This is a genomic window from Allobranchiibius sp. GilTou38 (genome assembly GCF_017565325.1).
GTDB lineage: Bacteria > Actinomycetota > Actinomycetes > Actinomycetales > Dermatophilaceae > Allobranchiibius > Allobranchiibius huperziae.
In genome coordinates this window covers 56,235-283,920 of record NZ_JAGEKN010000004.1, presented here as the reverse complement: position 1 = coordinate 283,920, position 227,686 = coordinate 56,235, and the positions used below count along the sequence as shown (strand labels likewise).

The following is a 227,686-nucleotide window of genomic DNA, read 5'->3' as shown; positions in this document are numbered from 1 at the left end:
ACCGAGAAGAACACCCAGGGATCGGGGTCGCTGCTGGGGTTCTACCCGGTGCCCGACTACACGCTTCCCTTCAAGGTCGACGTCAACGCCGGCGATGTCGGCGGACCATCGGCGGGCAACATGTTCACCCTCGCGATCTACGACAAGCTCACGCCCGGGTCCCTTACCGGCGGCAAGAGATTCGCCGGCACCGGCACCATCTCCGAGGACGGCAGCGTCGGACCGATCGGCGGCATCCGGCAGAAGATGGTGGGCGCCCACGACTCGGGAGCGAACTACTTCCTCGCGCCGGCCTCGGACTGCAACGAGGCCCACGGCCACATCCCGTCGGGTCTGACCGTCATCAGGATCTCGAGCTTCGCGCAGGCCGTCGCAGCGGTGGAGAAGGTCGCGGCCGGCCAGGGCGCGGGCCTGCCGTCCTGCTGAAATAGGGCAGCTTCAGGCCGTGAGCGTGGCCCGCAGCGCCTCGACCAGCCCGGGGGCGATGTCCTGACCGATGGCGACCTTGTCGTCGGCGTCGTGCGCCCGCTGCCGCAGCAGGCAGACCGAGGCACCGTCGCGCAGCACCGCCACGAGCAGTCGGACGTCCTGGCGGTCGGGGTGCGCGGCCAGCGCCTCGGCTGCCTTCTCCGCATCGGTGGGCAGGTCGTTCTCCGCGTCGGGCGGCACCACGAGGCGCTCTACGGCCAAGGCGACCCCGTCGACCTCAGGCGGCCACGCGAGCCGGCCGAGCATCGACTCCAGGGACGACGTCGGCGCCAGCCCCTCCTGCTCGATGGTGCTGAGACCGTCGGCCGCGGCGGCACCGAGCTGCGCGGCGAGCGCCGGCTCCCGTGCCAGCAGCCCGGCGTTGCGCGCGATCGCGAAGAGGCGCGGCGCCTGATCCCAGCCGGCGGCGGCGACATGGCGTTCGGTGTCGACCGCGCACTCGACCAGGGGAGGCAGGATCGTCTCGGGAGTGCTCGGCATACCTGCCATCGTGCCGTACCGCCCGCGCCCGCTAGGTTGAGGGCGTCGTTGCCCGGTGCGTGGGATGGAAGACCCCGATGAGTGCTGCGGACGGTTCCGGGCGCTCCGGAGGCGCCGGATCCTCGGACGTGCGCGCCCTGCCGCGGCTGGATCGCCGCCGCCACTCCCTGCTGCGCCTCACCCTCACCGTCGTCGTCGTGCTCGTCGGCGGCAACCTCGCGGCGAATCTGTGGACCCGGCACCTGTGGTTCGAGAACCTGCAGTACGCCGGGGTGTACGGCGTGGAGCTGCGCACCCGGGCGGCGCTCTTCGCCCTCGCGTTCCTGGTGGTGGAGCTGCTCTGCCACGGCAGCGTCTGGCTGGCCTACCGCTACCGGCCGATCCGGGTGCCGGACGCCGCGGGCGAGGCGATGCACCGCTACCGGGTGGCGATCGAGCCCTTCAGGCGTGCGGCGTTCGCGGTCGTGCCGCTGCTGACAGCGCTCATCACCGCGGCCAGCGCCTCGAGCCAGTGGCGCACACCGCTGCTGTGGTGGGCACGGCAGAGCTTCGGTCAGACCGACCCGCAGTTCCACCGCGACATCGGCTTCTACGTCTTCACGATGCCCTTAATCGAGATGCTGATCGGCTTCGGCACGGTCATCCTGATCCTGGCGCTGGTCCTCGCCACGCTGACCCACTACATCTACGGCGGCATCACCGTCGCCGAAGGCAGGCTCACCTTCACCCGAGTGGCCCGACGCCACCTGTGCCTGCTCGCCGTCGCGCTGCTGCTGGTGCGCGCTGCGGCGTGGTGGTGGGGCCGCTACGCGCTGGTCTACCGCACCGGGCGCACCCTGACCGGTGTCGATGACACCGACGTGCGCTCGACGCTGCCGGTGCACGCGATCCTCGCCTGCGCCGCCGTCCTCACCGCGCTGACGTTCCTGGTCACGATGCGCACCCGCAGCTGGCGGTGGCCGGCCGCCGCGGTGTCGATGCTGATGGCCACCGCCGTGGCGTTCGGCGGCATCTATCCAGAGATCCTCTCGGCCGTCCGCGGCAACACCGCACGCTCGTCGAACGAGGCGACCTACCTGCAACGGGAGATCGATGCCACCCGCGCGGCGTACGGCGTCTCGGACGTGACGGTGCGCGACTACCCGTCCGGTGCGATCCCGACGGCGGGCCTGACGTCCGCCGCGGCGGACGTGCCGGTGCTGGACCCGATGGTCGTGACCGGCGCGTTCCAGCAGCTGCAGGGGCTCACGCCGCCGGCCGCGTTCGCGGCGGGCCTCGACGTCGGCCGCACGGGTGCCGGTGCCTCGGCCGCCTCGACGGTCGTGGGCGCCCGCGGCATCGACCTGTCGGGTCTGCCCGCGAGCAGACGCGACTGGGTCGGCCAGCACCTCGTCTACACCCACGGCACCGGCGTGGTGAGCGCCCGCGCCGACACCACGACGGCGAGCGGCGCGCCGTCCTTCCTGACCGACCCCGCCGCGGCCGGCAGCCGCATCTACTTCGGTGGCGGGCTGCCGTCGTACTCGGTCGTGGGCGGCAAGCCGATCGAGGCGGACGGCACGGCGAGCACGGGCTTCCGGTATGACGGCAGGGGAGGGGTCGCGCTGGGCGGCATCATGCGCCGGCTCGCGTACGCCGCGAAGTTCCGCTCGTGGGACCTGCTCACCTCGCGTTCCGTCAGCACCACCTCCCGGGTGATCTACGACCGCGACCCCGTCGACCGGGTGCGGCAGGTCGCGCCGTGGCTGTCCGTGGACGAGGGGGCCTATCCGGTGCAGTCCGGAAGCCGCACCCTGTGGGTCGTCGACGGTTACACCACCTCCGACCGTTATCCCTATGCCGAGCACCAGCCCCTGACCACCGGGTCGGACACGCTCGGGCGGTCGATCAACTACCTGCGCGGCTCGGTCAAGGCCACGGTCGACGCGTACGACGGAACGGTGCGGCTCTACGCCTGGGACAGCGACGAACCGGTCCTGCGGGCCTGGGAGAAGGTCTTCCCCGGCACGGTGCGTCCGCGCTCGCAGATGCCCGCCGCGGTGCTCTCGCAGGTGCGCTACCCGCAGGGTCAGTTCGAGATGCAGCGCACCATCCTGGCGGCCTACCACGTGACCGACCGCGCGACCTTCGCCGACGGCGGGCAGCGCTGGTCCGTGCCGGTCGACCCGACGACCGGTGCCGGCGTACTGCAGCCGTCCTACTACCAACCCGTCACCCTGCCAGGCGCCGCCGGTCGCGGCTACGCGCTCACCTCGTCGTACGTCGGCGCGGGCGGCACGGGCGCGGTCACCGGGTACCTCGCGGCCGGGTCGGACACCGGGTCGGACACTGGGACGACGCCCGGGCAGGTCGGCGCGGGGTACGGGAAGCTCACGCTGCTCCGGGTGACCGGCTCGGCGCGGGGTCCTGGCCAGTTCCAGAACGACCTGAACTCCTCTGCCGAGCGCTCTTCGAGCATGCCCGGTACGCTCAGTCAGTTCTTCATCACCCAGGCGCGCGCCAAGGCGACCGTGAGCAAGGGCAACCTCCTGACGCTGCCGGCGGCCGGCGGGATGCTGCAGGTCGAGCCGCTCTACGTACGGCCCAAGGGCGCTTCCTACCCGGTGCTCAAGGCGGTCGTGGTCGGCTTCGGCGGGCGGCTGCGGTGGGGAGCGACCCTGCAGGACGCGCTCGCGGACCTGTCCACCGCCCGCTAGCGCTGCTCGATTTTGCGGCGCGGCAGCCCTCCCGTAAGCTGGTGTCACCGACGCGGGGTGGAGCAGCTCGGTAGCTCGCCGGGCTCATAACCCGGAGGTCGCAGGTTCAAATCCTGCCCCCGCTACCAACGCGTCAACGAGAGATCCCCGGGCCACACGGCCCGGGGATTCTTCGTTTCTCGGCCGGAGCATCGTCCGGCATTCATCGGTCGCTCCGGGCCGACCGCCGCTCGCGGCATGAGTGGCAGAGGCCCCTCACGGGGTGTCGGTGCCGGCTCCTACGGTCGCGGGCATGGTGCAGTGGGATGCAGTCAGGGCAGCTGTGGCAACGACGCTGAGCGGTGAGGCGGACCGTGCCCGGCGGGAGCTCTCGAGGTGCTGGGACACCTGTGAGCCCGTGGATCACGGCCCCCGGTGTGTGATCGCCCACTATCTTGCGGATCTGCAGCCCGATCTGGAGGCTGAGGTGGAGTGGGACGAGCGTGCGCTCGCCGCGTACGCGCACGTCGCGGACGGCGAGCTCGCGGCCATCGGCATCCCGTCGGCGAGCGCGCTGGCTCCCAGCCTGCATCTCAACCTCGGTGACGGGTACCGGCGCCAGGGGCGCCTCGCCGCGGCACGGGTGCAGCACGCCCAAGGGGTGCTGGCCGTGGCCGGTCTCCCCGACGACGGGTACGGCCGTCACCTCCGTGCGGGTCTGACGCGCCTCGGCGAGCGCATCGGCGAGGTCGGCGCCTGACCGAGCCCCTGGTCGAGCCGGGTTCAGCGCCAGCCGAGCTCAGGTGCCAGATGGCGCAGCACGCTGTCCAACACGTGCACGTTGTAGTCGACGCCCAGCTGGTTGGGCACCGTCAGCAGCAGGGTGTCAGCGGCGGCGATGGCTTCGTCGTCGGCCAGCTCCTTGACGAGCTGCTCCGGCTCGCCGGCGTACGACTTGCCGAATCGCGCGAGACCGCCGTCCAAGTGACCCACCTGGTCCGTGCTGTGCGTGTCCCGCCAGAAGTACGCGCGGTCCGTCTCGTTGACGATCGGGAAGATGCTGCGGCTGACCGAGACCCGCGGCTCACCGGGGTGCCCGGCGGACTTCCAGGCGTCCCGGAAGCGTTGGATCTGCTCGGCCTGCAGCTGGTGAAAGGGCACGCCGGTGTCCTCGGTGAGGAGCGTGGAGCTCATCAGGTTCATGCCCTGCTCACCGGCCCCCTCCGCGGTCGCCCTCGAGCCGGCGCCCCACCAGATGCGTTCGCGCAACCCGGGGGAGTGCGGCTCGATCGGCAGCAGACCGGGCGGGTTGGGGAACATCGGGCGCGGGTTGGGCTGCGCGAACCCCTTGCCCTGGATGACCTGCAGGAAGGTGCTGGTGTGCTCGCGCGCCATCGCGGCGTGGTCGCCGTCCTCCGGCTGGTAGCCGAAGTAGCCGTAGCCCTCGATGACCTGCTCGGGCGATCCCCGGCTGATGCCGAGCTGCAGTCGGCCCCCCGAGATCAGGTCGGCGGTGCCCGCGTCCTCGGCCATGTAGAGCGGGTTCTCATAGCGCATGTCGATCACCCCGGTGCCGATCTCGATGCGGCTGGTCCGCGCCCCGACCGCCGCGAGCAGCGGGAACGGAGCCGACAGCTGTCGCGCGAAGTGGTGCACCCGGAAGTACGCACCGTCCGCGCCGATCTCCTCGGCGGCGACCGCCAGGTCGATCGACTGCGTGAGCACGTCCGCGGCCGAGCGCGTCTGCGACTGTGGCGACGGCGTCCAGTGGCCGAAGGACAAGAACCCGATCTTCTTCATGACGGGTAGAACGACCGTTGCCGGGTCAGGATTCCTTGGCGGCTTCCTCGACGGTGAGCTCGGCGGTGGGCATCACTTCGAGGCGCTCGTCAGGGATCGGCGTGCCGCTGCGTACGGAGAGGCCGAACGTGCCGTCCGCCAGGCGCTTCTCGGCGCGCTCGATGGCGGCCAGGCGGTCGCGCAGGCTCGCGGCGGTGGCGTCATCGACCTCGTCGGCGGCCAGGGGCTGTGCCGAGTCCACGTCGTCGCCGGCGTCGCCGCGTCCGGTCTCGCGGTCCTGGTCGAGGTTGGAGTCCAGGTGGGTCAGCAGGCTCTGGACCTCGGCCCGTTCTTCCTCGAGCAGGGTTCGCGCGCGGTCTGCGTCCATCGGTGCACCTCCGGTGCGTCGTCGTGCTTAATGCCGCCGAGCCTCACTGCCGCCCGGCGCCGCAGTGCGCCAGACTAGCCCGCTCCCGTGGGCGCGATCGCGGCCCGTGCAGAGCCGCCGCTGCGTAGGCTCGCGCCCATGCCGTCGCCACTGATCGTGTCCGCCAGTCGCGCCATCCCGGTGCCGGTCGAGGACGCGTTCGAGCGGACGCTGGCCACCCCGTTGCCGCAACTCTTCTCCCGCCGGTACGGCGTGCTGCCGGCGGTGAAGGAGACCACCGGTTTCACTGCGCCCTGGGGCAGCGCGACCGGGCAGACACGCACCGTGCGCACCACCGATGGCGGCTCGATGCGGGAGACGCTGCTGGCGATCGACCGGCCGCGATCCTTCGCATACCAGTTGAACGGCATCACCGGGCCGATGGTCGTGCTGGCCGCTTCGGTGGAAGGGGAGTGGGCCTTCGCCCCTGCCAGCACCGGCACCCTGGTCACCTGGTCCTGGACGATTCGTGCAGCGAACGCCGTTGGCTCACTTGCACTTCCGACGTTCGGGCGGATGTGGCAGGGCTACGCGCGCCAGGCGCTGGAGGAGTTGGAACGGGTGCTGCTCGCCTGACCCCTTCAGGGGGTCGCGACCTGGATCTCTAGTACGTCGCCCCGTACGACGAGCAGCCCGCGGCCCTGCCGCGGACGATCCATCGGCCCGATCCGGATGCCGAAGAGGTCACCGTCGTGCCGGCCGGGTTGCAGCAGCAGCCCCGTCTGACGGCGGCGCAGCTCGGGCGCGAGTCCCCGGTACGACGTGGCGAGGTCGGACGCGACACCGCTGGCGCAGACGATGCCGCCGGTCGTCCGGTGGCGTGCCAGATGCTCCAGGACGGCCGGCTCTGCCGCCATCCCCGTCAGCTGATCGGCGTCGTCGACCAGGACGGCGCCGTCGGGGTGCTCCGCGCACCATGCGCGGACCGCACCCAGATCGTCGTACGGCAGCCGGGTGACCGCGGGCGGCAGACCCCCGACCGGAGCCCCCGGCCTGATCCATCCGACCGCCCGCGATAGACCGAGCACCTCGGCGAGCACCGCCAGGGTCGTAGTACGTCCGCTGCGTGGCGGACCGCACACCAGCCAGCCGGCCCCGCCACGCTCGTCGATGGCGAAGCCGGCAGGACCGTCGACGGTGCACCCCAAAGTCACCACGCCGGGATCCGCCGCGATGAGCGTCGCGAGCTCGACCCGATCCGGCAGCGCCTCGACTCGGTGTGGCCGACCGTTCGGTGCTGCAACGAGATTCGTCCGCGCGTCACCAGGCAGCGCGAACTGCAGTTCTTCACCGCCCGGCAGCAGCAGTCCTCGACCGGGCGGCATCTCAGCGGGGATCTGCGCGGCGCGTAATCCCGCCATCAGCAGATCCGACGGATCGGCCATCCGGGTCGCGACGGTGCTGGTGAAGAGCGCGCTCACCCGTCCCGACAGCAGCGCCCGACCGCCAGTGGCCACGACGCCGACGCCCACGGAGACACCATCGCGCAGGACCTGGGTGATCCGATCCTCCAGGTCGCCGACGGTGTGTTCGTTGCTGATCTCCTGGAAGACCTCCCAGCCGTCGATGACCAGCAGGATGCGTGGGTCGGGGCCGGACGTGGTGAATCCTGTGCCGCTGTAACGCAACTGACGCTCGCGGATTACGTTCGTCAGCCATTGCACGAGGCGCAGCGTGCGCGACAGCTCATCGCGCAGCACGACCGCGCCGCAGTGCGGCAACGACCCGATGTCGCTCAGTCCGCCGCTGCCGTCGAGCACGTAGACGTGCAGCCGATCGCTGGCCCATACTGTCGCGGCCGCACCGATGAGCGCGTGCGCAGCCGTGGTGCGACCGCTGCGCGGCCCACCCACGATCGCCAGGTGGCCGTCGGCATCAATGTCCCAGCCGATGGTCGGCTGCTGTTGCTGGCTCGGGAGGTCCACCAGGCCGAGGGGAACGGCCGACCGAGCAGCATCCCGAAGGCCCATGTCACGCAGCGGTTTGGCGGTCAGGTCGGATGTTCCTACCCGTGAGGGAAGGGGCGGCAGCCAGGGTGACGCAGGTCGACGTACCCGCCCGTTCGCCGCACTGACACACACCGCGTCGGTGAGGGCTCGCAGACCGGTCCGCGCGTTGGCGCCCATGTCGTCCGGCGGCCAGAGCGGAGCTCCGGACTCGGGATCGACGCGCGCAATGCGGACTGGCTCGTCGCCGCCGCGCAACGTCGCCCCCGTCCATGCCGTCTGCAGCGCGCGCGGCGCGCCACCTCCGGTCCGCAGGATCGCGCGCCCTGGGAGGGACGCCGGGATCGCCGCCGCGGCGTCGGTCTCGATGACGTCCTGGGAGTCGGCGGCATCGCGGACGCGGAGGGCGATCCGCAGGTTGAGGTTGGCTCGCATGTCGGCGGAGACCACGCCTGCGGGTCGCTGGGTCGCGAGGACCAGGTGGATTCCCAGCGATCGGCCGACTGCCGCGATGCGCACCAGTCCGTTGATGAAGTCGGGCAGTTCCTCTGACAGCACCCGGAATTCGTCGATGACGATGCACAAGCGAGCGAGCGGCTCACGGTGCGTGGAGCGTTCGTAGTCACCCAGGTCGGACGCGCCCACCGCCGCCAGCAGGCGCTCGCGACGTCGTACCTCGGCCTCCAGGGACCGCAACGCGCGCGAGGTCAGGTGCGTGTCGAGGTCGGTGACCAGCCCGAGCGTGTGGGGCAACCGGGCGCAGTCCTGGAACGCTGCGCCGCCCTTGTAGTCGATCAGCACGAAGGTCAGCCTGTCCGGCGGGCTCGCGAGGGCGAGGGATGCGATCAGGGTCTGCAGCAGCTCGGACTTGCCGGCACCCGTCGTACCGGCGACCAGCGCGTGCGGTCCGTCGACCGCCAGGTCGACCCAGAGAGCACCTTCGGCGCCGACCCCGAGCAGTGCACGAGGCGTGCTGGACGGCGTCCCCCACAACCGTTGCACCGCCACGGGATCGGAGAGGTCGACACCGAGTTCGGCGCGTACTAGCGCGGCGTGCGCCACCTGCTCGGGCACCTGCTGTGCCGGATCGTCCGGTCCCGCGTCGGTCAACGCGCCGAGCGCGCGCGCCGTGGCGGTGACCAGTGACGGCACGGGCAGATCCGGCCGAAAGTCGGTGTCGCCGACCCTGCCGTGATCACGCCGATCGACGCGCACCGTCGTGGTGCACGCCGCGGGCAGCTGCGTGTGATCCTCGTCGAGGGCCAGCACCGCCATCCCGTACGCCGCTGCCCTACGCACCACGTCCGCGGCGATCGGCGTGGTCGCGCACCCATCCAGTACGACGAGGGACCGGGGAGGTGCAGTCCCGTCGAGTTCGACCAGCTGCGAACACCATTCGGCGAATCGCGGGTCATCGGGGTCGGCCACCATCACCCGAGGCTGCGCCGCGGGGTGTGGCAGCACCTGCGGCAGCGTCGTCATCCCACGCCATCGCTCGCGCGCGTCCTGGTCCGCGCACAGGATCACCATGCCGAGGTCGCGCGGCGACTGCCAGGCGGCCAGCTGGATGATGCCTCCCATCACCAGCTGGTACCGCAGGCATCCGCTCACCCCCACCACCCGGTGCTGCGACAGGGACACGGTGATCGGCACCTCGTGCACCGGTAAGGGGCGGGTCGCGCGGTTCCCGCCCGCGACCCGTACCCGGCTCTGCACCGTCCCGACCCCGACGCGGAAGGCGAGGTGGTCCTCGTGCGTCGCGGCCCGGTGCCACACCGCGGAGCTGCGCGAAGCAGCATCGTGCGCGGCGCGGGTGATCGGTGGCGCCATCTGCCGGCGCAGCGCCTGCTCGACGCGCACGGCGGACGCGCAGTCCTCCTCGAACCTCGCTCGCGCCAGGGTGTGCGCCCGCGAATCCTCGCGAAGTTGTCGGTGGGACGTGCTGCGGTCGCCGGCGTACTGGGCGGCCACCATGATGGGGCTGAGCAGCGCGAACATCGCGAAGAGCGGATTGCGGAGCACGACGACCATGGCGGCCGCGAGCACCAGGGGCACGATCGCGGAGACCCACGGGAAGCCCCGATGGGTCGCCAGCTCCGGCGGTAGGGGTGCGGTGAGCTCGACCTCGTCCAGCCGCAACGTCTTTCGCGGTGATCGATGGATGAGGTAGCGGCCCGTCCCGTCGGTCGGCGGGTGCTGGGACGCCCGCGCTGCGCGTTCGATGGCGAGCGTCGTCCCGCCGACGCGCAACCGCTGCCCGACGCGCAGGTCGACGAAGTCGGGGCCGATCCGACTGCCGTCGATCCAGGTGCCGTTGGTGGAGCACAGGTCGCGAACGACCGCGCGCCCCTGCTCGACCTGCAGCTCGCAGTGGTGTCGGGACAGGTCGTCGTCCTGCAGCACCAGGTGGTTCTCCGATGCGCGGCCGACGACCACGCACGCGCCGGTCATGACTGCACGTGCGCCCACGCACGGTCCCTCCGTGGCGACCAGTTCGAGCAGGTGTGGCGGCTCGAGAGGCGCCCCGACATCGCAGACGACCGTCTCGTTGACCAGCGGCGGGATGCCGACCACAGCCTCCGCGTCGAGCCGCGCCGACCCGACGTACACCGGGTCGGGCGCATGGAGGTCGCCGGCGACCTGCGTCCAACTCGTGCCGGCGGGCACGCGGACGCACCATTCGCGCAGCAGCCCGTCGGTCGATCGCACGACGCGCAGGCGCAGCGTGACGGTCGACGCGGGCGGTCCTTGCATCCGGGAAGTATCGGCGGGTTCGCGATCGGAGGCCGCAGTACCTGTGGACAACTTTCGCCTCGACGGTCGGGCTTCGATCTGACGCCGAAACTGGGGCCGACGGGGCCGATGGGACATGCGTGATGGGAGGTGCGGGCAGATCGGAAGAGAGCTGATGGATTTCTGTGGATAACCCGATCGGCACCTGCAGAACTGCTTGCATGAAGACCTTGTCTGCATCGGACAGATCAGACGGTCACCGGCGAGGGGGTCGGCATGAACGGCATCCAGGTCGTCGAGGGGGAGGTCCGCGAACTCATCCGGCGGCAGCGGCTCGACCCCACCACCGAGGCCGTCCAGTTGCGTGGCCTCGTCGGGGATGTCATCAAGGACTACGAGCAGCGCAGCCTGCACGGCGGGATGGCACCGCTGGGCGACGTCGAGCACGCCACGCGCGCGATCCTCGACGCGGTCGTCGGATACGGACCGCTGCAGCCCTACCTCGATGACCCCGGCGTGGAGGAGATCTGGATCAACGATCCCGCGAAGATTCGCTAGAGATAGCATTGGGTGGTGGCGACGGGAGCCCTCCGGGCAGCGGTGTACGTGCGGATCAGCGAGGACGATGGATCGGCCCTGGGGGTCAGGCGGCAGACCGATGACTGCGAGGCCCTCGCTAAAGCTAAGGGCTGGGACGTCGTGGAGATCTTCAATGACAACGATGTGAGTGCGTCGAAGAAGAAGCCGCGACCAGCCTACGAGCGACTTCTGCAGGCGGTCCGGTCCGGTCACATCAACGCCATCGTGGTGTGGGATGTGGACCGACTCACCCGGACGCCCCGAGAGCTGGAGGATGTCATCACCTTCGCCGACTGCTTCGACCTACGTCTGGCAAGCGTCGGTGGCGACATCGACCTCGCCACCGAGCAGGGAAGACTTACCGCTCGCTTGAAGGGATCGGTTGCAAGGTACGAGGTGGAGCAAGCATCACGCCGTCTGAAGCGCAAGCATGACGAGATCGCAGCGGCCGGCAGACCGAACGGGCCGCAGGCCTTTGGGTATGACCGGGTGCGAGTGGAGCTGGAAGATGGGCGTTCGATCGCGAGGGATGTCGTCAACCCCGCGGAGGCAGCCATCGTCCACGAGGCAGCCGACAGAATCCTGAGGGGCGAGTCGTTGTGGCGGGTCGTGAACGACCTGAACCACCGAGGGCTTGTTACCAAGACAGGCGGACCCTGGCAAACGCAGACGCTGCGCCGAGTGCTTCTGCGGACGCGCAACATCGGGATGAGGTCACACCGGGGGGTCGTCGTGGGTGACGCCGACTGGCCACCCATTCTTGAGGTGGCGACGTTCGAGCGCCTGGTCGCGACTCTTACGGACCCCCGGAGGAGGACGTCCAACCGCGGCACGGCCGTGAAGTACCTGCTGAGCAGCAGGGCGCTCTGCGGGGTGTGCGGACAGCGCATGGTGGGGACAGCGGGCTTCGTGTATACGTATCGCACTTATCCGAAGTCGTATGCATGTAATAACAGTGGGTGTCACAAAGTCACACGACGCATGGAGGATGTAGACCGGCTGGTCGAGGGTGTCGTGGTCGGTGTCTTGGAACGAGATGGGGTGCGCATCCTGGGTGGGGATCCTGCAGCCTGCGAAGCGGCGCAGGCGCGGATGGAGTCCATCCGCGCGAAGATGGCGGTGGCCGCAGATCAATTTGCGGCTGACGCGATCACTGGCGAGCAGCTGGCGCGCATCACCGCCCACCTGCGCCCCCAGTTGGAGTCTGCTCAAGCTGAAGCCGGACGTGCTGCACCCCAGGGCGACCTTGCAGACTTCGCAGGTTTGGGTGCGGCAGCGGCCTGGGACCAAGCAGGCGTCGAGACCAAGCGGATGGTGATGCAGCAACTGGGGGTTACGATCTCGATTCTTCCGGTCGGTGCGGGGCGCACCCCGGGTCCCGAGCACATCAGGATCGAGTGGTCTCAGCGTGACGAGCGTGAATGACTACGAGGTGGTCGTGACCTGTGACGACGAGTCCACGAGATCCAGTGCGCACCGTGGGCGAAGTGTGCAGATCGTTCACTACTACTGGGACCCGGAAGACGAGACCTGGGGCGCACGAGGGCACCGCAGCGACATGACCCGCGAAGCTGGTGTGGCGTACCTACGCGCTCGACCCGAAGCACGTTGGGATCGGGAGACCGGGTTCGGGATGCCTGGCAGAGTCGCAAGGGCCCTCATCGCGGGTGCGGGACTTGAGCGCGGTGTACACGAGAAGGAGCACAACGAGCAGAAGAGCTGCGACCTACAGTGCCCGTTCTGCGAGCTGCACGTCGTACGTCACCTAGACAAGGTGTGGCCAGTCTTGGACTTGCTCCGGAGTAGCGGGCTGCACCAGGTCAGCTTGAGGCAGTTGCAAGAGCGGATAGGTGCCACGTAGGGTGCCTGTCTGTTGGCACTGCCAACTTCGATCCTGAGCCGCGACAGCGATCCGGCACATAGAGCTCCTTGGCGGGGGTAAAAGAACCCTGCCCTCAGGAGCTCTTGTGATGTCTGACGCTCAGCGTCAACGCAACCGCGTTGCTGCACTCTCGAAGACCCGTCGCGCCGGCGACCCAGATCTGACCCAAGCCCAGGCGGACCTTGCCGCCGTGAACCTCGATTCCTACATCAGAACGCAGGTCGCGCGTGCTCCGCGGCTGACCTCTGACCAGCGGCAAGCTCTCGCGTCTCTCCTGCGAGGTGACGTTCGATGAGTGCACAGGAACGCCGCCCCGCAGGCGAGGCGGCGACCGTGAAGACCTTGGCCGGGTCAAAGATCAAGATACCTGGTGATTCTTCCGACGGTCGGACGCCAGAGGACATGAAAGATCTGGAGATCGCGATGGGTCTGGTGCGCGCCGGTGTACCGGTCTTCTGCGCACCACCAGTGCAGGATCAGCACGGCGAGTGGCTGCCCCATGAAGGTGCAGGTGGTTACCGTCTGCCGTGTGATTGGCAGCACACCTCAGTAGGGGGCGAAGGGGTCCGAAACTGGCGGCCCGGGTACGCGCTGTGCGCCGTCATGAGCCACGTGGTCGACGCTGTCGATGTCGACCTCCAGCACGATGGGCAGCTCGCCCGCATCGAGTTGGAGGAGCAGGGCAAATGGCCACGCCCGTACGGCACCGCACGCACCCCCTCCGGAGGCACCCATGACCTTGTCTCCCCGTTAGGTGTAGGAAGTCCAATTGGCATCCTGCAAGGCATCGACATCAGGGGTGGTGTGGACGGCAAGAGCATGAGCTTCATCTTCATAGCTCCGACCAAGAGGGAGTCGAAGACGACCAATGAGATCGAGCGGTACTCCTGGACCGTTGCACCCCACCTCGACGATCTCGACCCGAACGACACCACGGGGCACGACCTCGTACAGATCGCCGCTCAACGGGGCCGGCGGGGGACTGCACAAGCGCAACCCGTGTGGTCAGCCCTGCCGGATGCCCACAAGCGTCAAGTAGAGGAGTACCTCGGCGGTGTGCTGCGCAGGATGTCGCTCGAGCTCGACAGCGTGGCTGACTGGGATGAAGGGCGCACCGATGACTGGGGTCGCGGTTGGGAAAAGATGCTGTCTGACACCTGCTACCGCCTCGGTTCGTTGGCACGAGCGAGCTGGACGGGTTGGACACTGGAGTCAGCCGAGCAGAGCCTGCGCGTGATCGTGCCTGATTGGTTGGCTTCTGCAGTGAACGTGCCGATGAAGTGGGCGCAGCAGAGCCGACGAGGAGAACCTGCGTACTGGCCGGCAGCCCTAGACACGCCGCCGACACCGACCCTCTATCAGGATGGATGGATAGAGGACGCACCTGCGGGTAGGCCTCGTCACTCTGGTCAAGTACTGATGGCGGAACGACTGGCCGTTAGAGCTGAGGGCCAGCTACTCCACGTGCATGGGATTGGCTGGCACTGGTGGGATGGGAGTAGGTGGGCCCCGGATCAAGGCAAGGCAGTAGCACGCCGCGCGGTACTGGCCGTTCTGGCGGATGCTCTCGTGGAGTCCATGCGGGACCATGACCTACGTCGTGACGTACAGAAGTGTGAGTCGGACTCCGGCCTGGACGGCGTGCTTGGGGTAGCAGCGTCGTTGTCGGTTTTTTCGGCCACGGTGCAGGACATGGATGCACTCCCGCATCTCCTGAACTGCGCCAACGGGACTATGAATCTGTTGACTCGGAGGCTCCAGCCGCCCAAGCCTGAGGATCGGCTGACGAAGATGGCGTGCGGTTCGTACCTGACCCAGGGTGCCGACAAGCTGTTCGCGACCGTCCTGGAAACGGTGCTCCCGGACGAAAAGGTTCGCCGGTACCTACAGCTTGTCGCGGGTCAGGCGGTCTACGGCCAGGTAGAGCAGCACCTGTTCCCCATCCTGACCGGCACCGGTGCCAACGGGAAGGGCACCGTGTACGCCGCACTGCGGCATGCCCTGGGCGACTACGCGGTCATCATCGACCCGGAGTTGTTGATGGCCCGTGACCGAGCGGGCACCGGCGGGCCAGAGATGCTCCAGCTGCGTGGGGCCCGACTGGTCATCGGCTCTGAGACGAACGACGGCCGGAAGCTCGATGAGGCCCTCATGAAGCGTCTGACCGGTGGCGATGAGTTGACGGCCCGAGGCCTGTACAAGGACCCGGTCTCGTGGCTTCCGAGCCACCAGTTTCTCTACATCACCAACCACCTGCCCAAGGTAAGTGGGGACGCGCCGGCTGTCTGGCGTCGGGTCAGAGTCGTGCCGTTCAATGTGGTGATGCCGGAGGACCAGCAAGACCCCCGCCTCGGGGACAAGCTGCTGCTTGCCAAAGATGAGGTGCTGACGTGGGCGGTGGATGGGTACTTCCAGTACGTCGATGCAGGTCGTCAGATGGAGGAACCTGAGGCCGTTCGCGTTGCGACGGCCACCTACCAGGTAGAAAGCGATGACGTTCGGCAGTTCCTCAACGAGTGCTGTGAGGAAGAACCCGACCACCAGGTGGGATCCCGGGATCTGTACCAGGCGTACAGAGACTGGTGCGAGCAGGGCGGCCGGCGTTACGAGTCGGAAGTGAAGTTCGCGGGGCACCTGCGTCGGCTGGGGTATGACAAGAAGAAGACCAGTACCAGGGCCGTGTGGCTCGGCCTGAAGATCATGGAGTAGCGCTCGCCAGGGGGTGGTGGGTCATGACGGGTTTGGACAAACCCCTCGCGAGGGGCTGTGAAGGATGTTCCTCAAGCCCACCACTACCCGCCATCCCCCTGGTGAGTCCCGGCGACTGTTGCCGGCGCACGAAGGTCAAAGGAGGTAGTCCGCAAGCCGCTCCGCGGCGCCGGGGACGATGCCCCAGCTGCGGCGGTTCTTTCCGGGCTTGCCGAGCTGTTCCACCAGTCCGATGCGCCGTAGGTCGTGTAGCGAGCGGCGCGTCGACGGGACACTCATCTGTGCCAGTTCGCACAGCTGCAGCAGCGTCAGGGGACCCTGACGCTGAACGATGCCGAAGACGTACAGGCGGCCTGCGGTGGCAAGGACCGCGAACTTTCTGCTGAGGGTGAGGGAGTCTTCGATGGGCATCCAGTCGCGCACCCGTTGCTTGGGCCAGTCGGCACCGGTGGGGTCGGCGGGGAAGTGCTCGACGGGTGGCCTGCCGCGTCCTCGGGAGTCCATGCACGGACGGTAGCGGCGCGGGTGGTGCGCACCAGCCGTTTCGTGCAGAGTTCCCCGAGGACCGGCAGGCAAGGTGTCATCCTGCAGCGGTGGATCTGTTCATCTCGGTCGTGCTCGCCCTGGTGCTCACAGTGTGCGCAGTCCTTCAGCACCGCGCTCTCCGTCGCGGGGGACAAGAGGATAGGAGGATAGGAGGGACAACCGGGTTGCGTTGTGCCTGATGGTGTTCGCCGCAGCGCTCCTATGGATGACGATTCTTACGCGCCTCTAGGTCGCTCGGACCGTTCTCGCCGATGTTCTGGTCAAAGTGGGGGCAGGCAGGTGATGTCAGCAGCACCTCGTAGCGTCGGCGCATGAAGATGGCTGACGTACATCTCCCCACCGAGGTGCTGTGCTGCCGATGATCGGTTCGGGAACGGGTGGTTACCCGACCGGGACAGAAGAGCCGATTAACGCATGCTGGCCGCCGAACCCTCGTACCGCGACATACGCGGTCACCCCAATCCGCGTGCAGGTCCGTCTGCACTGGCCTGAGGAAGTGGAGTGGGTGACCGGTCGCGCGGCGAGGTGGCAGGGCCGGTGCGTGTGGGTTTTGCTCTGGCACCGGCGGGTCGCGCCAGTACAGGGAGCGTGGGTGAACGCAGTGGATGTGCGGCGAGCCTTATCCGCGAAGACCGAGGACCTGCTGGCCACGGTCTGATCGTGAAGTGAAGTGGTCGCCTGACGTGCGGCTTGAGAACGACCAATCCAGACGTCCCGGTGTCGCCCGGTTAATCGTCGTCGACCAGCCCGTGAACGGTCGTGTGGTCGATGGGCAGTCCGTCCAACAACATACGTGCCACCTCGCGGATGGCCGGGAGCACCGCTTCCAGCTCCAAGGTCCAGACCTTCCTCCTGTTCTCCATCATCGATTCGACCTTGTGCGCAGGCAGCCCGCTTCTCTGCAGGAGTGATCGCTGCGCGCGATCATCATCATCAACAGCTAACGCATCGCTTGGCTGCATGAAGAGCACTTCGGCGATCAGGTCATCGAAGGATCTACCTTGTTCGTCGATGCCGGCGAGAGTCGGTTCAGTCCAAAGGTGTCGTGCCTCCGCCCACGGGCCGGCGTAGGACTGGAACCCGCTGTCCCAGACGTGAGCGTTCATCCAGGTAACGCCTTCGCCGGGACGCTTTGACAGGGTCACCGACCGCAGAGTGGACCCACCTCGCATGACGGCCGCGACTGCGTGTCCTGCTTCATGGTGGGCGGTGATCACCCGTAGTTCGTCCTGACCTGTGTCGAGTTGTTCTGAATGATCCTCGGGCATGTGGGTGGCTCCGTCACGTCGGTGAGGCCGCCACGTCGCGCAGCCGTACTGCATCACACCACCTATCCGATGCACGTGCTCTGACCAGGGCTGATGCAACCAATCTCACGGTTGTCGAACGCCAGCCTGGACAGTCCAGCCAAGGACTCAGGATCGGCGGTCACCTATCGCGGCCTCCAGAGCGTGGAGCGTCGCTCATTACTTCCCGACTTGCCAGGTCTAGTTCGCTGCGACACGTGTGGGCCGGGCGAACGGTCTTCCAGTCAGCCGTTCGCTTCCGGGACGTCCATACATGCCGGTATGCAGCCGTTCAGCATCGTGCATCGACAAGCAGAGCGAAAGCAGCATCGCAATACACCTGTCGCCAACAATCCAGGCGAGCGAGACGGTGCAAAAGGTCGTAGGTTAGGCGCGCAAGCGAACCCGAGTGGGCACACGAAGCTGAGTCCGTAAGATCTGGTAAAGGTCTGCCGTGGCAAGGTCCCGATCTTCGAGCGTTACCGCGAGTGCATAGTCCTGGCGCTCGTAGGCAGGACTATTCCGCGCCCATTTCTGTGCCTTGTGGGTGACCGCGACGTAGAACGTGTCGGAGTCGTTCGGGAATGACTGTTTGCCGGTCCAGCCTCGCAGCTGCAGGGTGCTATGGACGAAGGTGTTCACCCCTGGCTGGAAGTCGAGTTTGCGGCGATCCTTGATCGGGCTGGATGGGTCGTCGGGGTCTTGGCGTTGGAGGATCAGGGCGAGTTCATCAGGATCGATGTCGCGATACACCTCGAACTTCATTGTTCCAGCCAGATACTCGCGGCGCTGTCGTCGAACCGGTGGGTCGAAGGCGAGGGCGACCGTGATTGTGCGGTCACGCTTGGCGCCTGAGCGGAATTCGTCGGGAACCGGCAGCGGATGAATTTGCACGGTGTCGACCGGCATCGATCCGTCAAAGGTCATGATCACCCGGTGGGCGTCGCTCGCGATCGCGGCAGGCGTCGTCGGTCGTCCGTGGCCGTAGATCCAGGTTCGACTCTGAGTCTCCGACAGGATCGTTGCCGGTCCGGTGTGCACCGACCCGGAGACCAGTAGTGCTCTGATCAGGTTCGCCGAGGCGTCTGGGTAGGCGTAGGCGATGTCGGCGGCCACCCGGGCAACGGCTGGCGCTGCGTAGCTAGTGCCGTTCACGGCGGCGAAGATACCCCCTGAGGGGCCGCGCATCGAGGTGCTCACGATCGATGCCCCGGGGTCATTAAAGATTGCGTTACCAGTGTCGTTGACGACAGTGTTGCCGCCGTAATGAGTCACGTCGGGCTTATTGGAGCGCTTCTTGTTCGTGCCGAGCCCAGGCCCAGTACGGCTGAAAGGCGACGCTTCGTCTTCGATGGCCGCGGCTTGCCAGCCCACACGGCTTGGGATTTCGGCAGGAGCGCCGCTGAGAGCGAGGCTGCCAACCGTGACGGCCAACGCTGCTGGGGCTGGCTCGGCGATTCGATGCTCGGGGGTGAAGAAGAACTCCGGTTTGTCATCGATGATGTGGTGACCACTGGGCGTCCGTGCCGTGACGTCGATCGGTGCATTGCCACTCGGAACGACGATGACAATGCCAAGCTCACGGACAAGGTCGTCGAGAACCTCAGTCAGCGGGCCGACGTGGACGTCGCTGAACGGCTCGTCGTATCCCACCGAGAGGTTGAAGATGCGGACGCCGTATGTGCCGTGCAAGTGGCGGATAGCCTCTTCGACAAGCAGATGGGGTAAGGCGTAGGTCGCAAACCGTGGAGGGTTTTGTGCCCGTCGCGGATCGGGCTCAAGGATCCGGACGACCCGGACCGCTCCCACAGCCCTGATTGGTTCCGCCTCACGAAGTTCTTCGTGGAGGGTAGGGAAGAGAACGCGCCCCGTTACCTCCGTACCGTGACTTCCGCGCTGCTGCCAGACGTAACCCGTGGGGGCAAGAGACTCGTCCGAGAGGATCAGACCGTTCAGAAGAGGGTGTGCCGACTCGGGCGAGTCATCTAGGACGCCGACGACCTCAGACGGCTCCTCGATCCGAGACAGCGTCGCGATGTCGAGGTTGCGCCAGTCGCGGAAGTCCAGGAACGGCACCGGCGGCGTACGGACTAGCTCAACGACACTGGTGTTCAGAAGGTCAGCGAGCCCTGACGCGTTGACCTGGACACGGAAGTACGTGCGTCGTGCTGACACTGACAGAAGCAGGATCTGGCGACCGGAGCCCGTGACCACAGACTCGATCACTCGTGCGCGCCGCTGCGCCTCCTCGTATGTGCCTGATGGCCACACGGAAACGTCGACTGTGATGGGATCCGACGAGGTCACGTCGAGATCCGCAATGCCGGGACCAGTGCGGTCTGCGGGTCCGTAGGGCTCGATGTCGTCGATCTGGTTAAAGAACGACTTCAAACTGCCGTTCTGGATGTACTTCTGAAGGGCGTCATCAAGTGCCGCGCCCTGGTCGCCTGCAAGCACGAAGTAGGTGTAGTCGACCGTCTCGCCGAGGACCTGAAGGCTCCGGCCCTCGAACGAAGAGTCCTCGGGGCGCGTCTTGGCCTCGATCTTGAACACGAGATCGGGATCCACGCCGGCGTTGAGCCGGACGGGCGCGCGTGCGGTGCTGAGCTGCTGGCGCAGGTGGGTGCCGTGCGAACCACGTTGCCGCTCCGGGGTGCCGCCGCCAGCGCCGGCGGCGCGACGTGACTGAAGTTGCCGAGGGTTCGGCAGTAGGAGATGTTCGGGCATTGCCTTACCAGGGCCGCGAGGTGATTCTGGGCAGCACCTTTTCTACGTCCTGGCCCTCAACGGTTGTGGAGTTGCGGAGGAGGGCGCTGCGTCGAGCGTCGATGATCAGCTTCTCGGCGGCGGCGTGGGGCAAGCCATTCAGGGCGCTGGCGTAGCTGTCGATCTCGATGCCCTTGTGCGCCACGCTCTTGAGCCGCAGCCTCAACACTTGGCGCAGCTGGTGGACGGTCGGAAGACCGAACGTGACCACCTCATCGAAGCGTCGCCACAGCGCCTCGTCGAGCAGAGAAGGGTGGTTCGTGGCCGCCAGCAGCAGGCTCGGACCACGGTAGCGGTCGGTCATCTGGAGGAACGCGGTGACGACGCGCTTCATCTCACCGTGCTCGGAGGCGTCATTGCGTGAACGGCCTAAGGCGTCAAACTCGTCGAATAGAACCACGAACGGCGCCTGGTTGGAGTAGTCCAGGATCCGGCGAAGGTTGCTCGCGGTCTCTCCAAGATAAGACGACACGACGGCATCGAGCCGCACAATCAGAAATGGGCGGCCGAGTTCGGCGGCGACTGCCTCGGCCGCGGTGGTTTTGCCGCACCCGGGCGGTCCTTGAAGCAGAAGCCGTTGACGACGCGGCACACCTGCCGCGTCCAGAGTCGGCCATTGGCGAACCTCCTCGACAACGCTCTCCAAGCTGGCGACGACCGTCTTATGGAGGATCAGGTCCTCCAGCAAGCGCTCCGCCTCACGAACCTCGCCTAGATCCCACTCGCCTTCGCGGTCCTTCGGAGGGGCAGGCACCACGATGGTCGACGCGGTATCGACGGAGCCGGCGCCTGCCACAAGGAGCTTGTGCAGGTCGCGCGCCAGGGCGTTGTGATGCTTGGCCTGCTCTTCCTCGACGATCTCCAGGGCCGCGCGACGGAATGCCAACTCATCCCGTGCGTGGAACGCACGGAAAATTTCCTTTAACTGTCGCCCAGCCACGAGCCTCATCCTAGGTGTGGCGTCCGTCAGATTGCGGCCCAGCCCACGCAGACACCGACGGTCTGGCGCTGACAAGTTTGTGGGATCCGCGAGCCGACGCCTACGTGTGCGAGGCAAGGGCGCAGAACCAGCGCGGCCGGCTCGGTGGGCGATCAGCACGCGGCGACTGCCAGTTTCGCTGAGGTGCGCGGTTCAAAGAGCTGGACGCGTAGGAGGTCCCATCTCATTTGAGATGCGAGTGCCTCCGCTGCCGACGCTGACGCGAGCAGCCCCTGGTCCAACAAAGGCTGGACGCCCTGGGTGCAAACCCGTACGCGCATGCCAGGTACGCCGATTCGGAAACCGAAGCTCATGGTTGTCAGCGGTGGGTGTACCCGTGCTTGCGTGCCAGCGGGAGCCATTCGAGGAAGAACTCTCGGATGGTGTCGTTGAAGAAGGCGGCGTCGTCGGTGGGAGGCATGGCGTCGTAGATGGTGAGTCCGACGTTGTCGATGCCGCGTCCGGTGAGACCGCTGTTGAGGTGTTCGAGGTAGTCGCGGCCCTGTCTGTCGCCCCCGATGAGGACGAACTGAAAGAAGTGCGGTCGGGTGCGTGCATCGATGAGCAGGCGTTCGATCTTTCGCGCGTCCTGCAAGTGAGGGGCACCGTCAGTGAAGAACAGGTGGAAGTAAGGCGGTTCGTCGGCCTCGGTGCCCTGCTGCTTGCGTCCCCGGAAACCCCCCTTGCGCTGTTCACCTTGGTCCAGCATCAGCTTCAGCACGGGGGAGTAGAGGGTGGCGCCGAGCTGGCCTGCCTTGGCGTGGAATCGCTCCACCCAGCCCGCATAGTTCATGGGTGTCAGGACGTCCTGGCCGACGATGCGGTGATCGAAGACGGTGATGGGGATCTGTTCGTCATCATCCAGCCCGGTCATCGCGAGCGCCAGAGCTCGTTCAACTGCCTCTTGGTACACCCCTGGCCACTGCGCGGCAGCAGAAGCAGACCGGTCGCATGCGATGTCGACCTGCACGCAGACGTCCCCCAGATCGATCGGCGAGTCCTGCGCGATCTTGGCCAGCGACACCGTCGCTGCTTCGACGCGCTTGCCAAGTTCGACGGCCATCAGTGTGGTCCTCCCTCTCGTCGCGGTGCGTGGGTCCTTGAACTGCAGCACGTTCATGGGTCGGTGTCGCTACAGATGAGCTACTCGCAAGCGACTCCGTCGTCGTCGCGGTCCAGACCCGATCGGTATCCGGGCTGACCCCGGTACAGGGGTGCGGCACCAGCGGCGCGGGCTGCGGCGCAGTTGGCGTAGTACACGTCCGCCGGTTGGGGTGCGGTCGTGGTGGGCACCAGGGGTAGGGGGCTGGTGTAGGTCGTCGATGGTGATGGGGTGTGCGTGCTGCTAGGGCTTGGGGTAGCTGCGGGCGGGTTGGAACAGTGCGTCAAGACCGCTGTCATTGCCGCCTTCTCGGCCGAGGTGACCCACAAGCGGTAAGCAGACTTCACCATCACCTGATCAGCCACGTAGGTGCACCGGAAGCTCTTGTTGGGGGGCAACCACGTAGCGGCGTCTCCGTCTCCCTTGGCTTCGTTCGTCGGCCCGTCGACCGCCAGCAACTCCCTGGGGTCGTTGGCGAAGTTCTGGCGCTGTTCAGCACTGAGCTGCTGGGCTCCGGTCTGCCAAGCGTCGGACAGGGACACGATGTGGTCGATCTGCACCGCTGTCGAGGTGCTGTCTCCGCGGATGAAGCTAATGGTGCGACCGGTGTAGAGATCGTGCAGGGTGCCAGACGTCACGGCGCAGTTGTTTGTGCCGGCCTTGAACGAGGTGGCGGCCAGATCGCGACCCAGGATGTCGTTGCGGGTGTCGCACCCGTTGTGCCCATCGGCCACGGTCACGTCATCGGTCCACGCCTGCCCGAACTGCGCCCGGTCGTATCCCGTCTGCGGAGCACGCCCCTTCACCTGGAGTGTTGCCAGTGTGGCCAACGCTGCGTGGGCTGCGGGGTTCGACCCCACGATTGCCTTCGCTGGGTTCTGGGCAGCGGTGGAGCTCGAGGAATGAGTCGACGAGCTGGACAGCGCTGAGGAGTTCGATTTCGCGGTCGGGGTGGTCGGTGGCGTGGTGCTGGCGGCCGCGGTCGGCGTCGCACTGAGCGAGGCACCAGCTGTGGTCTTGATCGTGGAGCTCGGGCTGTGACCTGCGACCGGCGTCGTTGACGGGTTCTTCGCGGTGGCGCCCCCGACCACCAATCCGACGATTGCCCCAGCAATAGCGATGCCGCTCATCGCGCGGTTGCGTAGCAGTGCCCACCGAACCCTGCCTCGGACGAGCGCGACGACCCCGACGACAAGCACGTAGACACCGGCCAGGCTGAACAGCCCGCTGACGCCCGAGCTTGCCAATCCGATCAGGGCGGTGAGCAGCAAGCCACCCCAACCCGCCCACGCCGTGAAGCCGCGACCGCCGCTGCCGCTCGGTCGTCCTCGCTGAAGACTTGCCCCTGTACCCACGCACGCCCCCTGTATTGGTTCCCGGAGCGTAACTTACTGCGACGGTAGTTAAGCCCCCTGCGAGCAGGTGTGCATCGGATCACCCAACCGATGCCCCGAATCTGACCTGGTGTCTTGCGTCGAATCTCACCCACATCTCACGTCAGCTGACCGCGAGTCGTGCTTCATGCCGGAGTCGTACGGCGACTCATATTTCTGGTATCGCCGGGACGACGGACGTCTCGGAGGAGGCTGGGTGGTGGTCCGCAAGCATGAGAGCCGACCGTTCTCGGCGGCCGGAGCGCCGCCTTCGGCATATGCGGTGAGGTGAACCGGGTCGAGCACCTCTGGGACTGCCGGGTCGAAATGGCGCAGCACATCGGTGGTGATCTCGGAGCAGCAGCTTGAAGTCGCGCTGGTAGCCGTGTCGCTCAGGTCAGCGAGGAGCTACAAGAGTGTGTCCTGCCCGGCGTTGAGTCGACGCAACTGTGCGTACTCCAACAGCTCCGACGCCCGAGCGCTCTTGGACTGCCAGTCCTCCACAATGGTCTGGCCGAGGAGCACGTAGTACCACTCGCGGTCGTCCCGCAGCGAGGGATCCAGCGCGTTGATCTGCTCCACCCACGTCACAGCCGCCCGCTGCTTGCGCTTCACGTTCTCATCCGAGAGCGCGGACTGCGCCTTCGTCTCCACCACGTACACCTCGTTCGCCGTACGCACCAGAAAGTCCGGCGAGTACTGGGCGGGCATGCCGTCAGCCTTGAGGTAGGGGCGGCGAAGGAAGTCGTGGCGATACTCGTGGATCTTCGCCAGCGCCTCGATCTGGGTGTCCGAGTCCGCCCACTCGATGAAGCGGCGCTCCAACCCGCCGCCCACCTTCGGGACCGGCAGCTTGGGGTAGATGCACTTGGTGACCTCGACAGCGCAGGTGGAACGCACGGGGATGGTCTTCACCTCCGAGAGTCGGCGGTGCCGCACCTCCGCCTCGGCCACCTGCTGGTTCGCCTGAAGCTCGGTCAGCTTGGTGGCGAAGACGGCCGCCATATCGTGCGCCACGTCGTCCAGTAGGAGGACGCGCCAATTCTCGCCCTCCATGGGGTTGAACTCGCCACCGAAGAGGCGATTGCGAATGTAGGTATCCAGCCATCCAGTGAGGAGCGGTCGGTACGCCTGCATGATGGGGTACTGGCTGATGGACTTGAACTTCTTCGCGCTGCCGGTCATGTTGCGCCCGAGCGCCTCAGTGATGCGGATGGTCATGCGGGAGAGGTAGTCGTTGTAGCCGGTGGCGGTGAGCACACCGCCGTCCACCCGGTAGTCACCGAACTGTGTCCCCGTCTGCTGATCCTCGGAGACGAAGCGGTCCCCCTTGCCCACCGCCCGCAGGAGCCAATCGAGTTGGTACTTGCTCGTGCCGAGCGCCATGGGGTCCACGCTTGGCTGCTGTAGCTCCTCGTCTGCGTCACGGATGATGATGGGCGTCTCGAAGTCGTAGGCCTGGTAGCCATCCCGTAGGTCCACGTACTCCAGGTCACCGGTGGCTGACTTGTTATCGGCGTCGTCATCGATCTCGGCGATGTCCAGGCCGCCGTCAACGAGCTGGTTGTAGAAGTCGTTAAATGCGGGGTGCTCCACCACGAAGAGCACGTCGAAGTAGTTGTTGGGCTCCTGCTTCTTGCTGATGCGCTCGCGGGTCTCGCGCTTCAGCTCGTCGATCTGGTCGTTGCCCCGCCACATGAGGCGAAGTCCCCGACCCACCGTCTGCTCCAACAGGATGGAGGCTTGGGAGGAGCGCAGCGGAACCACCACGCAAATGTTGTTCACGTCGAAGCCCTCGCGGAGCATGAGCACGCTCACGATCACCTTGGGCTGCTCGTGACGGTCGACGTCGAAGAGAAGCTCCTTGATGGGCTCCCAGTCCTTCGCGCCCAGTTCCTGCTTCCTGCCGGAGTCCACCCGCAGGATGTCATCCTCGGACAGCCCAGTGCTCTGCAGGAACTCCACTACGTAGGGCGAAACGTTGGTGTCCTCGCAGATGACCAGAAGCTTGGGATGCTTCTGCTCCGCTACCCGCGTGAACTGGCTCTCCAGGATCTGAAGCTTCTTGAGCCCCGCTCGAAGCATGACGCGCTGCCCGTTGGACAGCCCGGTGACCTTGCCCTTGCCGTCGCGTTCGGCGCGGAAGTCTAGGGGGAGCGAGGCTACTTCCTTGCGCTTGTCGAGCGCGAGCGCCTTCACGAGCCCGAGGCGCATCGCGGTGCTGAGGGGGAAGTCCACCACGACGTGAGGGAACCATTGACGCTTCCGGTTCTTGCCGGACCCAACTTCGTTGTAGGGCGTGGCGGAGAAGTCCACCTGCACGAAGCGCCGTCCCTTGGTGGAAGCAATCTCCGTCAGGCTCTTCTGCCACTCAACGTCGGTGACCTCATCCTCTTTCTTCACCTCATGGATGTGGTGCGCCTCGTCATTGAAGACAAGCAGATCAGGCAGGTCGACCAATGCTTGAAGGGGACCACCTCGGGCATAGCGCCGGTCCAGCGTGTCGAGGGCGTTGCCGGTGGCAGTGCCCGGAGTGAGTGGGAAGAAGCTCTCCACCGCGTCCTTGGGGTCCACGGGCAAGCCGGGCACCGCGATCTCGTCCTCGTCGGACTCCTCATCGGAGAGGAAGTCCGGATCCTCCTGCCCCGCGAGCAGGTGCCAGTTGGTGATGGCGATGAGCCCAGAACCGGTCACCTTCCGTCCGATGTCAGCCTTGGCCAGCACCGATGCTTGGAGGAAGCCGAACACAGCGGTGCGGTAGTTCTCCGGGACGAAGAGGTCTTGCTGGGCGTAGATATCGCTGCTCTCGAAGTCCCGCTCACCCTCCCGCAGCTTCCCCGCGAAGGAGTCCAGCAGACGCTCGTACACCACGAGTCCCGGCGCGACGAGCAGAAAGTTGCTGGTGAAGCGATCGTCCGTAGGAGCAGCCAGCTTGTTGAGGTATTGCCAGACGAGGAGAGCGTTAAGCACCCAGGTCTTGCCGGAGCCGGTGGCCATCTTGGCGCCGTACTTCGGGTGGTCGTGGCGGGCGCGGCTCACTTCGCCGAGCGTGCTTCCCTTCAGCAGCGCCTCTGGTGCCACCTCCTCGTAAAGCCCGCGCAGAGTGGGGTTGTTGAGGACCTCGTGGGCATAGATGACGTGCAGGATGGCTGCCCGTTGCCCCTCATGAAAATTGAGAAAGCGGGTGTCGCAGTAGTCCTGCTCGATCCAGAAGCGCAGGAGTTCGGCGGTGACGGGGGTGACCTGCTCCAGCAGCTCGCACGGCTCGCCGGCAACGAGGTGGGGGATCTGGTCTTCGAGCAGCTTCGCGAGTCCGGCGGCGAGGGGGAAGTTGTCCACGGGCGCTGTCATCAGGAGACCTCCACTCCATCGATGACTACCTCGGACTCAAAGCCGAACACATCAACCGCACGCACGCATACGCGACGAGGACCAAAGTGGGCAGGTGAGTTCAGCACGGCGGTGGTAATGACGCGCAACTCGTCAGCGTCGTTGTCCGTGTTCTCACGATAGTCCTGCCAGACAGAACGGAAGATTTCACCGTCATAGTCCGGGTCCACCGCCCAATATTCGATGAGTGCAAGAGGTTCGGAGTTCATCACCTCCTGCAGCGCCTTGCGGTTCGCGTCGTCAAGGTTGATGGCTTCGGGTGAGAGCAGGACGTAATTGTCCATCCGCACCCGGAGCTCTTCTCCTTCACTTGTGCTTTTCCTCGAGGCGACATGTGCTTGTAGGTACTGAAGGGAAGCGAAGCGCACCGACGAGGCGAGGTTGTCCTTCCCCTTCTTCTTGAGGCGGTCGAGGAGGTCTGGCGGAATAACCAGCACTTCCAGGCGGTCATCGTTCAACGCAGCAATGTCCTGTCCGATGCCAGCGGAGAAGTTCCAGCCGAGCACCACCACCCTCTCGAAGCCGCCGAGCTTGGAATCTCGATAGCCCTGCGCACGGCGAAGTGTGGAGACAGTGGTGAGGCGGGCGGGACTGTCCGCGTAGACGAGGGTACGGGTGTTGGGCAGCCGCCCAAGCGTGCCGTTGGCGCTCTCCTCCGGAGGGAGGGGAAGCGCTCCATAAAGGTCGAGCACCACCTTCGCCAGGTCTCCCACCTTGTACTTCCGGCCGAGGGTGCTGCGCGCCTGCTCCACCTGGTAGTCGCCAATCGCCTGGTAGAGGAAGGGCTTCGCATCCTGGTCGATGAGGCGCTTACGGGTAATCATGGTCGCTGGCTTGCCAAGATCAACAGCAATCCAGCTCCGTCCTAGTCGCTCCGCGACCGCAGCAGTAGTGCCTGAGCCGGAGAAAAAGTCAGCAACGATAGAATCAGGATTGGAGGAAGCGGCGATGATTCGTTCGAGCAGTCGCTCCGGCTTCTGAGTGTCGTATCCGACTCTTTCCGCATCTTCTCGGTTCAACTGTTCAATGTCAGTCCAATAATCTTCGGGAATTTTTCCTTCGTCGAGATAATACCGATACACCTTGCCTGACTTGCGGTCAGTCTTCTCCTGGTATTCGCGCCCCCCGGCGTCAACTTTAGCTCGCATATGACTATTCGGTTTCCGCGGTTTCGACACCAACGGATCCTTCCCATTAAATATGCGACGGTCGCCTCGCCCGTAGAAGTACAGCGTATTGTGCTTTCGAGCAAACCGATCGGTACCCTTGCCCCCGATGCTGTAACACCAGATGATCTCATTAAGAAAGTTGTCCCTGCCAAAAAGATCATCAAGAATAAGTTTTACATATGGTCCAACGCGCCAGTCCACATGCAGGTATAGCGATCCTGCTTCTGAAAGCATCTCGCGTATGAGCGCTAGACGAGGCGTAATCATCGCGAGGTAGGACGCTGTTCCGTCCGCCCAAGTGTCCGAGTAAGCAAACTGCTCAAGAACGGTAGGACGCTGTTCGATGGTGGTCCCAGGCAGAGTGATCTTGGTGCGATAGTCCGCCTTGCTATCGAAGGGCGGGTCGATGTAGATGAGATCGAGCTTGCCTCGCAGGCTAGGCGTGTCCGCGTCGCCTGCCAGCAGGGCAGCCATGGCAAGCAGGTTGTCACCGTAGATAAGCCGGTTGGGCTCGCCGCCGACCGTGGTGTCCCGTGCCTCGCGGAAAAGGTCCTCTGCGTCCCTGTCTCTTGAAGGGATGACCAGTTCGCGAGTCTGGAGGGTGACGCGGTTGGCGCCCTCGATCTGCTCGAGGATCTGTGACGCCTGGCGCTTTCCGGCGGCGACGATGCCGGGCAGCTGTTCGAGGAGCGACTTGCTCATGTGGTTGACCCTCCACGGTCTATCGTGACGGAAGCTGAGCCCCAGCCTATGACGAGCACAGGCAACCCGAGCGATCGCCATCTGGACGCAACGATCGCGACAACCGCCTCCAGCGCCGGCCGGTCGGGGGAGGCGTTGCCTCCCTTCCGGCATCTAGGACGGGGTGATCCCAGCCCTCACGAAACTGCACACGGTGGGCGGTATGTGGCTCTGCGCGGATAGGTGCCATCTGAGCTGGCTCGCCGGTTAGCTGCTGGTTGCGGCGGGCCACGGATATTGCCTTTACGATTTTGACCGTTGGTCTGCCACCGACCGCTTGCTGGTGGTTGCTTTTGGCGTCGTACAGCAATGCGAATGCGCATGCCAAGGGGCGATCGGATGCTGGCGACCGAGCCTCGTCGCGATGTCCGCGGGTGAGATCTTAGTGAGAAAAACTGCGTCGGTGCAGGTCAGGGCTGGTGCATCGGATACCGGATGTTATCGTTTCGACCAGGCTGTGCCGATCTGCGGCTGTAGTAAGTGTGAAGCGGTGGGCACGAACCTCACGTCGGCCGAAACCACCCTAAAGAGTGGGACAATCTGAGCATGAGTTACGTGTCCGCCGCACCACAGGTGCTCGGCTTGCCAGTTGCAACACTGGCGCTGATCGTCTCGCTCTTCAGCTTCGCCATCGCGGTAGCGGCTCTCATCTGGCAGATCGTTAAGCATGTGTTAGACGGAGGGCGCGTAAAGGTGTACTTGAACGCTGCAATTCTAGAGCCGGACCTCATGCTTTCAACAAACCATTCCGGCCGTTTTCTGCTCCAGGACGACGCAGGAGCGCACAGTGTCAAGCGGGGGCGGGCGTTGGAGCTGGCTCAGTTGGTGGTCGAGAACCCTGGCCGGCTTCCTGTGACTGTTCATTCTCCCGGTTTAGCTTTCAGCGGGCACGGTAAGAAGAGGGAGTCGATCGTGCCGAGATTGTTTGGCACCAACGGGGCGTACGGTGTAGATGATGCAGTGACAGAGACGGTTGTGCGTCTGGAGCCTTTCGGACGCGTGGCTTTCCTTCTCGACTATTGGGCCGTCACTTCGAGCATCTTGAAGGATGCACGGAAGGGACGGGTTCTTGTGCGTGGGAAGGTTGGGGTGGGTGGTAGGGGAAACAAGCCACAAATGTCCAGTTGGAGACGACGCTGGCTCCTAACTCGCGGAATGTACACCGCCATCGAGGGGTCTCCCGAGCTCACCCCGTTTGCCGTTATCTGGGGTGTCATGTATCGCCACCTGCCAACGCGCGAAGCTGCGGAACAAGATGGTGATGCAAGGAGAGGCAGGCCAATCACACGAGAATCCGTGCTGTTCGTTCTCGACGAAGCAATGTCCCGCTTCGATGAACGACCAGCACGCGACCAGCTCGAAGCGGCTCTTGATGAAATCGCTGAAAAGCATGGTGACCTTCACCCCAGCTTTGGCTTCGCGCTGCTGAACTCCTATGAATCTCTTGATCGCATGGACGGTCACTTAACAGAATGGACCGAGGGTTTGCTCTACAGGAAAAGACGCTGAGGGTCGATGCAGTGGCAAACATAGAGCTAGATCTCATACAAGCGCAGCGTCAAGAATTTCAATGCTGCCCTCTTCACGCTCTCGCACCTACTCGACCTTAGGTGCAGCTGAGTGCTGCGCTGTCAACGTCGATTATCTGGAACCCGACTGCGCGCGGGCGCAACAATCAGGCCCGGGGTCCTTGCAAGTGCACAGCCGGACGTAGTACGGGCTCTGGGCAACAACGGCAAGGTCAGGGGCCGGTCCAAGGCGCAGGCTTCGGTAGAAGCTGCTGTTGGTCTCAGCAAAGTCGGCCCACTGCATCCTGCTGCCGACTTCACCCGTGGCGGAGCCGACGAGCCGCTTACGCCTCAGTCGAATTTGCAGAACTGTCATGTGGTCATACCTAGGCAAGGTTCTCGATGTCTCTGACGGCCGACGGGTCAGCAGGGAGCGCACGCAGGAAGCCCTTTGGTGAAGCAGGTGGCACTCTGTGCGTGAATGTGTCCTGTTGGGACCATCCAATCTGGAGTTGCGCTGGTAATCCTAAGAACCAGTAATGTAGTGGGCGCAAGTACTCCAACCTGCAAGTGTCCACGCATCTAGACGTGCCGACTGCATCCTGCGGGTCATGCGGTCTCGACCTAGCGTTCACGCGGGGTCCTGTTCTGCTGGAGGGGATCATTGAGTCGCACAGAGGCTTCTAGGCATTCACGTCGGGTGACCGCGCACCACAAGGTGTTGGTCGTACTTGGGTGGGGATGCCTACTGCTGCCCGTTTTGCTGGTGGTCTGCGGGCTGCTCATGGGCTTCGGTTGCGTTGGGGCCCACACCGTCGTGCTCTGGGGCCCTCTTGTCCTAATTGTCGTTCTGGGCGTGGCCGCTGCTGCGCTCGCACCACCCCAATCTGCGCCATCGACGCTAACCGGGCTACCGGAGCAGGTGAAGGATGACATCAGTGCGTGGGCTGCCATGCGAGTGGGCACAGGACACTCTGCTGACCAGCTCGCGGGGAAGTTGCGTTCAATACGAAACGCGCGACCGGGAAGCCTGCCATCGCTCGATGTGGTGCAGGCATACCCCTCCACCGCGGCAGCTTTGGTCGATGCGCTTCCGGGTATAGGCAGCGAACTTCAGCCTGGCGAAGTGATCGAGGCAGTCCTCACGCTTCGCGACAATTTTCCGGGGTCTCGACCACTTGGAGCCCTCGCCATCACGAACTCACGCGTCATCCACAGTCAGGTCCGAAATCGAAACGCGTTCGTACGGCGTGACATTCAAGGATGTCTCCGCCCGGACAACATCCCCCTTGTCTGGTTTGGGATCGCTGGCAGCACCGCCGGCGGTTTCATGCCCGTCACAGGTACCTGGGGTGGTGAGTTGCCAGGAGCAGGCTGGCCAGTCGGCTTCATCGAGGAACTGCCCCGTCTGTACAGCAGTACAGATGGCCTGCGTCGCGCGTGTCCAAGATGCGCCGAGCACATCGTGCTGGACGCATCTGTCTGCCCATTCTGTGGAAATGAACTCCCGGGTGCGCCACGCATCACCCCCGTGGAGAACTGAAACTGTTCACACTCTGCGCGGTCGTGCGCCACAATCAAGTCATGCCTCAGACCGTGCAAGACTTCAACATTGCAACAGCAACTGTTGGTAGTGGCCTCTTCGCCCTCATGTTTCTTGCGCTGCAACTGCACCCCGAAGTCTGGGCGGACGTGCATCGGCGCGTAGCCGCAGTCGGATTCCTGCTCGAACTCCTGATCGTGATGGTCGTCTCCCTCCTGGCGCTCGTGCCCGGAACACACCTCAAGATAGCGGCCGTCTTCGGTGCATGCCTCGGTTTGGTGACGTGCGTTGTGCAAGTTCCGCTCTTCATGATCTACGCGGGGAAACCGGCCATCGGAGATCTACATCTCTTTGATCAAATCCAGTACTTCGGCTTCTTCTTCTCCGAGGGAATCTATTTTTCTTTGCTCTTTCTAGCGCAACGGCACGCCACGCTCGTCTACGGGGTGCCATATGTATTGGTGTGGCTCTGCTTCTCGGGCTCGACGGAGATTGGTCTTCTTCTGATGTTCCCAATCGCCCAAGACGACAAAAGGCGCTCCGCCTTGGGGTGGCCCAACCGAGAAGTCGCTAAGGTGGGGGTGGCATCTATTCCGCCGGAGAAATAGTGTTTCCCCAGACTCATACCGCTCACCGTTAAAAATCTGCGCAACGAGGTCGCCAACGGTAAGTGAGTAGTGGCTTTATTTCTCGAGACCTCGTGCATTGAACACAAGATTTAACCAGTGCCCCCTTCCACCGCCAGTGGAAGGGGGCATGAGAATCACACTGTGGCTAGGACCTGGTTGAGGGTGGTGCGAGTGTGTTGGTCAATCTGGGTGAAGTCGCCGGTGATGGTTCGCAGCATGTTGCGTTCTGGGCGTTGAGTGCCGCGGATGGTGGCGTGGTGGTGCTCGTAGGTGTTGACCGCTTGGAGGACGCCGAGGGCGGTTCCTGCCCACGGCGTGACGCGTTGATCGTGCCTGTACAGCGATTCCAAGCGTGCTCGTTTGGAATCAGCCAGGGTATGGGCGCGGCCGGTCACGCGTGACCCGTCGGCACCAGTGGTGGGGATGGTGGTGTCCAGGAACGTGGCCCACTGCTGGTCGGTGACTGTGGTCTGGGTCAGTTGGGTGATCTCGTTGGCGAAGTCCTCTGCGAGGGTGTGCACGATCGCGAGGGCGTCCCGTGCTTCCCCGATCTTGGCTTGGGAGTAACGGGAGTGCTTGACCTTGTAGGCCTGTCCTTTCTCCGACAGGGCTGCGCCGAGGGTGTTGTCGCAGACGGTGGCGGTGATGGTGCGTTTGAACGTGGTGGCGATGGATCCGTCGAAGCTGGTGGTGGCCAGCAGGTTGGGGCGGAAGTCGAATCCTTCGGGGGTGGCAACGGTGTCGGGGATGGACACCTCCACCCACGCAACCGCTCCTTGCTTCAGGAGGCCGGCCGAGGAGATGCAGAGATCGTCGTCCAGGACGGTCGCGACAGTGTCCAGCAGCCAGGTGCGGTACTGGTGCATCTGGTAGCCGGTCGTGAAGATCCCCATCAGATGGTGGTTGTCCGAGCGGGTGATGGCTTGCCGGTCGGGGGTGACCGCCCAACGCACCGGTTCCCCCTGCCCGTCCAGGTGGGTCATGGTCTCCAGATCGGCGGGGACCTCCACGGCGAGGGGTCGTGCTTGGGCGTCCCAGTTGAACAGGCGCCGTTCCACATCCGGCAGGGGGATCGGTCCGGGGTAGTGATTGGACTCCTCGCCCTGGTCTTCGGCGCGGTAGTGCCAGGCGTGGCCGCGCTGGTCGGTGTTGCCGATCAGGGTGTGCAGGTTCAGGTCGTGCATCGTTTCCTTCGACATGACAGTGGTTCTTCTTTCTGTTGTGGGCATGACGAAGCCCCCGGCCGGATGGCTTCGGGGGCTGGTTCTGCGGGTGGTGCAGCTTGTGGCGGGGTCAGGTGGCGTATCCCCAGTCGTCGGGGTCGTCGGGGCGGTGCTGGATCAGCAGGGCTGCGATGAGGCGGGCCAGGGTGCGGTAGGCCTGTTGTTCCCGTCCGACGAGTGCTTCGGCGAGGGCGGTGATCAGCTCCCGGTAGACGGGGGAGCGGGACAGGCGGTGCACGTGCTTGGCCCAGCCGGTACGCATCGCGGTGGCGAGGTGGTGGCCGTACCGGGTCAGGGCCTCACGGGCGCGGGTCAGGAGTTGGGGGAGGGGGATGGTCATGCGTTCTTCCTTTCGGTGGGTGTGGAGAGTTGCTCGGCGAGTGCTGCGGCGGCGGTAGTTGCTGCCTCGGTGGTGACGTGGGCATACACGTCGGCGGTGATCCCGATCCCGGAATGACCCAGACGACGACTGACCTGCAGCAGGGGTTCTCCATGAGCCAGGCCCAGGGAGGCGGAGGTGTGCCGTAGGTCGTGCAACCGAATCTGCGGCAGGCGCAGCTGTTTGGTGAGGGTGGTGAAGTGCCGCGACACGTACGCCGGGGACAAGAACGTCCCGTCCCGGTGGAAGACGTAGGAGGTGGCGATGTCCGTGCCGGGATCACTCGCAAGGACCGTGATCCGGTACCGGGCGCGGAGCATGTCGATGGTTTCGGGGTCTAGGTGCACGGTGCGTATCCCGGAGTCACTTTTGGGGACACCAATGGTGGGCTGGCCGCTGATAGTGGTGATGGTGCGGGTGATCGTGACCGTCGCTTCGTCGAGGTGAAAGTCGGACCAGCGCAGTCCGATGGCTTCGCCGCGGCGCATCCCTGTCAGTAACAGCATCCGGTAGGCCGGATACAGCTCATCGCTGGTCGCATCCCTCAGGAAAGTGCGCGCCTGATCTGCGGTCCACACCGCCGCTTGATACCGCAGGGGCCGGGCGAGCTCCACCGTGCTGGCAGGGTTGCGGCGGATCAGTCCACGCTTGACCGCGGTGGCCAGAGCGCTGTGCAGCGTGGCCAGGATCCTGCGTAGAGTCTGCGGCCGGACCGGACGGTGACCAGGTGGAGTTCTCGCTAGATCCCGGAACAAGTCTTCGATGTGGTGGGCACGCAGGTTGATCAACCGCAGACCACCCAACCGGGGGATGAAAATGATCTGGATGTGGCGTGTGTACTCCGCCCTGGTTGCAGGGCGGAGGGCCTCCTTGCCGGCCAACCACCCGGTCAGGTAGTCCTTGACCAGGATCGTGGTGTCGTAGTGATCCCCAACCCGTAATTCCTCCGAGGTCTTGGTGATCCAGGCTTGTGCGTCTCGTTTGGTGTCGTGGGTGGTGGTCTTCTGACGGCGGTGACCGTCGGCGGTGGCTGGGAGGTCAAGGACCGCGTACCACCGGGTCGGGGATCCGTCAGCACGGGTCCTGCGGTAGATGTGACCTGTCATGGTGGAGCCTTCCTCTGATTTTGGGCATGAAAAAGAGGGCCACCGATTACCGGTGACCCTCGCAGGGTGAGGAACCCCCAAAGCGTTCTGTGGGGCTCTTGGGGTGGCAGTTTGTCCAGCTCACTCCAATGTGGGCGTGGTTATCTGCGCAGTTCTATTCTACCATCTGTTGCGCCTAAAAGATAATTTAGAGATCCCGGACTGGACGGACACTTTAGCTTCCAGGCGCTCGCGTCAACAATGGCGACCTCGGCCTTTTTTCGGCAATCTCTTGCCACTTGCCCTGCTCTTCGAATGCCTTAGTCTCAGCTTTCGGACTTCTCCTTGAGGAGTGTCTCGTCTTGTTTGGCCTTGTCGTTTAGCTACTTGAAGCGGTCGCTCTTCAATCTCAGCCCATGCGTCTTCAGGCAGATCGGCTATGTTGAAGCTCTTACGCTCTTCCCCTTTCGGTTCTACTGTTTCGCCAACCGGCGCGGGTGGTGTTGCTGCGTCTTCCTACTCTTCATCGAGGATCGGTTGAGCGTAGTGGTTGTTGGCGTCTGCCATATATTCCCTTCAAAGTGCTTTACGTGGACTGCCCAAGAGTTAATGGGTTTACTCTGAAATGATGTCTAATTTTTCAGAGAAGAGCAACGGCTAAATATTAAGCTCTACGGATCTCTGCCTCAGGGCTGCGTTGAGGCCGTCCTCTAAACTGTTCATCCGCTCAGGAAGAACAATTGCATCAATTTTGTCTACCGGCCAGAATGTGACCGCGTGGTCGCTCTTAATTGGAAATCCTGGCCATATCTCGTTATACCCGATATTCTGATCTGCATCGATCAACCAGTAGTCTCTGCTGTCCAACGAGTCGCCGCGATTCATCAGGAGTGTTCCAACGCGCTTCGTGCACACCACCATTTTGACCCACTTCCTAAACCAGCCATGGGTCTCTATTGATTGAATCGTGAACGGTTCGGACGAATAGGGGCACCTGTCACCGGCCGAGAGTGAGATCATCGCATCAAGCTGCTCCTGATTGCAATCCCCGCCGTGTGAGTCTCCCGCGATAGTGATGCCCAGCGAATGCGAATGGGTGAGCGATCGGCCCTTGTGCGCCACCAAGGCGGCAAATTGTTCGATCAATGCCGCGGTCCGCTGACGCTGGTCGACTTGTTCCTGTTCAAGTTTGGTAGATGCGACCCGAGTCATTTCCTCATAATGGGGGGTACAGGCAACAGCACCGTCAATCCACTTCATGCAGTGGAGGGCAACGGGTCGCTGGCACGTTGTGCAAGCACCCACGGATTGCATCCCGTGTTCGCACAGCGGTACTGATCCAGCACTGGTGTTAGGGATCTGGAACACCGTGCCGCACATGACCTGTGTCTGTGTCGGGCCCACCGCGCCGGATGGGTGCAGACCAGTCGGTGCCAGGTAGCTGCCGTTGCACCGCGCAAGGCCGGGACCAATCTGCGTGTAGTGGGGGCTTCCACAGGTGGGACAGTTCATCATCAGATGATGGCGCGAGCACGGCTTGCCCGGGTGGTCTTTCGTCAAGCCTCTCGGTTGGGCTGGTTGGGCTGGTCTCGCGGAGTACGGCTGGCCTGGGAATCTGTTGCAGACTCGCTGGGTGACGCCGCATCGAGCGAGTGCTTGCAGTTGGCGGGGAACAGGCGGCCAGCTGTCGCATCGCCGATGGTGAAGTAGCCAGGCGTGTTGCAATTTTGCTCAAGATCGCACGCTCCCAGTTCCGGCAGTTATCGGTCGCACCGTGTGACGAGACTCGCACCAGGTCGTCACCGACGCCGCTGAGTAAGTTGATCATGCCGGTGTTGCGAGCCTGCGTACCGAGCGTAGTGCTCACCATGTCGGCGTAGACGCCAATAGCCCAACGCTTACCGGAGCGATCTACCAGCGTGTGGGTCTCCATAGGTAGGTAGGTCTTCTCCCCGATCGTGATGCAGTGCGCGATCTCAATGCTGGTTGGGTCAGCGCTGACGTTGTTTGGGTGGAGGTCGGGGAAGTAGTAGTCCGGCATCACCTGGTTGATTATCACCGACGGCTCACCGCTGGGACCAGCGCCGATGCGGACCTTAAACACGACATCGCCCTGCGTTTTTTCGTCAGCGGTTTACCCTGTTTGGAAGCCTTAAGAATGATGGCCAGTGAACAGTTGCGTGTTGAGGTGGTGACGATTTAGCCGCGTTGTAAAGATCTGGTACTGGAGAGTATTCGATGAGCTTGTTGACGCCGCCGTGCAGCGCCTCGAAGAAACACTATAAGTAGCGCCCAGCAGCAACACTAGAAGCGAAACGAAGTGCAAACGTTCTCGAATATCAATGGCGCCGTCGTGACACGGCTCGATACATACTCCTGACCAAGAGGGGAGGGCCAGTGGGCTTGCGAGACTGTAATCACACGTCGACCAAGTTCGCCTTCACCTCGAGGGGACTACCAGCGGCTCAAGCCGCAGACCACGAACAGGTATCGGTCTTGACCACTGGTGGGCCGGAGGTTAGTGGCACGAACCAGACCCGCACTTCGAGTACGTACCGCAATCAGCCTGAATGATGCCTCCGACGGGCACTGCGGTTGTCAGGACCGGTCTCGCAATGGGCGGCGCCCATGGTTGCCTACTGGCCAAGGTAGACCGTCGCACCGCCGCTCGTGGCGGTGCACTGAGGACTGGGTGGGTTGGTGCATTCCAGCGTGTATTCCTGGCGGGTTACTGGGCTCGTCGCAACGATTTGCGTTGGCGTGCTTCCACCCGCCTCTTGCTGCCACCAGGCCGCGGCGATCGCTTTGGCGAAGGGGCAAGACGTTTTTGAGCCCGCGTAGATCTCCCCACCTTGCTGATCCGCGCCACAGTCGGTGCTTCCTGCTGGGCCCACGTGCGGGACGACGGCACAAGTGTCGGAATGGCTGGCGCAATAACCGTTGAATAGGGAGGCGGCATCGTCCCGAGCGGTCGCATTCGACCAGTACGTCGTGGCGTTCGCGCCCGTGATGTCGCTGGCCATTCGAGCGAACGCCTGGGTCAAGATCGACTTTGTTTCGCTGTCAGGCGCCGCAGCGAGCGCTTGATCCTTGGTGAGGCCGCTGTGGGCGTCGAGGAGATTCGCGAACGAGTTGACGCACGGGTTGTCATCAGGGTGAGCCACCCCGGCGGTTGCGACTGGACCACTTGCAGGGGGTGGTGCCACCGTAGTCACTGATGCACTTGGCTGGTTGGGGTTTGCCGGTGCTCCACCGGAGAGGGCCGCGTTGGCGTTGGGCGTGCCTGATATGCATGCTCGATCCGCCAGTGGGGCGCCATCAGCCATGCCTTGGAGCAGGCCATCACGGTTCAGTCCCTCAGCGATGTCCTCCAAGAACCACGCGACCTGCAGGTAATGGTCGGATGCGGGTCCGTATTTGGCAGCGGGATTCTGCCCATCAAGCGCGCCACCAGACCACAGGTCGGCAGCATCGACGAGGAGGGTCTTCGCGCAGGGGGAGTGAACGAGTCCGTGGTAGTCAGTGGGCTTGACTGCGGCGACGCAGGCCGCCTTGACCTTGGGCAACGCAGCGGCGAAGCCCGCTTGTTCACCGTTGGTGGCGGCCATCTCGACGTTCGCGAGCGAGCCATCGTTGTAGGCCGTGTAGCGCGGGGAACTTGCTCCCCAAATTTTCATAGTTTGAGGGTCAAGGTTGCCGCCTGATTCGATCTGTGCCATGACGTCAGACACGCAGCCGGCCTGGTCGGACACAGGTGTATGAGGTGCCGAAGCTGCGGCAGCGGACGTGGCGCTGACACCCCCCCCTATGGGTTGATGATCCGTCACTATTCGAGCAAGCCGAGAGTGGCCCCATCGACAAAGCGATGGTCGCGGTAGCAATACCGGTCGTGACTTTGGCCCGAGTCCAACTCATATCCATACCCCCGATGTCATCCGCGCCCATGCCCACCGGACGCCCGGTCGAACAGTAGTGGTCACGTACGGTCGCTGGGACACCACGGAGGCGGAGTTTGGGTCTCAACCGCGCCCCCTTTGGCCCCCACGCTTCAGTGGCTGGGCGTAGGCGGGCGCACCGGAGCGGAGCGAGGCGAAGATGCTCATCCAGCTTTGAAGGTGACGTAGGAAACCTCTTGTTAATTTTTCCCCCGGCGAGGGTGTTCGTCGCCCGGTCCGGCGTCGCGGAGCTGACGTCGACGATCCTCACCCAGGACCAGGTGAAGAATCTGGTGGAGCGGATGCTCAAGCCCTCCGGTCGCCGCATCGACCTGTCCTCGCCGTTCGTGGACGCGTCCCTACCTGACGGATCCCGGCTGCACGTAGCCATCCCCGACGTCACCAGGAGCCACTGGTTCGTCAACATCCGCAAGTTCGTCACTCGCGCCCACCAACTCGACGATCTCGTACGCCTCGGCACTCTGACCCACCAGGCCGCACGCTTCCTTGCGGCGGCCGTCGTGTCCGGGCTGAACATCCTGGTGGCCGGAGGCACGCAGGCAGGCAAGACGACGACCTTGAACTGCCTGGCCGCCGCGATTCCGAGCAACGAGCGTGTCGTCTCGTGCGAGGAGGTCTTCGAGCTGCGTCTGGGAATCCGCGACTGGGCGGCCATGCAGTGTCGTCAGCCGAGCCTGGAGGGCACCGGGGAGATTCCGCTGCGCCGCCTCGTCAAGGAGGCGCTGCGCATGCGGCCCTCGCGGATCATCGTCGGCGAGGTGCGTCAGGAGGAGTCGCTGGATCTGCTGATCGCTCTCAATTCAGGCCTGCCCGGCATGACGACCCTGCACGCCAACTCTGCGCGCGAGGCGATCGTGAAGATGTGCACGCTCCCGTTGCTGGCCGGTCCCAATGTCAGCTCCTCCTTCGTGGTCCCGACCGTGGCCAGCTCCATCGACCTGGTCGTGCACCTGGGGCTCGAGCGCGACGGCAGCCGCCGCGTACGTGAGATCGCGGCCGTCCCGGGCCGTGCCGAGAACGAGGTCATCGAGATCGCCGAGCTGTTCGTGCAGCGGGACGGCGAGCTCATTCGCGGTGACGGATTCCCGCCTCATCAGGAACGATTCGCCCGTGCCGGGTACGACGTCGCCCACCTGCTGGGCGACCGCCCATGACACTCCTGCCTCCTCTCCTGCTCGCTCTCGGACTCTTCTGCATCTGGTGGTCGTTCTGGCCACGCGAGGAGCGCGTCGTGAAGCCGAGCACTCCCACCTGGCGCGACAAGCTCTCCGACGCCATCGCGCAGAGCGGCCTGGGGTCGATCAGCACCAACCAGCTCCTCGCGGTCTCTCTCGGCCTCGGCGTGCTGGTCTTCCTGCTGGCGATGGCCTCCACGTCGGTGGTGCCGATCTCGTTCGCTTTCGCCCTCATCAGCGGATACGCGCCGATCGCCTTCGTGCGGGGCCGGGCGCGGCGACGGCGTACCCAGATGCGCGAGCTGTGGCCCGACGTGGTCGACCACATCGCGTCCGCGGTCCGCGCCGGCATGGCGCTTCCCGAGTCGCTCTCACAGCTGTCGGTGCGCGGGCCGGAGGAGCTGCGGCCCGCGTTCCTGGAGTTCGCACACGACTACCGCGCCACGGGAAACTTCCAGAGCTCACTCGACGCCCTCAAGCTGCGCCTCAGCGACCCGGTGGCCGACCGGCTCATCGAGTCCCTGCGCATCGCGCGGGAGGTCGGCGGCACCGACCTCGGGCGTCTCTTGCGCACTCTGTCATCGTTCCTGCGTGACGACGGACGCACCCGTTCCGAGCTGGAGGCACGGCAGAGCTGGACCGTGAACGCGGCGCGTCTCGCCCTGGCCGCGCCGTGGATCGTGTTGGCGATGCTGGCGACTCGCGGCACGTCGCTGCAGGCATACCAGAAGCCGACAGGCGTCGTCGTGCTCATCGTGGGTGCCGCCGTGTCGATGGTGGCCTATCGGATCATGCGGCAGATCGGCCGACTGCCGGACGAGGCGCGGGTGATGCGATGACCTCCTCCGCCTCCTGGGCCGGCGCGCTCGTCGGGCTCGTCCTCGCTGCCGGGCTGGCGCTGATGTGGCTCGGGCTGCCCGTTCGCCGTCGTCCCGGACTGGAAGCGCGGATCGCGCCGTACGTCGACGACACGCCGCGTCCGTCCCGCCTCCTGCTCAGCTCCGACGAGCACCTGGAGGTGGGTCAGATCTTCGCTCCGCTGCTCCATCGGCTGGGCGCCGTCGTCGAGCGGGTGCTCGGCGGCGCAACCTCCGTCCGACGGCGGTTGGAGCGCGCCGGCCTGCCGCCCGACGTCGAGGGCTTCCGGGCGCAGCAGGCGCTGTGGGGAGTGGCCGCCGGGTTCGCCGGGACGCTGTGGGTGACCATGCAGATCCTGGGCGGTGGCACCTCGGTGGTGAGTGCGGTCGGCATCATCGTGATCAGCGTGGCCGCCGGAGTGGTCGCACGCGATCAGATGCTGACCCGGTCCGCCGAACGGCGCGAGGCGCAGATCCTGGCCGAGTTCCCGGCGATCGCGGAGATGCTCGCACTCGCCATCACCGCCGGCGAGGGGGCCGCAGCGGCGTTGGAGCGGGTGACGAAGCTGTCCTCGGGTCAGCTGTCCGGCGAGCTCGCGCGGTGCCTGGGAGATGCCCGTTCCGGCTATTCCCTGCCCGCCGCGCTGGAGGGCCTGGCCGACCGCACCGGCATCCCCGGGCTGGCCCGCTTCGTGGATGGGGTCGTGGTGGCCGTCGAGCGCGTCGTTTGCGCACACTACCATCCGGGGTGTGGAGACTCATCGAGCGATCACTTACTCGCGGCAATCTAAGGCCCGCGAGGACGACAGTCAGTCGAGCCCTGAGGCGCAGCGGACAGCGAGCCGGGCAATGATCGCGGCTCGTGGCTGGGAGCACGTCGGCGACTTCGAGGACGTTGGCAAGTCCGGTTATGACCCGAAGGTCCACCGCCCGGGGCTCGAGGCCGCTCTCGCCACGCTGGAGCGCGGCGAGGCCGATCGGCTCGTCGTGTACCGCCTCGACCGCCTCACGCGGCAGGGCGTGGGGGAGGCCGTTGACCTCGTGGAAACCATCCAGTCTTACGGCGCCGCGATGGTCTCAGCGACCGAGTCCTTTTTCGACCTCGCGAGCCCTATGGGCGTAGGCATCTTTGGCTTGTTCGCCGCAATGGCTAAGCAAGAGAGCTACAACATCTCAAGTCGCACCCGCGCAGGCAAAGCGGAGTTGCGCGCTGTCGGCTCGGCGTCCGGTGGGCGTCCGATCTTCGGTATGACCTCTCGCCGCGAGGTCCGCGGGCGTCTCGTGGCTCGCTTGCTTGAACCGGACCCTGTCGAAGCACTGATTTTGAGGGAGGTCGTTGCGCGCGTGATCGAGGGTGAATCGGTGCGCTCGGTTTGCGGTGACTTAAACGACCGGAAAGTGCGAACTAAAACGGGCTCTGAATGGGGGCCGTCCACACTTACGCGGGTCCTTCGCTCCCCGTCGATTGGCGGTTACATGCCGAAAGCGCGTGCTGCCGACGAGGCGCCACACATCCGAAACGGTCGCGCTGAGATCCAACGCGACCCCCAAACGGGCGAGTACGTCCAGCCGTGGGCGGGCGCGATCGACACGGGGACGTTTCACCGACTGCAGGACGTTCTAGACGCGCGGGTGAAGCCGCGCGGGAGGACTAGTCAAGCCTCTCTCTTCGGCGGATTCCTGCTGCGCTGCGCGTCATGTAAGGGGCCGATGTCAGCCGACCATCGTGGAGAGGGCATGGGCTCCTACCGCTGCTCTCGACATCGCCGCAAGTCGATTGAGTGCAAGGGCGCGGCCGTGTCAATCTTGCATGCCGATCGCTATGTCGCCGATGCTGTCTTTAGCCGCATCGCACGGCTGGATGTCGAACGCTTGAGCGACGCCGAGCTACTCGCCGAGGTGAGCGACCGTTTCGCCGGTAGTGTTGAGTCCGATCCTGGCAGGCGAGCCGAGCTCCAGGGAATCGCTGCAGACGCGCAGCGCGCGCTTGAGCGCTTGGACGACGACCGCGCCGCAGGAGTCTTCGAGGGCGATCTGGGAACGGCCCGGTACAAGCGACAGATTGACGCGCAAAACGCACGACTCGCACTAGCCGCCGAGGAGCTAGCGAAGACGGACGCTCAAGCTGCGCCGTATATCCCGTTCCTCGACCCCGCCAACCTCGGCGATGAGGGACCATTCGGGCAAGACGGATTTTGGACGTTGCAGTCTGTCGAGGGGCGCCGTGAGTTCCTTTCGCTGTTCCTGGATGCAGTGGACGTGCGCAAGTCGACGCGAAATGGTGGAGGGAATGCGCCGTTTCGCGGAAAGGACCGGTTGGCGCTGGTTTGGGCGGCCCGGGAGGAAGGCCCGTAGCTCTCACATCCTCTGCCTTGCAGGTGACACACTTGGACCATGAATGCAGCAGAAGCGGTGGTCGCCGCGGGAGGCCTAGCCGGGCTGTTCGGGTTCGGGGGTGCGTGGTTGAGCGGTCATTACGCTGCGGCGGCAGCGAGGAGCCAGGGCGAGAAGACTCTCGAAGCTGCCAAAGAGCAGGCGAAGGCAACGGTGCTAGCGGTCCAAACACAAATAGGCGACGCCGCCTCTGCGAGAGATGTTCAGCGAGAGGACGACCAAGCCAAACGCGACCAGGCGCGCAGTGAGGAAAAACTCTCAGCGCGTGAACAAGCTGAGGACGATTTTGTCGCTTTCGTGCGTGACACGTTGCTGTGGTCGAGCCTCGAGGACATTGAAGCCTCCATGCGTAGGGAAAGTGAGTCATCGGTAGCTGGCCTACCAAGCAGGGATCTTGTCCGAGAGGAAGCCAGGCGGCGAATAGGCGAGCTGTGGAAGGCGCTCCTGCGGGTGCAAACATCAAGCTCCGCGAGGGTCGCGAGATTAGCGTTGGAAATTGTCGGGGGGACGCAGTCGATATTGGTCGTAGTGTATGCCGCGGCTACTCAGTTCCAGCCTTTGGACGCACCGTCGACAAATGATGTATTCAGTAAGGTTAACGACCTTCTGTGGGCAGTCAGGCAAGAGCGTGGCCTGAGTGTCGAAGGTGGGACAGATACGCCGGATCATTCTCCCGGATAGGCTCGATGAACCTCACGAGCGTCCGAAGCCCCGCTCGCGCGCTTAGGCGCCTCGCGTCCGGGTCACGCCATTTCGGATCGTGTGCCCGCATGCTGGCGCATCTCTTACCTAGAGGTCACACCGGCCGCGGGCGTACCGCCGTACGCGCTGGCGCATCTCTTATGTGGAGGTCACACCGCGCGGGCCACGTGCCCGCGGACTGGCGGACCTCTCTATAGGAGAGACCGTCACACCCTCGCCCGGTTCCCCCCGGGCGCTGGCGCATCTCTCTAGTGAGGGACCGTCACATCGAGAGGCACCCGCCACATGTTCCAGATCCATGACCCACGTATCTGCCGATTCTGCCCGGCGTGCGGTGCGGCCCTTAGCCAGGCCGCCTTTACCTGCGGGCAAACCTGCAGGCAGCGTGTTTCGCGCGCCAACCGCACCGCATACCTCTCCCAAAGCTAGACAGCTAGCCGCCACTGGCGAACCACCCTCCCGCTCCTGAGCGGCTAGCTGTCATCTCCTCGCCGCGCCCCTCCTACGCGGCGACGCCGCCTAGCGCCTGGGAAGCGCTGGGACGGCATCCGGTCCGCGGCTCCATGGTGACGAGTCGACCGTGCCGGTAGTCCTGCTGCTGCGCTCCTCCTGATCAATAGCCAGGGGTCGAGCGCGCAGCGGGGCCCACCTCACCCGCTCCCAGCTACCGAAGGGCCTAACCGTGAACCTCACGCGCACGCTGCATAACGATGACGACCGCCGCGCCTACTGCCGCCTGATCTCCGAGACGCCTCCCAGCTCTCACCCTCGCGACCCCGACGCCCCGGTCGAGCGCCTGTCCTTCGAGCCTGGCGCCCGCGTAACGATCGAATGGCCCGGCGACGTGCTCGAGGTCGACGGCGAGCTGCGAGCGATGCCCGCGGAATCTTTCGAGCTGACCGCCGATGACAGCGGGGAACTGACCGCCTGGGCCTAAGCGCCCGCCCCTATTCCACGAACGGCACTCGCCTAACGGGCGGGTGCCGTTCGTCATGCCTACGCGGGCACTAAACGCGGCGAGTCGCGGATTCTCTCTAACCCGCGTGCACCAAACCGGCTACGCGAGCCTTAATCGCGGATAGCGCGCGACCGCATGCGCTTTTAAATAGCGGGCCTTTCATCATTTCTTGCAATTCCGAAAGGCCACATAATGGCTAACATCATCATCACCCCCGGCACTAACTCCGCATTTGCCCCCGATAAGTCTTTTGTAATCCCGCGTACGGACCTTGAGGGCTTCCTACTGCAGCAGATTACGACCGTCGTTGGCTCCCTCGAGGGCGACGCCGTCCACGCCCGTATCGGCGTCGTGGACGACGACCCAACTTCGGCAATCGTGAAGGAAGGCGACCCGATCGACGAAGGTGCCGTCACCTTCACCGAGCACGTCGTGCAGACCTCCAAGTTCGCAAACCTGCTTGTCATCTCGAACGAACAGCGGCGCCAGCCGGACGGCCTGGGAGAGATCGGTAACGCTCAGGTCCGCTCCGTCGCGGCGATCGCCAACCGGCAATTTCTACAGGCGGGAACGGCGCCCAAGGGCATCCTGTCCGGCGTCGCTCCGACCGCGCTCGGCGACAACACGGACGCCCTGGTCGACGCGCTCGCGGTGATCGAGGGCGCGTACGGCAACAACGTGCAGGTCGTCGCTCACCCGACCGCCGTCGCGGCGCTGCGCAAGTTCAAGACGGCCGCGGGCTCGAATATGCCCGCCCTGGACCTGGCGGCCGACACCCTCCTCGGGCTGCCGCTGATTAAGTCGCCTGCCATGCCTGCCGGGCAGGTGCTCGTCATCGCGAAGAACGCCGTCTACTCGGCGATTTCGCCGCTGACCGTGGCGCTCTCCGAGGAGTACGCCTTTAACCGCGACGGCGTCGCCACCCGCGCAACCTGTCGCGGCGGCTGGGTCATCGCCGACCCCGCCCGCCTCGCGCTGCTCTCGGTCGAATCGACCCTCTGAGCCACACCTCAGCCCGCTTAGACCCCGCCCCTCTCTTCGCCGAGAGGGGGCGGGGTCTGCCGCGGTGCCCGGCGCCGTCGTAGAGCGGCGCCCGCCACTTTCGAAACCACCCCCCTAGCGACCCCTGGGCCACCGGCTAACCCGTCGGGCGGCCCCACCCGCCCGCCCCAAGGAGTCCCCTCGTGTCCCGTACTGCCGCCGCGCCGTGGAAGAGATTCCGAGCTGCCTACCTCGCCGAGGTGCGAGCAGGGGACCTGCCCGACCTTTGCGAGCTGTGCGACGGGCGCGTCGACGTCGACCTAAAGGCGCCTCATCCTGAGCACCCTCAGCTCGACCACCTGATTGGGTATTCGGTAAATCCGCGGCTTGAGTTTGAGCGCTCAAACATTCGGCTCGTGCATGCGTCGTGTCATCGCGAACGTGGCGACGATGGATCGCAGCTCGAACGCGCGAGGCGACAACAAGCCGCCGAAAGGCTATTCAAAGACGCTTTCGGATTCTCCATGAATCCCGACTCGGGCGTTGCCTAAGCGCTGGGCCCTGCGTGCCGCTCGGCTCGCGTCTGCCGCAGCTCTAAGTGCCGCGTCTGGCATCCTGGCGGCCGCATAGGTAGCTGGTGAGCGCTCACTAGACGCGACTCTAAGCGACGCGTCTGCCGCGGGATAACTCCCGAAACCTTTCATTGCTGTACGCAGCGCTAGGGCGGGGGTAACCCCACGAAAGCGGCTAAAAGGGCTCACTCCCTAGCGAGGTGATCCGCCCCCACCGCGCCTCGCGTACCGAGAAACTCACCCGAAAGAGAGTCGAAATGGGCCGACCGCTGATTTACCCGCCGATCCCTGAGCCTGGTTTTGCTGCCGAGGTTGAGAAGGGGCATCGGGCCACCCTCGCGGCGGTTCTCTGCGTTCTCGCTCGTCGCCTCGACGCCGGAACGTCCACCCGGGATCTCGCGTCCCTCGCGGCGCTTCTGCAGACCACCGCCCGCGAGCTGGCAGCGCAGGACGGCGCCGACGCCGCATCTCCCGCCGCCATCATCTAGGAGCTACACAATGCCCACCCCCGAGCACATCCCCGCCGCGCACGTACCGGCCCCGCCCCGCGGCACAGCCGTCGCCGCACACGCGGCGAAACCGACCTACGCGCAGCACGGCTGGCGCCTGGACACACGCCGCGCGAGTAAGCGCGAGGTCGACTCCATCATCGCCAAGGCTGCAGGTCCTCGAACGGTCGGCCAACGCCGCCACCAGCCGTGCGTCGTCCCGCGCTGCCCGGCAGAGGGCGCCGCCGCCGAGCTGCTGCGGCATGCCTACCTGGCGCACCCCTCGCTCGTCGGCCCCCGCTACCTCCCTGAGCAGAAAGTGCCCCGTCGGCGCATCTCTTTGATGACCGATCTTCAAGTTTCCCCGCCTCTGACCTGGCAGAAAGTCTCCCGGCCCTGAGCCGGGCGAGTTGGTGTGCGGACACCTACCCCGCGGCTTAGTCACCCGCACTCGTCGCCGGGAGCGGCTCACCTTCACGGGTGGGCCGCCTCCGGCGTCTTGTCCGTTCACCGCCTGCATTACCCGCGCACTTGACCTGTGTGCGGCCGTCCGCACGATCACCTCGAAAGGCACCTCTATGTCCTATCTCGCCCGCTGGGCCGCCGCCCTCGACCTGCGCCCTACCGTCAACCCTTCCGGCTGCGTCCTGCCCCTGATCGGCAAGGGCTGCAAGCGCCCGAACGGCCGCCCGTGTGTCTGCGACACCCGCCCGGCCGTTTTCGATCACGTCGCCACCTGGCGAGCCGCCACCCCCGGCGCCCTAGTGCTCACCGCGCACCCCTACCGGGTCAGCGACCTGGACGCCGTGGCCCTCGAAGCGCACCTCGCTCCGCACGGCCTTACCTATGCGATCGGCGCCGACGGAACGGGCACCTGGTCACGACAAGCCGAGGCACACACCGGCGGTAACGGCACCTGGACGACACCCGTGGCCGTGTCACTCGACGCCGCCCTCGCGCACCGCGTCGCCCGCCACGACGAACCCCTGACGGCCCCGGCATGAGCACCGCAGGCGCCACCTGCGAAGGGCGGCCGGTCCCCCTTGCGCCGCTGTGCATGTTTGACGACCGGCTGACGAATGACGCCCTCCTCGGCGTCGAGTTGTACGCCGGCCGTTACGACCGCTGTCGTGCGGTGGGCCTACCGGACCCGAAGATCACCCGCGCCGAGTACGCCGCCGCGTGCGGCGTGGGCGGCATCGAGCCGCTACCGGAGATCCTCGCCGACCTACCGGACACCGACGACGGTCTGAGGCGACTCGAAATCTTCGAGCGACCCGCGGCCGGAAGTCGTGGGTCGTTCCAGGAGCATGCGCAGCCGGAGGAGATGACGACTGACGCTTACGACACCTTCAAATCCCACGCGCTCACCCGTTCGGCGCTGCTGTCCCTGCCGAAGCCGGACCCGTTTATCACGGGCACGTTCAACCGGCGGTCGGTCATCGTTCTGGCGGGCGCGGAGAACGTAGGTAAATCCTTTGTCGCCCTTGATTGGGCCGCCTCAATCGCTACCGGTACACCCTGGCTTGGCCGCCCCGCCGAGAGCGCCCGCGTGCTTTACGTCCTCGGCGAAGGCGCCCACGGCATGGGCGACCGGCTCCTTGCCTGGGAGGCCGCCCGCGGCGTCACTGTTGGCGAGACCGACCTCATCGTCTACGACACTGCAATTCAACTCACCGACGCGGCCGCCCGGGATCTCCTCAAGGCATATATCGCCGAACAGGGTTTCGACCTGGTCATCCTGGACACTCTCGCTCGCATGGCCGTCGGCCTGGACGAGAACTCCGCAGATGCGATGGGCCGCCTTATCGACGCGTCCGATGACATTCGCCGCGCCACGCCAAGCGGCTCCGTCGTTCTCGTGCATCACGTCAGCAAGGCCGACCGCGGTGCCCTGCGAGGCTCGTCGGCGCTGTCCGCTGGCGTCGACACCGTCTACATCGCCAGAGGCACCGGAGAGGCCACTCTGAGCCTCACGCGCACGAAGCAAAAGGATGGGAAGCGCGATGACACCCTCGATCTGCAGCTCGTCCCGCACGCCGACGCCGTAGTGCCTGAGCTGGTCGAGCGCATGGCCGACCCGGACGCCGCCAAGCTCGCCGAAGCGTGCCGCGTCCTCGCGGCGCACGACGGCCCGATGACCCCGAAGGATCTCCGAACCGCGCTCAGCCTGAATAACGAGGTCGCGCGGCGCATCCTCGACGGCCTTGAGCGGCGCGGTTTAGCGGAATCGTCGGCGCTACTGAACCGCGACGGCTCACGAGACAGACGCGGCCGAACAAGCGTCAGTCTGACCCCGGACGGGCGCACGTTCGGCCTCGCCGTACACGACGCCCTAGCCGAAGCCCGCGCCCGCCACGACGCGGCGCACCCTACCCTTGCCGACGATGCCCGCGCTCACGCTCGGGACCTCATCGAATGATTAAAAACGCTGCCACCCTGGCCCTCTTTTGAGCGCACGGGTAGGAGCGTTGCTGCGTTTCGTCTCGGGGACACGACTCCTTGTCCCCGAGCGTCATAGTGTGTCCAAATTTGCGGTAGGGGAAACGTCAGATTTTCGCTCCATCGCTGGGAAGTACCGTCGCCGAACGTGCTCGGGGACAATTTCCAGACCTAGTTACGATAGTTGTGTCCTCGAGCGCGCTATCTCGTATTAGAGGCGGCGCCCGCGGGAGCCGTTGAACGCGGAGGTGGCGGCGGACAGCATCCGGAGAGTGTCTGAGCTAAACCCCTGAAAACCTCCCAGACTGATCCCCACTTGACAATCTATGATCGCGCCTCCCACAATTTTGTTTGTTTGGAATTTGGTTTCATCTTGGCCAAATTCAATAATACCATTTTGCGACCGCTCGTAAAGGCTGGCAATGGTCGCCGGGAAAGTGAACATATTTGCGATGTGTGCGTGGTCGGGGTGCAGTTGGACGAAATCGTCTTCCGTATTCACGTCGCGAAACTCGATATAAAACATATCGCCATTTGCGAAGTGCACTTTTAGGTGTCGTCCACGGGGAGGGCACTCGACGGAATTGGCGCCAGGGTCGACGGTCCAGACATTATCTTCTAGCCACGCACGCGGAGATCCAGTGAGCGACGGCATCTTGAAATTGAGCAGCAGATACCCGTCGTCGTCTCGATTGAAATAAACGCAACGCTCACCGTTAATCTGTACTAGAGTTTCACAATCGTAAAAAAGCTGAGAGCCAATGAATACGATCAAATCTCGCCGCATGTAGTCGAACGCGCCAGACGTTTCCCTCTGTTGCAAGGAGCTAGCACGTTTGAGCTCTGATAGATACTCAGCTTCATAGTAGTCCCCGTCGGCCTTAGCCGCATGATTAGAGCACAGGGCGATCATCCCGGCAGGGTTGTGGTGATGTGCAACTCGCCACGGCGGCCCGAAGTGGTGAAAAGTCAGGTATGGAACCCCGCAGCCTGGGATGGGGCACTGGAAAGAAACCTCCTTGCACAGGGCGTCCCTTACCTGCTTCGGGGGTCTGCGAGTTAGGCCTTGCCCAGTCGATTCCGTCTGCATCGGACCAGGATAGTTGTGCGACTCCGGATCTGTCTCCGCCCGGCGTGAATTTGCTACCCAGCTAAGGCAAGTCGATCCTTGCCGAAATCCAAACTCAGGTTTGGCTGGTCGCCGGCAGGGGTTTAGGTCGCGTTACGTCAATCGCGTCTAGCCATACGCCCTGAACAGGAGCCACCCGCACATGCCATAGCAACACCCACACGCATTGTCCCTGCCACCGCGCCGCCCGACCTCTAACGTGCTCCTCGCCATCGGGCCATTGCAGCCGAACGATGACGGCTATGGGCGCGGCTGCATACGTTGCGTGCCTCGGCCGCGGCGGCCAACACGCATTTAACGGCTCCTCGTGCCCGAGCGGAGATCCGCCAGTCCCAGACCCGATCGTCGCCTGCCCCGCCCCGCCGCCCATGCGGGAACGCTAAGGATCACGGCTGACAAACAGCACGAGGCCGCCGCCCTCCCGGAGGAGTGCGGCGGCTCTCGTGTGCTGCGTGGCGCTCGTCTACTCGATCTCGAGTGCTGCGGCTTCCGCATCGAGTGCTGCGGTCTCGGCCTCCACGAGCATCGCGTTGGCTGCCGCAGGCAGGCCCGCCATCACGCGTACTTCGGTGATGAGGTCGGCAGCTAGTCGTGCCTGGGCGGCTGCGGTGCTGACGGCGAGGTCTCTTGCGTCGGGCATCGGGACTCCTGTGTGCTCAAAAAACGCGAACGGTCGAGCGGGAAACCCCGCTCGCCGACGTCATGCGGGCCCAGGCGCAGGACGCCCGTGATGCCAGCAAACAGGCGCTCATCGAGCTGGGAGGGCGACGCGAGATCACCATGATGATCCCCGTGGTCTTCCTGGTGCTGCCGGTGACAGTGGCCTTCGCCGTCTATCCCGGTCTGAGCAGCCTCAATCTGTGAACCCGCACGTCACCGATGAAAGGGAAGTCCCATGAGATCACTGTCCAAGCTGTCCGATCGCCTGACCCGCCGACTGATCGAGGCGCCGTACCGGATGCGTGACGAGCGCGAGCGCGGCGACGTCCCCGGATGGGTGCTGATCACCCTGATGACAGCGGGGCTCGTCACGGCCCTGTGGAAGTTCGCGCAACCGCAGTTGACCTCCCTCTTCGGCAACGCCATCAACTCCGTCAAGGGCTGATGACGCCGGTCGCGGCGCTCCGCGACCGGTTTCGTGCGCTGGGCACCACCCGGGGATCGGCGGTGGCCGAGTTCGCGATGGTCGGATCGCTGGTCGTGCTGCTCTTCCTCGCCGCCTTCCAGGTGGGGTTCTCGCTCTTCGTGCGCAATACCTTGATCGCCGACGCGGCCGAGGGGGCCCGCTACGGCGCACGCGCGGACGAGTCGCCGCAGGCGGGCGCCCAGCGCGCCCGGGACCTGATCGGCTCCTCGGTCTCGACCCGGTACGCGCGGCACGTGACGGCTTCGATCGAGCAACACGATGGGGTGACGGTGATCGTCGTCCGGGTCCAGGCGCCGCTGCCGGTCGTCGGCCCGTTCGGTCCCTCGCAGACCCTGAACGTCAGCGCGCACGCGTACGAGGAGCGGCAATGATGCTGGCGCGGCTGCGAGTCCGCCTCCGTGCGCGCCTCGGTCACGGCGATCGGGGCAGTGCGGTGATCGAGTTCGTGGTGGTCGGGATCCTGATCACGATGCCGGTCTTCTACCTCGTCATCGCGCTCGCGCGGCTGCAGGCGGGCGCGTACGCCGTCACGCAGGCCGCGCGAGAGTCGACCCGTGCCTACGTCACCGCGTCGTCGGACGGTGTCGGAATGAGCCGCGCTCGCGCGGCCGCCCGGTTGGCGTTCGACGATCAGGGCTTCACCGGCCGTGGGGACGTCTCGATGAAGTGCTCGGCGCAGCCTTGCCTCACCCGTGGCGCTTCGGTGGGAGTGTCCGCTGACCTCGGGGTCGATCTGCCGTTCATCCCCAACTTCCTGCGGTCGGCAGTGCCGAGCACCGTGCACCTGCACGCACGGCACGTCGAACCTGTCGACCGCTTCGGCGCACAGGGCGGTCCGCCGTGAGACGCCCGGGTGCTGCGCTGCGCCACCGGTTGGGGGAGGAGCGCGCCGACCGAGGGCGGATCATCATCCTGTGCGCGGGGCTCTTCGCGCTTCTGGGGCTGCTGATCATGGGCGGGGTCGACGTCACGAGCATCCAACTGGCGCGGGTGCACATGCTGGATGCCGCCGACGCTGCGGCGCTCGACGCGGCGAACGCCGCAGACAAGGGGGCGATCTATCGCGGGGGAGTGGGCAGCACCGTTGCCCTGTCGAGTGATTCGGTGCAGGTGGACGCGCGACGCGAGTTGGCTGCGCAAGAACTGCCCGCGCACGTGGCCGGCTGGGCGGTCGTCGGCGGCACGGGCACCTCGGACGGGCGCACCGCGGTCGTCCGGGTGAGCGGCACGGTGCACCCGCCGCTCTTCGGTGGCCTCCTCAAAGCCGTCGGCGCTGACGTGACGATCACCGTGCAGGCCAAGGCCCGCTCCGACGTCGATCAGTGACGCTGCCGGGATCGGTCTGGAAACGGCTGCCGACCTCAGCACGTAGGCTGACCTGTTGTGGCTGTCGATTTTCCCGCTGAGTTGAAGGAACTGCGTACGACGATGGGGTCGGTGCGCGAGGTCAGCGACCTCGACAGCCTTCGTGCGCAGATCAAGGACCTGGAAGCGCAGTCCGGCGCCCCCGACCTGTGGGACGACCCCGAGCACGCCCAGGCCGTCACCTCGCGCCTGTCACGCGCCAACTCCGAGCTCGAGCGCATCGAGACCATGGACCAGCGCATCGACGACCTGGAGATCCTGGTGCAGCTCGCCCTGGAGGAGAGCGACGAGGACGCCGTGCAGGAGACCGAGCGCGAGCTGCGGTCGCTGCAGAAAGCCGTCAGCGAGCTCGAGGTCAAGACGCTGTTGTCGGGCGAATACGACCAGCGCGCCGCCGTGGTGACCATCCGCTCCGGTGCGGGCGGCGTGGATGCGGCCGACTTCGCCGAGATGCTGCTGCGCATGTACCTGCGCTGGGCCGAGCGGCACGGCTACTCCACCAAGGTGATGGACACGTCGTACGCCGAGGAGGCCGGGCTGAAGTCTGCGACCTTCGAGGTCAACGAGCCCTACGCCTACGGCAACCTCTCGGTCGAGGCCGGCACCCACCGGCTGGTGCGGATCAGCCCGTTCGACAACCAGGGACGCCGGCAGACCTCGTTCGCCGCGGTCGAGGTGGTGCCGCTGATCGAGCAGACCGACGCCATCGAGATCCCCGACAACGACCTCAAGGTCGACGTCTTCCGCAGCTCCGGCCCCGGCGGTCAGTCGGTCAACACCACCGACTCCGCGGTCCGGATGACCCACATCCCGACCGGCACGGTCGTCTCCATGCAGAACGAGAAGTCGCAGATCCAGAACCGCGCCGCCGCACTGCGGGTCATGCAGTCCCGCCTGCTGGTGCTGCGCCGGGCCGAGGAGGCCGCGGAGAAGAAGGAACTGGCCGGCGACATCAAGGCCAGTTGGGGTGACCAGATGCGCTCCTACGTGCTGCACCCCTACCAGATGGTCAAGGACCTGCGCACCGACCACGAGGTCGGCAACACCGCGGGCGTCTTCGACGGCGACATCGACGGCTTCATGGAGGCCGGGATCCGCTGGAAGCGCACCGGTGAGCGCGAGGCCGAGAACGCCGACAAGGCCTGACCCTCAGGCGCGCACCATCCGCAGCTCCACACCGTCGAGGCGCTCGTCGTGGAGCGTGACGCCGTCCAGCTCGAATCCCAGCTTGCAATAGAACGCGATCGCCCGTTCGTTGCCGGTCAGCACCCACAGGTACGCCGGTCGGTCGCCGACCGTGGCGGCGACCAGGCGCTGCGCGACTCCCGAGCCGTGATGCGCAGCCAAGACGTTCAGCGCCATGAGCTGGTACGGCTGCGGCGGGTCCTCATCGCGAGCCGGGCCTGACTGACAGAAGCCCGCGATCGATCCCGTCGTGGTCTGCCGGGCGATCCGCAACGCGTGGCCGCCGGCTTCGAGCGACCCGTTGGCGAACGCATCGATCCGGGCGCGCCAGACCTTCTCGCGGCGGCCGGCCGGGTCCATCGCGTCGAGGTAGTCCTGCGACAGCAAACCGCGGTACGCCTCCTGCCACACCCGCACGTGCAGGCGCGCCAGCTCCGCAGCGTCGGCAACGGAGGGCGGGCGCAGGTCATACGCCGCGCCGGCGTCAGTCGGCATCGGTCAGGCGCGACTCGATCCGGGCGACCTTGGCGTCGAGCTGACCGTCGTACCCGGGGCGCAGGTCGGCCTTGACCACGAGGCTCACGCGCGGACTGTGCTGGGCGACCGCGTCGCAGGCGGCCTTGATGACCGGCATGCACTGGTCCCAGTCGCCCTCGAGAGTGGTGAACATGGAGTCCAGGCGGTGCGGGACGCCGGACTCGCGGACGACGCGGATCGCGTCGGCGACCGCGGCGCTGACCGAGCCGTCCGGGTCATCGGTGGTGGACGGGGCGACGGAGAAGGCGAAGAGCATGAGCCCACGGTAGGCGGCCGGCGTACGACCGACGCGCGCACTCGGCGTGCCTGCTCGGCGGGGCGCGGCGGGCGGCATAACCTCGACCGCGGAGTGGCGCCACTCCCTCGTAGCCGAGCACCGAAGGACCACGACCCCCGCGCATGATCCGCTTCGAGAACGTCACCATGAAGTACGGCGCCAATGACGCGCCGGCTCTCGACGACGTCTCCCTGGACATCGGCCGGGGGGAGTTCGTGTTCCTGGTCGGAGCGTCCGGCTCCGGGAAGTCGACCCTGATCCAGCTGACCACCCGGGAGCTGTCCGCCACCCGCGGCAAGATCCTGGTCGCCGGGAAGGATCTGCGGGTCCTGCCCGACCGGCGGGTCCCCCTGCTGCGACGCGAGATCGGCGTGGTCTTCCAGGATTTCCGGCTCCTGGACGGCAAGACCGTCTACCAGAACGTCGCGTTCGTCCTGAAAGTGCTCGGAGCCAAGCGTCACGTCATCAAGCAGCTCGTGCCGGAGACCCTGGAGCTGGTCGGCCTGGAGGGCAAGGCCCGTCGCATGCCGCACGAACTGTCCGGTGGCGAGCAGCAGCGGGTCGCCATCGCGCGGGCCGTGGTCAAGAAGCCGCCGATCCTGCTGGCGGACGAGCCGACCGGAAACCTCGACCCCGAGATCAGCGAGGACATCGTCAAGGTGCTCGACCGCATCAACAAGACCGACACCACCGTGGTCGTCGCGACCCATGATCAGGGCATCGTCGACCGCTTCGGCAAGCGTGTCATCGAGCTGCGCGGCGGCACGATCATCCGCGACGAGCAGAACGGGCGGTACACCGAGATGCTCGCGCCGACGGCGGCGCGCCCCACCCGCCCCGCCGGGAGCCCCGGACGCCCCGTACGTGCTGGACGCACGCCGGCCGAAGACCCGACGATCACCGGCAATGCGCCGGCCGAACGCTGAGCGGCGCCGACATGCGACTGCAGTTCATGCTCGGCGAGATCGCCAGCGGGATCCGCCGCAACGCCTCGATGATGGCGTCGGTGGTGCTGGTCTCGATGATCTCGCTCTTCTTCATCGGCACCGGTCTGCTGGCGCAGCGCGAGGTCGATCTGGCCAAGGGCTACTGGTACGACAAGGTCCAGGTCTCGGTCTTCCTGTGCACCTCCCAGAGCAGCGACGTGCCCTCCTGCTCCGACGGCGCGGCGTCCCCGGCGCAGACGGCGTCGATCAAGCGTGAGCTGCTGGCCCAGCAGCCGCTCGTGGAGCAGGTCTACTACGAGTCCTCGACGCAGGCGTACAGCCGTTTCAAGACCCAGTTCGCGGCCAGCCCCTACCTGTCGCAGATCAGCCCGCAGTCGATGCCGGCCGCGTTCCGGGTCAAGCTCAGCGACCCCAAGAGGTACGGCGACGTCGCGAGCCTGGTGAGCGGCGCGAACGGCGTCGAGGCGGTGAGCGACCAGGGCAAGGTGCTGGACACCTTCTTCAAGATCCTCAACCTGCTCAGCATCGGCGCCGTCATCCTGGCGGGCCTGATGGCGGTGTGCGCGGTGCTGCTGATGACCACGACGATCCGGCAGGTGGCCTTCTCACGCCGGCGCCAGGTCGGCATCATGCGGGTCGTCGGCGCCTCGAACGCGGTGATCTACCTGCCGTTCGTGATCGAGACCCTGGTGGCGACCCTGCTCGGTGCGGCGCTGGCGATCGCCGGTCTGTGGGCGCTGATCCACTTCGGCATCAACCATCTGTTCAACCACGTCGGCAGCGGCGGCGACCTCGTGAGCCTGATCGGCACCGACGATCTGTGGGCCATCACGCCCTGGATGTTTGTCGGCACGGTGATTCTTGCGTTGTTCACGGCCTGGTTGACCCTCCGACGCCACGTCCGGGTGTAGGTATTCGCTATGTCGATCCCGGTGCGTATCGTGCGCGTCCTCGCGGGCGCCCTCGTGGCGATCAGTGCGACCACGGTGTCGGTGCGGGCGTATGCCGACGACCCCGGCACGGCGAAGAAGAAGACCGACGCCCGGATCAAGACCACGGAGGCCGATCTCGACGACATCGGTGTGGCGCTGGTGGCTGCGCAAGCCAAGCTGGACAGCACCACGAAGGCCGTCGCCGGCGCCCGTCGGCAGGTGAGCGCCAAGCAGTCGGCCCTCACCGGAGCACAGAACCACAGCACGATCGTCGCCGGCGAGCTGAGCGCAGCGCAGGCGACCGAGGGTAAGAACACCGCCGCCATCAAGGTCACGGCGGCCGCCCAGGCGCGCACCACCATCCTGGTCGGTGGCATCGCCCGGCGCAGCTATGAGGCCGGCGGTCTCGGCAACTTCGCGTTGACCCTGCAGATCCTCGGCTCCAACGGCGCGAACGGCTCGGATGTCGCCGACGAGGCGTCGATCGCCGACCTGCTGCTGCGCCAGCAGAACGGCATCCTCACCAAGTTGTCCAGCCAGCGTGCGACGCAGAAGGCACAGGGGCTGACCCTCGCGGCCACCCGTCGCCGGGTCGCCGGTCTGAAGATCCAGGCCGACAACGCCGTCATCGCCGCGACGACGGCTCGCAACGAGGCGCAGACCGCTCAGACCCGGCTCGTCGCCCTCCAGCGCACTCAGACCCTGGCCCGCAACAGCCTGTCGAAGCAGAAGACGATCGAGCTGGCGAATCTGAAGACGCAGAAGGCGGAGTCGGCTCGGCTGGGCGGCATCCTGCGGTTGAGGGCGATCGCCCTGGCCAAACTGCAGCACCGCTCCTCGTCCACCGCGACGGCCCGCCCCGCGACGTCCGCGCCTCGCGGCAACGGTTACTTCACCCCGCCGATGCCGCTGTCCAGCATCGTGTCGGTCTTCGGCATGCGGGTGAATCCGGTGCTGCACGTGCTGATGCTGCACGCCGGGGACGACTTCCCCTATGCCTGCGGCACCCCGGTGCATGCGGCGGCTCCCGGCACCGTGATCGAGGCGGCCACCGACAGCATCGCCGGCGGCCATATCGTGATCGATCACGGCTTCGTGGACGGCCAGAACCTCGCGAGCGAGTACGAGCACCTCAGCCGTTTCGTGGTCACGAGCGGACCGGTCACGCGCGGCCAGCTGATCGGCTACTCCGGTACGACGGGCCGCTCCACCGGCTGCCACCTGCACTTCGCGGTGCTCGACAACGGCACCTACGTCAACCCGATGATCTGGTTGCAGTAACCGGTTTGCCCCGCTCCGTACCATTGACGGGTGCCCAGAGAATCCGGCAAGAAGATCATTGCCAACAACAAGAAGGCGCGTCACGACTACCTCATCGAGGACACGGTCGAGGCGGGCCTCGTCCTCATGGGCACCGAGGTCAAGAGCCTGCGGATGGGCCGCGCCTCCCTCGGTGACGGCTACGCCAGCGAGCGTGACGGTGAGCTGTGGCTTGAGAACGTGCACATCCCGGAGTACCTGCAGGGCACCTGGACCAACCACTCCGCGCGCCGTCGCCGCAAGCTGCTCATGCACCGCGAGGAGATCGAGAAGCTGCTGATCAAGTCCCGCGAGAGCGGGCACACCCTGATCCCGCTGTCGCTCTACTTCGTCGACGGCAAGGTCAAGGTCGAGATCGCGCTGGCACGAGGCAAGAAGCTCTATGACAAGCGGCAGGCGCTGCGCGAGCGGCAGGACGACCGCGAGGCGCAACGCGCGATGTCGCTGCGCCGCAAGCTGTAGCGGCTACTCGCTGGTCTTGAGGGTGAGGCGCCACAGGGTCAGCCCCGCGAAGAGCGCGGTCAGCAGCAGGAGCATCGAGGCGGCGAGCGTGCCGTTGCTCAGCGTGTGCTGCCACAGCGGATCCTTGTCGTTCAACGTGAACCGGTCGAGGTCGACGGTCACCGCGGCCAGGCTGAATCCCCATCGGGCCGGCGCGAGCCAGGACACCTGCTCGAGCACGATCCGTCCCGTGACGGGGAAGAGGCCGCCGCACAGCACCAGCTGCGCCATGATCGAGACCACCAGCAGCGGCATGACCTGCTCAGAGGTGCGTACGACGCTCGACATCAGCAGCCCCAGCGCCATCGCCGACAAGGCGGTGAGCCAGCACGCGATGATCAGCTCCAGCGTGGGCGAGCCCAGCAGCACGGCACTACTCGGGGGCGCCTTGCGCGTCTCGACCAGCAGCACCAGCACGACCGCCTGCACCAGGGTCAGCAGTCCGAAGATCAGCAGTTTCGCCAGGACGTAACCGGTGCTGGACAGCCCGACGGCCTTCTCCCGCTTGAAGATCGCTCGCTCTCCGACCAGCTCCCGCACGCTCACCGCCGTACCCATGAAGACCGATCCGAGGATCAGGATCACCAGGATCTGACTGGCCTCGATGCCGGACCGGGGGATCGGCTGACCGCCCTCCAGGAACGTCGTGAACGACAGGCCGTACCTGCCGGGCACCACCGTCGTGAGCAGCGCCAACACGATCGGGAGCAGCACCATGAACGCCGCGTAGCCGCGGTCGGCCAGGATCACCCGGACGTGCCGCCGGGCCAGCGTGGACAGCTGCGAGGTGATGCTCTGCTGGCGCGGCGGCCGCTCCCGGGGTCCACCGTCGCCGCGCGGCGCACGCAACGGACCCGCCACCTGCTCGTCCTGCAGGGGCGAGGTGCGGAACCGGTGCTGGACGCCGCCCGGGTCTGCCGTGACCGCGTTGAAGACGTCGGCGTGGTCGCGGGCGCCGAAGAACGGCAGCAGCTGGTCCGGCGGACCGAAGTAGGCGACCCTGCCACCCGGTGCGAGCAGCAGCACCTTGTCGCAGACGTGCAGGTTGGCGACGCTGTGGGTGATCACCGCGACCGTCCGACCGCCGTCGGCGAGATCCCGCAGGGTCTGCATGACCTGCTTGTCCAGGCCGGGGTCCAGCCCGGACGTCGGCTCGTCCAGGAAGAGCAGGGACGGCCGGGTCAGCAGCTCCAACGCGACCGAGGTGCGCTTGCGCTGTCCGCCGGAAAGGCGGTCGACCCGGGTGTCGGCGTGCTCGGACAGCCCGAGCTCGGCCATCACCTCCTCGACGCGCTGCATCCGCAGGTGCGCGTCCAGGTCGTCGGGGAAGCGCAGCTCCGCGGCGAAGCGCAACGCCTGACGGACGGTGAGCTGGCGGTGCACCACGTCGTCCTGCGGGACCACGCCGATGCGGTGCCGTAGGTCCTGGAAGTTCTGGTAGAGGTCGCGGCTGTCGTAGTAGACCTCGCCGCTGGTCGCGGGCTGCGAGCCGGTCAGCGCCTTCAGCATCGTGGACTTGCCGGCGCCCGACGGGCCGATGATCGCCAGCAGGCTCGACCCGGGCAGCGCGAACGACACGTCGTCGAGCAGCAGCTTGCCGTCCGACAGCGCGTACGACAGGTGGTTGGCGATGAATGCGACGTCGCCCTGGTCGACGCTGGCGACCAGCTGTCCGTGGCGCACCGTGAAGCGGGAGTGCCCGACCGCGAGCAGGTCGCCCTCGCCGAGCCGTCCCACCTCGACACGCTGCCCGTTGACGTAGGTGCCGTTGCGGCTGCCGAGGTCGTGCACCTCGAACCCGCCGTCCTGCGGCACCAGCTCGGTGTGCCGCCGCGAGACCAGCAGGTCATCGAGCACGATCTGGTTCTCCAGGCCGCGCCCGATGCCGAGCACCATCGGACCCGAGGGCTGCCATCCGCCGCGGTCCGGTCTGAACTGGTCGGGCGCCGGGATGACCTGCGGCACAGAGGAACTCACGGCGGCGTACCCGCCGGGTTCGGGTCTGCGTTCGGGCATCGGACCGCTCGGCAGCTGGTAGCGGTCGAAGACGACGCCGGTATTACTGGGTGCCAGGGCGGGCGCCGGGGCAGCGGTGGGGCGGCTGCGGGGCAGCTGCCCGGCGGGGACACCGCTCGGCTGGGGAGCCGGCGCCGGGACGAACCGGACCTGCAACGTCGGTCCCTGCGCTCCGCCGAGCCGGATGACGCCCCCGGCCGGTACGACGGTCGGCCCGGTGATCCGCCGCCCGTCGATCCAGGTGCCGTTCGCGCTGCCGAGATCGCTGGCGACGACGGTGGCACCCTGACGGGTCAGCCCGACGTGCCGTCGCGAGGCGCCGGCCTCGGGGATGCTAAGTTCGCAGTCGCGCGAACGTCCCACGGTGATCGACTCCCCGGGCGCGAGCGGGCGCACCCCGCCGGGGAAGGCCAGCGTGAGATCGCCCGCGTGGCCGCGGTCGTCGTATCCGTCCATGGAGGGCGCGGCTCAGACGCTCACGAGCCAGCCGTCGCGCACCTCGAACGTCGTGGCGCCGATGCCCAACCGGTCTCCCTCGTGCAACGCCGTGCGCTCCACGCGGTGGCCGTTGACGTAGGTGCCGTTGCGGCTGCCGAGATCCTGCAGGACCAGCCCGTCGTCGTCGGCGGTGATCCGCACGTGGTGGCGCGAGACCAGCATGTCGTCCAGCACGATGGAGTTGCCGCGGCCGCGACCGATCGTGAGCGCCTCCTCGTCGTCGGAGGTGTCCGCCGGCTCGGGGTCGCGGGGTGCGGAGGGCTGCTGCGCGGGCACGGGTGCGGGGACCGGTTCAGGGAAGGCGACCGGAGCAGGCGGCTCCTGACGTGCCGGCGCGGGGGCCGGTGCAGGTTCGGGCGCGGCCTGCTTCTCCGGCGACGGGGCGGGCGCCACGGCCGGGGCCGCCACCGGCGGGTGGATCGAGGACTCGGTCACGGGCGCGGGCGGCACGAAGACCTCACGCGGCTGCGGCGCGTCGAACGGGTGCGGTCCGGACCACCCGCGCGGCGCGGACGGGGAGGTCGTGCGATGCCACACGATGGGTGCGGGCTGCGCCGGACCCGTCGGCCGGCCGGTGTCGCCCTGCTCGCCGTAGTGCTGGCGGGCGGGGGAGTCGCCACCTCGGGCCTGTGGGTCGCCGTACGGCGGCCGCTCGCCACCTGCGTGCTCGCCGAAGTCCTGCCGGGCGGCACCGGTGCCGCCGTTCTCCGGCGGCCGGTAGGGGTCGTGCGGGTGGCTCATGGCGTCTCCACGTTTCGAAAAAGGCTCGGTGTCAGGCGTCAGGTGCTGCGAGTCTGGTCACATCGGGCCCCACACTAATGCTGCACGATGCGTGATCACGGCACTCCGGACTACCTTGGAGGAATGCAGGCTTCGCTGGCACCCCAGGCAACCCGGCGACACCGCGTCGTCATCGTCGGTTCGGGCTTCGGTGGTCTCTTCGCCGCACGGGCCCTCAAGCGTGCCGACGTCGACGTCACGTTGATCTCCGGCACGACGCACCACCTCTTCCAGCCGCTGCTCTACCAGGTCGCGACCGGGATCCTGTCCGAGGGCCTGATCGCCCCCTCGACCCGCGAGGTGCTGGCCCGGCAGAAGAACGCGCAGGTGTTCTTCGGTCATGTCACGGGCATCGACGTCGACAAGCACCAGGTGGTCACCGACGCGCTCGACCAGCGGCACGTCTACGAGTACGACAGCCTCATCGTCGCGGCGGGTGCCGGTCAGTCCTACTTCGGCAACGACCAGTTCGCGCGGTTCGCCCCGGGGATGAAGAGCATCGACGACGCCCTGGAGCTGCGGGGGCGGATCTTCGGCTCCTTCGAACTGGCGGAGATGGCCGCGGCGTCCGGTCGCACCGACGACGTGACCCGGCTGATGACGTTCGTGGTGGTCGGCGCCGGGGCCACCGGGGTCGAGATGGCCGGCCAGATCGCCGAGCTGTCGAAGCGGACCCTGTCGCACGACTTCCGGGCCATCAAGTCCCAGCACGCGCACATCGTGCTGCTCGACGCGATGGACAAGGTGCTCCCGCCGTACGGCGACCGCCTCGGCGGGAAGGCCAAGCGCCGCCTCGAGAAGCTCGGGGTCACCGTCACGCTCGGCGCGAAGGTCGTCGACGTCGACGCCGAGGGCATCGAGTACGAGTCGCACGACGGCACCCGGCACCGCATCGAAGCGCTGTGCAAGGTCTGGGCAGCGGGGGTGTCCGCCAGCCCGCTCGGCCGGATGCTGGCGGAGAAGACCGGCGCACAGGTCGACCGCAACGGGCGGGTGCACGTCGAGAAGGACCTGACGCTGCCCGGCCACCCGGAGATCTTCCTGGTCGGCGACATGATCGCGCTGGACAATCTGCCCGGTGTCGCACAGGTCGCGATCCAGGGCGGCAAGTACGCGGCGAAGCGGATCAAGGCGCGGCTCGCGGGTACCCCCGACGACAAGCCGTTCCACTACTTCGACAAGGGTTCGATGGCGACCGTCTCGCGGTTCAGCGCCGTCGCCAAGATCGGCAAGGTCGAGGTCTCCGGTTTCGTGGCCTGGGTCATGTGGCTGGGGGTGCACCTCGTCTACATCATCGGATTCAAGAGTCAGATCGGCACGTTCTTCCACTGGGTGGTGTCCTTCCTCGGCCGGGGCCGCGGTGAGCGCACCTCGACCGAGCAGCAGATCTACGCCCGGGTCGCCATACAGAGGCTGGGCGAAGACTTCACCCCGTCCATCACCAACAGCGACGGGGACCTGGATCGCACGCGCGCGGTCGCCATCGACCGACTGGCCGGAGAGACCGGCTGACGGGAGCGGCGCACCCGCCTCCCTAGGGTGGGGTGCATGCCGCTGGACTATCAGGTCGAGACCTGCACGCTGCCCAACGGGTTGCGGGTGGTCGTCGCGCCGGACCACAACGTGCCCACCGTCGCGGTCAACCTGTGGGTCGCCGTCGGGTCACGCCACGAGGCGGTCGGCCGTACCGGGTTCGCGCACCTCTTCGAGCACCTGATGTTCCAGGGGTCGCGCAACGTCGCCGAGGGCGAGCACTTTTCCCGGCTGCAGGCCGCGGGTGCCCGACTCAACGCGACCACCTGGTTCGACCGCACCAACTACTTCGAGGTGGTGCCGACCGGCGCGCTCGACCTCGCGCTGTGGATGGAGGCCGACCGGCACGGCCACCTGCTCGATGCGGTCAACCAGGCCAACCTGGACAACCAGCGCGACGTGGTCAAGGAGGAGAAGCGCCAGCGCTACGACAACCGGCCCTACGGCAAAGCGCTGCCCGACATCTACGCCGCCGTCTTCCCCGAAGGGCACCCCTACCACCACAGCACCATCGGGTCCATGGAGGATCTGGACGCGGCGTCCCTGGAGGACGTGCGCTCGTTCTTCGCGGCCCACTACCGCCCCAGCAACACTGTCCTCACGTTGTGCGGCGACGTGAGCGTCGAGGCCGGATTCGACGCCGCTGCAAGGTATTTCGGTGACCTGCCGACCGTGCAACGCCCGCCGGTGCCGCCGACCGCGCCGCTGCCCCCGCTGACCACGCCGGTACGGGTGGAGCGCGTCGAGGACGTGCCGAGCGACCGGGTCTACATCGCCTTCCGGCTGCCCGGTGACCGCACCGACGACTACCTCGCCTGCGAACTCGCGATGGACCTGCTCGCAGGAATGGCCACGTCGCGGCTCTACCGCCGCGTCGTACGCCGGGAGCGCCTGGCAGACCACGTCTTCCGCAGCGCGTTCGGTCTCGCCGGCGGGGTCTCGCTCGGCATGCTCGGCGCCGACGTCGCGCAGGGACACTCCGTGGCCGAGTTGGAGACCGCCGTGCACGAGGAGCTCATGACGCTGGCCGCATCACCGCCGACGGAGGAGGAGATGCAGGTGCTGCGCGCGGGCGCGACCCGCGACGTGCTGCAGGCCTTCGCCAGCACCCAGGAGCGGGCCGATTTCATCAGCCAGTACACCCTCCTGCACGACGACCCGACCTACGTGAACACCCATCTGGAGGAGCTGCTCGCCGTGACGCCAGAGCAGATCCAGCAGGCCGCGGCGCGGTACCTGCAGCCGGACAACACCGCCACGGTCGTCTACCGCAGGACCGACAGCGCGAAGGACGACGCATGACCAGCCTCGAACGCCCGCAGGTCCGACCGCCCGCCGCGTGGTCGTTCCGCGAACCCGTCGACACCACGCTGCGCAACGGCATCCCGCTGTCGGTCTTCCATCGACCGGGACAGCACGTGGCCTCGGTCCAGGTGGTCATCCCGCTGCCCGCGACCCTGGAGCCGACGGACCGCGAGGGGCTCGCCACCATCGTGTCGCGGACCATGGACGAGGGCACCCGGTCGCACACCGCGGACGAGTTCGCGGGCCTGCTCGAGGGCAGCGGCATCGCACTCGCGGCGAGCCAGACGCTGCTCGGCCTGACCGTGCAGCTGGAGGTCGCGACGGGTGCGCTGCGCCCTGCACTGGACCTGGCCCGGGAGTGCCTGAGCGAGCCGGCCTTCCCCGAGGAGGAGGTCAGTCGCCATGTCGCGCAACGTCTTTCCGACATCGAGCATGAGCTGGCCGACCCGGGGTCACGGGCTGCACTGGAGTGGATCGACGCCTACTACGACCCGACCGCGCGGGCCAGCCGCCCGGTCGCCGGGCGCACCGCGACGGTGCGCGCGATCGACGCCGCCGCCTGCCGCGACTTCCACGCCGCGCACGTGACCGCCGATGGCGCCCGGGTGCTGGTGGCGGGCGACCTGGACGCCGCCGAGGTGCACGCCGCCGTTGACGCGACGCTGGGCACGTGGTCCACGACGGGCACGGGGTCGGCCGGCTCCGGTGTGCTGGACCTGCCGCGTGCCGGCGGTGACCGCGTGGTCTTCGTGCACCGGCCCGGATCGGTGCAGACCCAGGTGCAGCTCGGGTGGGGCGGTCCGTCGCGGCGGGTCGACGGCGGATGGGCGCCGTACCCGGTGCTGGCCTACCTGGTCGGCGGCTCACCCGGAGCGCGGATCGACCGGGTGCTGCGCGAGGACAAGGGCTACACCTACGGATTCGGCGCCGGTTTCCGGCCCCGCGGTGCCAGCGGCACCTTCGTGGCGGGCGGCTCCGTGCGTGGCGACGTGACCGCCCCCGCCGTGGAGCTGCTGTGGGAGGTGCTGGACGGCGTCGCCGACGGCTTCACCCAGGAGGAGTTGCGCTCCGGCGTGGACTACGTCGGGATGACGGCGCCGGGGCGGTACGCCACGGCGGACGCGGTCGCCGACGAGGCGGCGGCCCTCGCGCTGGACGGGCTCGACACCGGTTTCGTCACCGACTACCTGCGCGACCTTCGTGGACTGACCGCCGAGGACCTGGCGCAGGCGTGGACGCGATGGGGCAGGCAGCCTCGCACGCTGGTGCTGGTCGGGGACGCCGAGGCTCACGCGGACGCCGTACGCGCTCTCGGGCGCGGCGACGTCACCGTCGTCTGAGCGGCTCAGTCGACGTCGATCACGGCGGCGTAGGTGCCGATGCCGACCAGTGCGTCGCCGCGGGCCGAGCCGTCCGGGTAGTGGATCGTCTCCAGCAGACCGGTGCCCGGGTCGAAGTCGACGTCCTTGACCTCGCCGAGGTCGTCGCCGCGGGTGCTGAGCACCCGCTTGCCCATGAGCTGGTAGTCCTTGTCCGACAGTTCCTTCATCGGCCCGTCCGCCTCGGACAGCACCCCGACGTCGGCCACCGTAACCGCGTCGTCGCCGAAGCCGGTCACGTCGCTCCAGGTGAGGATCTCCCCGTGCTTGTCGGTCTTGCGCAGCACCAGCGCGGCGATCCTGCGCTGCGGGACGTCGATCACGAAGCGGGAGACCTTGCCCACCGTCTCCGCGGTGGCCAGACTCACGACCTTGCGTCCGGTCGCCTTCTTGAAACGCATCAGCGGTCCGCCTTCAACTGGGCCCGGAACTGCTTGACGGCCGCGCCGAAACCGGCGAGGTCGTGTCCGACGAAGTCCTTCGCGCTCGCCGGCACGATGAGGTGCTCGCCGGAGACGGAGATGGTGTCCGGCAACGGGATCAGCACGTCGGTGCCACTGCTGCCCAGCGCCTCGGACGCCTCGATCTCGTAGCCGACCACGTCGCACTGGCCCGAACCGCCCTGCGACACCTCGATGATCACGTCGACGACCTTGCCGAGGTCGACGCCCGCGTCGGTGAGCACCTGCGAACCCAGCACGTTGCCGCCGGACCCTCCGCTCGACGCGGACCTGTCGAGGACGGCCTCGGTCGATTCGAGCGCGTCCTCATCGGCGATCATCACCGCGTCGGCACCGAGGGAGGCCACCGAGGTCCACGCCAGGGCCTTCTTCAACGGCCCGGCGAACAGTCCGCGTCCCGCGAGGGTGAAGCCGCCGACCTGACCGCCGCCCGCGGCGTACACGACGTCCTTGATCTGAGCGACGTCCTCACCGCCCATCGTGACCACCGGTCGTTTGGCGAGCTTGGAGGTGCGCATCAGGCGGGTCATCGCCCACCACCGCCCTTGGTGCGCGGCGAGCCGGCCGGATCGACGATCACGCCGCCGCGCCGTCGTCGTGCCTGCACGGCGAGGACGGCCCCCACGAGCAACAGGACGATCACCACGATCACGATCAACCAGACCCACCAGCTCATCGCGGAACCTCCATGTTGTCAGCCACATTCGTCAAACGATGCTCCCGACCCTAGTCCACCCCCGGGGTGCAACATGGCGGGCATGACCGACACCCCGGCACGATGGACGGCGGCGAGCGTCTATCCCGACATGTGGACCGACCCGGACCAGGACCCGCGCAACAGCGACGGCGTGAGCCCTGACGGTGAGCTCGCGACGCTGCAGGACTACCTACGGGATCACCGCTGGACCCTGCGGATGAAATGCGAAGGCCTGAATCCCGAGCAACTGGCGCGGCGTTCGGTGCCGCCGTCCACCATGTCGCTGCTCGGGCTGCTGCGCCATCTGGCCGAGGTCGAGCGCGACTGGCGCAACTGGATCAGCGTCGGCGAACGACTCCCCGGCCTCTACGGCGGCGACGACGGTGACTTCGACGGAGCGGTCGGCGAGCAGCCGGTCGTCGACGCCGCCTACGCCGACCCGGCCCGCGAGCAGGCCGCGACCGACGGGACGCTCGCCGAGCACACCGACCTGGGTGAGCGGCTGGGCGCGGACGGCATCGCGGTGCGCGAACTGCTCGTGCACCGCACCGAGGAGTACGCCCGGCACTGCGGGCACGCCGATCTGCTCAGGGAGTGCATCGACGGCCGGGTGGGGCAGTGAAGACCTCCGTCAGGAGGCGAAGGCCTCTGTCAGCACGTCCAGGCCCTCACCCAGCAACTCGTCGGAGATCACCAGCGGCGGGAGCAGCCGGATCACGTTGCCGTAGGTGCCGCAGGTGAGGATGACGACGCCCTGCTCGTGGCACTTCTTCGCCACGGCGGCGGTGCGCGCGGCGTCCGGCTCCTTCGTGCCCGGCTTGACGATCTCGATGGCCAGCATCGCGCCCCGGCCACGGATGTCGCCGATCTCCGGCGTCGTCTCGGCGAGGGTGCGCAGCCGAGCCTTGACCAGGTCCTCGATGTGCGTGGCGCGCTCGAGCAGGCCGTCGGCGGCCATGGTCTCGATGGCGCCGAGTGCCGCAGCGCAGGCGACGGGGTTGCCGCCGTACGTGCCGCCGAGGCCGCCCACGTGCACGGCGTCCATCAGCTCGGCCCGACCGGTGACCGCGGCGAGCGGCAGCCCGCCGGCGATGCCCTTGGCCGTGGTGACCAGGTCCGGTACGACGCCCTCGTGATCGCTGGCGAACCAGGAGCCGGTGCGCGCGAAGCCGCTCTGCACCTCATCGGCGATGAAGACGATGCCGTTGGCCGTGCACCAGTTCGCCATCGCGGACAGGAAGCCGGGCGCGGGGACGATGAAACCGCCCTCGCCCTGGATCGGTTCGATGATGACGGCGGCGATCTGGTCGGCGCCGATGGTCTTCTCCGCGGCGGCGATCGCGCGCTGCGCGGCCTGCTCGCCCGTCATGCCGTCGGGGTCGCGGAACGGGTAGGACGTCGGCACTCGGTAGATGTCGGAGGCGAAGGGGCCGAAGCCCAGCTTGTAGGGCATCGCCTTCGCGGTCAGGGCCATCGTCAGGTTGGTACGCCCGTGGTAGGCGTGGTCGACCGCGACCACCGCGGTGCGGCCGGTGGCGTAGCGCGCGACTTTGATCGCGTTCTCGACGGCCTCGGCGCCGGAGTTGAAGAGCGCCGACTTCTTGGCGTGGTCGCCGGGAGTCAGCTCTGCCAGCTTCTCCGCGACGGCGACGTACTCCTCGTACGGGCTGATCATGAAGCAGGTGTGCGTGAAGTCGGCGACCTGCTCCTGGACGCCGGCGACGACGCGGGCGTCGGAGTTACCGACGCTCGTCACCGCGATGCCCGACCCGAGGTCGATGAGGGTGTTGCCGTCGACGTCCTCGATGACCCCGCCGCCCGCACGGGCGACGTAGACGGGCATCGTCGAGGCGACACCGGACGCGACGACCGCCGCCCGACGCTCGGCCAGGGCTCGTGACTTGGGTCCGGGCAGCTCGGTGCGCAGCTCGCGCCGCTGGGCCAGCTCGGTGTGCTCGACGACGGACATGGGTACTCCTTCAGGACGGCTTCGGAACGACGACGACATCGTCCCGGTAGAAGTGTGCCACCGCGATCATTCGATATCGAAACGCAGATCAGCTGAGGCGCGCGAGCACCTCGTCGTGCAGCAATCCGTTGGTGGCCACGGCGTTGCCGCTCCAACAACCGTCGCGCCCGTCGAGGCCGGTGAAGCGCCCGCCGGCCTCGGTGACGATGGGCACCAGCGCGGCCATGTCGTAGTCCTCCAGGTCCGGCTCGGCGGCGATGTCGACCGCGCCCTCGGCCACCAGCATGTAGGACCAGAAGTCGCCGTACGCGCGGGTGCGCCAGCACTCGTCCATCAGCGTGACGACGGCGTCCAGACGGTGCCGCTCGCGCCAGCCGCTGAGGCTGGAGTAGGAGAAGGACGCGTCGGAAAGCTTCGAGACACCCGACACGGCAATGGGTTTCGCGCTGGACAGGGAACGCCCGGTCCAGGCTCCGGTGCCGCGCCCGGCCCACCAGCGCCGCCCGAGCGCGGGCGCGGAGACGAGTCCGACGACCGGTTCGCCGGCATCGATGAGCCCGATGAGGGTCGCCCAGACGGGCACGCCGCGTACGAAGTTCTTGGTGCCGTCGATGGGGTCGATGACCCACTGGCGCTGGCCGGTGCCGGTGACGCCGAACTCCTCGCCCTTCACGCTGTCGCGGGGGCGGGCGCGGGAGAGCTGGGCGCGGATGGTGCGCTCGGCGGAGAGGTCGGCCTCGGTGACCGGCGTGAGATCGGGCTTGGTCGAGACCGACAGATCGTCGGCGCGGAAGCGTCCTGTCGTGGTGGGCTCGACCGCGTCGGCGAGGACGTGCGCGATCCGCACGTCGTCGTCGTAGACGCGGTCGCCGGGTGGAATCATCCCGAGACCGTATCCGCGGAGGCCGCTCGATCGCGCGCCATCCCGATGCGCAGTACGTCGTGCAGATCCTTCGCGAGCTCGTGCGCGTCGACGAGGGTGCGGCTGACCGGAGGCAGTTTGGACAGGATGCGCTGTAGCCGAGCGGCCATCGCGTCCGCGTGCAGGGTCGCCGGCGGATTGACCGTCCAGCAGGCCGCAAGGACGGTGTACGACAGCTTGTTGAGGGCCGCTTCCAGCTCGCCCCAGCTGCCGAGAGTGAGGGGCAGGTCCACCTGGGCGATCTGCAGCACCTGCGCGCACTGCAACTGCTCGAAGGACAGGTCACGGCGCGCCTCGAAGCCTGCCGGCGTCGACTGCTCGCCGTCCGCCAGCATCACCAGCACCCGTTCGAGCGCGCGCAGCGCACGGCGGTACTGGCGTCGGACGAGGATGACCGGGGTGCCCCGGCTGCTCACCCAGATGACGATCAACGACGAGGCCGCGCCCACGGCCGTGTCGAGGATGCGCAGCCCGGCGATGTGCCCGACCGGCTGGTAGGGGTTGTCCGCGGTGGAGATGAGCAGCGCCATCGGCGTGATGAAGATGCCGCCGAGCGCGTAGTTGCGCACCACGACCATCTGCATCAGGAAGACCAGCAGCAGCGCGACGCCGAGTAGCAGCACGCCGCTTACGTGCAGCGCGTGCAGCGCGAAGAAGACCAGCACCCCGGCGAGGGTCCCTGCGAGCCGGTGCAGCGCGCGGTGGGTCAGCGACAGGCGGTCGGCCCCCACGGTGATGATCAGCGCGGTGGTGAGCACGGCCCAGTACGGATGCCCGAGGTGCAGCCCGTACGACACGGCACAGGTGAGCAGCACCGCGGCCGCGAGCCGGCGGGCGGCGAGCCAGGGCAGCGACCGCTGGGACAGGCCCCAGCGCAGCAGGTAGGCGAACGACGGCGACCCCAGGTACCGCTGGCCCTCCATCTTGTCCGCAGCGACCGGCGCGGCGTGCAGCCCGGCCAGCGAGATGCGGCGGACCAGGTCGGCGTGCAACTGCCGCAGCCGCAGGTTGTCCCGGGACCAGCGGCGGCTGCGCGGCTTCGACCCGACGGCCGCCTCCAGCACGGTGCTGGCGCGGAAGACGGCGGCGTACGCCCGGTCGCGCAGCAGACCACGCTCGGCGGGATCACCCTGGTCGGGGACCGTCTCGGTGTAGGCGTGCACGGCCTGCTGGGCGTCGTCGACGGCGTCGTGGACAGTCGTGTCCCGCCTGGCGATCTGGATCAGCAGCGATACGGCGCAGGCGCTCCCGGTGCCCAGGGCGTTGATCTCGATCACCGTGTGGACAGGGACGTGCACGGTCGGCAGGTAGGACGCGATGGCCGCGCCCATGATCAGGAACATTGGTCCGGGCTGCTCGTTGACCAGTGCGTTGTAGGCCAGCACGACGACCAGCGAGATCAGGACCAGCACGATGGTGAGCAGCCACGGGCGCGACCCGGTGAGCGCCCCGAGGGTCACCGACGCGAGGTATCCGACGTACATCGTCGACAGGATGATCAGCCGCTCACGCCAGGGCCGGGAGCGTGCGATGGTCGCGAGGAACGCGCCGGTGAGACCAATGATCGCCAGTGACGGGGAGAGCACCAGGCTGATGACCGTGAGCGAGACGGCGGCCAGGAACGTCGCCTCGAGGGCGAACTTCCAGCGACCGGGCTCGACCGATTTGATCTCGGTGAAGGTGAGCACCTGCCGGCTGACGGTCTCCGGCACACCCCAGGTCGCCACGGTCAGTCCCCGGCGGGGTCGGACGCGAGGGGTGGTGCACCGGGTTCGTCCGGCATGGAGCTGTGCTCGTCGGAGGTGCCGGCACGCGAGCGCAGCAGCCTGCGCAGCGACTCCAGCCGCGACGGGCCCGCCGGGCCGGCGTTGCCGTTCGCGACCCACGCGTCCAGCCCGCACTCCGGCTCGTCGTGGGTGCAACCGCGCGGGCACTCGTCCGTGCCCGCGGCCAGGTCGGGGAAGTGGTCGATGATCCGGTCCAGGTCGACGTGCGCCAGGCCGAAGGACCGCACGCCTGGGGTGTCGATGACCCAGCCGCCGTCGGCGAGCGGGAGTGCCACTGCCGAGGTGGAGGTGTGCCGTCCCCGGCCGGTCACGGCGTTGACGATGCCGATCGCCCGACCGGCGTGCGGCACGAGCGCGTTGACGAGGGTGGACTTGCCGACACCGGAGTGTCCGACGAGCACGGTCATCCGGTCCTGCAGGCGGGCGCGCAGGTCGGCCAGCCCGTCGGTTCCGTCGCCCTCCTCGGTGCCGCTCACGGACGTCGTCACGACGTACGGCACGTCGAGGGAGACATAGTCCTGCAGGAACTGGGTCGGGTCGCGCAGGTCGGACTTGGTGAGGACCAGCAGCGGGTCCATCCCCGCGTCGTACGCCGCGACGAGGCATCGGTCGACCATCCGCGGCCGCGGCTCCGGATCGGCCAGCGCGGTCACGATCGCGAGCTGGTCGGCGTTGGCCACGATGACCCGCTCGATCTTGTCCGAGTCGTCCTCTGCGGTACGGCGCAGCAGGCTCGTCCGCGGCTCGATGCGCACGATCCGGGCCAGGCTGCCTGCATCGCCGGTGGTGTCGCCCACCAGGCCCACCCGGTCGCCCACGACCACGCTCTTGCGGCCGAGCTCGCGGGCGCGCATCGCGATCACCGGCCGGTCCTGCACCAGGCAGGTCCATCGTCCGCGGTCGACCCCGATGACCAGGCCGATGACAGCGTCGGCATGCGCCGGACGCTCCTTGGTGCGCGGCCGCGAGCCGCGACGCCCCGGGCGCACCCGGACGTCGCTCTCGTCGTACTCGCGCTGTCTGCTCACCGGGTGCCGACCCGGTCCGCGCCACGCAGCATCGAGTCCCACAACGTCGTGAAGGTGGGCAGGGTCTTGGCCACGGTGCCGATGTCCTGGACCACCAGTCCCGGCACCCGGAGACCGAGGACGGCGCCGGCCATCGCCATCCGGTGGTCGGCGTACGTCAGGAAGACGTCGGGCGACAACGCTCGCGGACGCACGATCAGGCCGTCGTCGGTCTCGGTGACCTCGCTGCCGAGGCGGCTCAGCTCGGTGGCCAGTGCCGCGAGCCGGTCGGTCTCGTGGCCGCGCAGGTGAGCGATGCCGTGCAGGTGCGACGGGGCGTCCGCCATCGCGGCCAGCGCGGCGATGACCGGGGTGAGTTCGCCGACGTCGTGCAGGTCGACGTCGAGAGAGCCGATCTGGCCGTCGCCGCGCACCGACAGGCCGTCACGGTCCAGGCGCACCTCGGCGCCCATCATGTCCAGGATGTCGCGGATCTGGTCGCCGGCCTGGGTCGTCGTGTGCGGCCAGGCAGGCACCCGCACCTCGCCGCCGGCGACCAACGCCGCGGCGAGGAACGGTGCCGCGTTGGACAGGTCGGGCTCCACGTCGACGTCGAGCGCGAAGATATCCGACGGCTCGACCCGCCACTGGTTCGCGTCGCTGTCGTCGACGATGACGCCGGCGTCGCGCAGCACCTCCACCGTCATCTCGATGTGCGGCAGCGACGGCACCGGCTTCCCGTCGTGCACGACGGTCACCCCGTCGTCGTACCGGGCACCGGCCAGCAGCAACGCCGACACGAACTGGGAGGAACCGGAAGCGTCCAGATGCACGGTGCCGCCCGCCACCCGTCCCGACCCCTCGATCGAGAACGGCAGCCCGTCGCCCTCGACGGGCACGCCGAGCGCTCGCAGCGCGTCCAGCACCGGACCCATCGGCCGGCGCCGTGCACCCTCGTCACCGTCGAAGTCCACCCTCCCGCGCGCCAGGGCGGCCACGGGTGGCAGGAACCGCATCACGGTGCCCGCCAGGCCGCAGTCGATCTGCGCGGGCCCCTGCAGCGGCGCGGGATCGATCCGCAGCGTCTCGGCGTCCTCATGAGCGATGCGGGTGCCGAGCGCACGCAGCGCGTCGGCCATCAGGAGCGTGTCGCGCGACTCCAGCGGCAGCCGCAACCGCGAGGTGTCGGCAGCGAGCGCGGCGAGCACCAGGTACCTGTTGGTGAGGGATTTGCTGCCGGGCACCGTGATGTCGGCATCGATCGGGCCGGCCGCGTGCGGCGCCTGCCAGTCGTGCGGATCCAGGGGAGGGTTGCTCATCGGGACCTACGGTATCGGCGCGCGGCCTACGCTCGCCCCCATGTGTGGACGGTACGCCGCGACGTTCAACCCCGACGATCTGGTCGACCAGATGGAGATCGAGTTGGACCGGACGGCCGACGCGACGCGCTCGGTCCTGGTCAACCCGCAGGAACCGCCCGCCGGGGCGCCCGACTGGAACATGGCGCCGACCAAGCAGGCACCGGTCGTACTCACCCGGCCGGATCGCTCGGAGAAGGGCTCCGGCGAGGAAGAGGCGGTCCGCCAGTTGCGCCTGCTCACCTGGGGGCTGGTGCCGAGCTGGGCCAAGGACACCAAGGTCGGCATCCGGATGATCAACGCCCGCGCCGAGACCCTGCTCGACAAGGGCGCGTTCGCCAAGGCGGCCGTCGCGCGGCGGTGCCTCGTCCCGGCCGCCGGGTGGTACGAGTGGCAGGTCAGCCCGACCGCGACCACCAAGGGCGGCAAGCCGCGCAAGCAGCCCTTCTTCGTGCACCGCGCGGACGAGGACCTGCTGGCCTTCGCCGGGGTGTACGAGTTCTGGCGGGACCGCAGCCTGGCCGAGGACGACCCCTCCGCGTGGGTGGCGTCGTTCTCGATCATCACCACCGGCGCCGAGGAGGGTCTGGACCGCATTCACGAGCGGCAGCCGTTCGTGCTCGACCGCGACGTGTGGCAGGAGTGGCTGGATCCGGCCCAGCGGGACCCGGACTTCGTGCGCGCGACACTGGCGGATCACGACCCCGGCCGGTTCGAGGGGTGGCCGGTGGGTGCGGCGGTCAGCTCGGGTCGCAACAACGGCGCCCACCTGCTCGACCCCGCGCCCGAGAGCGAGCTGGTCGGTGTCGTGGACCCCAGCACCGGCCAGGTGCTCGGCCCCGTCGAGGACCGAGCATGACGCTGTCGGTGAGGGAGATCGACACCCCGCAGGGGCCTGCGCGGGTGCACGTCGAACGCCCGGCTCGGGGGAGGTCTCTGCGCGGCTCGCTGGTGTTGTCGCACGGCGCGGGCGGGGGAGTGCAGGCGGGCGACCTGGTCGCGCTGCGGGCGCTGGTGGACGACGGATGGACGTACGTGCGGGTGGAGCAGCCGTGGCGGGTGGCCGGTGGGCGCGTCGCGACGCCACCGCGAACGCTGGACGCCGCGTGGGTGCCCGTCCTCGCCGCGTTGTGCCGTGGCCGGTGGGCGCTGACCCGGCCCCTGGTCGTCGGCGGGCGGTCCGCCGGCGCACGGGTCGCGTGCCGCACGGCCACCGGGGTCGGCGCGGACGCCGTCCTCGCCCTGTCCTTCCCACTTGTGCCGCCGTCGGGCGGGCCGAGCCGGGACCACGAGGCCCGGCTGGTGCTGGACGCCGGGCTGCCGCTGGCCGTCGTACAGGGTCTGCGCGATCCCTTCGGCACCCCCGATGACGTACGCCGCGCGTTGGGTGAGGCGGCCTCGGTGTACGCCGTCCGCGGTGACCACAGTCTCGGCAGACACCCGCAGGATGTGCTCGTCGCGGCCGACCAATGGCTGAGCACCCTGACGCAGTAGCGTCGAACGCATGGCACTTCGTATCGGGTACAAGGCATCGGCCGAGCAGTTCGGCCCCACCGAGCTGGTGGACCTGGCAGTGGCGGCGGAGGCTGCGGGCCTGGACAGCGCGTTCGCGTCCGACCACTTCCAGCCCTGGCGTCACGAGGGCGGCCACGCCCCGCACGCGCTGACCTGGATGGCGGCCGCGGGGGCGCGCACCGAGCGCATCGTGCTCGGCACCTCCGTGCTCACCCCGAGCTTCCGCTACAACCCGGCCGTGCTGGCCCAGACGTTCGCCACCATGGGGTGCCTCTACCCGGGTCGGGTGATCCTCGGCGTCGGCAGCGGGGAGGCACTGAACGAGGTCGCCGTCGGACTGGACGGCTGGCCGGACTTCAAGGAGCGCTTCGCCCGGCTGCGGGAGTCGGTGCGGTTGATGCGCCAGCTGTGGACCAAGGACCGGGTCACCTTCGAAGGGGACTACTACCGCACCAGCGACGCCACGATCTACGACCGCCCGGACACTCCCATCCCCGTGTACGTCGCGGCGGGCGGACCCACCATGGCCAAGTACGCCGGCCGGATGGGCGACGGCGTGATCGTGACCTCGGGCAAGGGTCGTGAGCTCTACGAGGACAAGCTGGTGCCCGCCATCCGGGAGGGGATGTCGCTCGCCCACAAGGAGCCCGGGGACACCGAGCAGCTGCTCGAGGTGAAGATCTCCTACGACCGCGCCCCGGAGAAGGCGCTGGAGAACACCCGGTTCTGGGCTCCGCTCGCCCTGACGGCCGAGCAGAAGAACTCGCTGCACGACCCGATCGAGATGGAGCGCGCGGCCGACGAGCTGCCGATCGAGCAGATCGCCAGCCGCTGGATCGTCGCGTCGGACCCGCAGACGGTGCTCGACGGGATCGCGCCGTACGCCGAGCTGGGCTTCACCCACTTCGTCGTGCACGCACCGGGGTCGGACCAGCGCCGGTTCCTGTCCCAGTTCGCCGAGGACGTGCTGCCGGCGCTGCGTGAACTGTGACCCGCGGGGAATGTGACGCGACGTGACCCTGTTGGAACGAGGGTCATAGTCCGTCGTTCCCCTCGTGAGGAGACAGCGTGTTCGCCCTGTCAGAAGCGCCGGCCGGCGAGGTCCAGCGCCCGGGTGCCCGTCCGCGCGGTGTCGCCCTCCCGGAGGCCCTGCGCCCCGCCGACGCGCCTCCTGCCGTCGGGCTAGGCTGGCGGGCGATGAGTGACAACGACACCGTGGCTGCCCAGGAGCGGGTGAACACCGACGACGGCAATGTCGACGTCTCCACCGAGACCGACGCCGAGCGCGCCGCCCGGTTCGAGCGCGACGCCATGCCCTACCTGGATCAGCTCTACAGCGCGGCGCTGCGCACCACGCGCAACCCGACCGACGCCGAGGACCTGGTGCAGGAGACGTTCGCCAAGGCGTTCGCCGCATTCCACCAGTACAAGCCGGGCACCAACCTCAAAGCCTGGCTGTACCGAATTCTGACGAACAGCTACATCAACAGCTACCGCAAGAAGCAGCGGCAGCCCCTGCAGTCCGACGCGGCCGAGATCGAGGACTATCAGCTGGCGCGCGCCGCGTCGCACAGTTCGGCGGGATTGCGATCGGCGGAGACCGAGGCGCTCGATCACCTTCCGGATTCCGACGTCAAACGTGCGCTGCAGGAGATCCCCGAGGATTTCCGGATGGCCGTCTATCTCGCTGACGTCGAGGGTTTCGCGTACAAAGAGATTGCCGAGATCATGGAGACGCCGATCGGCACGGTAATGTCCAGATTGCACCGTGGCCGGCGAATGCTTCGCGAACTATTGACCGATTACGCCACCGAGCGAGGCTTCATCCGTGAGGAGGCGCGGTCATGAGCGATGGATGCGACGCCTACATCAGCCAGCTCTACACGTATCTCGACGGCGAGCTGAGCGATGCCGAGTGCGCTGAGCTTCAGGCACACCTGGAGGACTGCCCGCCCTGCCTGCAGGAGTACGAGCGCGACGCGATCCTCAAGGCTCTCGTACGCCGGTCGTGCACCTCCGAGCCTGCGCCGGCGACCCTGCGCGCGCAGATCCTCACCCAGATCACCGTCACGGTGACCGAGGTGCGTGTGCACCGCAGCTGAGATCCTCCCTCCCACCCGACGACGAAGGCCCGCATCCCCCTCGGGGGGTGCGGGCCTTCGTCGTTGTGGTCGGTGAAGCGTCAGGCGTTGGGCTTCTTGCCGTGGTTGGCCGACTTGCCCTTGCGGGAACGACGCTTGCGTGCGCGCTTGCTCATGAGGTCCTCCTGCTGACCGGCGGCCTCGGAACGGCTGCGTTGGTCGATCGAATGCGGGTCCTAGAGTATCGCGCCGGCCCCACCGTCCCGACCACACCATCCCGACGGCCGATTCGGGCCTGTTCGGTGTTGACCGTCGAAAGGCTTGGTCAAGGGCCGGTAAATATTGCCAAATCTTGGCAAACCATACCGTTTGAAGGTGGACTTTTTACCCCCTCTTTTGACAAGGTCGTTCTCAACGGGGCAGACCGATGGTCCCGAAGCCGCGAACCTGCGGCATCCATACCACAGCCCGACCGGGCAGACAGAAGGATTCACAATGCTTACTTCCGCCACTTCCGCCTCCGCTGCGTCGTCCTTTCTGGGGTGGAGCCCTCGGGTCGCCATGTCCTACCTCGGTTGGTCACCGCGCTGAACGTGAAGCACTGTCGCCTTGATCGTCGGGCGCTTCTTGTTCCGGCGACGCACTGGATCATCTTCCTAATTTAGGGTCGACTGGAGCTAAGTTGTCGAATGAACGCCCATTGATTTCCAACGGTCAATGGGTGCTGATCGCGTGTTTGATAGTCGCAGCCACCTTGGGAGTCGCGACGTCAGCGTTCCTACCGCTGGGCGTCGTCCGGATCCCCGAGGTGCTCCCTACCGCGTGCCTCGGCGTGATCGGCGTCATCGCCGAATCAAACTTGGGACGTCTGCGTAGTTCGCTGACCTTGTCCCTCACGACCATCGTGGTGGTGACCGCGATGCCACTCACGGGGTTGTTCGGAAGCGTAATAATCGGCGTTTTGAGCACCGCCTTCCTTCTCACGGACGACCCGTTAATATCGCGAGCTTTCAATACAGCGACGATAGTTTTATGCGTGCTCGCCGCAGGGCTAACTTACGATCTCGTCGGCGGGCTGACGCCTCTGAACGGGCAGTCCGGGCCCGGAACTCTCATTGCGCGATGCTTGGTACCGCTGATCGTCGCCACTGCCATGTTGCTGGTAGTGAATGTTGGCTGTTTCAGCGCGATGGTGGCGCTCGCCACTGGCCAATCGTTGTGGGTTACCGCACGCGAAGCGGTGATCAATGCATGGCCCCTGTATCCCATCTATCCGGTGATTGCCTTCGTCTTCGCAGTCCTTTGGGCGTCGGCGGACCTCGGCGCGATCAGCATCCTGCCCATCGTCGCCCCCCTGCTTATCGCCCAGTGGTCCGTGGCGTTACAGGCCGAGGAGGGCGACGCACACCTGAGGACGGTCGAGACCCTGGTCGCGGCCGCGCAGGCCAGTCAGCCGATCCTGCACGGCCGAAGCGCCTGGGTGGACGTGGTGTCTCGGGAGATCGGGCTGGAGCTTCGTCTTTCCGCTTCCCTCATGCACTCCCTGCAGTACGCCGCCCTCCTGCACGACATTGGCCTGGTCGCACCGGCCGCTCACACCCCGGGCGAGCGCCTGACCGGCAAGGAGCTGCGGTGGATCAAGGCCCACCCGCAACAGGGAGTGCGCATGCTGCAGGGCATCGACTTCCTCTCGGACGCCGTCGTCGCCGTAGGGCACCATCACGAACGGTGGGACGGCAACGGTTACCCCTCCGGCCTGGAGGGTGAGCAGATCCCGTTGCTGGCCCGGATCCTCGCCATCGCCGACGCCTACTGTGCACTTCTGGCCGCGGATCCCGACGTGAGCGCGGAGCAGCTCACATCGGTCGCCGAGCGAAGTCTCGACGCGCTGCGCCCGCTCGCCGGTCTGCAGTTCGACGCCGTCGGCCTGGAGGCTCTGGCGCACGCCCAGCCACGGATCGTAGAAGCCCTGAGCGTCCTGATCGCCCGTCAGCCACCGCGACCGATCACCGGGGTGGACCCGCACCTGCCATGGGTGTCGGCCATGTTCGCCTCTGCCCGGGCGGACATATGAGGTTGCGCCAACCCGGTGTCCTGCGGTGGCGATTGCGCTTGGTGTGGGTGATTCTCGCGGGCGTCCTGGTGCTCGCCGCCTTCGTCCGCGTCGTGAGCACGGCCGCGGGCGGTGCCCGGATAGCCGGCTGGGACGCCGCGATCCTGGCCACCCTGACGGTCGCCATCGCCTTCGGGTCGGCGTTGCCGGTGCAGATCGGACGAGCCCGCGCAGTCGCGCCACTCGCGACTGCAGCGTCGGTCGCGCTCGCCCTCGCGTCGAGCCGGCCGCACCAGGCGCCGGTGAGCTACTCGCCCTCCATCGTCATCGTGTGCGCCGCCATCGGATACGCGGCTGGTATCGGTCTGCGACGTATCTGGCAGAGCGACACCAGCCGGTCGGTCGCGGTCGCGGTGCCCGTCGTGACCGTCTCCGCGATGTCGCTGCTCTACCGGTGGTTGCCGCTCTGGGGCGGTCACACCAGTGCGGAGATGTATTCCGATTGGGACTCCCAGCGGTGGAAGGCGGTCTGTGTGATGACCGTCGCCGCGCTGCTCCCGATCCTCGGGGAGCTGCTCATGATCGGCCTCCTGGTCAGCCCGATCCGGACGATCGGCGCATTCCTCGCCGAGACGCTGCGCGACCTGGGTCCGATCTACGGTGCCGCTCTGTCCACCGGTGTCGCGATGGCCATCGGCCTGCAATCACTGTCGCTGTGGGCAGTCCCTCTGGTCGTGATGCCGCTCGTCCTCGCCCGGTCGGCGCTGCGACGCGCGTACAGCGTGCAGCGTGAACGACGCCAGACGATCGCCGCGTTGTCGACGATGACGGACGTCGCGGGATACACCCGCCCCGGTCACTCGGCCCGGGTCGCGGACCTGGCGCGCCGGGTCGGTGAATGCATGCGGTTGACCGAGCAGGAACTGACGCTGCTCGAGGACGCTGCGCTCCTGCACGACATCGGCCAGGTCTCGCTCAGCGCACCGATCCCCGGTGGCGCCACCGTCGAGGCCGCCCCGCTGGACCAGCTGAGCATCGCGCTGGAGGGCGGCTCGATCGTGCGACGCAGCGGAGTGCTGGACGATCTCGCCGTCATCATCGAGGCGCAGACGATCCAGTACCGGCAGGTGCGCGAGTTGGGCGAGGACGTCCCGGTCGCCGCGCGCATCATCAAGGTGTGCAACGCCTTCGACGATCTGACCTCGGGGAACGAGATCATGGAGGACTCGGCGTTCGAGCGACTGTCGCTCGGCCTCGGATACGAGTACGACCCGGCCGTCGTCACCGCGTTGAAGGATCTGTCCGGACGACAGGACGACGTGCGCAGGATCCTGCGCTGAGTACCGACCTCGACGCGTAGGGGTCGTGTCAGGTCGAGGCCTTGGGGGAGCCTCCACCGAGATCGGCGTCGTCGTAGGGCACCGGGTCGTAGGCGGAGACCCGTGGGTCGTCCTCGTCGGCGAAGTAGTCGGCCACGATGGTCTCGTCGGCGCCACGTGGCACGAAGCGCTCGAGGACCACGGTCAGCACGGCCGACACCACGATGTTGATGATCAACGCCGTGAACGCGATGTAGCCGAGCTTGCCGATGATCGGGATGTCGGCCGTCGAACCGCCGAAGTGCGCCACCTTGGTGGCCGGGTTCGCGACGCCATACGCGGTCCACGTGCCGTAGACCATGGCGACCGCCCAGCCGATCAGCAGGGCCCAGCGGTGGAACCAGCGGGTGTAGAGGCCGAACACGATGGCCGGGAACGTCTGCAGGATCCAGATGCCGCCGAGCAGCTGCAGGTTGATGGCGTTCTGCTTGTCCATCGTGAGGACGAAGCCGACCGCGAAGACCTTGACCACCAGTGAGGCGATCTTGGAGACCTTCGCCTCGTGCTCCACGGTGGCGTCCGGGCGCAGCCATTCCTTGTAGATGTTGCGGGTGAAGGTGTTGGCCGCCGCGATCGACATGATGGCCGCGGGCACCAGTGCGCCGACGGCGATGGCCGCGAAGGCGATGCCGGCGAACCAGCTCGGGAACTGGTCCTCGAACAGCTGCGGGATGACCAGCTGGGCGTTCGGCTTGCCGTCAGCGCCGATCGGGGTGGTCTTGGCCGCGATGGCGACCCAGCCGAGCAGCGCGAGCAGTGCCAGCAGGAAGGAGTACGCCGGCAGGATCGCCGCGTTGCGCCGGATGGTGTTCCGGCTCTTGGCCGACAGGCTCGCGGTGATGGAGTGGGGATACATGAAGAGCGCGAGCGCCGATCCGAATGCCAGTGTCACGTAGGCCCATTGCTGCTTGGGCCCGACCAGGATCGAGCCGTTCGGCTTGCCGGTGACCTTGTTCGCGGTCTGCATCTTGGTGTTCGCGGCGTCGAAGATGTGCCCCCAGCCGCCGACCTTGGTGGGCAGATAGATGACGGCGACGACGATGACCAGGTAGATCAGCGCGTCCTTGACGAAGGCGATGATCGCCGGCGCTCGCAGACCGCTGGTGTAGGTGTACGCCGCGAGGACCGCGAAGGCGATCAGCAACGGCAGGTCCTTGGCGAACCAGTTGCCGCTGCCGCCGATCCCGGCCACTTCCAGGACGGCCTGGATGCCGACGAGCTGCAGGGCGATGTAGGGCATCGTCGCGATGAAACCGGTCACCGCGATGGCGAGCGACAGTCCGCGCGATCCGTAGCGACCACGGACGAAGTCGGCCGAGGTGACGTAACCGCGTCGGTGGCTGACTGACCACAGCCGCGACATGAAGAAGAAGATGATCGGGTAGGCCACGATCGTGTACGGGACGGCGAAGAAACCGGCCACCGCGCCGGTCGCGAACATCGCTGCGGGCACCGCCACGAACGTGTAGGCCGTGTAGAGGTCTCCGCCGAGCAGGAACCAGGTGACCCAGGTGCCGAACGAGCGGCCGCCGAGGCCCCACTCCTCCAGGCTCTCCATCGAGGACGCGCGCCTCCAGCGCGCTGCCATGAAACCCATCACGGCGACGATCACGAAGATCACGATCAGCACCGTGAGGGCGACGCCGTTGACACCGGTGTTGGGGCGCGACGGGTCGGCGGCGGCGTGCACCACGGCGAGGGTGTGCGGCGTGATCATGCGTCACCCCGCTCGTTGCGGGCCATCGGACGGTGCGGTCGCGCGCGTTTCACGACGACGTACGCGGAGTAGGTGAATCCTGCGCAGAGGAAGACCCACAGCATCTGGTACCAGATGAAGAACGGGAACCCGCCGAGCTCGGGGGAGCGTCGGGAGTACCAGCCGACCGGGATGAGGGCCAGGCACGGGATCGCCAACAGCACACCCGCCAACACCTGCAAGGGGCGATTGGCTGGAGGTGCACCATCCTGCGAATCCGGTTGGTGGGACATGGGAGACCTCCTGTCGCCGCGCACGACGGACCTGGTCCCGTCGGCTCTGCCCCGCAAACTATCGCGTGACCCGGGTCACACTGTGGTGCGGCTGGGCGTGTCCTGGGTCCGGGCCGGGACGGCGCGGCTGCCCCGGAGCGTCGCGAGGTCGGTCTCGCAGCGGCGCTCCAGCTCGGCCAGTTCGGCGAGGGAGTCCTCGATGTCGCGACGACGCGCCTCCAGATCGGCCCGTCGGTCGCTGATCTGGTCGAGCAGGTACTGCAGCTGGCCGACGCGACCCGGCTGATCGTCGTACATATCGACGATCCTGCGGATCTCCTCCAGTGGGAAGCCGAGGCGTCGTCCCCGCATGATGAGGGCCAAGCGGGTGCGGTCGCGCTTGCTGAAGACCCTTGTGGTGCCCCGGCGTTCGGGGGAGATCAGGCCGAGCTCCTCGTAGTGCCGCAGCGTCCGGTGGGTGATCTCGAATTCCGTCGCGAGCTCGGCGATCGACCACGTGCGCTCACGAGTTGTCATAGCGCTCAGCGTGCTTTACGTTTACGTCAACGTCAAGCGCGTCGACGACCAGGCTCGACGCGCCGAACGCCCTTCACGAGAGGCACCTGATGTTCGAGCTCACCAAGGACCACGACGACTTCCGCCACGCCGTCCGTGACTTCGCGGCCGACAAGATCGCGCCGCACGTCGCCGGATGGGATCGTGAACACCACTTCCCGTCCGATCTCATGCCCCAACTGGGCGACCTCGGGCTGTTCGGTCTGGTCGTCCCCCAGGAGTACGGCGGCGCCGGGCTCGAGCACGGCGGCTTCACCTATCTGTGCCTCGCCATCGAGGAACTGGGCCGGGTGGACCAGTCGATCGGCATCACGCTGTCGGCGGGGGTGGGCCTCGGCATCAACCCGATCCTGAGCTACGGCACGGAGGAACAGAAGCAGAGCTTCCTACCCGACCTGGTCGCCGGTCGTACGCTGGCCGGCTTCGGTCTGACCGAGCCGGACGCCGGCTCCGATGCGGGCGCGAGCCGTACGAAGGCGACGCTGGCCGACGGGTCCTGGACGATCAACGGCGCCAAGGCGTTCATCACCAACTCGGGCACCGACCGCACCAGCGTCGTCACCGTCACCGCCCGCACCGGCACGGCCGCGGACGGGCGACCGGAGATCAGCGCGATCATGGTGCCGTCCGGCACTCCCGGGTTCACCGCGGAGAAGCCCTACGACAAGCTCGGCTGGCACATCTCCGACACCCACGGGCTGACCTTCGCCGACTGTGTCGTCCCGGAGGGCAACCTGCTGGGGGAGCGGGGACAGGGTTTCCGTCAGTTCCTGAAGATCCTGGACGACGGCCGGATCGCCATCTCCGCGCTGGCCCTCGGCTGCGCGCAGGCGTGCCTGGAGCTGGCGACGGACTACGCCAAGACGCGCACCAGCTTCGGCCGCCCGATCGGGGTCAACCAGGGCGTGTCCTTCCAGCTCGCCGATCTGGCGACCTCGGTGGAGGCGGCCCGTCTGCTGACCTACAAGGCGGCCTGGCTGAAGGACGAGCAGGAGGCCGGACGCCGGTCCGTCGCCGAGGTGAAGCAGGCAGCGGCCATCGCCAAGCTCTACTCCACCGAGGCCGCAGTGGTGGCCACCCGCACCGCCACCCAGATCTTCGGCGGAAACGGCTTCATGGAGGAGTACCCCGTCGCGCGGTTCTACCGCGACGCGAAGATCCTGGAGATCGGCGAGGGCACCTCCGAGGTGCAGCGCATGGTCATCGCCCGCGGCCTGGGTCTGCCGGCGTGACGCACCCCACCGACCCGCGCGTCCAGGACGCCCGGAAGCGGCTGCGGGCGGCGTACGACGCAGCGGCGGAGCCCAGCGAGGCGGCGCGCGCGAAGCTGGAGGGTCAGTCGAAACTGTATGTACGCGAGCGCATCGCGCTGCTGTTCGACGAGGGCTCGTTCGTCGAGGACGGGCGTTACGCGAACTCGACCGCGGCGGGCCTGCCCGCCGACGGCGTGGTCACCGGGCGGGGGACCGTCGACGGGCGCGCCGCCATCGTGGTGGCCAACGATCCGACCGTGAAGGCCGGTTCGTGGGGTGCCCGGACGGTGGAGAAGATCGTGCGGGCCACCGAGGCGGCGCTGCGGGAGGAGCTGCCGATCTTCTGGTTCGTCGACTCCGCCGGTGCGCGGATCACCGATCAGGTGCAGCTGTTCCCGGGCCGGCGCGGTGCCGGACGGATCTTCCACAACCAGGTGGCCCTGTCCGGCCGGGTGCCGCAGATCTGCTGCCTTTTCGGGCCGTCCGCCGCCGGCGGCGCGTACATCCCGAGCTTCACCGACGTGCTGATCATGGTCGAGGGCAATGCCTCGATGTACCTGGGCAGCCCGCGGATGGCCGAGATGGTCGTCGGGGAACGGGTGTCGCTGGAGGAGATGGGCGGCGCGCGGATGCACTGCACCGTCAGCGGAGTCGGCGACCTGCTGGTCGAGGACGACACGGAGGCCATCGAGCTGGCGAAGCTCTACTTCTCCTACATGCCGTCGACCTGGCGCGATGAGCCGCCGGCGTACGCCGCGGAAGCCCCTGTCGCGCAACTGGACTCCGACACCGTGCCGGAGGTCGAGAGCCAGCCGTTCGATGTGCACGACGTCATCGACGGGCTGGTGGACGAGGACTCCTTCTTCGAGATCAAGCCGCTCTTCGCGCCCGAGCTCGTCGTCGGGTTCGGGCGGATGGACGGGCGCACCGTCGGGTTCGTCGCCAACAACTCGGCGGTGAAGGGCGGGGTGCTCTTCACCGACAGCGCCGACAAGGCCTCTCGCTTCATCTGGACGTGCGACGCGTACTCGATCCCGCTGATCTACCTGGCCGACGTGCCGGGTTTCATGATCGGCTCGGAGGTCGAGCGCGGCGGCATCATCCGGCACGGCGCCAAGATGGTCTCCGCGGTGTCCGAGGCGACGGTGCCGCAGTTCTGCGTCGTGGTCCGCAAGGCGTACGGCGCGGGCCTCTACGCGATGGGCGGCCCGGGCTTCGGACCCGACGCCACCCTCGCGCTGCCGACCGCACGCATCGCGGTGATGGGCCCGGAGGCCGCGGTCAACGCTGTGTACGCCGGCAAAATCGCCGCGCTCGAAACCGATTCCGAGCGTGAGCAGTTCGTGCGCGAGAAGCGCGAGGAGTACCTCGAGGACGTCGACATCCAGCGTCTCGCGGCGGATCTCGTCGTGGACGGCGTGGTGGAGGCAGAGGACCTGCGCGGTGAGCTGCTCGCCCGCCTGCGCTACGCCGTCCGCCGGGACCGTTCGTTCACCGAGCGGCGGCGGGCCATCCCGCCGGTCTGACCCGCTTCAGCCGAGCCGGCCCGTTCAGGCGGGTTGCTCGGCGCCGGCCCCCGCTCCGACCAGGGTCGTCTTCGAGGTGCCGAAGCTGATCCCCTTGCGTTCCGAGCCGATCAGCGTCAGCAGGATCACCGCGATCAGGACGGGCACGATCGTCACGGACAGCGCGAACGCGTAGCCGTGGGAGGACGCCAGGGACTGCTGGATCGGCAGGTTGAACGCCGCCAGGCAGTTGCCGAGCTGATAGGTGACGCCCGGGTAGAACCCGCGGATCTCGTCCGGCGACAACTCGGTCAGGTGCGCCGGGATCACGCCCCACGCCCCCTGCACCATCACCTGCATCAGGAACGAGCCCAGGATGATCAGGCCGAGGCTGGTGGAGTAGGCGAAGAGCGGCACGACGGGCAGCCCGAGGACGGCGCACGCGATGATCAGCACCTTGCGCCCGTAGCGCTCCGACAGCATCCCGGCGATCGCACCGCCGGCGATGGCGCCGATGTTGTAGATGACCGCGATCCAGGTCGCCGCGCTCTTGCTGAAGCCCAGGCCACCGTCGTTGCTGGCCTTGAGGAACGTCGGGTAGAGGTCCTGGGTGCCGTGGCTCATCCAGTTGAACGCCGTCATGAGCAGCACCAGGAAGACGAACCGCTTCCAGATGGTCGGGTTGGCGAAGATCTGCCGCGCCGAGGTGTTGGTCTGCTTGACGCGCTTCTGCGCGGTCTCCCACACCTCCGACTCATGCACCCGCGAACGGATGATGAGGCTGATGGCCGCCGGGATGATGGACAGCGCGAACATCCAGCGCCAGGACAGATCCAGCCAGCCGGTGACCACGAGCGCGGCGAGCGCGGCGAAGAGGTAGCCCATCGAGTAGCCGCCCTGCAGCAGGCCGGAGAAGAAGCCGCGTCGTTCGGCCGGGATCTTCTCCATCGCCAGCGCGGCGCCGAGACCCCATTCGCCGCCCATGCCGATGCCGTAGAGCATACGCAGGCCGATCAGCAGCCAGAAGGCGTTGTTCGGGACGAAGGCACACGCGAACCCGACGACGGAGTAGAAGACGACGTCCACGATCAGCGGCAGGCGACGTCCCGAGCGGTCGGCCCACAGCCCGAAGAGGAACGCCCCGACCGGGCGCATGACCAGCGTCATCGTCGTGATGAACGCCATCTCACCGAGGGTCTTGTGGAAGTCCTTGGCGATGTCCGCGTAGATGAGCACGACGATGAAGTAGTCGAAGGCGTCCATCGCCCATCCGAGATACGCGGCAGCGAACGAACTGCGTTGATCTGAGGTGAGTCTCACCTTGGTCGGTGCGGTTGCTGCGTCGGACATCCGTGGCTCCTTAGAACATCGGTTGTCTGTGCACCGTACTCATCGCAGTGGCGTACGTCTCACCCGTGCGGTGCGCTCCAGAGTTCGTGCCAGGCCACGTCCAGCTGCGCGAGCATCTCGCGCAACGTGGTGAGACTGACGCCGACCACGTTGTGGAAGTCGCCCTCGATCCCCGTCACGTACGCGCCGCCGAGCCCGTCGACCGTGAATCCACCTGCGACAGAGAGGGGTTCGCCAGTGGCGACGTACGCGTCGATCTCTGCGTCGCTGAGGTCGGCGAAATGGACGACGGTCGAGCAGGTCACGCCGAACGTCGCGCCGGTGGAATCCTCGCGTTCGTCGATGAGCCAGTGACCGGTGTGCAGGACACCCTCCCGTCCGCGCATCGCCCGCCAGCGCTCGGTGGCGGTGTCGGCGTCGCCGGGCTTGCCGTAGTCGCGGCCGTCCATCTCGAGCACCGAATCGCAGCCCAGCACAACGCAGTCCGCGAGGTCGTCGCGGCTGCTCACGTCCTCGCACTTGGCCCTGGCGAGCAGCAGGGCCACGTCGGCCGGCTCCAGATCGCCGTACGCCGCACGTGCCGTCGCCACGACAGCCGGCTCATCGACAGCGGACACCACCACCTGTGGTTCGACACCGGCCGAGCGCAGGGTGGCGAGGCGGGCGGGAGAGGCCGAGGCCAGCACGAGACGCACCCCGCGACCCTACCCACCCGCCGACAGCTAACTGACGCCGCGAGTGGTCGGCACGGCATGGTGTCGACCATGGATGACTATGCATCCCCGACCATTCGCGGGGTCGCGGCGGGGGGTCACATCAGGAGGTCGCGCATCCGCCGCTTCAGGTCGGCTTCGCCGACGCCCAGGTCGCGGTGCGTGATGACCAGGACCCGATATCCGGCGTCCTCCAACTGAGCCACGCGGACAAGGTCCCTGCGCCACGAGCTCTGGTGCATTTCGCCGTAGTACTCCGCGATGACCCGCTGCCGCCGCCACAGGAAGTCCACCGTGGCGATCCACCCTCCCCGCTCGACGATGCGCACGTTCAGCTCAGGCTCGGGTAGGCCCCAGGAGCAGAACCGGAGCCGGGCGGTCGTCTCCATGGGTGAGGCGCTTGCGCTGCGCACCTGGTGTAGGGCCGCGCGGATCGCGAGCCGTCCCCGGCCCGACGGGTGGGCTGCCGAATGGGTTCTCAGCTGCTCAAGGCTGACGAGTCCACGGTGCAGGAGGTCATCACCGGCGATGACGAGCTCGGTCACACCGAGATACTGACCCAGGTCGCACCAAGTGGCCGCCGCGGTCACGACTTGCAGGCGGTGGTGGGTCGCGCGCGGTCGGTCTGCCCGATGGGAGATGACGCCTGGCCGGCGTACGCGATTGCTGCCGCGGGGCAGCGTCACGTGCAGATCGGCAGCCGATCCGGCGGGGAGGGGGACGTCGAGGAGTGCCGCGCAGGTCTGATGGCTGAGGGCCGCCGTGGCGGGAAGGACGGTCAGCAGCGCCGCTGCCCTGTCCTCCAGACGGGAGTCGTCCCGCAGGCTTCGAACGCCACGGAACGGCTGATGGAGGTCGGTCGCCCGCAGCCGGTTCCGGGTCACCCCCGCGTCGTACGCCTCGGACGTTGTGAACACCGTCGGGAGCTGGGGAGGGAGGTCGGCACGCCGCATTGCCCTACCGTCGCAAGCTCGGTCGCCGTGACCACGGGGCTCAGGGATCAGTTGTGGACACCCCCCGTAGACGAGGGGCGATGTGGACAACCGAGTGGTCCTCCCGGCACGGTCGGAGGCCTCCGTCACCGTGCCGGGGCGACCACTCGACCGACAGGGGTCAGCCGAGGCGCTTGTCGACGTAGCACCAGCGCCAGCCCTCGCCGGGCTCGAACGAGCGCATCACCGGATGCCCGGTGTTATGGAAATGGCGATCGGCGTGCAATCCGACCGATGAGTCGCAACAGCCGACGTTGCCGCACGTGAGGCACAGGCGCAGGTGCACCGGCACGGTGCCCTCCCGGGCGCAGTCCGGGCATCCCTCGGGGGTCAACGGATCGACCGCGACGGGTGCCGCTTCCAGGTGGTCGCACTCGAAGGTGCGCGATTCGGGGGTGAGCAGCAACTCCCGGCGCACCTGCTGGGTACGGTCCTCCACCACCGCGATGGTCGACTCCTCGACGTCCAGGTAGCGCATCGCCTCGTCGAGCACCTCGTGGTCCATCACGCCCTTGTCCCTCATGTGCAGCACCTTGGCGCGTTCGGACTGCAGCATCTGCATCCGCAGCCGGCGGTAGGTCTGCGTCGGCGTCTCCACCTGCAACCCGCCGCCGAGTCGCTCCCACACCAGGTTCGCCCGCCGGTCACCCTGCTGCCGCAACTGCCGGACGATCTCCTCGGGCAGGTCGTCCTCCTCCTGCATGATCTCGCCGAGGCGGGACCTGCCCGCGGTCACCGCCGCCTGCACCAGTTGCGCCTGCTGCAGTGCGTCCTCGCGTGGATCCGGAGCGTGCAGGCCGAGCCGACCCGCGACCCAGCCGAGCGAGAACCCCTGCAGCAGAAGGGTGCCCACGGTCACGACGAGGGCGATGAAGATGATGGCGTCGCGCTCAGGGGTGTTCTCGGGTAGCAGGAACGCCGCGGCGATCGTCACCACCCCGCGCATGCCGGCCCACGACGCGACCAGCGCCTCCCGCCGGGTCAGCTGCGGCTGCTCGAAGTCGATGAAGCGGTTGACGAACTGCCAGATCGCCAGGTAGATCGGGCGCAGCGCGATCACGGTGACCAGCACGACGAGGCTGATCAGCACCACCTTGGTCGCACCGAGGCGGGAGTTGGTGATGCCGTCGATGATCGAGTACACCTGCAGGCCGATCAGCAGGAAGACCGTGTTCTCCAGCATGAAGGTGATGGAGGCCCAGTTCGTCCGCTCCGACACCCGCGACTGGGCGGTCTGGATCAGCGGCGCTTCGTGGGCGAGCAGCAGGCCCGCGATCACGACGGCGACGACACCGGACGCGTCGATCCTCTCCGCGGGCAGATAGGCGACCCACGGGGTGAGGAACGAGAGCGCGACGCTGGTGATCGTGTCCTGGATGTGCTTGCGGACCTCGGCGATGACCCGATAGGCGACGTAGCCGATCAGCACGCCGCCGACGGCGGCAACGATGACATCCCACGTCACGCCGTACCAGGTCAGCGTCGCGCCGCCGATGAGCACCTTGGCGATGTTGACCGTGCTCAGTGCGGTGGCGTCGTTCAGCAGCGACTCGCCCTCGAGGATGAGCACGACCCGCCGCGGCAGGCCGATCCGCCGGGCGATCGCCGTCGCCGCGACGGCGTCCGGGGGCGCCACGATCGCGCCGAGCGCCAGCGCGGCGGCGAACGGCACGTCCAGCAGCTTCCAGGCGATGAGGGCGACACCGAACGCGGTGAAGAGCACCAGCAGGATCGACAACCCCAGGATCTGGCGCTTGTCCCGGCCGATGTCGACCAGCGAGGTGCTCGACGCGGCCGCGAACAGCAGCGGCGGCAGGAATCCGAAGAGGATCAGATCCGGGTCGATGTGGATCGGGTCGACGCCGGGCAGGAGCGAGTACGCCGCGCCCACTGCCACCAGCAGCAGCGGAGCCGACGTGCCGATCCGGCGGGCGACGGTGGCGACCACCACGACGGTGATCGCCACGAAGAAGACGGCGAAGGCGACATGCACCCCGTAAGTCTGTCAGGGGCGCGGTAGCGACGTGGGTACGCCGGAGACCTCAGGAGGTCGTGCGCGCGGTCTCCGGTCCGCCGAGCGTGCCGAGCACCGCCTGCCGCAGCGTGTCCAGCCCGACGCCGCCGATGTCGAGCGCGCGACGGTGGAACGCCTTGAGGTCGAACGCCGCACCCTCGCGATCCTGCGCCTGCTCCCGCAGCTGCATCCAGATGCGCTCGCCGATCTTGTAGGACGGAGCCTGCCCGGGCCAGCCGAGATAGCGGTCCAGCTCGAAGCGCAGGAACCCCTCGGCCATGTCGCAGTGAGCGGTGAGGAACGTCCACGCCTTGTCGTAGGTCCAGTCGCCCCCGCCGACCTCGGCCGGTGCCGAGAAACCGCAGTGCACGCCGATGTCGAGGACGACGCGGGCCGCGCGCATCGACTGCGCGTCGTACATGCCCATCAACGTGCCCGGATCGTCGAGGTGGCCCAGCTCCTGCATGAGCCGCTCGGCGTAGAGGGCCCAGCCCTCGCCGTGCCCGGAGGTCCACGCGTCCATCCGGCGCCAGGAGTTGAGCAGGCCCGAGCGGTACATGGTCTGTGCGACCTGCAGATGGTGACCCGGGACGCCCTCGTGGTAGACGGTCGTCAGCTCACGCCAGGTGCCGAACTGCTCGACGCCCTTGGGCACCGACCACCACATCCGGCCCGGCCGGGAGAAGTCCTCGCTCGGACCGGTGTAGTAGATGCCGCCGGACTGGGTGGGCGCGATCATGCACTCGATGCGCTGCACCGGCTCCGGGATGTCGAAGTGGGTTCCGCCGAGATCGGCGATGGCGCGGTCGGCCTTGTCCTGCATCCAGTTCCGCAGCTCGGCGGTGCCGTGCAGCTGGTAGGCCGGGTCGGCGTCGAGTGCCGCCATGGCCTCCTTGACCCCGGCGCCCGGCGTGATCCGCTCGGCGACCTTGCGCATCTCGCCCGTGATCCGCGCCAGCTCCTCCTGGCCCCACGCGTAGGTCTCCTCCAGGTCGACCGTGGTCCCGAGGAAGTGCCGCGAGTGCAGCGGATAGAGGTCACGGCCGCACGCGTCCGCCTCGGGAGCCCGCGGCAGGATCTCCTCCTTGAGCCGCTGCCCCACGGCGACGTACGCCCGCGCGGCCTCGCCGATCTGGTCGGCGATGGCCGGATGCTCGGCGGCGTACGTCGTGAAGTAACCGTCCGCCGCGGTGTGGTCCTGGGTCTGCTGGATGCAGGCGAGCACCTGACGGCGCGGCGCCACCATGCCGCGGTCGGCCGCCGCGTGCAGCGACTCCAGCCACTGGTCGAGTGCTCGCGGCATCGCGCTCATGCGGGCGCCGATCGTCGCGAGATCCTCGGCGGTGTCGGTGCTCATCAGGTCGATGACGTCGCGCATCTCCTGCATCGGCGAGGCGATGACGTTAAGGGACATCAGGGGTGTGCCGGCCTCGAACTCCTCCACCACCAGCTCCAGCCGCTCGGTCATCGCAGCGATGGTGACCTGGTCGACGTCGTCGGTCGCGGTCGCCCCGCCGAGCGCCGCCAGCGTGCGGCGTGCCTGGTCGGCGACCTCGGCGCGACCACCGGGGGAGAAGTCGTCGAGCCGGTCGTCGTAACCGGGGACGCCGAGCTCGGTGGCAAGGATCGGGCTGAGCCGCATGGACGCGTCGTGGTGGGCCTCCGCGATCGCGTCGACGGGCGTGGGCGTGCGGGTGGTGGTGTCCTCGCTCATCCCGCCAAGCTATCGCGCACCGCCGACGGCGTCCCCGACCGGACCGTTCCGCTGCGGCTCACGCGCGCGGCAGCGCCGAGCCCTTCCAGCCGCCGCCCCCGCGGCCGGTCCATCGGGATCGCGCGGGGGCCGCCGGGGGCGCGGCAGCGCCGGCGGCAGCCAGCACCGCGATGACCGCGGCGATCTCCTCGGCCGTCGCATCACCCGAGATGACCTGCAGGGTGGGCGCTTTCGCCGTCTGATCGTCGCTCATAGCGGGATGTTGCCGTGCTTCTTCGGCGGCAGGGTCTCCCGCTTCGTGCGCAGGGTGCGCAGCGCGCGGGTGACGTAGCTGCGCGTGTAGCTGGGCGGGATGACGGAGTCGACGTAGCCGCGCTCCGCGGCGAGGTAGGGGTTCGCCAGCGCGTCCTCGTACTGCTGGATCAGCTCCTGGCGGGTGGCCTCGACGGCGGCCGGGTCGTCCGGATTCGCCTCGCTCGCCGCCTTGATCTGCTTGCGGTAGAGGATGTTGGCTGCGCCCTGCGCACCCATCACCGCGATCTGCGCCGTCGGCCAGGCGAGGTTGACGTCGGCGCCCAGGTGCTTGGAGCCCATCACGTCGTACGCGCCGCCGTACGCCTTGCGGGTGATGACGGTGACGAGCGGGACGGTGGCCTCGGCGTACGCGTAGAGCAGTTTCGCGCCTCGACGGATGATGCCGCCCCACTCCTGGTCGGTGCCGGGCAGGAAGCCGGGGACGTCGACGAACGTCAGCACCGGCACGTTGAACGCGTCGCAGGTGCGCACGAAACGCGCGGCCTTCTCGGAGGAGTTGATGTCGAGGGTGCCGGCGAGCTGCAGCGGCTGGTTGGCCACCACACCGACCGGATGGCCCTCGACACGCCCGAAGCCGGTGAGGATGTTCGGCGCGAACAGTGCCGAGGTCTCCAGGAACTCGCCGTCGTCGAGGACGTGCTCGATGACGGTGTGCATGTCGTAGGGCATGTTCGCCGAGTCGGGGATGAGCGTGTCGAGCTCGCGGTCGAAGTCGTCAATCTCCAGATCGGGCGTCGCGTCGAAGACGACCGGCTCGTCCATGTTGTTCGACGGCAGGAAGGACAACAGCTCCTTCACGTAGGAGATCGCGTCCTCCTCGTCCGAGGCCATGTAGTGCGCGACGCCGGAGCGGGTGTTGTGGCTGCGCGCGCCGCCGAGCTCCTCCATGCCGACGTCCTCGCCGGTCACCGTCTTGATGACGTCCGGTCCGGTCACGAACATGTGCGAGGTCTGGTCGACCATCACCGTGAAGTCGGTGATCGCGGGGGAGTAGACGGCGCCGCCGGCGCACGGGCCCATGACCAGGGAGATCTGCGGTACGACGCCCGAGGAGTGCACGTTGCGCCGGAAGATCTCGGCGTAGAGGCCGAGGGCGACCACGCCCTCCTGGATGCGGGCGCCGCCGGAGTCGTTGATGCCGACGACCGGGCAGCCGATCTTGGCGGCCAGATCCATCACCTTGACGATCTTCTCGCCGAAGACCTCGCCGAGGGATCCGCCGAACACCGTGAAGTCCTGGGAGAAGACGCACACCGGGCGGCCGTCGACGGTGCCGTGGCCGGTGACCACGCCGTCGCCGTACGGGCGGTTCTTCTCCTGCCCGAAGCTTGTCGACCGGTGCCGCGCCAGCTCGTCGAGCTCGATGAACGAGCCCTCGTCCATCAGCAGCTCGATGCGCTCGCGGGCGGTCAGTTTTCCCTTCGCGTGCTGCTTCTCCACGGCGCGCGCCGACCCCGCGTGCACGGCCTCGTCGTTGCGCTGATACAGGTCGGCGAGGCGCCCCGCGGTGGTGTGCAGATCGGGCTGATCGTGCTGGGAGGTTTCTCGGACGCTGGCCCCATCGGTCATGCGACCAGACTCTAGCCTTGTGGCCGTGAGCCACGATCTGCGAGCCGACGTGCTCCGTGACGCCCTGGCGGCCACGGTGTGGCGTGAGGTCGCCGTGCACGACGAGGTGGGCTCGACCAACGACCTGCTGCTGGCCGATCCGCGGCCCTGGCGGGTCGTCACCGCCGATCACCAGAGCAGCGGCCGTGGCCGGCTCGATCGCTCTTGGGAGGCGCCGCCGGGCACCTCCATCGCGCTGTCCTGCACGCTGCCCCTGCCGGCGGACCAGGCCCGCTGGGGGTGGGTTCCGCTGCTCGTGGGCGTGGCGGTACGCCGCGCCGTCGCAGAGCTGACCGGCGTACAGCTCGCCCTCAAGTGGCCCAACGACCTGCTCGCGCTGACGTCCGAGGACGCCGACTGGCGCAAGGTCGCGGGCATCCTGTGCACGGTGGCCGGGGGTGAGGCGCCCGTCGTCGTGGTGGGGATCGGGCTCAACGTCCACCAGAGCGCGGACCAGCTGCCGACCGACGTGTCGACGTCGCTGCGCGAGTGCGGTGCCGACGTCGCGCGCGAGGACCTGATCGAGTGCATCCTGCGCGAGCTGCTGATGATCCAGCGGCAGTGGGCCACCTCGGCCGCCGACGACGATTACCGCGCCGCATGCATCACCGTCGGACAGCGAGTGCGGCTGCAGACCGGCGCCGAGCGCCATCTGACCGGTGACGCCGTCGGGGTCGATGCCGCGGGTCGGCTGCTGATCACCACGCAGGGGCAGACCACGGCGTACGCCGCCGGCGACGTCGTGCACGTGCGGCCCACCGACGACGCGCCCAGCTCGGAGCCCGAGCCACCGGCCGTCCTCTCGCCGGCCGGGGATCTGGATCCCGCGGAGTTCGTCGACGCCATCGAGGCCCGCCTCATGGGCCACCCGCGCTCGATGCGCCGCAGCGAGATCAGTCGTGCCTCGGGGATCTCGCAGGACCAGACCGCGACGATGTGGCGTTCGCTGGGCTTCGCCCGCGCCCGGGACGACGAGGTCTTCTTCGGCGAGGCCGACCTGGAGGCGCTGCGCCGGTTCGACGGCCTGGTGCAGGACGGTCTGCTCGACCGCACGACCGGGCTGTCGCTCGCGCGGGCCGTCGGACGGTCCACCGACCGGATGGCGATGTGGTCGTTGCAGCTGATCGCCGACATGGTGAGCGGCGACCACGGCGGTGTCGACAGCGATGTCGCGCAGCGCACGGCGGCGCTCACCGTCGAGCTCGCGGAGCGGATGTCGCCGCTGGTGGACTACGTCTGGCGTCGCAACCTGTCGGTGGCGATCTCGCGGATGATCGCCGACTCCGAGCCGGAGTCGCACATCGGGATCGTGCGCACCGTCGGGTTCGCCGACCTGGTCAACTTCACCCAGCTCGTCCGCCGCCTGAGCGAGCGGGAGCTGGCGCAGTTGGTGCTGCGCTTCGAGTCGCTGGCCTCGGACATCGTCGGCGCGCACGGCGGGGCGATCGTGAAGACGGTGGGCGACGAGGTGCTCTTCACCCACACCGCGGTCGAGGGCGCCGTCGACATCGCCTTCGACCTGCGGGCCGCCGCGGAGGCCGACGATCTGGTGCCCACGATGCGCGTGGGGATGGCGCGCGGCCGGGTGCTCGCGCGCCTCGGCGACGTCTACGGCACCACGGTCAACCGGGCGAGCAGGCTGACCGGTGCTGCCAAGCCTGGCAAGATCATGGTCGATCAAGAGGTCATGGACGGCCTGCCCGACGGAGCCGCGGTGCGCGTGCGGCGCCGTAAGCGGGTCGACCTGGCCGGCATCGGTGCCACCGATGCCTTCGTCATCGAGCGACCTTCGCAGTGAACGCAGAAGGCGCAGATAGGCTCACTACATGACCAAGGTCCTACTGGCCGAGGACGATCCCACGATCTCCGATCCCCTGGCGCGAGCCCTGCGCCGCGAGGGGTACGACGTCATGGTGCGTGCCGATGGAGTGTCCGCGCTCGCCGCGGCGTCGACCGGCCCCGATCTGGTGATCCTCGACCTCGGCCTGCCCCAGATGGACGGGCTGGAGGTCTGTCGGCGGATCCGATCGACCGGGATCGTGGTGCCGGTCCTCATCCTCACCGCCCGCGCCGATGAGGTCGACACGGTCGTCGGACTGGATGCCGGTGCGGACGACTACGTCACCAAGCCGTTCCGGCTGGCCGAGCTGCTGGCACGGGCGCGGGCGCTGCTGCGCCGTTCCAGCTCCGACGAGGGGCAGGGCGCGCGGGTGCGCATCGACGCCGCCGGCCGACGCGCGTTCAGCGGCGACCGCGAACTGCAGCTGACTGCCAAGGAGTTCGACCTGCTGCGGGTCCTGGTGCGCGAGGGCGGCAAGGTCGTCTCCCGCGAGGACCTGATGCGCGAGGTCTGGAACACCGTGTGGGTGGGATCGACCAAGACCCTCGACATGCACGTCTCGGTCCTGCGCCGCAAGCTGGGCGACGACGCGACCGACCCCCGGTTCATCACTACCGTGAGGGGCGTGGGTTTCCGTTTCGAGACCGACGACGGCGACTTCTAGGTGACGCTGCAGAACCGCCTCGTCGGCGTCATCGTCCTTGCCGTCGCCATCCCCGTGGTGGTCGTCGCCGCCGTCGCCGCGATCGCGGCATCCACCTGGTGGATCTCCCTGCTGGTGATGGGGGTCGCCCTGCTGCTCGGTGTCGGCTCGGTGCTGTTGTCCGCGTCGCGGATCGAGTCGGTCGTCGACCCCGTGCGGGAGTTGGCCGACCGTGCCGACCGGCTCGCGGACGGGCCGATCTCCTTCACCCCGCTGCGGACCGGGATGGACGAGGTCGACCGGATCGCGGCCTTCTACGAGATGCGCTCCACCGAGCTCACCCGCATGCTCGCCGCGGAGCGGGAGTTCGCCTCGGACGCCAGCCACCAGCTGCGTACGCCGCTCACCGCGCTGCTGATGCGGCTGGAGGAGATCTCCTCGGCCGACGACCTCGATGCGGCTCAGGAGGAGGCGCAGATCGGGATCGCCCAGGTCGAGCGACTCACTCAGGTGGTCGACGAACTGCTCGCCCGGTCCCGCGGCACGGTCGACGCGCCGAGCAACATCTCCCTCGACTCGGTCATCGCGGCGCTGCAGCTGGAGTGGCAGCCGGCGTTCGAGACCGCGCGGCGCAGCGTGCTCGTGAGCGGTGAGCGCGGGCTGCACGTGTCCGCGACCCGCGTGGGTCTGGCGCAGATCCTCGCGACCCTGCTGGAGAACGCCCTGATCCACGGCGCGGGCACCGTCGAGGTGCGAGCCCGCCGCAGCGGACCGTCGGTCGTGGTGGAGATGAGCGACATGGGTGCCGGGGTCGACCCCAACCTGGCACCGCACATCTTCGAACGACGGGTCACCACGGGCGGGACCGGGCTGGGCCTGGCCCTCGCGCGCGACCTCGCCGAGGTGAGCGGCGGCCGGCTGGAGCTGCGGAACGCTCAGCCGGCGGTCTTCGCGCTCTTCCTGTCGGCGGCGACCTCGGACTGAGCGGCGTCGCCCGGCGCGGCCGGGCCGTCGAACTGCTCGTCACCGGCGTCCCCGGGCAGGTCGGCCACGTCCGGCTCGTGGGCGAAGACGAACCTGCGGTAAGCCCAGAAGCGGAAGAGCGTGCCGAAACCGATGCCGATGAACGCCGCGACGTTGAGCTCGAGCCTGCCGTGCACATGGAAGGCGTAGTGCGCGAGCGCCACCCAGCCGGCGGAGACGGCCAGCGCGATCCCGTTGACCACGAAGAACAGGACGACCTCGTGGTGCACCGGACGGTTGCGGCGGTGCCGGAAGGTCCAGTAGCGGTTGCCCAGCCATGCGAAGACGGTGGCGACGGCGCCGCTGACGAGTTTGGCGGTGGTGATCTTGTGCTCCATCGCACCGCTCACCAGCAGGTTGAACCCGCCGAGGTCGATGACGAACGAGATGAGGCCGATGACGCCGAACTTCGCCAGTTCGCGCCAGAGGACGTCGAGAGTGAGGCGTAGGCGTTGCAGCACCAGGGAAGGGTAAGCCCGTCTGCTGCGATCGTTACAGTGACGGCGTGGATCGACCCCTTCCCGCCCCCGGTGGTTTCCCGATCGTCGGCATCGTCGGCGGCGGCCAACTCGCCCGCATGTGCGCCGGACCCGCGGTGGAACTCGGCATCACCTTGTCGGTGCTCGCCGAGTCGACGCAGGCCGCGGCGGCGTTCGCGATCCCGTCGGCGCCCGTCGGCGCGGCGGACGACCTCGAGGCGGTGCGCGCGTTCGCGCGTGACTGCGACGTCGTGACGTTCGATCACGAGCAGGTGCCGCGGGACGTGCTGGCCGCGCTGGTGGCCGACGGCGTGACCGTGCACCCGTCGCCGGAGGCTCTGGTGCACGCCCAGGACAAGTTGGTGATGCGGAATCGCCTGTCGCAGATGGGGATTCCGTGCCCCGCATGGGCGCAGGTCGACGACGTGGCAGCGTTGCGCGCGTTCGGCGAGGCCCACGGGTGGCCGGTCGTGCTGAAGACGCCGCGCGGCGGGTACGACGGCAAGGGCGTGCGCGTCGTACGGACCGCTGACGAAGCTGCCGACTGGTTCGCGCACGGCGAGCCCCTGCTGGCCGAGAAAAGTGTCGACTTCGTCCGGGAGCTGGCGGTGCTGGTCGCGCGCAGCCCGTCCGGGCAGGCGTCCGTCTGGCCGGTCGTGCACACCGTGCAGACCGACGGCATCTGCACCTCGGTGGTCGCGCCGGCGGCCGACCTCGACGAGGAGCTCGCGGGGGAGCTCGCGGCGACCGGCCTGCGGATCGCCGGTGAGCTGGGGGTGACGGGTGTGATGGCCGTCGAGGTCTTCGAGCTCGCGGCGGGTGACGGGCCGGCGTACGTCGTCAACGAACTCGCCATGCGGCCGCACAACAGCGGGCACTGGACCCAGGACGGCAGCGTCACCAGCCAGTTCGAGCAGCACCTGCGCGCGGTGCTCGACCTGCCGCTCGGCGCGGTGACGCCGCGGTCGTCGTGGACCGTGATGACCAACGTGCTCGGCGGGGATCCGGAGCGGCACGGGCAGCTCTATCCGACGTACAAGCACCTGATGGCGCGCGATCCCGCGCTGCGCATCCACCTCTACGGCAAGAGCGTGCGCCCCGGCCGCAAGATCGGGCACGTCAACACCTACGGCACGGATCTCGCGGAGGTGACCGCCCGTGGGCGGCACGCCGCCGACTACCTGCAGGGAGTGATCGACGAATGAGCGCTGTGGTCGGCGTGGTGATGGGGAGCGACTCGGACTGGCCGGTCATGAGCGCGGCCGCCGAGGTGCTCGCCGACTTCGGCGTGGACTACGAGGCCGACGTCGTCTCGGCCCACCGGATGCCGCACGAGATGGTGGCGTACGGCGAGCGGGCGGCCGGTCGCGGGCTGCGGGCGATCATCGCCGGTGCCGGGGGAGCGGCGCACCTGCCGGGGATGCTGGCCTCCGTCACGACGCTCCCGGTGATCGGGGTGCCGGTGCCTCTGAAGTACCTCGACGGGATGGACTCGCTGCTCTCGATCGTGCAGATGCCTGCCGGGGTGCCGGTCGCGACGGTCTCGATCGGGGGCGCGCGCAACGCCGGGCTGCTGGCGCTGCGCATCCTGGCGGCCGGGGAGGGCGCCGAGGCTGATCGGCTGCGCGCCGCGATGGCGGACTTCCAGGCGGACCTCAAGACCCAGGCGCAGGATAAGGGCGCAGCCCTCCGGTCGCGCCTGGCCGACGTTACTGACGAGTAGGATGGGCACCGTGAGCGGCAACAAGGATTTCGACCTCTTCCGGATCAACGAGGACCACGAGGCGCTACGCGAGGCGGTGCGCGACATCGCGGACGACAAGATCGCGCCGTACGCGGCCGAGGTCGACGCGGAGTCGCGCTTTCCGCACGAGGCGCTGAAGGCACTGGTCGCCTCGGACCTGCACGCGCCGCACATCGGCGAGGAGTACGGCGGCGCAGGTGCCGATGCGCTCGCCACTTGCATCGTCATCGAGGAGGTCGCCCGCGCGTGCGCGTCGTCCTCCCTGATCCCGGCCGTCAACAAGCTGGGCTCGATGCCGATCATCCTGGGCGCCTCGAACGAGGTGAAGCAGAAGTACCTGCCGCGGATCGCCTCCGGCGACGCGATGATCTCCTACGGCCTGTCCGAGCGCGAGGCCGGCTCGGACACCGCGTCGATGCGCTGCAAGGCCATCGCCGACGGTGACACCTATGTGCTCAACGGGCAGAAGTCGTGGATCACCAACGCCGGTGAGTCGCAGCTCTACACGGTGCTGGCCGTCACCGACCCGGACGGCGAGCGCGGCCGCAACATCTCGGCGTTCGTGGTGGAGAAGGACGATGACGGGTTCGACTTCGGTGCCAAGGAGCGCAAGCTCGGCATCAAGGGCTCGCCGACCCGCGAGCTGCACTTCGACGGCGTACGCATCCCTGCCGACCGCATGATCGGAGCACCCGGTGAGGGTCTGAAGATCGCGCTGCGCACGCTCGACCACACCCGCGTGACGATCGGCGCGCAGGCGGTCGGCATCGCGCAGGGTGCGCTGGACTACGCCCTCGGTTACGTCAAGGAGCGCAAGCAGTTCGGCAAGGCCATCGCGGAGTTCCAGGGGCTGCAGTTCATGCTCGCCGACATGGCGATGAAGCTGGAGGCGGCGCGGCAGATGGTCTACGTCGCCGCCGCGAAGTCCGAGCGCGGCGACGACGACCTGTCCTTCTTCGGTGCGGCCGCCAAGTGCTACGCCTCCGACGTCGCGATGGAGGTGACCACCGACGCCGTACAGCTGCTCGGCGGCGCCGGTTACGTGCAGGACCACCCGGTCGAGCGGATGATGCGCGACGCGAAGATCACCCAGATCTACGAGGGCACCAACCAGATCCAGCGCATGGTGATGGCGCGTCAGCTCCTCAAGCGCTGACCGCTCGCGGTCAGAGTCGCCGCGCGCTCCATAGGGCGCGCGGCGACTCCAGCGTCCGTCACCGCTGCGGGTCGCCCGGCCATCCGCCCCGGTGCAGCGCGGCCTTCACCTGCTCGGCGAACTCGGTCGGCGCGACTCGCAACCCGAGCACGGGTATCCGCAGCACCGCCACGCCGTCGTTGCGGACCACGTTGTCCCGCAGGGCGTCCTCGACGACCGCGTGACCCACGGTGTGCTGGAATCCGTCGACTTCGACGGCGACGTCGTACGCGTCCCAGAAGGCGTCGAGGTAGATGCGTCCGGTATGACCGCGCCGCATCGCCTGCCGGAGGGGCTCGGGGATGCCGTGCGTGCGGCACACCTTCGCGAAGTCGATCTCGGAGAGGGCCTGGGCGCCGCCTGTCACGTCGGCCACGACCCCGCGGATGAGGTGGATGCGGGGAAGGGCCGGTGATCGGGTGAGGAGCGCCTGCAGGCGCGGTCCGGTGGTGATGCGTTGCTGGACCGCCATCGCGAGCAGCGTGGTCGCGGCCCGATCGCTCCCGGCCCACGCGGCTGCGTGCAGGGCGGCCCACTCCGGCGTGGTGCGTACGGGTTCACCGGTGATGTCGACCGCGTGCCGGGTCTTGTGGACCGTCACACCGACGATCGGGGTGATGTGTGTGCCTTCGGGCACGCTGACATGGACGGTGGCCTCCTCCCAGTGGCGCAGGCCGGCCGCCAGCAGGGCGCTCACGCCGTCGAGCCGCGCCGAGCCTCGCACCTCCCAGACCGCTCGCCACCAGTCGGCTGCCGGACCACCTGGCTGCACCTGGACGGTCTGATGACCCCGCAGGATCCAGCGTCCCGCCTGAACCTCGTGGCGGATGTCATCCCGAGTGACGCCGCGTCGGCGCAACTGCTCCCGGTGACAGACGCCGTCGTGGTCGGTTGCCAAGGAGGCGGCGACCTGTCTCCGGAAGGCACGACGGGAGGTGCCGGGCGCAGGGAGGGGGTCACGAGTGATGGTCACCGGCGAATCGTCCGCCGGCCCACCCGCTCGCGCGAGCCCTCCGGGGGAGGGTGTGGTCGGCCGCCAGGGGTGTGGACAGGCGGGTGGAGTCGCGGCGCGCCGTATAGAGCGCGCGGCGACCCTGAGGTCGCGGGGCCTAGGGGGCGATGTCGGGGGAGCGGTCGTGGTTGAGCGCGTCGAACAGGGCCGCTGCCTTGGTCTTGTCCCAGAGCACCGCTTCGCCCGCCGAGGTCGGATAGGCGGCGTTCGCGATCGGCACCTGCACCGAGTTGCCGCCGTTGCCGATCTTCTTCAGCGTCCAGAGGATGCGCAGCGCGGTCCAGGAGTGCATGCCGTTCTCGACCGTCAGGCCCTGGGCACCGGACTCGCCGACGTTCTTCAGCCGCCACGGGACCAGCAGGTTGCCCGGCGAGGCGACCTTCTTGGTGAGGGCCGCGAGGAACTCCCGCTGCCGCTTCACGCGGGCCAGGTCGCTGGTGGCGTCGACGTGGCGTGATCGGACGTACCCGAGCGCGTTCGCGCCACTCAGGTTCTGGCATCCGGCGGGCAGGTTGATGTGCGCGTACGTGTCGTCCATGGCCTTCGGCAGGCACATCCGCACCCCGCCCACGGAGTCGACGATCCCGGCGAACCCGCCGAACCCGATCTCCATGTAGTGCTCGATGCGCAGGCCGGTGACGTTCTCGACGGTCTGCACGAGGACCTGGGGGCCGTAGGAGAACGCCGCGTTGATCTTGTTCGCCCGGTGCCCGGGGATCTGCACGTAGGTGTCGCGCGGGATGCTGACCAGCGTCGGTTCGCCGCTGTCGGGCATGTGCAGCACCATGATCGAGTCGGTGCGGGAACCGGTGATGTTCGAGCCGCCGGTGCGCAGGGCCTTGGCCTGCGCCGAGGTGAGCCCGGCGCGGCTGTCGGAGCCCACCAGCAGCACGTTGGTGCCCTTGCCGGCGGCGGGCTGGTCGCCGGTCGGGATGGCGTCCACCCGTGCGACCTTGTGCCACGCGGCGAGCCCGGCCCAGAGCAACAGCCCCGCCCACAGGCCCACGATGACAACGAAGGCGGCCAGCACCCGCGGCCAGCGGCGCCGCCGGCGGGGGGCCCGACCGGCGGGGCGCTGGGGCTGTGCGGGCCGGTTCGGCGGCCGGTCGTACCCGCCGCCGTCGTACCCGCGCCCACCGTCGTACCCGCGCCCACCGTCGTAGCCGCCGCCGTCGTAGCCGCGCCCGCCGCCACGCGGATCGGCGTACGGGCGACCGGACGCCGGGCGTGCCGCGGGCTGCTGTGCGCCGCCGCGCGGACCGGACGGCATCATCCGGGTGGAATCCCCGGCGCCGCCCTGGGGACGCGCGGCAGGACGCGGACGGCGCACCGGGAGCGGCTGGGCGATGGTCTCGTCGCCACCCCGGCGGCCACCCCGGCCACGGGGATCCATGCGGTACTGATCGTCGTCCGTCATCGGCAAAGGGTAACCGGGCCACCTTGGTCCGCCGTGTAACCTTTCGCCCGTGCAACCTGTGGATTCCCCGTCATTTCAGGGAATTTCAGTAGTGATGCCGATCCTGAACGAGGAACGTCACCTGGCCGAGTCGGTCGGCGCGATCCTGGAGCAGGACTGGGACGGCCCCCTGGAGGTCGTTCTCGCGCTCGGCCCGTCGCAGGACCGCACCGACGAGGTCGCCGCGCGACTGCAGGCAGCGGACGCCCGGGTGCGCACCGTCGCCAACCCCACCGGACGCACCCCCGACGCGCTCAACGCGGCCGTCGGCGCCGCGTCGTACGACGTGGTGGCCCGGGTCGACGGGCACGGAATCCTGTCGCCCGGTTACCTCAAGACGGCCGCGGTGACCCTGCAGGACACCGGTGCCGCCAACGTGGGCGGGATCATGGACGCCGAGGGCACCACCGACTTCGAGCGGGCCGTCGCGGTCGCGATGAAGAGCAAGATCGGCGTCGGTGGCGTCAAGTTCAAACAGGGCGGCGCCGCGGGGCCGGCCGACACCGTCTACCTCGGAGTCTTCCGGGGTGACTGGCTGCGCAAGGTCGGCGGCTACGACCGGCGCTACATCCGCGCTCAGGACTGGGAGATGAACTTCCGCATCCGACGGCAGGGCGGCGTGGTGTGGTTCACCCCCGACCTGCGCGTCACCTACCGGCCACGGGGCAGCTTCCGGGCACTGTCGCGGCAGTACCGCGAGTACGGCCGCTGGCGCAGGGTCGTCGCAAGAGAGCACCAGGGCTCGATCAACGCCCGCTACCTCGCGCCCCCGGTCGCGCTCGCGGCCATCGCGATCGGTACGGTCGGCGGCCTGGTGTGGCGTCCGCTGTGGGTCATCCCCGCGGCGTACGCCGGTGGCGTCACCGTCGGCGGCCTCGCGATCTCGCGAGGTTCGGCGCGCGCCGTCCGGGTACTGGTGCCCGGTGTGCTCGCCACCATGCACTTGTCCTGGGGGTGGGGTTTCCTCACCAGCAGGGTGCGGCTTACCGACGACGTCCAGCGGATGTCCAGCAACACCCCGGTAGCCTGACTCCCAGCAATCAGCCGGTCCTTCCGGACAGACAGATCAGCAAAGGAACTCATGTCGTTCGCGCAACGCCTCCAGCGCATCGTCGATCACCGCGCGGTGCTCTGGACGCTGGTCAAGCGGGACCTGCGGATCCGTTATGCGCGCAGCGCGCTCGGCTACCTCTGGACCTTGATCGACCCGCTGTCGATGACGCTGGTGTACTGGTTCGTCTTCGGGGTGATCTACCAGATCGGTAACAACCCGCGCCAGGAGGGACGTAGCGACCACATCCCGTTCGTGCTCTTCATGGTCTCCGGTGTGCTGGCCTGGAACTGGTTCAGCAACTCGGTCAACGAGACGGCGCGTGCCCTCTACGCCGAGCGGCTGCTGGTGCGATCGACCAACCTGCCGCGCGAGCTGTGGGTCATCCGGGTCGTGCTGTCCAAGGGCATCGAGCACCTGCTGTCGCTGCCGATCCTGATCGCGTTCATGCTGTATTTCCGCTACGTCGATCACGCGGTCATCCTCAACTGGAAGCTCGTGTTCTGGCTACCCGCGCTGGTGCTGGAGCTGGTCCTGTGCATCGGAATCGGCCTCGTCATGGCTCCGGTGACCGCCCTCGTCGACGACTTCGTGCGTATCGTGCGGATCGTGCTGCGGATCGGCTTCTACTTCACGCCGATCGTGTACTCCCTGAACTACCTGCACCAACGCGGCAACAGCGACCCGTCGCTGAAGATCATCGCCCGCATCCTGGAATTCAATCCGCTCTCGGCGGTCAACGACCTCTATCGGGAAGGGATGCTGGTGCGAGAGACACCCCCGTACCACATCTGGCTCTACGGCACCGTCATCAGTGTGGCGTGGCTGATCCTCGGCATGTGGGTCTTCCGCCGTCTCGAAAAACCCATCCTGAAGGAGATCTGAGGTGTCCCTTCCCTCTGCCGAGAAGGTCAAGTGGAAGTCGTCGGTGGGCGAGCCCGTCATCACCGTCGACAACCTGGGCATCGAGTTCCTGACCGGACGCAAGCGCCATCTGTCGATGCGGGAGATCGTCTTCCAACGGCGCACGAGCCACAAGAAGGAGACGTTCTGGGCACTGAAGAACATCTCCTTCCAGGTGGGCCGCGGTGAGGCGGTCGGGCTGGTCGGCAGCAACGGTGGCGGCAAGTCGACCCTGCTGAAGATGATCGCCGGCACACTGCTGCCCGACGAGGGCGACGTCAACGTCCGCGACGGCGTTGCGCCGTTGATCGAGTTGACCGGCGGTTTCATCGGCGAACTGTCGGCGCGGGAGAACATCTACCTCACCGGCGGCCTGCACGGCATGAGCAAGGATGAGATCGACGAGCGCTTCGACGACATCGTCGACTTCGCCGGGCCCAAGGTCCGGTCCGGCCTCGACCTGCCCTACCGGCACTTCTCCTCCGGTATGCAGGTGCGGCTCGGTTTCGCCGTGATCACCTGTCTCGACGAGCCCATCATCCTGGTCGACGAGGTGCTGGCCGTCGGAGACGCGGCCTTCCGCGACAAGTGCTACCAACGGATGGAGGGTCTGCTCGAACAGGGACGCACCCTCTTCCTCGTGTCCCACTCGGAGGGGGACCTGCTGCGCTTCTGCACCCGCGGCATCTACCTGAAGGAGGGCCACATGGTCGCCGACGGGTCGATGGAGGAGATCATGCAGCAGTACATGGAGGACCTCCTCGGGGTGCCGTGGATCCCGCCGGCCGAGCGCAACGCGGTGGACGCGCTCTACAACCGGCGCGACCGCGAGGCCCCCGGCTACAAGGCCGACTGAGCCTCAGGCGCGGGCGAGCGGGGCCGCGGTCGCGGCGCGTACGTCGTCCTCGCTCACCCCGGGCGCGAGCTCGATCAGCACGAGGCCACCCGGCGTCACGTCGATGACCGCGAGGTCGGTGATGATGCGTTGCACCACGCCTTTGCCGGTGAGCGGCAGCGTGCATTCGGGCAGGATCTTCGGCGACCCGTCGCGGGCCACGTGCTCCATGAGCACGATGACCTTCTTGGCCCCGTGCACCAGGTCCATGGCCCCGCCCATGCCCTTCACCATCTTGCCGGGGATCATCCAGTTGGCGATGTCTCCGCCCGCCGAGACCTGCATGGCGCCGAGGATCGCCGCGTCGACCTTGCCGCCGCGGATCATCCCGAAGCTGGTCGCCGAGTCGAAGATGGACGCGCCACGCCGCAGCGTGATCGTCTCCTTGCCGGCGTTGATCAGGTCCGGGTCCTCCTGTCCGGCGACGGGATAGGCACCGACGCCGAGGACGCCGTTCTCGGACTGGAGCACCAGTTCGGTGTGGTCGTCGACGTAGTTGGGCACCAGGGTGGGCAGCCCGATCCCGAGGTTGACGTAGTCGCCGTCGGACAGCTCGCGGGCGGCGCGCGCGGCCATCTGCTCGCGGGTGAGTGCCATCAGCGACCTGCCTCCTGGACCGTGCGCTTCTCGATGCGTTTGTCGTCCGCCTGCTCGGGCGTGAGCGCGAGGACGCGGTGCACGTAGATGCCGGGCAGGTGCACGTCGTCCGGGGCGATCTCGCCGGGCTCGACCAGCTCCTCCACCTCGGCGATGGTGTGCCGGCCGGCCATCGCGGCCAGCGGGTTGAAGTTGCGGGCGCTCTCGTGGAAGACGAGGTTGCCGTGCCGGTCGCCGCGCCGCGCGCGCACCAGGGCCACGTCGGTGACGATCGCCTCCTCGAGCACGAACGTGCGGGATTCGCCGTCGACCTCGAAGTGCCGGGTCTCCTTCGGCGGTGACGCGACCGCGATGTTGCCCTCGGCGTCGTACCGCCACGGCATGCCGCCGTCCGCGACCTGGGTGCCGACGCCGGTCGCGGTGTAGAACGCAGGGATCCCCGCGCCGCCCGCGCGCAGCTTCTCCGCGAGCGTGCCCTGCGGGGTGAGCTCGACCTCCAGCTCGCCTTCGAGGTACTGGCGGGCGAACTCCTTGTTCTCTCCGACATACGACGCCGTCATCCGTCGGATCCGCCTCTCCCGCAACAGGATGCCCAACCCCCAGTCGTCGACCCCGCAGTTGTTGGAGACCACCGACAGGTCGGTGACGCCCTTCGCGAGCAGTTCGGCGATGAGCACGCTGGGGATCCCGCAGAGACCGAAACCGCCGACGGCGATCGAGTTGCCGCTGACCACGCCGTCGACGGCGCGCGCGGCTGAGGAGACGACTTTGTCCATTCGCCGGACCTTACCGGTCGCCCTCGCCGGGGTAGACGACTCCCACGTCGGCGCGTGCCCGATCCAGCAATGTCATCACCCGCAGGGTGGCCGAGGGCGGCATCAGCGGCGACTCGCTCGCACCGTCGGCGACGAGCTGCGCGAGGTGCGCGGCCTCGTACGCCATGGCCTCGTGACCGCGGATGCTCCCGCCGTCGTACGACGCGCGCTCACCGTCGCGGGCGATCAGCGTGATGCGCGTCGGCAGGTAGAAGTCGGGCTCCAGCTCGACCCGGGCCAGGGTGCCGCTGATCGAGGCTGTGGTCGGCGTACGTGCCGCCAGGGTGGTGCTGAGGGCGGCGTACGCCGCGCCGCTGCGCAGCGTCATCGTGACCTGCCGGTCGACGCCGGTGTCGGTGAGGTCGCCGCTCGCGGTCAGCTCGCGCTCCACGCCGGGCAGCGCGAAGTCGGCGAACGAGAGGGGATAGACACCCAGGTCGAGCAGGGCTCCGCCGGCGAGCTCGGGCGCGTAGAGCCGATGTGTCGGATCGGGTGCGAACCACTGACCGTGATCGGCGAGCACGGTCCTCACCTCCCCGAGCGCGCCGTCCTCCAGCAGTTGCCGGATGACATCGGAGCCGGGGAGGAAACGGGTCCACATGGCCTCCAGTGCGATCAGATTCGCCGCGTGGGCGGTGTCGAGCACCTCCTTCGCCTGCGCGGCATCGCGGGTGAAGGCCTTCTCGACCAGCACATGCTTGCCGGCGCGCAGAGCAGCCATCGCGTCCGCGTGGTGCTGGGAGTGCGGTGAGGCGATGTAGACGACGTCGATCGTGTCGTCGGCCAGCATCGCGTCGAGACCCTCGTGAGCGCGCGGGATCTCCCAGGCGGCCGCGAAGCGGTCGGCGGACGCCTGGGACCGGGAGCTGACGGCCACGATCTCCTGGCGGGTGTGCCGACGCAGCGTGTCTGCCATCGACGCGGCGATACCGCCGGTGGAGCTAATGCCCCATCGCAGCGAGGGGGCATCGGACGGCTCGGGAGTGCGGGGTGCGGGCAGGGATGGTGTGCTCATGGGCGGGCCTCGGCTCCTTCGGTGGTCAGACGCCGGTCGACGTCCTCGGGTCGTACGTCGCGCAGGAGGAGCACCGAGCCGTCGTCGGCCCAGACCGCCAGCGCGTCGCGCAGGGCGTCACCGAGGTCGCCGGTGACCAGCACGCGTCGGCGCAGCGCACCCCCGACGGCGACCAGATCGGCATACGACGTGTCGTCCAGCGCGGGGTCGGCGTCGGCAGGGGCGCGGTAGGCGACGAAGACGTCGCCGTACGAGGACAGCTCGCGTGCCTCGTCGATGCCGCCGGCGGGTACGTCCACCGTGGCTCGCCGCGCCAGCGCCGCCAGGGTGACGACGATCTGGGTGTCACCGGACGCGACGGCCGCCTGCGCGACGGCGACGTCGCTCGGCCCGTCGGCGGTGATGACGTGCGCCCCCACGGACCACGCGGCGAGGGCCCAGTAGTAGGTGCGCCAGTGGTCGGCCGGAAGTTGCAGGGCCACGGTCGCGCCCGGGCCGACGTCCAGCTCGTCCTGAAGCAGGTTCGCCGCTTTGGAGACCCAGTTGACGAGCACCTTGCCCGACAGCTCGATGCGCTCCCCGGTGCCGTCGTCGTAGCAGGTGATCCGGGGTGACGTGGGGTCCGACCGCAACAGGCCGGCGAGGACGTCGCCGGGGGTCATGCCGCCCGCATCCGCTCGTCGACCTGCAGGATCTCGCTGAGCGACAACGGTTTCCGTGCAGAAAGGTCGAGGTTCCGGCGAAGCTGCGCGCGGTCGAGCGAGCCGACGGCGACCGCGGAGACTTCTGGATAGCCGAGTGCGTAGGCCATCAGCAGGTCATCGGCACCGTCTCGACGCAGTTCATCGGCCAGGGCTGCGATCCGCGGATCGGCGACCAGCCGCCCACCGGCGTAGATGCTGCGGGCCAGCAGCTCGACGCGTGCCCTGCGGGCGGTCGTCCGCAGATCCTCCGGCAGCGGCGACTCAGGACTCAGGGGCACCTCCAGAAGGCCGATTCCTCTCAAGGACAGAGCTTCTCGACCTTCCTCCGCCGAGCCGACACTCACGCCGATCGCAGCGACGGTGCCCTCGTCGCGGTAGCGAGTAAGGCGTGCCCAGACCTGGGGCCCGGCGTCGACCAGGCCGTCGACGACGACCGCGGAGGCCGTGCGCCGACCGATGGTCGCGAACGAGCGCTCCAGTCCGGCCTCGGCCGCCGCGGCGCCCCCACCTTCGAGCGGGTGCAACCTGCTGATCACCTTCATCCGTTGCACCAGCTGAGGATCGGCGCAGGCGCGCAGCACGGCCTCGGCGGCGCCGTCGGCGCGTCCGACCTCCACGTGGGTGACGCCTCGGGCCACCGCGTCCGACAGCATCACCCGGGTCTCGGGCGCGGACGACTCGGCCAACCGGCTTCCGCCATAGACGAACGAACTCAGGCCGAGCGCTGAATCACGCTCTGGGACACTGACTCCCGCATCGCGGACCTCCTGCGCCAGGAGCTCCATGAGCTGGGTCCACGGGGCTGCGACCGGATCGTCCACCTGGGCGAAGAGGCGGCTGGCCCGGTCGAAGTCGTCCAGCGTGTCCACCGTGCATCGGAAGCGTTTCGGATCACCAGGGTTGGCCACGGGAGCGAAGAGCAGCTCCCCGAGGTGGCGGCGCAACCAGGGCGTCACGTGCTCACGGTCATACGGGTCCTGTGTCGCCTCGGCGGCGCGGCGCAGGTCGCGCACCAGGAATCCCTCGGCACCCAGACCCTCGGGGACCACGTCGATGTCGACGCGGCCGTACGCGTCCCCGGACGCGTCCATCGCGGTCAGCAGCTCGTCGATGACGTCGGCGTCCATCACGGGGTTGTCGCCCGTCAGGCGCACCACCCGATCGTCCGGATCGAGGTCGGCGGTGGCGTGCACGAACCTGCCGAGCACGTCGTCGAGTTCGCCCCGCATCACCGGGACCCCGACGGCCTTCAGGTGCTCGGAGATCCGGGTGTCGTAGTGCTCGTCGCTGGTGGCGACCACGACCTCGTGACCACTGCGACTGGCCCGCCGCGCGACCAGCTCGATTAGAGGCATCCCACCGATGGTCATCAGGGCCTTGCCGGGCAGTCGCGAGGAATTGAGGCGCGACTGGACGACCACTCTGGTGCGGGTCACGGGGAGCCTTCCGGTGCAGTGGAGTACGACGAGGAGACGCTGGTCCGAGGCTAACGCGCCGGGCGCAGCAGGTAGATCGACACGGTGCCGTCGCGGAAGACGGGGCGCGCCAGGGTCCGCAGGGACGCCGACACCGGCCCGGCGGAGGTGTCGGCGAAGAGCACCCGCACCCCGTCGGCGTACAACCGGGCGAGCAGGGCGGGGGTCGGCGCAGTGAACGCGCTGTCGTTGCGACGCAACCGCGCCGGGTCGAAGAACGCGGTGTGCGTGTAGTTGAGATGGCGGGCGGGGTGGTTGCTCGCGGCGGCCGCCGCCTGGTCGGTGTAGCCCCACGACTCCACGTACGCCTGGCGCTCGCCGAGCCCGGTGACCCAGAACGCCCGCGCGTCGCAGGCCGTCCGGGTCGGCCCGCTCAGGCAGTGCACGTCGGTTGCGACCACGTCGCGCGCGGGCGTGTGCGTCCTCAGCCAGGTGGTGCCCGCGATCTCGGCTGCGGACAACCGTGCGGACGATGCGGGCGATGTCGAGTCCGCGGCGCCGGCGCGAGCCGCGTCCACCGTGCTCGGCACCAGGATCGCCGCGAGGAGTGCGACGGCCGCCACCCCGAGGCGGCGTGCCGAACGGCGTACGACGAGGACGCAGGCCAGCGCGCCGGCCGCGAGCACCAGCAGAGCGATGGCGAGCGGCAGGATGCCGACGTGGGCTCCCCGGTGACGCCCCGCCACGGCCGCGACCACGGCCACCAGTGCCCACGCGGCCAGGCCGGCGACGGCCGAAAGGGCGATCGAGACCGCGCCCGGGGCGGTCCGCCGCAGCACGTGGGTCGCGCCCCAGGAGGTGAGCACCGCCACGAGCGGGAGCACGCCGCGCATGAAGTACAGCTGCGACCCGCCGGGGTGGTGCACCAGCATGAGCCCGGCGAAACCGGCCGCGCAGCTCGCCGCGAGCAGCACCGCGCCAGGGTCCCGGCGAAGCGGCCAGGCGAGGAGGACGCCGCTGAACTGGATGAGCACCAGGGCCGACAGGAGGACCGCGAGCACGCGCAGGTCCAGGCCGGTGACGACGTGCGGGTGTGCGTGGTGCTGCGCGATCGCCCGTTTGAGGGCAGTCAGCTCATCGGCGCCGGTCAGCAGCCCCGGCGTCGAGCCCGCACTGCCGCCGGCCAGGAACCGCGAAGCGGGCAGCAGCACCACGAGCAGTACGGCGGCGAGCATCAGCGTCGGTCCGTGGACGGCACGCTCGCGCCACCATCGGATCGCCCCCGTCAGCAGCGCGGCCACGAGGACGGTGGGCAGGATCGAGGACTTCGCGCCCGCGGCCAGTGCGGCGAAGAGGGCCAGCAACACCCATTCGCCGACCGGAACGGCGCGCATGCCGGGAGCGCGGACGAGGTGCACCGAGCTGCCCAGCAGTGCCAACAGGACGGGCAGTCCGAAGACCTGGGAGGGGGACAGGGGCAGGAGTGCGTCCGTCGCGAGGGCGGGCACCCAGGTCACGGGTGTCAGCGCGGAGGGGACGACCAGCAGCGCCACGGCCAGGAGACCCGCCCGCGGCGAGCGGGCGAGGCGGGCCGTCAACAGGTAGGTCAGCAGGAGCGTGGCGGCGTACACCGGCAGGTACCAGAGCCGGGCCGCCACCTCGAGGACGTCGACCCGCGCTACGAGCGCGTCGGCGGCCATCTGCGCGTTGGCGAACCAGTGGTAGAGCAGTGGCTGGCCGCTGACTTGCGGTACCTGCGGGGGAGCGTGGTGCATCGCCTCCGCGCTGATGGACAGGTGCCAGTACAGGTCGGGGTACCACCGACCGGTGGACGGCGGGAGCGGGGTGTGCCGCAGCACGGTGGCCCAGAGGCGCAGCAGCGCGAGCAGGTATGCCGCGCACAGGGCCCAGGCGGCGCCGGTCGGCATGCGTTCGGCGTACGCGGGCCCGCGCAGCCGCGCTCGCAGCCGCGGCACCAGGGCGACGGCGGCGAGCAGTGGCAGTGGATAGAGGATCAGCCAGCCGCCCACGCCGGTCGCGACGAAGGAACCCCAGGCGAGGAGCTGCGCGCCGAGACCGACCACGAAGCCGGTGGCGAACTCCTGCGGGAGGGCCCGGCGCCGCGGGAGCAGCAGGCGCAGGAGGAGGACGCCGGGCAGCAGGATCGACCAGCCGACCGCGGCGGCGAATCGCACGGTGTCCTGGACCGCGACGCCGGTCGCGGTCGCCAGGGCGCCGGATCCGAGCAGCGCCACGATCGCGGGACACCACGGCAGCCCCGCCCTGACGACGCGGGCAGGTCGCGGCCTCACGGGAGGAGGGCGTCTGCGACCCGTTCGCGGCCGGCACCGTCCACCAGGGCCTGGCCACGCGCCGCGTACCCCTCACGGCGGGACGCGTCGGTGACGAGCTCGGCGAGAGTGGCGGTGGCCGCCGCGGCGTCGAACCTGCCGAGGTGGCCGAGGCCGGCGACCACACCGCGGTCCAGGCCCTGGCGGTAGCCCGCCTCCTGGTTGTCCACGACGCATACGACTGCCGCCGGTACGCCCATGCAGAGCAGCTCCCACACCGAGCTCCCCGACGCGCTGAGGATCAGGTCGGCATCGGCCACCAGCGCCCCGAAGTCCGGCGCGGGCGCCACGACCCGGACGGTCTGCCCGGCCGCGGTCCGCATCGCGCGCATCGCGTCGACACTCTCGGGGCGGGCCGCCACGACGGTCACGTCCACGGGCTCGCCGGTCGCGAGCAGGGCGGGTACGACGACTGGTGCCGCCCCGAACGCGTCGGTGCCCCCGAAGACGGCGACCACGCGCACGGGTCGGCCCGGGGCCTGCGGGGTCGCTCGGCGACGGTCGCGCACGGTGTCCCTGAAGAGCGCGTAATCGATGCCCGCCAGCACGGTCGCGCGCCCGGGCAGGCCGGGGTGCGGCACGGCCCCGAGGTTCTGGTCGACGTAGACGTCGGCGTGCTGTCGCACCCCGAAGTCGTAGTCCACCAGCGTGAGAAGGCGCCGGGATGGCGCCGCGAGTGCGCTGCCGATGCCCGTGTCGAGGTGGTACCCGTCCAGCACCACTGCGTCGAGGCCGAGCGCGTCCGCCTCCCGCGCGCACCCGGAGGGATCGCCGGGTGCCGGCACCACGGCGTACCCGTGCGCGGCCACCAGGGCCTGCAGCCAGCCGATGTCTCCCAGGTCGCCCCACAGCAGCACCTCGTGACCGCGGGCCGTCAGCTCCTCGCCCAGCGCGACGCACCGCATGGCATGGCCGACACCGAGCGTCGGGCCTGCGTCGCACCGCAGCGCGACGCGCGCGCCCCCGTGTCGCGACATGCCGTTGCCTGCTCCTTCGTCGTGCGGTCTCCCGGACCCGGAATGCTAGCCTCGTCGCTGGTCTGCGGCGGTCGCGGTCCGCATCGCGGTGCGGTACGCCGGTCGTGTCACGCCGACGCCCCCGTCCACCCTCGTCAGTGCAGCAGGAGTCGCCAGAGTGAGCATTCTTGAAGGTTCGTCCATCCTCGTCACCGGTGGCACCGGATCTTTCGGCAAGGCGTTCATCACCCGGCTGCTGGCCGACGTCGGCCCCAAGCGGGTGGTCATCTACTCCCGCGACGAGCTCAAGCAGTGGGAAGCGCGTCAGCTCTTCGGTGACGACCCGCGGCTGCGCTGGTTCATCGGCGACGTCCGCGACCTGGACCGCCTCAAGCGCGCTATGCACCAGGTGGACTACGTGGTGCACGCCGCCGCGCTGAAGCAGGTCGACACGGGCGAGTACAACCCGTTCGAGTTCGTCAAGACCAACGTGCTCGGCAGCCAGAACGTCGTCGAGGCCGCCATCGACTCCGGTGTGCAGAAGGTCGTCGCGCTCTCGACGGACAAGGCCTCCAGCCCGATCAACCTCTACGGCGCGACGAAGCTGACCGCCGACAAGCTCTTCATCCTCGGCAACCACTACGCAGCGGCGTACCCCAGCCGGTTCGCCGTGGTGCGCTACGGCAACGTCACCGGCTCGCGCGGCTCGATCATTCCGAAGTTCCGTGCGCTGCACGCCGCGGGGGAGTCGCTGCCGATCACCGACCTGCGCTGCACGCGCTTCCTGATCACCCTGCCGGACGCCGTGCAGATGGTGCTCGACACGTTCGACATGATGCAGGGCGGCGAGCTGGTCGTGCCGCACATCCCCTCGCACATGGTCACCGACCTCGCCCAGGCCGTCGCGTCCGGCGCGAAGATGCACGACATCGGTCTGCGGCCCGGCGAGAAGCTGCACGAAGAGATGATCAGCCCCGAAGAGGGTCGTCGGGCGGTCATCGTGATGGACGGCAAGTACTACGTCCTCGAACCCGAGCTCGGCACCTGGGGCTACCAGCCAATCAAGGACGCCGTCCCCGTCCCCGAGGGCTTCCACTGCTCCTCGGACAAGAACGACCTGTGGTACTCCGCCGAGGACATCCGCAAGGTGCTCGAGTCGGGGATCTAGTGGTCGTCCCCTACGGACGCCAGTCGATCGACGAGTCCGACATCGAGGCCGTCGCGCAGGTGCTGCGCGGCGACTGGCTGACCACGGGCCCGGCCGTCACCCGGTTCGAGGACGACATCGCACGCGTCGCGGGGGTGGGCGGATCCGCCGTGGCTGTCAGTTCGGGCACCGCGGCACTGCACACGGCGTACGCCGGGATCGGGGTCGGCGCGTGTGACGAGGTCGTCACCACGCCGCTGACCTTCCTGGCCACCGCGACCTGTGCGATCTGGCAGGGCGCCGACGTGGTCTTCGCGGACGTGTCGGAGGACACCGGCAACCTGGACCCCGAGGCCGCGCAGGCGGCGGTCACCGGGCGGACCAAGGTCATCGCCGGTGTCGACTTCGGCGGTCATCCCATCGACGCGCCCGCGCTGTCGAAGGTCGCGCATGACGCCGGCGCCTTGCTGCTGCAGGACGCCGCGCACAGCATCGGGGGAGCGCTGGACGGCGTACCGGTCGGCTCCATGTCGGACGTGACGACGTTCTCCTTCTTCCCGACGAAGAACCTCACCACGGCCGAGGGCGGCGCCGTTGTCGCGCTCGACCAGGAGGTCACCGACCGCGCCCGCCGGTTCAAGGGCATCGGCATGGTGCGCGACGAGGCGGAGCTGCGGCACGAGTCGCCCGGTGGCTGGTACTACGAGATCTCCGACCTCGGCCTGAACTACCGACTGCCCGACGTCCTCGCCGCCCTCGGCTCCAACCAGCTGAAGCGGTTGCAGCAGTTCAAGACCCGTCGTCAGCAGATCGCGGACCGCTACAACGCGGGGCTGGCAGGCATCGAGGAGCTGCGGCTGCCCGGGCACCGCCCCGAGGCCGACCCGATGTGGCACCTCTACCCGCTGCGGATCCAGGACGGTCGCCGGCGTGAGCTCTTCGACCACCTGCGCTCCGAGGGCATCCTGGTGCAGGTCAACTACATCCCCGTGCACTGGCAGCCGTACTTCGAGGACCGCGGCTACCGGCGCGGCATGTGCCCGGTGGCCGAGACCTACTCCGAGCAGGAGCTCAGCCTGCCGATGTTCTCCGACCTGCGCGACGACGACGTCGACCGGGTCATCGAGCTGGTGCGCGGGTTCATCGGCGTCTGAGGCCTGCATGCACCACGCCAACGTCTTCTACGGGCACGCCCAGATCCTCGCCCGGTACTGCGGACTGGAGCATCCTCCGACGATCTGGGGATATCTGCAGCACGGCTGGAACACCCACGACGGGTTCGCGGTGGGCCACGAATTCGTGCCCGGCTACCCGAAGTTCGTCTGGTCGCACTCGGTCGCGCGCCGCGGACGCTCACTGGGAGAGCACGACTACGTCGTCATCGGCTCACCGTGGGCGTATCTGCTGCAGCAGCAACGTGGTTCGCGCACCGTCGATCCTGACGCGCGCGGCACGATCGTCTATCCGTTCCACGGGTGGGAGGGGCAGCGCATCGTCGGCGACCACGCGGCGTACGCCGCCGAGATCCGCCGGGTCGAGGGCGAGGTGCCGCTGACCGCGTGCCTCTACTGGAACGACCACGAGAAGCCCGCCGTCCGGCGGGTCTACGAGGACGCGGGCTTCCGGGTCATCACCCACGGTCGGCGCGGGCACATGTACGTCGGCGGCGACGACGACTTCCTGGACCGGCAGCTGCTGGAGCTGCGCAGTCACCGGCGCGCCGTCAGCAACCGGATGGGGTCCGCCCTGCTCTACGCCGCGTCGCTCGGACTGTCGATCGGCGTGTACGGCGACCCGATGGTCCTCGACGGAGACCACGCGGTCCTCGGGGGGATGGAACGCCAGCAGCGGCTGTTCCCGGTGCTGCACCAGGCGCACGTCCCCGACCGCGACGCGCAGGATGTCGCCCGCGCCGAGCTCGGGCTCGATCTGACTCTGCCGCCTGCCCTGCTCGCGCACGTGTTGTCATGGGATAAATTCGCCTGACATGGACTCCAGCAACCACTGGTACGGGCACGCCCACATCTTCGCGGCGTACTGCGGCCTCGACGGGACCAATCCGCCTCGCATCAACGGGATCCTGCAGCACGGGTGGACCTTCGTGCACGGCTTCGGCTACGGGCACAACCCGCCGAAGGGATTTGCCCGCTTCGTGTGGTCGGACGTCTGCCGGCGCCGCGGACAGGCCATCGGCTGGCGTGACTACGTCGTGACCGGCAGCCCCTTCCTCTACCTCGACGGCATGCTGGCGCCCGAGCCGGACGCGCCGGAGCCGGAGGGCACCATCTGGTACCCGTTCCACGGCACCGCCGACTACGAGGGCGTGACCGGCGATCACGACCGACTGATCGCGGAGATCAAGGAGACCGAGCCCGGCCCGGTCACCATGTGTCTGTACTACGTGGAGTACGAGCAGCCGCAGATCCGGGCCAAGTACGAGGACGCGGGCTTCCGCGTCATCTGCCACGGCAAGCGCGGCACGTTCTGGACCGGCGGCAACCACGACTTCCTGCACCGTCAGCTGCGCGAGCTGCGCCGGCACACCCGGGTGGCGTCCAACCGGCTGTCCACGGCGACGTTCTACGGGGCAGCGCTCGGCCTGGAGCCGGCCGTCTACGGCGATCCGATGGAGTTCATCGGGGTCAAGGACGGCTTCAACGGCGAGCAGCTGCTGGAGTGGACCTTCCACGACCTGCACGGCAAGCACACCGACGCCGCGGTGGCCCGCCAGATCGCGGACCGCGAGCTCGGCCGGGACGCGATGATGTCGCCGGAGGAGCTGCGCGAGGTCTTCGGCTGGCAGGACGAATGGGCGTTGACCGAGGCGATCGAACAGGAAGTTGTGACCGCATGACCACCACGGCCATCCCCGCGGGCGGCACCAGCCGCCCGCACAACGTGCAGCTCGGCCCCGGGGCCATGCAGAACTGGTCCGATCTGGAGCACCACCCGGCCGGCGCCAGCGCGGCGCAGCGCGCAGTCGTGCAGGAGTTGGTGCGGCCCGGGCAGCGGGTCGCCGTGGTCGGGCCGCACTCGCTCGACGTCATCACCGGCATCGCCTCGCAGGTGGCCCACCTCAGTGTCATCACCCGTTCCATCCCCGACGCGGTGACCATCGGCAACGCGCTGCTGGAGCACGAGTCGGTCGACGTGCAGTGCGCGAGTGCCGCGACCCTGCTGGAGCAGCCCGAGCCCTACGACCTGGTCGTGGCCCTCGACGACGTCACCCGCGTGTGGTCGCCGGAGAGCGAGCCCATGACGTGGGCGCAGGTCTACGACGCCGTGCGCCGACTCGTCGCCCCCGGCGGCAGGTTGCTGCTCGGTGTGGAGAACGAGCTGGGTCTGCAGCGCATCACCAGCCTGCACTCGCGGTACACCAGCGACCACGACGAGGACTGGTCGGTCACGGCGACGTTCGACGCCAGCCGGCCGCGGTCCCTTCAGGCGTTGATCGATGTGGCCGACGGCGACACGGGATCGGTGCAGGTGCTCGGTGCGCTGCCCATCTGGCAGGAGCAGACCGTGCTCGTCAGCGGAATCGACGAGCTGTCACCCGAGCTGACCACCCTGCTCGGCGCGCTCACCCTCGGGTCGCCGGCGTACCGACGCGTCGGCGCCGACCCGACCCGGATGACCCGCGCCGCGGTGTTGTCCGGCCGCCTTCCCCATTTGTGCTCGGGCTGGATCCTGATCACCGGGCCGACCCCGGTGCAGGCGTACGCCGGCGCGGGCATCCTCGCCGACGACGCGGCCGGCCGGGTCGCGACCTACACCGACGTCGACGGTCAGGTGCTGCGCCGCGTGCCGGGTGCCACCGATGCCATCGTGCCGGTCAGTGCGAGTGCCGAATCACTGTCAGGCACAGCCCTCGACGCGTGCGCCGCGCAAGACGTCGCCGGGTTGCGCGCGCTGCTGGTGCGCTACCGGGCGTGGCTCGTCGCCAACGCCACGGACGGTGTGCTGTCGCGCGACGTGGCCGACACGCGGGTCGACAACGTCATGCTGGACGACGTCGGTTTCCAGGCGCTCGCGCCGGCCGAGGACGACCGTCCGTTGGACGCGGCGACCTGGGCCGCGCTCGCCGACCTGGTGCTGGTCATCCGGGCGCGCGGCTCCCGTCACCCGTGGCCGGCCGCCACCGACGACACCACGATGCTCGCCACTCTGGGCGCGATGGTCGGTCTGCCGGCGGACGGTGTACCGGAAGGTCTCCTTGCAGCCGCGGACGAGACGGCCGGTCTGCCCGCACACGACGTGTCCGGCCTGCTGGCCGTGGTCGAGCGGCTCACTGAGACCAACGAGGCGCTGGCATCGCGTTCGCGTTGGTTCGAGGAGCGCCTCAACGTGCGCGAGCGAGAGATGCGCGCGCGTGCCGAGCGGCACCGCAAGGAGCTGGAGCTCGCGGTCAAGCAACAGCGCATCCTGCAGGATTCGGCCGAGGACCTGCGCCGCTCCATCACCTATCGGGCAGGCGCCGCGATCATCAACCCGATCCGCAAGTTCGGCGGCAACCTGCGTCCCTGACGCGGCAGTCGCACTCACGCCGACACCCCCATAGAGGCAGGGCGCTGCCGCGACGAACGCCCGGTTCAGCGCATCCGGCGGTAGGCGCGGATGGCTCCATCGGCCCGCTTGAGCGCGACCCGCGCGAGCTTCTTGGGATCCCGCAGGTCGGCCACCTGGCTCGCGCGGCGTGCGAGCCGGTAGGTGCGGCCCGCAGTGAGCGCCGCAGCCGCCGCGACAGCCTCGTCGCGTTTCTCGACCTCGTCCAGCAGGTCCCGTCGCAGCCCGCGGATCCGTGCCTCGCGCAGCTGCAGTGCGGTGTCGCGATCTGCGAGCACCCTCGTCGTGGTGTCGAGTTCCGAACGCATCGTCGCCACCAGATCCTGGTCGCGGTGTGCCCTCTCCAGCGTCGAGCGCAGATCCTCGGGTGCCGGGGGCAGCGGGGGCGCTTCTCCGTCGAGCACCGGCTCCGTCACCCCGGACATCCCGAGCCACAGCTCGACGAGCTGGTCGGTCGAGAGCGTGGCGGGCCAGGGGTTCTCATGCCCGGCCTCGCGCAACCGGTGCGCGAACCGGCGCCATGCGCGGTCGAGCAGAACGGCCGACGACGCGGACGACCCCTGCGTCGGTCGGTGGTCGAGGCTCAGGCCGGGCGCGAAGCCGTCGCCGACGGGATGGATCTGGTCGAAGTAGACCGACATCGTCGCGAAGGACGCCGCAGATTCGCGTATCCAGGATCCCAGCCGTGCAGCGAGCGATCGGAACTCCTCGGTCTGCGCGAGCGCGACCTGCTGCAGCAGCAGGTGTTCCACCGTGCTGGACGTCGGCAGCGTCGCAGGAAGATCACGGGTGTCGTGCCCGCCGGTGACCAGCCCGTCGGTCGACCGGTCGAGCCAGACGGCGTCGTCACCGGCGCGCAGGTAGGCGGACCTGCCACGCCCACCCACGACGGCGATCCAGCCCGCAGCCGCGGCGGAGAGCGAACCGGCCAGCGACAGACGGTGCACCAGTGCGGCGGCCGACAGGATCCGTTGGCCGTCGGCCTGATCCAGAGCGCGCTGCACGACCGACGTGATGACGGTGCCCGGTCCACCATCGGCGAGGGCGCGGACGGAGACCAGTGTGCGCAGGTCGCGCGGATCGCCGAAACCGCAGTGCACGCTCGCGATCGGGAAACCCTCGGCCGCGAGAGAGGACTCCAGAGCGTGGACGGACGCCGGGCGGGAGTGATCGTGCCCGGCCGCCTCCAGCTCGCGCCCGGCCGCGTCCCGTGCGCTCGGCACGCTGAGCAGTTCATCGAGTCGAGCCGGGTTGCGGGCGCCGATCACGAGCGTCCCGCCCGGCCGCAGCTGCCCGCAGAGCAGACGCAGCGACTGCGACCACGTCGTCGGGGTGCCGTTCAGGGCACCGGTGCGGTCGAGTCCGTCGACGGCGACGACCGCGTCGTACGACGCCCCTCCCGACGCGAACGCCGCGAGTGCGCCGGCCACGACCCGCACGTTGCCCGGCGCATCGGCGGCGATCCGGCCCGCGTCGTCGTGCGAGCGCACCAACATCGTCACCGAGCGCCCCTGGGCCCACAGTGCGGGCAGCAGGGCAGAGTCGGTGGCTCCGACGACGAGAAGCGAGTCAGACTGCGGGAGAACGTCGCTCAGGAGATCGTGCAGGACCGGCCCGGAGATGACCGGCTGGTCGTGTACGGCGCGCAGGGCGCCCTCGATGACATCAGTCACGGTGGTTCCAATCCAGGAGGGTGCGCAGTTCTTCAGGGGTCACCACGTGCGCGGCGCCCAGTTCGCGGTCGGCGTACTCCCGCCAGCCGGTGTCGTCCAGGGTCGCCATCCACCGTCCGAGGCCGGTCAGGACCGGGTCCTGCTCACCGACGGCGGGTCCCTCCAGCGCGACAGGGAATCGTGACGCCGCGGCGAAGAGCAGCTCCGCGCGGGGTGCGTTCGCGATGACCCGTTCGTGGCGTGCGAAGAGATCCCGCAGCCGGACCAGGTAGCGCGGTTCGTCCGTGCCCGGCTCGTCCTGCGTCGGCCCGAGCGGGACGATGTCGTGACCGAGGTCGGTGTAGGCGCCCCGCAGCGCGGGGACGGCGTCGTCGGCCGGGGACAGACCGACGGTCGCCGACCCTGCGACGTGCTGAAGATGCACGGCGAGTCGGCGAGCGAGGTGCTGACCCTGGATGCCGTGGGTGGGGAGGAAGACGACGCCCCGGGGCGCCACGGGGGCGGGGGGCTCCTCCTCGCGCAACTCCAGCTCCTCCGGGGTGCGGAGCGAATCCCGTTCCAGAGTCTGCAGATACGCCCACGGCGCGCCGAGCGCAAAACCGGGAGTCTGGCCGGCCGCCATCCGACGACGACGCGCTGCATCGCTCCACACGAACACCGGCAGGCCGTCGTGCGCACTCGACGCCCGTCCTGTCAGATCCCATTCGGCCTGCACCTGCCCACGGATGCTCGGCGGACTCCACGGGTCGAGGTCGTCGTGCTCGGGGTCGGCGTAGACCGCGAGGATCTGCGCGTGGCCGAAGCGGTGGTTGTCCGGGTGCATCAGCGCACCTGTGCGCGGACGGTGTCGGCGTTGGTGGTCAGCGTGAACAGTCGACCCGCGACCTGCAGTTCGTGCGGGAGCAGGCTCGCCGCGCCGGGCTCGCAGGCGACGGGGAAGTCGCCCCCCTCGATGTGCGCGAACAGCGTCCAGTCCGCGGCCGGTGCCCCGGGGACGACCGGTTCGTCCACGAGCGGGATCAGGAGCGCCGATTCGCAGGTGGCGGTGAATCCGCCTGCAGTGACCTCGTATTCGCAGGCGACCTCGACGAAGTCGTCACTTCCCGGCAGATACCTGCGCCACGCCATGCCGCTGACCGGCACTCCCTGCCACACGACGCCGTGCACGACCACCTCGCCGTCGCGGGGCTGCACCAGGTACGCCGACGGGCGCGCCGGACCGTGGGTCAGACGCATCAGCCCGAACGGCGTGCGGGTGAGGCTCACCAGCTCGTCGGCCACCTCGACGGCCACGTTGCGCGCGTGATCCGGCCAGGACAGCGGGACCGGCCCGATATCGGTGATGAGCTCGACCGATCGCACGGAGGTCTGGGTGAACGGATCGTCGGCGTGGTCGCCCTCGAGCACCTGTGCTGCCGGGACCAGCACCGCGAAGTCGGTGCGGCCATGGTGCTGGCGCAGCTCTGCCGGGAAGGACGCGGGCGGCAGGGGCCGGGCGCGGCCGATCTCCAGCGAGGCGACGGTGGAACGGTCCGGGATGGACCCCTCGATGACCAGGTCGGTGCCCTCGGCACGCACTTCGGTCACGGTCGTGGGCGCGTAGACGCGGAACACCGCGAGGACACCGCCCTGCGACGCCGACGGTTGCAGGAGCGCATCCTCGCCCAGCCGGTGCGACGGCGCGTAGCGCGCGCTGCCGTCGTACAGGTTCTTCAGCATGCCGACCCGGTGGATCCCGCCGTTCGTCAGGTCGACCTCGAAGCGCAGCGGCCACACCATGTCCGAGCGTTTCGCCAGGTGGGCGACGTCGACGCGGGTCTCGAACCCGACCTCGCTCACCCCGCCGCGCAGGTTGCGGGTGCGCCGCCGGGTCACCTCCAGCGGGTAGCGCGCCAGGCCGCACACCGCGCTCACCCCGAGCTCGTAGTCCGGCGCATCGGGGAAGTGCTCCAGCTCGACGCGGCCCTGAATGACCAGATCGTCACCGTCCCAACGCAGATGCGTGACGGCGGTGGCCAGTTTCAGGGCTGTCAAGGGGTAGGAGTAGGTGCGCTCGGGTGCGGTGGAGCGGTCGTGGCCCGGGTAGGCCGCGGCGTACCGCCAGGGCGTGCGCCACGACCGGCGCAGCGGCACGCCGCCGACCAGTCCGCCGTCGTCGCGGAAGCGGGCGAGTTCGCGCAGCAGCGGGACGTCCGAGGCGCGCAGCGCGTGGTACTGGATCTGGTCGATGCGTGGCCGGGAGGCGATGTCGAATCTCAGCCGGGAGGTGAGCCGGTGGCCGAGTTGCAGCAGGGCGTCGACGTCCTCGTCGGGCACCACGGCGAACGCCGCACACAGCGCGGCCAGGTCGATCCCGGCCAGATACCAGTGCAGGGTCTCCCGGATCTTGGGCGTGCCCTTGCGATCGGCCAGGTCGAGGACCATCTCGGCCGAGATCACCCGGTCCAGCAGGTTGTCGTAACGGAACACCTGCTGGGTGATGGAGTCCCCGGATTCCCTCTCGCGCCAGTAGTACCCGTGCGCGGAGATGATGTCGACGGTGACGGCGTCCAGATGAGCGCCCAGCGTGACGGGGTAGTCCTCGTAGCGGATGGCCGGGAACTCATAGCCGTACTCGTCCCAGAAGCTGCGGCGGTAGACCTTGTTCCACACCATCCGGTCGCCGACCAGCCCCGGTCGGTCGAAGATGTCGGTGCCCGCAACGGTGTGCTTGCAGATCCCCCCGTGTGTCCAGCTCTGCCGCACTCCCGAGGTGCGGCTAAAGCGTCGCGCGTTGCTGAGCGCGAACGAGGAGCCGCTGCGCTCCAGCGAGGACACCATCAGCTCGAAACTGGAACGGCTCACCAGGTCGTCGCTGTCGATGAAGGTCAGGTAGCGCCCGGTCGCGTTCCGGGTGCCGGTGTTGCGCGCGGGCCCGAGGCCGGCGTTCTCCTGGGTGACGATCCGGAAGCGCTGATCGCGCTCGGCGTACTCGCGTGCCACCTCGACGCTGGCGTCGGGGGAGCCGTCGTCGACGAGGATGACCTCGATGTCCTGCAGGCGCTGCACCCGGATGGACTCCAGGCATGGCGCGATGTAGTTCTCGACGCCGTAGTAGGGGACGACGACCGACAGGAGCGGACTGGACACCGGCGGTTAGATCAGGTCCAGCGAGAGCGCGGTGCCCCGGGCGACGTCGCGGGTGAAGGTGCGCCCCACGACGGAGTCGAAGTCGTCCGGCGGCAGGCCGTTCGCCGGGCGGATGGACCGTACGTTGTCCGCCGTCACGGCCTCGCCGGCCTTCACGTCCTGGACCACGTAGAGGGAACGGCGGAAGCGCAGCCCCTCCTTCTCCTGCTGACGGGCACCGATGCGCGGCTGCCCCAGGCACTTCCACGCGATCTCGGTCTGGCTGACCAGTGCTGCCAGCTCGTCGGGCTCGGAGGAGAACGCCGAGTCGACGCCGCCTCCCTCGCGCGAGAGGGTCACGTGCTTCTCCACGACGACGGCGCCGAGCGCCACCGCGGCGATCGGCGCGCCGATGCCGATGGTGTGGTCGGAGTAGCCGACCAGGGTGCCGAAGGTGTCACGCATGACCGGGATGCCGCGCAGGTTGGACTCCGCCGGGTCCGCCGGGTAGTTCGCGGTGCACGCGAGCACGACGATCTGGTCGTTGCCCGTGCTGCGGGCGGCCTGGACGGCGGCGTAGATCTCCCCGACCGACGCCATGCCGGTGGAGATGATGATCGGCTTGCCCTTGCTGGCGGCCAGCCGGATCAGCGGCAGGTCGACGATCTCCGAGCTCGCGATCTTGTACGCCGGGGTGTCCAGCGACTCCAGCAGATCGATGGCGGTCGGGTCGAAGGGGGAGGAGAAGACGGTCAGGCCGTGCTTGCGCGCCTCGGCGAAGATCGGCTCGTGCCACTCGAACGGGGTGTGGGCCTCGACGTACAGGTCCCACAGGGTGCGCCCGCCCCACAGCTCGTGCCCCTGCGACAGTCGGAAGTCGGGGGCGTCGGACTGGATGGTGATGGTCTCCGGCGTGTAGGTCTGCAACTTCAGCGCGTGCGCACCCGACGCGGCGACCATCCGGACGATGTCCAGGGCCTTGTCCAGGGAGCCGTCGTGGTTGCCGGACATCTCGGCGATGATGAACGGCGGCTGGTCGGGGCCGATCTCGCGGTCGCCGATGCGCACGTTCGTCGCGGTCGTGCGGTCACTTGTCACGGTCATTGGGCTGCCTCCTGCGTCGGATGGTGTGCACGAGCACGCGTTCGCCATCGATGGTGTGCTCGGTCGCCGAGATCTCCTCGAAACCGTTGCGGGTGTTCATCCTGCGGACCGCCTCGTTGGCGTCCAGCACCTCGCCGTCGAGCTGCTCCAGACCCAGCTCGCCGAACGCGTAGCGCACCGCTTCGCGCTGGATCTGGATCCAGGCCGGGAGGAGCTCGCCGCGCGCTTCGAGTCCGGCGTTGTCCAGGTAGTAGCCCCACATGGCCCGGCGCTCCCCGGACTCCTGCTCGATGCCGAAGAACGTCACGACGCCGGACGGCGTGCCGCCGCGCTCGTACATCAACACGATGCGGGAGGGGTCGTCCTGCAGTGCCGCCCAGTAGCGGTCGTGCTCCTGCGGGCTGATGACCCCTCGCGTCAAGGACACGGATCGCACTGCGGGATGGTTGCGCCAGGTGCGCACGGACTCCTTGTCCACCTCGGTGGCAGGGCGCAGCATCGAGCCTCCGGCAGGGCTGGTCTAGGGCGGATCACGGGTGGCGGACGGATGTCTAGACTACATCGCCATGACCACCCTTCCCCGTGACCAGGTCCGCAGCATGATGGGCGAGGTCCTTGCCGCGCAGGGCAAGGAACTTCCCGCCGAGGACGGCGCGCTTCTGGAGACCATCGGCTTCCGCTCCCTGGATTTCTCCGAGTTGGCGCTGCGTGTCGAGGACGAGTTGGACGAGGAGCTGAACTTCGACGCTCCCGGTCTGCGGTCGATCGAGACGGTGGGGGACGTCCTCACCTTCATCGACCAGCTGCAGCAGGCGTGAGCGAGCGCCTGCCTGCCGGCGCGGACAACCGCGTCGTCTCCCGCGGGTACGTCGGCCGGTGGCGTGACATCGACGAGGCACCCGACCTGCCGGACGCGGCGGCCTTCCTGGTCGCCGACAACACCGAAGCGATGCGGGCCGTCTGGCAGCACGTGCTGCACGCGGACCGCCGCGAGACGCTGGTGGCCGCGCGCTCGCGCATCGGCGCCGAGCAGGAGCGGGAGTTCCGCGAGTCCGGGCTGGCCGTCGTACGACTGCCGGACGTGCAGCCGGCACTGCTCGACCGACCGGCCGACCCCGGCCGCATCTGGCTGCTGACCAGCGGGTCCACCGGGCGGCCCAAGCAGGTCGCGCACACCCTGGACTCCCTCACCACCGTCGGCACCGATCAGCCGCCACGTACCTGGCTGTGCCCCTACGCGACCGGCGCGTACGCCTGGTGGCAGGTCGTCACCCTCTCGATCCAGGTGCCGGGTCAGGACGTGGTCTTCGTCGAACCGGACGAGATCGACGCCTGGCCCGCGCTCGCGGAGCAGCACGGCGTCACCGCCGCGTCCGGCACCCCGACGTTCTGGCGCCAGGCCATCTTCCGTGCGGTCGACACCCTCTCCAGGGTGCCGCTGCGACAGGTCACGCTCGGCGGCGAGCCCGTCGACCAGGCCATCCTCGACCGACTGCACGAGGTCTACCCGGGCGCGCGCATCTCATGGATCTACGCCTCCTCCGAGGCGGGGGCGGCCATCGCGGTGCACGACGGGCAAGCCGGATTCCCGGCCGCATGGCTCGACCGAGAGACCCCCGGCCGACCCCGGCTGAGCGTGCGGGACGGTGAGCTGATCATCGCCTCGGCCAAGGCCGCCGAGGGGATGGACGCACAGATCCACACCGGTGACCGCGCGGAGATCGTGGGCGACCGGGTCCTGATCACCGGCCGGATCGCCTCCGATGAGATCAACGTCGGCGGCTCCAAGGCCTCCGCGTCCGGCGTACGCGCCGTGCTGCTCGCGCACCCGGCAGTCGCCTGGGCGGCTGTAAAGGGCCGTCGCGCGCCGCTGGTCGGCAACGTCGTCACCGCGCAGGTCGTGCTCTCGGGCAGCGGCGACATTGTCACCGAGGCCCAGTTGTTGCAGTGGTGCAACGCGCGGCTGCCGGACTATTCCGTGCCGCGCCGGTTGCGCGTGCTGCCCGAGATCCCGATCAAGGAGTCGCTCAAATCTGATGTCTGAGAATTCGACCGCCATTCCCCGCGCCAGCTGTGTCCTGGTCTCCGGCGGCTCCCGCGGGCTCGGGCTCGCGCTGGTGCAGGACGCGCTCGATGCCGGTGCGAAGGTCGCTACCTTCGCCCGCACGATCACCCCGGAGCTGGAGAAGCTCGCTGCGGACCGCCCCGACGACGTGCACATCGGATCGGTCGACATCACCGACGAGAAGGCGGTGCGCACCTTCATCAAGGAGGCCGCGGCGCACCTCGGACCGATCGACGCTCTGGTGAACAACGCTGCCATCGGTCAGGACTCGCTGCACGTGCACACCTCGCCCGAGCGCATCGCGGCCATCGTCGCGACGAACCTCACGGCCCCGCTGCTGGTGGTTCGCGCGTTCCTGCGGCACGCGATGGCGAAGTCCGGCCGCGGCCGCATCGTGATGGTGACCTCCGTCTGCGCTCAGCGTGGTTACTCCGGTCTGGTCACCTACTCCGCCACCAAGGGCGGGCTCGATTCGGCGATGCGCACCCTCGCCCGGGAGATGCACGGCCGTTTCCTGGTCAACTCGGTGGCGCCGGGCTTCTTCGCCTCCGAGATGTCCTCGGTGCTGGGCACCGAGCAGCTGTCCACGATCACCCGGCGCACGCCGACCGGTCGCCTGGTCGAGCCGGAGAACATCGCGCCCGTCGTGCGCTCGCTGCTCTTCGACGACACCAACATCAACGGCCAGGTCCTGACCATCGACGGCGGCGGCAGCATCTGAGTCCGCTCGACCTGGCGGACTACGTTGCGGCGTACGCCGACCCGGCGCATCTACGCCTCACGCCATCGCTGACGGCGGCGCGGGCGCTCGGTGGTGTGCGGTCCTACCTGCCCGACGGGCGCGGCGTCGTCTGGGTGGCGCCGGAGATGCCGGGAATCGCCCGGGCCATCGACGCCGAACCCGCCGCGGCCGAGGTCTCTCGCCGGCTCGCGCGTCGAGCGGGCACCGAGGACCCCACGGTCGTCTGGCCACTGTGGACCCGCGCCGAGACGGTCGCGAAACTGCTCGACCTTCCGGTCCTGTCCTGGCTGGCGTGGCCGGGGCTCGAGGTCCCCGCCGACCTGGCCTGCCGAGTAGCGCTCTGCACTGTGCTGCTACCTGACGACGTGACAGGTGATGTCACAGTGTCCTGTGGCGCCACTGTGGCGACCTGAGGCCTCAGCCGTCGGCGAGAGCACCCATCGGGTCCCAGGCCGGGAGCACGATCGGCTCCTGCTCCAGAGCATCCTGCAGCTCCTGCGGCAGGCGACTCCTGTGCGCGGCGATCTCGAAGACGTACGGCGCGAACCACGAGTCGTTCATCGTGTAGAAGCCCTGGTCGGCCTTGCTGTCGCCCCAGGAGTTCTCCACCCGCCACTTGCGCGGCGTGTCGCCGTCCAGGTCGACCCCGGTCAACAGCATGGCGTGCGTCATGAGCGTGTCGTGGAACTCCAGCCGGGCGGCCTTGTCCAGCGCGAACGAGGTGTCGTAGACGCCGTCGTAGTCGAAGAGCCGGGCGTCCCAGATGCCCAGGTCGCGCGCCATCATCTTGCTGACGTCGCAGCCGAACCACACCGGCTCGCCGTCGCGGATCGAGGCGGCCGCGATGCTCTTCAGCAGGTCGGGCTCGACGTTGAGGTAGCGCACCGGCACACCGCCGACGACGTTGCCGAGCTCGTCCACGGTGAAGGTCGCTCCGCGCGGGCTGCTCTCACGAGGGTCGTCGACGAGGCAGACGTAGTCGTCCAGGTCCTGCTCGACATACCGGTCACGGAACTCCTGCGGGGTGAGCACTTCGTCGCGGTGGAACTGCTTGTCGGTGTCCGTCCACTGCCACTCGACGGTCTCCGGCGGGGTGCCGAGGTGCATCGCGAGGATCCGGTACGCCGCGGACATGACCTGCGCGCGTACGCCGTCGATGTCCTTCTCCTTCGCCGCCCTCAGGTCGCGTGCGGCCTGGCGCAGCAGCGAGCGCAGCACGCCGTTCATCGCCCCGGTGTCAGAGGAGGAACGGGTCTCCGGCATCGCCGACTTCGGCACCAGGCCGTGCTTGTGCACCAGCGCCACGAACATGTTCCACTGGCCGCCGTCACCCATGACCTCGTCGAGCACGAAGCCGAGGGTGCGGTCGTCGGACGGTCGGTCGCGCAGCCGGACCACCGAGTCCATGAAGTAGTTGCAGCGCTCGAGCTTGTCCCAGAAGAGCAGGTGGTTCTGGGAGAACTCGAAGTCCTTCAGTCCCATCCGGCGGGAGGCGCCGACGCGCAGCAGGTTGAGACCGGCGAAGAGCCAGCAGCGCCCGCTCTTCTCCTGATTGGTGACCTTCCAGTCGTCCAGGCGGTGCGACATCGAGGTGTCGGTGCGGGTCACGATCGTGCGATCGAGCGCGACGTCGGCGAGCGCGGTGTTGGTGAGCGCGTTCTGCACGATGCGGTGGGTGGGGGAGGCGTCGAACTCCTTGCGCAGCAGGTCGACGTCGTCGGAGGTCAGGGAAGTAGTGGGCACATCACTCATCTATGCATCGTCGCACGCATCGGTCAGCCGGGCTTGTTGATGCGGTTCCGGGCCGCTTCGACCAGTCGGGACGTAGGTGCGGTCATGAGGAAGAGCGCCTGTCGGGCCCGGGGGCCGTGCTCGGTCTCGATGGCGTGCTCCAAGGCGCGGATGCGGCGTTCCTGACGGGTGGCGAGGCCCTCCAGATAGGTGATCTTCCCCTCGCGCTCGCGCAGTGCGCTCTCCAGTTGCGCGACCCGGGGGGCATCGCCCGCGGGTTCGGCCCGCGGGTGGCGCGCCGGGAGGGCGACTTCGTAGCGCAGCTTCTCCGCGTGCCGCCACGCGTCCTGATCGAGGTCGGCCCGTCCCGCGAGCGCTCCCAGCTCGTGGGCGATCCCGGCGGCGTCCAGCTCGGGCGCGTACGGGTGCTGGGAGGTGCCGGCGACCAGCGCGGCGGCGTCCCACAGGCCGTGCGCCACGGCCACGGGTGCAGCGACGTCCGCACCCTGGACGAGCACCCGCCGGGCCAGGACGCCGTCCTCGCCGACGACCGTGTTGCGCGGCACGGCATGCCCGCGTTGATCGGCCGGCAGTGCATTTACGTGGTCGCCGTAGCGGACCACCAGGGCGCGGACGTGGTCCAGATCCCCTGTCCTCAGGGCCGCGACGAGCAGCACCTCCAGGGGTTCGCCGTCGGTGTGGGAGTTGTCGGGCAGCGTGGGCGCGAAGACGGCAGGCAGCTCGGGCAGGTCCCGGCCGCGGACGAGGACCCACCCGCTCGCGAGCTGGCGCACAGCGCCGGCGCGCAGGGCGTCCAGCCAGTCAGGGTGCGCCGGCAGTGCCGCGCGGACGGTGGTGCCGGCCAACGGATCGGTGACGCGGGCGCCGTCGAGCACCACCGCGTCGCCCAGGACCAGGTGCGACGCGGACTCGGGCAGGTCCGCGCGCACCGGTGGACGGTCGTCGTACCCGGGAGTGCCCACCCACCACGATGTATCGCCGGATGCCCGACCCTGCGAGACGGGTTCGACGGCGAGGGCGTTCGGGACGTAGGCGATGAACCGGCCGTCGGCGTGGGAGACGGCCAGGTCCAGCAGGTCGAAGTGCCCGAGGCCGGGGGAGTCGGGCGTGAGCACGCGTTCGGGCGGGTCCAGGATCACCACGGTGTCGTAGGCCGACCGCAACGGCAGCCGGTCCAGGCCGCCGCAGTGCACGTCGACGCCCTCGGCGTGCAACCGCACCGCATCGATCGTGCCGCGCACCAGCACCGTCGCCCGCTCGCCCAGCCGGCGGGCCAGCGTGGCCGCCCGCGGGCCGATCAGCAGCACGCTGCCCTCGGCGTCGTCGAGGACGGCTGCGACCCACTCGGAGAGCGCCGTCGGAGGGTCGATGCCGTCGCGCCACCCGGTCATCTCGCCCCCGAGCAGGGTGGGACCGGCGCCTGCGTGCTGGCCGTCGTTGCTCATCCTCGTAGCCTAAGGCGGTCCCGCACCCACCAAGGAGGATCTGCGACCGATGGCGACGACCCCCACGATCGGCGTGGTGCTGCTGCACATGGGCGACCGCCCCGTGCAGCTCGCCGAGGCGCTGAGCACCCTGCGTGCCCAGCGCGACGTCGAGCTCGACGTCGTTCTGGTCGGCAACGGCTGGGAACCCCACGGTCTGCCGGACTGGGTGCGCACCGTGCACCTGCGGGAGAACGTCGGCATCCCGCAGGGCCGCAACGTGGGCGCGAGCGAGGCCCGCGGGGAGTTCCTGTACTTCTACGACGACGACGCATCGCTTCCGACGCCCGACGTGCTCTCCCGGCTCGCGGCAGTCATCGGGGCCGACGACCGCGTCGCGGTCGCGCAGCCGCGCGGCGCGGATCCCACGGGCAAACCCGCGCCGCGCCGCTGGGTGCCGCGGTTCGACGTGCGTGACGGCGGGCGGGCCGGGTCGGCGACGTGGTTCTGGGAAGCCGTCTTCATGATCCGGCGTACGGCGTTCGAGCAGGTCGGCGGGTGGCCCGGGCAGTTCTTCTTCGGCCACGAGGGCATCGACCTGGCGTGGCGGCTCGTGGACGCCGGCTGGCGCATCGAGTACGTCCCCTCGGTGGTGGTGCACCACCCGTCCACCGACGCCGCCCGGCACGACATCTTCTACCGCACCAACGCCCGCAACCGGGTGTGGGTCGCGCGCCGACGGCTGCCCCTGCCGCTCGTCCCCGTCTACCTCGCCACCTGGACCGGCGTGATGATGCTGCGGGTGCCCGACGCGCGCTCCCGGTCGGTCTGGCTGGACGGCTTCCGTGAGGGCTGGACCACCGACCCCGGCGAGCGGGCGCCGATGTCCTGGCGGACGGTCGGCCGGTTGACGCGGGCCGGTCGGCCGCCGGTCATCTGATGCGCGTCGTCGTCACGGGCGTCCGCAGCCGCACCCACCTCGTGCACGTGTCCGCCTATCTGCGCACGGCACTGGACTCCACCGCGCGGGGTGACCTGATCGACGTCGGCTACCTCGGCGGCGGCACCTTCCTCGGCAGCGCCAGCGTCGACGCGTCCGACGTGGCCCGTCTGCTGCCGGACGATCCACGGATGCGGATCCGGATGCTCGACCGCCTCGAGGACTGGTCCCCCGCCGGCGACGAGCTCGTCTATGTCGCCGTCGGCGCCCCGGGTATCCGACCGTGGATCGAGCTGCGCCGGCGCGCCGGCCTGACCCGGATCGCGGTGGTGGTGACCGACGAGGGCATCGGCAGCTACGGCACCTGGCGCACCCGGCACGACGCGTGGCTGCGCCAGGGGGTCAGGGAGCCGTGGTGCACGGTGCGCACGAGCGCGGTACAGCTCGCCGACCGGGTGCTGACCACCCGGCGGTTCGCGATGTACGACGCTGCCCGCGACTGGGCGCTCGACCCGGTGATCGCCGAGGAGTTCCGATCCCGCACCAGCGAGGGGGACGGCGACGGCGCCGACCGGGTCGTGCTGCTCACCCAGCCCTGGGTCGAGATGGGCGCCCTCCCGCAGGCCGCCTACCTGGATCACGTGGCGCAGGTCCGCGACCGGGTCGCTGCCACGGGCCGGCGGCTCGTCGTGCGGCCCCACCCGTCCGAGCACCCGTCCCGGTACGACCGCTTCGAGACCCTCACGGGCGATCTGCCCGCCGAGCTGGACGGGCGCGTCGTGGGCAGCGCCGCTGTCCTCGGCGGGTCGAGCACCGCCCTGCTCAACCTCGCCGCCCTGCACGACCTCCCGGCCCGGCGCTTGCTGGTGCCCGGTCTGGAGCATCTCGAGGAGCGCCTGGGCGCGGATCAGCGCGGCCTGCTGCGGCGCTACCTGCCCGCGGCGGTCGCGGCCGCCGACCTCCCCGCGGGCTAGAGTCGACGAGGTGATAGGTAACTCCACTGCGGCGAGTCGGATCGCGACTTCGCCGACCGTGCAGAAGGCGTTCGGGAGGGCGCGCGCCGCCGCACTCGGTGCGCGAGGTGCCGCCGCGAAGATCCCCCGGCCCCCCGAACCGGCGACCTCGCTCGGTGCCGCCGACGTAGCCGACGTACGCGTCACGGCACTGCTCGTGGACGGCGCCGACGCCCGCGCGGCCCGACGTCGTGCGCGGCGTCTCGGCCTGCCGCGCACCCTGGACGACACCGCCGCCTGGGCGGCGCTCGGCGGGCTCGCGGCCCTGCTGCGGGTCATCGACGACGGTCGTCGCCGCGCCGTGGTGGTCGACACCGCCGGCGCGCGATCGGTCTTCTCCCGATGGGCGGTCACGGCCGGGTTCGAGCCCGTGCACGTGGACGTGATGCGTCCGGAGGTCGTCGGCACCGCGATCGACCCCCGATCGGTTGACCTGGTCGCACGTCTGCACCCGCACTCCAGCGTCGCCGAGACGGTGGACGCCGACCTGGCCCGCGCGGCGGGTGCGCTGCGCCGCGGCGGCGTCGTCACCATCACGGTGCGGCTCGGCCCTCCCGAGGTGGGCGCCCTGTCGGTCGCCGACCTGCGCTCGCTCGTGGCCCGCGCCGACGAGCAGGGGTTGACGCTGCTGGGCGACTTCGACCTGCACGAGGGCGCCCGCGCCCGCGAGGTCGCGCTCATCGACGAGAGCGACACGTTCGGCCTGGCACTGCTGGCCTTCCGGCGCAGGTGAGCACGGCGCCCGAGACCGCCCGCTGGGAGCCCGGGCGTCCGGTGCCGGTCCGGGCGATCCTCGGTCCGCTGCGCCGCGGTGCGGGCGACCCCACCTGGCGCGTACACGAGGGCGCGCTGTGGCGCGGCGTGCTGACGCCGCACGGTCCGGCCACGGTGCGGCTGTGGCGCGAAGCCGACGGCGAGCACGCCGATCGGGCTCACCTGCACGCCTGGGGACCCGGCGCGAGCTGGTGTGCGGCGGCGCTTCCCGACTGGTTGGGCGCGCGCGACGACGTCAGCGCGTTCCAGGTGCACCACGAGGAGCTGCGCGATGCCGCCCGACGGCTGCAGCACTGGCGGGTCGGCCGCACGGGTCTGGTGCTCGAGGCGCTGGTGCCCGCGATCATCGAGCAGCGCGTGACCGGCAAGCAGGCGTTCGCGGCGTACCGGGTGCTGGTACGCCGCCACGGGACTCCCGCGCCCGGGCCCGGCGCGGAGTTCGGGTTGATGTGTCCGCCGGACGTGCCGGGCTGGCGGCGGATCCCGTCCTGGGAGTGGCTGCGCGCGGGCGTCGATGCCCAGCGGGCCGACACCGTGATGCGGGTGCTCCAGGTGGCCCACCGGCTCGAGGAACTGGAGCGGCTACCGCTGCAGACCGCCTGGCGTCGGCTGGGGTCCATCCCCGGGGTGGGGGTATGGACCGTGGCCGAGACCGTACAGCGGGCGTTGGGCGACGCCGACGCGGTCAGCTTCGGCGACTACCACGTCGCCGCGGACATCGGCTGGGCCCTGACCGGCGCCGCGGTCGACGACGTGGTGCTGGAGCGGCTGCTCACGCCGTACGTCGGGCACCGTTACCGGGTGCAGTACATCGTCACGGCCGGCGGCCTCACCAAACCGCGCCGCGGCTCCCGGATCACCCTGCCGACCCACCTGCCGTAGGCGCGGCAGGGAGGGTGCGCTCGCGTACCCGCACGGTGACCGCCGTCCCGGCGCGTGACGTCTCGCACCCCAGGCGCTCACCGGCCAGCGCCACCTCCAGCCGGGCCCACACCCGGCCCAGGGCCATCGGATCGCCGGCGCTCAGCGTGACCAGCTCACCGGAGCCTTCGAGGTCGACCCCCACCTCGTCGTCGGCGCACAGTGCCACCCGCACGGCACGGGCGACCCGGTCGAGGAGCGTCTCGGGCTGCACCGACTCGATGCCCACCTGCTGCGACAGCTCGCTCCCGGCCGGCACGCCGAGCGCGTCACGGACGGCCTCCGCGCGACCGAGCGCGAACCAGTCGCCCGGTCCCGAGCGCACCAGATCCCGAGCAGGTACGCCGTCCCCGGGCTCTCGGACGAGGTGCGCGAGCCCGCGCACGATCGCGACCGGCACCCGGTGCAGCTTTCCCTTGACCAGGTCGGCGGCGGAGGCGATCTCGTCGGCGAGGTTGCGGACCGTGACGGCGAGGTCCCGGCCGTGGGTGTCGGCGTGCCCGCGCAGATCGTCCAGGCCCGCGAGCCCGCTGGAGCCGAGCGCGAAATCGGTGAGGCCGGCGCGCCAGGCACGGCCCGAAGTGTCGCTGAGCAGCACCGCGAACCGCGCCGGCACCAGGCCCGCGAGCCGTTCGTGCAGGTCGCGCGCGGCAGCGTCGGGGTCGTGGGGGAGCAGGAGCAGGCGCTCCTCGCGTGCATTGGAGGCGTCGATGCCGGCGCCCGCCATGACCGGCCCGCTGCGTGCGGCGACGACGCGGGTGACCGAGTCGGGGGTGCGGCGTTCGGCCACCACGGACGTCGACTGCGCGAGCACGAGTGAGGCGCGATTGGTCGGGTCGGCGTAAAGGCCGAGGGCCTTGGAGACGATCTTGCTGGTCACCACCAGGATGTCGCCGTCCTGCAGCGCGAGGTCCGCCGTCGTCATGCCGGCGGCGAGCACGGCGGCGAGGTCGTCGCCGTGGACGATCTCCGGCAGACCGCCGAGAGGGATGACCCGCAGTTCGGTCGTGGCCACGCCTCAGCCCCGTCGGGGCAGTTCGGCGGCGAGGTCCAGGGCGGCGCCCGCCATCGCGCCCGCCGTCTCGACCGAGGTCATGAGCAGGGGTACTGCGCGCACCTGCAGCCGGGCGTCGTACCGCGCGCTCGCGTCGCCCTCGTCGACCAGCCACCCGGACAGGAAGTCGGCGTAGAGGCCGGCGACGCCGACAGGGGTGACCGGCACGTCCAGCGCCGCCAGGCAGGCGTCCGCGTGGCCGCGCACCGGTGCGCCACCGACCAGCGGCGAGACGCCGACGACGGGAGCGGCGGTGCCACGCAGGGCGTCCCGCACCCCGGGCACCGACAAGATGATGCCGATCGAGACGACAGGGTTGCTCGGCGGGAGCAGCACCACGTCGGCCTGCCGGATGGCGTCCAGCACGCCCGGCGCGGGTGCGGCACGATCCATCCCGGCCACGACGAAGCGCTGCGCGGGGACGGACGCCTGCATCCGCACCCACCACTCCTGGAAGTGCACGGCGCGCTGCCCGTCCTCGTCGTCGATCACGACGTGGGTCTCAACCGGGGTGTCGGTCATCGGCAGCAGCCGCACGCCCTGCTCGGGCAGGCCCCACCGGGTCGCGAGCCGCCCGACGACCTCGCTCAGGGTGTGTCCCTGCCCGAGCCACTGGCTGCGCACGATGTGCGTGCCGAAGTCGCGGTCGCCGAGACCGAACCACTGCGGCGACGCGCCGTACGCCGCGAGCTCGCCCTGCACGGAGTGCGTCTCGTCGGCCCGGCCCCAGCCCTGGCTCTCGTGCACCCCGCCGCCGAGGGTGTAGAGCAGGGTGTCGACGTCCGGGCAGACGCGCAGCCCGAAGAGGGTGATGTCGTCACCGGTGTTGGCGATGACCGTGACCTGGTGCGGGCCGCCAGGACGGGTCTGCAGGTGGTGCAGCAGGCCGCGCAGAAATCGTGCGCCTCCTACGCCCCCGGCGAGTGCGGTTATGTGCATGGTCGCCATCATCACCCGTGTCCTCGAAAAGCAGCGCAGTGGACCACAATCCGGGCTTGACTCGGGGGAATGACACGCGTGTAATTAGCTCCGTCGTTTCCGGTCGGTGTTGGAGGACCTCGTGCAGGAATTTGCTTTGATCGATGGGGACGGCGTTGACGACGAGGGGGAGTTGTCCTGGCAGGAACGCGCGCTGTGCGCGCAGACCGACCCAGAGGCGTTCTTCCCCGAGAAGGGCGGTTCGACCCGCGAGGCCAAGAAGGTCTGCGTCGGGTGCACCGTGCAGGCCGAATGCCTCGAGTACGCACTCGCTCACGACGAGCGGTTCGGCATCTGGGGCGGCCTCTCCGAGCGTGAGCGCCGCAAGCTGAAGAAGCGCGCAGTCTGAGCACGCTGCAGACTCGCTCCTCCCGGCCGCCGTCAGAGGATGAGCGCACCGGGGGTCTCGTGACGGCGCTGCTCGTCGTCCGTGGCGGACACACCGACGGTCTTGACCGACCCGCCTTCCTCGACGCCACCTGCGCGGCACTGATCGAGCAGACCCGCCCCCCCGACCGGCTGGTCGTCGTCGACGCCACCGCTGACCGGATGATGCGCGGGTACATCGACGACCACGAGCGACTGCGCGGCGCGTACCCGCAGGTGTCGGTCGTCGCGGTGCCGCGTGACGCGCCGTTCGCCGCGATGGTCGACACCGCGGTCGATGCTCTGCCCGCACCCGGCGAGGACCTGGTCGTCGCACGTCGTACCGGCGGTCGCGCGGGTCGTCGCCCCGTCCGCCCGCGTGATCGCACGCACTGGCTGTGGCTCCTGCACGAGGACTCCGCGCCGGATTCCAGCGCCCTGGCGGAGCTGACCGCCGTGGTCGCGCAGTCCGAACGGGTCGGTATCGCGGGGTGCAAGGTGGTCGACGCTGCCGACCCCACGGTGCTGCTCGACATCGGCACCGACGTCACCCGCACCGGGCGGCACGTCGGCGCCGCGGCGGGCGAGACCGACCAGGGTCAGCAGGACCATCGCCGGGACGTGCTGTCGGTGAGCAGCGCCGGCATGCTGGTGCGACAGGACACCTACAACACCCTCGGCGGTTTCGACCCGGCGTTCGACGGCGAGGGCGACGGTCTCGACCTCGGCTGGCGCGCGCACCTGATCGGCCACTCCGTCGTCGTGGTCCCCGCAGCGCGGGTGCGTCAGGTCGCCGGCGACGCCGGCCGCGACGCCACGACACTGCGCCGTCACCGCCAGGTGGCGCTGGCCCGGGCGAGCCTGCTCGGCATGCCGTTCCTCGCGATCTGGACCGCGCTCAGTTCGCTCCTGCTGACCCTGGTGCTGCTGCTCGGCAAGCGTCCCCGCCGCGCCGGGGTCGAGTTGGCGCAGGGCACGGCACCGTTGGGCATGCTGCGCATCCTCGGCGCCCGCGGCCGATTCTTCCGGCGCGGCACGACCCGTCGGCGCAATCTGCGGGGACTGTTCGTTCCCGCGGCCGGAGCCCTGCGCGCCGCGTACGACGGGCTGCTCGACGGAGCCGGCGGGCGCTCCCGCGGCGCCATGGCACGCGACGCGGGCGCCGCCGAGACAGGTCCGGTTCCGGCCGTCGCCGAGGAACTGCTTGTCGAGCGCGGACCCATCGCCAGGTCCGTGCTCGGACCCGCGGGTCTTCTGGTGCTGCTGCTCGCGATCGCGAGCGCTGTGCTGTGGCGTGACCTGCTGACCAGCGGCGCCCTGACCGGCACGGGGCGCGGCCTGACCGGTGGCCAACTGCTGCCCTTCGACACCGACGCGACCGGCATCTGGCGCACCTACCGCGACGCGTGGGTCGGCCCCGGCCTCGGACACCCCGCCACCGACGCGCCGTACCTGCTCGTGCTGGCCCCGCTCGCCTGGCTCGTGGGTCTGCTGCCGTGGATCGACCATGACGCCGCCGGGGGCGTCGCCGTCGCCTGGCTGCTGTTCGCCGCGATGCCGCTGTCCGGGCTGGCGGCCTACCGCGCCGGCCGGGTCGCGACCGACGCCCGCTGGCCGCGGCTGGCCGTCGCACTGCTCTGGGCCACGCTGCCCACGCTCACCACCGCCGTCGCGCAGGGCCGCCTCGGTGCCGTCGTGGGGCACATCCTGCTGCCGTTCGCGCTCGCCGGCACCCTCGCGGCTCTGCGTCGCGGCGCGAGCGGCGCGGTCACCTTCGCCGCGGTGCTGGCGGTCGCCCTTACCGGTGCCTTCTCTCCGGTCCTGTTGATCGTCTGCAGCGCGGTGGCGTTGGCCGGCGTGCTCCTCGCTCCCGGCGTCGGCCGGTTGCGGGCGCTCGCGGTGTTCGTCGTGCCGTGGCTGTTGCTGGGGCCGTGGAGCCGCGACGTGCTGACCGGTGACCGCCGCGGGCTGCTCGCCGGTCCGGGTGCCCTCGACCCCACCCGCGGCGGCGGCGTCCACCCCTGGGAGTTGGCGCTGCTGCACCCGGGCGGCCCGGGGTCCTACGCCGTCCTCGCATCGATCCCCGTGCTGGCGATCGGCCTGATCGGACTGGTGCGCACCGGACTCGGCCGCTCCGGGGCGGCGCTCGTCGGGGTCGGCCTGCTCGGGCTCGGCGCAGCCCTCGCGGCTCCCCACGTGCTGCTCGCGGCCACGTCCCGTGGCGACGCCACGCCCTGGACCGGTCCCGCGCTCGACGTCTACGGGTTCGCGCTGCTCGCCGCCGGGCTGCTCGGCATCGCCGGTCTGGGCGCCGGGCGGTGGCGTCCGTGGGTGCACGGCCTCACCGCCGTCGCATGCGTCGGGGCCTGCGCTGTCGCAGGGTTCGGGGTCTGGACCGCGTCGGCCACCGCGCTGACGCCGGTCGTGAGCTCGTTGCCATCGGTCGTACAACGTCAGCTGACCTCCGGTCCCGCACCCCGCGCCCTGCTGCTGACCGCCGCATCCGACGACGCGGTCACCTACCAGCTCATCGGCCGGGAGGCGGGCCTGCCCGCGCGCGACCTGCGCAGCCCGTACCCGTCGTACGACGCCCGCACGGCGGCAGCGGCCCGCGTGCTCACCTCGACCGGTGCGAGCGGTCGCACGGAAGGCTCCCGTCTGATGCACCAGCTCGGAGTCGAGTACGTCGTGGTGCGCGGAGCCGCCGCGGTCCGACGACTGGACGCACCCCTCTCGACGACCGCGGGGCTCACCCAGCTGTCCGCCGGCCGCTCCTCGTCGGTCTGGCGGGTGGAACCCACCAGCACGACCGGCGGCGACGAGGTCGGCAGCAGCCGACTCGTCATCCTGCAGGGTGGCCGGCCCACCACCGAGCTCGCCTCCCGTGCCCAACACGGGCGCACCGACCTGACCGTGCCCGCCGGGGCGCCGGGACGCACCCTCGTGCTCTCGGAGGGCAGCGGCTGGACCGAGCACGGCCGAGTCGCGCTCGACGGGCGGGTGCTGTCGGCGTCGCCGGGTGCCGACCAGCCGACGTACGTCCTGCCGGCCGGCGGCGGTCACCTTGTGGTCGAGACCGGTGTCCGGCACGAATGGCTCGCCTGGATGCAGCTCGGGTTGTTGATCGTCGTGCTGTACCTCGCGATCCCGTTCGGCACCCGTCGACCGCGTACGGAGCAGGTGAGCGGCACATGAGGATCGGCGGAGCGCTGCGGGTGCTGATCGCCGGCGGTGTCGCGGCCGGTCTGGTCTACGGCGCGGGGCGCGCCGAGGGCGAGGTGCATCTGGCCCGCGCCGCGGACCGCGTGGTCACGGTCTCCGGCACCCCGCAGGCCCTGCAGAGCGCGTCCGTCACCTGCCCCGGTGCGGACCGCGGCGGGCTGAGCGACAGCACTGACCCGGAGGCCGCGCAGCAGCAGGTGACGCTGCTGTCCGGCAGCGCACCGACCAGCGTCCTGCCCGCAGGCACCCGCACCCAGGGAGCGGGCGGCGGCACCGTTCCCACGACGCGGACGGGCACGACGTCCACCACCCTCTCGGGGGACCGGGCGATGCGGCTCGACACGACCGGAAGCCTGGCGCCCGGCAGCACCGCCACGCAGTATTCCTACGACAGCATCAGATCCGCTCGTGGGATCTCCGTCCTGCAGTGCACGGCTCCCGTGCAGGACGCGTGGGTGCTCGCCGGTGGCACCGAGCCCGGCCGGGTGACCCGCCTCGTCCTCGCCAACCCGGGCAGCTCAGCCATCACGGTGGCTGCGACCGTCGTGGGTAGCGCGGGACGCGATCCGTCCTCGGTCGCGGGGACGGTGATCGCGCCCGGACGGCGGACCGTCCTCACCCTCGGCACGCTGCGCAGCGGGAGCGACCCCGCCATCCATGTGACCTCCTCCGGTGGGCCCGTCACGATCGCGGCCGCCGACGTGTGGATGGACGGCGAGACCCAGATCGGCGAGGAGACCACCGGCGTGAGCGCGTCGCCCGCGACCACGCAGGTGCTGCCCGCCGTACCCGTCCTCGGACCCGCGCCGGTGGTGCGGGTCGCCGATCCCGGCACCCAGGACGCCGTCGTACGCGTGCGCGCCACGGCGTCCGACGGGTCGATCGCCACCGAGCAGGTGCTCACCGTCGCGGCCGGACGCACCGGCTCGCTGACCCTGCGCGGGCTGACCCGCGGCGACTACGGCGTGCAGGTCCTCTCCGACGAGCCGGTCATCGCTGCCGCTTCGGTGCGCACGACGGCGACGGGAGTCGGTGACCTCACCTGGGCGACGGGTGCATCCCTCACGCGCGCGCTCACCGGCACCGGCCTGCCCGTGGGCCTGGGCAACGGCGACGCGGTACTGGGGGTGACGGCTGCGAGCCGCACCGCGCAGATCGTGGTCAGCACCGTCGACGCGCAGGGCCGGGTCACGTCCACCAGGCGTTCGCTGGCCGCGGGCACGCCTCTGCTGCAAGGACTTCCGGCCGCGCGGTCGGTGTGGGTGACGGTGCGGTCCGGCTCCGTCTGGGCTGCGGTCACCCTGCGTCGTATGGACCGCAACGGCCCGCTCGTCGCGACGACCACGCTGACGCCGCTCCCGCTGGCAGCGCAGGCTCCGGCGCTCCGGCCGGCGAGCGGCTGAGGTTCACTCCGAGGCGCGGTCGGCCCACCACTGGGCGTAGGAGCGACCGCCTCGGACGGCCTGGTCGCCGGGCAGGTTCGAACCGTTGCCCAGCGCTGTCAGAACGCGCCCGACCCGCGGGAGCTGGACCCGATGCGGGGTGGGACGACCCGACAGGTGCGCGGTGAGGACAGCGATGTCGCGGGCGCTCAGCACCTCTGGCCCGGCCAGCTCGACGGTGCCGCCGGTCGGCGTGGTCTCCAACGCCACGTCCACCAGCCGTCGTGCCACCCACGCGGTGTCGCACGGCGCGAACCGCAGGCCCCGCAGTCCGACGCCGATCGGGCCGACATGCACGCCGCAGATCCGTTCGACGAACTCGTGGAACTGCGTGGCACGCACGATCGTGTACGGCCGCTTGGACTCACCGACGACCCGTTCGGCCTCGGCCTTGACCCGGTAATAGGGAAGCGGGCTGTCCCAGCACCCGACGATCGACACATGGACGAGGTGAGCGTCCGGGTTGTTCTCGGCCAGTGCGTTGCACAGCCGCTCCAGACCGTCGACGTCAACCTCATGACCGTGGGGGTCGGTCGCGCAGTGGATGACCGCCTGCACGTTCTGCACCGCGTCGCTCAGCCCTGCGCCGGTGCGCAGATCGCCGACGCACACCTGCGCATCCGTCCCGGCGTCGGCGCGGCGGGTGAGGACCTTCGCGGGGACGTCGGAGTCGAGCAGCTCGCGGACCACGGCCCGGCCGAGGGTGCCGGTGCCGCCGGTGACCAGCACGGGCGCGCGTCCGACGTGCGGGAGTCCGGACAGCAGGTTCGGTGCGGCGGTGGGGTCGGTCACGTGCGCTCAGTCCTGCAGGTCGTCGGGATGGATGCCGACGACGCCGGCGACCTGCTCGGCGACGATCTGCTCGATCAGGTCGGCGAGCTCGTCCTCGCCCACGGCCCGCGCCTCGATCGGACGGCGGTAGATCACGACCCGCGGCGTCGCCTTCCCGGTGCCGGGAAAGGTGCGACCCAGCGCGACGTCGGACTCCCACGGTGCCGGATCGTGGGTGGGCACGTCCTCGACGGCCACCTCGAGCATGTCCAGCGGCCTGCCGAGGCGATGCTCGACGCGCTCCAGGGCGCTCAGCACGGTCTCGTCGAACTCCTCTGCGCGGGTGCGCATGACAGGCACCCTCGGCCAGGCCAACGGCCCGCGGATGCCGCGGCCGTGCCGCTCTGAACGCGCAGGGCGGGCAGCGCGCGTCCCGGGTCCGGGTGTGCTGCGGAGGTCCTGCCAGGCGGCGTACCCAGTCATCCCAGGAGCCTATCCAGCCACCCGGCCATGTCGACCTCGCCGTCGCCCGGCGCGCCGATGACGACGAGTCCGGGCGCTCGCCTAAAGTCACGGCGTGATGCACCCGAGCCCCCGCGTGATGATGCGCCAGTGCAACCGCAGCGCCTGCCAGGGGCCGGCCGTTGCCACCCTGACCTACGTGCACGCGGACTGCACGATCGTGCTCGGACCGCTCGCCACCTACGCGGAGCCGCACTCCTACGACCTGTGCGCCGCTCACACCACGCGGTTCACCGCCCCGCGCGGCTGGGACGTCGTGCGACTCGCTGTCGACCTGGAGCCGCCGGTGCCCTCCGGTGACGATCTGGCAGCGCTCGCGGACGCCGTACGTGAGGCCGGTCGACGCGAACCCGCGCGTCCCGCCGCCGACCCGTCGGCCCAGCCGGGACGGCCGCGGTTGCGCATCCTGCCGAGCTCCTGACCCCCGTTAGGCTGCGGCCATGACCTCCCCACGCCTCGCCGAGTTCGTCAAGGCGTACGACGTGCGGGGCCTGGTGCCGCAGCAACTGTCGCCCGAGGTGGCCCGAGCGATCGGCGGCGCGTTCGCCGAGCAGATCGCGATCCCCGAGGGCGCGAGCGCTGTCGTCATCGGTCACGACATGCGCCCCAGTTCACCGCAACTGGTGTCGGCGTTCGCCGAGGGCGTGATGGCGCGAGGTGTCGATGCGGTGCTCATCGGACTCTGCTCGACCGATGGTCTCTACTACGCCAGCGGCGCCCTGGATCTGCCCGGCGCGATGTTCACCGCGAGTCACAACCCCGCGGAGTACAACGGCATCAAGCTCTCTCGCGCGGGGGCCCGGCCGATCAGCACCGACACCGGACTGGATCAGGTGCGCGACCGTGCACAGGAGTGGCTCGACGACGGTCAGCCGGCCGCCGTCGACACGCCCGGCGTGGTCCGCGAGCGTGACCTGCTGGGGGAGTACGCCGCGCTGCTGCGCCGGCTGGTCGATCTGCAGGGGATCCGGCCGCTCAAGGTCGTGGTCGATGCGGGCAACGGGATGGGCGGGCACACCGTCCCCGCCGTCCTCGGCACCGGAGCGGGTCTGGCGGCGCTGCCGCTGGAGATCGTGCCGATGTACTTCGAGCTCGACGGCACCTTCCCCAATCACCCGGCGAATCCCCTGGAGCCGGACAACCTGCGCGATCTGCAGGCCGCCGTCCGCGAGCACGGGGCCGATCTGGGGCTCGCCTTCGACGGCGACGCCGACCGGTGTTTCGTGGTGGACGAGCACGGCGACCCGGTCAGCGCGTCGGCGGTGACGGCGCTCGTGGCCACCCGTGAGATCGGGCGTGCGGTCGCCTCGGGCACTCCTGTCGACCAGGTCCGTGTGGTGCACAACCTCATCTCCTCCCGGGCGGTGCCGGAGATCATCACCGAGCACGGAGCCCAGGCGGTGCGTACCCGCGTGGGTCACTCGTTCATCAAGTCCGACATGGCGCACCACCGCGCGATCTTCGGCGGAGAGCACTCGGCCCACTACTACTTCCAGGACTTCTGGTACGCCGACACCGGCATGCTCGCCGCACTGCACGTGCTCGCCGCCCTCGGAGCCGACCGTCGTCCCCTCTCGGAGGTGATGCGGGAGTACAGCCGCTACGTCGCCTCCGGTGAGGTCAACTCCTCGGTCGACGACAAGGCGGCGGCGACCGCGCGGGTGCGCGACTGGGCGCTGCACCAGGACGGCGTCGTCGAGGACACCCTCGACGGCCTGACCTTCACCCACGATGGGTCGCCGATGTGGTGGCTGAACGTGCGCGGCAGCAATACCGAGCCCCTGCTGCGGCTCAACGTCGAAGCCGCCGACGAAGCGACAATGACCGCCGTACGCGATGCGGCATTGGCTCGGATCCGTATCCACGACAAGGAGACCCGATCGATATGAGCACCGACGAAGCGCACGGTCTCGAACCCTGGCTGCGCGACATCCTGCGCTGCCCCGTCTGCCGCGGTGAGCTGGTCGACGCGACCTCCCCGGACGGCGGACCGGAGCTGCAGTGCGCCTCGTCCTGCGACGCGGAGGGCGTCCGGCGCGGCTACCCGATCACCGACGGGATCCCCGTCCTGCTCGCCGACGAGGCACGCCTCATCCGCGGCTGAGCACGGTGCCCTCCCTCGAAGAGTCCTGGATCGACGATCCGGAAGAGCTGCGCTGGCGCGACTCGCGTGACAGCCTGCGCTCGCTGGCGACTGCCGGCGCGCAGGTGCGCGAGGCCGTCACCCTGAGCCGGGAGGCCGGCGTCGAGCGCGTCGCGTACGGCGAACGCCCCCGATCGGTCCTGGTCGCAGCACTCGGCGGGTCCTCGGTCGTCGCGGACGTGCTGGAGCTGCTCGCCGAGCCGGGTTCGCCGGTGCCGGTCACCGTGCGGCGCAACCTGCCGCTGCCCGGATGGGTCGGACCCCTCGACCTGGTCCTCGCGGTGTCCCTGTCGGGGACGGCCGACGGGCCCGTCGCCATCGCCCGTGAGGCGGCCCGTCGCGGCACCGCCCTGCTGACCGTCGGCGCCGACGACTCGCCCCTGGCCGAGGCGGCGCACCGGGCGCGCGGCGTGCACGTCAGCGTCGGGCGTGGTCGCACCTCGAGCCGCACGTCGCTGTGGTCGTTGTTGACCCCGGTGCTGCTCGCGGCGGACGTGCTCGGCCTCGCCGACGTCCCGGACGCTGTCTTCCCGCAGATCGCCGCGCGGCTCGACGAGCAGGCGGAGACCTGCCGGCCCTCCTCGGAGTCGTTCGTCAACCCGGCCAAGCTAATGGCCGTTCAACTGGCCGAGACCGTGCCGGTGGTGCTCGGGGACAACCCGCTCACCGGCGTCGCCGCGCAGCGGGCGGCGTCCATGCTCGCCCGGACGGCGCGGATGCCGGCCACCTGGGGTGAGCTGCCGGACGCCGCCTCGCAGGTGGTGGCGTGCTTCGACGGGCCGTTCACCGCTGGCGGTGGCCAGGGACTGGCCGGGCGCACCGGCATGGACATCTTCGCCGACCCGTTCCTCGACGGCCCCGCGCAGCCGAGCCTGGGGCTGCTGATGCTGCGCGACGCCCCCTCCGACCTGCCCACCCCTGAGGGCGACGAGGCTGCAGCACTCACCGACGACCTGCTCGCGACCGCTCGTCAGGCCGACGTGCGCGTGGTCGAATCCATTGCTGCACCAGGTCATCCGGTCGTCCGGCTCGCCGAGCACATCGCGATGGTCGACTTCGCCTCGACCTACCTGGCCATCGGACTCGGCGTCGACCCCGCAGTGTCACCGCACGTGGCCGACCTGCGCGACCGTCGCCGCGGTCGCGGGCGGCCGTCTGCGGGATAGCGTGCCCGGCGTGAGCACCGAACCGCACAGCCCCGCGCCGATGTCGTACGCCGATTACCTCGGTCTGGACACGCTGCTGGCCTCGCAGCACCCGCGCGCGGTGCCACCGCAGCACGACGAGCTGCTCTTCATCATCCAGCACCAAACCAGCGAGCTGTGGTTCAAGCTCGTCCTGCACGAGTTGCGTTCTGCCAGAGACCTCTTCGCTGCCGACGAGCTGCAGGCGTCGCTCAAACGACTGGCCCGCGTCAAGCACATCCAGGCCACGCTCACCCAGCAGTGGTCGGTGCTGGCGACGCTCACGCCGAGCGAGTACGCGACCTTCCGCACCTTCCTCGCGACATCGTCCGGATTCCAGTCGGTGCAGTACCGCGCCGTGGAGTTCCTGCTGGGCAACAAGAACCCCGACATGCTGCGGGTGTTCGACGCCGAGCCGGGTGCCCGCGACCTGCTCGCCGAGATGCTGCGCGAACCGAGCATCTACGACGTGTTCCTGCAGCTGCTCGGCCGGCGCGGGTTCGCGGTGCCGCCCGAGGCGCTGGAGCGGGACGTGGCGACGCCGTACGTGCCGCACGACGCGATTGTCGAGGTGTTCCACGAGATCTACTCCGACCCGCCGCGCTACTGGGACATCTACGAGACGTGCGAGGAACTGGTCGACCTGGAGGACAACTTCCAGCTGTGGCGCTTCCGGCATCTGAAGACGGTCGAGCGCATCATCGGCGGCGCGCCGGGCACCGGCGGTTCCAGCGGCGTGGCGTTCCTGCGGCGCTCACTGGACCAGACGTTCTTCCCGGAGCTCTACACCGTCCGCGGGCAGATCGCGCAGGGGCAGTGACCGTCGCGTCCGCCGCTGGGACGCCCCGCCCTACGCTGAGACCGTGACTCACTTCGACCTGGCCATCATCGGCAGCGGTTCGGGCAACTCTCTCGTCACCCCCGATTTCGACGGCAAGTCCGTTGCGATCATCGAGAAGGGACTGTTCGGCGGCACCTGCCTCAACGTCGGGTGCATCCCGACCAAGATGTACGTCTACGCAGCGGAGGTGGCCGACACCGTCCGTGACGCGAGCCGGTACGGCGTCGACGCGCACGTCGACGGGATCCGATGGCCCGCCATCCGCGACCGCATCTTCGGGCGCATCGACCCGATCTCCCAGGGCGGAAGGGACTACCGGGTCAACGGGGCCAACACCACGGCGTACCTCGGGGAGGGCCGGTTCACCGGTCCGAAGACCCTGACGGTCACCGTCGACGGTCGCGAGGAGGAGGTCTCGGCAGACCAGATCGTGCTCGCCAGCGGCAGCCACGCGGTCGTCCCCGACGAGATCACCGCCTCCGGCGTGCCGTTCCACACCAGCGACACGGTGATGCGGATGGAACAGCTGCCGTCCTCGATGGTCATCCTCGGCGGCGGGTTCATCGCCGCGGAGTTCGCTCACGTGTTCTCCGCGCTCGGCGTCGCCGTCAAGATCGTCGCGCGCGGCAAGCAACTGCTGACCAAGGAGGACGCCGACATCTCCGCGGCGTTCACCGAGCAGGCCGAGCAGAAGTGGGACGTGCACCTGGGCTCTCCTCTGGAGCGCGCCGAAGCAGTGGACGGCGGCGTCGAGCTGACGCTCGGCAACGGCACGCGGGTGCGGGGCGAGGTGCTGCTCGTCGCGACCGGACGTGCCCCGAACTCGCCCTCGCTCGACCTGGACGTCGCAGGGGTGGACACCTACCCGGACGGCCGGATCGTCGTCGACCCGCACGGCCGCACGTCGGCCCAGGGCATCTGGAGCCTCGGCGACGCGAGCTCGCCGTACCAGCTCAAGCACGTGGCGAATCACGAGGCGCGCGTCGTGGCGCACAACCTGGCGCATCCGGACGACCTGCACTCCTTCGACCACCGCTTCGTGCCGCAGGCGGTCTTCACCCATCCGCAGATCTCCTCGGTCGGGCTGACTGAGGAGCAGGCCCGCGCGACCGGTCTCGACGTCACGGTCAAGGTGCAGAAGTACGGCGACGTCGCGTTCGGGTGGGCCATGGAGGACACCACCAGCATGGTCAAGCTCATCGCCGACAAGAAGACCAAGCTGCTCATCGGCGCGCACTTCCTGGGCCCGGACGCCAGTTCGCTGATCCAGACCTCGATCCAGGCCATGTCCTTCGGGTTGACGGTGCCGCAGATGGCCCGGGGCCAGTACTGGATCCACCCGGCACTGGCCGAGGTGGTCGAGAACGCGCTGCTGGGGCTGGAGTTCGACGACTGACCCGCACCTAGACTGCGCCCATGTCGAGCGAGGGTGGCAACAAGGCGATCATCGCGGCGCTCGGGGCCAACCTGGGCATCGCGATCACGAAGCTGATCGCGTTCGCCCTCACCGGGATGAGCTCGATGCTCGCCGAGGGGATCCATTCCCTCGCCGACTCCGGCAATCAGCTGCTGCTCCTGATCGGCGGTCGGCGGGCGAAGAAGGCGGCCACGCCGGAGCACCCGTTCGGCTACGGCCGTGAGCGCTACGTCTTCGGGTTCGTCGTCTCGATCGTGCTCTTCAGCCTCGGCGGTCTCTTCGCGCTCTACGAGGCGTACCACAAGGCGCACGAGGCGCATGCGGGCGAAGGGGAGCGGCCGGGTTTCGGCCAGGACTGGTGGTGGGTGCCGGTGGTGGTCCTCCTCGCGGCGATCGTGCTGGAGGGTCTGTCGTTCCGGACGGCGGTCCGCGAGAGCCACCCGCACCGTGGCGATTCCTCCTGGCTGCAGTTCATCCGCAGGGCCAAGGCGCCCGAGCTCCCGGTGATCCTGCTCGAGGACTTCGCGGCGCTGGTCGGGCTGGTCTTCGCGCTCTTCGGCGTCGTGCTCTCGGTGTTGACCCGCAGCTCGTACTGGGACGCCGCGGGCACCGGACTCATCGGCCTGCTGCTCGTGGCCGTCGCCGTCGTCCTCGCGATCGAGACCAAGTCGCTGCTCGTGGGGGAGTCCGCGAGCCCGTCCGTCGCCCGGGCGATCGTCGCGGCGATCGAGGGCGCCCCGGGGGTCGACCGGGTCATCCACGCCAAGACGCTGCACCTCGGGCCGGAGGAGTTGCTGGTCGCGGCGAAGATCGCGGTAGGTGCCGCCGACACCGGCGCCCAGGTGACCGCCGCGATCAACTCGGCCGAGGAGAGAGCCCGCGCGAGCGCGCCGGACCTGCGGCTCGTGATGTATCTCGAACCGGATCTCGACGCCTCGCCCGTGCCGTGACGATCGACCGCATCGCGCTGATCTCCGACGTGCACGGCAACCTGACCGCTCTGCAGGCGGTGCTCGGAGACATCGCCGCACGGGGTATCACGCGCATCGTCAACCTGGGCGACTTCATCGGGAAGGGCCCACGGGGACAGCAGGCGGCCGACCTGTGCCGCGAGGTCTGCGAGGTCAACCTGCGTGGGAACTGGGAGGACTTCCTGCCCGCCGAACAGCCGACGTACCGCGATCCCTCGCTGTGGTGGTGGCGGGAGGAACTGCGCGCCGAGCAACTGCCGTGGCTGCGTACTCTGCCGTTGTCGCACGACCTGCTGGTCGGCGGCCGGCGGGTGCGCCTGCTGCATGCCAGCGCCGGCGATGTGCACACGAAGGTGTACGCCGACCTGTCGCCGGTGGAGTTCGACGGGATGTTCGCCGCCACGGCTCTGACCGGGTCCGGCCCGGTGCCCACGGTGGTCGGGTACGGCGACATCCACGACGCCTACCTGAGCGTGCGCGACGGGCGAACGCTGTTCAACGTCGGCAGTGTCGGCAACGCGCTCGATGAGCCCATCCCGTCGTACGCCGTCCTCGAGGGAGCCGTGGGCAGTGACCTGCCGGGCCCGTTCGGGCTGCAGTTCGTGCGGGTGCCCTACGACGTCGAGGCCGAGATCCAAGTGGCCGCCGACGTCGGCATGCCCGGGCTCTCGTTCTGGGCGACCGAGCTTCGCACCGGGGTCTACCGTTCTCTGCAGCCGGGTTGGCCGTCGTGACCTTCGACGGGCAGGACATCGTTCCGGACGACAAGGACTGGACGTGGACGCTCGAACGGCGTTGTCCTGAGTGCGGACTGGCGGCCGGTGAGGTGCCGGCTCCCTCGTTGGCGGAGGAGTTGCGTCGGGCACTGGAGCCGTGGCCGGACGTCGCCCTCCGGGCAGGTGCTCGCGAGCGCCGCGACCCGGCGCGATGGTCCGATCTGGAGTACGCGTGCCACGTGCGTGACGTCTGCCGGGTCTTCGCCGGCCGCTTGAGGTCGATGCTCACCGAGGACGACCCGACGTTCGACGACTGGGACCAGGACGAGACCGCTGGGCGCGAGCATTACGGCGACTCCGATCCCTCCGACGTCGCGAGCGAGCTGTCTGTGGCGGCGCAGAGCCTGGTCGCCGGGTGGGCGCAGGTCGCACCGGATGCCTGGGGCCGCACGGGTGTGCGCTCCAACGGTTCGCGCTTCACCGTGCTCACCCTCGGCCAGTACTGCCTGCACGACCTCGTGCATCACGGGGTCGACGTGGCACCGCTCAGCTGACGGCGGCACCCGTGCGCGTCACGCGTCGGTGGCGGCCTGGTCGGGTTCGTCCTCGTCCGGGCGTTCCTGGTCGTCCCTGATGCCGATACCGGTGGCGTCGCCCGCCTGATCCTGGGAGCTGCCGTCGGTCTCCCGGCCGGTCGTGGTGGAGTCGTCGGTGAAGACCGGGCGGTGCTTCTCCTCATCACCCTCGCCGGCGTACTCCTCGCTCACCGCGTCCCACTTGTCGAGCTTGTCCTGGTCGACGTCGATCTTCAGCTCGTCGGGGATCGGGTGCTGCGGGGTGTCATCGCTCATACCGTCGACTCTAGCCAGCGCGAGATGTGGACGTCCGGACTCGATGGACCCGGGGTCCGGATGCTCGGGCACCACGAGATCCGGCGGTTCTCCGGTGCCGGCGGCGAGCGCCCACAACCGGCGGACGTCCATGATCTCGGCGGCTGTTGGATTCGGCCGGAATCGCACCCAGTCCGGGTAGAGGGCCTCACCGGATGCCCCGCGGTACGGGGTGACGTCGTCCTCGGTGCCGGGATCCAGTGGGACGCCGGGCACCGGCCCGAGGGTGACGCCGGACCGGTCCAGGAAGCGGAACTGACCTGGGTGGCCAAGCACGGGTTCGATGTGGAAATCGCCGCTGTGGTGCCGGTCGTGGTGGTAGGGACACCGGCTGATCAGACCGTTCATGTCGGTGTCGCCGCCGTCGGCCCAGTGCGTCACGTGGTGGCACTCGACGTGGTGGGTGGCGAAGCATCCGGGGTGCCGGCATCCTCCGTCCCTGTCCTCCACGAGACGGCGCGTTCGCCGCGGAACGATGCGCTGGGTGCGGCCGACGTTGACCGGTGACCCCTGCGTCTCCCAGACCGGCTGGACGAGTCCGTCGCAGGACCATTTGCGCAGCAGGTGCTGTGGGAGCGAACTGCCCTTCGTCACCCACCCGCGGCCCGCGGTGTCCAGGTGCAGGTAAGTCCGGAACTTCCCGGAGCGACCGCCCGATAGCTCTGCTCCGCGTTCGAGGAACCGGGTCGCGACCTCGGTCAGGGCGTCGGCCATCGTGATGTGCGGCTGACCGGCAAGGAACAGCGCGTCCTTGGCCTCGACGATCGACTGCTGAACCAGGGCACCGATGTCGGCCGGCGCGTCGTATGTCAGGTGGAAGCGGCCGTCCCGGGTCTGCATCGACAGCTGTGGTCGCGCCACCGATGGGTCGAACGGGTCGTGACGCTTGGGCGGGGAGTCCGGCTCGGGCGCCGCGGGCGCGAATTCGTACCGCGCGAGTGCACGGCGCAGTTGGGTCACCGTGGCATGCCGCGCCAGTTCTACAACGCTGTCGTCGAAGCCGTCGGGGGTGTACTTCGCGATCACCGCCGCCTGTCCGATCGACAGCTCGCCATCGTCGAGGCCGCGCGCCAGCCCCGGCAAGGACCGGGTGCGGCGCGCGATGCCGGTGACGCGTGCGGCGTCGCCGTGCGTCAGGCCCGCGTAACAGGTCAACCAGTGCTCGGGAGAGCTGATGCCGCTGAGCGCCCACGAGTCGTCGTCGATGACCTGCGCGACCAGCGACACCAGATCTGCGTGAGCGGAGTTCAATCGGCCCACCACGCGCGACAGGGTGGTGCGCGGGTCGGGCGGCGTCAGCACCGCGGCGTTCGAACTCATGTCCACATACAATCACCGACCACCGATAGCGGCCCTGCGTGCGATCACATGCACCCGAAATGGCGCGCGTTCAGGGCCGAGCGGGCCATAACAACGGAGGCGGGGACGGTGACACTCGCGTTCGGGGCCGAGCGGGCTAGAACGCGCGCTGCCGCGATCGTGCCGCTCCGGTCGTGGGCGATGGTCGTTCACCGGTAGAATCGGCAGTGCCGGCGTGGGTGATAACCCGTGCCACGCAGCCCAGCAGGGCGCGCCGGGTCCATTCGTAGACCACATTCGATCAGCCATGGCTGCTGCCGTGGCGGAAGGAGAGCGATCTCCATGTCGTTCGACTACAAGGTCAAAGACCTGGGCCTCGCCGAAGCAGGCCGACACCAACTGCGCCTCGCCGAGCACGAGATGCCCGGCCTGATGTCCCTGCGCGAGGAATTCGGTATGAGCAAGCCGCTGAAGGGCGCGCGCATCGCCGGCTCCCTGCACATGACGGTGCAGACCGCCGTCCTCATCGAGACGCTGACCGCGCTCGGCGCCGAGGTCCGCTGGGCCTCCTGCAACATCTACTCCACCCAGGACGAGGCCGCCGCCGCGTCGGTCCTCGGACCGAACGGCACCGCCGAGGACCCCCAGGGTGTCCCGGTCTTCGCCTGGAAGGGTGAGACGCTCGAGGAGTACTGGGCCTGCACCGACAAGATCCTCACCTGGCCCGGCGGCGAGGGTCCCAACATGATCCTGGACGACGGTGGCGACGCCACGATGCTGGTGCACAAGGGCCGCGAGTGGGAGCTCGCCGGAGCCGTGCCCGCCACGACCGAGGCGGACTCCGAGGAGTTCGCGGTCTTCAAGGACCTGGTCCGTTCCACCATCGCGACCGACCCCCACAAGTGGACCAAGATCTCCGAGGGCGTCCGCGGCGTCACCGAGGAGACCACCACCGGTGTGCACCGCCTGTACGAGCTGGCGCGCGCGGGTGAGCTGCTCTTCCCGGCCATCAACGTCAACGACTCGGTCACCAAGTCCAAGTTCGACAACAAGTACGGCTGCCGGCACAGCCTGATCGACGGGCTGAACCGCGCCACCGACGTCCTCATCGGCGGCAAGGTCGCCGTGGTGTGCGGCTACGGCGACGTCGGCAAGGGCTGCGCGCAGTCCCTCGCCGGTCAGGGCGCTCGCGTCATCGTCACCGAGGTCGACCCGATCTGCGCGCTGCAGGCCGCGATGGAGGGCTTCCAGGTCGCCCGTCTCGACGACGTGCTGGACATCGCCGACATCTACGTCACCACGACCGGCTGCTACGACGTCATCACCGCCGAGCAGATGTCGAAGATGAAGAACAAGGCGATCGTGTCCAACATCGGTCACTTCGACAACGAGCTGGACATGGCCGGTCTGGCCAAGGTCCCCGGCATCACCAAGACCGAGATCAAGCCGCAGGTGCACGAGTGGACCTTCCCCTCGGGCAACAGCATCATCGTGCTGTCCGAGGGCCGGCTGATGAACCTGGGCAACGCGACCGGCCACCCGTCGTTCGTGATGTCCAACAGCTTCGCGAACCAGACGATCGCGCAGATCGAGCTGTTCACGAAGCCCGGTGAGTATGAGAAGCAGGTCTACGTGCTTCCCAAGCACCTGGACGAGAAGGTCGCGCGCCTGCACCTGGACGCGCTCGGCGTGCACCTGACCGAGCTGACCAAGGGCCAGGCCGAGTACCTGGGCGTGGACGTCGCCGGGCCGTACAAGCCGGAGCACTACCGCTACTGAGTCGCCCCACGAAGTCCTGCACGTGAAGAGCGACCCGGGAGATCACCGATCTCCCGGGTCGCCGCACGTGGTCCTCGCATCTCAGGTGGTGGACTCGACCGGCCTCGTCGGGACTCGTCTCGCAATGTGGGAAACTGACCGCTACGTCGTCATACCAGAGGGAGATCTGCTCGATGCCCATGCGGGGACAGGTGCTGATCGTCGACGACGACCCTTCACTGGCGGAGATGCTCGGCATCATCCTGCGCGGGGAGGGTCTGCAGACCAGCCATTGCGCTGACGGCGCCAAGGCGATGCAGGCGTTCCGCGACAGTTCGCCCGACGTGGTGCTGCTCGACGTGATGCTGCCCGGGATGAGCGGCGTCGACGTATGCCGGGCGATCCGTGCGGAGTCCGTGGTGCCCATCGTGATGCTGACCGCGCGCACTGACACGATCGACGTGGTGGCCGGGCTGGAGTCCGGGGCCGACGACTACATCACCAAGCCGTTCAAGCCGCAGGAGCTCATCGCCCGCGTGCGGGCGCGGTTGCGCCGCAACGACGAGCCCGAGACCGAGCACCTGACCCTGGCCGACCTGGACATCGATGTGTCCGGCCACAAGGTCACCCGCGGTGGCGAGGCCATCTCGCTCACGCCGCTGGAGTTCGACCTGCTGGTCGCGCTGGCCCGCAAGCCGTGGCAGGTCTTCACCCGCGAGGTGCTCCTGGACCAGGTCTGGGGTTACCGCCACGCGGGCGACACCCGGCTAGTCAACGTGCACGTGCAGCGTCTGCGGTCGAAGGTCGAGAAGGACCCGGAGAACCCCACGATCGTGCTCACGGTCCGCGGGGTGGGCTACAAGGCGGGTCCGGCATGACCGGCGACGACGCCCGGGCGGCCGGCGCCCCATGAGCGAGCTGGTGCTGGTGACCGGTGCGCGGCGCTCTCGGGCGGGTCGTGCCTGGAGGTTCGTACGCCGCACCTGGCGCCGCTCCATCCACGCCAGGGTCATCACCATCACGGTCACCGCCGGTGTGCTCCTCACTTTCGTGCTGGGCAGTTACATGTACCAGCGGATCGCCGACGGCCTAATGGACAACAAGGTCCACTCCGCCGAGCAGGACGCACTGTCCAAGCGCGCCGTCGCGCAGGGCTACTTCAGCGCCAACGACAAGCCCGACCGCGCCTCGCTGGAATCGCTCGTACGGCAGACCGTCCAGTCAGTGGCGTCTCCTGGCGACGACCTGTCCCGACGGGTCATCTTCGAGCAGGGTCTGGCCCCGGTCACCCAACGCCTGAGCAAGCAGAGCACCGGACCCAAGAACACCGTCGTCCCGAAGGCGATGCAGGAGGCCGTCGCCAAGGACCCGACGCACCAGCAGACTCAGATCGTGACCGTGCCGCGCTACGTGCCGCGCTACATCAACGGTGTCGAGAACGGGAGTGGAATCGGCACAGGCCACATCTCCGCCGTGATGGTGGGGTCACAGGTGGTCGTGCCCGGCGCCGGGGTCTACGACCTCTATCTGGTCTACCCGATGGACACCGAGGAGGAGACCCTCGGCATCGTCAAGAGCGCGTTCGCCGTCGGCGGCATCCTCCTGATCCTGATGCTCGCGTCGCTCGCCTACCTGGTCACCCGCCTCGTGGTTGCGCCCGTGCGCTCCGCCGCGCACGTCGCCGAACGACTGAGCGACGGTGCGCTCAACGAACGGATGCCGGTGCGCGGCGAGGACGACCTCGCACGGCTGGCGACGTCCTTCAACGCCATGGCGGACAGCCTGCAGCGGCAGATCCGACAACTCGAGGACCTGTCCACCCTTCAGAAGCGATTCACCTCCGACGTGTCGCACGAGTTGCGGACGCCGCTCACCACCATCCGGATGGCTGCGGACATGCTCCACGACCGGCGCGCCGACTTCGCGGAACCGGTGGCGCGGTCGGCGGAACTGCTGAACCGGGAGCTCGACCGCTTCGAGACGCTCCTCACCGACCTCCTCGAGATCAGCCGCTTCGACGCCGGCGCGAGCTCGCTGCAGGACGAACCGGTCGACATCCGCGACATCGTGCGCCGGGTCTGCGACGGGTATGAGTCCCTCGCCACCCGCAACCACACCCGCCTGCGGGTGCACGGACGGCGGCCCGCGGTCGCGCCCATGGACCGGCGCCGGGTCGAGCGCATCGTGCGCAACCTCGTGAGCAACGCGATCGAGCATAGCGAGGGCCGGCCCATCGACATCACGGTCGGCAGCAACTCCACCGCGGTCGCAGTGTCCGTGCGTGACTACGGCGTCGGGCTGGCACCGGGCGACTCGGCCCGCGTCTTCAACCGGTTCTGGCGCGCCGACCCCGCCCGTGCCCGAACGACGGGCGGCAGCGGACTCGGGCTCTCGATCTCCTTGGACGACGCACGCCTGCACGACGGCTGGCTGCAGGCCTGGGGCGAGCCCGGCCAGGGCGCTTGCTTCCGGCTGACACTGCCCGCGAAGACCGGTGTCCCCATTGCCCGTTCGCCTCTCAACCTGGCCCCGGACGACTCCGCCGTCGGCCGCATCATGCCGCAGGCGGACAGCCTCACCATCGGGACCCGGACGGCACCAGGGTCCACGACGCACGCGGCGGCCGAGATCACCCGAATGGAGAGGGACCGGTCGTGACCCCGGGTCGCACCCGGGCACGCTGGACCCTGGCGCTGCTGCTCCCGCTCACCCTGACAGGCTGCGCGGGCCTCGCGGCCACCGGCACCGTCCACGCAGAGCAGCCGATCAGCAACGCCGCCGTGCCCCACGTGGACGTGCAGCCGATCGGTCCGTACGACGGCGAGTCGGCCGAGGACGTCGTCACGGGATTCCTCGTAGCGGGGGCCAGCCTCGACGACGACTACGGCGTAGCGCGGCAGTTCCTCACCTCGACGGCGTCGGCGAAGTGGCAGTCGGCCGAGGGCGCGGTCATCACCACCAGCGACTCCGACTTCAAGGTCACGCAGCAGGGATCCGGCCGGGTCCGGGTGTCGGCAGTGGAGCAGGCCGTCCTCGACACGACCGGCCATATCACCGCTCGCGAGCCGAACAGCAGGATCGGTGCGTCGTTCGGAGTGACCAGGGTGGGGGGTCAGTGGCGGATCAGCAGCCTGCCGGCCGGTTTCCGTCCCTGGATCAGCAACGTGAACTTCTCCCAGGTCTACACCCCGCAGCGCATCTACTACCCCAGCGCGACGTCCAGGGTGCTCGTCCCGGACGTGCAGTGGTATCCCGCCGCGGGCCTGGCGACCGCCGTCGCCCGCGCCGTACTCGCAGCACCGCCGGCCTGGTTGCAGGGTGCGCTGCGCACCCCGAACCAGTCGCACATCGGCCTCGCGATCAACGCCGTACCGGTGGATCCGAACACCGGGGTCGCCTCGATCGACCTGACAGCCTCGGCCCAGAGGGCGGACGGCACGGTTCGTACGGCGCTATGGGCCGCCATGACCGCGTCGCTCACCGGTGTGAACTCGACCGTCATGGTCGTTCCGTCGGTGACCCGCGTCGAACTCACGGCCGGCGGCAACCGGGTGGCCGCCCCGCACCTGCTCGCCCAGCCGGCGACCGCGGCGGACCTGGGCTATGCAGTGGCCGGTCCCCCCAGCGCGGCGCTGATCACGCGCAACGGATCGGTCCTGTCCTGGCAGGGCTCGGGGCCCGCGGGTCCGCTGCGGGGTTCCGGGGAGTCAGGGGAGAACACCGTGCGACTGCCGGCGATCTCCTCGAAGTACTACGACCTGGGCGCCGACACCTCTGGCGATGCGATCGCGGCATTGTCGATCGACCGCGCTTCCTTGGGTGTGTGGGTGAAACGCAGCTTCCACGTGGTGCCGACGTTCGCCGGCAACCTGACCCGGCCGACCTTCACCGGCAGCACGGCCCTCGTCGCGGGCATCTCAGGCACCCCGCGGCGCGGCGCAGCGCCGTCCGGCGGGGGTGTGTGGGCCGTCGACACCGCTGCAGGGTCCCGGATGACCGCTCGTCAACTATCGGTGCCGTGGCTCGGGCGGTCGGTCGTGCTGGCGCTGAAGGTGTCCGCGGAAGGCGCGCGAGTGGCCATGGTCGTACGAGACGGGCAGGGCCGCACCTCCGTCCAGGTGGCGGGGCTGCTGCGGGACTCCCGAGGTATTCCCACCGGCATCGGCACGCCCGAGACGATGCCGGTGGCTCTCGCGTCCTATGCGGACGTCGCATGGCTCGACGACGTGACCCTGGGCGTCCTCGGTGCCACCACACCGGAGAAGGGTCACACCCAGGGGGCGGACGAGATCGCGCTGGTGCCGCTGAGCGGGCAGCCGGATATGTTCGCCGCCCCGCTTGGCGTGCAGAGCGTCGTGTCGGGCGGTAGTGGCACCGACGACATCTACGTGCTGGATCACCGCGGCAGTGTCTGGACCCGTCAAGGGGCCGGTTGGGCGCGCATCCCCGGCGCTGACGACCTCGCCGCACCCGGCACCTGAGCACCCGTGGCGTAGCCGGTCCACATCCCCTGAATCCCGGCTGCCCCGTCCACACCCGTGTCGGCCGGGACCGGACAGCGAGATCGAGCGCTGATCTCCTGGTGTGATGCGCTGGGTGGAGGAACTGCTGGATCTGGTCGCACCCCGCCGGTGCGCCGGATGCGACGCGGCCGGCGCACGCGTCTGCGGCAGGTGTGCGGGAGATTTGTCCGCGGCACTGGAGCCGGTGAGCATCCGGGTGCGGCCGAGCCCGGAGCCGGAGGGCTTCCCGCCGACATGGGCGCAGGGCATCTACGCCGGAGTGCTCGCACAGGTGCTGCGCTGCTACAAGGACGACGACCGCCCGGATCTCGTGCAGTGCTGCGCGCCGTTCGTACGCGGTGCGCTCTACGGGTGCCTGCAGGAGGACTCCGCGGTGAGGGACGCGATGCTCGCGGGCACTCTGGCGGTCACTATTGTCCCGTCGTCCGCGCGAGCCTTGCGAACCCGAGGGCGAGATCCCTTGTGGGACCTGGTCACCCGGGCGCTCGCGCGACACGACGGCGTGCTCCCGCGGCCGGTGAGGCTGCTGAGGGTCACGCGCCGGACCCGGGATCAGGCCGGCCTCGATGCGACTGCACGGGCCGACAACCTGAGCGGAGCGATGCGGGTCCGCGATGACGTCGGTCCGCTCGTCGACGGACGCGTGGTCGTCGTGTTCGACGACATCGTCACGACCGGGTCCACCCTGGTCGAGGCGGCCAGGGCTCTGAGGTCCGCGGGGGCGTCCCACGTCGTTGCTTGCACCATTGCCGCCACCCCCCGGGCCGGTTACCGTCAGGGGATGGAGCGCACTGTCGGCACGCTACGTGCCGCCGCTCTGCCCCGCCCCTCCTCGCGTGGGGGTGATCCGTCGGCCTGACCGGTCCGGCCCGCCACCAGGATCTGCCCCGCATCGCGATCAGGAGGTCGTTCATGGAGATCAGTGTGACCGGACGTCACGTGGCTGTGCCCGAGCGTTTTCAGCGCCACATCGAGGACAAGCTGGCCAAGGTGCCGCAGCTTGACCCGGCCGTGGGCCGTTGTGAGGTGGTTGTGACGCACGAGGCCAACCCCCGCCAGGCGAAGGAAGCACAACGCATCGAGATCACCTGTTACGCCAAGCGATCGGTCATCAGGGCGGAGGCGAGCGCCGATGACGAGTACGCCGCCCTGGACCTGGCGGCGACCCGGCTGGGGGAGCGGCTGCGACGCCAGCACGACAAACGACGGGTGCACCGGGGGCGGCGCGTCCCCGTCTCGGTCGCCCGGGCCACGGCGGCCCTCACCGACTGGTCGGACACCTCGGGGCCGGGCGGACCCGCGCAACTGGACGGACATCCCGATCCGCTGCCACCCCACGTCGCCGCCCTCGGCGGGGACGAGGACTGCCCGATCGAACTGCGGGAGAAGGTGCACCGCAGCGTGCCGATGGGCGTGGACCAGGCCCTACGGGAGATGGAACTGGTCGGCCACGACTTCTACCTCTACCAGGACGCCGACACCGGCACACCCAGCGTCGTCTACCGGCGACGCGGCTGGTCCTACGGCGTCATCCAGCTCGAAGTCGCCGCCGAGGATCCGAACTCGTCGAATTCGCCAACCCCGGGGGTCGCGGCCACCGTCTGAGGCACAATCTGGAAGCGTGAGCGACCAGCGAATCACCGTGCAGGTCGCCGCCGCCAGCCCGATCTACCGACGTGGGATCGCGGCCGTGCTCCAGGAACACGGCATGGAGGTGGTGGCCTCGGCCGCCGACGGCGACCAGCTGTCGGCGGCCAGGCCCGCGGACGTCGTTCTCGTGCAACCGGAGTTGCCCGGGCTGGCGGCCGCGCTGCGCGCCCTCGCCACCGACCCGGACCATCCCAAGATCATCCTGCTCGTCGGTCCGGCCGAGCCGTTCGCGGTCGGGGCCGCCCTGCGGCACGGCCCGGCCGGCCTGCTCCTGCAGGACGCGGGAGCCGAGGAGTTCGAGGCTGCGGTGCGGGCGGTGTCCGCCGGCGGGGGATGGATCTCCGCGCCCCTGGTGCCGCTGGTGCTGCCGCTGGCGGTCTCGGGCGCGCTGCGTGCCGCGATCGAGGACTCGGCGGCGGGCACGCTCAGCCGCCGGGAGCGGGAGGTGCTCGTATTGGTCGCGTCCGGCCACTCCAATCGCAAGGTGGCCTCCGAGCTGTTCATCGCGGAGAACACGGTCAAGAACCACGTGCGCAAGATCCTGGAGAAGCTCGATCTGAACAGCCGGGTCGAGGCCACCCTGTGGGCGGTGTCGACGGGCCTGGTCGACTCCAACGAACGCAAGTAGCCGAGCCGTCGGTGCCGACGGGCACAATGCCCCTCATGTCCTCCAGCGCCGCGCCCAGAGTGGTCCGCGCTGGGTCCGCCAGGCGGATCGCGCTGGCCGCGCAGGGTTTCCACGGCCTGCGACCTGCCGGTCCGGTGACCACCCGGTCCCTGCAACGGGTCATCGACCGCGTGGGTGTGGTGCAGATCGACAGTGTCAACGTGCTGGTGCGCAGTCAGTACCTGCCGTTCTTCTCACGACTCGGTGCGTACGACCGCGATCTGCTCGACCGAGCCCGTGACCGCGCGCCGCGCCGGCTCGTGGAGTACTGGGCCCACGAGGCCAGCCTGATCCCTCCGGCCACCTGGCCCCTGCTGGACTTCCGGATGCAGCGGGCCCATGCCGACGCCTGGGGCGGGATGCGTCGGGTCGCCCGCGACCACCCGGATCTGGTGGCGCAGGTGCTCGCCGAGGTGCAGGGGCACGGCCCGCTCACCACCCGCGAGTGCGAGGCACGACTCGCCGCAGACGTGGTGCGCCCGACCGAACACTGGGGATGGAACTGGTCCCTGGTGAAGAACGCGTTGGAGCACCTGTTCTGGGCCGGTGACATCAGCTCGGCGGGGCGCACCGCGCAGTTCGAGCGGCGCTACGACGCCGTACGCCGGGTCCTTCCGCCGACGCAGCGCGCCGCAGCAGATCGGGCCTCCCGGCCCGCTCCGGCCGAGGCGTTCGTGGAACTCATGCGGATCGCGGCGCGAGCCCACGGTATCGCCACCGTGCAGTGCCTGCGCGACTACTTCCGGCTCAGCCCGGAGCAGGCGGCGCCCGCTCTCGAGACGCTGGTGGGCGCCGGAGAGCTGGAGCCGGTGACGATCGAGGGTTGGGATCGCCCTGCCTACCTGCACGTCGACGCCGCGCGTCCCCGCGCCGTGCACGCCGAGGCGCTGCTCAGCCCGTTCGACTCGCTCATCTGGCAGCGGGATCGCACGCACAAGCTGTGGGACTTCCACTACCGGCTGGAGATCTACGTGCCGGCGCCGCAGCGGGTGCACGGCTACTACGTGCTGCCCTTCCTCTTCGGCGACCGGCTGGTGGGGCGGGTCGATCTCAAGGCGGACCGGGCGGCGGGGGCGTTGCTGGTGCAGGGGGTGCACTGGGAGGTGCACGCGGACGTCGCCGCCCGGCGAGCCCTGGGGCGACAGTTGGAGCAGATGGCCGACTGGTTGGATCTGGACAGAGTGACCGGCCCAGGCATGGAGGAGACACGATGAGCGAGCTGACCGTCCGCCGCGACGAGGAGCGCAGCCGCTACGAGGCCTACCTCGGCGACGAACGGATCGGTGTCGCCGACTTCGAGCAGGTCGGGGCAGCCGTTCTGCTGCCGCACGTCGAGATCGACCCGCGCCACGAGGGTCAGGGCCACGCCTCGCAGCTCACCCGCGCGACCCTGGACGACCTGCGCGCTCGCGGGGTCACCCGGATCGTGCCGCAGTGCCCCTTCGTGCGGATGTGGGTGACCAGGCACCCGGAGTATCAGGACCTGGTCGGCTCGTAGTCCGCAGCGAGCAACTCGAAGTAGATGCTGTTGCTGATCGAGCCGTCCGCGCGGGTGTAGTCGGCGTGGGCATGCCCCCACTCGCGAAATCCCCTGTCCCGCAGAAGTTTCTGCGAGTCGACGTTCTCTGCGTCGGTGTCCGCGTCGATACGGATCAGGCCCAGGCCGTCCTGGGTCGGTGGCGCGAAGCCGTGGGCCAACGCGGCGTCGATCGCCTCACCGGCGTACCCCCGGCCCCGTGCGTCCGGATAGAGCCAGTAGCCGATCTCGGCGCGGTCGCGCACCGGTCCGGCGCGGTCGAAGAGGGTGACGGCGCCCAGGGCCTGATCGGTGCGGGCGTCGGCGATGCACCACATCACCTGCCCCTCGTCGGTCTGCCGGGCCCGTCGGTGGTACCACTCGTCCCAGGTGGAGTGCGTCGGCTGGGCGCCGGCGGGCATGTAGCGCAGCGCCGCCCGGTCGAGCTCGACGTCCTCGCCGGGGCGGTCCTGCACGGTCCAGGGCCGCAGCACGAGCCGCGCCGTGTGCAGCGTCGGGACCACGGCGGGCTCGATGTTCTGTGCGAGCCGGTCGTCGCCCTGCAGCAACTCGAAGGTGAGGGCGCCCGACGGTGCGGCGCCGGGGCGCGCGAGCACGGCACGTTCGTTCGCCACCTGGCGGAAACCGGCCCGGCGCAGCGCGCGCGCCGAGGGGCGGTTCTCGATGTCGGTGCCGGCCTGCAATCGATGCAGGCCGAGCCCCGATGCCCCTGAGTCGTCGGTCGACGGCGCGAACGCATGGGCGATGACCAGATCGAGAGCCTCCTGCAGGATGCCGAGACCCCGCGCCGAGGGATACAGCCAGTAGCTGACCCGGCCGCTCCCGAGGGTCATGACGGCTCGCAGGTGCTGCACCGCGATGTGTCCGAGGGGCTCGTCGAGGTCCGGGTCGACGATGCACCAGCAGACGGCGTCGCCCTCGGCCATCCGTTCCCGCCGCTCGAGCAGCCAGGTGGTGTACGACGCGGGGTCGGGCTGGTGGCCCATCATGAAGCGCTCGCTCTGCTCGTCCGGCCCCTGACGCGGCACGTCGTCGGCATGCCATGGGCGCAGGAGGAACCGGCCGCCGTCCAGGACCGGCGGGTCGTACCACGGGTGCCGGGGCCGCCGCGGTTCGCCGGCGCGCAGGTGACCCACCCAGACCCCGTCGACCGAGGCGCCGTCGGACACCGGATGCGGCACGTCCCAGGTGCCGTCCACGGCGAAACCGCATGCCCAGGCCACCCGTCGCGAGGCGAAGTTGCCCCGTGCGGCGCGCCAGGTGAGACTCGACAGCCCGAGCTCGTCGCACGCGTACGACGTGAGCAACTGCAGCGCCCGCCGGCACACCCCCGTCCCGCGCGCGTCCGGGTGCACCATGTAGCCGACCTCGAAGGTGTCGCCGCGCCGGTCGTGCAGCCCGATGTTGCCGACCCACCGGCCGGCGACCTCGATCGCCCACTCGATGCGGGCGCCCTCGAGGCGGCCACGCTCCGTCGCGGCGATGAAGTCCGCGGCGTCGGACTCCTCGTACGGCGCGGGCAATCTCAGCCACGCCCGCGCGCCGGGATCCCGGCACGCCTGCGTCATCCGGGGTATGTCGTCGACGCGCGGGGCGCGCAGGGTGAGGTCGCCCTCGACCAGGAGGGGCACGTCGTGGGGAAGGTGGGGCACGATGCCACTCAACCAGCCGTTGCACATCAGACGCACATCGATTTAGTGGCGCGCAGCACAGGGCCCTAAACTCGACGGCGGTATGCCCACTCACGAGGAGCTTTCGTGCCCAAAGTAGTCGAGAAGGTCCTTCGCGCCGGAGAAGGCCGCCTGCTGAAGAAGCTGCAGGCCATCGCCGACCAGGTCAACGTCCTGGAGGAGGACTTCGAGAAGCTCAGCGACGCCGAACTGCGTGGCGAGACCGACAAGTTCAAGGCGCGGCTCGAGGAGGGCGAGACCCTCGACGACCTGCTGCCCGAGGCGTTCGCCGCGGTCCGCGAGGCCGCCCGCCGCACCATCGGCAAGCGGCACTTCGACGTGCAGATCATGGGTGGCGCCGCGCTGCACATGGGCAACGTGGCCGAGATGCGCACGGGCGAGGGCAAGACGCTCGTCGCGACGCTGCCGTCCTACCTCAACGCACTGTCGGGCAAGGGTGTGCACGTCGTCACCGTCAACGACTACCTCGCGGAGTACCAGTCGGAGCTGATGGGCCGCGTGCACCGCGCGCTCGGTCTGGAGACCGGCGTGATCCTGGCGTCGATGACTCCGGAAGAGCGTCGCGTGGAGTACGCGAAGGACATCACCTACGGCACCAACAACGAGTTCGGCTTCGACTACCTGCGCGACAACATGGCGTGGTCGCAGGAGGAGCTGGTGCAGCGAGGGCACCACTACGCGATCGTCGACGAGGTCGACTCGATCCTGATCGATGAGGCGCGAACGCCGCTGATCATCAGCGGACCCGCCGACGAGGCCACCCGTTGGTACGTCGAGTTCGCCCGGATCGTCGACAAGCTGACCCGGGCGCCCAAGAAGGACCCCAACAACCCCACCGAGGTCCGCAAGGGCGACTACGAGGTCGACGAGAAGAAGAAGACCGTCGGCATCCTGGAGCCCGGGATCGAGAAGGTCGAGGACCTGCTCGGCATCGAGAACCTCTACGAGGCCGAGAACACCCCGCTGATCGGCTACCTCAACAACGCGATCAAGGCCAAGGAGCTGTTCAAGAACGACAAGGACTACGTCGTCATCGACGGCGAGATCCTGATCGTCGACGAGCACACCGGCCGGATGCTCGCCGGACGTCGTTACAACGAGGGCATCCACCAGGCGATCGAGGCCAAGGAGGGGGTGGACATCAAGAACGAGAACCAGACGATGGCCACCGTGACCCTGCAGAACTACTTCCGGATGTACGACAAGATCGCCGGGATGACCGGTACGGCCCAGACCGAGGCCGCCGAGCTGCACCAGATCTACAAGGTCGGCGTGCTCACCATCCCGACCAACAAGCCGATGATCCGCGAGGACAAGTCCGACCTGATCTACCGCTCCGAGAAGGCCAAGTTCGGCGCGGTCGTGGCAGACATCGTGGCGCGCCACAAGGAGGGCCAGCCTGTCCTCGTCGGCACGACCAGCGTGGAGAAGAGCGAGTACCTGTCCGAGCAGCTGCGCCGGCGCAAGGTGCCGCACGAGGTGCTCAACGCCAAGCAGCACGAGCGTGAGGCCGCGATCGTCGCGCAGGCCGGTCGCAAGGGTGCCGTCACCGTGGCCACCAACATGGCCGGCCGAGGCACCGACATCATGCTGGGCGGCAACCCCGAGTTCATCGCGGTCGCAGCGCTGAAGAAGAAGGGCCTGGACCCGGCCGAGACGCCGGAGGAGTACGAGGCCGCGTGGGACGAGGCGCTGACCAAGGCCGAGAAGTCGGTGAAGGCGGCGCACGAGGAGGTCCTCGAACTCGGCGGTCTCTACGTGCTCGGCACCGAGCGCCACGAGTCGCGCCGGATCGACAACCAGCTGCGCGGTCGCGCGGGGCGCCAGGGCGACCCGGGCGAGAGCCGCTTCTACCTCTCGCTGCAGGACGACCTCATGCGGTTGTTCAACAACAAGCTGGTCGAGCGGTTCATGGTCGGCGCCGACGGCGAGGACGAGGTGCCCATCGAGTCCAAGATGGTCAGCCGCTCTATCCAGAGCGCGCAGGGCCAGGTCGAGAGCCAGAACTTCGAACAGCGCAAGAACGTGCTCAAGTACGACGACGTGCTGAACCGTCAGCGCGAGACCATCTACCACGACCGTCGCCGCGTCCTCGAGGGTGAGGACCTGGAGGGGCAGATGCGTCACTTCGTCAACGACGTGGTCGATGCGTACGTCGACGGCGCGACAGCCGAGGGCTTCGCCGACGACTGGGACCTTGACACCCTGTGGGCCGCGCTCAAGGACCTCTACCCGGTGTCGGTCACGTTGGCCGAGGTCGAGGACGAGGTGGGCGGCCGGTCCGGGCTGACCGCCGAGGTGCTGGGCCAGGAGCTGCGCTCGGATGCCCAGCACGCGTACGACGCACGGGAGAAGCAGCTCGGCGAGCGGGTCACCCGTGAGGTCGAGCGCCGCGTCGTGCTCTCCGTCCTGGACCACAAGTGGCGCGAGCACCTCTATGAGATGGACTACCTCAAGGACGGCATCCACCTGCGCCAGTTCGCGCAGCGCGACCCGCTCGTGGAGTACCAGCGCGAGGGGTATGAGATCTTCGCGGCGATGAACGAGGGGATCAAGGAGGAGTCGGTCCAGAGCGTCTTCCATGTCGAGGTCGATCCGCAGGAGCTGGAGGCGTCGCTGCCCAAGCAGTCCGAGGAGCAGATGACGCTGGTCGCGCCGAACGAGTCCGGCCGCGCCGAGGCCCACCTGATCGATGAGTCGGGCCGGATCGCCGACGAGGACTCCCAGCTGCCGCGCGCGCAGCGGCGCGCCAAGAACAAGCAGGAGAAGAAGGCCGCCACGGCGCGGTCGGGGGGCGCAGGGAGCTCGGCCAAGCGCAAGAGCTGAGCCTCAGCCCAGCTCGAACGCGGTGATCAGCCACCGGCCGTCCACCCCGCTGATCCGCACCGCGATCGCCCGTACGCGGCCCTCGTGGTGCACCACCACGCTTGCCTCGACGACGCCGTCGGCGGGCTCGCAGGTGGCGATCTTGCGGATGACGCTGCGGCGCGCCCCGACCGCCCCGCGCCGTCTTGCGACGGCGTGCCGGCGACAGAGCGCGGAGTACAGGTCGGTCGTCATCGACCGGGCGAACTGCTGCGGCGGGCGTGACCCGGTCATGCTCTCCAGCAGCGCCGCGGTCATCGCCCGCACCCAGGCGACCGGTTCGGGCAACTGCGTGCGCAGCGTGGCCTGCGGTCCGAAGTAGGAGTCCTCGTTCGCGCTGCGGAAGTCGACCGCGAGGCAGGACTGCACGTAGCGCCTGCCGCCGCGTCCGATGCCGGCGGCGTCGGCGTAGAGGCGGTCCAGTTCGCCCTCACTGAGCACGCCGGGCTCCACGTCGACCGCGGGCCGGATCCGTAGCGGGCGGACGCCGACGCGCGCGGGAGCCGTTGACGAAGCTGTCGAACTCATCGTGGATCTCCTTGCGGGGCGGGGGTGTTCACGAGCGCGGACGCTTCGGGGCGGTGCAGGGTCTGTCCGACCTGAAGCAGGTCGGGATCGGGGCCGATCAGCTGCCGATTGTGGGTGTACCAGCGCGGCCACTCGGCGGCGATGACCGCCGGGTCGTCGGTGCGCAACTCGCGGCCGACGAGGGACCAGAGACTGTCGCCACGGCGTACGACGACCTCGGTGCCGTCGTGTGCGCTGCCCGCGCAGCCGGTGACCAACGGCGCGCTCTCAGCGCCGCGAGCGCGGGTGGGGGAGGGCGCCGGTGCGGTCCAACCGGGAACCGGTGCGCAATCGTCCACCTCCGCGGGGCTGCGGGGCACGGCAGAGCCGAAGCCGGGCACGGGGGCATGCACGACGGCATCGACGCTGCGCAGGGTGGCCGCCTGCGCGCCGGCGGGTCGAGCCGCCAGTGTCGTGGTCATCGTCGCGGCCAGCAGCACCAGGGCGACGCGGCCGACGAGCCCGCCGGGCAGCTCGCGCGGAGTGCTTCGGATGACACGCACGCCGGCGAGCACGACCAGGATCGCCCAGAGCAGGGCCAGGACCAGCGCGCCGCGGATGACCAGGGGAACGGCGTCGACGGTGCTGATGGTCGCGCGCCGATCCAGGTCGGCATAGACCGCTGCCACCGATCGGACCGACCACCACGCCGCGACCAGCAACATGGTGACCGCGCCCGCGCCGAGCGCACCTGCACGGCCGGGGCGAAGGTTCGAGGCGATGGCGTCGGATGTCGTCATCTTTGGACTGTAGATGCTCTAAGCTACACATGTCCACCCTTTATGACCTACAGTGTCATTTGATGACATCTGCCTCGCTGGTGTCACCGCATCGCTAGCCTGGCCGCATGCGATGGTCGGAGTTGTTCGCCGACCTCGAGGCGCAACTGGACGCGGCCAATCGGGTGGAGTTGGACGCTCAGGTGGCCGATCGCACCCGCCGCGAACGCGCTGCCGTGTCCTGGACGGACCGGGCGGCCTCGGCGCTCGGTGCACCGTTGACCGTGCACACACCCTGCGGCCCGGTCCGTGGCTCGCTGGAGGATCTGGGTGCCGACTGGTTGCTGCTGGACGAGCAGGGGAATGGGCGGCTCGGCAGCGCCGTGCTGCCGTTCTCGGCGGTGCTGTCCGTGACCGGACTGCCGGTGCGCAGTACGGACGGCCGGGGTCTCGGGCGCCGGTTCGGCATCGGGGTCGCGCTGCGCGCCATCGCCCGCGACCGAGGTGCCGTCGCGGTGCACGACATCCACCGCGGGGTGGTCGTCGGCACCGTGGACACCGTCGGGTCAGACCATCTCGACATCGCCGAGCACCCTGCCGACGCGGTGCGCAGGTCGGGCGTGCTCACCGGCCACCGCGCCGTGCCCTTCCGGGCGATCGCGGTGATCAGGCGCGGCTGACCGGGCTCTCAGTCGGCGTCGACGGTGCCGGACTCGACGCGGGTGCGCGTCTGCGCGTACGCGCGCTGGATGTAGTTCTCCAGCTCGGCGACCTCGACCCGCCAGCTCTTGCCCACCTTGATCGCGGGCAACTCACCTGAAGCGACCAATCCGTAGGCCTGGCGGGCGGAGATGTTGAGCGTCTCGGCGACGTCGGCGATCTGCACGAATCGAGCGGGCACCGCCCCATTGTGGCCCACGAGGGTCAGTTGCGCCGTTTCGGTTGTGGACGACCGTGGGTGCCGCGACACTGACGCCGGGAGGTCACCGATGCCACAGCTTCGTCGACGGGGCAGTCACGTCTCGCTGCCCGCGCCCGCCGCAGCGCGGCTGCAGCGGCCGTCGTGGCGGGACGGGCGCCTGATCGCCGGCGTGCTCCTCGTGCTGGTCGCGATGCTCACCGGCGCCGCCGCGCTCTCCCATTTCGACTCCTCGGTCGAGATGCTGCAGGCGTCGCACACGCTCGTGCCGGTCAGACCATCGGAAAGGGCGATGTGAGATCGGTCAAGGTGCGGATGGACGGGCCGCACGCCGGATACCTGAGGGCGGGACGCCGTCTGCCGCACGGCCAGGTGGTGCGCACCGTGCAGAGCGGAGAGCTGGTGCCGGTGTCGGCCGTCGGCGACGGGTCCTCGCTGCACGAGAAGACCATCGCGCTGCCGGCCACCACGGGGCAGTCCGCGATCCTCGTCGCCGGATCGATCGTCGATCTCTACGTGTCGGCCAAACAGACCGCGGCGACCGGCGACACCGACTACCAGGAACCCAAGCTGCTGATCTCCGGTGTGCTGGTGGCCCGGATCTCGACCCCGGCCTCGGGCCTCGGGGCGGGGACCACGGACGACTCGGTGCAGGTGCAGATCCCGGACGCGCAGGTCTCCGCGGTCCTCGCCGCGGTGAACAAGGGCGCGAAGGTCGACCTCGTGCCGGCGGCAGGATCGCCGGTGCGGGGCGGGTCGTGAGCACGACCGTCGTCACGGCGGTCAGCGCGCCGTCGGAGGCCGCCGTGGCCACCGCGCTCGGTACCGAGAGCGAGTTGCGCGTCGTACGCCGATGCCCCGACGTCGCCGACCTGCTCGCGGTCGCGCAGGCCGGCCGGGCGCAGGTCGCCGTGATCTCGCCCGATCTGCCGGGTGTGCGCCGCTCGACCCTGGCTGACCTGCGCGCCAGCGGTGTGCAGCTGGTCGGCGTCTTCGATCCCTATGACGAGGTGCAGGAGCGCACGCTGCGGCAGTGGGCGGTGCCGCGCGTGGTGAGCGTGCACGACCCCCGCGCCCTGGTGGCGCACGTGCTGGCCGCCGCGGCCGGCGCCACGTCCGACCCGCGGGCACCGGCCGGTGACGTCGACGCCGAACTGGCGCTCCTCGTGGGGGATCCGCAGGGCGAGCCGGACGCCGCCGAGGACGACCAGAGCGACGAGGACGACGACGACCAGGATCACGAGGACGAGCCACGCAGCAGCGGGATCATCGCAGTGTGGGGTCCGGTCGGAGCGCCCGGGCGGACGACGGTGGCGGTCAACCTGGCCGCGGAGCTCGTCCTCAGCGGCAGGTCGGCGATGGTGGTCGACGCCGACACCTACGGCGCATGCGTCGGTCAGTTGCTGGCCCTGCTCGACGAGGCGCCCGGGATCGCCGCGGCGATGCGGCTGGCCGAGGCCGGCCGGCTCGACGTGCCCTCCCTGGCAGCCGTGGCACCCGTGGTCGATCCGGGATTCCGCGTGTTGACCGGCATCTCGCGTGCGTCCCGGTGGCCGGAGATCCGAGAGGACGCCCTCACCGAGGTGCTGCACACCGCCCGCGCGATGGTCGACCACGTCATCGTCGACTGCGCCGCGCCGATCGAGGAGGACGAGGAGCTCAGCTACGACACGCTGGCTCCGCGCCGCAACGCCGCCACGCTCGCCACCTTGCGAGCCGCGGACACGGTCGTGGTGGTCGGCACGGCCGATCCCGTCGGGCTGCAGCGCCTCGTCCGGGCACTGGAGGACCTGCGTCCTGTGGTGCGCGTGGATCCCACGGTGGTGGTCACCAGGGTTCGCAGTTCCGCGGTCGGGAGTTCTCCCGAGACCAAGGTCACCGAGGCGCTGCACAGGTTCGCCGGCGTCAGCGATCTGAGTCTGGTGCCCGAGGACCGGGAGGCCATCGACGCCGCACTGCTCGCCGGCCGCACGCTGGCCGCCGGCGCGGCGCATTCGCCCGCGCGCGAGGCGATGCGGGCGCTCGCGGCCCGGCTGTCGGGCGTGGAGCACCTGAGTCGCCGCGGGCGGTTACGCGTACTGCGGCGAGGCTCCGGTCCGGCGTGACGGGCCGACGTCGTCTGGCAGCATGGCGTCGTGGCCGACCGACTCAGTTCCCTCGATGCCTCGTTCCTCTATCTGGAGCAGGCCACGACGCCCCTGCACGTCGGGTCGGTGATGATCTTCGAACCCGGGCCGGGCGGGTTCTCCTACGAGCTGCTGCTCGACCTGGTCGGCAACCGGATCTCCTACGTGCCCCGCTACCGCCAGCGGGTGCGGGAGGTGCCGGGCCGGGTCAGCCCGCCGGTGTGGGTGGACGACGAGGACTTCGACCTCAGCTACCACGTACGCCGCTCCGCGCTGCCGCGCCCGGGAACGGTCGCGCAGCTGGAGGAGTTCGTCGCCCGCATCCAGGCGCGTGCTCTGGATCGCGACCGGCCGCTGTGGGAGATCTACCTGGTCGAGGGTCTGGAGCGAGGCCGGTTCGCGCTCGTCACCAAGACCCACGAGGCGCTCGTGGACGGTCAGAACGCGGTCGACCTGACCCAGGTCATCGTCGACGCCGACCCGGGCCGTGAGGTCGCGCTGCCGCGGTTGTGGCGACCGGCGAAGGCGCCCAGTGACATGGAGTTGCTCGTGGCGGCGGCCGTCGATGTGCTGCGCCGTCCGACCGAGGTCGCCCGCGGCGTACGCGACGCCGTCACCGGCGTCAGATCCATTGCGACACAGGCTCTCTCGACCGTCGGAGACGTCGCCGGAGTGCTCGCCCGCAGTGTGACGCGGCCGGCCCCGTCCAGTCCGTTGAACCGACCGATCGGCGCACATCGCCGCTATGTCATGGTCGAGAGCGACCTGGCGGCCTATCGGGCGGTGCGCAACCGGGTGGCCGCCGCGGAGGACCTGCAGGAGTCGCCCGGCGGCGAGATCACACCCGTCACCTCCATCACCGTGCACGCCGTCGTGCTGGCGACCATCACGGGCGCACTGCGCACCTGGCTGATGACCCGGGGCGAGGGCATGGGCGGTGCGGAGAAGATCCGCGCCATGGTGCCGCTCAGCGTCGCCGGGCGCGAGGGTGAGAGCGGACTGGTGGTGCCGTGCTTCATCGATCTGCCGGTGGGGGAGCCGCGGCCGATGATGCGCCTGCATCAGGTCGCCTACGACATGCAGCAACAGGTCGAGGGAGGTGCCAGTGCGCGGTCGCTGGCCAGCCTCGGCGGGTACGCGCCGACGACGCTGCACTCCCTGGGCTCCCGGCTGGGCAGCGCCATCTCGCGGCGGATGTTCAACCTGGTGATCACCAACGTCCCCGGCCCGCAGCAACCGCTCTACGCGGCCGACGCGCAATTGGAGAGCACCTACCCCGTGATCCCTCTGGCCAAGGGCCAGGCGCTCACGATCGGGCTCACGTCGTACGACGGGAAGGTCTGCTTCGGGCTGAACGCAGACCGCGACGCGATGCCCGATCTGGACGTGTTGGGGCAGTGCATCGAGGACGCGCTGGCCGAGCTGGCGCACGAGGGAGCAGCATGAGACGGGTCTACCTGCCGCTGACGGCGTCGCAGCTGCACACTTTGCAGGGCACACGACGTCTGCCCGACGACGAGCTGGTGGGGTTCGCCGTCACCGAGCTGCTGACGGAGACGCTGCCGGCGTCGGAGGACGACGAGGGTCGCGAGTACGCCGCCCTGCAGGAGGCAGCGCTGCAGTCCGCCAGTCGAGGAGGCCGGGTGGTCGTCGCAGCGGACGTCGACGACGAACTGGTGCAGCCGCCTGCCCCGGGGGATGAGGGATCACCGAGCCGGGTGCTCGTCCGCGAGGGGCTCGACCTGCGGCGCGTGGTCAGCCTGCAGGTGCTGGACCCCGCGGGCGAACGCGATCCGGACAGCGACCTGGACCTGTCCTGGTACGACGTGACCGAGCTGGCGCAGCTGCTGCTCGACCTCGGCGAGGCCTGAGCGCCGCCGGGCCCGATCGGCGTACTCCGCGTCGTCGTGCCACCATGGCGGGACCGTATGCAGGGCCTCGTCGGCTCTGCGCTGCCCCCGCACGAAGGAGCCACCGCTCATGGATGCCGTCACGTCCGTCCCCGCCCCCCGTAACGAGCCCGTCCTGGAGTACCGGCCGGGCAGTCCCGAGCGCGCGGATCTGGACGTCGCGCTGGAGCAGCTGGCGTCGGCGCCGGTCGACCTACCGCACACCATCGGCGGCAAGCGGGTCACCGGCGGCGGCGAGCCGATCGACGTGCGCCAGCCGCACGACCACCGCAAGGTGCTGGGCACGATGCGCAACGCCACCGCCTCCGACGCGCAGCACGCCGTCGACGCGTCGAAGGCGGCGGCGCCCGGGTGGCGCGAACTGTCCTTCGACGACCGCGCCGCGGTGCTGCTCAAGGCGGCCGACCTGCTCGCCGGCCCCTGGCGGGCACGCCTGAACGCCGCGACGATGCTCGGCCAGAGCAAGACCGTCGTGCAAGCGGAGATCGACAGCGCCTGCGAGCTGATCGACTTCTGGCGCTACAACGTGCACTTCGCCCGCGACATCATGGCCGAGCAGCCGATGGCCAACGCGAACGGCGTGTGGAACCGCACCGACCACCGACCGCTCGAGGGCTTCGTCTACGCGATCACGCCGTTCAACTTCACCGCGATCGCCGGCAACCTGCCCACGGCGCCGGCGCTGATGGGCAACACGGTGGTGTGGAAACCCTCACCCACTCAGCAGCGGGCCGCGCAGCTGACCATGGAGGTGCTGGAGGCGGCCGGGCTGCCGGACGGGGTGATCAACCTGGTCACCGGCGACGGCTTGGAGGTGTCCAAGGTCGCGCTGGCGGACCGCGACCTGGCCGGGGTGCACTTCACCGGCTCGACCCCGACGTTCCAGAGCCTGTGGCAGACGGTGGGCGCGAACCTGACCGGTTACCGCACCTACCCGCGCCTCGTCGGTGAGACCGGCGGCAAGGACTTCATCCTGGCGCACCCCAGCGCCGACCCGGACGTGCTGCGCACCGCCATGATCCGTGGCGCGTTCGAGTATCAGGGGCAGAAGTGCTCGGCGGCGTCGCGCGCGTACGTCCCGGCGAGCCTGTGGAAGCAGATCAAGGACGAACTGGTCTCCATCACCGACGGCCTCGCAGTCGGTGACGTGACCGACTTCTCCAACTTCATGGGTGCCGTCATCGACGAGCGCGCCTTCGCCAAGCACAAGGCCGCGATCGACATGGCCCACGCGCACGTCGACATCGAGGTGGTGGCGGGTGGCACGTACGACGACTCGGTCGGCTACTTCGTGCGCCCGACCGTGCTCGAGGTGAGCGACCCCGGCCACGAGATCTTCAGCACCGAGTACTTCGGGCCGATCCTGGCCGTGCACGTCTACCAGGACGGGGACTACGACACGGTGCTGGACCAGATGGAGTCGGTCGCGTCGTACGCGCTCACCGGCGCGATCCTCGCCCAGGACCGGATGGTGATCGCCGACGCGACGAAGCGGCTGCGCTTCGCCGCCGGCAACTTCTACATCAACGACAAGCCCACCGGCGCGGTCGTCGGGCAGCAGCCGTTCGGCGGCGGCCGGGCATCGGGCACCAACGACAAGGCGGGCGCGCCGGTCAACCTGCTGCGGTGGACCAGCCCGCGCTCGATCAAGGAGACGTTCGTCCCGCCGACGAGCCACCCCTACCCGGCGATGGGCTGACGGGGAGGCCTCGCGCGCCGACTCAGCGCGCGAGGTACTCCTTGCCCGTCTCGGCCTCGGACCGGACGGCCGAGACGATGGCGGGAGCCGCCGCCTGCTCGATCTTGCCGCCGATGAGCGGGATGCGCGCCTTGAGATTGCCGGCGACGTCCATCACGGTGTCCTTGCCGCGGGTCCCCGACGGTGTGGCGGTGATGGTGCCGGTCAGCGCGATCGGCACACCCGCGATGACGACCGACAACTGCGCCTCGCGGACGCCGTCCGCGTCGGGCGCTCCCCACGCCTGCGTCTCGGTGATCTTCAAGGAGTCACCGATCATCGACTTGAACTGCGACGGGAACGACGCGGTCGACATGGTGCGATGGGTGACCACGGTGTGCCCACCGCCGTCCGGCTCGATCTCGACCGAATGCTCGACGGCCTTGGTTGCCACGCACTTGGCCTCCTGGAAGGCAGGGTCGACGATCATCGCGTAGACGGCGTCATCGGAGGCGGGATAGACCCACTTCTCTTCGATCTTCATGGCGTCAGGGTAACCATGGCCGCGCGGGTCAGTCGGTGCTCGCCACGCACCACCCTGGCCAGCACCTGATCACGCTGTTCGATGGACTCCGCATTCGTCAGTCGATCGCCCTCGGTCTGGAGCAGATCGGCGAGCGCATCCAACTCCGTTGCGAGACAGAGGCACTGATCGACGACGAGGCGAGCGCCCGCGTCCGGTTGGTCCCCCGTGCCGGCGACGTCCAACAGCTCCTCGGTGGCATCACCCACGCGCCGTACGACGGCCCGCAGCTCGGCAGCTGCCAGGTGCAGCGTGACCGGGCGGCCGGGAAGTCGACCACGGCGGATCCCGGCCCGCAGCGCGGCAGGCGCGCGCGGTGCCACGTCGTCCCCGTCCCGTCCCGGGATCGGCGTGGACTCGTCGATGACGCCCGGCCCGGCGAGGTCGGTGCCGAGCGCCAGCCGGTCATGCCATCGCAGCAGGCCCTCCGCGATCCGCTCGATCGCTTCGGCGACCGCGTCGGCGGTGTCGGCATCGGCCGTCTCCACCTGCACGCCGAGCAACTGCGGCACCGTGGCGACGATGCTTCTCGCCGCCTGCTGCCGGTTGCCCATGGCGCCCACCCTAAGTGCCGGGTGGTCAGGGATAAGGTCGGACCGGGCGTACAACGAGGTGCGTCCGACCCCGCACAGTGAAGGTCCCAAGGCATCCCGATGAGCGCGGCTTCGAGCTCCCGCACCGACCTGTTGCGCGACTGCGCAGCGATGACCGACCACAAGCCGGATCCGGCCCCGCCGTGGCTGGTCGAGCAGTATTTCCGCCACGTGGCGGACGAGGATCTGCGGGCGAACGGGCCCGCGTCCCTCGCCGGCATCGTCCGCAGTCACCTGCAGCTCGCCGTTGACCGTCCCGCGGACACCACCAGGCTGCGGATCTTCTCCCCGCAGGAGGACACCGACGGGTGGTCCTGCTCCTACGCGGTGCTGCAGATCGTCACCGACGACATGCCGTTCCTCGTGGACTCCGTGCTCGCCGCGCTCGGGGAGCGCGGCGTGCATCTGCTGATCCACCCGCAACTGCAGGTACGCCGCGACGCTGCCGGCGCGCTGCAGGAGGTCGTGCAGGACGGCAGCGGCGCGGAGGGCATCGCCGAGGCGTGGATGCACTTCGAGATCGACCTGTCCGCGGACAGCGCCGAGGACGACGACCTGGCCGACCGGCTGCGCAGCGTCCTGCACGACGTCCGCCTGGCCGTCACCGACTGGCACGCCATGAGCGCCCGGTGCACCCAGATCGCCACGGAGCTGGCGGACCACCCGCCGTACCCGGTGCCCACCGAGATCGTCACCCGCACCTCCAACTTCCTGCGGTGGCTGGCCGACGGGCACTTCACCTTCCTCGGCTACCGCGACTACGTCCTCGACGAGGTCGACGGTGAGGTGGTGCTGCGGGCGACCCCGTCCGGGGGCCTCGGCATCCTGCGCGGCGCGTCCGACGAGTCGAAGTCCTTCGCCCGGTTGACCCCGAACGCCCGTGCCAGCGCCCGCGATCCGCGGCTGCTCACGGTGACCAAGGCCAACACCCGGTCCACCGTGCATCGGCCCCAGTACCTCGACTACATCGGTGTGCGCACCTTCGACGAGCACGGCGCGGTCGTGGGGGAGCGGCGCTTCCTCGGGCTCTTCACCTCGACGGCCTACACGGAGTCGGTGCTCGCGGTGCCGGTGATCCGCGACCGGGTCGCCGAGGTCATCCGCCGCTCCGGCTTCCTCGCCGAGAGCCACTCGGAGAAGGACCTGCTGCAGGTCCTGGAGTCCTTCCCGCGCGACGAGCTCTTCCAGACGGGCACCGAGGAGCTGCACCGCACGGTCACCGCCGTGATGCGGCTGCAGGAGCGCAGCAAGCCCGGTGTCCTGCGCCGGATCGACGAGTTCGGTCGCTTCGTGTCGGTGCTCGTCTACGTGCACCGGGACCGCTACAACACCTCGGTGCGGCTCGCGATCGAGAGGGTGCTGCGCTCGGCGTACGACGCCCGCTCGATCGACTGGACCACCAGTGTCGGCGACTCCTCGTTGGCGCGGTTGCACTTCGTGGTGCGCCCGGCGCCCGGGCAGCCGATCCCGGAGGTCGACCTGGACCGGCTGCGCGAAGAGGTGCTGGAGAGCACCCAGAGCTGGGGCGAGCGGCTCGGCGCCGTCAGCCGAGCGGAGGACGGCGAGGACGCCTCGGCGCGGGTGATGAGCCTCTACGCCCGGGCGTTCCCCGAGGCGTACAAGGAGGACTTCACGGCCCGCCAGGGGGTCGCCGACCTTCGCCGGATCGAGGCGCTGGCCAGCGACGACGACACCAAGCTGACGCTCTATCGCGAGCCCGGCGCTGATCCGCGGGAGCGCCGGTTCAAGCTCTTCCGCCGTTCCCGGCTGATCCTCACCGAGATCCTCCCGGTCTTCACCGGGCTCGGCGTCGACGTCACCGATGAGCGTCCCTACACGATGCGGCGCGCCGACGGCGTGGTCGTGCACATCTACGACTTCGGCCTGCGGGCGGCGAGCGAGCAGTTCTGGGGCACCGAGCAGGACGCCGCGCAGGTGCGCGAGCGCTTTCAGGACGCCTACATGGCCGTGGTGGCCGGCCGCGCGCAGAGCGACGGGCTCGGCGCGCTGGTGCTGCGGGCGGGGTTGAACTGGCGGCAGGTCGCGATGCTGCGCAGCATCGCCAAATACCTGCAGCAGATCGACTTCGGGCGCAGCCAGCGCTTCGTGGAGGAGACCCTCACCACGAACGTCGACATCACCCGGGCGCTGGTCGCGCTCTTCGAAGCCCGGTTCGACCCGGCGTACGACGAGGACCGCGCTGCGGCCCAGGAACGCATCGTCGAACGCATCGAGCAGGGCCTCGGCGACGTCAGCAGCCTGGACGAGGAGAAGGTGCTGCGCACGGTGATGGAAGTGGTGCTCGCCACCACCCGCACCAACGCCTTCGCCCGAAAGGCAGACGGCACGCACCTCGACGTCCTCAGCCTCAAGCTCGACCCCCGCGCGATCACCGGTATGCCGAGCCCCAAGCCGCACTTCGAGATCTGGGTCTACAGCCCGCGGGTCGAGGGCGTGCACCTGCGTTTCGGCCCGATCGCTCGCGGTGGGTTGCGCTGGAGTGACCGACGGGAGGACTTCCGCACCGAGGTCCTCGGTCTGGTCAAGGCGCAGACGGTCAAGAACTCGGTCATCGTGCCGACCGGATCCAAGGGCGGCTTCTTCGCCAAGGCGCTGCCCGACCCGGCCGACCGCGAGGCCTGGATGACGGAGGGGATCACCTGCTACAAGCACTTCATCAGCGGTCTGCTCGACCTCACCGACAACCTGGTGGACGGTGTCGTCGTCCCGCCGCGGGACGTCGTGCGCCACGACGGCGACGACACCTACCTGGTCGTGGCCGCGGACAAGGGCACCGCGTCCTTCTCCGACATCGCCAACGGCGTGGCGCAGGACTACGGCTTCTGGCTCGACGACGCCTTCGCGTCCGGCGGATCGGCCGGCTACGACCACAAGGCCATGGGCATCACCGCCCGCGGTGCGTGGGAGTCGGTCAAGCGGCACTTCCGCGAGATGGGGCTGGACACGCAGGCCGAGGAGTTCACCGTCGCCGGCGTCGGCGACATGAGCGGCGACGTCTTCGGCAACGGGATGCTGTGCTCACCGCACATCCGGCTGGTCGCAGCGTTCGACCACCGGCACATCTTCCTGGACCCCACGCCGGACGCCGCCACGTCGTACGCCGAACGCCGGCGGCTCTTCGCTCTGCCGCGGTCCTCGTGGGCCGACTACGACGCGAGCCTGTTGTCACCCGGGGGCGGTGTCTATCCGCGGACGATGAAGTCGGTGCCGATCAGCGCCGAGGTGCGCACCGCGCTCGGCCTGCCCGAGGGCGTACGCGCCCTCGCGCCGGCCGATCTGATGCGCGCCATCCTGCTGGCACCGGTCGACCTCTTCTGGAACGGCGGCATCGGCACCTACGTGAAGTCCGCCGTGGAGAGCAACGCCCAGGTCGGCGACCGCGCCAACGACGCGATCCGGGTCGACGGGAAGCAGCTGCGCTGCAAGGTGATCGGCGAGGGCGGCAACCTCGGTTCGACCCAGTTGGGCCGGATCGAGGCCGCGCAGTCGGGCATCCGGGTCAACACCGACGCCATCGACAACTCCGCCGGCGTCGACACCTCCGACCACGAGGTCAACATCAAGATCCTGGTGACGGACCTGATGCGCCGCGGACGCTTCGATCGCGCTCAGCGGGATGCGTTGCTGCACAGCATGACCGACGAGATCGGCCGGCGGGTGCTGCGCGACAACTATGAGCAGAACGTGCTGCTCGGCAACGCCCGCGCGCAACGGCACGCGATGGTCGGGGTGCACCGCCGGTTCACCGACTGGCTCGTCGAGCGTGGCGAGCTGGACCGGGAGCTGGAGTTCCTGCCGAGCGATGCCGAGATGGCCGACCGTGAGGCGAACGGCGGCGGTCTCACCTCGCCGGAGTTCTCCGTCCTGGTCGCCTACGCCAAGCTCGTCCTCAAGGCGGATCTGGCCGACAGCGGCCTGACGGACGACCCGTGGTTCGAGGAGACCCTGGTCGACTACTTCCCGCGCCAGTTGCGCGAGGAGTACGCCGCCGATCTGGCCCAGCACCCGCTGCGCCGGGAGATCGTGATCAACACGGTCGTCAACTCCCTGGTCAACCGGGGCGGGATCACCTTCGCCTTCCGGACCAGCGAGGAGACGGGCGCTTCGCCGGAACGGGTCACCCGCGCATATGTCATCGCGCGCGAGATCTTCGACCTGGCCGGGTTCGTGCGGCAGGTCGAGGCGCTGGACAACCTGGTGCCGACCGACGTGCAGACCAGGCTCTACCTGGAGTTCCGCCGGCTGATCGACCGCACCACTCGGTGGCTGCTGCACAGCCGTCCCGTGGCGCTCGACATCGGCAGCGAGATCGCACGCTTCGCCCCGGTCGTCGCCGAGCTGATGCCGCAACTGCCGCAGCTGCTGCAGGGCACCGAGCACGAGCGTTGGGCCAGGGAGACCACCGTCTTCGGCGCGCCGGGAGTCCCGCACGAGCTGGCCGGGCAGGCGGCGGCGCTGTTGGACGCGTACTCGCTGCTCGACATCACCGAGCAGGCGCACCGGACCGGCACGCCGGTGCAGGACATCGCCCAGGTCTACTTCGCGCTCTCCGAGCGTCTGGGCGTGGATCGGCTGCTGCACGCCGTGTCCGCGCTGCCGCGAGAAGACCGGTGGGACGCGCTCGCGCGCGGTGCCGTGCGCGATGACCTGTACGGCGTCCTCGACGCGTTCACGGCGGCAGTCATCGCCGGCACGCCCGACGACCTGACCGCGACCGAGCGGCTCGAGAACTGGGTGCAGGCCAACACCGAATCGGTGACCCGGGCCGGTCAGGCGCTGCAAGGCCTCTCGGAGCTGGAGCACCCCGGTCTGGCGCCGCTGTCGGTGGCGCTGCGCACCCTGCGCTCGGTGATCAGATCGGGGTCGGCCACGCACGCTCGCTAGGCTCGCGCCGTGCCCTCGCTGAAGGACGTCGTCGCCGAATGCACGGCCCTGCAGGAGCCGGAGGTCGAATGGCTGCACCTGCTGGTCGCCGACTGGCAGCTCATCGCCGACCTGTCCTTCGCCGACCTCGCCCTCTGGGTGCGCTCGACCGAGGGCACCTGGGTGGCGGCGGCACACGTCCGCCCGACGACCGGGGTCGGCGTCTTCACCGAGGACCTGGTCGGGCGGGAGTTGGATCTGCCGCGGGACCAGTTCGTGCAGCAGGCCTACGACGAGCGCCGCCAGATCCGCTCGGCCACGACGTTGTGGCGCAGCGAGGCGCCCGTCCGCTCCGAGGCGGTACCGGTCGTGATGGACGGACGGGTGATCGCCGTCCTCACCCGCTACACCAATCTCGCCGCGATGCGCACCCTCAGCCGGCTGGAGGTGACCTATCTGGCGACCGCCGATGCGCTCGCCCGGATGATCGCGAACGGGGAGTTCCCGCAACGGGATTCGGCCGCGCAGGGCCGTCGTGGCGCACCCAGGGTCGGTGACGGGGTGCTGAGACTGGATGCCGAGGGGGCGGTCACGTACGCCAGCCCCAACGCGGTGTCCGCCGCGCACCGTCTCGGCTACGCAGGTGAGCTGGTCGGGGTGCGGCTGGCGTCCGTGCTGCAGCAGATGCTGCCGGAGCGCGGACCGGTGGACGAGGAGCTGATGCTCGTGGTGGCCGGACGCGTGCCGTGGCACACCGAGATCGACTCCGGTGACGCCGTCGTCAGCGCGCGGGCGATCCCGCTGGTCGAGCGGGGCACCCGGGTAGGGGCGGTCCTGCTCGTGCGCGACATCTCCGAGCAGCGTCGGCGCGAGCGGGAGCTGCTCACCAAGGACGCCACCATCCGCGAGATCCATCACCGGGTGAAGAACAACCTGCAGACCGTCGCCGCCGTGCTGCGCCTGCAGGCCCGCCGCCTGGACGACCCCGCAGCGCGCGCGTCCCTGGAGGACGCCGTCCGCCGGGTGGCGACGATCGCGGACGTGCACGACACGCTCAGTGCGCGCCTGGACGACCATGTGTCCTTCGACGAAATCGCGCAGCGGTCCATCTCGGCCGCCATCGAGCTGGCGAACCGGTCCGGCACCCGGGTGACCGGCAGCTTGAGCGGCTCGTTCGGCTTCCTCACCGCCGAGGACGCCACCACCTTGGCGATGATCCTGGCGGAGCTCGTCCAGAACGCGGTCGAGCACGGCTTCGCCGACCGAGGGGGTCAGGTGCAGGTGGACGTACGCCGTACACCCGCCAGTGGCGGCGGCGAAAGGGACGATCTGGTGATGGAGGTGCGCGACGACGGCAGTGGGCTACCCCCGGACTTCGAGGTGGCGAGCGCCGGACTCGGCACGCAGATCGTGCAGTCCCTGGTCACCGACCTGGCCGGGTCGATCTCGTGGGGGCACGGTCCCGAAACCGGGACGGTCGTGCAGTGCCGGGTGCGGGTCAGCGGCGGCTGAGGTCAGCCGGCGCGGCGGGCGCGGGCGTTGCGCCGCTTGAGCGCCCGACGCTCGTCCTCGGACAGTCCGCCCCAGACGCCGGCGTCCTGGCCGGACTCCAGAGCCCACTTCAGGCAGGTGTCGATGACGGGGCAGCGACGACAGACGGCCTTGGCGTCTTCGATCTGCTGCAGGGCGGGGCCGGTGTTCCCGATGGGGAAGAACAGCTCGGGGTCCTCGTCCAGACACGCAGCGCGGTTGCGCCAATCCATGTGTTTTCGCTCCTTGCACATCAAACCCCGTGCGCTAGCGCACACGGAGCTACTTTGGTCCGTCAGCTTGGTGATCCGGCGCAGCGGCTGGAGCCGACAGCAACGACCTGTTGCATAACCCAACGACGCGTCACGCACGGATGTTCCTACCTTCACAGACTCCAACACTGGGACACAAGGGTTTCCGTCCGGCATTTCGGTCTCGAAGGTGAGTCCTTGGTCACATGACGCCCCCGCCTACCATCGTCGGGTGTCATCCAACGACCGCGAATCCGCGCCCCCGCGCCTCTCCACGGCCTGGCGTCGGGTGCTCCCGGCGGCACTCCTGGCGCTCCAGGGTGTGGTGCTGCTCGTGCTCGGGGTGCTGCTGATCATCCGCACGATCACAGGGCATGCGTCCAACGCCGGCCGTTCGCTGACGCTCGCGATCGTGGTCCTGGTCTTCGCGCTGGGTGCGGGACTGATCGCCCGCGCGCTGCTGCGGGGTGAGGAGGGGGCCCGCAGTCCCACCCTGGTGTGGGGGGTGTTCGTCGTGCTGATCGGAGTCACTCTGGCGCGGGGGGGTGCGCCCGTGGTCGGTGTGGTCGTCACGGTCCTGGGGGCCGCCACGCTCGCCGCGGGATGGACCGCGGCCGGAGGCCGGCCCGGCTGAAGGGTGCCGAGGGGTCAGGAGGCGGTTCCGGTCGCCGTGCCGACGAGCGGTACACCCTCGTTCGTCCGCGGCAGGCGTCCGACCAGGTCCTCGACCAGCACGGGGAAGACCTGGGTGCGCAGCCCCGCCAGGGTCTTGTCGGCGTTGTTGCCGAACGCCTGGTAGAAGCCGGAGAAGTCCAGGTCGATCCAGGCGGCGTTCTTCCCGTTCGAAACCAGCACCGAGGAGTGCATGTTGGACAGAAAGTAGGCGCCCTTCGCGCCGAACGTCCCGGGGGTGAAGAAGACGTCGCCGGTGATCCTGCCCGTGATCTGCGTGCGTTCCTCCGCGAGCCAGGCCGCGGTCATCGGGCCGTCCGCGCCGAACCCGTGGAAGGACAAGGTCACCGTGCTCACGGTGCCACCGGACTCCGGCAACGACACCGACCATGTGCAGCTGCTGTTGCGAGGAGTCTTGACGCCGCCGGGCAGGGTGAGCTTCGTGCAGGACGGTGTCTTGACCTTCGCCGCCTCGGGGAACAGGGTGACCAGCTGTTCGTCGGTGAAGACTGTGGCGGCATCCGGCCAGGACGACGGATCGACGTTCGGATCGCCGGGCGTGGACCGCGTCAGGTTCCAGGTCGAGGGCGCGGAGACAGCCGCGCGTGCGCTCGATCCGGGGTCGACGGCTCCGGTCGTGAACACCCCGGTGGCCGTCTGCACCGGCCAGCTGCTCGGCCCGTCGTACGACGCCGCTCCACCGCCCCCGCTGCACGCGGTGAGCAGGATCCCGGCGGCGCCCATCAGGCATCCTCCGAGCGCGGCGCGCGATCTGCTCATGCCAGATCGACCACGATCAGCAGGTCGCCGCCCTCGACCTGCCCGGGGCCGCTCAGCGCCACACGGCGCACGGTCCCGGCGACCGGCGAGGTGATCGCGGCCTCCATCTTCATGGCCTCGATCGAACCGACCGCCGAGCCGGCCGTGATCGCGTCGCCTTCGGCGACCGACAGGGTGACGACCCCGGCGAACGGCGCCGCGATCTGCGTCTTGTCGCCCGGGTCCGCGCGCTCGGCCTGGGTGACCTCGACCTTCGCCTTCTCGTCCTTGACCTGCACAGGACGCAACTGACCGTTCACCAGGCACATCACGGTGCGCATGCCGCGTTCGTCCGGTTCGCCGATCGACTGGATGGACAGCAGCAGCCGCTTGCCCGGCTCCAGGTCGAGCTCGTACTCGGCGTCCGGCTCCAACCCGTAGAGGAACTCCCGGGTCGCGAGCAGCGACAGGTCGTAGTACTGCTCCTTGGACCGCTCGAAGTCCTTCGTCGGCCCGGGGAAGAGCAGCCTGTTGAGGGTCGGTCGCGGCATCCGGGCGAGTGCCTGTTCGTCCTCCTCGGACAACGTCGCCCGCGGCGGGGTCACGGTGCGGCCCTGCAGCGCCTTGGTGCGGAACGGCTCGGGCCAGCCCCCCGGCGGGTCTCCGAGGTCGCCGGCCAGGAAGCCGATCACCGAGTCCGGGATGTCGAACCGCCCCGGCTCCTGCTCGAACTCGGCCGGGTCGATGCCCGCGCCGACCAGCGACAGGGCGAGATCGCCGACGACCTTGGAGCTCGGGGTCACCTTCACGATGTGGCCGAGCATGGCGTTGGCGGCGGCGTACATGTCCTCGATCGCCTCGAAGCGATGGCCGAGGCCGAGCGCGATCGCCTGCTGGCGCAGGTTGGACAGCTGGCCGCCGGGGATCTCGTGGTGATAGACCCGCCCGGTGGGGGAGGCGAGGCCGGACTCGAACGGCTTGTAGAGCGCGCGGACCGCCTCCCAGTACGGCTCCAGGTCGCAGACGGACTGCAGGTCCAGACCGGTGGCCCGGGAAGTGCCGTCGGTGGCCGCGACCAGCGCCGACAGCGACGGCTGGCTCGTGGTGCCCGCCATCGACGCGCTCGCGGCGTCGACGGCGTCGACCCCGGCATCGATCGCGGACAGCAGCGTCGCAAGCTGCCCACCCGCGGTGTCGTGGGTGTGCAGGTGCACCGGCAGGTCGAACCGTTCGCGCAGGGCCGATACGAGCGTCCGGGCCGCCGGCGCGCGCAGCAGGCCGGCCATGTCCTTGATCGCCAGGATGTGCGCGCCGGCATCGACGATCTGCTCCGCGAGCCGCAGGTAGTAGTCGAGGGTGTAGAGCTTCTCGCCGGGGTTGGAGAGGTCGCCGGTGTAGCAGAGGGCGACCTCCGCCACCGCCGACGTCGAGGAGCGCACCGCGTCGATCGCGGGTCGCATCTGCTCGATGTCGTTGAGGGCGTCGAAGATACGGAAGATGTCCACCCCGGTACGGGCGGCCTCGGCCACGAAGGCGTCGGTCACCCGCGTCGGGTACGGCGTGTAGCCCACCGTGTTGCGGCCCCGCAGCAGCATCTGGATCGGCAGGTTCGGCATCGCGGCGCGCAGCCGCTCCAGCCGGTCCCAGGGATCCTCGGACAGGAAGCGCAGCGCGACGTCGTACGTCGCGCCTCCCCAGGCCTCGACCGACAGCAGCTCGGGCGTCAATCGGGCGGTGTACGGCGCCACGTGCAGCAGATCGCGGGTGCGCACCCGGGTGGCGAGCAGCGACTGGTGCGCGTCCCGGTAGGTGGTCTCCGTGACTCCCACGGCGGTCCGTGCTCGCAGTGACCGGGCGAACGCCTCAGGTCCCTCTCGCAGCAGCAGATCGCGGGCCCCGGCGGGCACCGGCCCGTCCAGATCCACGGCGGGCAGCTTGCTGCGCGCCGAGTGCGCGATGGTCGAGGAACCGTACGGCCGGTTGACGCTCTGATGGGCCAGATAGGTGAGCAGCTTGGTGCCGCGGTCGCCGGGGACGCGCGCGTTGAGAAGTTGCGGTCGCTCCTCGATGAACGCGGTGGTGACCCGCCCGGCCAGGAAGTCCGGCTCCTCCAGGACGCTCTGCAGGAACGGGATGTTGGTGCTGACCCCACGCACCCGGAACTCGGCCAGCGCACGCCGGGCTCGGCGTACGGCGGTCGAGAAGTCCCGGCCGCGGCAGGTGAGCTTGACCAGCATCGAGTCGAAGTGCGCGCTGACCTCGGCACCGACGAAGATGGTGCCGCCGTCGAGCCGCACGCCCGAACCGCCGGCCGAGCGGTAGACCGTGATGGTGCCGGTGTCGGGCCGGAAGCCGTTCGAGGGGTCCTCGGTGGTGATCCGGCACTGCAGCGCGGCGCCGCGCACGTGGATGTCCTCCTGGGCGATCCCCAGGTCGGCGAGCGTCTCGCCCGCGGCGATGCGCAGCTGCGAGGACACCAGATCGACGTCGGTGATCTCCTCGGTCACGGTGTGTTCGACCTGGATGCGCGGGTTCATCTCGATGAAGACGTAGCGACCCGACGGGTCGAGCAGGAACTCCACCGTGCCGGCGTTGACATAGCCGATCTCGCGCGCGAAGGCGACTGCGTCCGCGCACATGCGATCACGCAGTTCCTCGGGCAGATTGGGCGCTGGCGCGATCTCCACGACCTTCTGGTGGCGCCGCTGCACCGAGCAGTCCCGCTCGTACAGGTGCAGCACGGTGCCCTTGGCGTCGGCCAGGATCTGCACCTCGATGTGGCGCGGGTCCACCACCGCCTCCTCGATGAAGCAGGTGGCGTCGCCGAACGCCGCCTGCGCCTCACGCATGGCCGCCTCAAGCGACTCGCGCAACTCCTGCGGCCGCTGCACCCGCCGCATACCGCGACCGCCCCCACCGGCGACGGCCTTGACGAACACCGGATAGCCGATCTGCTCCGCGCCGTCGAGCAAGGTCTGCAGGTTGTCACTGGGCTCGATGCTGCGCAGGGTGGGCAGCCCGGCCGCCTTGGCGGCCGCGATCGCGTGCGCCTTGTTGCCGGTCAGGTGCAGCACCTGGGGCGGGGGACCCACGAAGGTGACTCCGGCGGCTTCGCACGCCTCGGCCAGGGCCGGGTTCTCCGACAAAAAACCGTAGCCGGGATAGACCGCGTCGGCCTCGCACTCCAGGGCGACCCGGACGATCTCCTGGGGGTCCAGGTACGCGCGGACGGGATGGCCGACCTCGCCGATCTGGTAGGCCTCGTCGGCCTTCATCCGGTGCTCGCTCTTGCGGTCCTCATAGGGGAAGACCGCGACGGTGGCAGCACCGAGTTCGGTGGCCGCGCGGAAGGCCCGGACGGCGATCTCACCTCGGTTGGCGACAAGGACCTTGCGGAACACGGGGGACTCCCTCTTCCGGCTGCGGTGCAGACACGTCGTACTCGTGCGCAGCACCCTAATAGCTGGGTCAGCGCTGTCGGTCCGTGTCTCGCACCCCGGTCACGGGAACGACGAGAGGGCCGCCACACCGGTCGGTGTGACGGCCCTCGTCGGGAACCGGCTGGATCAGCCCACGTGAGCGGCGGCGTTGCCGTCGGTCTGCAGGTGCTCGTGGCTGACGGTCAGGAACGCGAACAGGCTCAGCGCACCGATCAGGATCATGCCGGCCGCAACCCAGTACACATGCGAGGACGCGTACGTCTGGACGTGCAGCGCGATCTGGTGCTTCCCGGCAGCCACCTGTGCGGACGTCGGGGTCTGACCTGCGGCAGCTGCCGCCTTGGCCTTGGCGGCCGCGGCAGCACCGAGCACCTTGCCGTGCGCGGTGGCGGCATGCGTGAAGACCGTGGTCAACGCCGCGATGCCGACGGCACCACCGACCTGCTGCATGGTGTTCAGCGCGGACGCCGCTGCTCCCGCGTCGTCACCGCGGACGCCGGCGGTGGCCGTCAGCGTCAGCGGGATGAAGACCAGGCCCATACCGAGCGACATGATCACGATGTAGGGGAACAGGTGGCTCCAGTAGCCGGAGTCGACCGACAGGTGGGTGAAACCCCACATGCCGAACGTGGCGAGCAGACCGCCGAAACCGGCGATCCAGCGAGGGTCGATGCGGGCGACCACATTGGTGGCGATGCCCGCGGCGATCACGATGCCGGCACTGAACGGCAGGAACGCCAGACCGCTCTTGATCGGGGAGTACCCCAGGACCTGCTGCAGGAACAGGCCGAGGAAGAAGAACATCGCGAACATCCCGGCGCCCACGATGAGCATCGCGAAGAGGCTCACCCCGCGGGTGCGGTCGGCGACGATGCGCAGCGGCAGCAGCGGGTGCTGCACGCGGCTCTCGACGATCACGAAGACGACGAGCAGGGCGAGGCCGAGGCCGAGGGGCACCAGCGAGAGCGCGTCACCCCAGGAGTGACCGCCGGCGTGCGAGAGACCGTAGACGATGCCGAACAGACCGGCGGTGGCTGTCACCGCCCCGGGGATGTCCAGGCGTCCGTCGTGTCCTTCTGACTCCACGAGGACCCGCGGCGCGGCGATCGCGACCGCCAGGCCGATGGGCACGTTGATGAAGAAGGTCCACTCCCAGCCCAGTGTCTGGGTCAGGAATCCACCGAGGATGAGGCCGACGGCGGCGCCCATGCCGGACATGGCGGCGTAGACCGCCATGGCACGGTTGCGCTGCTTGCCGACCGGGAACGTCGTGTTGATCAGTGCCAGGGCGGCCGGTTGGGCCAGCGCGGCGCCGACGCCCTGCAGGACCCGGGCGGAGATGAGCAGCGTGCCGGTGGGCGCGAGACCACCGAGCAGCGAGGCGATGGAGAAGATCCCGACGCCGAGGACGAACATCTTGCGGCGACCGAACAGGTCACCGAGGCGCCCTCCGAGCAGCAGCAGGCTGCCCAGCGCGAGTGCGTACGCGGTGACGACCCACTGCACCTGGTCGGCCTGCGAGAGGTGCTGGGACGCGTCACGCTGGATGCGCGGAAGCGCGATGTTCACGATGGTGGCATCGAGCACGATCATCAGCTGGGCGAACGCGATGACGATCAGCGCGATGCCGAGATGACGCGTGCCTGGTGGTGGCTCGGTCGTCTCGACCGACTTCTGCGTGGTGACGGACATGGGGACTCCTTCGGGGGCGAACTGATTCGGACTGAGTGAGCGGCGCGTCGGTTTCTCTGTCGTCGTCGTGATCGACGCTAGGCGTCGGCACCGACAGTGCTGCGGTCTGTTCCGGCGGCGCATGCCGGAAGCAGGACCTGCTCGATGATGTGTTGCAGTCGAGCCGGCGTCGGACACTCGTCGAGCATCACGACGTGATGGAATTTCAGGGCGGGGAGGACCGCGGCCAGCAGGTCCAGATCAGCATTCGCGCCGACCTCGCCGCGACGTTGTGCGCGCTCGAGCACGATACGCAGACCCTCCATCCGCGGAGCAATGAATTTTTCGGTGAACAGCCGGGTGAACTCCGCGTCCCGGTGCAGTGCCGGCAGGACGGCGGCCATCACCTGGGACAGCTCGGTGGGCAGCTCGTGCGCGGGACAGAACATGGCGAGCAGGTCGGTCTTCAGGCATCCGCTGTTCGGTACGTCCGGAAGGCTGTCCGCGCCGTCCGGACACGCGTGCGCCTCGACCGCCGCCACGACCAGATCCGCCTTGGACTTCCAGCGGCGGTACAAGGTGGCCTTGCTGGCCCGCACGTGTGCGGCCACCGCGTCGAAGGTCAAACGGTCGTAGCCGCTCTCCAGCAGCACGGTGATCGCACCCGCGAGGATCTCGCGTTCGCGGTCGCCCTCGACCCGGGGCCGAGCAGCGGCAGGTGAAGCGATGGCTGCGCCGGTCGAGCTCATGGGGAATACCTCCGCTGGACGTGAGGTTGGCCCCGAGGTCTGCTGCGAGGACAACCGGATGGAACGGTACTGTTTCGTTTCATCCTGCACCTTTCGCTCGCATCGTGCAACCAGGGCGGCCTGTGAGGGCGCTCACAGTGCGCTCGGCCGGCCCTGATCTTGTACGGGGCTGCGCCTGGACGTCGCTAATGTGCGGTATTGCCCGGTCTGCAGTGCGACAGCACGACGCAGGTCGGAGACGGACGTCGTAGGACACACAGCACCGATGGAAGGTCGAGGCGAGCCCGGTGGCAGCGGTAGGGGCAGGAACGGTCGGCTGGCGACGGCACACGGAGGCGGCCGCGGGACTGGTCGAGCAGCTACGTCGCATCCCGCCCGGCCGCCCGGTGCGGTTGGCGAAGAAGACCTCTAACCTGTTCCGCACCCGCGACGACACCCATCAGCCCGGTCTGGACGTGTCCCGCCTCGACGGCGTGATCGAGGTCGACCCGGTGGCCCGGACGGCCGACGTCCAGGGCATGGCGACGTACGAGACCCTCTGTGCCGCAACGCTTCCGCACGGACTCATGCCGTACGTCGTGCCGCAGCTGCGCACCATCACCCTCGGCGGCGCCGTGACCGGCCTCGGCATCGAGTCGAGCTCCTTCCGCAACGGGCTGCCGCACGAGTCGGTGCTGGAGATGGACATCCTGACCGGTGCCGGCGAGATCGTCACCGCGACCCCGGACGGCGAGCACGCCGACCTCTTCCACGCCTTCCCCAACTCCTACGGGTCGCTCGGCTACAGCGTCCGGCTGAAGATCGCGCTCGACCCGATCGAGCCCTACGTGCACCTGCGCCACGTGCGTTTCGAGCTCTTGGGCGATCTCGTCGACGTCATGGGATCGGTGGTCGAGAGCCGCGAACACGACGGCGAGCGCGTCGACTTCGTGGACGGGGTCGTCTTCTCCGGTGAGGAGAGCTACCTGGTGCTGGGCACCTTCACCGGGCACGCGCCGTACACCTCGGACTACACCGGTCAGCAGATCTTCTACCGCTCCATCCAGTCGCGCACCGAGGACTACCTGAGCACGCTGGACTACATCTGGCGGTGGGACACCGACTGGTTCTGGTGCAACCGCGCGCTCGGACTGCAGAACCCTCGGGTACGCCGCCTGGTGCCGCGCCGCTACCTGCGCAGCGACGTCTACTCCCGGATCATCCGCTTCGAGACCCGGCACGGGGTGATGGCCGGAATCGACGCACGCCGCGGCAAGCCCGCGCGCGAGCGCGTCGTGCAGGACGTCGAGCTGCCGCTGGGGCGCACGCAGGAGTTCCTCGAGTGGTTCCTGCGTGAGGTGCCGATCGAGCCGATCTGGTTGTGCCCCATGCGTCTTCGCGACGCGCCGACCGCGTCGCACGGGGAGGGCAGGCCGTGGCCGCTCTACCCGATGCGGACTGGCGAGACCTACGTCAACGTCGGCTTCTGGTCGACGGTGGCGATCGCCGACGGCGCCCAGGACGGCGACGTCAACCGCGAGATCGAGCGCGTGGTGCACGCGCTCGACGGACACAAGTCCCTCTACAGCGACGCCTACTACGAGCCCGAGGAGTTCTGGGCGATGTACGGCGGCACGACCTACGAACTGGTCAAGAAGGCCTACGACCCGGACGGGCGACTGCCCGACCTCTACACGAAGGCGGTGAAGCGTCGATGACGATGACGATTGGTGAGGTGTTCGACGAGCTGTTCGGCACCGAGTTGCCGCTGAAGGTGACGGCGTACGACGGGTCGTCGGGTGGCAATCCCGAGGCGCCGTACGCGATCGAGCTGCGCAACGAGCGTGCGCTGCGCTACATGGTGACCGCTCCCGGCGAGCTCGGACTGGTGCGCGCCTATCTGATGGGCGACCTGGAGCTGCACGGAGTCTCGCCGGGCAACCCCTACGACTTCCTCAACCTCTTCATGACCGATTTCCAGGTCAAGCGCCCGCAGTTGACGCGGCTGCCGAAGATCGCGAAGTCACTCGGGATCAAGAACTTCCAGGTGCCTCCGCTGCCGGATCAGGAGCAGCCGCCGCAGTGGCGCCGTGGCCTGGAGGGACTGCGCCACTCCCGCAAGCGCGACGCCGATGCGATCCGCTATCACTACGACGTCAGCAACGAGTTCTACGAGCTGGTGCTCGGTGACTCGATGACCTACACCTGCGCCTGCTACCCCGCGGACGATGCGACGCTGGACGAGGCGCAGGCCAACAAGTACGACCTGGTCTGCCGCAAGCTCGATCTGCAGCCCGGACAGCGACTTCTCGACGTCGGCTGCGGCTGGGGCGGCATGGTGAGGCACGCGGTCGAGCACTACGGAGTCACGGCGCTCGGGGTGACCCTGTCGCGCAACCAGGCCACCTGGGCGGACCAGAAGATCAAGCAGATGGGTCTGGACGACCGGGCCGAGGTGCGTTACCTGGACTACCGCGATGTCACCGAGTCCGACTTCGACGCCGTCAGCTCGATCGGTCTGACCGAGCACATCGGGGTGAAGAACTACCCGGCGTACTTCAGCTTCCTCTACTCCAAGCTGCGTCCGGGTGGCCGATTGCTGAACCACTGCATCACCCGGCCGAACACCAGGACGCCGGCGCTCACCCGCGGCGGGTTCATCAACCGCTACGTCTTCCCCGACGGCGAGCTCACCGGGGTCGGCGTGATCACCTCCGCGATGCAGGACCAGGGTTTCGAGGTCCGGCACCTGGAGGATCTGCGTGAGCACTACGCGCGCACCTGCGCCGCCTGGGCGCACCGCCTGGAGGAGCACTGGGAGGAGTGCGTGCAGGACGCGGGTCTGCCGATCGCCAAGATCTGGGGCCTGTACCTCGCCGGCTCGTCGCTGGGCTTCGCCCGCAACAACATCCAGCTGCACCAGGTGCTCGGCCAGAAGATCGGCGCCGACGGCGTCGCGGACTACCCGTTGCGGCCGTCGTACGTCTGAGTGCCGTTCGGCGGCAGCGGTGTTCGGGCGTGGACAAAGGAATGTGTTCGCCCGGGGGAGCGTTGACGCCTACGATGGACGACGTCGACCCTCGTGGCCGGCGACAACTCAACAGTGCGACGTGCCCGCAACTTGGGGGTGATCGGTTTCGACGTTGACCGACCTTTCAGGGGAAGCGGGTCGAGGATGCACAGTTATCTCGTTAACGATCTGTGCAAAACCAATAGGTGCCAATTCCAAGCGCACCGACTTCGCCCTCGCCGCCTGAGCGAGCCTCGAAGTCCGTCAGCCTGAGGTAGTTCTCGACTCAGAGTCTGGCGTCAGCTAGAGAACTTGCTGTGTCGTCACGCCGAGGGGCGACACGGGACTCTTACTCGGCTGGGCCTGTCAGGGAACGTGTGCGCGCGAGCCCTGGGGCCGAGAAAATCCTTTGCGCACTGCACCCGGAGAAGCCCTGGAGCGCGTTTAGCGGACGCGGGTTCGATTCCCGCCACCTCCACTCCCGGCACGTCGCACTGTTGAGTCACCACCACCCCGACTGCCCGGTACGGCCGGGATGAACTTGAATGTGTGGCATGCCTGCCATGCCTTCGGTTTCGAACTCCATCATCGTCCGGCTGGAACTGCCCGGACGTCCCACTGCCGTCAGCGAACTGACCGGTGCGGTCGAGCGGGCCGGCGGCCTGGTGACCGCACTGGACATCAGCTCCTCCGACACGGCGCGCATGCAGGTGGACGTGACCGCAGCGGCCCGGGACGCCGACCACGCCGACGACCTGGTCGAGGCCATGCGCTCGATCGACGGTGTCGACATCCGCAAGGTCAGCGACCGCACCTTCCTCGCGCACCTCGGCGGCAAGCTGAAGATCGAGTCGAAGGTGCCGATCCGCAACCGCGACGACCTGTCGATGATCTACACCCCGGGTGTCGCGCGGGTGTGCATGGCGATCTTCGAGCACCCCGAGGACGCGCGCCGGCTCACCATCAAGCGCAACACCGTCGCCGTGGTCACCGACGGCACCGCGGTCCTCGGACTGGGCAACATCGGGCCCCTGGCCGCGATGCCGGTGATGGAGGGAAAGGCGGCGCTGTTCAAGCGGTTCGCCGACATCGACGCGTTCCCGATCTGCCTGGACACCACCGACGAGGACGAGATCGTGCGGACCGTGAAGGCCATCGCACCCGTCTTCGCCGGGATCAACCTGGAGGACATCTCCGCGCCGCGCTGCTTCGACATCGAGCGCCGGCTGCGGGAGGAGTTGGACATTCCGGTCTTCCACGACGACCAGCACGGCACGGCGATCGTGGTGCTCGCCGCGTTGCGCAACGCGCTGCGTGTGGTCGGCAAGGACCTGGCCGACGTGCGCATCGTGCAGAGCGGTGCCGGCGCCGCGGGTACGGCGATCACCCGCCTGATGCTGCACGCCGGCGCCCGCGACCTGGTGCTGGCCGACATCGACGGCGTCGTGCATCGCGACCGCCCCGACATCGCGGGCGACGTGTCGTCCACCCTGGCGTGGGTGGCCGATCACACCAACCCGCGCGGGGTGACCGGCAGCCTCAAGGACGCCGTACGAGGCGCCGACGTCTTCATCGGGGTGTCCGCGCCCGACCTGCTCACCGGCGACGACATCGCCACCATGTCGCCGGACTCGATCGTCTTCGCGCTGGCCAACCCCAAGCCGGAGGTCGACCCCACCGAGGCGGCCGCGCACGCGGCGGTCGTCGCGACCGGGCGCAGCGACTTCGCCAACCAGATCAACAACGTGCTGGTCTTCCCCGGCGTCTTCCGCGGGCTGCTGGACGCGGCGGCCACCGACATCACCCTCGACATCATGCTGGCCGCCGCTGTCGCGCTCTCGGGCGTGGTCAAGCGGGAGGAGCTGAACGCCGCGTACATCATCCCCAGCGTGTTCCACCCGGGGATCTCCTCGGTGGTCGCCAAGGCGGTCGTCGACGCGGCCGGAGGCCGTGACCACCGGATGGCGGTCAGCCAACCGGATGAGGCGACCGTCTGACCGTCCGCGGTCAGCGCCTGCGCTGGTGACTGCCGCGTCGAAGCCGGGAGGCGACGGCGCGCCGGGCGACGGGACCCAGGTCGTCGAACACATCGAGCAGAGCGGCAATCTGGTCGAGGGTGGCGAGCGCGGCGTCGGCGCCGTCCGCTTCGACGCCCTGCATCAACTCCACCCCGACGAAGCCGCACGTCACGGCATGCGCCAGGCCGCCGACGTCGATCAGGTCCGCGACGGGGTGACTCCTCAGCACTCGGCGTAGGACGCGCTCGACCTGCTCGGACCACTGACCCAGGCAGTACCTGGCGGTGCTCGCCAGCGCCTCGTCGTGCTGGCCCGCCGCGAGCAGCTGGGCCATCATTGCGACGTTCCCGGCTCGACGTTCCTCGGCGTTCAACTCCCGCGCCAGCGCGAGGAAGGCCTCGATGTCGTCGATCGCGTCGAAGCGGTCGGCGTACGCGGCGACCCGGGCGTCCAGGGCGGTGCGGCAGGCCAGGTCGACCAGCTCCGCGACGGTGCCGAAGTGATAGAAGACCAGGGCCTGATTGACCCCCGCCCGGGTGGCCACGGCGCGCGCGGACACCGCGCCGATCCCGTCCTCCCGCAGCACGGTGTCGGTGGCGTCCAGCAGCTTGGTCCTGGTGTCGTTCATCGCACCGCACGCTAGGCCACGAGCGCGGCTGTCGCGCGGTCGCTCGATCGCCCCTGCTAGCTCCAGGTGAGGCTGGCGGACCGGCTCCGCCGCTCGCGGCGTTCCAGCACTGCGAACACGACGATGCTTACCAGCAGGATCGTCGCTCCAACGGTGATGAAGGGCCACGTGTGCGCCCACTGGAAACCAGTCGGCAGCTCGCCGGGATGGTGGGGAGTGGTGTCGGTGACCGTCCCGGACGCGCTTACCTCGCCCAAGCTCTCACAGGTGATGCCGCCGTCCTGGCGGTAGCAGTGGTCGCCCGGATCGCTCGTGGCGTAGGTGGACCACGACCCGAGCCATCCGATCGCGATCGCGGGCCCGACGGCGATGCCCGCCAGACACCGCGGACGCACAACCGGGAGGACGGTGAGCACTGTCGCACCGACGAGAGCCAACAGCGCGAACGGTACGACGAAGATCCCGATGCTCAGCAGGGTCGCGACCGCGACGATGCCGAGCGCGCCGGTGGCCGCCCACAGCAGATAGACCTCGATATCTCGGGTCCAGGGCGATCGCGCACTCGTGATTGAGCGACTGCTCAAATAGATCATGCTGACAGTTGAGCACTTGCTCAAACTGCGCGTCAAGGGCGATGTGGGACCGGTTCGCGGCTCTCCGCCGGTGAGATGGGTCACTTCGTGGGCTGTTCGAGCCGTTCGAGACGTTTCGGATTCGAAGGTGACCGCGAGATCGGCTACGGTTGTCAAGTATTCACGCGATCTTGCGTTCTCTCTTCTGATCGGCCCACCTACTCCTGCAGTCTGCAGCGGGCCGACTTTCATGTATGGGCGCCGAGATCTTCGACGGCGCCATGCGCTCCCGCTCCTGTCGACACGGGCTCATTCGTCCGGTCACTTCGACATGTTCAGCGGTGGTCTGTGCGCGCCCATATCCGAGAGGCATGAGAGATGAGCACCCCCAAACAGTCCGGCCCCAAGAAGCAACGATGGAGTCGCGCCCAGAAGCTCGAGGCGCAGCGCGCACCCGTCCGCCGCGCGGACGGCGCTCCCGGCCGATCGGCCGAAGGTCCGCGATCCGCTGACCGCCGGCAGGGCTCGGCAGGTGGCCCGCGCTCCTACGGCTCCCGCGACCAGCGCCCGTCGTACAACCGCGACGACCGCCCCTCTCACAGCCGTGACGACCGTGCGGACCGTGGGGAGCGCCGCTCCTATAGCAACCGGGATGACCGGCCCAGCTACAACCGGGACAACCGCAGCGACCGCAGCGAGCCCCGTTCGTACGGCAACCGGGATGACCGGCCCAGCTACAACCGGGACAACCGCAGCGACCGCAGCGAGCCCCGTTCGTACGGCAACCGGGATGACCGGCCCAGCTACAACCGTGCCGACCGCGGCGAGCGTCGCACCCCGAGCAACCGGGGCGAGCGCGGTGACCGGCCCTCCTACAACCGCGACGACCGTCCGACCTACAACCGCAGCGACCGGAGCGAGCCGCGTTCGTACGGCAATCGCGAGGACCGACCCAGCTACAACCGTCACAACCGCAGCGACCGCAACGAGCCGCGTTCCTACGGCAATCGCGACGACCGTCCCGCCTACAACCGTGCCGACCGTGACGAACGCGGCGGCGAGCGCCGGACGCCGAGCAATCGCAGTGACCGGCCCAGCTACAACCGCGACGATCGTGGCGAGCGTCGCTCCTACGGCAACCGCGAGGACCGTCCCAGTTACGGCCGCGGTCCCCACGACGAGCACCGGTCCAGTCGCCCGCGCAGCGATGAGCGCACCTATCCCCGCACCGATCACCGCTCCGAGCCGAAGGCAGATTCACCCGTGACCCAGCAGATCGCCCCCGTCGACACCGCCCCGGCGGCGCCCGAGAAGGCGGCGGTGCACGCTCCCGACGGCCCCAACGGGTTCGAGGCGCTCGGCCTGCCCGAGCCGCTCGTACGCCGCTTGGCCCGCGACGGCATCACCACGCCGTTCCCGATCCAAGAGGCGACCATCCCGGACGCACTCGCCGGGCGCGACGTGCTCGGCCGCGGCCGCACCGGGTCCGGTAAGACGCTGGCCTTCGGCCTGCCCGCCCTCACCCGGCTCGCGCAGGGCGGCAAGGCACGCCCGGGCTGCCCCCGCGCGATCGTGCTGGTGCCGACCCGTGAGCTGGCCATGCAGGTCGCCGACGCGCTGCAGCCGCTCGTGCACGCCATCGGTCTGCACCACAAGCTGGTCGCCGGCGGCATGCCGTACGAGCCGCAGCTGCAGGCGTTGGCGCGCGGCGTCGACCTGCTCATCGCGACCCCCGGTCGCCTGATGGACCTGATCGACCGCGGCGCGGCCGACCTGTCCCGGGTCGAGATCGCCGTGCTCGACGAGGCCGACCACATGGCCGAGATGGGCTTCTTGGAGGACATCACCAAGATCCTGGACGACGTCCCCGCCGGCGGTCAGCGGCTGCTCTTCTCCGCGACGCTGGACCGCGGCATCGACAGCGTCGTCGACCGCTACCTGATCGACCCGGTCACTCACTCCACCGACGACGGCACGGTGAGCATCTCCAACATGGCGCACCACGCGCTGCTCATCGAGCCGCGCGACAAGAAGGTCGTGACGGCCGAGGTCGCCAACCGCGAGGGTCGCACCGTGGTGTTCTCCCGCACCAAGCTCGGCGCCGATCGCATCGCCAGCGAACTGCGCGAGCAGGGCGTCCTGGCGGCGGCGCTGCACGGTGGTCTGAACCAGGGCCAGCGCAACAAGGTGCTGAGCGCCTTCAAGGACGGCCGCATCCCCGTCCTCGTCGCGACGGATGTCGCCGCGCGCGGCATCCACGTCGACGACGTGGGCGTGGTGCTGCAGGTCGACCCGCCGGCGGACCACAAGGACTACCTGCACCGTGCCGGACGTACGGCGCGTGCGGGCGAGGCCGGCACCGTCGTCACCCTGGCCCTGCCGCATCAGCGCAAGGCCGTCACCCGGCTGCTGGAGCAGGCGGGCGTGGAGTCGGGCCTGCAGCGTGCGCGTCCGGGCGACGAGGTCATCCGGGCCACCGGCGGCCGCACTCCGCAGGAGCGCGCGATCTCCGACCAGGACTTGCACCGCATCCTCACCCCCAAGCGCGAGGCGGGTCGCGGAGGCGGCGGCCGTGGCGGTCCGAGGAGTGGCGCGAGCGGTCGTCCGGGCAACTACCGCGGCGGTCCCGGTGGCGGCTCCGGTCGTCGTACCGACGGGCCGTACCGGGGTCGACCGAGGGGCTGACCCTCGACTCTCGCGCGGGGCAGAATGAACGGCATGGACGATCTCACCGGTCGGCTGCTGATCGCCTCCCCGCGCGAGAGCATCGGCAGCGAGGAGGACGCCGAGGTCGATGTCTTCGACCGCAGCGTCGTCCTCGTCCTGCATCACGACGACGACGGCGCGCACGGGCTGGTCCTCAACCGGCCGCTGGCGGCCGATGTCGACTCGGTCCTGCCCGGTTGGCAGGAGCACGTCAACGCTCCGCCGCTGATCTTCCAGGGCGGGCCGGTGTCCATGGACACCGCGCTCGGCCTGGTCCGGATGCCCGGCACCACCGAATCGGTCGGCATCAAGCGGTTGTTCGGCGCGGTCGGTCTGGTCGACCTCGACGCGCCGCCGCTCGTGGTCGTCCCGGAGGTCGCGGGCATCCGCATCTTCGCCGGCTACGCCGGATGGTCCGGGGGGCAGCTGGAGGGCGAGATCGACCAGGGGTCCTGGTTCGTCGTGGACGCCGAGGCCGAGGACGCGTTCACGCTGCAGCCCGGTGACCTCTGGGCCAGCGTCCTACGGCGTCAGCGTGGCACGTTGCGCTTCCTTGCGTCCTACCCGGCGGATCCCTCGCTGAACTGACCGCGCGGTCGGCGGAATCTACACTTCAGGGATGACCTCACCACTGGATCGCCCCGACTCCCCGCCCAGCCCGTTGGAGCAGCCGAGCGGCCCGCGTACCTCCACGTCGGTCCTCGAGCGCGAGGAAGTGGTCCACCAGGAGCAGGAGCCCGGCGACCACGAGCGGTTCGCGCATTACGTGCGCAAGGAGAAGATCCTGGAGAGCGCGCTCTCGGGTGAGCCGGTGACCGCGTTGTGCGGCAAGGTCTGGGTCCCCGGGCGCGACCCGGAGAAGTTCCCGGTCTGTCCGACCTGCAAAGAGATATTCGACGGGATTCGCGCGCCCCAGGACGGCGGCGACGGCAGCAACTGACCGCTGCAGCCCTTGACGCAGGACCGACGCCCTCGGAGTACCCGGATTCGGGCCGAGTATGCACAGAATCGCCCCGAAGAGAGATGGCGTCGGTTTGATCACCCATCTGTTGACTCGGGTGTGGTAACGCCTGGACGGTGGGGACTAGCTGGGTGCCGACGACGGTGTCCACGTCCACGAATTGTTGGAGGCTCGATCCTCATGGTGAGCACAGACCAGATCAAGGACATCCAGGGCGGCAAGGCACTGGACAGCGACGGCAGCAAGATCGGCTCGATCAGCCAGATCTACCTCGACGATCGTTCGGGCGAACCGGAATGGGCCACCGTGCATACCGGCCTGTTCGGGACGTCCGAGACCTTCATCCCCCTTCAGGACGCGCAGGTCGAGGGAAAGGACGTGAGATTCCCCTACACCAAGGACAAGGTGAAGGACGCACCTCGCGTCGACGCCGACCAGCATCTCGACGTTCAGCAGGAGCAGGAGCTCTACAAGTACTACGGGGTCACCTACGCAGGCAGTGACACGGCCGGTGATGACGCCGGTCGCGGTGGCGACTCGAACGCCGATCGGGGTCCAGACACGGCAGCAGCGGGCACCGCAGCGGCCGGCACCGCAGCAGCAGGGACAGCAGCTGCGGGCACTGCGGCGGCAGGTGACCGCAGCCAGGACGGTGACACCCGCACGGGCGGCGGCACCGGATACGACGACACGGCCGGCCGGGACACTGCTGCCGCAGGCGGGGACACCGCTGCCACGACCGGCCGGGACACTGCTCCTGCTGCCACAGGCGGACCGACCACGGACAAGACCGGCGACCACCACCGCAGCGAGGCTGCAGCGGTCGGTGACGACACCTCCCAGCGCTCCGGCGTCGCGGGAGACGGCACCATCACCCGGCACGAGGAGCAGTTGCACGTCGGCACGGAGACGCGCGAGTCCGGTAGGGCGCGGCTACGCAAGTACGTGACCACCGAGGAGCAGACGGTCACAGTGCCGGTCTCCCACGAGGAGGTCCACATCGAGCGAGTGCCGGTCGCCGAGGGCACCGCCGTCAGCGGCGACGCCTTCCAGGAGTCCGAGCAGGAGGTGACCCTGCACGAAGAGGTGCCGGTGGTCACCAAGGAGGCCCACGCGGTCGAGGGCGTGCGGCTCACCACCGAGCAGGTCCGCGAGGACAGGCAGGTCACCGAGCAGGTGCGCAAGGAGCACATCGAGGTCGACGGCAAGGACATCGGCGAAGCCGATCAGGGAGATCGTCGCTGATTCGATCGGGCAGCACCACGCCCCAGGACGGCCCGGCGGTGATCTGCCGGGCCGTCCTGCATGTCCGGCCATTGACACGGTCCTGTCCGGGGTGGACCGTGAGCCGCAGCGGCAGGCCGACGAGGCCCTGCCGTGTCCCTTCTGCGGAGGCTGCCCATGACTGATTCAGACCACACGCACGATGACGAGCAGACCGAGGGCATTCGACGAGCCCACCCGGGCGGCACGGCCTCGTCGGGGGAGCAGAGCGAAGGGGGCGGCACCCCGGAGCAGGGGGACATCCGGCACAGCGGATACGCGCCCACCGACACCGACGCCGGCGAGGAGGCCGAGGTCGAGCGGACCGGCACCCCGGGCGGTACGGCCGCCAGCGGCATCCAGAGCGAGGGCGGCGGCACCCAGGGCGACGGTGGCCGCCGGCACAGCGGGTGGGGCCCTACGGACGGCGAGACCGCGGACGTGGACGCGGCGCGGGACGCCGAACGCACCGATCCCGAGTGAAGCACTGACGGGTTCGACGCGCCGGCGCGGGGCCGGTCAGGATCGTCGGCGGTCCTGGTTAGGGTTGTCGCCATATGAGTACCTCCGCCGCCTCGCACCTTTCACCGGCCTTCCCGGAGCGAGCGGCCTGGGGGACTGCGCACAAGCTGCGGGCCTGGCAGGCAGCGGCGCTGAAGCAGTACTTCGACGAGCAACCGCGTGACTTCCTGGCCGTCGCCACCCCCGGCGCCGGCAAGACGACGTACGCGCTGCGGCTCGCCACCGAGTTGCTCGACCGCGGCATCGTGGCCCAGGTGACGATCGTCGCGCCGACCGAGCACCTCAAGACCCAGTGGGCGGATGCCGCCGGCCGCGTCGGCATCCAGATCGACCCGCGATTCACCAACAGCCAGCAGGAGCACGCGTCCAGCTACCACGGGATCGCCGTGACCTACGCGGGCGTCGCCAGCAAGCCCGCGCTGCACCGGGTGCGGACGGCGGCCCGGCCCACTCTCGTGATCCTCGACGAGATCCACCACGGCGGCGACAACAAGTCGTGGGGCGATGCGATCCGCGAGGCGTTCGAGCCCGCCGTACGCCGGGTGGCCCTGACAGGGACCCCGTTCCGGTCCGACACCAGCCCCATCCCGTTCGTGCGGTACGAAGCAGGCGCCGACGGCATCCGACGCTCGGCCAGCGACTACGCGTACGGCTACGCGGAAGCGTTGCGCGACGGCGTCGTGCGCCCCGTGATCTTCATGGCCTACGGCGGCGCGATGCGCTGGCGTACCCGGGCCGGCGACGAGGTCGCGGCCAGGTTGGGCGAGCCGCTCACCAAGGATCTGACCGCCTCGGCCTGGCGCACCGCGCTGGACCCCGGGGGCGAGTGGATCCCGTCGGTGCTGCGCGCCGCCGACACCCGCCTGACCCAGGTGCGCCGGCACGTCCCGGACGCCGGGGGTCTGGTGATCGCCTCCGACCAGACCAACGCCCGCGCGTACGCCCGGGTCCTCGCCGCGATCACGGGCGAGCAGCCGGTCGTCGTACTGTCCGACGACTCCGGTTCCTCCAGCCGCATCGAGGAGTTCGCGCAGGGGGAGCAGCGCTGGATGGTCGCGGTGCGGATGGTGTCCGAGGGCGTGGACGTGCCACGAATGTGTGTCGGGGTCTACGCCACGTCGGCTGCGACGCCGCTCTACTTCGCGCAGGCGGTCGGGCGCTTCGTGCGCGCACGCCGGCGCGGTGAGACCGCCAGCATCTTCCTGCCCAGCGTGCCGGGCGTGCTGCAGCTCGCAGCGCGGCTGGAGGAGTCGCGCGACCACGCGCTGGACCGTCCGCGCAGCGACGCCGACGACGGCCTGTGGAGCGAGGAGGAGGACCTGCTCGCGGCCGCCAACGCGAGTGAGCCGGTCCAGTCCGGTCAGGGCAGCTTCGAGGCGCTGGAGTCCGACGCCGAGTTCGACCACGTGCTCTTCGACGCCCAACAGTTCGGTCTCGGTGCCGCGCCCGGCAGCGCCGACGAGCAGGAGTATCTGGGCCTGCCGGGCCTGCTGGAGCCGGACCAGGTCACCCATCTGCTGCGCCAGCGGCAGGAACGACAGGTGGGCGCCCAGCCGCCGGTCCCGGTTGCCGCGCACCGCGCCCTGGCCGCCCAGCGCAAGGAGCTCAACTCGCTGGTGTCCGCCTACGCCCGCAAGACCGGCGAGCCGCACGCGAAGCTGCACAGCGAGTTGCGCCGTGTGTGCGGCGGGCCGTCGCTGGACCGGGCGTCCACCGACGAGGTGGGTGCTCGGATCGACGCCGTACGACGCTGGTTCGTCGGACGTCGCTGACCGCGTATCCGGGTGCGGTAGTGCGGAATTCACCGACCGCGTAGCCACCGCGGGAGGAGGTCCGTTCGGTAAAATTGGACCATGCCGATCACCCGTCTGACCACCGCGTCGTACCTCGTGCTCGGGCTCGTCCGGCACCTGGGCACCGCGAGCCCGTACGACGTCAAGCAAGCCGTCGCCGGCACCATCGGGCCGTTCTGGGCGCTGCCGCACGCGCAGGTCTACGTGCAGTGCGACAAGCTCGTCGCGGCCGGTCTGCTCGCTCAGTCCCAGGAGAAATCCGGTCGCCAGCGTCGCACTCTCTCCCTGACCGCGGAGGGCCACGAGGCTCTCTCCGAGTGGCTGCACGACGACACCTTCGTGCCCGTCGAGGCGCGCGACCTCGGCCTGCTGAAACTGTTCTTCGGTGCCTCGCCCGAGGTCCTCGCACCCACCCAGATCAATGAGCACCGTCGCTCGTTGAAGGGTTACGAGCACCTGGCGGCGGCGAGCGGGGAACAGCTGCCGCAGGGCCCCTCGGGTGCGCTGACCTTCGGTCTGCAGTACGAGCGCTGGATGATCCAGTTCTGGACCGAGCAGCTGCAGCGACAGACCTCCTGACCGTCCGCGGGGCGACGCACCGTGCCCCGCGCGCGGTGAGAGGATCGACGTCATGACGCAGCGCCCGTCCGGCTGGTACGAGGACCCCGACGATCCGGACCAGTTGCGGTACTGGGACGGCATCCTGTGGTCACCGCGCAGGATGCCCAAGGTCAAGCCGGGCCTGGAGCGCTCCGGTCCGGTCCAGGACCTCCGCGGCCGGCCCGACCCCGCGGATCGCGGTGTCACCCTTCGTCCCTCTCCGCGGCCGCAGTCCGATCCGTGGCGGCAGCAGGGAGCGTTGCTGCAGGCACCGGCCACCACCCCTGACGGAGACGTCCTCGCGGGATGGTGGCATCGGGCCGGCGCCGCCGTCGTCGACTACCTGCTGGTGTCCCTCATCGGCGCTCTCGTCTCCCTGCCATGGACTCTGGACTGGGCGCGACAACACTCGGACTACCTGAGCACCGTGTCCACGTGGAAGGGGTCGGGTCAGGTGCCCTACCCCCCGTGGCAGATCTTCGTGGCCGACATCGTCGTCTACGCCCTGTATGAGATAGGGATGACGGTGTGGCGCGGACAGACCATCGGCAAGATCCTGACCGGCATCCGGGTACGGCGCTCGTCATCGGCCGGCTCGCCCGGCCTGGGCGCCGCGGTCAACCGTTTCCTCGTCAAGTGCGTCTATCTGCTGCTGAGCTTCGTGCCGGCGCTGGGGTTGGTCGCCATCGTCTTCGTGCTGCTGGACTATCTGTGGCCGCTGCGCGATCCAAAGCGCCGGGCGCTGCACGACCTGTCCGCGCACACCTACGTCGTACGCACCAGAGGCCAGATTCCGCGCTGAGCCCCGGTCACCTGCGGCCCCGTCAGCTCGCTGCGGCGGTGAGCGCTTGGGAGCTCAGGTCCTGCACGGCCGTGCGCACGTCGGCGTAGCTGACCGAACGGAAGAGCCGCCGGATCTGCAGCGCCTTGTCCTCGGTGATGCCCCGGATGTGGGTCAGCACCAGCTCGCGGTCGTCCTGCCGCAGCACCGCGGTCAGGTCCTCCACGCTGCGCTCACGCAGCGCGAGTTTGGTGGCCAGCAGCATGTTGAGCATGCCCGGCCCGTGCCGACCGGTCTCCCCGGTGATCGCACCTCCGAGGCCGCCCGCGAGTTGGAATGCCACGGAGCGCAGGGCGCACCCGCGGACGAACGCCGCGAGCTCCGCGCTGCCGGCCGCGTGCTCACCCCCGCTGCGGATGCCCGCCCGGATCATCGGGCCGCTCCCGCTGAACTCATCGAGGGCGTCCAGCCCGGCGCCGCCCGCGGGCAGCCGCACGACCACGGGCACCAGCAGGTTGAGCGCCTCACGCCACATGGGGGAGTAGGGCACGTGCAGCCCGACGAGCTCGTGGCGGCGATGCGCGCTGACGAGCTCGGCGGTCTCGATGAACTGGTCGATGTCGTCGGTCAGGCCGGCGACGATCGCGATCCGCAGCGCGCCCTTGGTCGCGAGGGCGGGGCGCACCATCCGCGGCGGCAGGAGCAACGACCCGACGTAGGTCGCCTCCGGTGTGCCGACTCGTCGGGCGCGACTTTCCAACGTCTCCTGCAGGGTCGCGCCCACTAGGGCCGAAGCGTCGTCGAAGAGGCCTGCGAAGAGCGGCTCCGGGGGTAGCACTGCGGACATGGGACTAACCGTATGCCGCCTGGGTACGCGCTGGTACTCCGACCGGCGCAAGAGGCGGGACTAGCATTCAGGTGGTTCTCCGATGCCGTACAGGACAGCTTCAGTCGGCGCTCCTAGCGTCGAGGCCGAGCGGGCAGCGGGTCCGCCGGCGGCCACCTCCGCGAGCGGCCGTCACGATGATGTGCGCTGCGACGGAGGTCCCACCGTGGACGACAACCAGTATCGGATCGTGGCGGGTGTCGACTCCTCGCACGCCTCCACCACGGCCGTGGAGTGGGCGGCCAGGTCCGCCGCGGCCCGGCAGGGGAGTCTGCGTCTGCTGCACGGTTTCAGCCCGGACCAGTCCGGTTTCGCGTTCGGGATGGATACCGATGCCGACGCGATCCGCACCTCCGGGGAGCGCCTGCTGGCGCGGCTGGCGGCGCACGTCCACGCGGCGCACGACACGGTGGCGCTGACGACGGCCCAGTCCGACGACTACCCGGCCAAGGCCCTCGTCCGTGCGAGCCTCGCGGCGGATCTGGTCGTCCTCGGTGCGCACGGCGATTCCCAACTCGGGCTGGCCTCGGTGGGGCAGACGGCCACGCAGGTCGCGAGCCACGCATCGGTGCCGGTGACGATCGTGCGCGGAGCGCCGGACGACCCGTTCGGCCGGATCACCGTCGGGCTGGACCCCTCCGAGGACGCGCGCAGAGCTCTGGCCTGGGCGGTGGACGAGGCCGGTCGCACGGGCGCAGAGGTCCTCGCGGTGCACGCCTGGCAGCCCCAGGACGCCGACGACCCGCATCTGCGCAAGGCGGACTGGGCCGCGTACTCCCGTCAGGTCGAGGATCGGGTGCAGGAGTGGATCGAGCCGCAGCGACGGGCGCACGCCGACGTGAAGGTGCAGGTGCAGGTGGACCGGGCCAACCCGAGCAAGGTCCTCACGATGTGCTCCCGCTCCAGTGACCTGGTCGTGGTGGGTGCCCGCGGTTCGGGGGGCTTCGAGGGGCTGCGGCTCGGTCGGGTCTCCCGGGACCTGCTCGGCCACGCCGCCTGCTCCCTGACGATCGTGCGCTGATTCAGCGGGTCGCCGCGGTCCGGATGCCCGCCGCTGCGAACTCGTCGTACGCCGCGCCGGTGCTCTCGGGGGCGACGCCGGCCGCAAGATCGCGCAGCACCGTCGTCTGCAGGCCCTCCCGGGCGGCGTCGAGCGCCGTGGCCCGCACGCAGTAGTCCGTCGCCAGGCCGCATACGTCGACGGCGGTGATGTCGCGCTGCCGCAACCAGTCCGCCAGAGGCGTCCCGGTGTCGTCGACACCCTCGAATCCGCTGTACGCAGCATGGTGTTCGCCCTTGCGGAACGTCGCATCGACCGATCCCAGCGCGGCCCGGAAGGCCGGGTGGAAGTCGGCGCCGCCGGTGCCGACCTCGCAGTGCACCGGCCAGGATGCGCTGAAATCAGGGTCGCTCGACCAGTGCGCACCGGGGTTGATGTGCCAGTCGGCGGTGGCGACGACGGCCGCGTAGCCGTCCGCGTGAGCCGCGATCCACGCGGCGATGCGGGCGGCCACGGCCCCACCGCCGGTCACCGCCAGGGAGCCTCCCTCGCAGAAGTCGTTCTGCACGTCGACGACGATGAGGGCGCGCCGCGCCTCCGGGGCAGCCGGGACGCTCACGCGTGGTCCTCGTAGATCGTGGGGATGACGGGCTCTCCGCGGGACAGCTGAGTGGCCGCGGGCGGCAGCTGTGCACGGGAGGCCGCGTGCCGGTCTCTCGCGGTGTCCAGGTCGTCCTTGTAGACCCGCTCGCCGTCCAAGACCAGATCGACCATGAGCGGACGGTCGTCGCCGTCGTTGCTCGGCCGTTCGCCCAGCCCGATGACCTCGGCCTGCGCCACCCCGTCCGGTGACATCCGGCGCATGGCGTACTTGCGCCCGGCGACCGACGCCTTGTCCTTGGACTTCTTCGCCACCCCGATCAGCTCGCCGTGCTCGTCCTCGTGCGCGACCAGTTTGTAGACCATGCCGGCCGTGGGCGCTCCCGAGCCGGTGACCAGGCTGGTGCCGACGCCGTACATGTCGACCGGGGCGGCCCGCAGGGTGGCGATCGCGAACTCGTCCAGATCGGAGGTCACCACGATCCGGGTGTCTCGTGCCCCCAGCGCGTCCAGCTGCTCCCGCACCGCGTGCGCGCCGACGACCAGGTCGCCGGAGTCGATGCGGACCGCGCCGAGACCGGTCCCGGCCGCGGCCACGGCGTTCCGCACGCCCTCGGGGATGTCGTAGGTGTCGACCAGCAGCGTGGTGTCGGAGCCCAGGCTCGCGACCTGCGCGTCGAAGGCCGCCCGTTCAGTGTCGTGCAGCAGGGTGAACGCGTGCGCGGCCGTCCCCGCCGTCGGCACGCCGTACCGCTGCCCTGCCGCCAGGTTGGAGGTGGTGGAGAAGCCCGCGATATACGCCGCCCGCGCGGCGGCCACGGCCGCCTCCTCGTGGGTGCGCCGCGAGCCCATCTCGATGCAGGGCCGCTCACCCGCGGCGCCGGTCATCCGAGACGCCGCAGCCGCGATCGCACTGTCGTGATTGAGGATCGAGAGCGCGATGGTCTCCAGGATCACTCCCTCGGCGAAGCTCGCCTCGACCACCAGCACCGGCGATCCGGGGAACTGGATCTCGCCCTCGGCGTAGCCGGTGATGGTGCCGGAGAACCGGTAGCCGGCCAGCCAGTCCAGGGTCGGCTCGTCCACGACCCGACGTTCGCGCAGCGACTCGATCTGCTCCTCGCCGAAGCGGAAGTCGGCGAGGGCGTCGAGCAGGCGGCCCGTCCCGGCGACCACGCCGTACCTGCGCCCGTCGGGCAACCGGCGCGCGAAGACCTCGAAGACGCTGCGCCGGTGCGCGGCGCCGCTCGCGAGGGCCGCCTGCACCATCGTCAGCTCGTAGTGGTCGGTCAGCAGTGCTGTCGATCCGGTCACAGTCGCCGAGTCTAGGGGTGTGCCGCCGTCGGTGGTTCGGAGTGGAACTTCGCCTGCGCCTACCCTGGGGCCATGTCCGTGGCCCCTCCCGAGCACGCCCTGCCGGACGTCGATCCGGGCCTCGAGGCGGATCTGCGGGCCGGGCTCGACCGTCCCTGGGTGACCATTGTCTGGAACGATCCGGTCAACCTGATGTCCTACGTCTCCTGGGTCTTCCGGACGCACTTCGGGTATTCGGAGGCGAAGGCGAACCAGCTGATGATCGCCGTGCACGAGGAGGGCCGGGCCGTGGTGTCCACCGGCCCCCGCGAGCAGATGGAGTCCGACACCGAGGCGATGCACACCTACGGCCTGTGGGCGACCCTGCAGAAGGACGAGTAGATGGCAGAGGCCTTCCGCCGCAAGGGCGCCCGGTACGTCGGCAAGTTCGATCAGGAGGAGCGCGAGGTCGTCGTGTCGTTGCTCTCGCAGGTGCGCGAGCTGATCGCCCTGGACGAGGAACCGGCCACCGGCGACCCCATCCGCGACCTGCTCGACAGCCTGGGCCGTGAGCCCGCGTCGGCGCGCGAGGTCGACGCCCGCGACCCGGCGCTGCGCCGGCTGCTGCCGCAGGCGAGTCGGGACGACGACGCCCTGGCACAGGATTTCCGGGCGCTCGCCGAGCACGACATCCGCCGCGCCAAGGCCGCCAACCTGTCGACCGCGATTCACGCCCTGTCCTTCGAGGGCGGCTCGCGGGTCGAGCTGGACCAGCGGCAGGCGCAGGCCCTGATGATCGCCGTGGGCGACGTGCGGCTGATGCTGGGGGAGCGGCTCGACCTGCGGACGGACGAGGACGCCGAGCGGCTGCAGGAGGGGCTCGACCTCGGACGACACGGCACCGGCAACGACGGCGAGCGGCAACTGCTCGCGGCCTACTACGACTTCCTCACCTGGATGCAGGAGTCGCTGGCGCTCACGCTCACGGGCTGAGGACCACCGCGTGCGGCGCTACTAGGATCGGTGGCCACCATGACTGCCACTCCCTCCTCGTCCCCCGTCCGGCTGCGCGTCGCGCCCTCACCGACCGGGGATCCACACGTCGGCACGGCGTACATGGCGATGTTCGACCTCGCCTTCGCCCGTCAGCAGGGCGGGAAGTTCATCCTGCGGGTCGAGGACACCGACCGCGCGCGCTTCCAGGAGGACAGCGAGCAGCAGCTCTACGACACCCTGCACTGGCTCGGTCTCACCTGGGACGAGGGGCCGGACATCGGCGGCCCGTACGCGCCCTACCGGCAGTCCGAGCGCCTGGAGACCTACCGCCCGTACGCCGAGCGGCTGCTGGCCGACGGGCACGCCTACCTGTGCTGGTGCTCGCCGGAGCGGTTGTCCGCGATGCGGGAGATGCAGCAGAAGACCAAGCAGCCCACCGGCTACGACCGGATGTGCCACGGCAAGACCCGCGAGGAGCGCGCGCAGCTGCCCGGCTTCACCGAGACTCCCGTCGTGCGGATGTTCATCCCGGACGATGTCCAACTTTCGTGGGAGGACCTGGTGATGGGGCACACGAGTGCGCCGCGTCCGGACGACCAGGTGATCGTCAAGGCCGACGGTTTCCCGACCTACCACCTCGCCGTGGTGGTCGACGACCACGAGATGGGCATCAGCCACGTCGTCCGGGGCCAGGAGTGGATCTCCAGCACCCCCAAGCACCTGCTGCTCTACACGTGGCTCGGGCTCACGCCGCCGGCGTTCGCGCACATGCCGCTGCTGCGCGATGAGAAGAAGGCCAAGATCTCCAAGCGCAAGAGCCCGTGGGCGAAGCTCACATGGTTCCGCGACGAGGGCTACCTGCCCGAGGCCCTGGTCAACTTCCTTGCGCTGCTGGGCTACCCGCCGATCCTGGAGGCTGACGGCACCGAGCGCGAGGTCTTCAGCTTCCAGGAGTTCTCCGACGGTTTCGCCTGGTCGAAGATCAACAAGGCGGGTTCGGTCTTCAACCTGGAGAAGCTGAACTGGCTCAACGGCCACTACCTGCGTGAGCTGGGCACCGACGACTTCGCCGCCCGGCTGCTGCCCTTCCTGCAGCGCGACGGAGTGCTCTCCGGCAGCCCGACGCTGCCCGAGCTCGGCCGGCTGCAGCGCGTGGCCGAGCTGGTGCAGACCCGCATCGTGCTGCTGAAGGACGCCACCCCGCTCGTGGCGCCGTTCTACGTCGCCGACGACGACCTGCCGATCGCGGACGACGCCCGCGCTCAGCTCAAGGAGGGTGCGGCCGAGGTCCTGGACGCCGCCGTCGCCGCGCTGGAGCCGATCAGCGGCTCGGTGGGCCTGCCCGACGGCAGCGGCGTCGAGTGGACCCACGACCGCATCGAGGCGGCTCTGCGGGCAGCCATCGTCGAGGGGCTGGGGGTCAAGCCGAAGCTCGCCTTCGGACCGCTGCGCACGGCGATCTCCGGCCAGCGCATCTCTCCGCCGCTCTTCGAGTCGATGGAGATCCTCGGCAAGGCCTCGGTGCTCGCCCGGCTGAAGCGCCTGCGCGCCTCGCTCTGAGCTCCGGGCGGGCCTACGCTGCCCGGATGGGAGATGCATCACACCGGACGGCGAGCGGATCCTTCGAGATCGCGATGACGCCGGGGGAGGGCGACGATACCCCGGGCGTCGGCCGGTGGACGTTCGAGAAGACCTTCGCAGGCGACCTGGCGGGCACCTCGCGCGGTCAGATGCTCGGTGCGGGCGACCCGGCGACCGGGTGCGCCGGGTACGTAGTGATCGAGATGGTGCGCGCGCGCCTGGGCGGCCTGCAGGGCGGATTCGCGCTGCAGCACTTCGGGATCATGGATGCCGGCGACCTGCGCCAGCAGATCGAGATCGTCCCCGGCACGGGCCTGGACGATCTGGTCGGCATCGCCGGCACCCTCACGATCACCCAGGACGACGCCGGTCGGCACCGCTACGAACTGAAGTACGCGCTGCCCGAGTGAGCCGTCGCGAGGCCGGGGGGTCCCGCGCTGAAACCGTCTCGATTTGGGTCGAGATGCCCCAGGCAGTAAGGTTTCTCCTCGGTTCACGTACACGGCAGGTCCTCGGACTCTGGCGGGCGTGATACCCCCATGGGGTATGGTGTAATTGGCAGCACGACTGGTTCTGGTCCAGTTAGTCTAGGTTCGAGTCCTGGTACCCCAGCGGCCCCGTTGTGTAGCGGCCTAGCACGCCGCCCTCTCAAGGCGGTAGCGCGGGTTCGAATCCCGTCGGGGCTACGTGAGTAGCGAGAAGAGCGGTTCCCAGCATGCTGGGGGCCGCTCTTCTGCCGTCCGGGGTCACCGCGCTGTCACCATGCGGGCCGCAGGCCTCCCGGTTCGGCCACCGCTCGAACCGCGGCCGCGAACCCGGCATACGCCTCGGGCGACAGCGCGTCGCGCCAGCCCGCCACCACCTGCGCGGCGGACTCCTCGGCCGCCCGCGTGCACGCGCGCCCGCGCGCTGTCAGCCGCAGCAACTGCGATCGTCCATCGGCCGGATCCGCACGCCGGCTCACGTAGCCGGCGCCCACCAGGTGCTCGACGAGCTGCGCGGCCGCCTGTTTGGAGATGTTGAGAGCAGCGGCGATGCCGGCCTGGTTCGTGGGGGTTCGCGAGAGGGTCGCGAACGCGAATCCGTGGGCCGGTCGTACGTCGTCGAACCCCCGCGCTGCGAGCCCCTCCTGGATGCCGTCCACCAGCTGCGTGGTGATGCGCAGAGTCGCTGTCGCGATCTCCCAGTCAGTCGTCGTCATGGGCAGAGGATGGCATAGAAGACAAGTGGCTTGACTAATCGAGCGAGGGATCAGATAGTCAACTCACTTGTCTTTTTCTCTCCGAGGAGCCCCGATGCCCACCTTCACCCCCGCCGACGCAGACGTTCACAGCGTGCACGGCAGTACCTTCAGCTCGTTCGTCCGCACGGACTCGGGCAGCGCCCACCTGTGCGCGTGGAAGCTCGACGTGCCGCCGGGTCTGACCGGCGTCGCCCACCGGCCGAGCAACGAGGAGGTCATCCTGGTGCTGGCCGGACAGCTGATCGTCACTCTCGATGGCGAATCGTCCACGCTGCAAACGGGTTCGGTGGCCCTTGTGCCCGCCCGCTCGACGTTGCGCGTCGACACCGGCCCGGTCGGCGCGACGGCATGGGTCACGACGACCGTGGGACTCCACGCGATGCTGCCGGACGGGTCGAGCATGGCGCCTCCGTGGGCGCAGTGAGCGGCGACGGCCTCAGGTGGGCGCCGCGCCGAGCGATGTGACGGCCTCGTGCTGCTGGGCCAGGCGGCGCAGGGTCGCCAACACCGGATCGATGAGTGCCGTGCCGACGACGACCTGACGCAGCGCGCCGACCGGGTCGTTCGGCACCGTGGCCAGGTCGGCCCGGGCGGCGAGCCGTGCGGCCTCGGCCCATTGCGACAGAGTGTCCGGCAGTCGTCGTACGCCGCTGCCGTCCGCGGCCCGCAGTTGTGCGGCGAGGCGGGGGATGAGCGGGCTGTGCGGGTCGACCTGCCAGCCGAGCTCCGCCAGCAGCTCGTGCACCTGCTGGATCCACGTATCGGTCGTGTCGTCGGTGCGCTGGTCCGATGCGCCGGGAGGGTTCGACGCGAGCTGCACCTCGCCGAGGAACTCCGTCCAGTCCGCGGGGCGCTGCTCCAACACCGTGAGGACCGCCCGAACCGCTGCCAGGTCCAGTCCCGCGGATTCGGTCAGTGCCCTCACGAGGCGCGTGCGCTCGACGTGCGACTCGTCGTAGCTGGCCTGGGTGCGGTTCAGCGGCTGCCCGGCGTGCAGCAGACCGTCGCGCAGGTAGAACTTCAGCGTCGGGACCGGGACATCGGTCCGTCGGGCGAGTTCAGAGATCTTCATGCCACCCTCCTTGACATTGGATAGTAGCAGTCTCCAATATTGGTGAGTCGCACTATCCATTAACTCTCGAGGAGCAGGTATGGCACCTCAGTTGACCACCCACGAACACGACGGCGATATCGCGGTCTTCCTCATCGGCATGCGGATCAACAAGATCCACCGCCCGGACGCCTGGCTCCCGGTGGTGAGGGCCATGCCGAGGATGCTCACCGAGCTCTACGCGAACAAGGCGCGCGCCGAGGCCGGGCAGGAGGAGTGGCTCGGTTTCTACGACGCGCGCACGCTGGCCGGGGTGCGCGGGCCGACGGTCGTGCAGTACTGGCGCAGCGTGGCGGACATCTACGCCTACGCGGGCGCGGAGTCGATGGCGCACCGCCCGGCCTGGAAGGCCTACTACGCCCGGGCACGCTCCGCGGAGGGTGCGGTCGGTATCTGGCACGAGACGTTCGCGGTCCCGGCAGGCTCGCACGAGAGTCTCTACGGCGACATGCCGCCGTACGGGCTGGCGCGCGCCACCGGCGTCGTGCCCGCCTCTCGCAAGGGGCGCACCGCGAAGGAGCGGCTGGCCGCGTCCCTCGCGCGCTGATCAGGCGGGTTGCTCGGTGCGCCGGGCGCCACCCTGCTGGGCGTGCGCCCGCGCGAGCACCTCGGTGAGCTTGTTGGCACCGGCCACCACCGTGGCGGCGTGCAGGCGCCCCGGCTGGCGGGACACGCGCTCGATGGGGCCGGAGATCGACACCGCCGCGATGACGCGTCCGGAGGGACTGCGCACCGGCGCGGACACCGACGCGACTCCCTGCTCGCGCTCGCCCACGCTCTGGGACCAGCCGCGCCGGCGTACGGCGGACAGCATGGTGGCCGTGAAGCGCGCGCCCTGCAGGCCGCGATGCAACCGGTCCGGCTCCTCCCAGGCGAGCAGCACCTGCGCGGCCGAGCCCGCGTGCATGGACAGCGTCGACCCCACGGGGATGGAGTCACGCAGCCCGACCGGCCGGTCCGCGGCCGCGACGCAGATGCGCTGGTCGCCCTGGCGGCGGAAGAGCTGGGCGCTCTCGCTCGTGTGGTCGCGGAGCGCACCGAGCACGGGGCCGGCGGCTGCCAGCAGCCGGTCCTCGCCGGCCGCCGAGGCGAGCTCGCCGAGGCGCGGACCGAGCACGAAACGGCCCTGCAGGTCGCGGGTGACCAGTCGATGATGTTCGAGCGCGACCGCGAGGCGGTGCGCCGTAGGCCGGGCGAGCCCGGTGTGTGCCACGAGCTGCGCGAGGGTGCAGGGCCCGGCCTCGAGGGCCGCGAGCACGATCGCCGCCTTGTCCAGAACGCCGACGCCGCTAGAGTCGTCCATGCACTGATATTGGCGTCTCAGCAAGCGAGACGCAAGCTCGCCGCACCAGAGGTGGCGAGACGCTGCTCACATCGCAGCAGCACGAACGAGGGAGGACGCCGTGGGAGACACCCTGGCCGAGAAGGTATGGCAGCAGCACGTCGTGCGCAGCGCGCAGGGCGAACCGGACCTGCTCTACATCGATCTGCACCTCCTGCACGAGGTGACCAGCCCCCAGGCCTTCGACGGTCTACGACTCGAGAGTCGAGGGGTACGGCGTACCGATCTCACCGTCGCGACCGAGGACCACAACGTCCCCACCACGCCCGGACCCATCGTGGACCCGGTCAGCCTCACCCAGGTGCAGACGCTGCGGCGCAACTGTGAGGAGTTCGGGGTACGCCTCTTCCCGATGGGTGACGCCGAGCAAGGGATCGTGCACATCATCGGCCCGCAGCTGGGCCTGACCCAGCCGGGCATGACGATCGTGTGCGGCGACAGCCACACGTCGACGCACGGGGCGTTCGGCGCGCTCGCGCTCGGGATCGGCACCAGCGAGGTCGAGCACGTGCTCGCCACCCAGACGTTGCCGCTGAAGCCGTTCCGCACGATGGCGATCAACGTCGAGGGCACGCTGCGGCCCGGGGTGACCGCGAAGGACGTCATCCTGGCGGTCATCGCCAAGATCGGCACCGGCGGTGGGCAGGGCTACGTCCTGGAGTACCGCGGGTCGGCCATCCGCGCGCTGTCGATGGAAGCCCGGATGACCATCTGCAACATGTCGATCGAGGCCGGCGCGCGCGCCGGCATGATCGCCCCCGATCAGACCACCTTCGACTACCTGCAGGGGCGCGACTACGCACCGCAGGGCGCCGACTGGGACGACGCCGTCGCCGCCTGGCGCGGGCTGGTCACCGACGACGACGCCACGTTCGACGCCGTGGTCGATCTGGACGCGGACGAACTGGCACCGTTCGTCACCTGGGGCACCAACCCCGGGCAGGGGCTGCCGCTGTCGGCCGCCGTGCCGGACCCCGAGCAGATCCTCGACGAAGGCGACCGCGTTGCCGCCGAGCGGGCGCTGGAGTACATGGGTCTCACGCCCGGCACCGCGCTACGCGACATCGAGGTGCAGACGGTCTTCCTCGGCTCGTGCACCAACGGCCGGATCGAGGATCTGCGCGCCGCCGCCGGTGTCATCAAGGGGCGTCGAGTCGCCGACGGGGTGCGGATGCTCGTCGTGCCCGGTTCGGCGAGAGTGCGCCTGCAGGCCGAATCCGAAGGACTGGACAAGGTGTTCGTCGACGCCGGCGCCGAGTGGCGGCTCGCCGGCTGCTCGATGTGCCTCGGCATGAACCCCGACCAGCTCTCCGTCGGCGAGCGCGCGGCCTCCACCTCGAACCGAAACTTCGAGGGCCGGCAGGGCAAGGGCGGGCGCACCCATCTGGTGAGCCCGCTGGTGGCCGCCGCGACCGCCGTGCGCGGCACGCTGTCCAGCCCTGCCGACCTGACCACCGCCTCCGTCTGAGAAGGGTTCCGTCATGGATGCATTCGTGCGACACACCGGCATCGGCGTCCCGCTGCGCCGCAGCAACGTCGACACCGACCAGATCATCCCCGCGGTCTACCTGAAGCGGGTCACACGCACCGGCTTCGAGGACGGCCTCTTCTCCGCATGGCGCGGCGACGACGCGTTCGTGCTCAACAACCCGGTGTACGCGCAGGGCTCGGTGCTCGTGGCCGGGCCGGACTTCGGCACCGGGTCCTCGCGCGAGCACGCGGTGTGGGCGCTGATGGACTACGGGTTCCGGGTGGTGCTCTCGTCGCGGTTCGCGGACATCTTCCGCGGCAACTCCGGCAAGTCGGGTCTCCTGACCGCCCAGCTGCAGCAGCAGGACATCGAACTGATCTGGAAGCTGCTCGACAACGAGCCCGGGCTGCAGATCACGGTCGACCTGCAGGAGCGCACGGTGACGGTGCGTGAGCACGTCTTCGGCTTCGAGGTGGACGACTACATCCGCTGGCGTCTGCTCGAGGGGCTGGACGACATCAGCCTCACGTTGCGACACGCTGACGCCGTCGACGAATTCGAGCAGCAGCGCCCTTCGTGGAAGCCGCGGGTCCAGCCCGCCGGTTGATTGCCCTGTCGCGAATCGCTGTTGCGTGACGCGTGACTGAATTGCGTTGTGGTGCAGGTCTTTTCGCGTGTAAGTAGCCGATCACGCCAGGGGCCCGGTGAATCCCGCAAGCGATGGCCGTGACTGCCGTTGCACCAATCCCGTTGCGAATCGGGCGGATTGAACCCGGAAACGCTTGCTCGACGGCTCGCGCAGTCCTACCGTCAGAGGTGGTCGTACGACGACGTCCGGCCGCCGTGCCCGGATCGGTGATCAGCCGGGCGGATTCCCTGGAGGGGCAGACGTGAACAAAGCTGAGCTCGTTTCGAGCCTGGAGACCCGGCTGGGCAGCAAGAGGGCCGCCAGCGATGCCGTGGAGGGCGTCTTCGACATCATCATCCGTGAGGTTGCTGCGGGCCGGAAGGTCGGTATCACCGGCTTCGGCACCTTCGAGAAGATCAGCCGCGCCGCGCGCACCGGTCGCAACCCACGTACGGGAGAGACGGTGCGCATCAAGCGCACGTCGGTGCCCAAGTTCAAGCCGGGCGCGGCGTTCAAGACCGGTGTCGCCGACCCGAAGTCGATCCCGAAGACCGGGAACGCCGGCGGACGGGCCGCCGCGGGCACCGCCGGGACGGCGACCAAGACCGCCGCGAAGAAGTCCACGGCCAAGAAGAGCACGGCGAAGGCGAGCACGGCGAAGGCGAGCACGACCAAGGCGAGCGCCACGAAGACGGCCGCGAAGTCCACCGCTGCGAAGAAGGCCACGCCCGCCAAGAAGACGAGCACCGCCGCCAAGAAGACGACGACGACGACCAAGCGGACCGCCAAGCGCTGAGCCTGAGTCGCGCTCCTCGAGGGGCGACCCCGGTCAGCCGATGCGTTGGCCGGGGCCGATCCCGACGATCCACAGCCGGGTGATCTCACCGGCGCCGACCTCGATGCTCACCCGCTGACCCGGGCGCAGGTGGCGCAGCCGCGAGGCGGCGAATACGCGCTCGTCGAACGGCAGCACCCGGCCGTTGTCGGTGATCACCGAACCGCGCGCGGTGTCGAAGTCGAAGGTGTGGACGCTGGCCTGCACGCGGCTCAGACTACCGACGCGCACACGCCCAGCACGCGTGCCGTATGCGCGCCGACGCCCAGCGAGACCGCCTGTGCGAGCGCGGTGTCGGTGTCCACGTCGGTGCGAAGCCGTGGCAGATCCGGCGTCAGCCTCCGCGCCACCCGAGCATGCCGGGCGGCCGAGCCCGTGCCGAAGCGCGGCACAATCCGGCGCAGGTCGTGGTGGGTCAGCAGCACGGTGCCCGTCCCGTCCCGGTCCGGGACCACGCTGGACTCCGAGACCGCGCAGGCCCGCAGCCCGGCGTACAGCTCGTCCGGGGTCAGCGCCGGCAGATCGCCCAGCAGGACCGCTCCCGGCGCGCAGATCTGAGTGGGTGCCAGGCCGTCGGGGGTGGCGGCGGCGAGGCCGGCGGCGATGGCCGGGTTGAGCCCGCGGCCCGGGTCGGGAACGACGACGCCGTCGCGTGCCCGGACGAACCCTGCGACCTGGTCGTCGTCGGTGACCACGAACACCCGGTCGGCCGGCACCACGTCGTAGACGGCGGTGAGCGTGTCCAGGGCGAACGCCGCCGCGAGCTCGTCGCGCGCGACGCCGTCGGGCGCGCGCAGCCTGCTCTTGGCTGCGGAGCGCTCCTTGACGGGCACGACCATCCGCCAGGCGGAACTCCCTGCTGCGGTCATCGGCGAATCGTGTCAGACCGGGTGCGACCGCGCGTCGGGCAGGGTGCGTTGTGACCGACCCGGATAATGACCCCAGCGACGACAAGGAGAACCGTGCGGCATCCACGCCCGAGCGACGACATCAGCCTGCTCTACCGGGGAATCGTGCGCACCCTGCGGCCCGTGCTGCGGGGGGTGACGAGGACCGACTGGCGCGGGATGGACAACATCCCGGGGAGCGGAGGGTTCGTCGTGGCTCCCAACCACGTGTCGTACGTCGACCCGATCATCCTCGGTCACTTCCTGGTGGACCAGGGCCGCGCGCCGCGCTTCCTCGCCAAGAACGCCCTCTTCACGACCCCGGCGCTCGGCCGGATCATGTCGAACACCGGCCAGATCCCGGTCTACCGGGAGACGAGCCGCGCGATCGACGCGTACGCCGCCGCGCTCGTCGCGCTGCGCGACGGTGCCTGCGTGTGCGTGCTGCCCGAGGGCACCATCACCAAGGACCCCCAGATGTGGCCGATGACAGGGAAGACCGGCGCGGCCCGGCTGGCCCTGGAGACCGGGCTGCCGCTGGTGCCCGTCGGGATCTGGGGCACTCAGCAGCTGATGCGCGCCTACCACGACAAGGTGCCGCACCTGGTGCCACCGAAGAGGGTGCAGGTCTACGCAGGACCGCCGGTGCAGCTGGCCGACCTCGCGGACGAACCCGTCGACCGCGAGGTCCTCGCGACGGCCACCGATCGCCTGATGGACGCGATCGCCGCGCAGGTCTCACTTGCGCGCGGCCTGCCGGTGCCGGGCGATCGCTACGATCCACGCGACAACGTGCGGGGAGGCGGTCAGCGATGAGTCGGGTCACAGTTCTGGGCAGCGGCAGCTGGGGTACGGCGTTCTCGGCCGTCCTCGCCGACGCGGGCAACGACGTCACCATGTGGGCCCGCCGCGCCGAGGTGGCGCAGGAGATCCGCGAGACCCGCGTCAACGCGGCGTACCTGCCCGATCTGAAGCTGTCCGAGCGCATCCGGGTGACCGACGACGCGCACGAGGCGATGCAGGGCGCCGAGATCGTCGCCATCGCCGTCCCCGCGCAGAGCCTGCGCGACAACCTCGCGGACTGGCGCAGTGCGATCCCCGGCGACGCCGCGGTCGTATCGCTGATGAAGGGCATCGAACTCGGCACGACCATGCGGATGAGCGAGGTGATCTGCGAGGCCGGCGGGGTCGACTCCGACCGCGTCGTGGTGGTGTCCGGGCCCAACCTGGCGCTCGAGATCGCCGCCAAGCAGCCCGCGGCCGCGCTCGTGGCCTCCACCAGCGCCCGGATGCGCGCCCGGGTGGCCGAGGCGTGCGCGAGCCGCTACTTCCGCCCCTACCTGGGCAAGGACGTGGTGGGCACCGAGCTCGCCGGGGCGACCAAGAACGTCGTGGCGCTCGCGGTCGGGATGGCCAGCGGGATGGGCATGGGTGAGAACACCATGGCCAGCCTGCTCACCCGCGGCCTGGCCGAGACCGCCCGCCTCGGCACCGCGCTCACCGCCGACCCTGCGACGTTCCTCGGGCTCGCGGGCGTGGGCGATCTGGTCGCCACCTGCACCTCGCCGAAGTCGCGCAACCGGACGTTCGGCTTCGAGCTGGGCTCCGGCAAGAGCCTGGAGGAGGTCGTGGCGCACACCCGCCAGACCGCCGAAGGCGTCAAGTCCTGCCGCTCGATCCTGGAGCTGGCGCGCTCGGTCGAGGTCGACGTGCCGATCGTGGAGAACGTCGCCGCCGTCGTGCACGAGGGGCGGACGCCGGGTGAGGTCGTGGAGTCCCTGATGTCCCGCTCCCGCAAGGACGAGAAGGCCTAGCGACGCGCGTCAGGCGCGCAGGGCGGCGTCCAGGTCGCGCCACAGGTCCTCGACGTCCTCCAGTCCCACCGACAGCCGCAACAGCTCCTGGGGCACCGTCACCGGCTCGGTGGGGATCCGGCGGCGGCGTTCGATGAGCGACTCCACCCCGCCGAGACTGGTGGCGGGCGTCCAGATCCGGACAGCGTCCTCGACGCGGCTCGCCGCCGCCGCGCCACCGGTGACCTCGATGCTGACGATCGCGCCAAAGCCGGGGTAGCGCATCCGGCCGACCGAGGGATGGTCCCCGAGCCGCCGGGCGAGCTCGGCGGCGTTTGCGCACGAGCGGTCCAGACGCACCTGCAGGGTGCGCAGCCCGCGTAGCGCGAGCCAGGTCTCGAACGGTCCCGGGATGGCGCCGTGCAGCACGCGGTGTCCGAAGAGCCGCGCCTGCAGGTCCTCGTCGGCCGTTACGGTCGCGCCGAGCAACACGTCGGAGTGGCCCGCGATGAACTTGGTCGCCGAGTGCATCACCACGTCTGCGCCGAGCGCGATCGGCTGTTGCAGCAGGGGAGTGGCGAACGTGTTGTCGACGACGCTGATCGCGCCCTGCTCACGCGCGCCGGCCAGGAGCGCCGGCAGGTCGGCGACCTCCAGCATCGGGTTGGTGGGCGACTCGAGCCAGACCAGCTGCGCTCCGCGCATGGCCGCCAGGACGGCCGCCGTGTCGGCGCTGTCGACCCGGCGTACCTCGAAGCGACCCTGCTGGGAGGCCTCGTCGAGCAGGGAGCCGGTGCCGTTGTAGGCGTGGACCGGAGCGACCACGACGCTGCCGTGCGGCACCAGCGACAGGCTCGCCGCGACCGCGGCCATCCCGCTCGCGAAGGCGAGCGCTCGGCCGCCCTCCAGCGATCCGAGCACCTCCTCGAACGCCGTCCATGTCGGGTTGCCGGACCGGGCATAGACCACGTCGCCGCCCGCGACGTACGTCGAGGTCAGCTCCACCCCCTGGTTGATGACCGCACCGGGGGTGCGCGGCGGGCGGCCGAGGCCGACGAGGCGGGTGGCGGCGGCGAGATCACCGGGTTCGGAAGCCATCGGGCCAGCGTGGCACGCCGGTGCGGCGCACCTCGCATGCAGGGCGGGCCGGTTACCGTGCGCGGGTGAGTCTTTCGCCATCGCAGCGCCCGGAATCGCGTAAACCCGTCGTAGCTCTGATCTTCGGGGGGCGATCGTCCGAGCACGAGGTGTCGTGTGCGACCGCGGCGAGCGTCCTGCGCAGCATCGACCGCAGCCGTTATGACGTCCTGCCGATCGGGATCCGCAAGGACGGGCGCTGGGTGCTCGTCGCCGACGACCCCGAGCCGCTGCAACTGACGGCCGGTCGCTCCCCGGAGGTGTCCGGCGACCAGGCGGTCGCCCTGCCCACCGATCCCACCCAGCGCTCCCTGGTGGTGCTCGAGCCGGGAGCGCCGCCGCGTCAGCTCAGCGAGGTCGACGTGGTGTTCCCGTTGCTGCACGGACCGTTCGGCGAGGACGGCACCTTGCAGGGCCTGCTGGAGCTGAGCGACGTCCGCTACGTGGGCTGCGGTGTGTCCGCGTCCGCCGTGATGATGGACAAGGCCCTCATGAAGGTGGTCTTCGCGGGCAACGGTCTGCCGATCGGCCCCTACACAGTGATCACCGACAAGGCCTGGCGACGCGACAGCGCCGCCTGCCTGGATGCCGCCAGCGCCCTGGGCAGGCCGGTGTTCGTCAAGCCCGCCCGCGCCGGGTCGAGCATGGGCGTCGTACGCGTGGATGACCCGGCAGATCTGCGGGCCGCCATCGAGAGTGCCCGGTTGCACGACCCGAAGGTGCTCGTCGAGGCCGCCGTCGAGGGACGCGAGGTGGAGTGCGGAGTGCTCGAGGGCCGCGGGTCCGATGCGCCGCGGGCCTCGCAGGTCGGCGAGATCGAGGTCGCCGACGGGCGCCACGAGTTCTACGACTTCGAGGCCAAGTATCTGGACGGCTCGGCCCGGTTGACCTGTCCTGCGAACCTGCCGGACGCCGTACGCGATGAGATCCGGGAGCTGTCGGTCAGGGCGTTCGAGGCCGCCGGGTGCGAGGGTCTCGCGCGGGTGGACTGGTGGTACCGCCCGGACGGCAGCCTGGTGCTCAACGAGATCAACACGATGCCGGGATTCACGCCGCAGTCGATGTTCCCGGTGGTGTGGGCGCAGGCCGGGCTCGACTATCCGAGCCTGATCAGCGAGCTGTTGGAGCTCGCCCTCGACCGGCGGGTCGGGCTGCGCTGAGCCGTCAGCCGCTCGAGGTGCTCGGGGGCGCCGCTGAGCAGACATGACTGGTCTGCGGGATCGCCTCGGCTGCGGCCGTGAACTCCACGAGGTCCAGGCCCCCGTACTTCGTGGGGATCAGGACCTCGATCGCCGGTGAGCGTCCGAAGGTGACGAAGCGGTAGCCGTCTTTGAGTTGGTGGGCCACCCAGTCGATTCCGTCGATCGTGGTGCACGGGTCGGTCGTCGGTCCGGGGCTGCTCACTCCGCACCGGGCGATGATCGCCGGGTCACCCCAGGCGCGCACCGTCGCGGATCTCGCCGAGGTGGGTCGGGACTTCTGCCCCGCCACGGTCGTGGGCCAGTGCGCCGACGCGCGGGTGCAGTCCGCGGAGGCGGACAGCGCAGCCGCGCTCGCATCGACGGTGGTCGAGCCTCCGCAGGCCGTCAGCGCGGCCCCAGCGGCCAGCGCCAGCAGAGCTGCGGTCAGCGGACGACGGTGCACGTGACCGTGCGGGTGATGCCGTCGACGTCCTGGATCTTGGAGACGACCAGCTTGCCCAGTTCGTCGACGCTGGGGGCCTCGGCGCGCACGATCACGTCGTACGGGCCGGTGACGTCCTCTGCGGCCAGAACGCCGGACAGCTGCGCGCAGGCGGCCGCAACGGTCTTGGCCTTACCCATGTCGGCCTGGATGAGGATGTAGGCCTGAACCATGCGTGCCTCCGTCGGATCGTTGACGCCCGGCGTGGGCGGGAGCCGACGGCGGCGTCGGTCCGGGGCAGACGCTACCGTGCGGTCACCATGACGGGGCGACGGGGACGACAGGCGGACGAGGGCGACGGCGACGCGGTGCTGGCCGATCTGGACGAGGCGCAGATCCTCGCCGAGGTGCTGCCCCCCGGTGCCCCGCCCGCCGGAGTGCTGGTCGGGCCGGGCGACGACACGGCGTATCTCGCGGTGCCGTCCGGCAGGGTGCTCGTCACCACGGACGCCATGGTGCTGGGTCGTGACTGGCTGGACGATTGGTCCAGCGCCGCGGACGTGGGCGCGAAGTGCGTCGCACAGAACGTCGCCGACATCGCCTCGATGGGCGGGGTCACGACCGGCGTCGTGGTCACCCTGGTCGCCGACCCGCAGACACCGGTGCGGTGGGCTCGCGACCTCTCCTACGCGATCGCAGACGCGTGCTCGGCAGAGGGGATCGCAGTCCTGGGCGGCGACCTTTCCTCGGCTCCGGCGGGGGTGCGGACGGTGTCGATCACCGCGATCGGCGAGGTGTCCGGTGCGCCGGTGCTGCGAAGTGGCGCACGGGTCGGCGACGTCGTTGCCGTGAGCGACGCGCTCGGACGGTCGGGGGCGGGCCTCTTCCTGCTGCGCCGCGACGCCGCGGCTCGTGGCCCGCTGGTCGATTACCACCGGCGCCCCACGCCGATCTACGCCCAGGGCCCTGCCGCTCTGCGTGCGGGTGCCACCAGCATGCTCGACATCAGTGACGGACTGCTGCGGGATGCCGGCCGGATCGCCGGGGCGAGCGGCGTGCGACTGGAGCTGCGGGCCGACGACCTGCAGCCGTACGTCGATGCGCTCGCTCCCGAGGTGGGGGCTGCCGCCTGGGACTGCGTGCTTCGCGGGGGCGAGGAGCACACGCTGCTGGCGACCTTCGCAGCGGACGTCACGCTGCCGAACGGCTGGCGGGCGATCGGGGCGGTCGCGACCGGCACCGGGGTCACCATGGACGGCGCAGCCCAGGAACCGGGCGGGTGGGACCACTTCCACGGATGAGTCTCATCCGGGCGGACCGCTGCTGCGGCGGCGGAATCTGACCTGGTCCAGGTGGAGTATCTCGTTGGTGGGTCCGGGGTAGCGCGGTGCTGCCGTGGGTTCGGGGCTGTCGGGTGGGGTGGCGACGGTGGGTTCGATGGGGTGCCCGTGGCGGGTGGCGAATCGGAAGCGCCCGGGTCGATCCGTGCTTGGTTGGATCGTGAAGTCGCCGGTGTGG

General features: G+C 69.2%; 210 protein-coding genes, 3 tRNA genes, 1 other RNA gene and 1 pseudogene (2 of these 215 only partly in view). 127 read left to right on the top strand and 88 right to left on the bottom strand.

The genetic code is table 11. The annotated features are described in order from the left end of the window. Nucleotides 1-426 carry the end of a PDZ domain-containing protein gene (locus tag JOB34_RS18015; RefSeq protein ID WP_208051353.1) on the top strand. Its footprint begins 678 nt before the window's first position, so 426 of the gene's 1,104 nt are visible here — the last part of the coding sequence; its start codon lies beyond the left edge, outside the window; it ends in the stop codon at nt 424-426. A gap of 12 nt (nt 427-438) precedes the next feature. Here the strand turns inward: JOB34_RS18015 and JOB34_RS03165 are convergent, their stop codons facing one another. Continuing rightward, complete coding sequence (locus JOB34_RS03165; protein ID WP_179479364.1) at nt 439-969, bottom strand: PPA1309 family protein; 531 nt, start codon at nt 967-969, stop codon at nt 439-441. Between the two features lie 77 nt (nt 970-1,046). Between JOB34_RS03165 and JOB34_RS03160 the strand changes: the two genes are divergently transcribed. The 3 genes from JOB34_RS03160 to JOB34_RS03150 all read left to right on the top strand — a co-directional run bounded on the left by JOB34_RS03160 (nt 1,047) and on the right by JOB34_RS03150 (nt 4,404). Then, on the top strand, nt 1,047-3,665 hold the full coding sequence (locus JOB34_RS03160; RefSeq protein ID WP_208051352.1) for a UPF0182 family protein: 2,619 nt from the start codon (nt 1,047-1,049) through the stop codon (nt 3,663-3,665). A gap of 51 nt (nt 3,666-3,716) precedes the next feature. Then, nucleotides 3,717-3,793 (top strand) — tRNA-Met (locus JOB34_RS03155). A gap of 269 nt (nt 3,794-4,062) precedes the next feature. Next, nucleotides 4,063-4,404 carry a hypothetical protein gene (locus JOB34_RS03150; protein WP_243757531.1) on the top strand — a complete coding sequence of 114 codons (342 nt, stop codon included), beginning with the start codon at nt 4,063-4,065 and terminating at the stop codon, nt 4,402-4,404. A 23-nt stretch (nt 4,405-4,427) separates the two neighbouring features. On the opposite strand, the gene JOB34_RS03145 is transcribed toward JOB34_RS03150, so the two are convergent. Continuing rightward, on the bottom strand, nt 4,428-5,444 hold the full coding sequence (locus JOB34_RS03145; protein ID WP_208051350.1) for an LLM class flavin-dependent oxidoreductase: 1,017 nt from the start codon (nt 5,442-5,444) through the stop codon (nt 4,428-4,430). A 25-nt stretch (nt 5,445-5,469) separates the two neighbouring features. Continuing rightward, nucleotides 5,470-5,811 (bottom strand): hypothetical protein, encoded by a 342-nt coding sequence (locus JOB34_RS03140; RefSeq protein WP_208051349.1) that lies wholly within the window; start codon nt 5,809-5,811, stop codon nt 5,470-5,472. 138 nt (nt 5,812-5,949) lie between these two features. Between JOB34_RS03140 and JOB34_RS03135 the strand changes: the two genes are divergently transcribed. After that, nucleotides 5,950-6,426 (top strand): SRPBCC family protein, encoded by a 477-nt coding sequence (locus JOB34_RS03135; RefSeq protein WP_208051348.1) that lies wholly within the window; start codon nt 5,950-5,952, stop codon nt 6,424-6,426. A 5-nt stretch (nt 6,427-6,431) separates the two neighbouring features. Here the strand turns inward: JOB34_RS03135 and JOB34_RS03130 are convergent, their stop codons facing one another. Continuing rightward, nucleotides 6,432-10,550, bottom strand: a complete 4,119-nt coding sequence (locus JOB34_RS03130) for an FtsK/SpoIIIE domain-containing protein (protein ID WP_208051347.1) — start codon at nt 10,548-10,550, stop codon at nt 6,432-6,434. 255 nt (nt 10,551-10,805) lie between these two features. Here JOB34_RS03130 and JOB34_RS03125 point away from each other — a divergent pair, with 255 nt between their 5' ends. The 3 genes from JOB34_RS03125 to JOB34_RS03115 all read left to right on the top strand — a co-directional run bounded on the left by JOB34_RS03125 (nt 10,806) and on the right by JOB34_RS03115 (nt 15,699). After that, a complete protein-coding gene (locus JOB34_RS03125; RefSeq protein WP_208051346.1) occupies nt 10,806-11,087 on the top strand; it encodes a hypothetical protein in 282 nt (93 codons plus the stop codon). 15 nt (nt 11,088-11,102) lie between these two features. Continuing rightward, nucleotides 11,103-12,533 carry a recombinase family protein gene (locus JOB34_RS03120; RefSeq protein ID WP_208051345.1) on the top strand — a complete coding sequence of 477 codons (1,431 nt, stop codon included), beginning with the start codon at nt 11,103-11,105 and terminating at the stop codon, nt 12,531-12,533. Nucleotides 12,534-13,281: 748 nt separating this feature from the next. Continuing rightward, nucleotides 13,282-15,699, top strand: a complete 2,418-nt coding sequence (locus JOB34_RS03115; RefSeq protein WP_208051344.1) for a phage/plasmid primase, P4 family — start codon at nt 13,282-13,284, stop codon at nt 15,697-15,699. A 135-nt stretch (nt 15,700-15,834) separates the two neighbouring features. Here JOB34_RS03115 and JOB34_RS03110 read toward each other — a convergent pair whose 3' ends face one another. The 8 genes from JOB34_RS03110 to JOB34_RS03075 form a co-directional block, all read right to left on the bottom strand. Further along, on the bottom strand, nt 15,835-16,203 hold the full coding sequence (locus JOB34_RS03110) for a helix-turn-helix domain-containing protein (RefSeq protein ID WP_208051343.1): 369 nt from the start codon (nt 16,201-16,203) through the stop codon (nt 15,835-15,837). A 770-nt stretch (nt 16,204-16,973) separates the two neighbouring features. Then, nucleotides 16,974-17,513 carry a hypothetical protein gene (locus tag JOB34_RS03105; protein WP_208051342.1) on the bottom strand — a complete coding sequence of 180 codons (540 nt, stop codon included), beginning with the start codon at nt 17,511-17,513 and terminating at the stop codon, nt 16,974-16,976. A gap of 405 nt (nt 17,514-17,918) precedes the next feature. After that, nucleotides 17,919-20,258 carry a S8 family peptidase gene (locus JOB34_RS03100; RefSeq protein WP_243757530.1) on the bottom strand — a complete coding sequence of 780 codons (2,340 nt, stop codon included), beginning with the start codon at nt 20,256-20,258 and terminating at the stop codon, nt 17,919-17,921. A gap of 4 nt (nt 20,259-20,262) precedes the next feature. Beyond that, nucleotides 20,263-21,246 (bottom strand): ATP-binding protein, encoded by a 984-nt coding sequence (locus tag JOB34_RS03095; protein WP_243757529.1) that lies wholly within the window; start codon nt 21,244-21,246, stop codon nt 20,263-20,265. A gap of 349 nt (nt 21,247-21,595) precedes the next feature. Continuing rightward, nucleotides 21,596-22,396 (bottom strand): VWA domain-containing protein, encoded by an 801-nt coding sequence (locus JOB34_RS03090; RefSeq protein ID WP_208051340.1) that lies wholly within the window; start codon nt 22,394-22,396, stop codon nt 21,596-21,598. 23 nt (nt 22,397-22,419) lie between these two features. Continuing rightward, nucleotides 22,420-23,649 carry a DUF1524 domain-containing protein gene (locus JOB34_RS03085; protein WP_243757528.1) on the bottom strand — a complete coding sequence of 410 codons (1,230 nt, stop codon included), beginning with the start codon at nt 23,647-23,649 and terminating at the stop codon, nt 22,420-22,422. A gap of 510 nt (nt 23,650-24,159) precedes the next feature. Next, nucleotides 24,160-27,102, bottom strand: coding sequence for a DEAD/DEAH box helicase family protein (locus JOB34_RS03080; protein ID WP_208051339.1), 2,943 nt, complete (start codon nt 27,100-27,102; stop codon nt 24,160-24,162). Next, the gene (locus JOB34_RS03075; RefSeq protein ID WP_208051338.1) at nt 27,102-29,012 is read right to left on the bottom strand and encodes a site-specific DNA-methyltransferase; all 1,911 of its coding nucleotides are present in this window, start codon (nt 29,010-29,012) and stop codon (nt 27,102-27,104) included. Before JOB34_RS03075 ends, JOB34_RS03080 begins: the two co-directional genes overlap by 1 nt. Before the next feature lie 585 nt (nt 29,013-29,597). Between JOB34_RS03075 and JOB34_RS03070 the strand changes: the two genes are divergently transcribed. Both JOB34_RS03070 and JOB34_RS03065 read left to right on the top strand, forming a co-directional pair. Next, a complete protein-coding gene (locus tag JOB34_RS03070; RefSeq protein WP_208051337.1) occupies nt 29,598-30,560 on the top strand; it encodes a hypothetical protein in 963 nt (320 codons plus the stop codon). A 1,583-nt stretch (nt 30,561-32,143) separates the two neighbouring features. Next, nucleotides 32,144-32,710, top strand: coding sequence for a hypothetical protein (locus tag JOB34_RS03065; protein ID WP_208051336.1), 567 nt, complete (start codon nt 32,144-32,146; stop codon nt 32,708-32,710). 155 nt (nt 32,711-32,865) lie between these two features. Here JOB34_RS03065 and JOB34_RS03060 read toward each other — a convergent pair whose 3' ends face one another. The 4 genes from JOB34_RS03060 to JOB34_RS03045 form a co-directional block, all read right to left on the bottom strand. Beyond that, nucleotides 32,866-33,930: a DUF932 domain-containing protein gene (locus tag JOB34_RS03060; RefSeq protein ID WP_208051335.1), complete on the bottom strand. Its 1,065-nt coding sequence runs from the start codon at nt 33,928-33,930 to the stop codon at nt 32,866-32,868. Nucleotides 33,931-34,024: 94 nt separating this feature from the next. After that, the gene (locus tag JOB34_RS03055) at nt 34,025-34,294 is read right to left on the bottom strand and encodes a hypothetical protein (RefSeq protein WP_208051334.1); all 270 of its coding nucleotides are present in this window, start codon (nt 34,292-34,294) and stop codon (nt 34,025-34,027) included. Beyond that, nucleotides 34,291-35,214, bottom strand: a complete 924-nt coding sequence (locus JOB34_RS03050) for a site-specific integrase (protein WP_208051333.1) — start codon at nt 35,212-35,214, stop codon at nt 34,291-34,293. Before JOB34_RS03050 ends, JOB34_RS03055 begins: the two co-directional genes overlap by 4 nt. A gap of 861 nt (nt 35,215-36,075) precedes the next feature. Continuing rightward, nucleotides 36,076-36,678 carry a hypothetical protein gene (locus JOB34_RS03045; RefSeq protein ID WP_208051332.1) on the bottom strand — a complete coding sequence of 201 codons (603 nt, stop codon included), beginning with the start codon at nt 36,676-36,678 and terminating at the stop codon, nt 36,076-36,078. Nucleotides 36,679-37,384: 706 nt separating this feature from the next. On the opposite strand from JOB34_RS03045, the gene JOB34_RS03040 reads away from it, so the two are divergent. Then, on the top strand, nt 37,385-37,621 hold the full coding sequence (locus JOB34_RS03040; RefSeq protein ID WP_208051331.1) for a hypothetical protein: 237 nt from the start codon (nt 37,385-37,387) through the stop codon (nt 37,619-37,621). Nucleotides 37,622-38,054: 433 nt separating this feature from the next. Here JOB34_RS03040 and JOB34_RS03035 read toward each other — a convergent pair whose 3' ends face one another. After that, nucleotides 38,055-39,137, bottom strand: a complete 1,083-nt coding sequence (locus JOB34_RS03035; RefSeq protein ID WP_208051330.1) for a hypothetical protein — start codon at nt 39,135-39,137, stop codon at nt 38,055-38,057. Nucleotides 39,138-39,469: 332 nt separating this feature from the next. Between JOB34_RS03035 and JOB34_RS03030 the strand changes: the two genes are divergently transcribed. The 11 genes from JOB34_RS03030 (at nt 39,470) to JOB34_RS02980 (ending at nt 49,923) form a co-directional block, all read left to right on the top strand. Beyond that, nucleotides 39,470-40,528 (top strand): ATPase, T2SS/T4P/T4SS family, encoded by a 1,059-nt coding sequence (locus JOB34_RS03030; RefSeq protein ID WP_347813694.1) that lies wholly within the window; start codon nt 39,470-39,472, stop codon nt 40,526-40,528. Then, nucleotides 40,525-41,388 carry a type II secretion system F family protein gene (locus tag JOB34_RS03025; protein WP_179479386.1) on the top strand — a complete coding sequence of 288 codons (864 nt, stop codon included), beginning with the start codon at nt 40,525-40,527 and terminating at the stop codon, nt 41,386-41,388. The genes JOB34_RS03030 and JOB34_RS03025 overlap by 4 nt, the downstream gene beginning before the upstream one ends. Further along, complete coding sequence (locus JOB34_RS03020; RefSeq protein WP_208051328.1) at nt 41,385-42,197, top strand: type II secretion system F family protein; 813 nt, start codon at nt 41,385-41,387, stop codon at nt 42,195-42,197. Before JOB34_RS03025 ends, JOB34_RS03020 begins: the two co-directional genes overlap by 4 nt. Beyond that, the gene (locus tag JOB34_RS03015) at nt 42,103-43,761 is read left to right on the top strand and encodes a recombinase family protein (protein WP_243757526.1); all 1,659 of its coding nucleotides are present in this window, start codon (nt 42,103-42,105) and stop codon (nt 43,759-43,761) included. Before JOB34_RS03020 ends, JOB34_RS03015 begins: the two co-directional genes overlap by 95 nt. 39 nt (nt 43,762-43,800) lie before the next feature. Then, nucleotides 43,801-44,481 carry a hypothetical protein gene (locus JOB34_RS03010; protein WP_208051326.1) on the top strand — a complete coding sequence of 227 codons (681 nt, stop codon included), beginning with the start codon at nt 43,801-43,803 and terminating at the stop codon, nt 44,479-44,481. A 703-nt stretch (nt 44,482-45,184) separates the two neighbouring features. Beyond that, nucleotides 45,185-45,439 (top strand): hypothetical protein, encoded by a 255-nt coding sequence (locus JOB34_RS03005; RefSeq protein ID WP_208051325.1) that lies wholly within the window; start codon nt 45,185-45,187, stop codon nt 45,437-45,439. Nucleotides 45,440-45,652: 213 nt separating this feature from the next. Next, nucleotides 45,653-46,462, top strand: a complete 810-nt coding sequence (locus JOB34_RS03000) for a phage major capsid protein (protein WP_208051324.1) — start codon at nt 45,653-45,655, stop codon at nt 46,460-46,462. An 808-nt stretch (nt 46,463-47,270) separates the two neighbouring features. After that, nucleotides 47,271-47,501 carry a hypothetical protein gene (locus JOB34_RS02995; RefSeq protein ID WP_208051323.1) on the top strand — a complete coding sequence of 77 codons (231 nt, stop codon included), beginning with the start codon at nt 47,271-47,273 and terminating at the stop codon, nt 47,499-47,501. A gap of 10 nt (nt 47,502-47,511) precedes the next feature. Next, a complete protein-coding gene (locus JOB34_RS02990; protein WP_208051322.1) occupies nt 47,512-47,901 on the top strand; it encodes a hypothetical protein in 390 nt (129 codons plus the stop codon). A 178-nt stretch (nt 47,902-48,079) separates the two neighbouring features. After that, nucleotides 48,080-48,505: a hypothetical protein gene (locus JOB34_RS02985; RefSeq protein ID WP_208051321.1), complete on the top strand. Its 426-nt coding sequence runs from the start codon at nt 48,080-48,082 to the stop codon at nt 48,503-48,505. After that, a complete protein-coding gene (locus JOB34_RS02980) occupies nt 48,502-49,923 on the top strand; it encodes an AAA family ATPase (RefSeq protein WP_208051320.1) in 1,422 nt (473 codons plus the stop codon). The genes JOB34_RS02985 and JOB34_RS02980 overlap by 4 nt, the downstream gene beginning before the upstream one ends. A 231-nt stretch (nt 49,924-50,154) precedes the next feature. Here JOB34_RS02980 and JOB34_RS02975 read toward each other — a convergent pair whose 3' ends face one another. After that, complete coding sequence (locus tag JOB34_RS02975; RefSeq protein WP_208051319.1) at nt 50,155-50,856, bottom strand: hypothetical protein; 702 nt, start codon at nt 50,854-50,856, stop codon at nt 50,155-50,157. Between the two features lie 679 nt (nt 50,857-51,535). Beyond that, nucleotides 51,536-51,712 (bottom strand): hypothetical protein, encoded by a 177-nt coding sequence (locus JOB34_RS02970; protein ID WP_208051318.1) that lies wholly within the window; start codon nt 51,710-51,712, stop codon nt 51,536-51,538. A 32-nt stretch (nt 51,713-51,744) separates the two neighbouring features. On the opposite strand from JOB34_RS02970, the pseudogene JOB34_RS02965 reads away from it, so the two are divergent. From JOB34_RS02965 to prfB, 6 genes and pseudogenes are all read left to right on the top strand, one after another. Further along, nucleotides 51,745-51,936: pseudogene (locus JOB34_RS02965) on the top strand (pilus assembly protein TadB); the annotation flags it as partial. A gap of 31 nt (nt 51,937-51,967) precedes the next feature. Next, nucleotides 51,968-52,177, top strand: coding sequence for a hypothetical protein (locus JOB34_RS02960; RefSeq protein ID WP_208051414.1), 210 nt, complete (start codon nt 51,968-51,970; stop codon nt 52,175-52,177). A gap of 62 nt (nt 52,178-52,239) precedes the next feature. Beyond that, complete coding sequence (locus JOB34_RS02955; protein WP_347813693.1) at nt 52,240-52,590, top strand: TadE family protein; 351 nt, start codon at nt 52,240-52,242, stop codon at nt 52,588-52,590. Next, nucleotides 52,587-53,063, top strand: a complete 477-nt coding sequence (locus tag JOB34_RS02950) for a pilus assembly protein (RefSeq protein WP_208051316.1) — start codon at nt 52,587-52,589, stop codon at nt 53,061-53,063. The genes JOB34_RS02955 and JOB34_RS02950 overlap by 4 nt, the downstream gene beginning before the upstream one ends. Then, the gene (locus tag JOB34_RS02945) at nt 53,060-53,545 is read left to right on the top strand and encodes a pilus assembly protein TadG-related protein (RefSeq protein ID WP_208051315.1); all 486 of its coding nucleotides are present in this window, start codon (nt 53,060-53,062) and stop codon (nt 53,543-53,545) included. The genes JOB34_RS02950 and JOB34_RS02945 overlap by 4 nt, the downstream gene beginning before the upstream one ends. Nucleotides 53,546-53,602: 57 nt before the next feature. Next, a complete protein-coding gene (gene prfB, locus JOB34_RS02940; RefSeq protein WP_208051314.1) occupies nt 53,603-54,730 on the top strand; it encodes a peptide chain release factor 2 in 1,128 nt (375 codons plus the stop codon). Between the two features lie 3 nt (nt 54,731-54,733). Here the strand turns inward: prfB and JOB34_RS02935 are convergent, their stop codons facing one another. Together JOB34_RS02935 and JOB34_RS02930 are read right to left on the bottom strand one after the other, a co-directional pair. Further along, complete coding sequence (locus JOB34_RS02935) at nt 54,734-55,264, bottom strand: GNAT family N-acetyltransferase (RefSeq protein ID WP_208051313.1); 531 nt, start codon at nt 55,262-55,264, stop codon at nt 54,734-54,736. After that, a complete protein-coding gene (locus JOB34_RS02930; protein WP_208051312.1) occupies nt 55,254-55,562 on the bottom strand; it encodes a thiamine-binding protein in 309 nt (102 codons plus the stop codon). The genes JOB34_RS02935 and JOB34_RS02930 overlap by 11 nt, the downstream gene beginning before the upstream one ends. 143 nt (nt 55,563-55,705) lie before the next feature. Here JOB34_RS02930 and ftsE point away from each other — a divergent pair, with 143 nt between their 5' ends. Genes ftsE through smpB form a run of 4 tightly spaced genes read left to right on the top strand, consistent with a single transcriptional unit; the run spans nt 55,706 to nt 59,244 of the window. Beyond that, nucleotides 55,706-56,509, top strand: coding sequence for a cell division ATP-binding protein FtsE (gene ftsE / locus JOB34_RS02925; RefSeq protein WP_208051311.1), 804 nt, complete (start codon nt 55,706-55,708; stop codon nt 56,507-56,509). Nucleotides 56,510-56,520: 11 nt separating this feature from the next. Beyond that, nucleotides 56,521-57,441 carry a permease-like cell division protein FtsX gene (gene ftsX / locus JOB34_RS02920; RefSeq protein WP_208051310.1) on the top strand — a complete coding sequence of 307 codons (921 nt, stop codon included), beginning with the start codon at nt 56,521-56,523 and terminating at the stop codon, nt 57,439-57,441. A 9-nt stretch (nt 57,442-57,450) separates the two neighbouring features. After that, entirely contained in the window at nt 57,451-58,743 is a 1,293-nt protein-coding gene (locus JOB34_RS02915) for a M23 family metallopeptidase (protein WP_208051309.1), read from the top strand. A 30-nt stretch (nt 58,744-58,773) separates the two neighbouring features. After that, complete coding sequence (gene smpB / locus JOB34_RS02910) at nt 58,774-59,244, top strand: SsrA-binding protein SmpB (RefSeq protein ID WP_179479408.1); 471 nt, start codon at nt 58,774-58,776, stop codon at nt 59,242-59,244. A 3-nt stretch (nt 59,245-59,247) separates the two neighbouring features. On the opposite strand, the gene JOB34_RS02905 is transcribed toward smpB, so the two are convergent. Together JOB34_RS02905 and JOB34_RS02900 are read right to left on the bottom strand one after the other, a co-directional pair. Continuing rightward, nucleotides 59,248-61,755: an ATP-binding cassette domain-containing protein gene (locus JOB34_RS02905; RefSeq protein ID WP_208051308.1), complete on the bottom strand. Its 2,508-nt coding sequence runs from the start codon at nt 61,753-61,755 to the stop codon at nt 59,248-59,250. Between the two features lie 12 nt (nt 61,756-61,767). After that, on the bottom strand, nt 61,768-62,538 hold the full coding sequence (locus JOB34_RS02900; RefSeq protein ID WP_208051307.1) for an FHA domain-containing protein: 771 nt from the start codon (nt 62,536-62,538) through the stop codon (nt 61,768-61,770). Between the two features lie 123 nt (nt 62,539-62,661). Between JOB34_RS02900 and JOB34_RS02895 the strand changes: the two genes are divergently transcribed. The 3 genes from JOB34_RS02895 to JOB34_RS02885 are packed head-to-tail and all read left to right on the top strand — an operon-like array spanning nt 62,662 to nt 66,755. After that, nucleotides 62,662-64,089 carry an NAD(P)/FAD-dependent oxidoreductase gene (locus tag JOB34_RS02895; protein ID WP_208051306.1) on the top strand — a complete coding sequence of 476 codons (1,428 nt, stop codon included), beginning with the start codon at nt 62,662-62,664 and terminating at the stop codon, nt 64,087-64,089. A gap of 36 nt (nt 64,090-64,125) precedes the next feature. After that, the gene (locus JOB34_RS02890) at nt 64,126-65,412 is read left to right on the top strand and encodes a pitrilysin family protein (protein ID WP_208051305.1); all 1,287 of its coding nucleotides are present in this window, start codon (nt 64,126-64,128) and stop codon (nt 65,410-65,412) included. Then, the gene (locus JOB34_RS02885; protein WP_208051304.1) at nt 65,409-66,755 is read left to right on the top strand and encodes a pitrilysin family protein; all 1,347 of its coding nucleotides are present in this window, start codon (nt 65,409-65,411) and stop codon (nt 66,753-66,755) included. Before JOB34_RS02890 ends, JOB34_RS02885 begins: the two co-directional genes overlap by 4 nt. Nucleotides 66,756-66,760: 5 nt before the next feature. On the opposite strand, the gene JOB34_RS02880 is transcribed toward JOB34_RS02885, so the two are convergent. The 3 genes from JOB34_RS02880 to JOB34_RS02870 are packed head-to-tail and all read right to left on the bottom strand — an operon-like array spanning nt 66,761 to nt 67,931. Next, nucleotides 66,761-67,195 (bottom strand): PRC-barrel domain-containing protein, encoded by a 435-nt coding sequence (locus JOB34_RS02880; protein ID WP_208051303.1) that lies wholly within the window; start codon nt 67,193-67,195, stop codon nt 66,761-66,763. Beyond that, on the bottom strand, nt 67,195-67,785 hold the full coding sequence (locus JOB34_RS02875) for a PRC-barrel domain-containing protein (RefSeq protein WP_208051302.1): 591 nt from the start codon (nt 67,783-67,785) through the stop codon (nt 67,195-67,197). Before JOB34_RS02875 ends, JOB34_RS02880 begins: the two co-directional genes overlap by 1 nt. Continuing rightward, nucleotides 67,782-67,931, bottom strand: coding sequence for a hypothetical protein (locus JOB34_RS02870; RefSeq protein WP_179479424.1), 150 nt, complete (start codon nt 67,929-67,931; stop codon nt 67,782-67,784). Before JOB34_RS02870 ends, JOB34_RS02875 begins: the two co-directional genes overlap by 4 nt. Nucleotides 67,932-68,013: 82 nt before the next feature. Between JOB34_RS02870 and JOB34_RS02865 the strand changes: the two genes are divergently transcribed. Beyond that, nucleotides 68,014-68,574 (top strand): DUF664 domain-containing protein, encoded by a 561-nt coding sequence (locus JOB34_RS02865; protein ID WP_208051301.1) that lies wholly within the window; start codon nt 68,014-68,016, stop codon nt 68,572-68,574. Nucleotides 68,575-68,583: 9 nt separating this feature from the next. Here JOB34_RS02865 and gabT read toward each other — a convergent pair whose 3' ends face one another. The 5 genes from gabT to aroA form a co-directional block, all read right to left on the bottom strand. Further along, on the bottom strand, nt 68,584-69,921 hold the full coding sequence (gabT, locus tag JOB34_RS02860; protein ID WP_208051300.1) for a 4-aminobutyrate--2-oxoglutarate transaminase: 1,338 nt from the start codon (nt 69,919-69,921) through the stop codon (nt 68,584-68,586). An 88-nt stretch (nt 69,922-70,009) separates the two neighbouring features. Then, on the bottom strand, nt 70,010-70,804 hold the full coding sequence (hisN, locus tag JOB34_RS02855) for a histidinol-phosphatase (protein ID WP_208051299.1): 795 nt from the start codon (nt 70,802-70,804) through the stop codon (nt 70,010-70,012). Next, nucleotides 70,801-72,570, bottom strand: a complete 1,770-nt coding sequence (locus JOB34_RS18010; protein WP_208051298.1) for an FUSC family protein — start codon at nt 72,568-72,570, stop codon at nt 70,801-70,803. The genes hisN and JOB34_RS18010 overlap by 4 nt, the downstream gene beginning before the upstream one ends. Before the next feature lie 2 nt (nt 72,571-72,572). Then, nucleotides 72,573-73,658: a ribosome small subunit-dependent GTPase A gene (rsgA, locus tag JOB34_RS02845; protein WP_208051297.1), complete on the bottom strand. Its 1,086-nt coding sequence runs from the start codon at nt 73,656-73,658 to the stop codon at nt 72,573-72,575. Continuing rightward, a complete protein-coding gene (gene aroA, locus JOB34_RS02840) occupies nt 73,655-74,956 on the bottom strand; it encodes a 3-phosphoshikimate 1-carboxyvinyltransferase (protein ID WP_208051296.1) in 1,302 nt (433 codons plus the stop codon). The genes rsgA and aroA overlap by 4 nt, the downstream gene beginning before the upstream one ends. Nucleotides 74,957-74,996: 40 nt before the next feature. Here aroA and JOB34_RS02835 point away from each other — a divergent pair, with 40 nt between their 5' ends. From JOB34_RS02835 to JOB34_RS18005, 7 genes are all read left to right on the top strand, one after another. Beyond that, the gene (locus JOB34_RS02835) at nt 74,997-75,854 is read left to right on the top strand and encodes an SOS response-associated peptidase (protein WP_208051295.1); all 858 of its coding nucleotides are present in this window, start codon (nt 74,997-74,999) and stop codon (nt 75,852-75,854) included. Beyond that, complete coding sequence (locus tag JOB34_RS02830; protein ID WP_243757525.1) at nt 75,851-76,489, top strand: alpha/beta family hydrolase; 639 nt, start codon at nt 75,851-75,853, stop codon at nt 76,487-76,489. Before JOB34_RS02835 ends, JOB34_RS02830 begins: the two co-directional genes overlap by 4 nt. A gap of 10 nt (nt 76,490-76,499) precedes the next feature. Further along, the gene (fgd, locus tag JOB34_RS02825; RefSeq protein WP_208051294.1) at nt 76,500-77,501 is read left to right on the top strand and encodes a glucose-6-phosphate dehydrogenase (coenzyme-F420); all 1,002 of its coding nucleotides are present in this window, start codon (nt 76,500-76,502) and stop codon (nt 77,499-77,501) included. Nucleotides 77,502-77,707: 206 nt separating this feature from the next. Then, complete coding sequence (locus tag JOB34_RS02820; RefSeq protein WP_179479444.1) at nt 77,708-78,358, top strand: sigma-70 family RNA polymerase sigma factor; 651 nt, start codon at nt 77,708-77,710, stop codon at nt 78,356-78,358. Beyond that, nucleotides 78,355-78,612, top strand: a complete 258-nt coding sequence (gene rsrA, locus JOB34_RS02815; RefSeq protein WP_208051293.1) for a mycothiol system anti-sigma-R factor — start codon at nt 78,355-78,357, stop codon at nt 78,610-78,612. Before JOB34_RS02820 ends, rsrA begins: the two co-directional genes overlap by 4 nt. Nucleotides 78,613-79,273: 661 nt before the next feature. Next, the gene (locus tag JOB34_RS17805) at nt 79,274-80,665 is read left to right on the top strand and encodes an HD domain-containing phosphohydrolase (protein WP_208051292.1); all 1,392 of its coding nucleotides are present in this window, start codon (nt 79,274-79,276) and stop codon (nt 80,663-80,665) included. Nucleotides 80,666-80,712: 47 nt separating this feature from the next. Then, on the top strand, nt 80,713-81,984 hold the full coding sequence (locus JOB34_RS18005; protein WP_208051291.1) for an HD domain-containing protein: 1,272 nt from the start codon (nt 80,713-80,715) through the stop codon (nt 81,982-81,984). Between the two features lie 28 nt (nt 81,985-82,012). Here JOB34_RS18005 and JOB34_RS02800 read toward each other — a convergent pair whose 3' ends face one another. The 3 genes from JOB34_RS02800 to JOB34_RS02790 form a co-directional block, all read right to left on the bottom strand. Continuing rightward, a complete protein-coding gene (locus JOB34_RS02800; RefSeq protein WP_208051290.1) occupies nt 82,013-83,740 on the bottom strand; it encodes a sodium:solute symporter family protein in 1,728 nt (575 codons plus the stop codon). Beyond that, nucleotides 83,737-83,937: a DUF3311 domain-containing protein gene (locus JOB34_RS02795; protein WP_208051289.1), complete on the bottom strand. Its 201-nt coding sequence runs from the start codon at nt 83,935-83,937 to the stop codon at nt 83,737-83,739. Before JOB34_RS02795 ends, JOB34_RS02800 begins: the two co-directional genes overlap by 4 nt. Nucleotides 83,938-84,087: 150 nt before the next feature. Continuing rightward, nucleotides 84,088-84,528 (bottom strand): MerR family DNA-binding transcriptional regulator, encoded by a 441-nt coding sequence (locus tag JOB34_RS02790; protein ID WP_208051288.1) that lies wholly within the window; start codon nt 84,526-84,528, stop codon nt 84,088-84,090. A gap of 89 nt (nt 84,529-84,617) precedes the next feature. Here JOB34_RS02790 and JOB34_RS02785 point away from each other — a divergent pair, with 89 nt between their 5' ends. Further along, nucleotides 84,618-85,799, top strand: coding sequence for an acyl-CoA dehydrogenase family protein (locus JOB34_RS02785; RefSeq protein WP_208051287.1), 1,182 nt, complete (start codon nt 84,618-84,620; stop codon nt 85,797-85,799). Continuing rightward, a complete protein-coding gene (locus JOB34_RS02780) occupies nt 85,796-87,346 on the top strand; it encodes an acyl-CoA carboxylase subunit beta (protein WP_208051286.1) in 1,551 nt (516 codons plus the stop codon). Before JOB34_RS02785 ends, JOB34_RS02780 begins: the two co-directional genes overlap by 4 nt. A 24-nt stretch (nt 87,347-87,370) precedes the next feature. On the opposite strand, the gene JOB34_RS02775 is transcribed toward JOB34_RS02780, so the two are convergent. From JOB34_RS02775 to JOB34_RS02745, 7 genes are all read right to left on the bottom strand, one after another. Then, the gene (locus JOB34_RS02775; RefSeq protein ID WP_208051285.1) at nt 87,371-88,675 is read right to left on the bottom strand and encodes an MFS transporter; all 1,305 of its coding nucleotides are present in this window, start codon (nt 88,673-88,675) and stop codon (nt 87,371-87,373) included. A 59-nt stretch (nt 88,676-88,734) separates the two neighbouring features. Continuing rightward, entirely contained in the window at nt 88,735-89,370 is a 636-nt protein-coding gene (locus JOB34_RS02770) for a Maf family protein (protein ID WP_208051284.1), read from the bottom strand. Nucleotides 89,371-89,486: 116 nt separating this feature from the next. After that, nucleotides 89,487-90,305 (bottom strand): DUF559 domain-containing protein, encoded by an 819-nt coding sequence (locus JOB34_RS18000; protein WP_208051283.1) that lies wholly within the window; start codon nt 90,303-90,305, stop codon nt 89,487-89,489. A gap of 196 nt (nt 90,306-90,501) precedes the next feature. Further along, nucleotides 90,502-92,373, bottom strand: coding sequence for a Na+/H+ antiporter (locus JOB34_RS02760; RefSeq protein WP_208051282.1), 1,872 nt, complete (start codon nt 92,371-92,373; stop codon nt 90,502-90,504). Nucleotides 92,374-92,422: 49 nt separating this feature from the next. Then, nucleotides 92,423-94,108: a DUF885 domain-containing protein gene (locus JOB34_RS02755; protein WP_208051281.1), complete on the bottom strand. Its 1,686-nt coding sequence runs from the start codon at nt 94,106-94,108 to the stop codon at nt 92,423-92,425. A 58-nt stretch (nt 94,109-94,166) separates the two neighbouring features. Further along, nucleotides 94,167-94,361 (bottom strand): acyl-CoA carboxylase epsilon subunit, encoded by a 195-nt coding sequence (locus JOB34_RS02750; protein ID WP_179479471.1) that lies wholly within the window; start codon nt 94,359-94,361, stop codon nt 94,167-94,169. Then, nucleotides 94,358-95,992, bottom strand: a complete 1,635-nt coding sequence (locus JOB34_RS02745; protein ID WP_208051280.1) for an acyl-CoA carboxylase subunit beta — start codon at nt 95,990-95,992, stop codon at nt 94,358-94,360. Before JOB34_RS02745 ends, JOB34_RS02750 begins: the two co-directional genes overlap by 4 nt. A 25-nt stretch (nt 95,993-96,017) precedes the next feature. Between JOB34_RS02745 and JOB34_RS17320 the strand changes: the two genes are divergently transcribed. The 3 genes from JOB34_RS17320 to JOB34_RS02725 are packed head-to-tail and all read left to right on the top strand — an operon-like array spanning nt 96,018 to nt 99,498. After that, complete coding sequence (locus JOB34_RS17320) at nt 96,018-97,829, top strand: biotin--[acetyl-CoA-carboxylase] ligase (protein WP_347813692.1); 1,812 nt, start codon at nt 96,018-96,020, stop codon at nt 97,827-97,829. Between the two features lie 28 nt (nt 97,830-97,857). Then, nucleotides 97,858-98,535 (top strand): response regulator transcription factor, encoded by a 678-nt coding sequence (locus JOB34_RS02730; RefSeq protein WP_179479477.1) that lies wholly within the window; start codon nt 97,858-97,860, stop codon nt 98,533-98,535. Further along, nucleotides 98,536-99,498, top strand: a complete 963-nt coding sequence (locus tag JOB34_RS02725; protein ID WP_347813691.1) for a HAMP domain-containing sensor histidine kinase — start codon at nt 98,536-98,538, stop codon at nt 99,496-99,498. It begins immediately after the preceding gene. On the opposite strand, the gene JOB34_RS02720 is transcribed toward JOB34_RS02725, so the two are convergent. Beyond that, nucleotides 99,450-99,998: a GtrA family protein gene (locus tag JOB34_RS02720; protein WP_347813690.1), complete on the bottom strand. Its 549-nt coding sequence runs from the start codon at nt 99,996-99,998 to the stop codon at nt 99,450-99,452. The genes JOB34_RS02725 and JOB34_RS02720 overlap by 49 nt on opposite strands. Before the next feature lie 44 nt (nt 99,999-100,042). Here JOB34_RS02720 and JOB34_RS02715 point away from each other — a divergent pair, with 44 nt between their 5' ends. From JOB34_RS02715 to JOB34_RS02705, 3 genes are read left to right on the top strand one after another with little or no spacing between them, the layout of a single operon-like run. Beyond that, a complete protein-coding gene (locus tag JOB34_RS02715; RefSeq protein WP_208051279.1) occupies nt 100,043-101,221 on the top strand; it encodes a 5-(carboxyamino)imidazole ribonucleotide synthase in 1,179 nt (392 codons plus the stop codon). Next, nucleotides 101,218-101,739: a 5-(carboxyamino)imidazole ribonucleotide mutase gene (purE, locus tag JOB34_RS02710; RefSeq protein WP_208051278.1), complete on the top strand. Its 522-nt coding sequence runs from the start codon at nt 101,218-101,220 to the stop codon at nt 101,737-101,739. Before JOB34_RS02715 ends, purE begins: the two co-directional genes overlap by 4 nt. Before the next feature lies 1 nt (nt 101,740). Next, nucleotides 101,741-102,916: an acyl-CoA dehydrogenase family protein gene (locus JOB34_RS02705; RefSeq protein WP_208051277.1), complete on the top strand. Its 1,176-nt coding sequence runs from the start codon at nt 101,741-101,743 to the stop codon at nt 102,914-102,916. A gap of 58 nt (nt 102,917-102,974) precedes the next feature. On the opposite strand, the gene JOB34_RS02700 is transcribed toward JOB34_RS02705, so the two are convergent. Continuing rightward, nucleotides 102,975-103,928: a hypothetical protein gene (locus JOB34_RS02700; protein WP_208051276.1), complete on the bottom strand. Its 954-nt coding sequence runs from the start codon at nt 103,926-103,928 to the stop codon at nt 102,975-102,977. Nucleotides 103,929-104,064: 136 nt separating this feature from the next. Continuing rightward, nucleotides 104,065-105,384 carry an LCP family protein gene (locus tag JOB34_RS02695; protein ID WP_243757523.1) on the bottom strand — a complete coding sequence of 440 codons (1,320 nt, stop codon included), beginning with the start codon at nt 105,382-105,384 and terminating at the stop codon, nt 104,065-104,067. Between the two features lie 94 nt (nt 105,385-105,478). Between JOB34_RS02695 and JOB34_RS02690 the strand changes: the two genes are divergently transcribed. From JOB34_RS02690 to JOB34_RS02680, 3 genes are read left to right on the top strand one after another with little or no spacing between them, the layout of a single operon-like run. Next, a complete protein-coding gene (locus JOB34_RS02690; RefSeq protein ID WP_208051275.1) occupies nt 105,479-106,453 on the top strand; it encodes a glycosyltransferase family 2 protein in 975 nt (324 codons plus the stop codon). Nucleotides 106,454-106,504: 51 nt separating this feature from the next. Then, the gene (locus JOB34_RS02685) at nt 106,505-107,359 is read left to right on the top strand and encodes an ABC transporter permease (protein ID WP_179479489.1); all 855 of its coding nucleotides are present in this window, start codon (nt 106,505-106,507) and stop codon (nt 107,357-107,359) included. A 1-nt stretch (nt 107,360) separates the two neighbouring features. Further along, nucleotides 107,361-108,233, top strand: a complete 873-nt coding sequence (locus JOB34_RS02680) for an ABC transporter ATP-binding protein (protein ID WP_347813689.1) — start codon at nt 107,361-107,363, stop codon at nt 108,231-108,233. Between the two features lie 3 nt (nt 108,234-108,236). On the opposite strand, the gene JOB34_RS02675 is transcribed toward JOB34_RS02680, so the two are convergent. From JOB34_RS02675 to JOB34_RS02645, 7 genes are read right to left on the bottom strand one after another with little or no spacing between them, the layout of a single operon-like run. Next, nucleotides 108,237-108,869 (bottom strand): 3-oxoacid CoA-transferase subunit B, encoded by a 633-nt coding sequence (locus JOB34_RS02675; RefSeq protein WP_179479491.1) that lies wholly within the window; start codon nt 108,867-108,869, stop codon nt 108,237-108,239. Then, on the bottom strand, nt 108,869-109,645 hold the full coding sequence (locus JOB34_RS02670) for a CoA transferase subunit A (protein WP_208051274.1): 777 nt from the start codon (nt 109,643-109,645) through the stop codon (nt 108,869-108,871). Before JOB34_RS02670 ends, JOB34_RS02675 begins: the two co-directional genes overlap by 1 nt. A gap of 10 nt (nt 109,646-109,655) precedes the next feature. Continuing rightward, complete coding sequence (locus tag JOB34_RS02665) at nt 109,656-110,699, bottom strand: Gfo/Idh/MocA family oxidoreductase (protein ID WP_208051273.1); 1,044 nt, start codon at nt 110,697-110,699, stop codon at nt 109,656-109,658. Then, a complete protein-coding gene (locus JOB34_RS02660) occupies nt 110,696-111,361 on the bottom strand; it encodes a TIGR03089 family protein (RefSeq protein ID WP_208051272.1) in 666 nt (221 codons plus the stop codon). The genes JOB34_RS02665 and JOB34_RS02660 overlap by 4 nt, the downstream gene beginning before the upstream one ends. Then, nucleotides 111,358-112,839, bottom strand: coding sequence for an aldo/keto reductase (locus JOB34_RS02655; protein WP_208051271.1), 1,482 nt, complete (start codon nt 112,837-112,839; stop codon nt 111,358-111,360). Before JOB34_RS02655 ends, JOB34_RS02660 begins: the two co-directional genes overlap by 4 nt. A gap of 50 nt (nt 112,840-112,889) precedes the next feature. Next, the gene (locus JOB34_RS02650; protein ID WP_208051270.1) at nt 112,890-115,073 is read right to left on the bottom strand and encodes a hypothetical protein; all 2,184 of its coding nucleotides are present in this window, start codon (nt 115,071-115,073) and stop codon (nt 112,890-112,892) included. Nucleotides 115,074-115,126: 53 nt separating this feature from the next. Next, nucleotides 115,127-116,146, bottom strand: a complete 1,020-nt coding sequence (locus JOB34_RS02645; protein WP_208051269.1) for a hypothetical protein — start codon at nt 116,144-116,146, stop codon at nt 115,127-115,129. 157 nt (nt 116,147-116,303) lie between these two features. Here JOB34_RS02645 and pseB point away from each other — a divergent pair, with 157 nt between their 5' ends. The 5 genes from pseB to JOB34_RS02620 are packed head-to-tail and all read left to right on the top strand — an operon-like array spanning nt 116,304 to nt 121,796. After that, nucleotides 116,304-117,293 (top strand): UDP-N-acetylglucosamine 4,6-dehydratase (inverting), encoded by a 990-nt coding sequence (gene pseB, locus JOB34_RS02640; RefSeq protein WP_208051268.1) that lies wholly within the window; start codon nt 116,304-116,306, stop codon nt 117,291-117,293. Beyond that, complete coding sequence (locus JOB34_RS02635; protein ID WP_208051267.1) at nt 117,293-118,426, top strand: aminotransferase class V-fold PLP-dependent enzyme; 1,134 nt, start codon at nt 117,293-117,295, stop codon at nt 118,424-118,426. The genes pseB and JOB34_RS02635 overlap by 1 nt, the downstream gene beginning before the upstream one ends. 7 nt (nt 118,427-118,433) lie before the next feature. Further along, nucleotides 118,434-119,258: a hypothetical protein gene (locus JOB34_RS02630; RefSeq protein ID WP_208051266.1), complete on the top strand. Its 825-nt coding sequence runs from the start codon at nt 118,434-118,436 to the stop codon at nt 119,256-119,258. A 1-nt stretch (nt 119,259) separates the two neighbouring features. Then, a complete protein-coding gene (locus JOB34_RS02625; protein WP_179479511.1) occupies nt 119,260-120,126 on the top strand; it encodes a hypothetical protein in 867 nt (288 codons plus the stop codon). After that, entirely contained in the window at nt 120,123-121,796 is a 1,674-nt protein-coding gene (locus JOB34_RS02620; RefSeq protein WP_208051265.1) for a class I SAM-dependent methyltransferase, read from the top strand. Before JOB34_RS02625 ends, JOB34_RS02620 begins: the two co-directional genes overlap by 4 nt. 65 nt (nt 121,797-121,861) lie before the next feature. Here JOB34_RS02620 and JOB34_RS02615 read toward each other — a convergent pair whose 3' ends face one another. The 5 genes from JOB34_RS02615 to JOB34_RS02595 are packed head-to-tail and all read right to left on the bottom strand — an operon-like array spanning nt 121,862 to nt 128,219. Next, entirely contained in the window at nt 121,862-123,508 is a 1,647-nt protein-coding gene (locus JOB34_RS02615) for a hypothetical protein (protein ID WP_208051264.1), read from the bottom strand. Continuing rightward, complete coding sequence (locus JOB34_RS02610) at nt 123,501-124,331, bottom strand: hypothetical protein (protein WP_208051263.1); 831 nt, start codon at nt 124,329-124,331, stop codon at nt 123,501-123,503. Before JOB34_RS02610 ends, JOB34_RS02615 begins: the two co-directional genes overlap by 8 nt. After that, nucleotides 124,331-126,637: a glycosyltransferase gene (locus tag JOB34_RS02605; RefSeq protein ID WP_208051262.1), complete on the bottom strand. Its 2,307-nt coding sequence runs from the start codon at nt 126,635-126,637 to the stop codon at nt 124,331-124,333. The genes JOB34_RS02610 and JOB34_RS02605 overlap by 1 nt, the downstream gene beginning before the upstream one ends. A 6-nt stretch (nt 126,638-126,643) precedes the next feature. Beyond that, complete coding sequence (gene pseI / locus JOB34_RS02600) at nt 126,644-127,720, bottom strand: pseudaminic acid synthase (protein WP_208051261.1); 1,077 nt, start codon at nt 127,718-127,720, stop codon at nt 126,644-126,646. Continuing rightward, nucleotides 127,704-128,219 (bottom strand): GNAT family N-acetyltransferase, encoded by a 516-nt coding sequence (locus JOB34_RS02595; RefSeq protein ID WP_208051260.1) that lies wholly within the window; start codon nt 128,217-128,219, stop codon nt 127,704-127,706. Before JOB34_RS02595 ends, pseI begins: the two co-directional genes overlap by 17 nt. Nucleotides 128,220-128,286: 67 nt before the next feature. Between JOB34_RS02595 and JOB34_RS02590 the strand changes: the two genes are divergently transcribed. The 4 genes from JOB34_RS02590 to JOB34_RS02575 all read left to right on the top strand — a co-directional run bounded on the left by JOB34_RS02590 (nt 128,287) and on the right by JOB34_RS02575 (nt 130,940). Further along, a complete protein-coding gene (locus JOB34_RS02590) occupies nt 128,287-128,538 on the top strand; it encodes an acyl carrier protein (protein ID WP_179479525.1) in 252 nt (83 codons plus the stop codon). Continuing rightward, a complete protein-coding gene (locus JOB34_RS02585) occupies nt 128,535-129,764 on the top strand; it encodes an AMP-binding protein (RefSeq protein WP_208051259.1) in 1,230 nt (409 codons plus the stop codon). The genes JOB34_RS02590 and JOB34_RS02585 overlap by 4 nt, the downstream gene beginning before the upstream one ends. Then, a complete protein-coding gene (locus JOB34_RS02580) occupies nt 129,757-130,506 on the top strand; it encodes an SDR family oxidoreductase (RefSeq protein WP_208051258.1) in 750 nt (249 codons plus the stop codon). Before JOB34_RS02585 ends, JOB34_RS02580 begins: the two co-directional genes overlap by 8 nt. 95 nt (nt 130,507-130,601) lie before the next feature. Continuing rightward, nucleotides 130,602-130,940, top strand: a complete 339-nt coding sequence (locus tag JOB34_RS02575) for a hypothetical protein (RefSeq protein WP_208051257.1) — start codon at nt 130,602-130,604, stop codon at nt 130,938-130,940. 4 nt (nt 130,941-130,944) lie between these two features. On the opposite strand, the gene JOB34_RS02570 is transcribed toward JOB34_RS02575, so the two are convergent. Both JOB34_RS02570 and JOB34_RS02565 read right to left on the bottom strand, forming a co-directional pair. Then, a complete protein-coding gene (locus JOB34_RS02570) occupies nt 130,945-132,279 on the bottom strand; it encodes a C1 family peptidase (protein WP_208051256.1) in 1,335 nt (444 codons plus the stop codon). A 23-nt stretch (nt 132,280-132,302) separates the two neighbouring features. Further along, nucleotides 132,303-133,724, bottom strand: a complete 1,422-nt coding sequence (locus JOB34_RS02565) for a hypothetical protein (protein ID WP_208051255.1) — start codon at nt 133,722-133,724, stop codon at nt 132,303-132,305. 49 nt (nt 133,725-133,773) lie between these two features. On the opposite strand from JOB34_RS02565, the gene JOB34_RS02560 reads away from it, so the two are divergent. The 4 genes from JOB34_RS02560 to JOB34_RS02545 are packed head-to-tail and all read left to right on the top strand — an operon-like array spanning nt 133,774 to nt 137,312. Continuing rightward, on the top strand, nt 133,774-134,643 hold the full coding sequence (locus JOB34_RS02560) for a glycosyltransferase family 2 protein (protein ID WP_233763165.1): 870 nt from the start codon (nt 133,774-133,776) through the stop codon (nt 134,641-134,643). Further along, nucleotides 134,643-135,617, top strand: coding sequence for a polysialyltransferase family glycosyltransferase (locus JOB34_RS02555; protein ID WP_208051254.1), 975 nt, complete (start codon nt 134,643-134,645; stop codon nt 135,615-135,617). Before JOB34_RS02560 ends, JOB34_RS02555 begins: the two co-directional genes overlap by 1 nt. A 10-nt stretch (nt 135,618-135,627) precedes the next feature. Then, on the top strand, nt 135,628-136,389 hold the full coding sequence (locus tag JOB34_RS02550; RefSeq protein ID WP_208051253.1) for a hypothetical protein: 762 nt from the start codon (nt 135,628-135,630) through the stop codon (nt 136,387-136,389). After that, a complete protein-coding gene (locus JOB34_RS02545) occupies nt 136,386-137,312 on the top strand; it encodes a DNA-3-methyladenine glycosylase 2 family protein (protein WP_208051252.1) in 927 nt (308 codons plus the stop codon). The genes JOB34_RS02550 and JOB34_RS02545 overlap by 4 nt, the downstream gene beginning before the upstream one ends. Here JOB34_RS02545 and cofE read toward each other — a convergent pair. Together cofE and cofD are read right to left on the bottom strand one after the other, a co-directional pair. Then, nucleotides 137,287-138,366, bottom strand: a complete 1,080-nt coding sequence (gene cofE / locus JOB34_RS02540) for a coenzyme F420-0:L-glutamate ligase (protein ID WP_208051251.1) — start codon at nt 138,364-138,366, stop codon at nt 137,287-137,289. The two genes, JOB34_RS02545 and cofE, sit on opposite strands and share 26 nt — an antisense overlap. Before the next feature lie 3 nt (nt 138,367-138,369). Beyond that, nucleotides 138,370-139,344, bottom strand: coding sequence for a 2-phospho-L-lactate transferase (gene cofD / locus JOB34_RS02535; RefSeq protein WP_208051250.1), 975 nt, complete (start codon nt 139,342-139,344; stop codon nt 138,370-138,372). A 121-nt stretch (nt 139,345-139,465) separates the two neighbouring features. On the opposite strand from cofD, the gene JOB34_RS02530 reads away from it, so the two are divergent. Genes JOB34_RS02530 through JOB34_RS02520 form a run of 3 tightly spaced genes read left to right on the top strand, consistent with a single transcriptional unit; the run spans nt 139,466 to nt 144,374 of the window. Continuing rightward, a complete protein-coding gene (locus JOB34_RS02530) occupies nt 139,466-139,732 on the top strand; it encodes a WhiB family transcriptional regulator (protein ID WP_179479537.1) in 267 nt (88 codons plus the stop codon). A gap of 59 nt (nt 139,733-139,791) precedes the next feature. Then, entirely contained in the window at nt 139,792-142,944 is a 3,153-nt protein-coding gene (locus JOB34_RS02525) for a glycosyltransferase (protein ID WP_208051249.1), read from the top strand. Then, entirely contained in the window at nt 142,941-144,374 is a 1,434-nt protein-coding gene (locus JOB34_RS02520) for a DUF5719 family protein (RefSeq protein WP_208051248.1), read from the top strand. The genes JOB34_RS02525 and JOB34_RS02520 overlap by 4 nt, the downstream gene beginning before the upstream one ends. A gap of 3 nt (nt 144,375-144,377) precedes the next feature. Here JOB34_RS02520 and JOB34_RS02515 read toward each other — a convergent pair whose 3' ends face one another. Both JOB34_RS02515 and JOB34_RS02510 read right to left on the bottom strand, forming a co-directional pair. After that, a complete protein-coding gene (locus JOB34_RS02515; protein WP_208051247.1) occupies nt 144,378-145,205 on the bottom strand; it encodes an NAD(P)H-binding protein in 828 nt (275 codons plus the stop codon). A 6-nt stretch (nt 145,206-145,211) separates the two neighbouring features. Next, the gene (locus JOB34_RS02510) at nt 145,212-145,535 is read right to left on the bottom strand and encodes a metallopeptidase family protein (RefSeq protein WP_208049372.1); all 324 of its coding nucleotides are present in this window, start codon (nt 145,533-145,535) and stop codon (nt 145,212-145,214) included. 229 nt (nt 145,536-145,764) lie between these two features. On the opposite strand from JOB34_RS02510, the gene JOB34_RS02505 reads away from it, so the two are divergent. From JOB34_RS02505 to JOB34_RS02465, 9 genes are read left to right on the top strand one after another with little or no spacing between them, the layout of a single operon-like run. After that, the gene (locus tag JOB34_RS02505) at nt 145,765-146,127 is read left to right on the top strand and encodes a DUF3499 domain-containing protein (protein WP_208051399.1); all 363 of its coding nucleotides are present in this window, start codon (nt 145,765-145,767) and stop codon (nt 146,125-146,127) included. A gap of 19 nt (nt 146,128-146,146) precedes the next feature. Continuing rightward, nucleotides 146,147-147,595 (top strand): phosphomannomutase/phosphoglucomutase, encoded by a 1,449-nt coding sequence (locus tag JOB34_RS02500; RefSeq protein WP_208051246.1) that lies wholly within the window; start codon nt 146,147-146,149, stop codon nt 147,593-147,595. Further along, the gene (locus JOB34_RS02495; protein WP_208051245.1) at nt 147,592-147,810 is read left to right on the top strand and encodes a hypothetical protein; all 219 of its coding nucleotides are present in this window, start codon (nt 147,592-147,594) and stop codon (nt 147,808-147,810) included. Before JOB34_RS02500 ends, JOB34_RS02495 begins: the two co-directional genes overlap by 4 nt. Before the next feature lie 5 nt (nt 147,811-147,815). Beyond that, nucleotides 147,816-149,015 (top strand): SIS domain-containing protein, encoded by a 1,200-nt coding sequence (locus JOB34_RS02490; protein ID WP_208051244.1) that lies wholly within the window; start codon nt 147,816-147,818, stop codon nt 149,013-149,015. 40 nt (nt 149,016-149,055) lie between these two features. Further along, entirely contained in the window at nt 149,056-149,853 is a 798-nt protein-coding gene (locus JOB34_RS02485) for a tryptophan 2,3-dioxygenase family protein (protein ID WP_208051398.1), read from the top strand. Nucleotides 149,854-149,896: 43 nt separating this feature from the next. Then, nucleotides 149,897-151,270: a mycothione reductase gene (locus tag JOB34_RS02480; protein WP_208051243.1), complete on the top strand. Its 1,374-nt coding sequence runs from the start codon at nt 149,897-149,899 to the stop codon at nt 151,268-151,270. A gap of 20 nt (nt 151,271-151,290) precedes the next feature. After that, nucleotides 151,291-152,241, top strand: coding sequence for a cation diffusion facilitator family transporter (locus tag JOB34_RS02475; protein WP_208051242.1), 951 nt, complete (start codon nt 151,291-151,293; stop codon nt 152,239-152,241). Then, nucleotides 152,238-152,996, top strand: coding sequence for a metallophosphoesterase family protein (locus tag JOB34_RS02470; RefSeq protein ID WP_347813688.1), 759 nt, complete (start codon nt 152,238-152,240; stop codon nt 152,994-152,996). The genes JOB34_RS02475 and JOB34_RS02470 overlap by 4 nt, the downstream gene beginning before the upstream one ends. Next, nucleotides 152,993-153,532, top strand: a complete 540-nt coding sequence (locus JOB34_RS02465; RefSeq protein ID WP_208051241.1) for a DinB family protein — start codon at nt 152,993-152,995, stop codon at nt 153,530-153,532. Before JOB34_RS02470 ends, JOB34_RS02465 begins: the two co-directional genes overlap by 4 nt. A gap of 18 nt (nt 153,533-153,550) precedes the next feature. Here the strand turns inward: JOB34_RS02465 and JOB34_RS02460 are convergent, their stop codons facing one another. Next, nucleotides 153,551-155,188, bottom strand: a complete 1,638-nt coding sequence (locus JOB34_RS02460) for an HNH endonuclease signature motif containing protein (protein ID WP_208051240.1) — start codon at nt 155,186-155,188, stop codon at nt 153,551-153,553. Nucleotides 155,189-155,509: 321 nt separating this feature from the next. Between JOB34_RS02460 and ahcY the strand changes: the two genes are divergently transcribed. The 9 genes from ahcY to JOB34_RS02415 all read left to right on the top strand — a co-directional run bounded on the left by ahcY (nt 155,510) and on the right by JOB34_RS02415 (nt 165,263). After that, nucleotides 155,510-156,946: an adenosylhomocysteinase gene (gene ahcY, locus JOB34_RS02455; protein ID WP_208051239.1), complete on the top strand. Its 1,437-nt coding sequence runs from the start codon at nt 155,510-155,512 to the stop codon at nt 156,944-156,946. Nucleotides 156,947-157,125: 179 nt separating this feature from the next. Beyond that, nucleotides 157,126-157,803 carry an MtrAB system response regulator MtrA gene (gene mtrA / locus JOB34_RS02450; protein ID WP_179483592.1) on the top strand — a complete coding sequence of 226 codons (678 nt, stop codon included), beginning with the start codon at nt 157,126-157,128 and terminating at the stop codon, nt 157,801-157,803. 31 nt (nt 157,804-157,834) lie between these two features. After that, nucleotides 157,835-159,583, top strand: coding sequence for an MtrAB system histidine kinase MtrB (gene mtrB, locus JOB34_RS02445; protein ID WP_208051238.1), 1,749 nt, complete (start codon nt 157,835-157,837; stop codon nt 159,581-159,583). Further along, on the top strand, nt 159,580-161,406 hold the full coding sequence (locus tag JOB34_RS17995) for an LpqB family beta-propeller domain-containing protein (RefSeq protein WP_208051237.1): 1,827 nt from the start codon (nt 159,580-159,582) through the stop codon (nt 161,404-161,406). Before mtrB ends, JOB34_RS17995 begins: the two co-directional genes overlap by 4 nt. Before the next feature lie 106 nt (nt 161,407-161,512). Beyond that, nucleotides 161,513-162,307 carry a phosphoribosyltransferase family protein gene (locus JOB34_RS02435; protein ID WP_208051236.1) on the top strand — a complete coding sequence of 265 codons (795 nt, stop codon included), beginning with the start codon at nt 161,513-161,515 and terminating at the stop codon, nt 162,305-162,307. 53 nt (nt 162,308-162,360) lie between these two features. Continuing rightward, nucleotides 162,361-163,053, top strand: a complete 693-nt coding sequence (gene raiA, locus JOB34_RS02430; protein ID WP_208051235.1) for a ribosome-associated translation inhibitor RaiA — start codon at nt 162,361-162,363, stop codon at nt 163,051-163,053. 16 nt (nt 163,054-163,069) lie between these two features. Continuing rightward, nucleotides 163,070-163,726, top strand: coding sequence for a response regulator transcription factor (locus JOB34_RS02425; protein ID WP_179479577.1), 657 nt, complete (start codon nt 163,070-163,072; stop codon nt 163,724-163,726). A 35-nt stretch (nt 163,727-163,761) separates the two neighbouring features. Further along, nucleotides 163,762-164,979, top strand: a complete 1,218-nt coding sequence (locus JOB34_RS02420) for a crosslink repair DNA glycosylase YcaQ family protein (protein ID WP_208051234.1) — start codon at nt 163,762-163,764, stop codon at nt 164,977-164,979. Further along, the gene (locus JOB34_RS02415) at nt 164,976-165,263 is read left to right on the top strand and encodes a GNAT family N-acetyltransferase (RefSeq protein WP_208051233.1); all 288 of its coding nucleotides are present in this window, start codon (nt 164,976-164,978) and stop codon (nt 165,261-165,263) included. The genes JOB34_RS02420 and JOB34_RS02415 overlap by 4 nt, the downstream gene beginning before the upstream one ends. Here JOB34_RS02415 and JOB34_RS02410 read toward each other — a convergent pair. Then, nucleotides 165,242-166,954 carry a GNAT family N-acetyltransferase gene (locus JOB34_RS02410; RefSeq protein WP_208051232.1) on the bottom strand — a complete coding sequence of 571 codons (1,713 nt, stop codon included), beginning with the start codon at nt 166,952-166,954 and terminating at the stop codon, nt 165,242-165,244. The two genes, JOB34_RS02415 and JOB34_RS02410, sit on opposite strands and share 22 nt — an antisense overlap. Nucleotides 166,955-167,059: 105 nt before the next feature. On the opposite strand from JOB34_RS02410, the gene secA reads away from it, so the two are divergent. Further along, on the top strand, nt 167,060-169,819 hold the full coding sequence (secA, locus tag JOB34_RS02405) for a preprotein translocase subunit SecA (protein ID WP_208051231.1): 2,760 nt from the start codon (nt 167,060-167,062) through the stop codon (nt 169,817-169,819). Nucleotides 169,820-169,822: 3 nt separating this feature from the next. On the opposite strand, the gene JOB34_RS02400 is transcribed toward secA, so the two are convergent. After that, a complete protein-coding gene (locus JOB34_RS02400) occupies nt 169,823-170,386 on the bottom strand; it encodes an Rv3235 family protein (protein WP_208051230.1) in 564 nt (187 codons plus the stop codon). Further along, entirely contained in the window at nt 170,383-171,165 is a 783-nt protein-coding gene (locus tag JOB34_RS02395) for a hypothetical protein (RefSeq protein WP_208051229.1), read from the bottom strand. Before JOB34_RS02395 ends, JOB34_RS02400 begins: the two co-directional genes overlap by 4 nt. A gap of 107 nt (nt 171,166-171,272) precedes the next feature. On the opposite strand from JOB34_RS02395, the gene JOB34_RS02390 reads away from it, so the two are divergent. Further along, nucleotides 171,273-171,824: a hypothetical protein gene (locus JOB34_RS02390; RefSeq protein WP_208051228.1), complete on the top strand. Its 552-nt coding sequence runs from the start codon at nt 171,273-171,275 to the stop codon at nt 171,822-171,824. Nucleotides 171,825-171,832: 8 nt separating this feature from the next. On the opposite strand, the gene JOB34_RS02385 is transcribed toward JOB34_RS02390, so the two are convergent. Then, nucleotides 171,833-172,045 carry a helix-turn-helix domain-containing protein gene (locus JOB34_RS02385; protein ID WP_179479591.1) on the bottom strand — a complete coding sequence of 71 codons (213 nt, stop codon included), beginning with the start codon at nt 172,043-172,045 and terminating at the stop codon, nt 171,833-171,835. An 88-nt stretch (nt 172,046-172,133) separates the two neighbouring features. On the opposite strand from JOB34_RS02385, the gene JOB34_RS02380 reads away from it, so the two are divergent. From JOB34_RS02380 to pruA, 6 genes are all read left to right on the top strand, one after another. Beyond that, a complete protein-coding gene (locus JOB34_RS02380; RefSeq protein WP_208051227.1) occupies nt 172,134-172,361 on the top strand; it encodes a hypothetical protein in 228 nt (75 codons plus the stop codon). Then, the gene (locus JOB34_RS02375) at nt 172,358-172,825 is read left to right on the top strand and encodes a hypothetical protein (protein WP_208051226.1); all 468 of its coding nucleotides are present in this window, start codon (nt 172,358-172,360) and stop codon (nt 172,823-172,825) included. The genes JOB34_RS02380 and JOB34_RS02375 overlap by 4 nt, the downstream gene beginning before the upstream one ends. After that, nucleotides 172,822-174,168, top strand: coding sequence for a hypothetical protein (locus JOB34_RS02370; protein WP_208051225.1), 1,347 nt, complete (start codon nt 172,822-172,824; stop codon nt 174,166-174,168). Before JOB34_RS02375 ends, JOB34_RS02370 begins: the two co-directional genes overlap by 4 nt. Nucleotides 174,169-174,198: 30 nt before the next feature. Beyond that, on the top strand, nt 174,199-175,635 hold the full coding sequence (locus JOB34_RS02365) for a wax ester/triacylglycerol synthase family O-acyltransferase (protein ID WP_208051224.1): 1,437 nt from the start codon (nt 174,199-174,201) through the stop codon (nt 175,633-175,635). Continuing rightward, on the top strand, nt 175,632-176,060 hold the full coding sequence (locus JOB34_RS02360) for a hypothetical protein (RefSeq protein ID WP_208051223.1): 429 nt from the start codon (nt 175,632-175,634) through the stop codon (nt 176,058-176,060). The genes JOB34_RS02365 and JOB34_RS02360 overlap by 4 nt, the downstream gene beginning before the upstream one ends. Before the next feature lie 109 nt (nt 176,061-176,169). Beyond that, nucleotides 176,170-177,798 (top strand): L-glutamate gamma-semialdehyde dehydrogenase, encoded by a 1,629-nt coding sequence (gene pruA / locus JOB34_RS02355; RefSeq protein WP_208051222.1) that lies wholly within the window; start codon nt 176,170-176,172, stop codon nt 177,796-177,798. 22 nt (nt 177,799-177,820) lie between these two features. Here pruA and JOB34_RS02350 read toward each other — a convergent pair whose 3' ends face one another. Together JOB34_RS02350 and JOB34_RS02345 are read right to left on the bottom strand one after the other, a co-directional pair. Beyond that, complete coding sequence (locus JOB34_RS02350) at nt 177,821-178,321, bottom strand: DUF2505 domain-containing protein (RefSeq protein ID WP_208051221.1); 501 nt, start codon at nt 178,319-178,321, stop codon at nt 177,821-177,823. Beyond that, complete coding sequence (locus tag JOB34_RS02345; protein WP_208051220.1) at nt 178,318-178,914, bottom strand: hypothetical protein; 597 nt, start codon at nt 178,912-178,914, stop codon at nt 178,318-178,320. Before JOB34_RS02345 ends, JOB34_RS02350 begins: the two co-directional genes overlap by 4 nt. A gap of 99 nt (nt 178,915-179,013) precedes the next feature. On the opposite strand from JOB34_RS02345, the gene JOB34_RS02340 reads away from it, so the two are divergent. Together JOB34_RS02340 and JOB34_RS02335 are read left to right on the top strand one after the other, a co-directional pair. Next, nucleotides 179,014-183,858 (top strand): NAD-glutamate dehydrogenase, encoded by a 4,845-nt coding sequence (locus tag JOB34_RS02340; RefSeq protein WP_208051219.1) that lies wholly within the window; start codon nt 179,014-179,016, stop codon nt 183,856-183,858. 9 nt (nt 183,859-183,867) lie between these two features. Further along, on the top strand, nt 183,868-185,349 hold the full coding sequence (locus tag JOB34_RS02335; protein ID WP_208051218.1) for a PAS domain-containing sensor histidine kinase: 1,482 nt from the start codon (nt 183,868-183,870) through the stop codon (nt 185,347-185,349). A 2-nt stretch (nt 185,350-185,351) separates the two neighbouring features. On the opposite strand, the gene JOB34_RS02330 is transcribed toward JOB34_RS02335, so the two are convergent. Further along, nucleotides 185,352-185,600, bottom strand: a complete 249-nt coding sequence (locus tag JOB34_RS02330) for a WhiB family transcriptional regulator (protein ID WP_179479604.1) — start codon at nt 185,598-185,600, stop codon at nt 185,352-185,354. 250 nt (nt 185,601-185,850) lie between these two features. Between JOB34_RS02330 and JOB34_RS02325 the strand changes: the two genes are divergently transcribed. Next, complete coding sequence (locus JOB34_RS02325) at nt 185,851-186,252, top strand: hypothetical protein (protein ID WP_208051217.1); 402 nt, start codon at nt 185,851-185,853, stop codon at nt 186,250-186,252. A gap of 14 nt (nt 186,253-186,266) precedes the next feature. On the opposite strand, the gene JOB34_RS02320 is transcribed toward JOB34_RS02325, so the two are convergent. From JOB34_RS02320 to JOB34_RS02305, 4 genes are all read right to left on the bottom strand, one after another. Further along, on the bottom strand, nt 186,267-187,070 hold the full coding sequence (locus tag JOB34_RS02320) for a hypothetical protein (protein WP_208051216.1): 804 nt from the start codon (nt 187,068-187,070) through the stop codon (nt 186,267-186,269). Next, entirely contained in the window at nt 187,067-190,450 is a 3,384-nt protein-coding gene (locus JOB34_RS02315; protein ID WP_208051215.1) for a pyruvate carboxylase, read from the bottom strand. Before JOB34_RS02315 ends, JOB34_RS02320 begins: the two co-directional genes overlap by 4 nt. Nucleotides 190,451-190,615: 165 nt before the next feature. Further along, entirely contained in the window at nt 190,616-192,181 is a 1,566-nt protein-coding gene (locus JOB34_RS02310; RefSeq protein ID WP_208051214.1) for an MFS transporter, read from the bottom strand. Between the two features lie 77 nt (nt 192,182-192,258). Beyond that, entirely contained in the window at nt 192,259-192,909 is a 651-nt protein-coding gene (locus tag JOB34_RS02305) for a TetR/AcrR family transcriptional regulator (RefSeq protein ID WP_208051213.1), read from the bottom strand. 287 nt (nt 192,910-193,196) lie between these two features. On the opposite strand from JOB34_RS02305, the gene JOB34_RS02300 reads away from it, so the two are divergent. The 4 genes from JOB34_RS02300 (at nt 193,197) to JOB34_RS02285 (ending at nt 197,895) form a co-directional block, all read left to right on the top strand. Next, nucleotides 193,197-194,606, top strand: a complete 1,410-nt coding sequence (locus JOB34_RS02300; protein WP_347813687.1) for an FAD-binding oxidoreductase — start codon at nt 193,197-193,199, stop codon at nt 194,604-194,606. Beyond that, entirely contained in the window at nt 194,603-195,877 is a 1,275-nt protein-coding gene (locus JOB34_RS02295; RefSeq protein WP_208051212.1) for a cyclopropane-fatty-acyl-phospholipid synthase family protein, read from the top strand. Before JOB34_RS02300 ends, JOB34_RS02295 begins: the two co-directional genes overlap by 4 nt. Before the next feature lie 134 nt (nt 195,878-196,011). After that, nucleotides 196,012-196,379, top strand: a transfer-messenger RNA (tmRNA) gene (gene ssrA / locus JOB34_RS02290). 73 nt (nt 196,380-196,452) lie between these two features. Then, nucleotides 196,453-197,895: an NAD-dependent malic enzyme gene (locus JOB34_RS02285; RefSeq protein ID WP_208051211.1), complete on the top strand. Its 1,443-nt coding sequence runs from the start codon at nt 196,453-196,455 to the stop codon at nt 197,893-197,895. A gap of 10 nt (nt 197,896-197,905) precedes the next feature. On the opposite strand, the gene JOB34_RS02280 is transcribed toward JOB34_RS02285, so the two are convergent. Together JOB34_RS02280 and JOB34_RS02275 are read right to left on the bottom strand one after the other, a co-directional pair. Continuing rightward, nucleotides 197,906-198,544 (bottom strand): TetR family transcriptional regulator, encoded by a 639-nt coding sequence (locus JOB34_RS02280; RefSeq protein WP_208051210.1) that lies wholly within the window; start codon nt 198,542-198,544, stop codon nt 197,906-197,908. Nucleotides 198,545-198,600: 56 nt separating this feature from the next. Then, nucleotides 198,601-199,128, bottom strand: coding sequence for a hypothetical protein (locus JOB34_RS02275; protein ID WP_208051209.1), 528 nt, complete (start codon nt 199,126-199,128; stop codon nt 198,601-198,603). 366 nt (nt 199,129-199,494) lie between these two features. Here JOB34_RS02275 and JOB34_RS02270 point away from each other — a divergent pair, with 366 nt between their 5' ends. The 8 genes from JOB34_RS02270 (at nt 199,495) to JOB34_RS02235 (ending at nt 207,763) form a co-directional block, all read left to right on the top strand. Beyond that, nucleotides 199,495-201,801, top strand: coding sequence for a DEAD/DEAH box helicase (locus JOB34_RS02270; RefSeq protein ID WP_208051208.1), 2,307 nt, complete (start codon nt 199,495-199,497; stop codon nt 201,799-201,801). Between the two features lie 33 nt (nt 201,802-201,834). Next, nucleotides 201,835-202,410 (top strand): YqgE/AlgH family protein, encoded by a 576-nt coding sequence (locus tag JOB34_RS02265; RefSeq protein WP_208051207.1) that lies wholly within the window; start codon nt 201,835-201,837, stop codon nt 202,408-202,410. Between the two features lie 31 nt (nt 202,411-202,441). Next, nucleotides 202,442-202,762: a DUF3039 domain-containing protein gene (locus JOB34_RS02260; protein WP_208051206.1), complete on the top strand. Its 321-nt coding sequence runs from the start codon at nt 202,442-202,444 to the stop codon at nt 202,760-202,762. A 201-nt stretch (nt 202,763-202,963) separates the two neighbouring features. Next, nucleotides 202,964-204,028 (top strand): PRC and DUF2382 domain-containing protein, encoded by a 1,065-nt coding sequence (locus JOB34_RS02255; RefSeq protein ID WP_208051205.1) that lies wholly within the window; start codon nt 202,964-202,966, stop codon nt 204,026-204,028. Between the two features lie 156 nt (nt 204,029-204,184). Further along, nucleotides 204,185-204,529, top strand: a complete 345-nt coding sequence (locus JOB34_RS02250; RefSeq protein ID WP_179479625.1) for a hypothetical protein — start codon at nt 204,185-204,187, stop codon at nt 204,527-204,529. Between the two features lie 74 nt (nt 204,530-204,603). Next, nucleotides 204,604-206,340 carry a DEAD/DEAH box helicase gene (locus tag JOB34_RS02245; protein WP_208051204.1) on the top strand — a complete coding sequence of 579 codons (1,737 nt, stop codon included), beginning with the start codon at nt 204,604-204,606 and terminating at the stop codon, nt 206,338-206,340. Nucleotides 206,341-206,421: 81 nt separating this feature from the next. Then, entirely contained in the window at nt 206,422-206,940 is a 519-nt protein-coding gene (locus tag JOB34_RS02240; RefSeq protein WP_179479629.1) for a PadR family transcriptional regulator, read from the top strand. Nucleotides 206,941-206,992: 52 nt separating this feature from the next. Then, nucleotides 206,993-207,763: an RDD family protein gene (locus tag JOB34_RS02235; protein ID WP_208051395.1), complete on the top strand. Its 771-nt coding sequence runs from the start codon at nt 206,993-206,995 to the stop codon at nt 207,761-207,763. Between the two features lie 22 nt (nt 207,764-207,785). Here JOB34_RS02235 and JOB34_RS02230 read toward each other — a convergent pair whose 3' ends face one another. Further along, nucleotides 207,786-208,589, bottom strand: coding sequence for a hypothetical protein (locus tag JOB34_RS02230; protein WP_208051203.1), 804 nt, complete (start codon nt 208,587-208,589; stop codon nt 207,786-207,788). A gap of 205 nt (nt 208,590-208,794) precedes the next feature. Here JOB34_RS02230 and JOB34_RS02225 point away from each other — a divergent pair, with 205 nt between their 5' ends. Further along, the gene (locus JOB34_RS02225; RefSeq protein ID WP_208051202.1) at nt 208,795-209,649 is read left to right on the top strand and encodes a universal stress protein; all 855 of its coding nucleotides are present in this window, start codon (nt 208,795-208,797) and stop codon (nt 209,647-209,649) included. 1 nt (nt 209,650) lies between these two features. On the opposite strand, the gene JOB34_RS02220 is transcribed toward JOB34_RS02225, so the two are convergent. Further along, nucleotides 209,651-210,247, bottom strand: coding sequence for an isochorismatase family protein (locus tag JOB34_RS02220; protein WP_208051201.1), 597 nt, complete (start codon nt 210,245-210,247; stop codon nt 209,651-209,653). Then, nucleotides 210,244-211,542 carry a nicotinate phosphoribosyltransferase gene (locus JOB34_RS02215; protein WP_208051200.1) on the bottom strand — a complete coding sequence of 433 codons (1,299 nt, stop codon included), beginning with the start codon at nt 211,540-211,542 and terminating at the stop codon, nt 210,244-210,246. Before JOB34_RS02215 ends, JOB34_RS02220 begins: the two co-directional genes overlap by 4 nt. 72 nt (nt 211,543-211,614) lie before the next feature. Between JOB34_RS02215 and clpS the strand changes: the two genes are divergently transcribed. The 6 genes from clpS to JOB34_RS02185 all read left to right on the top strand — a co-directional run bounded on the left by clpS (nt 211,615) and on the right by JOB34_RS02185 (nt 214,784). After that, nucleotides 211,615-211,923, top strand: a complete 309-nt coding sequence (gene clpS, locus JOB34_RS02210) for an ATP-dependent Clp protease adapter ClpS (protein WP_208051199.1) — start codon at nt 211,615-211,617, stop codon at nt 211,921-211,923. Next, nucleotides 211,924-212,514 (top strand): DUF2017 domain-containing protein, encoded by a 591-nt coding sequence (locus JOB34_RS02205; RefSeq protein WP_208051198.1) that lies wholly within the window; start codon nt 211,924-211,926, stop codon nt 212,512-212,514. Between the two features lie 39 nt (nt 212,515-212,553). Further along, nucleotides 212,554-214,077: a glutamate--tRNA ligase gene (gene gltX / locus JOB34_RS02200; protein WP_208051197.1), complete on the top strand. Its 1,524-nt coding sequence runs from the start codon at nt 212,554-212,556 to the stop codon at nt 214,075-214,077. 26 nt (nt 214,078-214,103) lie between these two features. Continuing rightward, on the top strand, nt 214,104-214,508 hold the full coding sequence (locus JOB34_RS02195; RefSeq protein WP_208051196.1) for a DUF3224 domain-containing protein: 405 nt from the start codon (nt 214,104-214,106) through the stop codon (nt 214,506-214,508). Between the two features lie 130 nt (nt 214,509-214,638). Continuing rightward, nucleotides 214,639-214,710, top strand: a tRNA-Gln gene (locus tag JOB34_RS02190). A 1-nt stretch (nt 214,711) separates the two neighbouring features. Further along, nucleotides 214,712-214,784 (top strand) — tRNA-Glu (locus tag JOB34_RS02185). 71 nt (nt 214,785-214,855) lie between these two features. Here the strand turns inward: JOB34_RS02185 and JOB34_RS02180 are convergent. Further along, nucleotides 214,856-215,299: a MarR family winged helix-turn-helix transcriptional regulator gene (locus JOB34_RS02180; RefSeq protein WP_208051195.1), complete on the bottom strand. Its 444-nt coding sequence runs from the start codon at nt 215,297-215,299 to the stop codon at nt 214,856-214,858. A gap of 94 nt (nt 215,300-215,393) precedes the next feature. On the opposite strand from JOB34_RS02180, the gene JOB34_RS02175 reads away from it, so the two are divergent. Then, entirely contained in the window at nt 215,394-215,765 is a 372-nt protein-coding gene (locus tag JOB34_RS02175; protein WP_208051194.1) for a cupin domain-containing protein, read from the top strand. Nucleotides 215,766-215,777: 12 nt separating this feature from the next. On the opposite strand, the gene JOB34_RS02170 is transcribed toward JOB34_RS02175, so the two are convergent. Next, complete coding sequence (locus tag JOB34_RS02170; protein WP_208051193.1) at nt 215,778-216,413, bottom strand: MerR family transcriptional regulator; 636 nt, start codon at nt 216,411-216,413, stop codon at nt 215,778-215,780. A 79-nt stretch (nt 216,414-216,492) separates the two neighbouring features. Between JOB34_RS02170 and JOB34_RS02165 the strand changes: the two genes are divergently transcribed. Beyond that, nucleotides 216,493-216,999: a DUF4188 domain-containing protein gene (locus tag JOB34_RS02165; RefSeq protein ID WP_208051192.1), complete on the top strand. Its 507-nt coding sequence runs from the start codon at nt 216,493-216,495 to the stop codon at nt 216,997-216,999. Here JOB34_RS02165 and JOB34_RS02160 read toward each other — a convergent pair whose 3' ends face one another. Beyond that, nucleotides 217,000-217,755, bottom strand: coding sequence for an IclR family transcriptional regulator (locus JOB34_RS02160; protein ID WP_179479656.1), 756 nt, complete (start codon nt 217,753-217,755; stop codon nt 217,000-217,002). Nucleotides 217,756-217,855: 100 nt separating this feature from the next. Between JOB34_RS02160 and leuC the strand changes: the two genes are divergently transcribed. From leuC to JOB34_RS02145, 3 genes are all read left to right on the top strand, one after another. Continuing rightward, nucleotides 217,856-219,262, top strand: coding sequence for a 3-isopropylmalate dehydratase large subunit (gene leuC, locus JOB34_RS02155; RefSeq protein WP_208051191.1), 1,407 nt, complete (start codon nt 217,856-217,858; stop codon nt 219,260-219,262). Nucleotides 219,263-219,275: 13 nt separating this feature from the next. Next, nucleotides 219,276-219,872, top strand: a complete 597-nt coding sequence (gene leuD / locus JOB34_RS02150; protein WP_208051190.1) for a 3-isopropylmalate dehydratase small subunit — start codon at nt 219,276-219,278, stop codon at nt 219,870-219,872. 283 nt (nt 219,873-220,155) lie between these two features. Further along, on the top strand, nt 220,156-220,689 hold the full coding sequence (locus JOB34_RS02145; RefSeq protein WP_208051189.1) for an HU family DNA-binding protein: 534 nt from the start codon (nt 220,156-220,158) through the stop codon (nt 220,687-220,689). A gap of 33 nt (nt 220,690-220,722) precedes the next feature. On the opposite strand, the gene JOB34_RS02140 is transcribed toward JOB34_RS02145, so the two are convergent. Together JOB34_RS02140 and cofC are read right to left on the bottom strand one after the other, a co-directional pair. Beyond that, nucleotides 220,723-220,935, bottom strand: a complete 213-nt coding sequence (locus JOB34_RS02140; protein WP_179479664.1) for a hypothetical protein — start codon at nt 220,933-220,935, stop codon at nt 220,723-220,725. Nucleotides 220,936-220,940: 5 nt separating this feature from the next. Further along, a complete protein-coding gene (gene cofC, locus JOB34_RS02135; protein WP_208051188.1) occupies nt 220,941-221,597 on the bottom strand; it encodes a 2-phospho-L-lactate guanylyltransferase in 657 nt (218 codons plus the stop codon). A gap of 93 nt (nt 221,598-221,690) precedes the next feature. Here cofC and JOB34_RS02130 point away from each other — a divergent pair, with 93 nt between their 5' ends. Both JOB34_RS02130 and JOB34_RS02125 read left to right on the top strand, forming a co-directional pair. Then, a complete protein-coding gene (locus JOB34_RS02130) occupies nt 221,691-222,431 on the top strand; it encodes a lysophospholipid acyltransferase family protein (protein WP_208051187.1) in 741 nt (246 codons plus the stop codon). Then, nucleotides 222,428-223,429, top strand: a complete 1,002-nt coding sequence (locus tag JOB34_RS02125; protein WP_179479670.1) for an NAD(P)H-dependent glycerol-3-phosphate dehydrogenase — start codon at nt 222,428-222,430, stop codon at nt 223,427-223,429. Before JOB34_RS02130 ends, JOB34_RS02125 begins: the two co-directional genes overlap by 4 nt. Before the next feature lie 9 nt (nt 223,430-223,438). Here the strand turns inward: JOB34_RS02125 and JOB34_RS02120 are convergent, their stop codons facing one another. Continuing rightward, nucleotides 223,439-224,506 carry a PLP-dependent aspartate aminotransferase family protein gene (locus JOB34_RS02120; RefSeq protein ID WP_208051186.1) on the bottom strand — a complete coding sequence of 356 codons (1,068 nt, stop codon included), beginning with the start codon at nt 224,504-224,506 and terminating at the stop codon, nt 223,439-223,441. A 65-nt stretch (nt 224,507-224,571) separates the two neighbouring features. On the opposite strand from JOB34_RS02120, the gene JOB34_RS02115 reads away from it, so the two are divergent. After that, nucleotides 224,572-225,705: a D-alanine--D-alanine ligase family protein gene (locus JOB34_RS02115; RefSeq protein ID WP_208051185.1), complete on the top strand. Its 1,134-nt coding sequence runs from the start codon at nt 224,572-224,574 to the stop codon at nt 225,703-225,705. 4 nt (nt 225,706-225,709) lie between these two features. Here the strand turns inward: JOB34_RS02115 and JOB34_RS02110 are convergent, their stop codons facing one another. Together JOB34_RS02110 and JOB34_RS02105 are read right to left on the bottom strand one after the other, a co-directional pair. Next, nucleotides 225,710-226,189: a DUF3515 family protein gene (locus JOB34_RS02110; protein WP_208051184.1), complete on the bottom strand. Its 480-nt coding sequence runs from the start codon at nt 226,187-226,189 to the stop codon at nt 225,710-225,712. After that, complete coding sequence (locus JOB34_RS02105; protein WP_208051183.1) at nt 226,171-226,401, bottom strand: Lrp/AsnC ligand binding domain-containing protein; 231 nt, start codon at nt 226,399-226,401, stop codon at nt 226,171-226,173. Before JOB34_RS02105 ends, JOB34_RS02110 begins: the two co-directional genes overlap by 19 nt. Nucleotides 226,402-226,488: 87 nt before the next feature. On the opposite strand from JOB34_RS02105, the gene thiL reads away from it, so the two are divergent. Next, nucleotides 226,489-227,469 (top strand): thiamine-phosphate kinase, encoded by a 981-nt coding sequence (thiL, locus tag JOB34_RS02100; RefSeq protein WP_208051182.1) that lies wholly within the window; start codon nt 226,489-226,491, stop codon nt 227,467-227,469. 3 nt (nt 227,470-227,472) lie between these two features. Here the strand turns inward: thiL and JOB34_RS02095 are convergent, their stop codons facing one another. Further along, a protein-coding gene (locus JOB34_RS02095; protein WP_208051181.1) for an HNH endonuclease signature motif containing protein crosses the window boundary here: on the bottom strand, nt 227,473-227,686 show its 3' portion. Its footprint extends 191 nt past the window's final position; 214 of the gene's 405 nt are visible here — the last part of the coding sequence; its start codon lies off the right edge, out of view — the gene reads right to left on this strand; it ends in the stop codon at nt 227,473-227,475.

What these genes read in the sequence shown, in the direction of transcription:
- JOB34_RS03165 (WP_179479364.1), bottom strand. Translation starts at nt 969, where the DNA reads ATGCCGAGCACTCCCGAGACGATCCTGCCTCCCCTGGTCGAGTGCGCG.
- JOB34_RS03160 (WP_208051352.1), top strand. Translation starts at nt 1,047, where the DNA reads ATGAGTGCTGCGGACGGTTCCGGGCGCTCCGGAGGCGCCGGATCCTCG.
- JOB34_RS03145 (WP_208051350.1), bottom strand. Translation starts at nt 5,444, where the DNA reads ATGAAGAAGATCGGGTTCTTGTCCTTCGGCCACTGGACGCCGTCGCCA.
- JOB34_RS03140 (WP_208051349.1), bottom strand. Translation starts at nt 5,811, where the DNA reads ATGGACGCAGACCGCGCGCGAACCCTGCTCGAGGAAGAACGGGCCGAG.
- JOB34_RS03135 (WP_208051348.1), top strand. Translation starts at nt 5,950, where the DNA reads ATGCCGTCGCCACTGATCGTGTCCGCCAGTCGCGCCATCCCGGTGCCG.
- JOB34_RS03130 (WP_208051347.1), bottom strand. Translation starts at nt 10,550, where the DNA reads ATGCAAGGACCGCCCGCGTCGACCGTCACGCTGCGCCTGCGCGTCGTG.
- JOB34_RS03125 (WP_208051346.1), top strand. Translation starts at nt 10,806, where the DNA reads ATGAACGGCATCCAGGTCGTCGAGGGGGAGGTCCGCGAACTCATCCGG.
- JOB34_RS03115 (WP_208051344.1), top strand. Translation starts at nt 13,282, where the DNA reads ATGAGTGCACAGGAACGCCGCCCCGCAGGCGAGGCGGCGACCGTGAAG.
- JOB34_RS03110 (WP_208051343.1), bottom strand. Translation starts at nt 16,203, where the DNA reads ATGGACTCCCGAGGACGCGGCAGGCCACCCGTCGAGCACTTCCCCGCC.
- JOB34_RS03105 (WP_208051342.1), bottom strand. Translation starts at nt 17,513, where the DNA reads ATGCCCGAGGATCATTCAGAACAACTCGACACAGGTCAGGACGAACTA.
- JOB34_RS03100 (WP_243757530.1), bottom strand. Translation starts at nt 20,258, where the DNA reads ATGCCCGAACATCTCCTACTGCCGAACCCTCGGCAACTTCAGTCACGT.
- JOB34_RS03095 (WP_243757529.1), bottom strand. Translation starts at nt 21,246, where the DNA reads ATGAGGCTCGTGGCTGGGCGACAGTTAAAGGAAATTTTCCGTGCGTTC.
- JOB34_RS03090 (WP_208051340.1), bottom strand. Translation starts at nt 22,396, where the DNA reads ATGAACGTGCTGCAGTTCAAGGACCCACGCACCGCGACGAGAGGGAGG.
- JOB34_RS03080 (WP_208051339.1), bottom strand. Translation starts at nt 27,102, where the DNA reads ATGACAGCGCCCGTGGACAACTTCCCCCTCGCCGCCGGACTCGCGAAG.
- JOB34_RS03075 (WP_208051338.1), bottom strand. Translation starts at nt 29,012, where the DNA reads ATGAGCAAGTCGCTCCTCGAACAGCTGCCCGGCATCGTCGCCGCCGGA.
- JOB34_RS03070 (WP_208051337.1), top strand. Translation starts at nt 29,598, where the DNA reads ATGAGTTACGTGTCCGCCGCACCACAGGTGCTCGGCTTGCCAGTTGCA.
- JOB34_RS03065 (WP_208051336.1), top strand. Translation starts at nt 32,144, where the DNA reads ATGCCTCAGACCGTGCAAGACTTCAACATTGCAACAGCAACTGTTGGT.
- JOB34_RS03060 (WP_208051335.1), bottom strand. Translation starts at nt 33,930, where the DNA reads ATGTCGAAGGAAACGATGCACGACCTGAACCTGCACACCCTGATCGGC.
- JOB34_RS03055 (WP_208051334.1), bottom strand. Translation starts at nt 34,294, where the DNA reads ATGACCATCCCCCTCCCCCAACTCCTGACCCGCGCCCGTGAGGCCCTG.
- JOB34_RS03045 (WP_208051332.1), bottom strand. Translation starts at nt 36,678, where the DNA reads ATGAAGTGGATTGACGGTGCTGTTGCCTGTACCCCCCATTATGAGGAA.
- JOB34_RS03035 (WP_208051330.1), bottom strand. Translation starts at nt 39,137, where the DNA reads ATGGCACAGATCGAATCAGGCGGCAACCTTGACCCTCAAACTATGAAA.
- JOB34_RS03025 (WP_179479386.1), top strand. Translation starts at nt 40,525, where the DNA reads ATGACACTCCTGCCTCCTCTCCTGCTCGCTCTCGGACTCTTCTGCATC.
- JOB34_RS03020 (WP_208051328.1), top strand. Translation starts at nt 41,385, where the DNA reads ATGACCTCCTCCGCCTCCTGGGCCGGCGCGCTCGTCGGGCTCGTCCTC.
- JOB34_RS03015 (WP_243757526.1), top strand. Translation starts at nt 42,103, where the DNA reads ATGGGGTCGTGGTGGCCGTCGAGCGCGTCGTTTGCGCACACTACCATC.
- JOB34_RS03010 (WP_208051326.1), top strand. Translation starts at nt 43,801, where the DNA reads ATGAATGCAGCAGAAGCGGTGGTCGCCGCGGGAGGCCTAGCCGGGCTG.
- JOB34_RS03000 (WP_208051324.1), top strand. Translation starts at nt 45,653, where the DNA reads ATGGCTAACATCATCATCACCCCCGGCACTAACTCCGCATTTGCCCCC.
- JOB34_RS02995 (WP_208051323.1), top strand. Translation starts at nt 47,271, where the DNA reads ATGGGCCGACCGCTGATTTACCCGCCGATCCCTGAGCCTGGTTTTGCT.
- JOB34_RS02990 (WP_208051322.1), top strand. Translation starts at nt 47,512, where the DNA reads ATGCCCACCCCCGAGCACATCCCCGCCGCGCACGTACCGGCCCCGCCC.
- JOB34_RS02985 (WP_208051321.1), top strand. Translation starts at nt 48,080, where the DNA reads ATGTCCTATCTCGCCCGCTGGGCCGCCGCCCTCGACCTGCGCCCTACC.
- JOB34_RS02980 (WP_208051320.1), top strand. Translation starts at nt 48,502, where the DNA reads ATGAGCACCGCAGGCGCCACCTGCGAAGGGCGGCCGGTCCCCCTTGCG.
- JOB34_RS02975 (WP_208051319.1), bottom strand. Translation starts at nt 50,856, where the DNA reads ATGATCGCCCTGTGCTCTAATCATGCGGCTAAGGCCGACGGGGACTAC.
- JOB34_RS02970 (WP_208051318.1), bottom strand. Translation starts at nt 51,712, where the DNA reads ATGCCCGACGCAAGAGACCTCGCCGTCAGCACCGCAGCCGCCCAGGCA.
- JOB34_RS02960 (WP_208051414.1), top strand. Translation starts at nt 51,968, where the DNA reads ATGAGATCACTGTCCAAGCTGTCCGATCGCCTGACCCGCCGACTGATC.
- JOB34_RS02950 (WP_208051316.1), top strand. Translation starts at nt 52,587, where the DNA reads ATGATGCTGGCGCGGCTGCGAGTCCGCCTCCGTGCGCGCCTCGGTCAC.
- JOB34_RS02935 (WP_208051313.1), bottom strand. Translation starts at nt 55,264, where the DNA reads ATGCCGACTGACGCCGGCGCGGCGTATGACCTGCGCCCGCCCTCCGTT.
- JOB34_RS02930 (WP_208051312.1), bottom strand. Translation starts at nt 55,562, where the DNA reads ATGCTCTTCGCCTTCTCCGTCGCCCCGTCCACCACCGATGACCCGGAC.
- ftsE (WP_208051311.1), top strand. Translation starts at nt 55,706, where the DNA reads ATGATCCGCTTCGAGAACGTCACCATGAAGTACGGCGCCAATGACGCG.
- ftsX (WP_208051310.1), top strand. Translation starts at nt 56,521, where the DNA reads ATGCGACTGCAGTTCATGCTCGGCGAGATCGCCAGCGGGATCCGCCGC.
- JOB34_RS02915 (WP_208051309.1), top strand. Translation starts at nt 57,451, where the DNA reads ATGTCGATCCCGGTGCGTATCGTGCGCGTCCTCGCGGGCGCCCTCGTG.
- JOB34_RS02905 (WP_208051308.1), bottom strand. Translation starts at nt 61,755, where the DNA reads ATGGACGGATACGACGACCGCGGCCACGCGGGCGATCTCACGCTGGCC.
- JOB34_RS02900 (WP_208051307.1), bottom strand. Translation starts at nt 62,538, where the DNA reads ATGAGCCACCCGCACGACCCCTACCGGCCGCCGGAGAACGGCGGCACC.
- JOB34_RS02895 (WP_208051306.1), top strand. Translation starts at nt 62,662, where the DNA reads ATGCAGGCTTCGCTGGCACCCCAGGCAACCCGGCGACACCGCGTCGTC.
- JOB34_RS02890 (WP_208051305.1), top strand. Translation starts at nt 64,126, where the DNA reads ATGCCGCTGGACTATCAGGTCGAGACCTGCACGCTGCCCAACGGGTTG.
- JOB34_RS02885 (WP_208051304.1), top strand. Translation starts at nt 65,409, where the DNA reads ATGACCAGCCTCGAACGCCCGCAGGTCCGACCGCCCGCCGCGTGGTCG.
- JOB34_RS02880 (WP_208051303.1), bottom strand. Translation starts at nt 67,195, where the DNA reads ATGCGTTTCAAGAAGGCGACCGGACGCAAGGTCGTGAGTCTGGCCACC.
- JOB34_RS02875 (WP_208051302.1), bottom strand. Translation starts at nt 67,785, where the DNA reads ATGACCCGCCTGATGCGCACCTCCAAGCTCGCCAAACGACCGGTGGTC.
- JOB34_RS02870 (WP_179479424.1), bottom strand. Translation starts at nt 67,931, where the DNA reads ATGAGCTGGTGGGTCTGGTTGATCGTGATCGTGGTGATCGTCCTGTTG.
- JOB34_RS02865 (WP_208051301.1), top strand. Translation starts at nt 68,014, where the DNA reads ATGACCGACACCCCGGCACGATGGACGGCGGCGAGCGTCTATCCCGAC.
- gabT (WP_208051300.1), bottom strand. Translation starts at nt 69,921, where the DNA reads ATGTCCGTCGTCGAGCACACCGAGCTGGCCCAGCGGCGCGAGCTGCGC.
- hisN (WP_208051299.1), bottom strand. Translation starts at nt 70,804, where the DNA reads ATGATTCCACCCGGCGACCGCGTCTACGACGACGACGTGCGGATCGCG.
- aroA (WP_208051296.1), bottom strand. Translation starts at nt 74,956, where the DNA reads ATGAGCAACCCTCCCCTGGATCCGCACGACTGGCAGGCGCCGCACGCG.
- JOB34_RS02835 (WP_208051295.1), top strand. Translation starts at nt 74,997, where the DNA reads ATGTGTGGACGGTACGCCGCGACGTTCAACCCCGACGATCTGGTCGAC.
- JOB34_RS02830 (WP_243757525.1), top strand. Translation starts at nt 75,851, where the DNA reads ATGACGCTGTCGGTGAGGGAGATCGACACCCCGCAGGGGCCTGCGCGG.
- fgd (WP_208051294.1), top strand. Translation starts at nt 76,500, where the DNA reads ATGGCACTTCGTATCGGGTACAAGGCATCGGCCGAGCAGTTCGGCCCC.
- JOB34_RS02820 (WP_179479444.1), top strand. Translation starts at nt 77,708, where the DNA reads ATGAGTGACAACGACACCGTGGCTGCCCAGGAGCGGGTGAACACCGAC.
- rsrA (WP_208051293.1), top strand. Translation starts at nt 78,355, where the DNA reads ATGAGCGATGGATGCGACGCCTACATCAGCCAGCTCTACACGTATCTC.
- JOB34_RS02800 (WP_208051290.1), bottom strand. Translation starts at nt 83,740, where the DNA reads ATGATCACGCCGCACACCCTCGCCGTGGTGCACGCCGCCGCCGACCCG.
- JOB34_RS02790 (WP_208051288.1), bottom strand. Translation starts at nt 84,528, where the DNA reads ATGACAACTCGTGAGCGCACGTGGTCGATCGCCGAGCTCGCGACGGAA.
- JOB34_RS02785 (WP_208051287.1), top strand. Translation starts at nt 84,618, where the DNA reads ATGTTCGAGCTCACCAAGGACCACGACGACTTCCGCCACGCCGTCCGT.
- JOB34_RS02775 (WP_208051285.1), bottom strand. Translation starts at nt 88,675, where the DNA reads ATGTCCGACGCAGCAACCGCACCGACCAAGGTGAGACTCACCTCAGAT.
- JOB34_RS02755 (WP_208051281.1), bottom strand. Translation starts at nt 94,108, where the DNA reads ATGAGCGAGGACACCACCACCCGCACGCCCACGCCCGTCGACGCGATC.
- JOB34_RS02750 (WP_179479471.1), bottom strand. Translation starts at nt 94,361, where the DNA reads ATGAGCGACGATCAGACGGCGAAAGCGCCCACCCTGCAGGTCATCTCG.
- JOB34_RS02745 (WP_208051280.1), bottom strand. Translation starts at nt 95,992, where the DNA reads ATGACCGATGGGGCCAGCGTCCGAGAAACCTCCCAGCACGATCAGCCC.
- JOB34_RS02730 (WP_179479477.1), top strand. Translation starts at nt 97,858, where the DNA reads ATGACCAAGGTCCTACTGGCCGAGGACGATCCCACGATCTCCGATCCC.
- purE (WP_208051278.1), top strand. Translation starts at nt 101,218, where the DNA reads ATGAGCGCTGTGGTCGGCGTGGTGATGGGGAGCGACTCGGACTGGCCG.
- JOB34_RS02705 (WP_208051277.1), top strand. Translation starts at nt 101,741, where the DNA reads ATGGGCACCGTGAGCGGCAACAAGGATTTCGACCTCTTCCGGATCAAC.
- JOB34_RS02695 (WP_243757523.1), bottom strand. Translation starts at nt 105,384, where the DNA reads ATGACGGACGACGATCAGTACCGCATGGATCCCCGTGGCCGGGGTGGC.
- JOB34_RS02690 (WP_208051275.1), top strand. Translation starts at nt 105,479, where the DNA reads ATGCCGATCCTGAACGAGGAACGTCACCTGGCCGAGTCGGTCGGCGCG.
- JOB34_RS02685 (WP_179479489.1), top strand. Translation starts at nt 106,505, where the DNA reads ATGTCGTTCGCGCAACGCCTCCAGCGCATCGTCGATCACCGCGCGGTG.
- JOB34_RS02675 (WP_179479491.1), bottom strand. Translation starts at nt 108,869, where the DNA reads ATGGCACTCACCCGCGAGCAGATGGCCGCGCGCGCCGCCCGCGAGCTG.
- JOB34_RS02670 (WP_208051274.1), bottom strand. Translation starts at nt 109,645, where the DNA reads ATGGACAAAGTCGTCTCCTCAGCCGCGCGCGCCGTCGACGGCGTGGTC.
- JOB34_RS02665 (WP_208051273.1), bottom strand. Translation starts at nt 110,699, where the DNA reads ATGAGCACACCATCCCTGCCCGCACCCCGCACTCCCGAGCCGTCCGAT.
- JOB34_RS02660 (WP_208051272.1), bottom strand. Translation starts at nt 111,361, where the DNA reads ATGACCCCCGGCGACGTCCTCGCCGGCCTGTTGCGGTCGGACCCCACG.
- JOB34_RS02645 (WP_208051269.1), bottom strand. Translation starts at nt 116,146, where the DNA reads ATGTCGCGACACGGGGGCGCGCGCGTCGCGCTGCGGTGCGACGCAGGC.
- JOB34_RS02630 (WP_208051266.1), top strand. Translation starts at nt 118,434, where the DNA reads ATGCACCACGCCAACGTCTTCTACGGGCACGCCCAGATCCTCGCCCGG.
- JOB34_RS02625 (WP_179479511.1), top strand. Translation starts at nt 119,260, where the DNA reads ATGGACTCCAGCAACCACTGGTACGGGCACGCCCACATCTTCGCGGCG.
- JOB34_RS02620 (WP_208051265.1), top strand. Translation starts at nt 120,123, where the DNA reads ATGACCACCACGGCCATCCCCGCGGGCGGCACCAGCCGCCCGCACAAC.
- JOB34_RS02610 (WP_208051263.1), bottom strand. Translation starts at nt 124,331, where the DNA reads ATGCACCCGGACAACCACCGCTTCGGCCACGCGCAGATCCTCGCGGTC.
- pseI (WP_208051261.1), bottom strand. Translation starts at nt 127,720, where the DNA reads ATGACCGTGACAAGTGACCGCACGACCGCGACGAACGTGCGCATCGGC.
- JOB34_RS02595 (WP_208051260.1), bottom strand. Translation starts at nt 128,219, where the DNA reads ATGCTGCGCCCTGCCACCGAGGTGGACAAGGAGTCCGTGCGCACCTGG.
- JOB34_RS02590 (WP_179479525.1), top strand. Translation starts at nt 128,287, where the DNA reads ATGACCACCCTTCCCCGTGACCAGGTCCGCAGCATGATGGGCGAGGTC.
- JOB34_RS02580 (WP_208051258.1), top strand. Translation starts at nt 129,757, where the DNA reads ATGTCTGAGAATTCGACCGCCATTCCCCGCGCCAGCTGTGTCCTGGTC.
- JOB34_RS02570 (WP_208051256.1), bottom strand. Translation starts at nt 132,279, where the DNA reads ATGAGTGATGTGCCCACTACTTCCCTGACCTCCGACGACGTCGACCTG.
- JOB34_RS02565 (WP_208051255.1), bottom strand. Translation starts at nt 133,724, where the DNA reads ATGAGCAACGACGGCCAGCACGCAGGCGCCGGTCCCACCCTGCTCGGG.
- JOB34_RS02560 (WP_233763165.1), top strand. Translation starts at nt 133,774, where the DNA reads ATGGCGACGACCCCCACGATCGGCGTGGTGCTGCTGCACATGGGCGAC.
- JOB34_RS02555 (WP_208051254.1), top strand. Translation starts at nt 134,643, where the DNA reads ATGCGCGTCGTCGTCACGGGCGTCCGCAGCCGCACCCACCTCGTGCAC.
- cofD (WP_208051250.1), bottom strand. Translation starts at nt 139,344, where the DNA reads ATGCACATAACCGCACTCGCCGGGGGCGTAGGAGGCGCACGATTTCTG.
- JOB34_RS02520 (WP_208051248.1), top strand. Translation starts at nt 142,941, where the DNA reads ATGAGGATCGGCGGAGCGCTGCGGGTGCTGATCGCCGGCGGTGTCGCG.
- JOB34_RS02510 (WP_208049372.1), bottom strand. Translation starts at nt 145,535, where the DNA reads ATGCGCACCCGCGCAGAGGAGTTCGACGAGACCGTGCTGAGCGCCCTG.
- JOB34_RS02505 (WP_208051399.1), top strand. Translation starts at nt 145,765, where the DNA reads ATGCACCCGAGCCCCCGCGTGATGATGCGCCAGTGCAACCGCAGCGCC.
- JOB34_RS02500 (WP_208051246.1), top strand. Translation starts at nt 146,147, where the DNA reads ATGACCTCCCCACGCCTCGCCGAGTTCGTCAAGGCGTACGACGTGCGG.
- JOB34_RS02495 (WP_208051245.1), top strand. Translation starts at nt 147,592, where the DNA reads ATGAGCACCGACGAAGCGCACGGTCTCGAACCCTGGCTGCGCGACATC.
- JOB34_RS02485 (WP_208051398.1), top strand. Translation starts at nt 149,056, where the DNA reads ATGTCGTACGCCGATTACCTCGGTCTGGACACGCTGCTGGCCTCGCAG.
- JOB34_RS02475 (WP_208051242.1), top strand. Translation starts at nt 151,291, where the DNA reads ATGTCGAGCGAGGGTGGCAACAAGGCGATCATCGCGGCGCTCGGGGCC.
- JOB34_RS02460 (WP_208051240.1), bottom strand. Translation starts at nt 155,188, where the DNA reads ATGAGTTCGAACGCCGCGGTGCTGACGCCGCCCGACCCGCGCACCACC.
- ahcY (WP_208051239.1), top strand. Translation starts at nt 155,510, where the DNA reads ATGTCGTTCGACTACAAGGTCAAAGACCTGGGCCTCGCCGAAGCAGGC.
- mtrA (WP_179483592.1), top strand. Translation starts at nt 157,126, where the DNA reads ATGCGGGGACAGGTGCTGATCGTCGACGACGACCCTTCACTGGCGGAG.
- mtrB (WP_208051238.1), top strand. Translation starts at nt 157,835, where the DNA reads ATGAGCGAGCTGGTGCTGGTGACCGGTGCGCGGCGCTCTCGGGCGGGT.
- JOB34_RS02435 (WP_208051236.1), top strand. Translation starts at nt 161,513, where the DNA reads ATGCGCTGGGTGGAGGAACTGCTGGATCTGGTCGCACCCCGCCGGTGC.
- raiA (WP_208051235.1), top strand. Translation starts at nt 162,361, where the DNA reads ATGGAGATCAGTGTGACCGGACGTCACGTGGCTGTGCCCGAGCGTTTT.
- JOB34_RS02420 (WP_208051234.1), top strand. Translation starts at nt 163,762, where the DNA reads ATGTCCTCCAGCGCCGCGCCCAGAGTGGTCCGCGCTGGGTCCGCCAGG.
- JOB34_RS02415 (WP_208051233.1), top strand. Translation starts at nt 164,976, where the DNA reads ATGAGCGAGCTGACCGTCCGCCGCGACGAGGAGCGCAGCCGCTACGAG.
- JOB34_RS02400 (WP_208051230.1), bottom strand. Translation starts at nt 170,386, where the DNA reads ATGAGTTCGACAGCTTCGTCAACGGCTCCCGCGCGCGTCGGCGTCCGC.
- JOB34_RS02395 (WP_208051229.1), bottom strand. Translation starts at nt 171,165, where the DNA reads ATGACGACATCCGACGCCATCGCCTCGAACCTTCGCCCCGGCCGTGCA.
- JOB34_RS02390 (WP_208051228.1), top strand. Translation starts at nt 171,273, where the DNA reads ATGCGATGGTCGGAGTTGTTCGCCGACCTCGAGGCGCAACTGGACGCG.
- JOB34_RS02380 (WP_208051227.1), top strand. Translation starts at nt 172,134, where the DNA reads ATGCCACAGCTTCGTCGACGGGGCAGTCACGTCTCGCTGCCCGCGCCC.
- JOB34_RS02360 (WP_208051223.1), top strand. Translation starts at nt 175,632, where the DNA reads ATGAGACGGGTCTACCTGCCGCTGACGGCGTCGCAGCTGCACACTTTG.
- pruA (WP_208051222.1), top strand. Translation starts at nt 176,170, where the DNA reads ATGGATGCCGTCACGTCCGTCCCCGCCCCCCGTAACGAGCCCGTCCTG.
- JOB34_RS02350 (WP_208051221.1), bottom strand. Translation starts at nt 178,321, where the DNA reads ATGAAGATCGAAGAGAAGTGGGTCTATCCCGCCTCCGATGACGCCGTC.
- JOB34_RS02345 (WP_208051220.1), bottom strand. Translation starts at nt 178,914, where the DNA reads ATGGGCAACCGGCAGCAGGCGGCGAGAAGCATCGTCGCCACGGTGCCG.
- JOB34_RS02340 (WP_208051219.1), top strand. Translation starts at nt 179,014, where the DNA reads ATGAGCGCGGCTTCGAGCTCCCGCACCGACCTGTTGCGCGACTGCGCA.
- JOB34_RS02330 (WP_179479604.1), bottom strand. Translation starts at nt 185,600, where the DNA reads ATGGATTGGCGCAACCGCGCTGCGTGTCTGGACGAGGACCCCGAGCTG.
- JOB34_RS02320 (WP_208051216.1), bottom strand. Translation starts at nt 187,070, where the DNA reads ATGAGCAGATCGCGCGCCGCGCTCGGAGGATGCCTGATGGGCGCCGCC.
- JOB34_RS02310 (WP_208051214.1), bottom strand. Translation starts at nt 192,181, where the DNA reads ATGTCCGTCACCACGCAGAAGTCGGTCGAGACGACCGAGCCACCACCA.
- JOB34_RS02305 (WP_208051213.1), bottom strand. Translation starts at nt 192,909, where the DNA reads ATGAGCTCGACCGGCGCAGCCATCGCTTCACCTGCCGCTGCTCGGCCC.
- JOB34_RS02295 (WP_208051212.1), top strand. Translation starts at nt 194,603, where the DNA reads ATGACGATGACGATTGGTGAGGTGTTCGACGAGCTGTTCGGCACCGAG.
- JOB34_RS02285 (WP_208051211.1), top strand. Translation starts at nt 196,453, where the DNA reads ATGCCTGCCATGCCTTCGGTTTCGAACTCCATCATCGTCCGGCTGGAA.
- JOB34_RS02280 (WP_208051210.1), bottom strand. Translation starts at nt 198,544, where the DNA reads ATGAACGACACCAGGACCAAGCTGCTGGACGCCACCGACACCGTGCTG.
- JOB34_RS02270 (WP_208051208.1), top strand. Translation starts at nt 199,495, where the DNA reads ATGAGCACCCCCAAACAGTCCGGCCCCAAGAAGCAACGATGGAGTCGC.
- JOB34_RS02265 (WP_208051207.1), top strand. Translation starts at nt 201,835, where the DNA reads ATGGACGATCTCACCGGTCGGCTGCTGATCGCCTCCCCGCGCGAGAGC.
- JOB34_RS02260 (WP_208051206.1), top strand. Translation starts at nt 202,442, where the DNA reads ATGACCTCACCACTGGATCGCCCCGACTCCCCGCCCAGCCCGTTGGAG.
- JOB34_RS02255 (WP_208051205.1), top strand. Translation starts at nt 202,964, where the DNA reads ATGGTGAGCACAGACCAGATCAAGGACATCCAGGGCGGCAAGGCACTG.
- JOB34_RS02250 (WP_179479625.1), top strand. Translation starts at nt 204,185, where the DNA reads ATGACTGATTCAGACCACACGCACGATGACGAGCAGACCGAGGGCATT.
- JOB34_RS02245 (WP_208051204.1), top strand. Translation starts at nt 204,604, where the DNA reads ATGAGTACCTCCGCCGCCTCGCACCTTTCACCGGCCTTCCCGGAGCGA.
- JOB34_RS02240 (WP_179479629.1), top strand. Translation starts at nt 206,422, where the DNA reads ATGCCGATCACCCGTCTGACCACCGCGTCGTACCTCGTGCTCGGGCTC.
- JOB34_RS02235 (WP_208051395.1), top strand. Translation starts at nt 206,993, where the DNA reads ATGACGCAGCGCCCGTCCGGCTGGTACGAGGACCCCGACGATCCGGAC.
- JOB34_RS02230 (WP_208051203.1), bottom strand. Translation starts at nt 208,589, where the DNA reads ATGTCCGCAGTGCTACCCCCGGAGCCGCTCTTCGCAGGCCTCTTCGAC.
- clpS (WP_208051199.1), top strand. Translation starts at nt 211,615, where the DNA reads ATGTCCGTGGCCCCTCCCGAGCACGCCCTGCCGGACGTCGATCCGGGC.
- JOB34_RS02205 (WP_208051198.1), top strand. Translation starts at nt 211,924, where the DNA reads ATGGCAGAGGCCTTCCGCCGCAAGGGCGCCCGGTACGTCGGCAAGTTC.
- gltX (WP_208051197.1), top strand. Translation starts at nt 212,554, where the DNA reads ATGACTGCCACTCCCTCCTCGTCCCCCGTCCGGCTGCGCGTCGCGCCC.
- JOB34_RS02195 (WP_208051196.1), top strand. Translation starts at nt 214,104, where the DNA reads ATGGGAGATGCATCACACCGGACGGCGAGCGGATCCTTCGAGATCGCG.
- JOB34_RS02180 (WP_208051195.1), bottom strand. Translation starts at nt 215,299, where the DNA reads ATGACGACGACTGACTGGGAGATCGCGACAGCGACTCTGCGCATCACC.
- JOB34_RS02175 (WP_208051194.1), top strand. Translation starts at nt 215,394, where the DNA reads ATGCCCACCTTCACCCCCGCCGACGCAGACGTTCACAGCGTGCACGGC.
- JOB34_RS02170 (WP_208051193.1), bottom strand. Translation starts at nt 216,413, where the DNA reads ATGAAGATCTCTGAACTCGCCCGACGGACCGATGTCCCGGTCCCGACG.
- JOB34_RS02165 (WP_208051192.1), top strand. Translation starts at nt 216,493, where the DNA reads ATGGCACCTCAGTTGACCACCCACGAACACGACGGCGATATCGCGGTC.
- JOB34_RS02160 (WP_179479656.1), bottom strand. Translation starts at nt 217,755, where the DNA reads ATGGACGACTCTAGCGGCGTCGGCGTTCTGGACAAGGCGGCGATCGTG.
- leuD (WP_208051190.1), top strand. Translation starts at nt 219,276, where the DNA reads ATGGATGCATTCGTGCGACACACCGGCATCGGCGTCCCGCTGCGCCGC.
- cofC (WP_208051188.1), bottom strand. Translation starts at nt 221,597, where the DNA reads ATGACCGCAGCAGGGAGTTCCGCCTGGCGGATGGTCGTGCCCGTCAAG.
- JOB34_RS02125 (WP_179479670.1), top strand. Translation starts at nt 222,428, where the DNA reads ATGAGTCGGGTCACAGTTCTGGGCAGCGGCAGCTGGGGTACGGCGTTC.
- JOB34_RS02120 (WP_208051186.1), bottom strand. Translation starts at nt 224,506, where the DNA reads ATGGCTTCCGAACCCGGTGATCTCGCCGCCGCCACCCGCCTCGTCGGC.
- JOB34_RS02105 (WP_208051183.1), bottom strand. Translation starts at nt 226,401, where the DNA reads ATGGTTCAGGCCTACATCCTCATCCAGGCCGACATGGGTAAGGCCAAG.
- thiL (WP_208051182.1), top strand. Translation starts at nt 226,489, where the DNA reads ATGACGGGGCGACGGGGACGACAGGCGGACGAGGGCGACGGCGACGCG.